Annotated in this window: 209 protein-coding genes, 10 tRNA genes, 1 other RNA gene, 4 pseudogenes and 1 riboswitch (2 of these 225 running past the window's edge); of the genes and pseudogenes, 95 read left to right on the top strand and 129 right to left on the bottom strand. The window is 34.8% G+C overall.

Annotated elements, in window-relative coordinates:
- The 5 genes in view from pyk to LF886_RS04215 are tightly spaced (at most 34 nt apart) and all read right to left on the bottom strand, a layout consistent with a single transcriptional unit that may run on beyond the window.
- On the bottom strand, nt 1-1227 hold the 5' portion of the coding sequence (gene pyk, locus LF886_RS04195; protein WP_236852852.1) for a pyruvate kinase. The gene continues 219 nt to the left of window position 1, outside the view; only the first 1227 of its 1446 coding nucleotides appear in the window; it begins with the start codon at nt 1225-1227; its stop codon lies beyond the left edge, outside the window.
- Nucleotides 1220-1693, bottom strand: a complete 474-nt coding sequence (locus LF886_RS04200) for an IPExxxVDY family protein (RefSeq protein WP_236852853.1) — start codon at nt 1691-1693, stop codon at nt 1220-1222. Before LF886_RS04200 ends, pyk begins: the two co-directional genes overlap by 8 nt.
- The gene (gene rnc, locus LF886_RS04205; protein WP_236852854.1) at nt 1671-2435 is read right to left on the bottom strand and encodes a ribonuclease III; all 765 of its coding nucleotides are present in this window, start codon (nt 2433-2435) and stop codon (nt 1671-1673) included. The genes LF886_RS04200 and rnc overlap by 23 nt, the downstream gene beginning before the upstream one ends.
- A gap of 9 nt (nt 2436-2444) precedes the next feature.
- A complete protein-coding gene (gene fabF / locus LF886_RS04210) occupies nt 2445-3689 on the bottom strand; it encodes a beta-ketoacyl-ACP synthase II (protein WP_236852855.1) in 1245 nt (414 codons plus the stop codon).
- A 34-nt stretch (nt 3690-3723) separates the two neighbouring features.
- Nucleotides 3724-3963 carry an acyl carrier protein gene (locus LF886_RS04215; protein WP_002976354.1) on the bottom strand — a complete coding sequence of 80 codons (240 nt, stop codon included), beginning with the start codon at nt 3961-3963 and terminating at the stop codon, nt 3724-3726.
- Between the two features lie 752 nt (nt 3964-4715).
- Here LF886_RS04215 and LF886_RS04220 point away from each other — a divergent pair.
- The 4 genes from LF886_RS04220 to LF886_RS04235 all read left to right on the top strand — a co-directional run bounded on the left by LF886_RS04220 (nt 4716) and on the right by LF886_RS04235 (nt 9329).
- Entirely contained in the window at nt 4716-6011 is a 1296-nt protein-coding gene (locus LF886_RS04220; protein WP_236852856.1) for a phage integrase SAM-like domain-containing protein, read from the top strand.
- A 23-nt stretch (nt 6012-6034) separates the two neighbouring features.
- Nucleotides 6035-7165 carry a hypothetical protein gene (locus tag LF886_RS04225; RefSeq protein WP_236852857.1) on the top strand — a complete coding sequence of 377 codons (1131 nt, stop codon included), beginning with the start codon at nt 6035-6037 and terminating at the stop codon, nt 7163-7165.
- Between the two features lie 155 nt (nt 7166-7320).
- On the top strand, nt 7321-7659 hold the full coding sequence (locus LF886_RS04230; protein WP_236852858.1) for a hypothetical protein: 339 nt from the start codon (nt 7321-7323) through the stop codon (nt 7657-7659).
- A 167-nt stretch (nt 7660-7826) separates the two neighbouring features.
- Nucleotides 7827-9329, top strand: a complete 1503-nt coding sequence (locus LF886_RS04235) for a hypothetical protein (protein ID WP_236852859.1) — start codon at nt 7827-7829, stop codon at nt 9327-9329.
- Nucleotides 9330-9459: 130 nt separating this feature from the next.
- On the opposite strand, the gene LF886_RS04240 is transcribed toward LF886_RS04235, so the two are convergent.
- The 3 genes from LF886_RS04240 to LF886_RS04250 all read right to left on the bottom strand — a co-directional run bounded on the left by LF886_RS04240 (nt 9460) and on the right by LF886_RS04250 (nt 12035).
- Complete coding sequence (locus LF886_RS04240) at nt 9460-9828, bottom strand: hypothetical protein (protein WP_236852860.1); 369 nt, start codon at nt 9826-9828, stop codon at nt 9460-9462.
- Between the two features lie 134 nt (nt 9829-9962).
- On the bottom strand, nt 9963-10535 hold the full coding sequence (locus LF886_RS04245) for a DUF6705 family protein (protein ID WP_236852861.1): 573 nt from the start codon (nt 10533-10535) through the stop codon (nt 9963-9965).
- Between the two features lie 12 nt (nt 10536-10547).
- Nucleotides 10548-12035, bottom strand: coding sequence for a hypothetical protein (locus LF886_RS04250; protein ID WP_236852862.1), 1488 nt, complete (start codon nt 12033-12035; stop codon nt 10548-10550).
- A 697-nt stretch (nt 12036-12732) separates the two neighbouring features.
- Here LF886_RS04250 and LF886_RS04255 point away from each other — a divergent pair.
- Nucleotides 12733-13641 carry a ParB/RepB/Spo0J family partition protein gene (locus tag LF886_RS04255; protein WP_236852863.1) on the top strand — a complete coding sequence of 303 codons (909 nt, stop codon included), beginning with the start codon at nt 12733-12735 and terminating at the stop codon, nt 13639-13641.
- A 3-nt stretch (nt 13642-13644) separates the two neighbouring features.
- Nucleotides 13645-15045, top strand: coding sequence for a recombinase family protein (locus LF886_RS04260; RefSeq protein ID WP_236852864.1), 1401 nt, complete (start codon nt 13645-13647; stop codon nt 15043-15045).
- A 302-nt stretch (nt 15046-15347) separates the two neighbouring features.
- Here LF886_RS04260 and LF886_RS04265 read toward each other — a convergent pair whose 3' ends face one another.
- The 3 genes from LF886_RS04265 to LF886_RS04275 all read right to left on the bottom strand — a co-directional run bounded on the left by LF886_RS04265 (nt 15348) and on the right by LF886_RS04275 (nt 19292).
- Nucleotides 15348-16055, bottom strand: coding sequence for an HNH endonuclease (locus LF886_RS04265; RefSeq protein WP_236852865.1), 708 nt, complete (start codon nt 16053-16055; stop codon nt 15348-15350).
- A gap of 145 nt (nt 16056-16200) precedes the next feature.
- Nucleotides 16201-18141, bottom strand: coding sequence for a reverse transcriptase/maturase family protein (locus tag LF886_RS04270; RefSeq protein WP_236852866.1), 1941 nt, complete (start codon nt 18139-18141; stop codon nt 16201-16203).
- Nucleotides 18142-18302: 161 nt separating this feature from the next.
- Nucleotides 18303-19292: a BT4734/BF3469 family protein gene (locus tag LF886_RS04275; protein WP_236852867.1), complete on the bottom strand. Its 990-nt coding sequence runs from the start codon at nt 19290-19292 to the stop codon at nt 18303-18305.
- A 228-nt stretch (nt 19293-19520) separates the two neighbouring features.
- Here LF886_RS04275 and LF886_RS04280 point away from each other — a divergent pair, with 228 nt between their 5' ends.
- Nucleotides 19521-20120: a hypothetical protein gene (locus LF886_RS04280; protein WP_236852868.1), complete on the top strand. Its 600-nt coding sequence runs from the start codon at nt 19521-19523 to the stop codon at nt 20118-20120.
- 86 nt (nt 20121-20206) lie between these two features.
- On the opposite strand, the gene LF886_RS04285 is transcribed toward LF886_RS04280, so the two are convergent.
- The 5 genes from LF886_RS04285 to LF886_RS04305 all read right to left on the bottom strand — a co-directional run bounded on the left by LF886_RS04285 (nt 20207) and on the right by LF886_RS04305 (nt 22894).
- Nucleotides 20207-20413, bottom strand: coding sequence for a hypothetical protein (locus tag LF886_RS04285; protein WP_236852869.1), 207 nt, complete (start codon nt 20411-20413; stop codon nt 20207-20209).
- A 2-nt stretch (nt 20414-20415) separates the two neighbouring features.
- Nucleotides 20416-20754 (bottom strand): hypothetical protein, encoded by a 339-nt coding sequence (locus tag LF886_RS04290; protein ID WP_236852870.1) that lies wholly within the window; start codon nt 20752-20754, stop codon nt 20416-20418.
- Between the two features lie 2 nt (nt 20755-20756).
- The gene (locus tag LF886_RS04295) at nt 20757-21014 is read right to left on the bottom strand and encodes a hypothetical protein (RefSeq protein WP_236852871.1); all 258 of its coding nucleotides are present in this window, start codon (nt 21012-21014) and stop codon (nt 20757-20759) included.
- 8 nt (nt 21015-21022) lie between these two features.
- Entirely contained in the window at nt 21023-21322 is a 300-nt protein-coding gene (locus LF886_RS04300; protein ID WP_236852872.1) for a hypothetical protein, read from the bottom strand.
- A 441-nt stretch (nt 21323-21763) separates the two neighbouring features.
- Nucleotides 21764-22894 (bottom strand): leucine-rich repeat domain-containing protein, encoded by a 1131-nt coding sequence (locus LF886_RS04305; RefSeq protein ID WP_236852873.1) that lies wholly within the window; start codon nt 22892-22894, stop codon nt 21764-21766.
- 147 nt (nt 22895-23041) lie between these two features.
- Here LF886_RS04305 and LF886_RS04310 point away from each other — a divergent pair, with 147 nt between their 5' ends.
- Nucleotides 23042-23419, top strand: coding sequence for a helix-turn-helix domain-containing protein (locus LF886_RS04310; RefSeq protein WP_236852874.1), 378 nt, complete (start codon nt 23042-23044; stop codon nt 23417-23419).
- A 202-nt stretch (nt 23420-23621) separates the two neighbouring features.
- On the opposite strand, the gene LF886_RS04315 is transcribed toward LF886_RS04310, so the two are convergent.
- From LF886_RS04315 to LF886_RS04335, 5 genes are all read right to left on the bottom strand, one after another.
- Nucleotides 23622-24515, bottom strand: coding sequence for a sce7725 family protein (locus LF886_RS04315; RefSeq protein ID WP_236852875.1), 894 nt, complete (start codon nt 24513-24515; stop codon nt 23622-23624).
- Nucleotides 24516-24544: 29 nt separating this feature from the next.
- Nucleotides 24545-24916 carry a hypothetical protein gene (locus tag LF886_RS04320; RefSeq protein ID WP_236852876.1) on the bottom strand — a complete coding sequence of 124 codons (372 nt, stop codon included), beginning with the start codon at nt 24914-24916 and terminating at the stop codon, nt 24545-24547.
- Nucleotides 24917-24918: 2 nt separating this feature from the next.
- Nucleotides 24919-25401, bottom strand: a complete 483-nt coding sequence (locus LF886_RS04325) for a sce7726 family protein (RefSeq protein WP_236852877.1) — start codon at nt 25399-25401, stop codon at nt 24919-24921.
- A 186-nt stretch (nt 25402-25587) separates the two neighbouring features.
- Nucleotides 25588-26595 (bottom strand): hypothetical protein, encoded by a 1008-nt coding sequence (locus LF886_RS04330; protein ID WP_236852878.1) that lies wholly within the window; start codon nt 26593-26595, stop codon nt 25588-25590.
- Between the two features lie 798 nt (nt 26596-27393).
- The gene (locus tag LF886_RS04335; RefSeq protein WP_236852879.1) at nt 27394-27756 is read right to left on the bottom strand and encodes a hypothetical protein; all 363 of its coding nucleotides are present in this window, start codon (nt 27754-27756) and stop codon (nt 27394-27396) included.
- A 413-nt stretch (nt 27757-28169) separates the two neighbouring features.
- Here LF886_RS04335 and LF886_RS04340 point away from each other — a divergent pair, with 413 nt between their 5' ends.
- The gene (locus LF886_RS04340; protein ID WP_236852880.1) at nt 28170-28694 is read left to right on the top strand and encodes an antirestriction protein ArdA; all 525 of its coding nucleotides are present in this window, start codon (nt 28170-28172) and stop codon (nt 28692-28694) included.
- Between the two features lie 157 nt (nt 28695-28851).
- Here the strand turns inward: LF886_RS04340 and ssrA are convergent.
- Nucleotides 28852-29249, bottom strand: a transfer-messenger RNA (tmRNA) gene (gene ssrA / locus LF886_RS04345).
- Between the two features lie 270 nt (nt 29250-29519).
- Here ssrA and rpsU point away from each other — a divergent pair.
- The 15 genes from rpsU to LF886_RS04420 all read left to right on the top strand — a co-directional run bounded on the left by rpsU (nt 29520) and on the right by LF886_RS04420 (nt 39971).
- Nucleotides 29520-29717, top strand: a complete 198-nt coding sequence (gene rpsU / locus LF886_RS04350; RefSeq protein WP_045501128.1) for a 30S ribosomal protein S21 — start codon at nt 29520-29522, stop codon at nt 29715-29717.
- A gap of 82 nt (nt 29718-29799) precedes the next feature.
- Nucleotides 29800-30687: a tyrosine-type recombinase/integrase gene (locus tag LF886_RS04355; RefSeq protein ID WP_236852881.1), complete on the top strand. Its 888-nt coding sequence runs from the start codon at nt 29800-29802 to the stop codon at nt 30685-30687.
- Complete coding sequence (locus tag LF886_RS04360; protein WP_236852882.1) at nt 30684-30974, top strand: HPF/RaiA family ribosome-associated protein; 291 nt, start codon at nt 30684-30686, stop codon at nt 30972-30974. Before LF886_RS04355 ends, LF886_RS04360 begins: the two co-directional genes overlap by 4 nt.
- A 107-nt stretch (nt 30975-31081) precedes the next feature.
- A tRNA-Thr gene (locus LF886_RS04365) sits at nt 31082-31155 on the top strand.
- Between the two features lie 21 nt (nt 31156-31176).
- Nucleotides 31177-31257 (top strand) — tRNA-Tyr (locus tag LF886_RS04370).
- An 88-nt stretch (nt 31258-31345) separates the two neighbouring features.
- Nucleotides 31346-31418: transfer RNA gene (locus LF886_RS04375), tRNA-Gly, on the top strand.
- Between the two features lie 88 nt (nt 31419-31506).
- Nucleotides 31507-31580 (top strand) — tRNA-Thr (locus LF886_RS04380).
- A gap of 21 nt (nt 31581-31601) precedes the next feature.
- Nucleotides 31602-31682 (top strand) — tRNA-Tyr (locus LF886_RS04385).
- An 87-nt stretch (nt 31683-31769) separates the two neighbouring features.
- A tRNA-Gly gene (locus tag LF886_RS04390) sits at nt 31770-31842 on the top strand.
- A gap of 40 nt (nt 31843-31882) precedes the next feature.
- Nucleotides 31883-31954: transfer RNA gene (locus tag LF886_RS04395), tRNA-Thr, on the top strand.
- 255 nt (nt 31955-32209) lie between these two features.
- Nucleotides 32210-32890, top strand: a complete 681-nt coding sequence (locus LF886_RS04400; protein ID WP_152290223.1) for a response regulator transcription factor — start codon at nt 32210-32212, stop codon at nt 32888-32890.
- Entirely contained in the window at nt 32891-34255 is a 1365-nt protein-coding gene (locus tag LF886_RS04405) for an ATP-binding protein (protein ID WP_236852883.1), read from the top strand.
- A gap of 216 nt (nt 34256-34471) precedes the next feature.
- The gene (locus tag LF886_RS04410) at nt 34472-35713 is read left to right on the top strand and encodes a TolC family protein (RefSeq protein WP_236852884.1); all 1242 of its coding nucleotides are present in this window, start codon (nt 34472-34474) and stop codon (nt 35711-35713) included.
- Between the two features lie 4 nt (nt 35714-35717).
- On the top strand, nt 35718-36803 hold the full coding sequence (locus LF886_RS04415) for an efflux RND transporter periplasmic adaptor subunit (protein ID WP_124534768.1): 1086 nt from the start codon (nt 35718-35720) through the stop codon (nt 36801-36803).
- 69 nt (nt 36804-36872) lie between these two features.
- Entirely contained in the window at nt 36873-39971 is a 3099-nt protein-coding gene (locus LF886_RS04420; protein WP_236852885.1) for an efflux RND transporter permease subunit, read from the top strand.
- Nucleotides 39972-40062: 91 nt separating this feature from the next.
- On the opposite strand, the gene LF886_RS04425 is transcribed toward LF886_RS04420, so the two are convergent.
- Complete coding sequence (locus LF886_RS04425) at nt 40063-41562, bottom strand: DUF4394 domain-containing protein (RefSeq protein ID WP_236852886.1); 1500 nt, start codon at nt 41560-41562, stop codon at nt 40063-40065.
- Nucleotides 41563-41883: 321 nt separating this feature from the next.
- On the opposite strand from LF886_RS04425, the gene tuf reads away from it, so the two are divergent.
- From tuf to LF886_RS04550, 25 genes are all read left to right on the top strand, one after another.
- A complete protein-coding gene (gene tuf, locus LF886_RS04430; protein WP_236852887.1) occupies nt 41884-43095 on the top strand; it encodes an elongation factor Tu in 1212 nt (403 codons plus the stop codon).
- Between the two features lie 56 nt (nt 43096-43151).
- A tRNA-Trp gene (locus tag LF886_RS04435) sits at nt 43152-43222 on the top strand.
- A 12-nt stretch (nt 43223-43234) separates the two neighbouring features.
- Nucleotides 43235-43441, top strand: coding sequence for a preprotein translocase subunit SecE (gene secE, locus LF886_RS04440; RefSeq protein ID WP_103233340.1), 207 nt, complete (start codon nt 43235-43237; stop codon nt 43439-43441).
- Nucleotides 43442-43461: 20 nt separating this feature from the next.
- Complete coding sequence (gene nusG / locus LF886_RS04445; protein ID WP_103233341.1) at nt 43462-44004, top strand: transcription termination/antitermination protein NusG; 543 nt, start codon at nt 43462-43464, stop codon at nt 44002-44004.
- Nucleotides 44005-44544: 540 nt separating this feature from the next.
- A complete protein-coding gene (locus LF886_RS04450; protein WP_236852888.1) occupies nt 44545-45165 on the top strand; it encodes a hypothetical protein in 621 nt (206 codons plus the stop codon).
- 8 nt (nt 45166-45173) lie between these two features.
- A complete protein-coding gene (locus LF886_RS04455; RefSeq protein ID WP_236852889.1) occupies nt 45174-45821 on the top strand; it encodes a hypothetical protein in 648 nt (215 codons plus the stop codon).
- Between the two features lie 6 nt (nt 45822-45827).
- Nucleotides 45828-46496 (top strand): hypothetical protein, encoded by a 669-nt coding sequence (locus LF886_RS04460; protein ID WP_236852890.1) that lies wholly within the window; start codon nt 45828-45830, stop codon nt 46494-46496.
- A gap of 269 nt (nt 46497-46765) precedes the next feature.
- Nucleotides 46766-47209 (top strand): 50S ribosomal protein L11, encoded by a 444-nt coding sequence (gene rplK, locus LF886_RS04465; RefSeq protein ID WP_103235446.1) that lies wholly within the window; start codon nt 46766-46768, stop codon nt 47207-47209.
- Between the two features lie 11 nt (nt 47210-47220).
- Complete coding sequence (rplA, locus tag LF886_RS04470; RefSeq protein WP_236852891.1) at nt 47221-47913, top strand: 50S ribosomal protein L1; 693 nt, start codon at nt 47221-47223, stop codon at nt 47911-47913.
- A gap of 17 nt (nt 47914-47930) precedes the next feature.
- On the top strand, nt 47931-48524 hold the full coding sequence (gene rplJ / locus LF886_RS04475) for a 50S ribosomal protein L10 (protein ID WP_236852892.1): 594 nt from the start codon (nt 47931-47933) through the stop codon (nt 48522-48524).
- Nucleotides 48525-48570: 46 nt separating this feature from the next.
- Nucleotides 48571-48936, top strand: a complete 366-nt coding sequence (gene rplL / locus LF886_RS04480) for a 50S ribosomal protein L7/L12 (protein ID WP_007845452.1) — start codon at nt 48571-48573, stop codon at nt 48934-48936.
- A 272-nt stretch (nt 48937-49208) separates the two neighbouring features.
- The gene (locus LF886_RS04485; protein WP_236852893.1) at nt 49209-49709 is read left to right on the top strand and encodes a hypothetical protein; all 501 of its coding nucleotides are present in this window, start codon (nt 49209-49211) and stop codon (nt 49707-49709) included.
- 131 nt (nt 49710-49840) lie between these two features.
- Nucleotides 49841-50980, top strand: a complete 1140-nt coding sequence (locus tag LF886_RS04490; protein WP_236852894.1) for a hypothetical protein — start codon at nt 49841-49843, stop codon at nt 50978-50980.
- A gap of 29 nt (nt 50981-51009) precedes the next feature.
- Nucleotides 51010-53607: a T9SS type A sorting domain-containing protein gene (locus LF886_RS04495; RefSeq protein WP_236852895.1), complete on the top strand. Its 2598-nt coding sequence runs from the start codon at nt 51010-51012 to the stop codon at nt 53605-53607.
- A 455-nt stretch (nt 53608-54062) separates the two neighbouring features.
- A complete protein-coding gene (rpoB, locus tag LF886_RS04500) occupies nt 54063-57884 on the top strand; it encodes a DNA-directed RNA polymerase subunit beta (protein WP_124534784.1) in 3822 nt (1273 codons plus the stop codon).
- 83 nt (nt 57885-57967) lie between these two features.
- Nucleotides 57968-62233 carry a DNA-directed RNA polymerase subunit beta' gene (rpoC, locus tag LF886_RS04505; protein WP_236852896.1) on the top strand — a complete coding sequence of 1422 codons (4266 nt, stop codon included), beginning with the start codon at nt 57968-57970 and terminating at the stop codon, nt 62231-62233.
- An 87-nt stretch (nt 62234-62320) separates the two neighbouring features.
- Nucleotides 62321-62626 (top strand): DUF3467 domain-containing protein, encoded by a 306-nt coding sequence (locus LF886_RS04510; RefSeq protein ID WP_002976436.1) that lies wholly within the window; start codon nt 62321-62323, stop codon nt 62624-62626.
- A 189-nt stretch (nt 62627-62815) separates the two neighbouring features.
- Entirely contained in the window at nt 62816-63466 is a 651-nt protein-coding gene (locus LF886_RS04515; protein WP_236852897.1) for a Crp/Fnr family transcriptional regulator, read from the top strand.
- A gap of 126 nt (nt 63467-63592) precedes the next feature.
- Nucleotides 63593-64435 carry a DUF5777 family beta-barrel protein gene (locus LF886_RS04520; RefSeq protein WP_236852898.1) on the top strand — a complete coding sequence of 281 codons (843 nt, stop codon included), beginning with the start codon at nt 63593-63595 and terminating at the stop codon, nt 64433-64435.
- A gap of 1 nt (nt 64436) precedes the next feature.
- The gene (locus tag LF886_RS04525) at nt 64437-64784 is read left to right on the top strand and encodes a hypothetical protein (RefSeq protein ID WP_236852899.1); all 348 of its coding nucleotides are present in this window, start codon (nt 64437-64439) and stop codon (nt 64782-64784) included.
- A gap of 10 nt (nt 64785-64794) precedes the next feature.
- Nucleotides 64795-65340, top strand: a complete 546-nt coding sequence (locus LF886_RS04530; protein ID WP_236852900.1) for a YceI family protein — start codon at nt 64795-64797, stop codon at nt 65338-65340.
- On the top strand, nt 65337-65861 hold the full coding sequence (locus LF886_RS04535) for an ankyrin repeat domain-containing protein (protein ID WP_236852901.1): 525 nt from the start codon (nt 65337-65339) through the stop codon (nt 65859-65861). The genes LF886_RS04530 and LF886_RS04535 overlap by 4 nt, the downstream gene beginning before the upstream one ends.
- Before the next feature lies 1 nt (nt 65862).
- Nucleotides 65863-66621, top strand: a complete 759-nt coding sequence (locus LF886_RS04540) for a T9SS type A sorting domain-containing protein (protein ID WP_236852902.1) — start codon at nt 65863-65865, stop codon at nt 66619-66621.
- Between the two features lie 183 nt (nt 66622-66804).
- Nucleotides 66805-67650 carry a GNAT family N-acetyltransferase gene (locus tag LF886_RS04545; protein ID WP_236852903.1) on the top strand — a complete coding sequence of 282 codons (846 nt, stop codon included), beginning with the start codon at nt 66805-66807 and terminating at the stop codon, nt 67648-67650.
- A gap of 109 nt (nt 67651-67759) precedes the next feature.
- The gene (locus LF886_RS04550; protein ID WP_236852904.1) at nt 67760-69043 is read left to right on the top strand and encodes an ectonucleotide pyrophosphatase/phosphodiesterase; all 1284 of its coding nucleotides are present in this window, start codon (nt 67760-67762) and stop codon (nt 69041-69043) included.
- 274 nt (nt 69044-69317) lie between these two features.
- Here the strand turns inward: LF886_RS04550 and LF886_RS04555 are convergent, their stop codons facing one another.
- Nucleotides 69318-70196: an NAD(P)H-binding protein gene (locus tag LF886_RS04555; RefSeq protein ID WP_236852905.1), complete on the bottom strand. Its 879-nt coding sequence runs from the start codon at nt 70194-70196 to the stop codon at nt 69318-69320.
- 83 nt (nt 70197-70279) lie between these two features.
- Between LF886_RS04555 and LF886_RS04560 the strand changes: the two genes are divergently transcribed.
- Nucleotides 70280-70708 (top strand): winged helix-turn-helix transcriptional regulator, encoded by a 429-nt coding sequence (locus LF886_RS04560; RefSeq protein WP_236852906.1) that lies wholly within the window; start codon nt 70280-70282, stop codon nt 70706-70708.
- A gap of 49 nt (nt 70709-70757) precedes the next feature.
- Here LF886_RS04560 and LF886_RS04565 read toward each other — a convergent pair whose 3' ends face one another.
- The gene (locus LF886_RS04565) at nt 70758-71810 is read right to left on the bottom strand and encodes an NAD(P)-dependent alcohol dehydrogenase (RefSeq protein WP_124534808.1); all 1053 of its coding nucleotides are present in this window, start codon (nt 71808-71810) and stop codon (nt 70758-70760) included.
- Between the two features lie 14 nt (nt 71811-71824).
- A complete protein-coding gene (locus LF886_RS04570) occupies nt 71825-72235 on the bottom strand; it encodes a cupin domain-containing protein (RefSeq protein WP_236852907.1) in 411 nt (136 codons plus the stop codon).
- A gap of 131 nt (nt 72236-72366) precedes the next feature.
- On the opposite strand from LF886_RS04570, the gene LF886_RS04575 reads away from it, so the two are divergent.
- Nucleotides 72367-73269 carry a helix-turn-helix domain-containing protein gene (locus LF886_RS04575; RefSeq protein ID WP_109739072.1) on the top strand — a complete coding sequence of 301 codons (903 nt, stop codon included), beginning with the start codon at nt 72367-72369 and terminating at the stop codon, nt 73267-73269.
- A 468-nt stretch (nt 73270-73737) separates the two neighbouring features.
- Complete coding sequence (locus tag LF886_RS04580) at nt 73738-73905, top strand: hypothetical protein (RefSeq protein WP_236852908.1); 168 nt, start codon at nt 73738-73740, stop codon at nt 73903-73905.
- A gap of 93 nt (nt 73906-73998) precedes the next feature.
- Here the strand turns inward: LF886_RS04580 and LF886_RS04585 are convergent, their stop codons facing one another.
- From LF886_RS04585 to lpxK, 6 genes are all read right to left on the bottom strand, one after another.
- Nucleotides 73999-75471 (bottom strand): alpha-amylase, encoded by a 1473-nt coding sequence (locus tag LF886_RS04585; protein WP_236852909.1) that lies wholly within the window; start codon nt 75469-75471, stop codon nt 73999-74001.
- A 44-nt stretch (nt 75472-75515) separates the two neighbouring features.
- Nucleotides 75516-76613: a DNA polymerase IV gene (gene dinB / locus LF886_RS04590; protein ID WP_236852910.1), complete on the bottom strand. Its 1098-nt coding sequence runs from the start codon at nt 76611-76613 to the stop codon at nt 75516-75518.
- A 185-nt stretch (nt 76614-76798) separates the two neighbouring features.
- Entirely contained in the window at nt 76799-77251 is a 453-nt protein-coding gene (locus tag LF886_RS04595; protein WP_236854288.1) for a GNAT family N-acetyltransferase, read from the bottom strand.
- A gap of 88 nt (nt 77252-77339) precedes the next feature.
- A complete protein-coding gene (locus LF886_RS04600) occupies nt 77340-77855 on the bottom strand; it encodes a TlpA family protein disulfide reductase (RefSeq protein WP_236852911.1) in 516 nt (171 codons plus the stop codon).
- Nucleotides 77856-78060: 205 nt separating this feature from the next.
- Nucleotides 78061-78876 carry a purine-nucleoside phosphorylase gene (locus LF886_RS04605; RefSeq protein WP_236852912.1) on the bottom strand — a complete coding sequence of 272 codons (816 nt, stop codon included), beginning with the start codon at nt 78874-78876 and terminating at the stop codon, nt 78061-78063.
- A complete protein-coding gene (gene lpxK, locus LF886_RS04610; RefSeq protein ID WP_236852913.1) occupies nt 78860-79885 on the bottom strand; it encodes a tetraacyldisaccharide 4'-kinase in 1026 nt (341 codons plus the stop codon). Before lpxK ends, LF886_RS04605 begins: the two co-directional genes overlap by 17 nt.
- Before the next feature lie 88 nt (nt 79886-79973).
- Here lpxK and truA point away from each other — a divergent pair, with 88 nt between their 5' ends.
- From truA to LF886_RS04625, 3 genes are all read left to right on the top strand, one after another.
- Nucleotides 79974-80726: a tRNA pseudouridine(38-40) synthase TruA gene (gene truA, locus LF886_RS04615; RefSeq protein ID WP_236852914.1), complete on the top strand. Its 753-nt coding sequence runs from the start codon at nt 79974-79976 to the stop codon at nt 80724-80726.
- A 28-nt stretch (nt 80727-80754) separates the two neighbouring features.
- Entirely contained in the window at nt 80755-81096 is a 342-nt protein-coding gene (locus tag LF886_RS04620; RefSeq protein ID WP_103231912.1) for a hypothetical protein, read from the top strand.
- Nucleotides 81097-81384: 288 nt separating this feature from the next.
- Nucleotides 81385-83142 (top strand): ABC transporter ATP-binding protein, encoded by a 1758-nt coding sequence (locus LF886_RS04625; RefSeq protein ID WP_236852915.1) that lies wholly within the window; start codon nt 81385-81387, stop codon nt 83140-83142.
- Between the two features lie 306 nt (nt 83143-83448).
- On the opposite strand, the gene LF886_RS04630 is transcribed toward LF886_RS04625, so the two are convergent.
- From LF886_RS04630 to LF886_RS04655, 6 genes are all read right to left on the bottom strand, one after another.
- Nucleotides 83449-85230 (bottom strand): M43 family zinc metalloprotease, encoded by a 1782-nt coding sequence (locus LF886_RS04630; protein ID WP_236852916.1) that lies wholly within the window; start codon nt 85228-85230, stop codon nt 83449-83451.
- Nucleotides 85231-85288: 58 nt separating this feature from the next.
- Entirely contained in the window at nt 85289-85903 is a 615-nt protein-coding gene (locus tag LF886_RS04635; RefSeq protein WP_236852917.1) for a class I SAM-dependent methyltransferase, read from the bottom strand.
- Nucleotides 85900-86493, bottom strand: coding sequence for a hypothetical protein (locus LF886_RS04640; protein WP_236852918.1), 594 nt, complete (start codon nt 86491-86493; stop codon nt 85900-85902). The genes LF886_RS04635 and LF886_RS04640 overlap by 4 nt, the downstream gene beginning before the upstream one ends.
- A complete protein-coding gene (locus tag LF886_RS04645; protein ID WP_152290252.1) occupies nt 86483-86953 on the bottom strand; it encodes an RNA polymerase sigma factor in 471 nt (156 codons plus the stop codon). The genes LF886_RS04640 and LF886_RS04645 overlap by 11 nt, the downstream gene beginning before the upstream one ends.
- Nucleotides 86953-87804, bottom strand: a complete 852-nt coding sequence (locus tag LF886_RS04650) for an alpha/beta fold hydrolase (protein ID WP_236852919.1) — start codon at nt 87802-87804, stop codon at nt 86953-86955. Before LF886_RS04650 ends, LF886_RS04645 begins: the two co-directional genes overlap by 1 nt.
- Before the next feature lie 203 nt (nt 87805-88007).
- The gene (locus tag LF886_RS04655; RefSeq protein ID WP_236852920.1) at nt 88008-88682 is read right to left on the bottom strand and encodes a DUF4919 domain-containing protein; all 675 of its coding nucleotides are present in this window, start codon (nt 88680-88682) and stop codon (nt 88008-88010) included.
- A 219-nt stretch (nt 88683-88901) separates the two neighbouring features.
- Between LF886_RS04655 and LF886_RS04660 the strand changes: the two genes are divergently transcribed.
- Entirely contained in the window at nt 88902-89117 is a 216-nt protein-coding gene (locus tag LF886_RS04660) for a hypothetical protein (protein ID WP_034696179.1), read from the top strand.
- Nucleotides 89118-89177: 60 nt separating this feature from the next.
- Here LF886_RS04660 and LF886_RS04665 read toward each other — a convergent pair whose 3' ends face one another.
- Both LF886_RS04665 and LF886_RS04670 read right to left on the bottom strand, forming a co-directional pair.
- On the bottom strand, nt 89178-90470 hold the full coding sequence (locus LF886_RS04665; protein WP_236852921.1) for an MFS transporter: 1293 nt from the start codon (nt 90468-90470) through the stop codon (nt 89178-89180).
- Nucleotides 90471-90580: 110 nt separating this feature from the next.
- Nucleotides 90581-91333, bottom strand: a complete 753-nt coding sequence (locus tag LF886_RS04670) for a DUF3575 domain-containing protein (protein WP_236852922.1) — start codon at nt 91331-91333, stop codon at nt 90581-90583.
- A 165-nt stretch (nt 91334-91498) separates the two neighbouring features.
- Here LF886_RS04670 and LF886_RS04675 point away from each other — a divergent pair, with 165 nt between their 5' ends.
- Entirely contained in the window at nt 91499-93583 is a 2085-nt protein-coding gene (locus LF886_RS04675) for a TonB-dependent receptor domain-containing protein (RefSeq protein WP_236852923.1), read from the top strand.
- Nucleotides 93584-93647: 64 nt separating this feature from the next.
- On the opposite strand, the gene LF886_RS04680 is transcribed toward LF886_RS04675, so the two are convergent.
- The 54 genes and pseudogenes from LF886_RS04680 to LF886_RS04935 all read right to left on the bottom strand — a co-directional run bounded on the left by LF886_RS04680 (nt 93648) and on the right by LF886_RS04935 (nt 139486).
- Nucleotides 93648-94646, bottom strand: coding sequence for a T9SS type A sorting domain-containing protein (locus LF886_RS04680; RefSeq protein WP_236852924.1), 999 nt, complete (start codon nt 94644-94646; stop codon nt 93648-93650).
- A gap of 132 nt (nt 94647-94778) precedes the next feature.
- On the bottom strand, nt 94779-95426 hold the full coding sequence (gene ribB, locus LF886_RS04685; protein ID WP_236852925.1) for a 3,4-dihydroxy-2-butanone-4-phosphate synthase: 648 nt from the start codon (nt 95424-95426) through the stop codon (nt 94779-94781).
- Nucleotides 95427-95518: 92 nt separating this feature from the next.
- Nucleotides 95519-95644, bottom strand: a riboswitch (FMN riboswitch).
- 126 nt (nt 95645-95770) lie between these two features.
- On the bottom strand, nt 95771-96211 hold the full coding sequence (locus LF886_RS04690; RefSeq protein ID WP_236852926.1) for a DUF1801 domain-containing protein: 441 nt from the start codon (nt 96209-96211) through the stop codon (nt 95771-95773).
- 2 nt (nt 96212-96213) lie between these two features.
- Nucleotides 96214-96969, bottom strand: coding sequence for an SMI1/KNR4 family protein (locus LF886_RS04695; RefSeq protein WP_236852927.1), 756 nt, complete (start codon nt 96967-96969; stop codon nt 96214-96216).
- 9 nt (nt 96970-96978) lie between these two features.
- Entirely contained in the window at nt 96979-97755 is a 777-nt protein-coding gene (locus tag LF886_RS04700) for an alpha/beta fold hydrolase (RefSeq protein WP_236852928.1), read from the bottom strand.
- A gap of 147 nt (nt 97756-97902) precedes the next feature.
- Nucleotides 97903-99147, bottom strand: coding sequence for a hypothetical protein (locus LF886_RS04705; protein WP_236852929.1), 1245 nt, complete (start codon nt 99145-99147; stop codon nt 97903-97905).
- 96 nt (nt 99148-99243) lie between these two features.
- The gene (locus tag LF886_RS04710) at nt 99244-100074 is read right to left on the bottom strand and encodes a hypothetical protein (RefSeq protein WP_236852930.1); all 831 of its coding nucleotides are present in this window, start codon (nt 100072-100074) and stop codon (nt 99244-99246) included.
- A 621-nt stretch (nt 100075-100695) separates the two neighbouring features.
- Nucleotides 100696-101703, bottom strand: coding sequence for a DUF2268 domain-containing putative Zn-dependent protease (locus LF886_RS04715; protein ID WP_236852931.1), 1008 nt, complete (start codon nt 101701-101703; stop codon nt 100696-100698).
- A gap of 37 nt (nt 101704-101740) precedes the next feature.
- Complete coding sequence (locus LF886_RS04720; RefSeq protein ID WP_236852932.1) at nt 101741-102511, bottom strand: hypothetical protein; 771 nt, start codon at nt 102509-102511, stop codon at nt 101741-101743.
- Between the two features lie 80 nt (nt 102512-102591).
- Nucleotides 102592-103095 (bottom strand): DinB family protein, encoded by a 504-nt coding sequence (locus tag LF886_RS04725; protein ID WP_236852933.1) that lies wholly within the window; start codon nt 103093-103095, stop codon nt 102592-102594.
- Between the two features lie 33 nt (nt 103096-103128).
- Nucleotides 103129-103512 carry a 5-carboxymethyl-2-hydroxymuconate Delta-isomerase gene (locus LF886_RS04730; protein ID WP_236852934.1) on the bottom strand — a complete coding sequence of 128 codons (384 nt, stop codon included), beginning with the start codon at nt 103510-103512 and terminating at the stop codon, nt 103129-103131.
- A 132-nt stretch (nt 103513-103644) separates the two neighbouring features.
- Entirely contained in the window at nt 103645-105261 is a 1617-nt protein-coding gene (locus LF886_RS04735; RefSeq protein ID WP_236852935.1) for a serine hydrolase, read from the bottom strand.
- 129 nt (nt 105262-105390) lie between these two features.
- A complete protein-coding gene (locus LF886_RS04740; protein WP_236852936.1) occupies nt 105391-106128 on the bottom strand; it encodes a hypothetical protein in 738 nt (245 codons plus the stop codon).
- Nucleotides 106129-106180: 52 nt separating this feature from the next.
- Nucleotides 106181-106561 (bottom strand): VOC family protein, encoded by a 381-nt coding sequence (locus tag LF886_RS04745; RefSeq protein ID WP_236852937.1) that lies wholly within the window; start codon nt 106559-106561, stop codon nt 106181-106183.
- Between the two features lie 18 nt (nt 106562-106579).
- Nucleotides 106580-107119 carry a dihydrofolate reductase family protein gene (locus tag LF886_RS04750; RefSeq protein ID WP_236852938.1) on the bottom strand — a complete coding sequence of 180 codons (540 nt, stop codon included), beginning with the start codon at nt 107117-107119 and terminating at the stop codon, nt 106580-106582.
- An 85-nt stretch (nt 107120-107204) separates the two neighbouring features.
- Nucleotides 107205-107966: a phosphodiester glycosidase family protein gene (locus LF886_RS04755; RefSeq protein WP_236852939.1), complete on the bottom strand. Its 762-nt coding sequence runs from the start codon at nt 107964-107966 to the stop codon at nt 107205-107207.
- 63 nt (nt 107967-108029) lie between these two features.
- Complete coding sequence (locus LF886_RS04760; RefSeq protein ID WP_236852940.1) at nt 108030-108686, bottom strand: hypothetical protein; 657 nt, start codon at nt 108684-108686, stop codon at nt 108030-108032.
- 82 nt (nt 108687-108768) lie between these two features.
- The gene (locus LF886_RS04765) at nt 108769-109515 is read right to left on the bottom strand and encodes a hypothetical protein (RefSeq protein ID WP_236852941.1); all 747 of its coding nucleotides are present in this window, start codon (nt 109513-109515) and stop codon (nt 108769-108771) included.
- A 71-nt stretch (nt 109516-109586) separates the two neighbouring features.
- Entirely contained in the window at nt 109587-110342 is a 756-nt protein-coding gene (locus LF886_RS04770) for a hypothetical protein (RefSeq protein WP_236852942.1), read from the bottom strand.
- Nucleotides 110343-110426: 84 nt separating this feature from the next.
- On the bottom strand, nt 110427-111068 hold the full coding sequence (locus LF886_RS04775; RefSeq protein WP_236852943.1) for a hypothetical protein: 642 nt from the start codon (nt 111066-111068) through the stop codon (nt 110427-110429).
- Nucleotides 111069-111130: 62 nt separating this feature from the next.
- A complete protein-coding gene (locus LF886_RS04780) occupies nt 111131-112099 on the bottom strand; it encodes a hypothetical protein (protein WP_236852944.1) in 969 nt (322 codons plus the stop codon).
- Between the two features lie 76 nt (nt 112100-112175).
- On the bottom strand, nt 112176-112655 hold the full coding sequence (locus tag LF886_RS04785) for a hypothetical protein (protein WP_236852945.1): 480 nt from the start codon (nt 112653-112655) through the stop codon (nt 112176-112178).
- Between the two features lie 185 nt (nt 112656-112840).
- On the bottom strand, nt 112841-112930 hold the full coding sequence (locus tag LF886_RS24075; protein WP_410685626.1) for an SHOCT domain-containing protein: 90 nt from the start codon (nt 112928-112930) through the stop codon (nt 112841-112843).
- 620 nt (nt 112931-113550) lie between these two features.
- The gene (locus LF886_RS04795; RefSeq protein WP_236852947.1) at nt 113551-114828 is read right to left on the bottom strand and encodes a serine hydrolase domain-containing protein; all 1278 of its coding nucleotides are present in this window, start codon (nt 114826-114828) and stop codon (nt 113551-113553) included.
- Nucleotides 114829-114922: 94 nt separating this feature from the next.
- Complete coding sequence (locus LF886_RS04800; RefSeq protein WP_236854289.1) at nt 114923-115591, bottom strand: DUF2461 domain-containing protein; 669 nt, start codon at nt 115589-115591, stop codon at nt 114923-114925.
- A 44-nt stretch (nt 115592-115635) separates the two neighbouring features.
- A complete protein-coding gene (locus LF886_RS04805; protein WP_236852948.1) occupies nt 115636-116124 on the bottom strand; it encodes a GDYXXLXY domain-containing protein in 489 nt (162 codons plus the stop codon).
- Nucleotides 116111-117181, bottom strand: a complete 1071-nt coding sequence (locus LF886_RS04810) for a DUF4401 domain-containing protein (RefSeq protein ID WP_236852949.1) — start codon at nt 117179-117181, stop codon at nt 116111-116113. The genes LF886_RS04805 and LF886_RS04810 overlap by 14 nt, the downstream gene beginning before the upstream one ends.
- Nucleotides 117171-117476, bottom strand: a complete 306-nt coding sequence (locus tag LF886_RS04815) for a hypothetical protein (protein ID WP_236852950.1) — start codon at nt 117474-117476, stop codon at nt 117171-117173. Before LF886_RS04815 ends, LF886_RS04810 begins: the two co-directional genes overlap by 11 nt.
- 11 nt (nt 117477-117487) lie before the next feature.
- Nucleotides 117488-118126 (bottom strand): DUF2157 domain-containing protein, encoded by a 639-nt coding sequence (locus LF886_RS04820; protein ID WP_236852951.1) that lies wholly within the window; start codon nt 118124-118126, stop codon nt 117488-117490.
- A 248-nt stretch (nt 118127-118374) separates the two neighbouring features.
- Nucleotides 118375-119058: a hypothetical protein gene (locus LF886_RS04825; protein WP_236852952.1), complete on the bottom strand. Its 684-nt coding sequence runs from the start codon at nt 119056-119058 to the stop codon at nt 118375-118377.
- Between the two features lie 55 nt (nt 119059-119113).
- Nucleotides 119114-119524, bottom strand: coding sequence for an SMI1/KNR4 family protein (locus LF886_RS04830; protein ID WP_236852953.1), 411 nt, complete (start codon nt 119522-119524; stop codon nt 119114-119116).
- A gap of 130 nt (nt 119525-119654) precedes the next feature.
- A complete protein-coding gene (locus LF886_RS04835) occupies nt 119655-120041 on the bottom strand; it encodes a hypothetical protein (protein WP_236852954.1) in 387 nt (128 codons plus the stop codon).
- A 49-nt stretch (nt 120042-120090) separates the two neighbouring features.
- Nucleotides 120091-120744, bottom strand: coding sequence for a DUF4919 domain-containing protein (locus LF886_RS04840; RefSeq protein ID WP_236852955.1), 654 nt, complete (start codon nt 120742-120744; stop codon nt 120091-120093).
- A 127-nt stretch (nt 120745-120871) separates the two neighbouring features.
- The gene (locus LF886_RS04845; protein WP_236852956.1) at nt 120872-122047 is read right to left on the bottom strand and encodes a T9SS C-terminal target domain-containing protein; all 1176 of its coding nucleotides are present in this window, start codon (nt 122045-122047) and stop codon (nt 120872-120874) included.
- A 474-nt stretch (nt 122048-122521) separates the two neighbouring features.
- Nucleotides 122522-122929 (bottom strand): helix-turn-helix domain-containing protein, encoded by a 408-nt coding sequence (locus LF886_RS04850; RefSeq protein WP_236852957.1) that lies wholly within the window; start codon nt 122927-122929, stop codon nt 122522-122524.
- Between the two features lie 180 nt (nt 122930-123109).
- A complete protein-coding gene (locus LF886_RS04855; protein ID WP_236852958.1) occupies nt 123110-123748 on the bottom strand; it encodes a hypothetical protein in 639 nt (212 codons plus the stop codon).
- A 111-nt stretch (nt 123749-123859) separates the two neighbouring features.
- Nucleotides 123860-124381 (bottom strand): hypothetical protein, encoded by a 522-nt coding sequence (locus LF886_RS04860; protein ID WP_236852959.1) that lies wholly within the window; start codon nt 124379-124381, stop codon nt 123860-123862.
- A gap of 2 nt (nt 124382-124383) precedes the next feature.
- The gene (locus LF886_RS04865) at nt 124384-124947 is read right to left on the bottom strand and encodes a restriction endonuclease (protein ID WP_236852960.1); all 564 of its coding nucleotides are present in this window, start codon (nt 124945-124947) and stop codon (nt 124384-124386) included.
- Between the two features lie 148 nt (nt 124948-125095).
- Nucleotides 125096-125305: a hypothetical protein gene (locus LF886_RS04870; RefSeq protein WP_236852961.1), complete on the bottom strand. Its 210-nt coding sequence runs from the start codon at nt 125303-125305 to the stop codon at nt 125096-125098.
- A 599-nt stretch (nt 125306-125904) separates the two neighbouring features.
- Nucleotides 125905-126084: pseudogene (gene groEL / locus LF886_RS04875) on the bottom strand (chaperonin GroEL); the annotation flags it as partial.
- Between the two features lie 30 nt (nt 126085-126114).
- The gene (locus LF886_RS04880) at nt 126115-126780 is read right to left on the bottom strand and encodes a hypothetical protein (protein WP_236852962.1); all 666 of its coding nucleotides are present in this window, start codon (nt 126778-126780) and stop codon (nt 126115-126117) included.
- A 430-nt stretch (nt 126781-127210) separates the two neighbouring features.
- Nucleotides 127211-127372, bottom strand: a complete 162-nt coding sequence (locus tag LF886_RS24080; protein ID WP_410685425.1) for a DUF5694 domain-containing protein — start codon at nt 127370-127372, stop codon at nt 127211-127213.
- A gap of 181 nt (nt 127373-127553) precedes the next feature.
- On the bottom strand, nt 127554-128510 hold the full coding sequence (locus tag LF886_RS04885; RefSeq protein ID WP_236852963.1) for a hypothetical protein: 957 nt from the start codon (nt 128508-128510) through the stop codon (nt 127554-127556).
- Nucleotides 128511-128613: 103 nt separating this feature from the next.
- Nucleotides 128614-129243 carry a DUF6090 family protein gene (locus LF886_RS04890; protein WP_317207665.1) on the bottom strand — a complete coding sequence of 210 codons (630 nt, stop codon included), beginning with the start codon at nt 129241-129243 and terminating at the stop codon, nt 128614-128616.
- Nucleotides 129244-129361: 118 nt separating this feature from the next.
- On the bottom strand, nt 129362-130180 hold the full coding sequence (locus LF886_RS04895) for a DUF5694 domain-containing protein (protein ID WP_236852964.1): 819 nt from the start codon (nt 130178-130180) through the stop codon (nt 129362-129364).
- A gap of 407 nt (nt 130181-130587) precedes the next feature.
- On the bottom strand, nt 130588-132672 hold the full coding sequence (locus LF886_RS04900; RefSeq protein ID WP_236852965.1) for a YCF48-related protein: 2085 nt from the start codon (nt 132670-132672) through the stop codon (nt 130588-130590).
- A 276-nt stretch (nt 132673-132948) separates the two neighbouring features.
- Nucleotides 132949-134574 (bottom strand): chaperonin GroEL, encoded by a 1626-nt coding sequence (gene groL, locus LF886_RS04905; protein ID WP_236852966.1) that lies wholly within the window; start codon nt 134572-134574, stop codon nt 132949-132951.
- Between the two features lie 105 nt (nt 134575-134679).
- Nucleotides 134680-134958 (bottom strand): co-chaperone GroES, encoded by a 279-nt coding sequence (gene groES / locus LF886_RS04910; protein WP_034696138.1) that lies wholly within the window; start codon nt 134956-134958, stop codon nt 134680-134682.
- 166 nt (nt 134959-135124) lie between these two features.
- The gene (locus tag LF886_RS23875; protein ID WP_262484685.1) at nt 135125-135259 is read right to left on the bottom strand and encodes a hypothetical protein; all 135 of its coding nucleotides are present in this window, start codon (nt 135257-135259) and stop codon (nt 135125-135127) included.
- Nucleotides 135260-135431: 172 nt separating this feature from the next.
- Nucleotides 135432-135983, bottom strand: a complete 552-nt coding sequence (locus tag LF886_RS04915) for a hypothetical protein (protein ID WP_236852967.1) — start codon at nt 135981-135983, stop codon at nt 135432-135434.
- Between the two features lie 11 nt (nt 135984-135994).
- Nucleotides 135995-136153, bottom strand: a complete 159-nt coding sequence (locus LF886_RS04920; RefSeq protein ID WP_236852968.1) for a hypothetical protein — start codon at nt 136151-136153, stop codon at nt 135995-135997.
- Nucleotides 136154-136234: 81 nt separating this feature from the next.
- On the bottom strand, nt 136235-137443 hold the full coding sequence (locus LF886_RS04925) for a dicarboxylate/amino acid:cation symporter (protein WP_236852969.1): 1209 nt from the start codon (nt 137441-137443) through the stop codon (nt 136235-136237).
- Between the two features lie 38 nt (nt 137444-137481).
- Entirely contained in the window at nt 137482-138768 is a 1287-nt protein-coding gene (locus LF886_RS04930) for a CitMHS family transporter (protein ID WP_236852970.1), read from the bottom strand.
- A gap of 25 nt (nt 138769-138793) precedes the next feature.
- Nucleotides 138794-139486 (bottom strand): DUF2490 domain-containing protein, encoded by a 693-nt coding sequence (locus tag LF886_RS04935; protein WP_236852971.1) that lies wholly within the window; start codon nt 139484-139486, stop codon nt 138794-138796.
- A 151-nt stretch (nt 139487-139637) separates the two neighbouring features.
- Here LF886_RS04935 and LF886_RS04940 point away from each other — a divergent pair, with 151 nt between their 5' ends.
- Entirely contained in the window at nt 139638-140750 is a 1113-nt protein-coding gene (locus LF886_RS04940) for a sensor histidine kinase (RefSeq protein ID WP_236852972.1), read from the top strand.
- Nucleotides 140743-141441 carry a LytR/AlgR family response regulator transcription factor gene (locus LF886_RS04945; RefSeq protein ID WP_236852973.1) on the top strand — a complete coding sequence of 233 codons (699 nt, stop codon included), beginning with the start codon at nt 140743-140745 and terminating at the stop codon, nt 141439-141441. Before LF886_RS04940 ends, LF886_RS04945 begins: the two co-directional genes overlap by 8 nt.
- A gap of 56 nt (nt 141442-141497) precedes the next feature.
- On the opposite strand, the gene LF886_RS04950 is transcribed toward LF886_RS04945, so the two are convergent.
- The 4 genes from LF886_RS04950 to LF886_RS04965 form a co-directional block, all read right to left on the bottom strand.
- Entirely contained in the window at nt 141498-141638 is a 141-nt protein-coding gene (locus LF886_RS04950) for a hypothetical protein (protein ID WP_165835301.1), read from the bottom strand.
- Between the two features lie 253 nt (nt 141639-141891).
- Nucleotides 141892-142308 (bottom strand): ester cyclase, encoded by a 417-nt coding sequence (locus LF886_RS04955; protein WP_124534925.1) that lies wholly within the window; start codon nt 142306-142308, stop codon nt 141892-141894.
- A gap of 152 nt (nt 142309-142460) precedes the next feature.
- A complete protein-coding gene (locus tag LF886_RS04960) occupies nt 142461-144851 on the bottom strand; it encodes a M1 family metallopeptidase (RefSeq protein WP_236852974.1) in 2391 nt (796 codons plus the stop codon).
- 66 nt (nt 144852-144917) lie between these two features.
- The gene (locus LF886_RS04965) at nt 144918-145496 is read right to left on the bottom strand and encodes a HupE/UreJ family protein (RefSeq protein ID WP_236852975.1); all 579 of its coding nucleotides are present in this window, start codon (nt 145494-145496) and stop codon (nt 144918-144920) included.
- A gap of 151 nt (nt 145497-145647) precedes the next feature.
- Here LF886_RS04965 and LF886_RS04970 point away from each other — a divergent pair, with 151 nt between their 5' ends.
- A complete protein-coding gene (locus LF886_RS04970) occupies nt 145648-148851 on the top strand; it encodes a S8/S53 family peptidase (RefSeq protein ID WP_236852976.1) in 3204 nt (1067 codons plus the stop codon).
- A 93-nt stretch (nt 148852-148944) separates the two neighbouring features.
- The gene (locus LF886_RS04975; RefSeq protein WP_236852977.1) at nt 148945-149460 is read left to right on the top strand and encodes a DUF6702 family protein; all 516 of its coding nucleotides are present in this window, start codon (nt 148945-148947) and stop codon (nt 149458-149460) included.
- 244 nt (nt 149461-149704) lie between these two features.
- Here LF886_RS04975 and LF886_RS04980 read toward each other — a convergent pair whose 3' ends face one another.
- Both LF886_RS04980 and radA read right to left on the bottom strand, forming a co-directional pair.
- Complete coding sequence (locus LF886_RS04980; protein WP_236852978.1) at nt 149705-150298, bottom strand: ACP phosphodiesterase; 594 nt, start codon at nt 150296-150298, stop codon at nt 149705-149707.
- 98 nt (nt 150299-150396) lie between these two features.
- Nucleotides 150397-151746: a DNA repair protein RadA gene (radA, locus tag LF886_RS04985; RefSeq protein ID WP_124534937.1), complete on the bottom strand. Its 1350-nt coding sequence runs from the start codon at nt 151744-151746 to the stop codon at nt 150397-150399.
- A 137-nt stretch (nt 151747-151883) separates the two neighbouring features.
- Here radA and LF886_RS04990 point away from each other — a divergent pair, with 137 nt between their 5' ends.
- Nucleotides 151884-152453: a YceI family protein gene (locus LF886_RS04990; RefSeq protein WP_236852979.1), complete on the top strand. Its 570-nt coding sequence runs from the start codon at nt 151884-151886 to the stop codon at nt 152451-152453.
- Nucleotides 152454-152802: 349 nt separating this feature from the next.
- On the opposite strand, the gene LF886_RS04995 is transcribed toward LF886_RS04990, so the two are convergent.
- From LF886_RS04995 to LF886_RS05020, 6 genes are all read right to left on the bottom strand, one after another.
- Nucleotides 152803-154503 (bottom strand): bifunctional alpha/beta hydrolase/class I SAM-dependent methyltransferase, encoded by a 1701-nt coding sequence (locus tag LF886_RS04995; protein WP_236852980.1) that lies wholly within the window; start codon nt 154501-154503, stop codon nt 152803-152805.
- A gap of 3 nt (nt 154504-154506) precedes the next feature.
- Complete coding sequence (locus LF886_RS05000; RefSeq protein ID WP_236852981.1) at nt 154507-155808, bottom strand: phosphatase PAP2 family protein; 1302 nt, start codon at nt 155806-155808, stop codon at nt 154507-154509.
- The gene (locus LF886_RS05005) at nt 155790-156545 is read right to left on the bottom strand and encodes an SDR family NAD(P)-dependent oxidoreductase (RefSeq protein ID WP_236852982.1); all 756 of its coding nucleotides are present in this window, start codon (nt 156543-156545) and stop codon (nt 155790-155792) included. The genes LF886_RS05000 and LF886_RS05005 overlap by 19 nt, the downstream gene beginning before the upstream one ends.
- A gap of 398 nt (nt 156546-156943) precedes the next feature.
- Nucleotides 156944-157981: a patatin-like phospholipase family protein gene (locus LF886_RS05010; RefSeq protein ID WP_236852983.1), complete on the bottom strand. Its 1038-nt coding sequence runs from the start codon at nt 157979-157981 to the stop codon at nt 156944-156946.
- Between the two features lie 4 nt (nt 157982-157985).
- A complete protein-coding gene (locus tag LF886_RS05015) occupies nt 157986-158789 on the bottom strand; it encodes a phosphatidate cytidylyltransferase (protein ID WP_236852984.1) in 804 nt (267 codons plus the stop codon).
- Nucleotides 158779-159381 (bottom strand): CDP-alcohol phosphatidyltransferase family protein, encoded by a 603-nt coding sequence (locus LF886_RS05020; RefSeq protein ID WP_236852985.1) that lies wholly within the window; start codon nt 159379-159381, stop codon nt 158779-158781. Before LF886_RS05020 ends, LF886_RS05015 begins: the two co-directional genes overlap by 11 nt.
- A 152-nt stretch (nt 159382-159533) precedes the next feature.
- On the opposite strand from LF886_RS05020, the gene LF886_RS05025 reads away from it, so the two are divergent.
- A complete protein-coding gene (locus LF886_RS05025; protein ID WP_236852986.1) occupies nt 159534-161141 on the top strand; it encodes a CTP synthase in 1608 nt (535 codons plus the stop codon).
- A gap of 204 nt (nt 161142-161345) precedes the next feature.
- Complete coding sequence (gene yidC, locus LF886_RS05030; RefSeq protein WP_236852987.1) at nt 161346-163145, top strand: membrane protein insertase YidC; 1800 nt, start codon at nt 161346-161348, stop codon at nt 163143-163145.
- A 129-nt stretch (nt 163146-163274) separates the two neighbouring features.
- Here yidC and LF886_RS05035 read toward each other — a convergent pair whose 3' ends face one another.
- Nucleotides 163275-163859: a ribonuclease HII gene (locus LF886_RS05035; RefSeq protein ID WP_236852988.1), complete on the bottom strand. Its 585-nt coding sequence runs from the start codon at nt 163857-163859 to the stop codon at nt 163275-163277.
- 504 nt (nt 163860-164363) lie between these two features.
- On the opposite strand from LF886_RS05035, the gene LF886_RS05040 reads away from it, so the two are divergent.
- The 8 genes and pseudogenes from LF886_RS05040 to argS all read left to right on the top strand — a co-directional run bounded on the left by LF886_RS05040 (nt 164364) and on the right by argS (nt 176232).
- Nucleotides 164364-167399 carry a SusC/RagA family TonB-linked outer membrane protein gene (locus LF886_RS05040; RefSeq protein WP_236852989.1) on the top strand — a complete coding sequence of 1012 codons (3036 nt, stop codon included), beginning with the start codon at nt 164364-164366 and terminating at the stop codon, nt 167397-167399.
- 15 nt (nt 167400-167414) lie between these two features.
- Nucleotides 167415-169013, top strand: coding sequence for a SusD/RagB family nutrient-binding outer membrane lipoprotein (locus LF886_RS05045; RefSeq protein WP_236852990.1), 1599 nt, complete (start codon nt 167415-167417; stop codon nt 169011-169013).
- Nucleotides 169014-169422: 409 nt separating this feature from the next.
- Entirely contained in the window at nt 169423-172035 is a 2613-nt protein-coding gene (locus tag LF886_RS05050) for a SusC/RagA family TonB-linked outer membrane protein (RefSeq protein WP_236852991.1), read from the top strand.
- Between the two features lie 74 nt (nt 172036-172109).
- Complete coding sequence (locus LF886_RS05055) at nt 172110-172382, top strand: hypothetical protein (protein WP_236852992.1); 273 nt, start codon at nt 172110-172112, stop codon at nt 172380-172382.
- A gap of 4 nt (nt 172383-172386) precedes the next feature.
- Nucleotides 172387-172797 (top strand): SusD/RagB family nutrient-binding outer membrane lipoprotein, encoded by a 411-nt coding sequence (locus tag LF886_RS23880; RefSeq protein WP_262913038.1) that lies wholly within the window; start codon nt 172387-172389, stop codon nt 172795-172797.
- The gene (locus LF886_RS05060) at nt 172794-173846 is read left to right on the top strand and encodes a SusD/RagB family nutrient-binding outer membrane lipoprotein (RefSeq protein ID WP_262913039.1); all 1053 of its coding nucleotides are present in this window, start codon (nt 172794-172796) and stop codon (nt 173844-173846) included. The genes LF886_RS23880 and LF886_RS05060 overlap by 4 nt, the downstream gene beginning before the upstream one ends.
- A 60-nt stretch (nt 173847-173906) precedes the next feature.
- Entirely contained in the window at nt 173907-174302 is a 396-nt protein-coding gene (locus tag LF886_RS05065; RefSeq protein WP_236852993.1) for a lipocalin family protein, read from the top strand.
- Nucleotides 174303-174473: 171 nt separating this feature from the next.
- Nucleotides 174474-176232, top strand: a pseudogene (gene argS, locus LF886_RS05070) (arginine--tRNA ligase).
- Nucleotides 176233-176290: 58 nt separating this feature from the next.
- Here the strand turns inward: argS and LF886_RS05075 are convergent.
- From LF886_RS05075 to ccoN, 5 genes and pseudogenes are all read right to left on the bottom strand, one after another.
- Complete coding sequence (locus tag LF886_RS05075; protein WP_236852994.1) at nt 176291-177262, bottom strand: YihY/virulence factor BrkB family protein; 972 nt, start codon at nt 177260-177262, stop codon at nt 176291-176293.
- A 1-nt stretch (nt 177263) separates the two neighbouring features.
- Nucleotides 177264-179589 (bottom strand): annotated as a pseudogene (locus tag LF886_RS23885) (BamA/TamA family outer membrane protein).
- A pseudogene (locus tag LF886_RS05085) lies at nt 179589-184613 on the bottom strand (translocation/assembly module TamB domain-containing protein). The pseudogenes LF886_RS23885 and LF886_RS05085 overlap by 1 nt, the downstream one beginning before the upstream one ends.
- Nucleotides 184614-184907: 294 nt before the next feature.
- A complete protein-coding gene (locus LF886_RS05090; protein WP_236852995.1) occupies nt 184908-185795 on the bottom strand; it encodes a cbb3-type cytochrome c oxidase N-terminal domain-containing protein in 888 nt (295 codons plus the stop codon).
- 19 nt (nt 185796-185814) lie between these two features.
- The gene (gene ccoN / locus LF886_RS05095; protein ID WP_236852996.1) at nt 185815-188094 is read right to left on the bottom strand and encodes a cytochrome-c oxidase, cbb3-type subunit I; all 2280 of its coding nucleotides are present in this window, start codon (nt 188092-188094) and stop codon (nt 185815-185817) included.
- A 181-nt stretch (nt 188095-188275) separates the two neighbouring features.
- On the opposite strand from ccoN, the gene LF886_RS05100 reads away from it, so the two are divergent.
- The 6 genes from LF886_RS05100 to LF886_RS23995 all read left to right on the top strand — a co-directional run bounded on the left by LF886_RS05100 (nt 188276) and on the right by LF886_RS23995 (nt 193162).
- On the top strand, nt 188276-188572 hold the full coding sequence (locus tag LF886_RS05100) for a helix-turn-helix domain-containing protein (RefSeq protein ID WP_236852997.1): 297 nt from the start codon (nt 188276-188278) through the stop codon (nt 188570-188572).
- Nucleotides 188573-188814: 242 nt separating this feature from the next.
- Complete coding sequence (locus LF886_RS05105; protein ID WP_236852998.1) at nt 188815-190233, top strand: amino acid permease; 1419 nt, start codon at nt 188815-188817, stop codon at nt 190231-190233.
- 336 nt (nt 190234-190569) lie between these two features.
- The gene (locus tag LF886_RS05110) at nt 190570-191181 is read left to right on the top strand and encodes a hypothetical protein (RefSeq protein WP_236852999.1); all 612 of its coding nucleotides are present in this window, start codon (nt 190570-190572) and stop codon (nt 191179-191181) included.
- Nucleotides 191182-191185: 4 nt separating this feature from the next.
- Nucleotides 191186-192292 carry an agmatine/peptidylarginine deiminase gene (locus LF886_RS05115; RefSeq protein ID WP_236853000.1) on the top strand — a complete coding sequence of 369 codons (1107 nt, stop codon included), beginning with the start codon at nt 191186-191188 and terminating at the stop codon, nt 192290-192292.
- A gap of 237 nt (nt 192293-192529) precedes the next feature.
- A complete protein-coding gene (locus LF886_RS23990; RefSeq protein WP_317207644.1) occupies nt 192530-192922 on the top strand; it encodes an HdeD family acid-resistance protein in 393 nt (130 codons plus the stop codon).
- 60 nt (nt 192923-192982) lie between these two features.
- The gene (locus LF886_RS23995) at nt 192983-193162 is read left to right on the top strand and encodes a hypothetical protein (RefSeq protein WP_317207645.1); all 180 of its coding nucleotides are present in this window, start codon (nt 192983-192985) and stop codon (nt 193160-193162) included.
- A 115-nt stretch (nt 193163-193277) separates the two neighbouring features.
- On the opposite strand, the gene LF886_RS05125 is transcribed toward LF886_RS23995, so the two are convergent.
- The 3 genes from LF886_RS05125 to LF886_RS05135 form a co-directional block, all read right to left on the bottom strand.
- Nucleotides 193278-194816, bottom strand: a complete 1539-nt coding sequence (locus LF886_RS05125; protein WP_236853001.1) for a T9SS type A sorting domain-containing protein — start codon at nt 194814-194816, stop codon at nt 193278-193280.
- Nucleotides 194817-194893: 77 nt separating this feature from the next.
- Nucleotides 194894-194964 (bottom strand) — tRNA-Gln (locus LF886_RS05130).
- 229 nt (nt 194965-195193) lie between these two features.
- Nucleotides 195194-195264: transfer RNA gene (locus tag LF886_RS05135), tRNA-Gln, on the bottom strand.
- Nucleotides 195265-195362: 98 nt separating this feature from the next.
- Between LF886_RS05135 and LF886_RS05140 the strand changes: the two genes are divergently transcribed.
- From LF886_RS05140 to LF886_RS05160, 5 genes are all read left to right on the top strand, one after another.
- On the top strand, nt 195363-196391 hold the full coding sequence (locus LF886_RS05140) for an AMP-binding protein (protein ID WP_236853002.1): 1029 nt from the start codon (nt 195363-195365) through the stop codon (nt 196389-196391).
- A gap of 58 nt (nt 196392-196449) precedes the next feature.
- Nucleotides 196450-196842, top strand: a complete 393-nt coding sequence (arfB, locus tag LF886_RS05145) for an alternative ribosome rescue aminoacyl-tRNA hydrolase ArfB (protein ID WP_236853003.1) — start codon at nt 196450-196452, stop codon at nt 196840-196842.
- 50 nt (nt 196843-196892) lie between these two features.
- Nucleotides 196893-197534: a hypothetical protein gene (locus tag LF886_RS05150; protein ID WP_236853004.1), complete on the top strand. Its 642-nt coding sequence runs from the start codon at nt 196893-196895 to the stop codon at nt 197532-197534.
- A gap of 299 nt (nt 197535-197833) precedes the next feature.
- Nucleotides 197834-198214 (top strand): GreA/GreB family elongation factor, encoded by a 381-nt coding sequence (locus LF886_RS05155; protein WP_236853005.1) that lies wholly within the window; start codon nt 197834-197836, stop codon nt 198212-198214.
- Between the two features lie 429 nt (nt 198215-198643).
- Nucleotides 198644-199615: a deoxyhypusine synthase family protein gene (locus LF886_RS05160; protein ID WP_236853006.1), complete on the top strand. Its 972-nt coding sequence runs from the start codon at nt 198644-198646 to the stop codon at nt 199613-199615.
- A 432-nt stretch (nt 199616-200047) separates the two neighbouring features.
- Here the strand turns inward: LF886_RS05160 and LF886_RS05165 are convergent, their stop codons facing one another.
- Nucleotides 200048-200194: a hypothetical protein gene (locus LF886_RS05165; protein WP_236853007.1), complete on the bottom strand. Its 147-nt coding sequence runs from the start codon at nt 200192-200194 to the stop codon at nt 200048-200050.
- A gap of 88 nt (nt 200195-200282) precedes the next feature.
- Between LF886_RS05165 and LF886_RS05170 the strand changes: the two genes are divergently transcribed.
- Complete coding sequence (locus tag LF886_RS05170) at nt 200283-200579, top strand: MGMT family protein (protein WP_236853008.1); 297 nt, start codon at nt 200283-200285, stop codon at nt 200577-200579.
- 455 nt (nt 200580-201034) lie between these two features.
- Here LF886_RS05170 and LF886_RS05175 read toward each other — a convergent pair whose 3' ends face one another.
- Nucleotides 201035-201403, bottom strand: coding sequence for a helix-turn-helix transcriptional regulator (locus tag LF886_RS05175; protein ID WP_317207666.1), 369 nt, complete (start codon nt 201401-201403; stop codon nt 201035-201037).
- Nucleotides 201404-202023: 620 nt separating this feature from the next.
- Nucleotides 202024-203916, bottom strand: a complete 1893-nt coding sequence (htpG, locus tag LF886_RS05180) for a molecular chaperone HtpG (protein WP_236854292.1) — start codon at nt 203914-203916, stop codon at nt 202024-202026.
- Between the two features lie 155 nt (nt 203917-204071).
- Between htpG and LF886_RS05185 the strand changes: the two genes are divergently transcribed.
- Entirely contained in the window at nt 204072-206972 is a 2901-nt protein-coding gene (locus LF886_RS05185; RefSeq protein ID WP_236853009.1) for an alpha/beta hydrolase family protein, read from the top strand.
- 154 nt (nt 206973-207126) lie between these two features.
- On the top strand, nt 207127-208560 hold the full coding sequence (locus LF886_RS05190) for a hypothetical protein (RefSeq protein ID WP_236853010.1): 1434 nt from the start codon (nt 207127-207129) through the stop codon (nt 208558-208560).
- A 328-nt stretch (nt 208561-208888) separates the two neighbouring features.
- Here the strand turns inward: LF886_RS05190 and recA are convergent, their stop codons facing one another.
- Nucleotides 208889-209890: a recombinase RecA gene (gene recA / locus LF886_RS05195; protein WP_236853011.1), complete on the bottom strand. Its 1002-nt coding sequence runs from the start codon at nt 209888-209890 to the stop codon at nt 208889-208891.
- 336 nt (nt 209891-210226) lie between these two features.
- Here recA and LF886_RS05200 point away from each other — a divergent pair, with 336 nt between their 5' ends.
- Nucleotides 210227-211435, top strand: coding sequence for a hypothetical protein (locus LF886_RS05200; RefSeq protein ID WP_236853012.1), 1209 nt, complete (start codon nt 210227-210229; stop codon nt 211433-211435).
- Between the two features lie 48 nt (nt 211436-211483).
- Here LF886_RS05200 and LF886_RS05205 read toward each other — a convergent pair whose 3' ends face one another.
- The gene (locus LF886_RS05205; protein WP_236853013.1) at nt 211484-212674 is read right to left on the bottom strand and encodes an oxygenase MpaB family protein; all 1191 of its coding nucleotides are present in this window, start codon (nt 212672-212674) and stop codon (nt 211484-211486) included.
- A gap of 73 nt (nt 212675-212747) precedes the next feature.
- Entirely contained in the window at nt 212748-213548 is an 801-nt protein-coding gene (locus tag LF886_RS05210) for a response regulator transcription factor (RefSeq protein WP_236853014.1), read from the bottom strand.
- A gap of 143 nt (nt 213549-213691) precedes the next feature.
- On the opposite strand from LF886_RS05210, the gene LF886_RS05215 reads away from it, so the two are divergent.
- Nucleotides 213692-215371 carry a hypothetical protein gene (locus tag LF886_RS05215; protein ID WP_236853015.1) on the top strand — a complete coding sequence of 560 codons (1680 nt, stop codon included), beginning with the start codon at nt 213692-213694 and terminating at the stop codon, nt 215369-215371.
- Nucleotides 215372-215424: 53 nt separating this feature from the next.
- Here LF886_RS05215 and gap read toward each other — a convergent pair whose 3' ends face one another.
- From gap to LF886_RS05230, 3 genes are all read right to left on the bottom strand, one after another.
- Complete coding sequence (gap, locus tag LF886_RS05220; RefSeq protein ID WP_103233591.1) at nt 215425-216429, bottom strand: type I glyceraldehyde-3-phosphate dehydrogenase; 1005 nt, start codon at nt 216427-216429, stop codon at nt 215425-215427.
- A 32-nt stretch (nt 216430-216461) separates the two neighbouring features.
- Complete coding sequence (gene pfkA / locus LF886_RS05225; protein WP_236853016.1) at nt 216462-217448, bottom strand: 6-phosphofructokinase; 987 nt, start codon at nt 217446-217448, stop codon at nt 216462-216464.
- An 83-nt stretch (nt 217449-217531) separates the two neighbouring features.
- Nucleotides 217532-218410 (bottom strand): DUF4846 domain-containing protein, encoded by an 879-nt coding sequence (locus LF886_RS05230; RefSeq protein WP_236853017.1) that lies wholly within the window; start codon nt 218408-218410, stop codon nt 217532-217534.
- A 175-nt stretch (nt 218411-218585) separates the two neighbouring features.
- On the opposite strand from LF886_RS05230, the gene LF886_RS05235 reads away from it, so the two are divergent.
- The gene (locus LF886_RS05235) at nt 218586-219821 is read left to right on the top strand and encodes a T9SS type A sorting domain-containing protein (RefSeq protein ID WP_236853018.1); all 1236 of its coding nucleotides are present in this window, start codon (nt 218586-218588) and stop codon (nt 219819-219821) included.
- Nucleotides 219822-219967: 146 nt separating this feature from the next.
- On the opposite strand, the gene LF886_RS05240 is transcribed toward LF886_RS05235, so the two are convergent.
- Entirely contained in the window at nt 219968-220309 is a 342-nt protein-coding gene (locus tag LF886_RS05240) for a winged helix-turn-helix transcriptional regulator (protein ID WP_236853019.1), read from the bottom strand.
- A gap of 95 nt (nt 220310-220404) precedes the next feature.
- Between LF886_RS05240 and LF886_RS05245 the strand changes: the two genes are divergently transcribed.
- Nucleotides 220405-221205 carry a DNA alkylation repair protein gene (locus LF886_RS05245; RefSeq protein WP_236853020.1) on the top strand — a complete coding sequence of 267 codons (801 nt, stop codon included), beginning with the start codon at nt 220405-220407 and terminating at the stop codon, nt 221203-221205.
- A gap of 432 nt (nt 221206-221637) precedes the next feature.
- Here LF886_RS05245 and LF886_RS05250 read toward each other — a convergent pair whose 3' ends face one another.
- Together LF886_RS05250 and LF886_RS05255 are read right to left on the bottom strand one after the other, a co-directional pair.
- Nucleotides 221638-222396, bottom strand: a complete 759-nt coding sequence (locus tag LF886_RS05250) for a TIGR03915 family putative DNA repair protein (RefSeq protein ID WP_236853021.1) — start codon at nt 222394-222396, stop codon at nt 221638-221640.
- A gap of 172 nt (nt 222397-222568) precedes the next feature.
- The gene (locus LF886_RS05255; protein ID WP_236853022.1) at nt 222569-223828 is read right to left on the bottom strand and encodes a putative DNA modification/repair radical SAM protein; all 1260 of its coding nucleotides are present in this window, start codon (nt 223826-223828) and stop codon (nt 222569-222571) included.
- A 156-nt stretch (nt 223829-223984) separates the two neighbouring features.
- On the opposite strand from LF886_RS05255, the gene LF886_RS05260 reads away from it, so the two are divergent.
- The 5 genes from LF886_RS05260 to LF886_RS05280 all read left to right on the top strand — a co-directional run bounded on the left by LF886_RS05260 (nt 223985) and on the right by LF886_RS05280 (nt 229045).
- A complete protein-coding gene (locus LF886_RS05260) occupies nt 223985-225313 on the top strand; it encodes a hydroxymethylglutaryl-CoA reductase, degradative (RefSeq protein ID WP_103233114.1) in 1329 nt (442 codons plus the stop codon).
- Between the two features lie 165 nt (nt 225314-225478).
- Complete coding sequence (locus tag LF886_RS05265) at nt 225479-226549, top strand: hypothetical protein (RefSeq protein ID WP_236853023.1); 1071 nt, start codon at nt 225479-225481, stop codon at nt 226547-226549.
- Nucleotide 226550: 1 nt separating this feature from the next.
- A complete protein-coding gene (locus LF886_RS05270; RefSeq protein ID WP_236853024.1) occupies nt 226551-226937 on the top strand; it encodes a DUF423 domain-containing protein in 387 nt (128 codons plus the stop codon).
- A gap of 131 nt (nt 226938-227068) precedes the next feature.
- On the top strand, nt 227069-227689 hold the full coding sequence (locus LF886_RS05275; RefSeq protein WP_236853025.1) for a hypothetical protein: 621 nt from the start codon (nt 227069-227071) through the stop codon (nt 227687-227689).
- A gap of 78 nt (nt 227690-227767) precedes the next feature.
- Complete coding sequence (locus LF886_RS05280; protein WP_236853026.1) at nt 227768-229045, top strand: chloride channel protein; 1278 nt, start codon at nt 227768-227770, stop codon at nt 229043-229045.
- Nucleotides 229046-229134: 89 nt separating this feature from the next.
- Here the strand turns inward: LF886_RS05280 and LF886_RS05285 are convergent, their stop codons facing one another.
- Both LF886_RS05285 and LF886_RS05290 read right to left on the bottom strand, forming a co-directional pair.
- On the bottom strand, nt 229135-230538 hold the full coding sequence (locus LF886_RS05285) for a TolC family protein (protein WP_236853027.1): 1404 nt from the start codon (nt 230536-230538) through the stop codon (nt 229135-229137).
- Nucleotides 230522-230686 carry the final stretch of an HlyD family secretion protein gene (locus LF886_RS05290; protein WP_236853029.1) on the bottom strand. Its footprint extends 1149 nt past the window's final position, so only the last 165 of its 1314 coding nucleotides appear in the window; its start codon lies beyond the right edge, outside the window; its stop codon occupies nt 230522-230524. Before LF886_RS05290 ends, LF886_RS05285 begins: the two co-directional genes overlap by 17 nt.

Genomic DNA, 230686 nt, shown 5'->3' on the forward strand with positions numbered 1-230686 from the left:
GTAAACAATGATCTGTGAGTTAGGTCTGTGTGCTGCAAGCTGGAAAGCGGTATACCCCGAATGAGTAAGCGTTACAATAGCAGAAACATTGGTTGTTTTAGCAATTCTTACTGCTGCAAGACAAACTCTATTGGTAATGAATCTCTCATCGATACAGTTATAATCTTTTTCGATAGGTTCATTTTTATGTTGGTAAAAATGAGTTGTTTCGATATTCTTTACAATTTTAGCCATGTTTTCTACAACCTGTACCGGATATCTCCCTACAGAAGTTTCTCCTGAAAGCATTACAGCATCAGCTCCATCCAATACAGAATTGGCAACGTCATTTACTTCTGCTCTGGTTGGTGTTAAGCTGTTGATCATGGTTTCCATCATCTGCGTAGCAATGATAACTGGCTTAGAATAGAATCTAGCCTTTTCTACCAGATTTTTCTGGATAGCAGGAACTTCTTCCATTGGAACTTCTACACCCAGGTCACCACGGGCAACCATTAATCCGTCACATTCTAGAAGAATTTCTTCAATATTTTTTACCCCTTCAGGCTTTTCAATCTTCGCAATGATCGGAGTTTTGAATTTACCATTTGGATGCGCATTGATAAGCTCCTTCAAGTCGATAATATCCTGAGCATGACGAACGAATGATAAGGCAATCCAGTCAACTTCCATGTCAAGCATGAAATTAGCATCCTGAATATCCTTTTCTGTCAAAGCAGGAAGGGAAACATTCGTATTAGGTAGATTAACTCCTTTTTTAGAACTTAACGGACCTCCTTGAATGGTTTTTGCTTTTACAGTATCTATTTCATTGGTTTCGATAACCTCCAACATTAGCTTCCCATCGTCAATAAGGATTCTTTCCCCTACTTTTACATCCTGTGGAAACTGTTGGTAAGTCATATAAACCTTGGTAGAATCTCCTTCCATCTTTTCATTAGTGAAAGTAAGAATATCTCCAGGGTTCAGATAAGAACCTTCTTTTACAACACCTACTCTTAGTTTAGGCCCCTGAAGGTCTCCTAGAATACCCACTGAATACCCATACTCGCTGTTTAGCTCTCTAATTATTTCAATATTTGATCGAACTAAGTCGTAATCTGCATGGGAAAAATTTATTCTGAAAATGTCAACACCCGCTTTCATTAAATCTAACATTACCTCCTTCGATGATGAAGCAGGTCCTAGTGTTGCGATAATTTTTGTCTTCTTTAAATACTTATTCATAATACTGGATAATTTGATAAAGTTCCTCATCAGAACTCAGTGTATAATCTTGAATTGGAAACACAAGATTTTCAGGGAGCAAAATTACGGAAAAATCAGGAAACTGTTCCGAACTATGTAAAATATATTCGACATCTGCCTGATTATTTAATAAAAATTTAATGTTTTCTTCTTCTGTAAACAGTTCTGTCTGAACTTTTTTTTGCTTACTTTCCGAAGATTTATTTGAAATAAAGGTAAAACAAGTTTTTGAAAACTTGTGGTAGGCCTCATATCTAGGAAAAAAATAATCGTAATACCCCCCATGAAAGACAAGATCTTTCTTTCTTTCAAAATTAAGGTTGTTGGTTTGATTTATTTTATAGAAAAACTCATGAGCAGGTATATCTTTTGCTAATCTTACCAATCCTATGGCAATATCTTCAAATTCTATATCATCAAGATCATAAAGTTTTTGAATTTCCAAGTATATTTTCTTTTTTATTTAAAATATAAAATGCCCTCTGTGCTGCTTTTTCTTCTGCTTTTTTCTTGGAAGTTTCCGTTGCGTTTGCAATTTTTTCATTCCCCAGCCACACGTGGCATCTGAATACGACAGATTTATTAACTTGTATTTCCTCGCAGGTTTCGTACTTTATATTAACCTTCTTCTTTTGGCTCCACTCAAGCAAGAGGCCTTTGTAGCTTACAATTTTATTTTCAAGCTTGTTGATCTCGGAAGGGGTCAGTAATTTTTCCAGAATGATCCTTTTGCAGGCATCATAGTGGAAGTCTAAATAAACGGCACCAATTAAAGCTTCGAATAAATTTCCGGAGATATTTTCACCTAAGGCTGAAGAATTGTTTTGCTTTTGCAAAAGGCTGGTAAGCTTAAGATCTTCTCCTAATTTATTGAGGTTTTTCCTATTAACAATCTTAGATTTCATCTGTGTCAGGTATCCTTCATTAGCTTGAGGATAAGTCTGGAACAAATGACAAGAAATAATTGTACCCAAAACAGAATCTCCTAAAAATTCAAGTCTTTCGTAATTGCTGTCTTGATTTTTAGAAGAATTTTTCAAAGAAAAGGCTTCGCGGTAAAGAGCTATATTTTGTACCTCGGTACCCAATACTTTTTTAAGTTCGGTACTGAGAAAATATTCTCTCTCCGTGAGTTGTCTTTTTCTTTTTTTGATAAGGAATTTAGAAAAGTATTTCTGTAACTCCATTCATTGAATTTAGATTTTCTTAAATAGAACGCAAGCATTATGCCCGCCAAATCCGAAAGTATTGCTCATGGCTACTTTTACATCTTTCTTCACAGCTGAATTAAACGTAAAGTTTAGTCTGCTGTCAATATTTTCATCATCAGTAAAATGGTTGATGGTAGGAGGAACAATACCATGAATAATAGTTCCCAATGCAGCGATAGCTTCAATAACACCTGCAGCACCTAAAAGGTGTCCTGTCATTGATTTTGTAGAATTAATCTGAATGTCGTAAGCATGCTCGCCTAATAATCTTGAGATTGCATTGGATTCTGCGATGTCTCCTAATGGAGTAGATGTACCATGCATATTGATATGATCTACTTCATCAGCAGTTAAACCTGCATCTTCCAAACAACTCTTCATTACCAGATAAGCACCAAGGCCTTCAGGGTGTGGAGCCGTCATGTGATGTGCATCAGCACTCAAACCTCCTCCTAATAATTCTGCATAAATTGTAGCCCCACGTTTTACTGCGTGCTCATATTCTTCAAGAATGATTGTTCCTGCACCTTCACCCAATACAAATCCATCTCTGTCTTTGTCAAAAGGTCTTGAAGCTGTTATTGGATCATCATTTCTTGTAGAAAGGGCCATCATTGCATTAAATCCACCGACACCACTTGCTGTAACGGCTGCTTCAGAGCCTCCGCACACAATCACGTCTGCTTTTCCTAACTGGATCAGCATTTTGGAATCAATTATAGCATTTGCTGAAGATGCACATGCAGAAACAGTAGTATAGTTGGGTCCGTGGAAACCATATTCAATTGAGATATGACCAGGAGTGATATCTGCAATCATTTTAGGAATAAAGAAAGGGTTGAATCTCGGAATTTCCGTGTTTGCCCATCCTAATACCTCAGTTTCGAAAGTCTCTAAACCTCCAATTCCGGATCCCCAGATTACACCAACTCTGTTTTTGTCTACATTGTCTTCAATAATTCTGGAATGTGCCACTGCTTCTCTAGCAGCAACAAGTCCCAATTGAGTATTTCGGTCCATTTTTTTAGCTTCTTTCTTATCGAAATGCTGTAGTGGATCGAAACTCTTCACCTCGCAGGCGAACTTTGTTTTAAAGTTTGTGGCATCAAAAAGAGTAATCGAAGCGGCACCGCTCTTACCTTTTACAAGGTTTTCCCAGTATTCTTTTGCATTATTTCCTATTGGTGTTATTGCTCCAAATCCTGTTACAACTACTCTTTTTAATTCCATAAACTTTGTTTAATTTCTTTTTTGTTGAAGAATATTATTTATTTACTACTTCTTCGATGTAAGCGATAGCGTGTCCTACAGTAGTAATTTTTTCAGCCTGGTCATCAGGGATTTGAATATTAAATTCTTTTTCAAATTCCATGATAAGTTCAACTGTATCTAGTGAATCAGCTCCTAAATCGTTAGTGAAGCTAGCTTCAGGAGTTACTTCTGTTTCTTCAACGTCAAGCTTATCAGCGATGATAGCTTTTACTCTTGATGCAATGTCTGACATAGTAAATTATTTTTTTAATTGTTAGATGGTGCAAATATATAAAATTCTTTACGATAAAACATTTTTTTAGTCTTTTTTGTGGACCAGAAACTTTCATTTTGGATTGTCCCGATTTAGTCTTTTAGTTTTCAGTAGGTTATATTTGTTGCTTGTGGATAAATATAAAACCAATCATAGAAAGTCTAATAGGGGATATAAAGATATATCTTCCAAATTTCACTATTGTGAACTCTAGTTTAATGAAATGTGATCTTTAAAAAGTAATTTATCTTCGTTTTTTAGTTCCAAAAATTTCACTTTAAATAATAGAAAGGCTTTATTATTTAAAAATATCGGTACAACATATAGAGACACTAGATCATTTTAATGGAAGGGTATGATAGAAACTAAACTCGGAAAACAACAAGTTAATTAATAAATTCAATCGAACAAACTTATTCTATTAAATGTTAAGTAGTTCTTTATGTTGAATAGTGTACTATATAGTATGTAACTCATATTATTATATAGACATTGTGCTAATGAATTATTTTAGCTCTTTGTTATATTAGTATATGATAAATAAAAAAGAGAATCTATTATTTAGATTCTCTTTTTTGTGGAGTTGGAGGGATTCGAACCCTCGTCCAAACAAGCAATACATAAGCTTTCTACATGCTTATTCTACTATTGATTTTCGACTGGAGGCAGAGGATAGATGGGCATCTTCTGATTTTCGGGAACAATTTTGGGAACAATTTTGAAATCACGAAATGGCATCAGTAAGTTTTTTTATTCGCGGAAAAGTAGTAGATAAAGAGTGTACAATTTGGGTGAGATTTAGAGATAAGGGCATTGATATAAAAGCTCCCATACCTTATCTGAAATGTAAACCGAAAGATTGGAAAGATGGTAAGTGTAAACTTACTTCAAAGAAAATAACAGAGAATGATTCCGAAACAATTAATATCCGTTTAATTAAATTGGAAACCGAGATTATCTCTAGGTATAATGAAGAGAATCCAGATATTGACCTGAAGAATTGGCTGGAATATGTAATTCTGCCAACTAAATCAAAGCCAGATAAAAAGGAATATTCTGACAACGTACTTTTGTTTATAGATGATTACATTTCACTAAAGGAAAGTAATGTTGCTAAATCAACTATAAAGAAGGCGAATGTTGTAAAACAACTTTTGATTAGATATGTCGAAGATAGGAAGACAAGAAAGAAAAACTTTAAAAATCTACGATTTAAAGATATAGATAGTAGTTTTAAAGCCGATTTCGAGGAATATTGTCAAAAGGAAAACTATAAAATATCAACTACTTATCGGAATCTTAAATTCCTTAAAATGATTTGTAAAGTGGCTGAGTCTTTTGATATTGAAGTTCATAAACATACTGCAATGTGGAAATTTGATATTGAGAAGGTTACAAAAGCAATACCTAAATCTATATATTTGACTTTTGATGAACTTCAAAGAATCGAAGAAAAAGAAATGCCCTTTGATTATCTTGATAATGCAAAAGACTGGTTATTGATAGCCTGTTACACCGCACAAAGGGTTAGCGATTATTTGAGATTTACTTCATCAATGATTGTAGAGGATAGCGAAGGACAGAAATACTTAGAATTTACCCAGCAGAAAACAGGAGCAAGAATGAAAATTCCATTATTGAAAAAAGTTCAAGATATTTTAACTAAAAGAAGGGGAGAGTTCCCCCGAAAAATTTCAGATGTCAATCTAAATATTTACATCAAACAAGTTTGTGAAATTGCAGGCATTAATGAAATGATTTATAATGGAAAAGTTATGGTAATTGAACGAGAGGATAAAAGTAAGATTACACGAAAAGTTTTTGGAGAATATCCTAAATATCAATTAATAACTTCTCATATTGGAAGGAAAAGTTTTGCCTCAAATTTTTACGAAAAAATACCAACTGCTTATTTGTTGAACTTTACTGGACATACAACAGAAAAACAATTACTGACATATATTAATAAAACAGATGTTGAAAAAGCTAAATCAACAGCGAAATTTTTTAGTAATTTAGGATTTTAGCAATTAATATAAAAGTATTCAAATTGAAAAATATTAGCACATACGACATAGCATCTTACAATAAAATAATGCGTGAGATTGGAAAGGGCGGATTTGAAGGGATTAAGAATTTGATTGAGCAAAATTTATATTTAGAATACGGATATATTCAAGATTTTATCCCCGAACAGTATAATCTAAAATACGAAAATTTAAATGATAGTGGAAAAATCATTGTTCTTAATAATATTATTAAAGAGCTGAATTGTGACAGTCAAGTAATTGGAACAAGAGGGGAATTTGAGGATTTTGATTGGCAACAGTCATTATCAACCGAATTTTCCAATATTTTTAATGATTTTGCGGATGATATAGGACAAAAAATAAATGAATGGTGCGTAAATTTATCAATACATGAGATTGAGCCATTTTCAAACAGTATTTCGCAGAATAATTTAATGATAGATTGTTATTGGTTATTTAAAAACCTTGTAAGTGATTTAGAGATTGACCCAATTGGAAAAAATAAAGTATTCATAGACATTATCAGAAAATTACAAGAATCTATTACATATAATACAGAGTTCTTAAATATAAATTCTGCAACTAAAGATGATATTTATTTGCTTACTGATAAAATTAATTTATTATATCAGCAGGTTTTGACAATGATTGAAAATGAATTTTCCCAATTTCTTAGCACTTCACACTTTGCAGTTTCAGCAGTTTCGACGCCTCCATTATCAAATAATACTGTACGAGAAACTGTTTTTGGACTGAATTTTGACTTTATTGGACAACTACATCATAACTTATGGGCAAAAGATTTCATTAATGAATCCTGCACTAAAAAAGTGTTTTTACAGCATTTTTACATTGATACCATCCCTAAAGCTCCGATAATATTAATTGGTAAAAATCAATCTGATATAGGATTGTTAATTGATTCTTTAAGAGAGTTTTTTAAAGAAGATTATCAGGATAAAACTTTTTTTAACACTTTCTGGGCAGAAAGATTCAAGTTTCAGACTAATGGTGATTCACAGAACCCAAAAATCAAAACTTCAAACGGCATAAGTAAGATAATTAGTGAAGTGAAAACAGGCAATAGAAAGTCAACAAAAATCAATGCAATTAATGAAATTGTCGAAAATCTCAGAGCTGTTCCGCAATAATTCCACATAAACTTAACAAGACTTCTTAAAACTCCTTTATACAGGGAGTTTTTCTTTTTTGCGGAATGCTGTCTTCCTCAACTTTTCCGCAGAAAAATCACCAATTTGCGATTGGAATTTAGCAACAAAGCTAAATGTAAAAACAAACAAAAACAATGGTAAAAATTTTAATAGAATTTAAACAAATGCTAATAAGCATTGCAAGTGAATTAAAAGAACTAAAAGAAACAGTCCGAATGTCAACTATTTTGAATAAAGAAGTATTAGACGTAAACGAAGCTGCCGTACTCACAGGGTATAAAGTAAGCTATCTTCATAAACTTAGTAGTGTCGGAACAGATTTACCCATTTATTCATCTTCTGGTAATGGGAAACTTTACTTTAAAAGACTGGAACTGCTGGAATGGATGACAAAACACAAAAGAAATAATTTCAATGATTTTCAGAATCAGGTAGATGATTATTTTTCAAAAAAAGGTAAAAAAGCTGCCTAAAGCAATATTGAATTATTGCTCCGCATACAAGGCTTTAATCACGTGTAATAAGCCTGTTTGCAAATCTTTTTAAATTTCCAAAAAATTTTTAACGAATCGAGGTTTAGCCGTAGTAAATATACTATGGAGAGCTATTGCTATGCCTTTTTTAAGTAAACAACAACAAAATGAAACAATACAAAACCAAAAGTGCAAACCGTAAAATCAACGTATCAGCCTTTTATCATAAAGATTATCAATGGAAAGTTATACTTCCTACAATCATAGTTAACTATCTTCAGGAAAAAGTTCGGGAGCAACAACCGTTTAAAGAGTTCAAAATGAATAATGCCCTGTACTTCCTGAGTTTAGTTATCAGTATTCCTGCTTATCAGAAAGATAAAACATATCTCTGGGGTTATGTACCAATGGATTCCCAACGATTAAAAAAGAAAGATTCCAATTACAGTAAGTATTTTGAGTATTTTTTACAGATTGGTCTTTTGCAGGGTAAGGGGCACTCAAAAGGTCGAACCTGTAAACGCTACCGATACAACTATGAAAACATTAATCTTGAGGGTGTTGAATGCTTGGATTTTTCAATATTTGAAATGACTGATAAATTTTTGACTAAAAATCTATTGAAAGAAGTTGTTGATAATGATGCAATTTTATCCTGCTCACACTTGTCTAAATGGTTTGATGATGGGCTGTTCCTTGATGTTGACCGCTTGAATGATGATTTATCATCTGAGTTCTGTTACAATAAGTACAGTTTGAGTTATACCAGATTGAATCCGATAATGGCTAAGGTACACAACTATTGGTTTACAGCACTAATGCTGAAAGAACAATGTTACCGTATTTCTCGCAATCCTGATTCAGATAGCAGACTGCACACGAATCTAACTAATATGCCGTCTAAATTCCGCCCATATCTAACGTATTACGGCGAAAACATTCAAAGTTTGGATATTAAGAACTCACAACCTTATTTTATGGTTTTGGTATTGGAAAGTTTGAGTAAGAGTAAGATTATTGAGATTATGAGTAGAGTGTTTGGAATTGAGAATATAGGTACTATGTTGCAGAAATTACAAGAAACTACGTCTAGTAAAGCTTTTCAAGAAGAATTTACACCACTCAAAAAAGCTGTGCTTACAGGTAAATTTTATGAATTTTTAATGCCACTTTTCACAGATATTTATCCTGATTATGACGGTTTGTTCAGAAAGAAATTTTATGATTCAAATACAGGTGTAGCAGAAATATTTGAGTTTTCTTGTAAACGAGATTTGATGAAAAAACTCACATTACAGATTCTTTACACTCCGCTTAAAAGACCGTCAAAAGAATATCTGATATTTAAAAAGCATTTTCCTTTGTTATGTAAGTGTATCGAAATTTTTAAAACAACTTCCGATGATAAAGATTCATTCAAGCTATTTCCAAAATTGTTGCAACACGTTGAATCTGATTGTGTGATTGATACTATTACGAAACAAATTGCAGAAACAAATCCTGATATGCCACTTTGGACAATACATGATTCTTTCTGTACTACTGAGAGTTGGTTTCCTGTTCTGGAATCTATGGTGCAAGAACTGTTTTTAAGCTATTCTCAGGGTGTTTTGCCAAGTTTTAAGGCAGAATTATGGTGCAATAGTGATGAGTGCCTTAAAGTGGCTTAAAATCAAAATGATTGGCTTTACCTGTTTGCGGTAGAACCAATCATTTTTAATATTACAGTGGGTGAAATACTACCATAGCTTTTTTCCTAAACATATTTCCAAAGGAAAAAATAGTTTTTTAGTGACAAATCTAATTTACTTCTTGAATATTGAGTTTTGCTGCCTTTAAAATTAATTCTATAGATTCATATAATTTTCCATGATATTCCTTTGAAATACCATAACTATATAATTTTTTTGTAAGAGTATCTTTCCTTAAAATTATTGAATTATTTCCACCATCAGTTATAGATGTCATTACATTAGGGTTTCGTGGTAATTCTATATCTTTTTGATTAGTTTTTATAATCAATTCATAAATTTTCTGATACTCAACAAGTGTTATTCTTCTATTATTATATTGTTTATTATTTTTTAAAGTTTTTACAATAACAGATTTTTTCCTTTTAGCCTGTGTAGGAAGTAAGGTAATTGTTAATCTATCTCCTTTTATGAACATGACATTTTCATGGTTAAGTTGTATATACTCATTAGTGTTTTTTTGTGAAATACATGAATCCAATAACAAAAAAATGAACACTATAAATAATAATTTTGTCATTTGGAATAAAAAGAAAATCTTCTTAGACATATTTATTGCTTTGTTAATATAATATCTTTAGGGAAATTAATAGGAAAGTCACCATACTGGTCTATATAGGCATTGTGTTGACAGCTTGGGTCTACAAAACTTGGCTCATACTCAAAATGTAAAGTCATTTGATTTCCTACAAAGCTAGTGATTTCTAACAGGGCTGTTTTCCTACACATATTTTTCGGATAAAAACTTATAGTTTGTTTTCCTGCATGGTGAAGACTTTTGTGGATTCCTCTGAATTCTGGATTTTGGGTGTCAAAATTGGTAATTCTATCTATTTCTACAGTAGTACCATCTGTAGAAATTATTTTTCTTTCTCCAAAAATCTTATCTATATAATATGGTTGATTATCATTGTAATAATATTTAATCTTTTTTAATTCTAAAAAAAGTGTTTTACCATTCCAAGTACCCTTCCATAAGCCAACATATTTATCTAACTCATTGTTAGTGTCTTTTATATATGCGTTATTAGGGATGTCACTTGGACTAGTGTTAAGAGGGAAAATTTGCGCTTTACAGAAAACTGTAATAATTGTTGAAAATAATATTAATAATAATTGTTTCATAATTTTAGATTTTTAAGGACATTGTTTTGTTTTTCTGTTTTCGTTTTCAAGATATATTTCTGTATTGGTTCCATCACTATTGATTTTAAAGAGTTTAAATCCGACCATATTCATTTTGTCTTTCACAAATTTCAAAAACTCTTTTTCTAATTTCTCCATATCATATATGACCTCTTGACTTACATTTGTTACCTTAACAGCACTATTTAATTTCTCCTTATACTTCTCATTTAAATCATAAAATTCCTTTTCTGTATAATTTGGAAGAGAAACAACATCTGTACCATCAAAAGCCATTAAATAATTTCCATTACTAGTTACTACTGTATATGTAAGATAATTTAAAGGAATTTTAGGAGTATTTGTTGGTATATCATTCCATCCTTTTGCCCAAATTATCCATTGGTTAAATTGCAAAATATCACCTGGAGAAAATATTGGATATATACCATCATAATGAGTATGTTGTATTGCAAAAGTATTAGGGAAAAATTTAACATCTACTTGGGTAGTTCCAGGTCTATTCTGTAAAAGCTGGTTTTGTGTTCCTGTTTGAGATGTTCCCAGTCTATAGCCATTTTCATAACTCAAACCCGTTTTTTCTTCTAATGAAGTTATGTTGGCTTTAAAACTTTCATCATAAGTGGATTTTTTTATTTTGCCACAAGGAGTGTTTTTTGTGGTTGCAAATGTCGGGGTTGTAGGAGTTCCTTCATTAGGTCCACTTCCTAAGCCTGTAGTAGGTCCGATATCACCACCTCCAGGTGAGCCATCAATTCCCAGACTTGTATCTGCTGTACAAACTAATGCAACCGTAGTAATGTGTTGAGCTGGATATCCTCCCTCACTTTTCCATTTACAGCCTCCCCATTCACTTTCATTACCTGAATTATGTGCTCCTGTATAACAAGAAAAATACATATCTACCGTTTTATAGGAGCAGGATTCTACAACTCCCATACTTCTATTAGAAATGACTCCTCCATAGGTTCCTTTAGTAAGTTCAATAGCTGTACCTTTGCCAGCTGTTTTAACTCCTTTACCTGAAAGTAAGTCAAGTTTTTCCTGTGGTGTAAAATTGTAAGTTACTAAAAGTTCTTTATAGGTTCCGTCAGGTAGAGAAGATAATACTAAATTTTCTAATGGTGCATCTACAGGAGCATTTTCTCGTACTAGATTAAATGTGTACGTATGGAAAGTGGGTCCAACCTCAATGTAAGTTACATTGTCAGTGTCAATCGAAACTCCATTTGCATAATCAACCGATTTGCCTGATGTATTAGTTTTGATTTCTGTTAGATTCTCTTGTGCTTTTTGTAATTCGGTTTTAAGAACTAATTTGTGTTTACTTTCTTCTAAACGAATTGTTTTAGATGTTGGTCTAAATTGACCACTGTTGTTGTAAGTTTCTTGTTCTGTTAACTGTTCATTCCTACAGGAATATAACAAGACCATAATGGTTACTAAGGAAAGTAACCTCGAAATAAATTTGTTTTTCATTTTATGTATTTAATTTAAAAAAATATTTAATTTTCTTGGCGATAAAGATATAAAAATTATTAAATCAGTTAATATGGTAAACCATTTGTTTTAATAATACAAATGTATACTGTCAAAGCGACAAAACTTGTCGTATGATATTAATAGTGTAATATTTTATTGTTTGGTTGAAGGCATTTTCTCTCTTTAAATTTTCCCGATTAGTGTGTTTAAGTTGGTTTTGATAGTAATATAAGAATTGATATAAATTGATATAAATTAGTAGTATATATTGGTACTATGTAGCAGATTTGATTAACGCCTCTATCCATCGGTATTTGTAGAGATGAATAAATAAGAATCAACCCATTGCAGAGCTAGTTTCTTGTTCTTGAATTTAGGGCTCAAGAGCTGTTTTCACCTAAGCCATTCTGAGAGTGTTTTGTCGAGTTTTAAGGCAAAATTTTGGTCTTATAATAATGATGAGTGCCTACAGGTGGCTTCAAATAGTAATGATTGGCATTAATAGTTTGCAGTAGAAATATTTGGATAATTATAATCTAACTTTATTGTTAATGAAATACTCAAAAAGTTTGAAAGAAATGCAGATAATATTACCGTAATGTTTTGTTAAAAATAATACAATGTTATAACAGTCTGTATTTCTGCTGTTTGATTGTAACTTTAAAAACACTTAAACAAATTACCAAATATCATTATGAGTGAAAATGATTTAAAAAGTATTATAGACTCATTTAAGCCAAGACCAGCAAAGTTTGTGGAACTATCGCTTGATGTTATTGAAGGAGACCCCAATCAACCTCGTAAAGCCTTTGGTTTAGGAGCTGGTGGTGATTATAACCGTCTTATGAAATCAATCATGCATTACGGTATTGAAGACCCAATCAAGGTAAGCGAAATTGAAGAAGGACGTTTTTTAATTATGGATGGACACAGAAGATTTGCGTGTGCAAAAGAATTAGGACTTGAAAAAGTTCCATGTCGTATATATCCTAAAATGAGTGATGGCGAATTTGAAGCTCGGAGATATGAAATGCAAAATAATCGGAGAAGTTGGAAACCAATGGAAAAGGCAAATGCTATTCATAAAATAAAAATTGAATATAAAGATGCAACTAAAAAAGAAATAGCCGATTTACTTGGGATATCACAAGTGCATTTATTTCATTTTACAGAATTAAGGGATATGAGAATGGAATATCTGGAATTAATGTCTGAATATAATATGAAAGAGTATCAACGAATTGCTTTTATGCAGATGCTTCCTAAACTTAGGAAAATTAAGCAATATGAAATTGACGATATTGTGAAAATATTATTCAAAAAAATTAGTGATAATGTAATGTATAGAGCTAGCGATTTTAAAGACCTTGCTAAAATTTTTTCAAATGCATCTTTGCACGAAGAAGAAATTTTATCTTTTTTGACAGAAGCATTGCTAACGGTCACTGAACTATCTGAAAGGTCGCAATTATCGGGATTTTCAAGTCAAATTAAGATATTAATAAAAGAATTAGGTGGAAAGAAGAATCTAAATGTTCAACTGACAGAAAAAGAAAGTGACCTGCTTGGAGACCTGACTAAACTTTTGCAAGCCTTTGTATAATTCATGTTCAATATTGCTCAACAGACCTCTAAAAGTGCGGTTGCTTATTATCGACATTCTGCTGAAGATAAACAGGAAAACTCAGTAGCAATTCAACGTAGTCATGTTGAACGGTTTGCTCTTGAACATAATATTGCAATTATCCATGAAGAAGTTGATGAAGGGGTAAGTGGGCTTCTAGCTAATCGTCCTGGTTTTGAAAGGCTCTTTGATAACTGGATTAAAAATTTCAACGCTCCACATTTCGATTACATATTAGTTTATGATGTTTCACGTTGGGGACGATTTCAAGACCAAGACCAAGCAGGACATTATGTTTATTTATGTAAGAAACATGGTAAAGAAGTAGTGTATGTTTCGAGAGGATTTGTTGATGTAAGTAATCAGCTATTTTCAAGTTTAGAAATTTCCATTCAACGTTACATGGCAGCAGAATATAGCCGCCAATTAAGTGAAAAAGTATTTCATGGATGTGTAAAGGTTTCACAACAGGGGTATTCAGCAGGTGGTACGGCGGTTTACGGAATGGCAAGACAATTACTAGATGTAAATAAAAAACCTATTCGTATTCTTAAAGCAAGAGAGCATAAACAAATAGCAAATGAACGTGTTTCTTTTACTCCTAAAAATGACGATACAACTGAGACAGTACGAAAAATATTTGATTTATTTGTAAATGAAAGATTAGCTATACATGAAATTGTTTCATTTCTAAATCAAAGAAGAATATTTTCATCAAATAACAAACAGTGGGACAAATCAAAAATTATAAAGATATTGACTGACGAAACTTACATAGGTACTCGAATATATAATAAAACATGGGGGAGACTTAAACAAAAATCATACAGAAATCCACGCTCAGAATGGGTGATTGTGCTAGATGCTTTTGAAGCTACGATTGACAATGAGGTTTTTAAGAAAGCACAAGAAAAGATTTATTGGATGTTTCCCAGCAATTGGCGGAAGGGAATTTATGCTATCAAGAAGGCAAGGAAAAACATTTATAATGATATTTTAAAATGGCTTTTAAGCAAAGGAGCGACAGAATTTGAAGCTAATGAGATAGTATCAGGGCTTCCAATTATTTTCAGTATTAAACTTGAAAGCAAAATTACTTCATATTGGTGCTTTTTGCTTTCGGAAAAAATGCGGAATTTTGATAATATATTAGGAATAAGTGTTTTTAAAGATTCAAAAAAAACAATAAATGAGTTTTTTATATTTTCAACAAGAGATTTTAGCTATACAAATTTTCTTATTTTATATGAAAATAGCCCACTATATTACGAAACTAAAATTGAAACTAAAAATTTAGAAGAAGCTGTTGGAAATCTAATTAAACAATTCAAAAAATCTAAGCAGTGGTATAAAGATAGGTATACATTTATTGCAGAAAGATGAGCAGGTTAGCTTGTTTCGGAAAATTCGTCTAGATATACACCATGGAAGATACATGATTCTTTCTGTACTACTGAGAGTTGGTTTCCTGTTCTGGAATCTATGGCACAAGAGTTATTTTTAAGCTATTCTGAGGGTGTTTTGCCGAGTTTTAAGGCAGAATTATGGTGTAATAGCGATGAATGCTTGAAAGTGGCTTAAAATAAAAATGATTGAATTGGCTTTACACCACTATCGTGTAAAGTCAATCTTTCTATATCGCTTCTTCTTTTCTGTGAATCCTTTGAAATTGTCATTTATAATAATTATTTATCCTTTTGCTTATTATTAATTTTAAATTTAGCAGGTAAAGAAATATTTTTCTTTAAGCAATATTCAATGAATTTGCCATTTTCAACTGCTTCAAAAGCTGAGGATTTTGCAAGTTCTAATGAAGAATATTTTTTTTTACTTTTTTGGTTATGAATTGTAAGGCAAAAATAATCGTCAATTTCATCAATTTTTATTTCAAATAAATTTTTCTTAATAGAATGAAAATGTTCTGAGCTCTTCCACTTTATAGAATTAATAAAATTCTTTTTTCGACTTTCAAACCTTCTCACTGATTCCATTAGATTAGATGCTTCTTGGCTATCAGTTAAATTATCACAGCAAAGTGTTCCAACTTCTAAGGCTCCCCATTTTTCATGATAAATATGGAAAACATATCTAATATTACTTCCACAATTGTCGCATTCTCCAATTAAATCTCCTAAATCTTCGTCACCAATATATTCCCATCCATAATTAGGTTTTATTTTCCCATGCTCCATTGCATGACAACCTTTGCATAATGTTACGCAGTCTTCAGATGCGTATTCCCATAGATTTCTGCCTTTTATATATTTTGTATGGTGAACTTGAAGAATTGTTTTACTTGATTCTTTTCCACATATTGAACATTTATAACCGTCAGATTCAATAATGCTATCACGGAATTCTTTCCAAAATTCACTATTATAATTGTTCTTCATGACTTAGGGTTTAAATTGTAATACTAATCTCTTTCAAATCTTATCCACAGATACTCTTTTGACAAACATATAAAAGTAATACGACAAAACGTGTCGTATTTTATTTATATAATTATATAATTTATTGAAAATAGAATTGTTATAATCATTTCTCTAATAGATGAAAGTAATAGCTAAAAGGTTTTCCATAGTAATTTACATTTCTTTCTTTGTCCTTAAAGGATATTAGAGTTTTTAATATAAGTCGTTCATTTACAAGATATTTATTGCTAAGTTTTAATTTAAAACTATCTTCGCAAATTTCATCGTATTTTGAAACTGTTAACTTAAATCTAGAAGTCAATATTTTGAGTGATACTAATTCTTTACGAATTTCTTCGGAATCAAAAATTGAAATCTTAGGAATACAACTAAATAAGAATTTAGGTATAAAAACTTCTTTTTTATTGTTTGTGCTTGAAAGTTCTCGTTTTAATCTAGCAATTTGTTTATATCTACATCTGTCTAAATTTTTTAGTTGTCTAGCGATATGATTATTTTTTGATAATCGATTAAATCCTTTCGCCCAACAAAAATCATTTTCAATGTGATAGTAGTTTCTCATGTTAACCCTTCCAACGGACATTCCTATTAATCTATTACATACTGATTCCATTATGGTATCTTTAGATTTTCTTTGACCTCGCTTAACACTTCGTAATGTCAAATCTATGAGGTTTTGTTGTTTTAGTTTTTCTTTTTTTAATGACCGTTTTCTAACTCTAATCTCATTATTAAAAGAAACTTCATATCCCACAAATCCAATCCACTTTGTTGAATTTAAGTATGAGTTTGACCATCTGTAAGGACTTTTGGATTTTGTTTCTTCTGACCAAAAATTTTTAAAAATTTCCTTATTATGAAAATTAAATTTTGTAGGTGAGTGAGGAACAAGTTTTAGTTTCTTTAGATTTTCAGTATAAATTTGATAATAATTTTCACATTTTTTCTTATTGGGATGAATAATTACCATATCATCACAAAATCTTACATAATGTAATTTCTTATCATTATTTTTCAACAATTCAATATCTGCGAAATGCAAAACCATATTTGCAATAAGTCCTGATATAGCACCTCCTTGCGGTACACCAATTCGATTATTATGAATATTTTTATAATATTTTAGTTCTTTTAGCTCTTTATCAATCCAACCAAAATAACCATTTTCAATTTTATGCTGTTTCCAATATTCAGAATACTTTTTATGATTAAAAATTTTAACATTATGGACAAAAGAATATGATTCTAGGTATTTATAAAATATTCTTTCAGCATTTGAATCAATATTTAGAGGATTTTTTGAAATTAATTTTTTAAAACATTTCTTTACAATAGTATGGTTTACTGAGTCATAGAATTTACTAATGTCACATTCACTAACGTATAATTTTTTACCTTTATAATCTAATTTATATTTAAATATAGAATCGATTGCATGATGGTGAGATGTAACTGTTTTTTTACCATTATATAATCTTTTTGGTCGGAATGCATGTGACTCTGAGAAAAAATGTGTATCAAAATATTCTGATAAATATTTATTTGTCAGACTGATGATGATTCTATCTTTTAAATTATAAAGCGCAATTGGTCGGCATTTTGATTGATTTTTTTTAGATAGAGGAATTATTTTTGGAACTGTAAAACTATAATTAGGATTCAAAATTGAATCTTGAATATCTTTGATAAAATTATTTAAGTTTATAATAAATAATTCGTTGGGGCATTTTTTTTTATAGTAACGTATAGTTTCGTATAAAGATTCAGCATTATTCTTTATACTATCTATCTTTTGATGATTAATATAACGTCTCTGCTTTTTTAGAGTTTTCCACTTTCTACGAGGGGGTAATATAGAATTTAATAATTGTAAATCTTCATCTATTTTTTCTTGATTTTTTTTATGATTTACATGATAGTTTGTTCTTTCATCTGATGATAGAAGATGAACCAAATGTTTTTTACTTCGGTGTCTGGCAATCCTAGCTCTGATTTTACAAATGAGAGTTAATATTTTTTCTTCAGAAAAATAAGTTTGTAACACGATTATAGTTTTTATAAGCTATAGAGAGTCCCTGAATTAAAAAGATAAATACTGAACATTGTCTTTGAAGTTCCTGCCACTTAATTCCAATATTGATTACAGTGTCAACACTAACAACCTACTAAATAAAATTTAGCCGCTGTCTAGGTACTCTCTATTAGCTATTGTTTGTAACCTTTTTCTTTTGCGAAATGAATTATAGTGTTAAAGTTAATAGTTCCTTTTGAATTATGATAACAATCCTGCAATAATGTTAAACATTCCGACTCATTAAACTTTAATTCATCTAACTTGCTCAATTCAATAAAGTATTTTATTCCTAAATCAAACGTAAATGTATTTGATATTGCAAATGCTACTCTTAACCATTCATCATAAGAATGTGTTATAGACTTTTTTTCTCTTTTAAGAAAATTAATAATTTTTAGTATTTCTCTTTTATTAGATTGAGAATTTTTTTCAATAGCATTATGTAATGTAAACTTATCTTTAGCACCTAAATTTTTATTAACGTTCATTTTTACCTTAGATGTCGATTGGCTTACTAATTCTAGATATTCATCGTGATTAATTTCAAACTCAGAATATGATTTTTTTACTGTAATATTTTTGTCACATGAGATAAAACACAACCTAGTATAATCACTGCCACTTTTATCAAGCTCAATATTATATTTTTCTAAAAAGTAAGTAGAAACTTTTTTAAATGCTCTTTTATGATGAAAGTCTATATTTTCATTATTTAATTGAACATCATTAAATTTTAGTTTAATAATTCCTTTTAATCCTGCTCCTGATGGGGAAACCCAATTAGCAATTATAAAATTATCATTATTGAGAATATCTTTAACAGATTCAAGTAGCTTAGTATCTAATTTATCAATATCAATTACCAATAGCTGATTATATTTTATAATTCCTTCTTTTTTTCTATTATTTTGTTCAAATAAAGCACAAAAAGTAACAACAGGAAGATTTTTTTTCTTAATTGAATATAGTTCGCTTCCAGATTTATATAAATTATTTAATTCAAGTGTGAATAATCTAGCTTTGTCACTTTTGATTTCTTCAAAAGTGTCTTGTAAAGTTATAACAGTTGAACTTGAGTTTCTAAGATTACTTAGATAACTAATCTGTAAATCTTTCATCATAACCAATTTTTCTCTTTTAGAAATACCAATATAATAATTAACATTGAATCAATAAAATTATCATTTACAGAAATTCAAATCATATTATCAAATATTTCTATCAACTGACAATTATTATATTTAATTGTTTAAATTATTTATTATGAAATATTACATTGAAGAAATCATTAAATACAATGATGAAATCTCTATTTACAAATTAATCTACAGAAAAATAAAATTTAAGTGGTGGCAATTTATTATTTTTGGTATTCTTCTACTTTCAATAATATTTTTTTAAAGTTTATTTATAAAGAATATTACTGGCTATCTTTCTTACCATTTTCATTCTTTATTGCTTCATTTGTATTAACGATATCGATTTTAAGAAAAGGAATAAAGACTGTAATAAGCAAACATTATCAATATGCTCTAAATGAAAATGGAGATTATAATTACAAGTCATTTTTAGAGATACAAAAAGTTCAATTGGTTAATCTAATGGGAGAAGATTTGATTAAAAAAGGAAGTTTACTATTTTTAATTGATAAATTAACATTATCTAGCCAACGCAATACTTATTCTTATATTATATCCATTAATGTCATTTTAATCACTGTAGGTATTTTCACGGGTGGTTTTTTTCCAAAATTTTTAGATTTTGCAAAGGACTATAGAGATTTTAAAACTACTTCGAAGTTGCTCGTACCCGTAATTATGCTATATTTTTTTCTATTTATTACAATTGATAGATTTATTATAAAAGATATTGTTTTAAAATATAAAAATGATAAGAGTAGGATTGTCAAAACTTTAGAGAATATTTATTTGGATAGGTACGTTGAATAATTGGTTAAATATTTTTAAAATCAAATGATTGGATTTGTCATGTTGATACTATGGCAAAACCAATCATTTTTTTAATTGGTATAAAATTACCGTAACGTTTCCTGTATTTTATTTAAGAGTTGCTTTAAGTCATCTTTGTTTAGTTCAATAGTTACCAATCCATTGTCTGTATTGGTAAAGATTTGAAATTTATCTGGACTTTTTTCAATAACTGAAAAATCAGCACTGCAATTCAAAACTTGATATGGTTCAAATTCAGTTTTTTGAATATTTGTAATAATAATTTTGCTCATATTTAAAGATTTTCAAAAATAGTTATGATATTCTGGTATGACGAAGAATTGTCAAAAGATGCTAAGATGTTCCCTTTATGTGTTTTTTCTTTCAGTTCAATTTTCTGTGTGGCATGATTGTAGGTCAGTACATATTTTTTAGTACCAATAAAAAACCAAATTATATTTGCGGGCTGTCCTGCATATTGTTTGACAAGTATTTGACCATCAGCTCTCCATATAATTGCTCCTAATAATGCAAGTGAAACACCTTCAACATTTCCTGCATGATGATTGGCTCTACCAAGTACTCCTCTTAGGTATGTTTGTAAAATGTTTATTGAGTTTATAGTTATAGCCATAATTAATTTTCTAAGTAAATAATATCGGATTCATCTTGGATGTTGAAGACATTCACAAACTTATTGTTTTCGTCAGTCCTCATAATTAAAATTTGATTTGCAGAAGCTTTAATACCTCCGTACTCTATCACTCGCACAACTTCGTCTTTATCAAGAAATTTCTTTAAGAGTTCACCTATTTCATGTTCTTGAAGCTCTCTGCTTTCTAATAAATAGTAGTGGTTTTTGTCTTCTTTGCCTTTGAGTTTAATTTCTTTCATTTTATCTGTTATTTATACCTCATTTCTACTTGTTGCTCTTTTATGGTTTCAATAAATGAATTAGTATTGAAATCAAATCCATATAGCTCCATAGCATATATAAATGCTGTATTTAATGCGTAAACATCTTCTTTGTTTATCCAACTCTTAGTAGGCATATGTACTAACCAATCATACATATTGCTCCTGTCTTGCGGTCCAGATTCTGCCAAATCTTCCTTTGTAATTAAATATTCAGGTTCGTTTTCTTTGTTCCAGCTAATGCCTTTGTCTGTGATTAGCCAATTTCCAATTTTAAAGTTTTCCATGATATTATTAATTTTTAGTCCTAGATTTTTGATTGTTGTATCCAGAAAATTAAAAGGTTAAATTCTTACCTTTGCGTAGTTGTTTTTTTGGTGGTAATTATAATAAAAATTGATTAAAATAAATTACGGGTTTCCCCCATATTTTGAATTAATATCTTTTTTTACAAAAATCTATATCTGTGTGGCGACAAAACTTGACGTTTCTTTCTCCAAATTTTCCCGATTAAGTGTTTGAGTTTGTTTAAGAAGGATTAGAATATGATTAATTAAGAAATAAAATATGTAGTATGTATTGGTACTATGTAGCAGATTGTATATAACTCTTTTATTCATAAATATTTACAGATATAAAAAATAAGCCTTAATCCATACGGTCAAGGCTATTTTTTTACAGTAAATATCCGCTGTAAATGTATTCTCATTTATTGTATCTGATATTGATTAAATTTTTATAATTTTCTTAGTTACATAATTCTTTCCATCATATAATTTTAAAAAATATGTACCTTTAATCAATAATGAAGTGTCGATTTTTGAGTTTTGTATGTCACCTGATTTAATGATTTTACCTTCTAAGCTAACAATTTCGTAGCGTTTAAAGGCTGAATCAGAAACTATATGAATTGAGTTTTTGACAGGGTTAGGATAAATACTAAACTGTTTCTTAGTTGTTGTTTCTCCTGTTGCAAGTAATGAATTACATTCAGTCGCTGATTCAACATAGATTGCTGTGTAAGGTTTTATCCAAAAGTTTGTAAGTGTAGAACTATCTTTCCAATCAACAAAAATACATTTCAGTAGTGGAGATTGAGTTACATTTCCAAAAAGTACATTTAACATATTACTGTTATTTCCATTACGGACATCAACACTGGTTAGATTACTACCTTGTGTATATAACTCTTGTAAGTTTGTATTTTGAGCAACATTTAACGTTGTTAAGTTAGAGCTAGTAGTAAGCTTTTTAAGGTTAATATTTGAACTTAGATTTATGTTTGAAATCGAAGTTGTAGAAAAATTAAGCTCCTCTAAATTTACATTAGAATTTAAAGAAAGATTCGTAATTGGATTGCTTTCTACTCTTAATACTTTTAACCCGCTGTTATTTGAAGTATTTAAGTTTGAGATTTGATTATTGGTGCAATACAGCTTTTGAAAAAAGTTTGAATTTGGAAGATTGATTGTAGATAAGTTATTCCAAGAGCATGATAGGTATTCTAAAAGTAAATTTTGATTTACAATAAGACTTGTAAGGTTGTTATTATCACAAAATACTGTTTTTATTTGTGTATTTTGGCTTAAATCAAGGTTTGTTAGAGTGTTACTGCCAATCTCTAAAACTTTTAAATTTGAGAAGTGCTGAATGCCATTTAAAGATGAAATATTATTACCTAATAGCCATAATTCAGTTACTTGTTGTGCTTCGGTGACTTGTATTTCCATATCATTGTTCGTGTCAACCTTAATCCAATTACCCGCAGAATTTTTTGCGATGTGTGCTGAAGGAGTTGAAAATACAAGTTTTGACTTGAATGTAGCATCTGAGAAGTTTACAATAGCTTGGGAAAACATACACGCAGTAAAAGTGATAGTAAATAAAAAGATAATTTTATTCTCATTCGTTCAATTTTTAATGAACAAAAATGCAGACTTATATCTTATTTACTATATTTGTAATGTTGTATAATATAACCAAAACGGTTATAATTCATAACCACTATGATAGGAAACAAAATTAAAAATATCAGAGAGTTAAAGAATTTTACTCAGGAGTACATGGCTGAAAAATTAGATATTTCTCAAGCCGCATATAGCAAATTGGAAAAAGGAGATATAAAAGTGTCATCTGAAAAGCTTTCTCAAATTGCGTCGATATTAGATGTTAAACCAGAAGATATAACATCTTTTGACAGTCAAAAATATTTTAATAGTTTCAATAACGTTAAGGGTAGTAATAACGGAAGTATTATCATTGGAGCAGATGAGACTGAATTAATAAAAAAATTGTATGAAGATAAGATTTCGTTACTCGAAAAATTATTAAGTAATACCGAAAAAGAATTGAAAAATTATAAAACAAAATATGGAGAGCTTTAATGGCTCTTTTTTTATTTTTAAAATGTATGGTAAATAGTTTCTGTAGATTTGTCTTGGATATGAATTTTATGATTATGTAATAGTTTGATTTTCTCGTGGAAATGCAATGGTGAGTATATCATCATCCACTAAAAAAGAGACTCTTGTCAAAGTCTCTACTGTTTTTTAATATTTCTACGATAAGCCTATGTTACGTGCAGTTTTATATAATGCTTGATATGGTTTCTAGATGATGTTTAAGAGCAATCCTCTTATTCACACCAAGACCAGGAAAATGCTGTCTATTATATAAATCGTTGTAATCTACTAAACCACTTGTTTGAACAATGGGATTAGAATTTATGTATGATATAAGATGATTCAAAGCTTCCATAAATTTTTCTGCTGTCCTTGACTTACCTTCTCTATTATCAGAAATAAAATGATTTATATATACCCCTTTACTATTTTCAGTTGTAAGATGGATAGCTACTGCGTATGCAGCTCCTCCAGATTCTGAGAAATTATCACCTTGAATCAAAAAATCAGCAACTCCTATGAAATTTTCTTTTTTATAATTTAAATGTTTATCTGAAAAAAAACTCTTAGCAGGATAATCTGCATTTCTTGACAATTTATCAAACCCATCCGTTAAAATTACTTTATTATTTGAATCGAAATCAGAAATATAAACTGGAGATACTTTTTTATCGTTGAAAATTTGAAATTTTGTTTCTACATTAATTATATCTGTATTTTGAATTTCACGATTATGAATAAAACTCTTCTCAAGATTAGGAATAGATAAAAAAGTTTCTACTTCTTTTTGGGTACTTTTACTATGAATTATATATGCAATAGAATAATTACTATAAGATGATAGGAGTCCATTAATATAAGTTTCTATGATTTTTTGCATAGAAATTTCATTAATTTGTGGATTTATAATTAGAACAAAAGGTATATTGGCTTGGATGATTTTTTTAAACTTATTCACTGGTACTTTACTGATACCAATTGGCTCCAAAATAGGCAAAGTGTTTTTGAAAATTTCTTTAGATACTGTGATTAAGCTATTTATTTCTTCGCCTTTACATCTAAAATAAGGTAAATACATAATTCAATATTTGTTTATTAGTTTTTAGTTCAAAAAATCATTTCTAAAGCTTCTGCAATGTTCTCACATTGTTTTTTATTATATCTTTTAGATATGGTTGAAACTTTAATTGATTTTGGAATAGATTTTATGAGTTTTTTATGAATTTCACTCATATCTCTATTTCTAATTTCACAAATATATAAAATATGTAACTCATTTATAGGAATTTTACAAAATAGATTAAAGCATTCTTTATAAATTAATGTATTTGGTACATCTGGACAAAATCCAAACTTTTTAAAGATAATACTTTTAATTTCATTTATACGTAAGCTATTGAAAAAAGCTTCGTATTCAAATGTTGAAAAATTTGATGTTGGTTCTCTGAATAAATAAAAACTATTCATATCATCTGACAAAATTAAAATTCCAATGTTTTTGGTAAATTATTCAATACTTTTTCTGCAAAATCTTTGTAAGTAACCAGATAAACAAATTCAAAACTTTTTACGTAATCCTTTAATTGTTGGAATAATCTTTTTGGAGAATCCTTTTCAGATTTTATTTCATAAGCTGTGGTGGTTCCATTAAAAACGGCAACATCCAATTTCGAATCACCAACTGTAAATTCTGTCAATGTTAAACAGTTGTTTAAATTGTGATTTTTTAGAATAATATTATTAAACAATGTGTTCTTATAGAAATACTCATTTCTATAATTTTTTTTTAACGCAGAATATGAAGTATTAAAAATTTGAGCTATATTTTTGTTTTCAAGATTTGGCAACATTTTTTTTAAGCTAATGATAGTTTTAGATACTTTTTCGGTATTGCCATTTGCTACATTATCCAGAAAAACTGGACTAAAAATTTTTGATAAATCTAAATAACTATTTTGTTTCATTCTTGCAAATTTAGTTCTTAATTTTTAGAACGCAAGGTTGGCGTAAAATTGTACATAACGTTTTTCGGGCTTTTCGTTCGTTCGGGTTTTGGAGCACAAAGTTTCAATTTATTACTAAAGTTGATTAGAAGTTCAAAGTGATAGGTCAGTCCTCCTGATATAAAAACTGTATTAGCTGCCTTTCTTTTACTGGTTATAAAACCCTTCCTCTCCGATTGGTGTCCAAAAACTGTATTTCACAAATTTATTTCGTCTTTTGTCGTCAGGTATTTGTCTAACCTGATATGGCATTCCACCTGTCTTAACATTTTTCCCCGCTAAATAAGCAAATGTCAATTCAATAATGTCAAGCAGATTTTTTGTAGTTATTTCTAAAAAGTCACTTAAAGAAGTCCTTTCTAGTTTTACCTTTTTGTGGTTCAGTTGAATTGTAGGAGCAATAATATTTCCATCTGTCTGCAATTCAAAATCAAAGACCTTTGTGTGTTCAAGTCTGTGGTCAAAACCATTTCTTAATTCTCGGATAACCTGCATGAAGTAAACTGTCTTTTTAATGAACTCTACAAACGGGTCGGCTTCTCCATATTTTTCTTGCAATTTTTCGTGGAAACTTGGAAAATGTGATTGCTTTGTCAAGCCAAGGTTAGGGTAGAACTTAACTATAATGTCCATAAGAGTTTGCTCAATATGGTCTGCTTTCTGAAATATGGTTTTGCATCTGGATTCAAGGCTAACAACGGATGGGAGTTTATACGAAACTTTTTGGTTTCTTCTTTCTTCGTATTCGTCTGATGCAGTTTTTTCAGCAAGTTGATATTCTTTGATTTCTTTTTCAAGTATGGAAATTTCAGAAAGTAAATCTATCGTCAAACCTATTAGTTTGGAACAGTCAACAGCATTCGAAATATACTCTGGTCTGAATAAAGTCATTGCCGTTAAAAGTGTCCTTGAAACAATCTCTGATTCTGTTCCTTTGTCTATGATAAGTTTATGAATGGTAGTAGGAAGATTTATATTGGTTCTTTTAGGGTCAATGTCGTCTGCCATAACCATTTCATATATTGACCTTTCTTTAATAATTAAAAGTCGTCCTCCAATATTTTTCATTTCAATAATGGCACCATCTTCTTCAGAACCGATGTCTGCGTGTCCGCTTGATTCTCTCTTTGTGTCAATTGGTCTTTTTTCATCCATATTTTTGGTCATATGTTAATCTAATTTACGCATTGCGCCAATAATAACAATAAATATTGCGTAATTTCTTAAATTTTTATTAATTGACGTTTATAATAATTTGATTTTTCAAGAATACGAATGAAATGTTTTTATACTTTTTTGTGTTGGCTCATATTTATATTATTTTTGGTTAAAACGTAGCATTTTTGTACTGTGAGAAACTGAGGATATGACTCTATCTGCAATAGCTTTATAATAATTTACAATTTCCTTTGTAATTATACATTCTCTGTAAACTAAAAAATTTGATTCATTTTGTAAATTTTTACAGGTCTATTGCGACTTTGGTAAGTAATCTTTAAGGTTTTAGCGGGGTATAAAAATATAGGAATTATAACAAGTGTACTTTTGTTAATATATATCTACCTATTTACCCTAAAACGAAAAAGTCCCTCGATGAAACGAAAGAGTTTAAAAACACAAATGATGAAAAAACATATTTTTCTGAGACTTAATCTATCACTTTTTGTTGGTTCATACAATTTTATCAGATAATCTCTGTAAAGTGCGATAAAATAGGTGTTTTCAGAGTTTCTGCTACATAGTACCTATATATACTTTTCTTATTCTACTAATTATATCTCTTTCTAGCAATCTTCTAAACTATCTTAACCTACATTTCGGGTAGCTATGGTAAACTGTTTGTCTTGTTCTTGATATGAAATTGTTTTACCTGCTGACTTTTCAGGAAAATGTATAATACTTTGGTCTACTATTTACACCAATATATCAACTTTTCGAAATAATAAATGCTATCTATTTAGAAATAAAATGTCCTGATTTTCCATTCAGCATTAAAACCTCTAAAATATTTGTACTTATGATATTTACAAGATGATTTTCACCATCATCTGGAATGAATTGCATATTCTTTATATAACCCAATTGCCCCTCCTTACCGTTGTAGCCAATAATAAAAATTTTTGTAGTTGAAAGATTGAATAGCTCCAAATCAATTGAAGGTTCGGAGCTTACTATAATCTTAAAAACTGCTTCTGAATATTCTTTACTTCCTAAATTTTCGATTTTATCAATTTCTTCATCGTTGATCGAAATAATCATTCCTTTAATACAATATTCTTCTAAATGTAATTCAAATGTTTTATTAGTATCTTCCATATCTTTAATTTTTCAGTAAGATACAAAATTAACATCTACTTAGTAATTCAATTGAGAGATACGGTATCTCAAAATTCTTGTATAGGTATTGAGTGTGTACCTACTATACACTTTTCCCACCCCATCAAAGAGTTTTTTTCAGGGTACCCCCTATGCTCGGATTTTGTTTTTCTCAAGCTGTTTTTGTTTTCCTGCGCTCCGAGTGGTTAAAAAGTTTTTAACAGACGTTGATATTTTGGTTAAAAACTACTGTAAACACTTGTATTTATGGACTTTTTGTTGTATATTTATGCTGCTTTTGTGAGCGACTTACTACTAAAATATATCTCAATATATACATAAAAAAGCCTTGAAGCACTGCAATGCGACAAGGCGAATCAATAAATTTTAAATGCAACTTAAAACTTATCAACATGACAAATTTACAAAATTGTCTTGATACTGCTAGTATCTATTGTGGCACGTATGCCAAGTATAACAACGGAAGCCTTTATGGTAAATGGCTGAACCTTTCAGACTATTCTGATTTCGAAGAATTACAGGGAGCAATGTATGAACTTCATTCCGATGAACAAGACCCTGAATTTATGTTTCAGGACTATGAATGTCCTATTCTGGAAAAACTAGGATTATTGAGCGAATGTCATATATCAAAAGATATATATGATGTACTTGAACAAATCAATGATTCAGGGCATGATGTAGAGGTTTACGAAGCCTGTTTAGATTGCTTAGGTAAAATAGATTTCCGAAGCCTGTATGAGTTTGTAAACAATTTTTATTATGGCGAATTTAATTCGGATGAAGATTTTGTACAATACTTATATGAAGATGATACGTTTAATATTCCTAATTGGGTTGTGATTGATTGGGAAGCAACCGCACATAGCATTATGTTTGATTATTTTGAAAGTAGCGGACATTATTTCAAGGCTTAAAATAACTATTTTATATATTTGTATTTATAATTAAATTGTATTCCGTTAATCAGGAGACTATGTAAAAATGTTTGGGAACAATTTCGGACACAAAAACAAAAAAGAGAAAATGTAATTATTTAAAATTCAATAATTTACAAATTCTCTTTAGTTTAAAAAGTGGAGTTGGAGGGATTCGAACCCTCGTCCAAACAAGCAATACATAAGCTTTCTACATGCTTATTCTACTATTGATTTTCGACTGGAGGCAGAGAGCAGACGCCCAACTTCCAGCTTATCTTCTAAGTTTTCGTGTTTTAGCCGAAGCTTCTAAAACCTTATTTCCGCATTCCTATATCCCAGAATCAAACGCCGCAGAACAGAGCATTTGTGGAATATCTTGCTTCCCTACTATCTTCGGGAAAACGCTTGATCTACTATACTTCGATATTAAGCTGCAAGAGCGAACTCTTCGTTGCCAGTTAAAATTTTGTAGCAAGGGATTATAGAGATCGCGCTACGGTTCTCTGCATGCTTACTTACCCATTGGTCTTGCTGTCGAAACCAGTCAACCCCATGAATAAAGTGAATGCAAAGATAATGCTTTTAGTTTACATTTCATTAATATGGCTGAATTTTAATAAAAATTAGGCGTAGGGTATACGGACTAAATATCTTGTGATGATCATATTTGATCATTGTGGATAAAAATAATATTCCGTGTTAACGATCTTAAATACTATATTTTTAAGCAAATTTTGAATAAAAAAGTGATTGTTTGTTGTAATATATTTTGTACTTTAAGAAAAAAAGTTTAGTTTTGCAATCCAAAATGAGATGTAAAATATGTTAATAATTCCAGTAAAAGATGGTGAATCCATCGACAGAGCTTTAAAAAAATACAAGAGAAAATTTGATAAAACAGGTACAGTTCGTCAATTAAGATCTAGACAAGCGTTTATCAAGCCTTCTGTAACTTTGAGACAATCTAAGTTAAAAGCTGCTTACAAACAAAGAGCACTTAGCAAGGAAGAGCAGGCTTAAGAATTTTTTCTTAAACACATATTAAATTCACTTCTTAAATATTATATTTGAGGAGTGAATTTTTTATTTTATGCCCTAGCTCATGTTGGATAAATTTATAGACTACTTACAATTTGAGAAAAGATATTCTCCTCATACCATTACAAGCTACAAAAAAGACCTTGCAGACTTTTCTCATTTCTGTCTCCGAACAGAATCTTCCGACAATTTAGCCAAAGCAGACAAGAAAATTATAAGAAATTTTATTGTTGAATTGAGTGAAAACAATATTTCCAAAAGAAGTATCAATAGGAAGTTATCCTCTCTTCGTAGTTTTTATCTATTTCTTTTGAAAATAGGGGAAATTAAAGTTTCTCCTACAGAAGGAATCTCTTCCCTGAAGTTTTACGCTGAAAAACAGATCCCTATGTCTGAAGAAGAAATGAAGGATCTTAATGAAAGAATCTTCGAACAGGTACATAATGTTCTTGAAAAATGCATTATGGAGGTACTTTACCAAACAGGGATGCGTAAAGCCGAACTTTGTGGCCTGATATTTGAGAATGTTGACTTATACGAAAATGAATTAAAAGTAATAGGGAAAGGGAATAAAGAAAGGGTAGTTCCCATTTCCAATGAATTGTCTGAGCTTCTTAAAAGCTATATGGAAGTAAGAAAACCACAGACAGAATATCAATCGTATTTTTTTGTAAATAAGAAAGGGAAAAAACTCAGCGAAAAATTTGTTTATGTGGTAGTTAATAAGTACCTTAGTCTTATAACAACGAAAGAAAAAAGAAGTCCTCACATCCTTCGTCATAGCTTTGCTACTCACGTATTGGATAATGGGGCGGAGATCTCCAAAGTGAAAAAAATATTAGGGCATTCCAGTCTTGCCAGTACTCAAGTTTATACGAATGCTAATATTGAACAATTGAAAAAAGTGTTTAATCAGGCTCACCCTCGAGCATCAAAAAAAGAAGAATTATGAAGATTTCAGTACAATCAATTGGTTTAACTCCACACGAACCACTAGAATCACACATCGAAAAAAAAGTAAGCAAATTAGGTACCTTCTATGACAAGATTCATGAGTGTAAGGTATTCTTAAAAGTAGAAAATAACGCGGATAAAGCGAATAAAACTGCTGAGATTATTTTGGCGGTTCCGGGTGACGATATCGTAGTAAAAAAGACAACAGCGAGTTTTGAAGAAAGTATGGACCTTTGTGTTGATACTGCTAAAAAGCTCTTAATCAAGAAGAAAGAAATGGCTTAAAAAAAAAGTCAAAAAAAGTTTATAAAATATTTGAGAATTCAAAAAATCCGTTCTATATTTGCACTCGCAAAAAAGGAACAGCGATCTTTTGAATTCTTTTTATATTTGCCTCCATAGCTCAGTTGGCCAGAGCACGTGATTTGTAATCTCGGGGTCGTGGGTTCGAATCCCTCTGGAGGCTCAATTTTAATATAACACATTTGGGGAGATTCCAGAGTGGCTAAATGGGACTGACTGTAACTCAGTTGCTTCGGCTTCGCAGGTTCGAATCCTGCTCTCCCCACTTTATATTTTTATAAAAAAAACTTGCAAGATTAAATAAGTTTTCTTAGTTTTGCACAGCGTTTACCAATGGTTTTGGAAACAAAATTGCGGAAGTAGCTCAGTTGGTAGAGCGTCAGCCTTCCAAGCTGAATGTCGCGGGTTCGACCCCCGTCTTCCGCTCAAAAAATCATCTTTTTAAAGTGATTTTTTTTAACACTGAAACGTGTAGAGTAGAGTCTCTCTATCACTTTCAGTCTTTTATTAAAATGCCTCCATAGCTCAGTTGGCCAGAGCACGTGATTTGTAATCTCGGGGTCGTGGGTTCGAATCCCTCTGGAGGCTCAATTTTAATATAACACATTTGGGGAGATTCCAGAGTGGCTAAATGGGACTGACTGTAACTCAGTTGCTTCGGCTTCGCAGGTTCGAATCCTGCTCTCCCCACTTTTTATATTATAAAAAAAACTTGCAAAATCAAAGAAGTTTTCTTACTTTTGCACAGCGTTTACCAATAGTTTTGGAAACAAAATTGCGGAAGTAGCTCAGTTGGTAGAGCGTCAGCCTTCCAAGCTGAATGTCGCGGGTTCGACCCCCGTCTTCCGCTCAAAAAAATCACGCTACTCAGTGTGATTTTTTTATTTGATGCCGACTTAGCTCAGCGGTAGAGTGCTTCCTTGGTAAGGAAGAGGTCACGGGTTCAAGTCCCGTAGTTGGCTCTCAATTTTCCCGAATTTCTTCGGGATTTTTTTTTTACCCAAATTTTATTTTAGAAAAGAAAAGGAAAATGATTTTATTCGTAAAGCCATTTTATAGCTAAACATCTGCTTAGATAAAATCATGACCGATTGCTCCATAATTTTTTTACCTAATCTCTCTTCAATATTAAATAGAGATAGGTCCTAAAACTTTTACTTCATCTTTAGAATCACAATCATAAAATTTTCGTTAAATTCGTGTAAAATAAATTTTTGATGAATATTCTTTTATTAGAAGATGATCTCATTCTTTCTGCAGAGCTTTGCAGATTTTTAGAATCAAATAATTTTAGCTGTGATAAGATCTATGACGGAGAAACTTTTCTCCGCCAGATAAAAAATAATACGTATGATCTGTATTTATTGGATATCAATGTTCCCAAAATAAATGGACTTGATGTCTGCCAGACGATTCGTTCTTTCGATAAGAATACGCCCATTATTATCATTTCTGCTTATGGAGATATCTCTGATAAAAAAGATGCCTTTAACAGGCTGGCTGATGATTATCTGGTAAAACCTTTTCAGTTTGAAGAACTTCTTTTAAGAATAAATTCTTTGTTGAGACGAAAAGCACCTTCAGATAATTCGGATCAGGATATTCTGAGGATAGATGACCTTATTATCAATAAAACTGAGCAAAAGGTCTATCGGGGAGGAAATGAAATAACACTTACGCTGAAAGAATTTCAACTGCTGGTCTATCTTGCCGAAGCGCAAGGGAGAACGGTTTCCAAACAGCAGATCACAGAACATGTATGGGAGCACAATTTTAATACAAATACGAACACAGTGGAAGTTTATATCAATTTCTTAAGGAAAAAGATTGATAAAGATTTCAAAGTAAAATTGATTCATACCCGATCCGGTTTCGGATATTACCTAAGTCCATTATAAATGTCTTTAAAAAGAAAGATAGCTTTAACGATCAGTATCGCCTTTTCATTACTCTTTGGAATGGTGATGGCGGTCATTTATTTATCTTTTAATGATTTTAGAAGAGATGAGTTTAAAGAAAGATTCAGGCAGAGACTTGAATTTACTTCCCATTTCATTTCAAAATCCAAAGACTTTGAAGAAGAAGCTCCTGTTTTTTTCAATGAGAACTCAGATAATATCCTTCTGAATGAAAAGATTTTAATTTTCAATGAAAAAAAAGAACTGATCTATAGTACAATCAAGGACCGGAATGTAACCTGGGACAGCGCGATGCTTAAAGAGCTGGATAGAAAGAAGATTATTTACACAGAGAAAACAATTCCGGAGATCTATGCTGCACTTAGAAATATCAATGGTGAAAACTATTATATTCTTACCAGTGCCTTTGATACTAATGGAAAATCAAAGCTGGGATATCTTAAATATCTTTTGATCACAGCATATGTAATGAGTACAATGCTTATTGGGTTTTTTAGTTATTATTTTGTGGAAAAATTCCTTCGTCCGTTGGAAGACCTGAATAAGGAAATTTCTGAAGTTACGGCCCATAAACTGACGACGCAGATTCCTGTTCAGCAGTCCAATGATGAAGTGAGTGTCCTTGCAAAATCTTTTAATACGATGATCGGAAGACTGGATGATGTATTTCAGTCGCAAAAGGACTTTACAGCCAGTGCTTCACATGAGATCAGAACACCCATTACAAGAATGGCATTTCAGTTGGAAAACCTTATTAAATTTGAGCAACATTCTCCAGAAACTTTATCCGCCTTGCAGCAGATTCAGCGGGATGTATACCAGTTGTCAGATCTGACGAATTCTCTCTTGCTGCTTACGAAATTCGATAAAGAAAATATCCAGAGTATCTATGAAGAGGTAAGGATTGATGAAGTCATTTTTGAGGCCTTTGAAGCCGTCGAGAAAAGTTACCCGCAACTTAAGATGGATTTCCTGATTAATGAAGATAGTTCTGAAAATGCTTTTCTGACCATAAAAGGGATTCAGTCACTGCTGGTGATTGTTTTTATTAATCTTTTTAAAAATGCAGCGGTATATTCAGACAATACAGAAGTGAATGTCTTGATTACCGAAACAAACGATAATCTTTCTATAGAAGTTATTTCTCACGGAAATACGATTTCTGAAGGAGAACAGATGAAACTGTTTGAAGCTTTCACAAGAGGAAACAATGCTCAAAATATATCAGGATCAGGTTTAGGTCTTAGAATCGTTAAAAGAATCCTGGAATACCACGATGCTGATATCATATACTCTTCTCCTGAAGATTACATTAATAAATTCACATTATTTTTCAAAAAATAAGTATAAAAACAATTGGTCTTAAAAAAAAGTTGCTTTTTTGTTAAACTATGGATTAAATTTTTAACTAAAAATTCAACAATAAGAGAATAAAATACTTTTTTATTCTTTCAGATTTCTTGTAAATGGTCTATTCATGCCGATTTTAATATTTTTTAAGCCTCATTTAAGTTTCTTTTAATCGCATCAAAGCAATTTTGTATTTTAAAAAGAAAAATAATGAACAGAATTGCAGTGCTGTGCCTCACCATTTCCTCATTCATGGCGGCACAACAGCAGATGTCTCTTTTGGATTGCGAAGAAGCTTTTCAGAAGAACAACTTACAACTGCTCGCCGAACAATACAACATCAATATGGCTGATGCAGATATTCTGCAGGCTAAAATCTGGGAATTGCCCCAATTGAGCGGGCAGTTTAATGCTTACAACCCTCAGGACAAAAAGGTTTTTGATGTAGGACATTCAAAAGGAGCAGGAATTACACAGTTGATCTATATGGGTGGGAAAAAGAAAAATGAAATTGCTTTTGCCAAATCCAATAAAGAATTGGCGCAGCTTCAGTTTTCCCAATTGCTTGCCGATTTAAGATCTCAGCTTCGTTCTGCGTATTTTAATCTTTATTACGAAAAACTAAAACTTGAGAACACCAATAAGCAGCTAGGGTATATGAATGACCTCTTAAATGCCTATCGTGTACAGTCGGCAAAAGGAAACGTTTCCCTTAAAGATGCTGTCAGACTTCAGAGTATTGTGATCCAATTGAATCATGATAAACTGGAGATCAATAAAAACATTCTTGATTTTGAACAGAATTTAAAAGTTTTAACGGGAATTTCAGAAGATATAGAGCCTGCAATGTCTGATGCTGAAGCTAAAGAAGCATTGGCGGCACAACCCTTCGGTGATGAAGAAGAGCTTAAAGGCAAAGCATTGGAAAATAATGCAGATTACCGATATAACCTGAAACTTATTGATAACAGTAAGCTTTATGCACAATGGCAGAAATCATTGAATGTACCTGATGTGACAGTAGGTGCTGCATGGGATCAGGCAGGAGGAACATTTAATAATGAAGCCAACCTGACTCTAGGAATCCCTTTGCCTTTATGGAAATCAAATCAGGGGAATGTGGAAAAAGCAAACTATGCTATTCAGCAGAACCAGAAAAATGCAGACTTCCAGAAACTCACGCTACAAACTAAAATTCAGTCTGCCTATAAAACCTGGAAGAATCAGTATGATCAGCTTCTGGATATCAAAACGACAGATCTCCAGAATATGGATCTTGTATACAACGGAATGTTGACCAATTTCAGAAAAGGAAATGTCAACCTGATAGAATTTACAGACTTCATGGACAGCTATAGGGAAGCAGCCCTTCAGATCTATGATATGAAAAATGAAATCATGCAGTCGGCAGAACAGCTTAATCAACTAGTACAAACGAAAATCTTCTATTAAAATCATGAAAACATATATTATCCCCGTATTGATAGCCCTCTCATTATTGGCCTGTTCAAAAAAAGAGGAAGAAAAACCCAATCAGGCTAAAAAAGGATTTGAGCTTAGTAATACCATGTTGAGTTCTATTTCTCTGGCAAAAGTTGAAAAGAAGAATATAGAAGATCAGTATAGCTTTTACGGAAAGATCTCTGCAGATAAAAACAGTTATATAGATGTTTATCCGTTGGTAGGAGGAAACGTGATGAGTGTAAATGTAGAGCTTGGAGATTATGTGAAAAAAGGGCAGGTGCTGGCAACGATCCGAAGTACCGAGCTTGCAGAAATTCAAAAAGATGTAAGTGATGCTAAAACCGATATGGTAGTGGCTAAAAATAACCTTCGTGTTGCCAAGGAATTGTATGAAGGAAAACTTAATACAGAAAGAGATGTCCTGGAAGCTAAAAGCCAATTGCAAAAAGCCGAAGACCAAATGCAGAGAACAGCAGCAATAAGTACGGTCTATAATGTGAAAAGCGGAAATATATATAGTGTAGTAGCACCTATCAGCGGTTATATTGTTCAGAAAAGTATCAATAAGGATATGCAGCTGAGAAGTGACAGAAGTGATAATATCTTTGATGTTGCCAATACAACCAATGTATGGGCCATCATGAACGTCAATGAATCTGATATTGATAAGATCAGCCTTGGAATGAAAGCGCAGGTATCTACCCTTTCTTATCCGGATAAATTTTTTGACGGAAAAATCGATAAAATATTCAAAATTATTGATCCGCAGACCAATGCCATGCAGGCAAGAGTAGTGCTGGACAACGCCAACGGGCTTCTGATTCCGGATAGTAAAGCTACGATAAAAGTATCCAGCTTAGAAAGCAGTACGATGCTTACTTTACCATCAAAGGCTGTCATTTTTGATGACAATAAAAGCTTTGTCGTTATTTTCAAATCCAGAACAGATGTGAAAATCAGAGAAATTAAAGTATTAAAGCAGGTAGGAGATGTTACCTATGTTGCAGATGGACTGAAAGAAGGAGAAGAAGTGATTACCAACAATCAGCTGCTGATATACCGTTCACTGAACAGCTAGTCTTATTAAACCATTAAGAATATTTGTATTTTCTTTCAACGGCTTTTTTAGGTCATCAATTTATCTATCATGAATAAATTCATAAAAAATATAATCGCTTTTTCATTAAAAAATAAAGCATTTACCTTTATCTGGGTGGCGATTTTAGCGATCTCCGGTTTTATAAGTTTCAAAAATATGCCTATTGAAGCTTTTCCGGATGTTACCAATACCCAGATTGTAATCATTACCCAGTGGAATGGGCGTAGTGCAGAAGAAGTAGAACGTTTTGTTACTACCCCCATTGAATTGGCGATGAGCCCGGTTCAGAAGAAAACAAGTGTGAGAAGTACCACGATGTTTGGACTTTCCATTGTTAAAATTCTGTTTGACGATGGGGTGGACGATACTTTTGCCAGAAATCAGGTCAATAACCAGTTAAGAACCATTAGCCTTCCTGATGAGGTAGATCCGGAAGTACAGCCGCCCTACGGGCCAACCGGTGAGATTTTCAGATATACACTGGAAAGTAAAACAAAAGATTCCCGTAGTCTGCTTACGCTGCAAAATTGGGTGATAGACCGTGCTTTAAGAGGAGTGCCCGGCGTAGCGGATATTAACGTTTTCGGAGGACAGGATAAAGTGTTCGAACTGAGTATCGATCCACGTGCATTGGATAAATACAACCTGACACCGCTTCAGGTATATGATGCCGTTACCAAGAGTAATCTGAATGTAGGGGGTGATGTTATTGAGAAAAATGGGCAGGCTTATGTTGTAAGAGGAATTGGTTTGGTAAAATCGATTGCCGACATCGGAAATATTACCATTCAAAATGATAGCGGAAATCCTGTTTTGGTAAAAAATGTAGCAGAGGTTCATGAAAGTTCTATGCCTAGAGTAGGACAGGCGGCTCTGAATAATCACGATGATACGGTAGAAGGAATCGTGGTAATGAGAAAAGGAGAAAATCCAAGAGAAGTTTTGGTGGGTGTGAAAGCTAAAATTAAAGAGCTCAATGAAAAGGTTCTCCCAAAAGATGTGAAAATGGTTACGTTTTATGACCGTGATAACCTGATGGATTTTACGACCCATACTGTAATGCATAATCTTATTGAAGGAATTGTACTGGTAACGGTAATTGTTTTGATCTTTATGGCCGACTGGAGAACAACATTAATTGTTTCCATCATTATTCCTCTATCCTTACTATTCGCATTTTTATGTTTAAAACTGGCCGGGATGAGTGCCAACCTTCTTTCATTAGGAGCAGTAGACTTTGGGATTATCATTGACGGAGCCGTCGTCATGGTAGAAGGACTCTTCGTAATGCTGGATCATAAAGCCAAACGGTATGGCATGGAGAAATTTAATAAACTCGCAAAGGGGGGCTGGATCAAGCAGACCGGAACCGGATTAGGAAAAGCAATCTTCTTTTCAAAATTGATTATCATTACCTCTCTTATTCCCATCTTCTCATTCCAGAAAGTGGAAGGGAAAATGTTCTCACCTTTAGCGTTTACGTTGGGATTTGCATTGATAGGAGCATTGATATTTACATTAACACTGGTTCCTGTTCTTTCTCATCTCCTTTTAAATAAAAATGTAAGAGAAAAGAATAATCCGTTTGTTAATTTTTGGGACAGAATCGTTTTGAAAGGCTTTAATTTAACATTTAAGCATAAAAAAACGAGTATGATCGTTGCGATCTCGTTTCTGGTAGTCACTTTGTTTTCCGGTAAATTTTTAGGAACAGAATTCTTGCCGCAACTCAACGAAGGTTCACTTTGGATCACTGCTGAAATGCCAATGAGTTCTTCATTGAAAGAATCATTGAAAACAGCAGATCTTTTAAAGAAAGACATTATGAGTTTTTCAGAAGTGACAGATGTTCTTGCACAGACGGGGAGAAGTAACGATGGAACAGATCCCAATGGATTCGGATTTGTACAGTTTGCTGTTAATCTTAAGCCAAGAGAAGAATGGAAACGTAAGATCACCTACGATGAATTGATTAATGAAATTGACAAAAAGCTCAGAAGTTATCAGGGAATTACGTTCAACTATTCCCAGCCGATTTCCGATAACGTAGCAGAAGCCGTAGCTGGTTTTAAAGCCGAAAACGGAATCAAAATTTATGGTGATAACCTGGAAACCCTGGATAAATTAGCCAATGAAGTGGTGTTAAAAATTAAAGATGTACAAGGGGTAAAAGATCCGGGAATTATTAAAAATATAGGACAGCCGGAAGTAAGTGTTGTATTGGATAGAGATAAAATGGCTGCTTATGGAGTAATGCCGGCGGATGCACAAGCTGTATTGGAAATGGCTTTTGGAGGAAAAACCGCTTCAGAAATGTTCGATGGTGAAAGAAAGTTCCCAATCCGTCTGCGATATTCTCAGGAATACAGAACCAATGAAAATGACATTGCAGCGTTGATGGTTCCTACACAGGATGGGGCAAAGATTCCTTTAAAAGAAATCAGTACTATCGTTAAAGATAACGGGGCTGCATTTATTTATAGAGATAATATCAAAAGATATATTGGAGTTAAATTCTCCATTCGTGATAGAGATTTAGGAAGTACTATTGCCGATGCCCAGAAAAAAGTGGATACTATTGAATTTCCTGATGGGTATTCCGTAGGATGGACCGGGCAGTTTGAAAACCAGCAACGTGCATCACACAGGCTGACGCAGGTGGTACCGGTGAGTATTCTGATGATTTTCTTCCTGCTGTTTATTCTGTTTGGAAATATGAAGGATTCCCTTTTGGTATTGGCCAACGTACCTTTTGCTTTAATCGGTGGAATTATTGCACTGCATGTTACCGGAATCAATTTTGGAATCTCTGCCGGAGTAGGAATGATTGCCCTTTTGGGAATTTGTATCCAGAACGGTGTCATCCTTATCACGGAGTTCCATCAGAACGTTAAAGACGGCATGGATATAGACTCAGCGATATTAAACGGAGTGAAATCCAGAACCAGACCAGTAATTATGACAGCACTTATGGCATCTATCGGATTGATGCCGGCAGCTTTATCTACGGGTATTGGATCGGAATCTCAAAAACCTTTGGCTATTGTAATTATTGGAGGACTTATTACAGCAACAGTTCTTACACTGCTTATTTTTCCGATTATCTTCTGGATATTCAACAGGACGAAGAAGCTCAGTCATATTTAAATTATCTTTCATTTATATTAGTAAGAAGCGCGGAAAACAAAGTTTTCCGCGCTTCTGCATTTATTGAAATAAAAAAAGGATGAGTCGAAGTTTAAAATCCTAATCCCACTGTAAAAGCTTTTACAGCATTCGGATAATCGGATACTGAAGTTGCAGCTCCTGTTGTTGTATTGATAGAGTAAATTTTTGTAGATGAACCTACCGACGCCATTAAATAGGCTTTTTGGCTCATGCTTCCAATATCAAAACCATTAGCGCTTGTAATGTTAATTCCTAAAGAACCCGTCTCTACTAAAGTTCCATTATTAGGTGGGTTCTGCTGGTATAATTTATCCGTATTATGATCAATGACAAATAGAGTAGTAGCCGTGCTTCCTGCAAAATTATTCGTATAAGCTGCAGCGCTTATCATAGGGCTTCCCGGATTTAATGCAAGATCTACAGCGGCAATTGTTCCGTCGTTAGGATTTAAGCGAAGATTCTGCCCTGTATTGCTTACTACTCTTATTCTATCCACAGTAGGATTGAAATCGAAGCCGAAATCTGTTCCGGAAAGTAAAGTAGCAAGAGGAGTAGTACCCACAGCCGTAGCGGCACCTGTACCCAAATTGATGGTGTAAATTCTGCTTGAACTTCCCAATGCATACAATTGTCCGTTTACAGGGCGGAAATCTATCCCTAAAATATTCTCACCACTTTGTAATCCTGCCACTGTCTTAGAAACAGGCATCGGACTGTTTGGATTGAAAATTTGGAGATTATTAGAATTGTCAATGGCATACGCTACCGGTTCTGTAGGAATGGCAAGATCAATGACGGCCTGCTGAAGAGAACCTACATACGTTGTTTTTCCATTATTCAGATCCAGAACATGCAATTTATCACTGAGAGCCAATAGAGCAGTACTGTTATCAAATTTAATATCAAAAGCAGCCTGTCCGGTAAAAGTGGTTCCCAAACTTCCCACCTCCACTAAAGTTCCATTGTTGGGAGGATCTTGTTTGTATAATTTTCCTAAAGCCGGATCAATATCATATAAAACAGTCGCAGTAGCACCTGCTTTACTATTTGTGTAAGCTAAGCCTGTTATTGAAGGACTTCCGGTACCGTTAATAGTAATATCAGTGGCGGCAATAGCTCCGGTTTCCGGATGTAAACGCAGATTTTGTCCGGTATTACTCACTAGGCGAATTCTGTCAACGGTAGGATTGAAATCAATAGAAGCTATGGTCCCTGAAATCAAAGGAGCAAATGCTGTGGAGCTTACGGCTCTTGCTGAAGCATTGGAAGTATTGATGATGTATAATTTACTGGCACTTGATAATGCATATAGTTCTCCTGTTGCAGGTCTGAAATCTATACTTAACAATTTTTCTCCTGATGTAACACCTGTTACCGCAGTTTTTGAGGTGAAAGTCTTTGGATTATTGGAATTAAAATAAACAAGCTCATTCATTGCTGTTATTCCGTATACCATAAGATCCGGACCTTGAGGGGTATTTTCCGACATATAATTTTCATCCGAATTGTCACACGAAAACAAAGTTGCAATGGCAAACAGGGCGAAGTAGATGTGTAATAGTTTTCTCATAATATTAATTTTAGTTGTTTTTGTATGTACGAGAAAAAAATAGAAATGGTTTTACGGGCAGACTTATTTTCAGGATTTTTTTACCTGTATATTGTATTCATAATTAGTAAGATAGTTTATATTTTTAATAAAACGTTTCTAAGGATTTTTTCAATTAAGAAATTTGTGTAAATTTGCATTCTCAATACGTGGAAATGTAAGGTTTGTCCTTCAGTGGATGAGAATATTGAAAGTTTTTTTAATAAAAAGTTTTTGGTATTTAAAAATTCATTATATTTGCACACTGAAAATTTGAAAAACAATAAATAAATAATTTAAATCATGGCAAAGGAAACGTTTAATCGTAACAAACCACACTTGAACATTGGTACTATTGGTCACGTTGACCATGGTAAAACAACACTTACTGCAGCAATTAGTGCTGTGTTAGCTAGCAAAGGTCTTGCTGAGAAGAAAGATTTCTCTGCTATTGACTCTGCTCCAGAAGAAAAAGAAAGAGGTATCACTATCAATACTGCTCACATTGAGTACGAAACTGAAAATAGACACTATGCTCACGTTGACTGTCCAGGTCACGCCGACTATGTTAAGAACATGGTAACTGGTGCTGCTCAGATGGATGGAGCAATCGTAGTATGTGCTGCAACTGATGGACCAATGCCTCAAACAAGAGAACATATCTTACTTTGCCGTCAGGTAAACGTACCTAGAATTGTTGTTTTCATGAACAAAGTTGACATGGTAGACGATGCTGAATTATTAGAGCTAGTTGAAATGGAACTTAGAGACTTATTGTCTACTTATGATTTTGACGGAGATAACTCTCCAGTAATTCAAGGTTCTGCACTAGGTGCACTTACTGCAGCTACTTCATCTCCTGTTAACACAGAAGATAAATGGTTCAAAAGTGTAGAAGAATTAATGGATGCTGTTGATACTTGGATCGAGCAACCAACAAGAGATATGGATAAGCCATTCTTGATGCCTATTGAAGATGTATTCTCTATTACAGGTAGAGGTACTGTAGCAACTGGTAGAATCGAGGCTGGTGTTATCAACACTGGTGATCCAGTTGATATCGTAGGTATGGGTGACGAAAAATTAACTTCTACTATTACAGGAGTTGAGATGTTCAGAAAGATCCTAGATAGAGGTGAAGCTGGAGATAACGTAGGTCTATTGTTGAGAGGTATTGAAAAAACTGACATCAAGAGAGGTATGGTTATCGCTAAGAAAGATTCAGTTAAGCCACACAAAAAATTCAAAGCTTCTGTTTATATCCTTTCTAAGGAAGAAGGTGGACGTCACACTCCATTCCACAACAAGTACCGTCCTCAGTTCTATGTAAGAACTACTGACGTTACAGGTGAGATCTTCTTACCAGAAGGTGTAGAAATGGTAATGCCTGGTGATAACTTAGAGATCACTGTAGAATTGTTACAGCCAATCGCTCTTAACGTAGGTCTTAGATTTGCGATCAGAGAAGGAGGTAGAACAGTTGGTTCAGGTCAGGTTACTGAAATCTTAGACTAATCATCTTAAAATATAAAAAGCTTCCGTAAGGAATTTCTTTACGGAGCTTTTAATCTACGGGCATCGTCCAATGGTAGGATACCGGTCTCCAAAACCGTTGATCAGGGTTCGAATCCTTGTGCCCGTGCAAATATAAATTATGAGTTCATTTGTCGATTTTTTAAAAGGTTCTTATAACGAATTCAGACATAAGGTTGAATGGCCAAAATGGGCTGACCTTCAGTCTTCTACAATCGTGGTGACTATTGCGACAGTGATTCTGGCATTATTTACCTTTGGAGTTGATGAATTGTTTTCAAAAGCAGTCAGCAACATAATAGGAATGCTAATCAACTTGTTCAATTAATAATTAAGTATTTTCCCATAATGAGCGAATTGAAATGGTATGTGCTGAAAGCAATCAGCGGACAGGAAAATAAAGTGAAAAACTATATTGAGACAGAAATCAAACGTCTAGGGTTTGAGCAGTACGTTACTCAAGTGGTTATTCCTATGGAAAAGGTAATCCAAATTAGAAACGGTAAAAAAGTTCCTAAAGAAAGACCTTACTATCCTGGATACTTGATGATTGAAGCTGATCTGATGGGAGAGATTCCTCACGCTATCAAGAACATTCCTGGGGTTATTTCTTTCTTAAGTTTAACAAAAGGAGGAGATCCTGTTCCAATGAGAAAATCAGAGGTAAACAGAATGCTTGGAAGAATGGATGAACTTTCAGAATTTGCAAGCGATATTGAAATTCCTTATGTAGTAGGTGAAAACGTTAAAGTAATCGATGGACCTTTCAACGGATTCAATGGTACAGTTGAGAAAATTCTTGAAGACAAAAAGAAAATTGAAGTTTCTGTATTGATCTTCGGTAGAAAAACTCCAATGGAGCTTAGCTATATGCAAGTAGAAAAAGTATAACAATTACTTATATAAAATATAAAAGACTGCTATTAAGCGGTCTTTTTTGTTTTTATACATGAGTTCATCACACATAATGATTAATCGCTGGATGAGGTGTGAATCAATTCATAGAAACAGATTTTAGCTTTAAATTTTTCCAATGGATAAAATCCTCCTACTGTAAAACTTTGCGGAAATACTAAAAATAGATTTCGATTTTGTCTATAGAGCAGATGCATATAAACTTTCTGACGATTATTTTTTTGTAGTTTAAAATATATTCTTCTGTTGACTACTTCTATAGTATACTTTGCTTTAGATTAATTTTCACCCTTTAGGGATTATATGTTATTTTTTTATTCCAAAGCCCTTTCCTTTTTGCTTAATTCACTTTTAGATGGCATACTTCTTGCAAACAAGGTGTTAACTAATCCATAAATTTTATGTTTTTTATTTCTACAATGTTTATAAGTGTATGAATATTGCATGTTTTTGCCAAAAGCATAGAAAACCTGAATTAGCTATTCAAAACACAAGCTTATATAAACACATAACCCAATGACAAAAATTATTTCGATGATCATTTTGGTGGGTACATCTATGCTCACTAGCGCGCAGGTTGGTATCAATACTACAACACCAGAGAAGGAACTTACTGTAAATGGAACAATGAAGACATCCGGAGTTGTTTTCAAGCAGCCGATGGAAAAACTGAAAGCGGATGAGAATTACACTTTCATTATCAAATCTCCTGCTCCAGAAAATAAAATTACAGCGTACAATGACTCTTTTGTACCCAATTCACCGGCACCCATTAACCTTATTCAGTTCAAAATTACCTGTGATCCTTCTGATAAAGATTGGGTAAATCAGTTTGACACCATGATTAATTCTACTAAATTTTTGGTGGTTATTTCATCTTTTGGATTTACACAACCTACAAGAACTTTTACTGCGGACTGGGTTACTCCAATGCCTCAGATCTTTGCATATTCGTCAGGTGGAACATGGAAGCTTAAGGCAGATTATCAAGGATTTGCTCCTGATAACTCTTTCCCGACGGGAGTCTGGACACTGAATTTATTGGTATTTGACAGATCATATGCCAAAGATTTTAATTCTACACAAAATCTTAATGCTTCAACTACAGGTGCTGCAGCAGCTCCATTAATTCAATAAAATACGATATGAAAAAAATTATTGCGATACTCTTTGCGGGTTTTGCTGCTTTAAGCATAAACGCTCAAGTAGGAATTAATACTAAAACACCTCAAGGAACTCTTGATGTTGGAGGAGAAACATTGGTAGAGTCCTATTTAATAGATACTGAAAACACGAAGGCAAGCGGAAATTATCTTCTCCTTACTCGTTCTAAAGATACTTCACCGGTAGGTAAGGTGAAGCTGCTGGATATCTCGCTCCGTAATGTAGCCCCTGTAAATATGTATAATGTTGTATTGACCAATGTAAGACAAGATGAAGTTGTGAATCTCAATACAGGATTAGATGTTAATAAATATGTAGTAGCAATTACAGGTGCTGTTTTTACAGGAGCGGTGTCGGCAGCAAACACGACAACAAATCCCAAATCATATGGTTCTTATGCCACAGAAATTACTCAGGTTGCGAGTGGAGGTAAAAATTACCATGCCATTAATTTAGCTTTTAAAGGTGCCGGAACCGTTTCTTCCCAAAACGGAACATGGACCCTTACGCTGAATGTTTTTGAAAAATCACTAGTGAAAGACTGGGGAACCTTCAACGGTTCAGTTTCTGCATCAGCATCACCTGGTTATTCGGGAGTATCAACTAATACGCCTGTAGGGCTTCAATAAAAAACTATGAAAAGAAAAATTTATATCACAATAATCATGTGCCTTGGGCTATTTTTGAATGCCCAGAAAGGAAAAGTAGGGATCAATACAGCTACCCCTACAGAAACACTTGACGTTAACGGAAAAACATATACAAATTCTTTATATTTAAGAAATCCGGGAGAGCCTACCATGACGGGAGGAAGCTTTTTAGCAACTTCGCAAAATGGCTTACAGTTGTATGATCCTACTTTGGAAAGCAGCGGATTATTTAATTATCTTAAGCTTACCCTTACAGGAGTATCTGGAGCAGGAATCACAGACTATGATACCAAGATTGATGCAACCAATTTTCTGGTTATACTTCATAACTACTCATTCAAACTAAACGATGGAACTACAAATGTTATGCTTGATTATGGAGACAATGGTGTGAATGATAACAAACAGGGATCTCCGGATGTTGTTGCTTTTAAAAGTAACGGAACATGGCATATCAGAGCAAGGTTTACAGACAGCAGACTTCTCTCAGTGTCTTCAGCCACTCCATCAAGAACATATAACAACTTTACTGTTGACCTTTATCTGATGGCGTATAGAAGATTGATTGAAAAACAGAATATCAGCGATATCAATGCTGATCTTGGTGGAACTGATGGTTCTACACAAACGATTAATAAACCATCTGGTTTTTAAAAAATACTTTCTTTATATAAAAAACGGTCATTTAATTTAAATGACCGTTTTTGTTTTATGTCTACTTTACAATATTATAGAAATGGATTGCTGTACTTCAGGTTTTTTTTTCTTAAACTTTTTAAAAATCAGCAATTTCCGTTTGCTATTTCAAAAATATTTTATACTTTTGCAGTCCAAAAAGTAGGTTTATCATAAGTGAGTAGGATAACCTGCTGAATAATAAATGCTTCCAAACTCATTAATTATTCAAATTTAAAAAACAAACAATGGCTAAGAAAGTCTTTAAAATGGTAAAGCTTCAGGTGAAAGGTGGCGCAGCTAACCCTTCTCCACCAGTAGGTCCAGCATTGGGTTCTGCAGGTGTGAACATCATGGAGTTTTGTAAGCAATTTAACGGAAGAACCCAAGATAAGCCAGGACAAGTTTTACCTGTAGTAATTACAGTGTACGAAGACAAATCTTTTGAATTCGTAATTAAAACTCCTCCTGCAGCAATCCAGTTAATGGATGCGGCTAAAATCAAGGGTGGTTCTGGTGAACCAAACAGAAACAAAGTAGGTTCTGTATCTTGGGATCAAGTGAAAAAGATCGCTGAAGATAAAATGGCAGATCTTAACTGCTTTACACTGGACTCTGCTCTTTCTATGGTTGCAGGTACTGCTAGATCTATGGGATTAAAAGTAACAGGAACTAAACCAACTAACGCTTAAAACCTAAAGAAATGGCAAAATTGACAAAAAAGCAAAAGGAAGCTTTAAGTAAAGTAGAAAAAGGAAGAATCTATAACCTTGAAGAAGGTTCAGCTCTTGTAAAAGAGGTGAACACTACAAATTTTGATGCTTCTGTAGATATCGCTGTAAGATTAGGTGTAGACCCTAGAAAAGCAAACCAAATGGTAAGAGGTGTAGTATCTCTTCCTCACGGTACTGGTAAAGATGTTAAGGTATTAGCTCTTGTAACTCCAGATAAAGAAGCAGAAGCTAAAGCTGCTGGTGCTGACTATGTAGGTCTTGACGAATATTTACAAAAAATCAAAGAAGGTTGGACAGATGTTGACGTTATCGTTACTATGCCAGCTGTAATGGGTAAATTAGGTCCATTAGGTAGAGTATTAGGTCCAAGAGGTCTAATGCCTAACCCTAAATCAGGAACTGTAACAATGGAAATTGGTAAAGCAGTAACTGAAGTGAAAGCAGGTAAAATTGATTTCAAAGTAGACAAGTATGGTATCATCCACGCTGGTATTGGTAAAGTATCTTTCGATGCTGCTAAAATCAAAGAAAACGCGCAGGAATTGATCTCTACATTGATCAAAATGAAGCCAACTGCTGCTAAAGGTACTTATGTAAAAAGCATTTATTTGTCTTCTACAATGAGCCCTGGTATTGCAATTGATACTAAATCTGTTAACTAATATAAATCCTTAAGACAATGACAAAAGACCAAAAAGTTGTAGCAATACAAGAGATCAAAGACTTGCTTCAGGATGCAAAAGTAGTATACGTAGCGGATCTAGACGGTTTGAACGCTGCTAAGTCTTCAGAATTCAGAAGACAGGCTTTCAAGCAAAATATCAAAGTAAAAGTTGTAAAAAATACACTTTTGCAAAAAGCAATGGAACAAATTGAAGGAGTAGATTACTCTGAAATGTTCCAGACTTTTAAAGGAAACTCTGCATTAATGATTTCTGAGACTGCAAACGGTCCAGCAAAATTAATCCAAGGGTTCAGAAAGAAAGAAGATAAGCCAGCTTTAAAGTCTGCTTACCTTCAGGAAACTTTCTATGTTGGAGACGAAAACTTAACTGCACTTGCTAACATCAAGTCTAGAGAAGAAATGATCGGAGAAATCATTGGATTACTTCAATCTCCAATTCAAAGAGTTGTTTCTGCTCTTCAAAACAAATCTGAAACTGTAGAAGCTAAAGCTGAAGAAGCTGCTCCTGCTGTTGAAGAAACTCCTGCTGAGGCGGCTCCAGAAGCTCCTGCTGCAGAAAGCACGGAAGAAACTCCAAGTGCTGAATAATTACTCTCAAAAAATTAAATAAATAATCAACAAAAACATTACAACAATGTCAGATTTAAAAAATTTAGCTGAAACGCTAGTAAACTTAACAGTAAAAGACGTAAACGAATTAGCTACTATCCTTAAGGATGAGTACGGAATTGAGCCAGCTGCTGCTGCTGTAGTAGTTGCTGCAGGTGGTGGAGAAGCTGCTGAAGAAAAAACTGAATTCGACGTAATTCTTAAGTCTGCAGGTGCTTCTAAATTAGCTATCGTTAAATTAGTAAAAGATTTAACTGGTGCTGGTCTTAAAGAAGCTAAAGATATCGTAGATGGTGCTCCTGCTCCAATCAAAACTGGTATCTCTAAAGACGAAGCTGAAGCTCTTAAGAAGCAATTAGAAGAAGCTGGTGCTGAAGTAGAATTGAAATAATTTTCAATTTTATTCTAAATATAGAAGCCCGGGCATTAGCCCGGGCTTTTTTTGTTGTAACACGCTGTAAATATGACTTTTAATATATAATAGTATTTGAATATTGTTATTTCCTGTTGGGTGATATTTTATTATGATTGGTTATTTGATAAAAATTACCAGTATATTTTATCTGTATTTTGTTATTCGTTTATTTTAATTGATTTTTATTTAATAAATTATTGTTTTGATTGAAAAAATATTATATTTGTATCGAAAAAAACACAACATAATTGGATAGAAATTATTTTCTTTCCTGTGGCCATAAGATAGCAATTCTGTTGCTAATGGCGGCTGTAGGAAAACTAAACGCTAAGTTTATATCTGTAGCTATGAGTAAGCCTGAATTACCATATCGCACAGATATAAATAGTTATCTACAACAATGCTTAGCAAGTGCTTCAGTTCATCAATGGTCTGCAGAAGGGAGAAATCTTATAGAAGTAAATGAACGGTCTGTTGATCAAAAACAAGCCAATAGATTCTATAGTATCCCTTCACAATACAACTTTCTTTCTTTTAATGATAACCATATTCAAATCATATTCCTTAGAGATATAAAATTTGTTGCAGCTTGGAACAAATGGGGAGATCTCTATTCAATCAACAAAGAAGATACTCTTCCGGCATTCAAAGAAATCAAAGAGTTCTTTATGAATTCTTTTAAACTTATTGATGGTTTTAAATTTCTCATTAAAATCCCCGACAAATCAGCCCATGCTCTTGTATCTTAAATAGTTCTCATAATGTTTACTACTCTTTAGCGAATCATCCGGCAATTCATTTATTATTTAAATGAGAAAGCCAGAGAATTGTCCTTTTAATAAAAAACGCATATACATAAAAACAGCAAATACCATTAACAATGAAAAACAAATTATTAACCTTAGCTCTTTTAACATCTGGTTTGCCCATAGTCGCTCAGGTAGGGATTAATACCCCTCAGCCTCAGGCAACCTTTGATATAGTGGGATCACCTTCTAATACAAGTAAACTTGATGGCGTGATTGCTCCAAGACTTACAGGAGTAGAGTTGAAAGCCAAAAACTATACTACCGCTCAAACAGGAGCAATCGTATATGTTACTGTAGCTGAAGCTGCACCTACCGGGCAGACTGCTGATGTGGTCTCACCTGGATATTATTATTTTGATGGTGCCAAATGGGGAAGCTTAAGCGGGAGCTGGCGTACGGTAGGGAATGCCGGAACAACAGCAACAACAGCTGCTTTGGGAGCAAATATTGGTACTGGAAATTACTTAGGAACAAATGATGGTCAGAATTTGGTTTTGGCCACTCAGAAAAATGTGAAAGGAATACTGGATATTAATGGAACGTTACAAGGAGGGAATTCTAATTCTGCAACAGGTCCTTATGCTTCATTTACCTGGGGATCAAATAATACATTAACCAACAGCACTTCTTCAAATGTGGCTTTAGGAAAAGATAACGCTGTCTCTGCGCAGGGAAACTTTCCTGCAGTAGCTATTGGACTAGGAAATACCGCTAACAATGGTGCTAAAGTCATAGGGAATACGAATAGTGCTACCGGCCCGAATAATTTAGTCTTTGGTAACTTAAATACAGTAACGGGTTTAACGGGTTTAACGGTTGGGAACAGTAATATAAACAGTGGAGGAATTACCATAGGAAGTGGAAATACAACATCATTGAATAATATTGCTATCGGTTCGGCAAATACTGCCGCTGGTACAGAAGCTCTGGTGATAGGGTTTTCAGGTCAGGCAGCTGCCGGGCAAATGGTTTATGCCAATAAATCGCATGTTTTCTTCAATAAAAGTAATGGGACAGATACTATATTAGGAATCAATATGGTCCCTACTGCAGCCACATCTACAGGAGCCGCTATTCAGATGAAAGGAATTGCTTCTGGTGTTGATGCAGCATGTAGTGGTGCTGAGGAAGGAGCGATCCGATATAATACGACTGCAAAAGTACACGAGGGCTGTAATGGAACCAACTGGAAAGCGCTTTACACTAATTAATCAAAAAACACAAACTTAAAAAAATGAATATGACCAAAAAATTATTCGGAAAGCTAGCTGCTATGCTGATGACATTCATAATGTCTGCAGTAGTATTTGGGCAGCAGGGCTATGAACCAATCCGTGGGATGGGTGTAGAAGCAAAACCTGTGAACAATTCAGGGATTTGCTTAGCATGTTATAACGGAAGTATGAATCCGGTGGTGGATGCCAGTCTGGATAACAGTGTAAGTATGGGAAATTTCGCTTCCTTGTTAAGTGGAAACGGAATATCTGTAAAAAATAAAAATACAACCTATCCTGCTGGGTATATTACAGGATTCAATGTAGACCTTGGGACAAGTTTTATTACGGTAGATCTTTTGAGTTCTTTGAGGATCAGTACTTATAAAAATGGTGTTCTTCAGGAAACAACTACCAGCAGTACACTTTTATCAGTGCCTGCATTTGGAGGAAGTAAGAACAGGATATTTCTCCACTTCAAAACATCAAAAGAATTTAATGAGGTGAGATTATATCAAACCAATGTTCTTTCCGTATTCAGTGCGATGAATGTGTATTATGCATTTGCATTTGATCCAGCGAAAGTACCTACAGATAATAATGGTCTTTGCGATGATATCATTGCAGGAAGTGGTGTTGACGGGAATGTATCGGGAAGCAGCAGTTTCCTGGCTCCGCTTTCTTATGTTCAGAATAAAGAACGAATAGGGGATGGAAATAAGAACTCGTATGGATCGATCGTTCTTCCAATCGGATTACTGGGATCTTATTCTGTGGGAGTTTTAGATAAAAATCAGGTGTATCCTGCAGGGAACAGAACTGGATTTGTCATAGAGCCGGATGATCAGGGGAAACTATTAAGTGCTGAATTTTTAAAGAATATTACGATAGAAACTTATCTTTTCGGACAGCTTCAGGATTCTAAGCAGTTATCCGACGGAGGAGGCTTGATTAATATTAAAGTTTTAGGGTATGGTTCAGGAAAACAAAAAGTTACATTGACGACCACTAAGCCCTTTAATGAAGTAAGGTTAAAAATTACCCAGACAGTAGGATTTAATTTAGGAGCCCTTAAAGTATACTATGCTTTCGAGGAACCTATTTCTTGCGAATGTGATGATAAGATCCAGACAAGCGGTTCTTCTGTTCCTGGAAACCTGGTAACAGGAGCTTCATGGACATCAGGACCAGGATTTTTAGGTCTTATTTTAGCTAAAATGACCAATCCGGAAGCGATTGTAGATAATAATCCGTCCAATTATGCAACAGCTACCGTTCCGGCAGCTTCTATCTTTAGTCTTTTCTCAGCCTTTGCTACTGTAAGCAGTAATGCTGTGCTTCCTGTCAATACAATGGCTGGATTCACGGTAGAAAAAGCAGGAAACCTTCTCGGGGTAAGCGTGCTGGAAAATATCACGGTAACATTATACAATGGAAATACATTAACTGATACTTTTACGAGTTCAGGAAGCCTTATCAGTGGAAACTTCTTCACTACAAATTCTAATAAGTTCTATGTTGGAGGGAAGGCTACAAAACCTTTCAACCGTATGAAGATTACGTTCAATAGCGGAACGGCAATTCGTATTCCGCAGAATTATTATATCTACAATGCATTTGCAAGCAGGGATGATGATAATGATGGAGTACCGAACTGTTTCGACCAGTGTTCAGGAGGAGATGACAGTATAGATAATAATGGAAACGGAATTCCTGACTGTGCAGAAGGATGTACAGCTGTAAATGATAAATCTCCAGCATTGGATACCGATGGTGATGGTATTGTAGATGCATGTGATATGGATTCTGATAATGATGGGATTCCTGATGCTATTGAAGATTTTGATAAAAACGGCAAGTTCCAGGATGACGATGATGAAGGGGATATCCTTCTAACACCTGTATTAGGAGATTCAGTTCCTAATTATCTTGATCTTGACTCTGATAACGATGGTATTTTAGATCTGTTCGAATCTGGAATTCCTGTGTCGGTAATCAATCAGATTGATACAGACCACAATGGAGTGATCGACAGTAATGTTCCGGTAGGTAAAAATGGGATTGCAGATATTCTGGAAACTTCACCTGATTCAGGAATATTGAAATACCCAATCAAAAATACAGATGGAGATGATAAACCGGACTTCCTGGATATTACTTCCAATGGTTCAGAGCTTGACCTTTATAAGATCGGAAAAGGTAACCTTGATACGTTGGGTGGTGGATTTATTTCTACGATTGATGATAAGGACAGAGATGGTATTCAGGCAGTTGTAGATACAGACCTTGTGAAGAGAGGATCTCCAAATTCTCCACTTTCACCGTACGCTTCATTGCTGAAAAATGCATCTAATACTGCTGCAAGAACTACGGCAACCGAAATTAATAAGGCAGCTAACGATGTAAAGGTATATCCAAATCCGGTAAAAGCGGGAGAAAATCTTAGAATTACATCAGCAGAAGAAGTGGTGTATACACTGTTCTCAGCGCAGGGACAGGTCGTGAAGACAGATAAGTTTAATGCCAATACAGGAATTGATACTTCTTCACTTCCGACAGGGGTATATATTATTAAAGTAGAAACCAAATCAAAAATACAATCTTATAAGGTTATTGTAAAATAATCATAAGATTAGCTTGTGTTGTGGAGAGGCTGCTCATGTTTGAGCAGTCTCTCTTATTTTAAGAGCCTCAAAATGAGATGATTTATTTGTTATTGTGGATGAATTTTTGTATCTTTGCCCCTCTTTTGGCGCGGAAAATTGTTTGTAAATTTATAAAATATTGAAAATCAACTCTTTCATTGTGAAAACATGAAGGGGATTTCGTATATATAGATATTGCGGTGATACAGCCTCAAAAGTAGTAAAAATATTTTGCATTACACTGTGAAAAGATATACCAGTGTTGCAGTTAGGAATCAGATAAAAGATCTAAAGAACTTAGAATAAAGAACAAAGACCGATAATTGCGCCAAAATTTTCTTTACTTTTTCTTTTTTATAGCCTCTTTTCACTTTTTCTCTCCTGATATTTTTTTAATAAATCAAAATATTTTTTAACCCTTTCTTAAAAGTTTTATGAGTAAAACAAAATCAACAACTCAAGGAAATCCGAGAATTAATTTCTCATCAGCGAAAGGAAAAATTATCACTCCTGACTTTTTGGATATCCAAATCCAGTCTTTCAGAGAATTTTTCCAGCTTGATACACTTCCTGAAGCCAGAAAGACAGAAGCTCTTTACAAGACTTTCCAAGAGAATTTCCCAATTACGGATTCAAGAAACCAATTCGTATTAGAATTCTTAGACTATCTGGTAGATTCTCCACGTTATTCAATCGATGAGTGTGTGGAAAGAGGACTTACTTATTCAGTTCCTCTAAAAGCTAGACTTAAGTTGTATTGTACTGACCCGGAACACGAAGATTTCCAAACTGTGGTTCAGGACGTATATCTAGGTCCGGTTCCTTACATGACGCCAAGTGGTTCTTTCATCATCAATGGTGCAGAGAGAGTTATTGTTACGCAGCTTCACCGTTCACCTGGTGTATTCTTCGGACAAACTTACCACGCGAATGGAACCAAACTATACTATTCAAGAATTATCCCTTTCAAAGGATCTTGGATGGAATTTACAACAGATATCAACAGCGTAATGTACGCGTATATCGACCGTAAGAAAAAATTACCATTAACAACTTTATTAAGAGCAATCGGGTACGAATCTGACAAGGATATCCTTCAGATCTTTGACCTTGCTGAAGAAGTGAAAGTTTCTAAAGCTGCCCTGAAAAAAGTAGAAGGGAGAACATTGGCTGCGAGAGTATTGAACACTTGGTTCGAAGATTTCGTAGACGAAGATACAGGTGAAGTAGTTTCTATCGAAAGAAACGAAATCATCTTGGATAGAGAAACTATTCTTGAAAAAGAACATTTAGATCTTATCTTGGATGCTGGTGTGAAATCTATCCTGATTCACAAAGAAAACAGCAACGAATTCTCTATCATCCAGAATACATTACAAAAAGACCCTACTAACTCTGAAAAAGAAGCGGTAGAGTACATTTATCGTCAGTTAAGAAATGCAGATCCACCCGATGAGGAAACTGCAAGAGGAATCATTGAAAAATTATTCTTCTCTGAGCAGAGATACTCTTTAGGTGAAGTAGGACGTTACAGACTAAACAAAAAGTTAAGCCTAAACATCCCAACTACAACTGAAGTTCTTACAAAAGAAGATATCATTGCGATTGTAAGACACTTAATTGAGTTAGTAAACTCAAAAACTGATGTTGATGATATTGACCACTTATCAAACAGAAGAATTAAAACTGTTGGTGAGCAATTAGCAGGACAGTTCGGAGTAGGTCTTTCAAGAATTGCAAGAACAATCAAGGAAAGAATGAACGTTAGAGATAACGAAATCTTTACTCCACTTGATCTTGTAAACGCTAAGACTTTAACATCTGTAATCAACTCGTTCTTTGGTACCAACCAGCTTTCTCAGTTCATGGACCAAACCAACCCTCTATCAGAGATCACTCACAAGAGAAGATTATCTGCACTAGGGCCTGGTGGTTTATCAAGAGAAAGAGCAGGTTTCGAGGTTCGTGACGTTCACCATACTCACTACGGAAGAATTTGTCCGATTGAAACTCCGGAAGGACCAAACATCGGTTTGATTTCATCTCTAGGGATCTATGCAAAAATCAACAGACTAGGTTTCATCGAAACTCCGTATAGAAAAGTAGAAGGTGGTAAGATTGAGCTTAATGCAGATCCTATCTATCTGAATGCAGAAGACGAAGAAGACAAAGTAATTGCTCAGGCAAACGTTGAATTGAGCGATAACGGTGATTTCTTAACAGATAGAATTATTGCAAGATTAGATGGTGACTACCCGGTAGTTGAGCCAGCTCAGGTTAACCTTATCGATGTTGCACCAAACCAGATCTCTGGTATTTCCGCTTCATTAATTCCATTCTTGGAGCATGATGATGCGAACCGTGCATTGATGGGATCTAACATGATGCGTCAGGCCGTTCCTCTATTGAAGCCACAAGCTCCAATCGTTGGTACTGGGCTTGAGCAGCAAGTTGCAAGAGATTCAAGAATCTTAATTAACGCTGAAGGTACAGGTACTGTAGAGTACGTAGATGCTGACAGAATAGTTATTAAATATGAAAGAAGCGAAGACGAAGATTTAGTACAATTCGAGTCTGCTACTAAAACATATAAACTTACTAAGTTTAGAAAAACTAACCAGAGTACAACGATCACACTAAGACCAAACGTAAGAGTAGGTGATGTAGTAGAGAAAGGACAAGTACTTTGCGATGGTTATGCTACTGAAAAAGGAGAATTGGCTCTTGGTAGAAACTTAGTGGTAGCGTTCATGCCTTGGAAAGGATACAACTTTGAGGATGCAATCGTAATCAATGAAAAAGTTGTACGTGAAGACTGGTTTACTTCAATCCACGTAGATGAGTACTCTCTTGAAGTTCGTGATACCAAACTAGGTATGGAAGAGCTTACAGCAGATATTCCAAACGTTTCTGAAGAAGCTACTAAAGATCTTGACGAGAACGGTATGATCAGAATCGGTGCTGAAGTGAAGCCTGGAGATATCATGATTGGTAAAATTACTCCAAAAGGTGAATCTGACCCGACTCCTGAAGAAAAACTTCTTAGAGCAATCTTCGGTGATAAAGCTGGTGATGTGAAAGATGCTTCATTGAAAGCAGACTCTTCATTAAGAGGGGTTGTGATCAACAAGAAATTGTTCTCTAGAAACATCAAAGACAAAAAGAAAAGAACTGAAGAAAAACTTAGACTTGAAGAAATTGAAAACACTTACAAGGCTAAATTTGATGAGTTAAGAAATACTTTAATTGAAAAATTAAATACACTGGTAAGCGGTAAAACTTCTCAAGGGGTACAAAACGACCTTGATGAGGAAATTATCGGTAAAGGAGTAAAATTCACTCACAAATTATTGACTTCAGTTGAAGATTATGTAAACGTTAGTGGTGCAGACTGGACAGTTGACGCTGACAAGAATGAATTGATCAAACAATTGATTCACAATTACAAAATCAAATATAACGATATCCAAGGAGTTAAAAACCGTGAGAAATTTGCAATTTCAATCGGAGATGAGCTTCCTGCAGGGATTATGAAGTTGGCTAAAGTTTACATCGCTAAGAAACGTAAACTGAATGTAGGAGATAAGATGGCAGGACGTCACGGTAACAAAGGTATCGTTTCAAGAATCGTTCGTGAAGAAGATATGCCATTCCTTGAAGACGGAACACCAGTAGATATCGTATTGAATCCACTAGGGGTACCTTCTCGTATGAACATCGGTCAGATTTATGAAACAGTTCTTGGATGGGCTGGTCAGAAGCTAGGGATGAAGTTCGCTACGCCGATCTTCGACGGAGCTACTCTTGATCAGATCACTGAATATACTGAGAAAGCAGGAGTTCCTAAATTCGGTCACACTCACCTTTATGATGGGGGTACTGGAGAAAGATTTACTCAGGCCGCTACAGTAGGTATTATCTACATGCTGAAACTAGGACACATGGTTGATGATAAGATGCACGCACGTTCTATTGGTCCTTACTCATTGATTACTCAACAGCCGTTAGGAGGTAAGGCTCAGTTCGGAGGTCAGAGATTCGGAGAGATGGAGGTTTGGGCACTTGAAGCATTCGGTGCATCGAATATCCTTAGAGAAATCTTGACTGTGAAGTCTGATGACGTGATTGGTAGAGCAAAAACTTATGAAGCAATTGCAAAAGGTGAATCTATGCCTGAACCAGGTATTCCAGAATCATTCAACGTATTACTTCACGAGTTACAAGGACTTGGACTTGACGTAAGACTTGAGGAATAATTTTAAATTTTGAATGTTGAATTTTGAATCAGTTCAGAATTCTATAATCCAAAATTTATAATCCAAAATCTAAAATCTAAATAATGTCAAATAAAAATAAATCAAGTAGATTTAATAAAATAACCATCGGTTTAGCTTCACCGGAGTCTATTTTGCAAGACTCAAGAGGGGAGGTTTTAAAACCGGAAACTATTAACTACAGAACTCACAAACCGGAAAGAGACGGGCTATTCTGTGAGAAAATCTTTGGTCCTGTAAAGGATTACGAATGTGCTTGTGGTAAATACAAGAGAATTCGTTACAAAGGGATCGTTTGTGACCGTTGTGGTGTAGAAGTTACCGAGAAAAAAGTAAGAAGAGAAAGAATCGGACATATTGGTTTGGTTGTTCCTATTGCTCATATCTGGTATTTCCGTTCTTTACCAAACAAAATCGGTTACCTTTTAGGAATTCCTTCTAAGAAATTAGACATGATCATCTACTACGAAAGATATGTAGTGATTCAGCAGGGTATTGCTAAAAAATTAGACGGTTCTGATTTTGAAAATATGGAATTCCTTACAGAAGAAGAGTACCTTGACATCATGGATACCCTTCCTGTAGAAAACCAATATCTTGATGATTCTGATCCAAACAAATTCATCGCCAGAATGGGTGCTGAAGCTGTTGAAGATCTATTAAAAAGAATCAACCTTGATGCATTGTCTTTCGACTTGAGACACAAAGCTCACAACGAAGGTTCTAAGCAAAGAAGAACAGAAGCTCTAAAAAGATTGAACGTTGTAGAAGCATTAAGAGGTGCTAATACAAGAATGATCAACAGACCAGAGTGGATGATCATGCGTGTACTTCCTGTTATCCCACCAGAACTAAGACCATTAGTTCCATTGGATGGAGGACGTTTCGCAACTTCTGACTTGAATGACCTTTATAGAAGAGTTATTATCAGAAATAATCGTTTGAAGAGATTATTGGAGATCAAAGCTCCAGAAGTAATCTTGAGAAACGAGAAGCGTATGCTTCAGGAATCAGTAGATTCATTATTCGATAACACAAGAAAATCTTCTGCAGTAAAATCTGAATCAAACAGACCATTGAAATCACTTTCAGATTCATTGAAAGGTAAGCAAGGTCGTTTCCGTCAGAACTTACTAGGGAAAAGGGTAGATTACTCGGCGCGTTCCGTAATTGTTGTAGGTCCAAACTTACAGCTTCACGAATGTGGTATTCCTAAAGATATGGCAGCTGAATTGTACAAACCATTTATCATTAGAAAACTAATTGAAAGAGGGATTGTAAAAACTGTGAAATCTGCAAAGAGAATTATCGACAGAAAAGAACCTGTAGTATATGATATCCTTGAAAACGTGATGAAAGGTCACCCTGTTCTACTGAACAGAGCACCTACGCTTCACAGACTAGGTATTCAGGCTTTCCAACCTAAGATGATCGAAGGTAAGGCAATCCAGCTACACCCATTAGTAACAACAGCATTCAACGCCGATTTCGATGGTGACCAGATGGCGGTACACTTACCGTTAGGACCAGAAGCGATCCTTGAAGCTCAGTTATTGATGTTAGGTTCTCAAAACATCTTGAACCCTGCAAACGGTTCTCCAATTACGGTACCTTCTCAGGACATGGTTCTTGGTCTTTATTTCATGACTAAAGAATTGAGCTCTACAGAAGATATGAAAGTAAAAGGGGAAGGTCTTGCATTCTATTCTCCTGAGGAAGCGGAAATCGCTTATGCTGAAGGTAGAGTTTCTTTAAATGCTAAGGTAAGATGTAGACTTCCAATCAAAGAAAACGGTGAAATCACTACGAAATTAACTGAAACTTCTGTTGGTAGAATCTTATTTAACCAGATCGTTCCTAAGCAGTCAGGATATATCAATGAACTTCTTACGAAGAAATCATTGAGAAACGTTATCGGTAAGATTCTTGCTGATACGGATTTCCCTACAACTGTGAAGTTCTTGGATGCAATGAAAGACCTAGGGTATTCAAACGCATTCAAAGGAGGTCTTTCTTTCTCACTAGGGGATATTGTAGTTCCTGTTGAGAAAAAGCAAATGATTGCTACTTCTATTGAAACAGTAGACGAAATTAGAGCCAACTATAACATGGGTCTAATTACAGATACAGAACGTTATAACCAGGTAATCGACGTTTGGACAAATACCAACGCTGGATTAACTGAAATGATCATGAGCAGAATGAAAGTTGACCAAGGTGGATTCAATTCTGTATACATGATGCTTGACTCTGGGGCGAGGGGTTCTAAAGAACAGATCCGTCAGTTATCAGGGATGAGAGGTTTGATGGCAAAACCGCAAAAAGCCGGTTCTACCGGAGCGGAGATTATCGAAAACCCGATCCTTGCAAACTTTAAGGAAGGTCTTTCGATTCTAGAATACTTTATCTCTACCCACGGTGCTCGTAAGGGTCTTGCGGATACCGCTCTTAAGACAGCCGATGCTGGTTACTTAACGAGAAGACTGGTAGACGTTGCACAGGATGTTATCGTTACAGAAGACGACTGTGGAACTCTAAGAGGTACAGAAGTTACTGCACTTAAGAAAAATGATGAGATCGTTGAAAAGATTTCTGAAAGAATCTTAGGTAGAGTATCTCTTCATAATATCTATGATCCTGAAACTGATGAGCTAATTGCTACTGCAGATCAGGTAATCATTGAAGCATTAGCTAAGAGAATTGAAGAAGCTGGACTAGAAGCGGTTGAAGTTCGTTCACCGTTAACTTGTGAAGCTAAAAGAGGTATCTGTGCTAAATGTTACGGTAGAAACTTAGCAACTGGTAAAGTAATCCATATGGGTGAAGCTGTAGGGGTAATTGCAGCACAGTCTATTGGAGAACCGGGAACTCAGCTTACACTAAGAACTTTCCACCAGGGTGGGGTTTCAACAAACGTATCAGAGAATCCATCTATTGTTGCAAGAAGAGACGGTATCGTAGAATTTGACGAATTAAGAACAATTACTTCTGAAGATGAAAACGGAAATACTGCTGAAGTAATCGTTTCACGTACAACAGAATTCAGATTAGTTGCTGATAATGAGACTAAAACTCCATTAATGATAGCAAACGTACCTTATGGGGCTATATTAGCTGTGAAAGCAGGTGATAAAGTGAAAAAAGGTGATGTTATCTGTAAGTGGGATCCGTATAACGCGGTTATCATTGCAGAAACTGCTGGTAAAGTAGAATATGAAGATATCATCCAGGGTATTTCATTCCAACTAGAAATTGACGAACAAACAGGATTCGAAGAGAAAGTAATCTCTGAATCTAGAAATAAGAAAGCCGTACCTACCTTGAAGGTGGTAGATTCTAAAGGAGTTGAGCAGAAAGCTTACAACTTACCGGTAGGAGCCCACTTAATGGTAAACGATGGTGAAAAAATTAAAGCAGGTAAAGTTTTAATCAAGATCCCAAGAAAAGCTGCAAAGACAGGGGATATCACCGGAGGTCTTCCGAGAGTTACCGAATTATTCGAAGCAAGAAACCCTTCAAACCCAGCGGTTGTTACTGAAATCGACGGGGTAGTTTCTTACGGAAAAATTAAGAGAGGTAACCGTGAATTGATCGTAGAAGCTAAAACTGGAGAAAGAAAAATTTACTTGGTAAAACTTTCTAACCAGATCTTGGTTCAGGAGAATGACTTCGTAAGAGCTGGTTCTCCACTTTCTGACGGTTCAGTGACTCCAGACGACATCTTGAAGATCAAAGGACCAACTGCGGTTCAGGAATACTTAGTAAATGAGATTCAGGAAGTTTACCGTCTACAGGGGGTAAAAATCGACGACAAGCACTTCGAAATTATCGTAAGACAGATGATGACGAAAGTATCTATCGTAGATGGAGGTGATACTCAATTCCTTGAAGGAGCTCTTGAACATAAATATGACTTCCTAGAAGAAAACAATAGAGTATTCGGTCTTAAAGTAGTAGTAGAAGCTGGTGATTCTAAAGAATTCAAACCAGGTCAGATGATTACTGCAAGAGAATTAAGAGACGAAAACTCTAAGTTGAAGCGTGAAGATCAGGCCTTAGTTGAAGTAAGAGAAGCTTTACCTGCTACAGCAACGCCTGTACTACAAGGTATTACAAGAGCAGCTCTTCAGACTAAGTCATTCATGTCTGCAGCATCATTCCAGGAAACAACTAAGGTTCTTAACGAAGCAGCAGTTGCTGGTAAGGTAGATGCCCTAGGTGGTCTTAAAGAAAATGTAATTGTAGGACACAGAATTCCTGCAGGTACAGGTCTTAAAGAATATCAGAATGTTATTGTAGGTTCTAAGAAAGAATTCGAAGACCTTAACTAAAATTAATGATTTGAAATTTGGGGTTTGAATTTATTTTTATATTTTCACAATCTCAAATTTCGAATTTTAAAAACATAATTTATAACAATGGACAACAATCAAAATCCACAAGACGGAAACATCAACATCGAATTAAACGAAATGGTAGCTGCTGGTATCTATGCTAACTTAGCTTTAGTAAACCACTCTCCATCTGAATTTGTAGTAGACTTTATTCAGTTGATGCCAGGTGTTCAGCAAGCTAAAGTAAGATCAAGAGTTATTCTTGCTCCACTTCACGCTAAAAGAGTATTAAACGCTCTTCAACAGAACATCGCTAATTACGAGCAGCAGTTCGGAGAAATCAAAGAAGTTGAGCCTTTCGTATTAGGAGGGAACAACGTTCAAGCGTAAGATTTCTTTTTACAATAAAATAAGAATGCCCTGGTTTTTACCAGGGCATTTTTTATATCCTCCACTCTGCAATAAAGAAATGAAGATTGAATTTATCTAATTGTTAATTTTCTTTAATAAAATAAAAATATATAATAAGGATATGGCAATTTTATATCTTTGTTTTAGAAAAAGTAGAAAATATAAGATATGATTGATAACTCGTTCGCTGTAAGTAAATTTGGCTTTTTAGGTTCCGATTTTTTATCTGAGCTCGAAAAGCATGCGGTTGCAATAGATATAAAAGCAAAAACTGAAATCATAAGAGAAGGGCAGAAAAATAAATTTGTACCCTTCTTAATAAAAGGCTCTATCAAGGTTTTTACTCTTAATGATGGAAGAGAACTCATCTACTATTATATTAAGCCAAAAGATAGCTGTCTTATGACCTTTTCTTCCATTCTGACAGATTATATCAGCAGAGTGTACGCCGTTGCAGAAGAAGACTCAGAAGCTGTTTTGATTCCTGTTTCTATAATGCATGAATGGCTGATAAAATTTCCTGAGATCAATAAAGTGTTTTACCATGAATATGACCGGAGGTTTTCAGAAGTCATGAGTATGGTGAATGATGCCGTATTCCACAGATTGGATAAAAGGGTTCTGAATTATATTAACCAGCAGATTTCATCTACCGGAAACAATCCTATTAAGATAACCCATCGTGAAATTGCCAGCAGTTTGGGAACTTCCAGAGAAGTCGTAAGCAGAGTTTTGAAAAAAATTGAAAGCGAAGGTGAAATTGTTCAGACGAAAGAAGGAATAAAAGTTCCTGTAAATGAAAATGTTAGAGTTGACTAATTTTATTTGTTTGGAAAGTTTATCTTCTTAATTGATAAAAACAATTTCTTTGGTGACTTTTATCACCTGTTTATGAATTGAGAACTCAATAAGTTTGTTGTAGCAATAATTTAATCTAAATTGTATATGACAAAAACTCTCTTATTTTTGTCAGTATTTTCTTCAGGTCTTGCCTTTGCACAGGAAGATCTGTTGAAAGATATTGACACGGTGAAAACCAATACAGAAACCTCACAACCCGCTTTCAAAGCCCTTCAGATTGTTACGGGACAATCCACAAAACTGGCTGCCAAAAAAGAATGGTACATCATCGTAGCCCATAGATTTGGAGATATAAGCGCAGGATTTAAAGACTTTTTCGGTCTGGATCATGCCTCAACCAAGCTAGGCGTTATCTACGGTGTTTCAGATGCAGTATCTGTAAGTCTTTCCAGAGAAACGAATATGAAAACGTTTGAAGGAGCAGTGAAATACAGACTGGTAAAACAAAACGAAAACTTTCCTGTAGATATTGTAGGCTATAATGTAATGGCTGCCAATACAGAATTGGGTAAAGATACTTATCCGCACCTTAAGTTTAGTGACAGGCTTTCTTATCTTACACAGGCATTAATCTCAAGAAGGTTCAGTGATAAGTTCTCGTTACAGCTTACCCCTTCCTTTGTTCATAAAAATCTTTACGAACCTACCATTGAAAACAAAAACCAGTTTTTGGCAGGTTTGGGAGGACGTTATAAAATTTCAAAAAGAGTTTCTCTGAATGCAGAATACTTTGTGAATTTTGATGATCACAGTTTCTATAAAAACCCTCTTTCATTGGGGATGGATATAGAAACAGGAGGACACGTTTTCCAGCTTTTACTGACGAACTCCCAGATAAACTCCGATATCGGATATCTTACTAATGCCACAGGAGCATGGGGAAAAGGGCATATTTTCTTTGGGTTTAATCTTTATAGAGTTTTTTAATATGAAAAAGCTAACATCCTTATTAATAGTATCGTCAGCAATCATACTGACGGCTTGTGATAGCAGAACTTATGAAGAGATTTCTGATAATAGACCCATCACTACCCCTGTAAATTACACTGCAGAGGTGAAACCAATTGTAGATAACAGCTGTATAGGCTGCCATTCTGCAGGAAGCTTCAAACCTCTCGTTACTTATAATCAGGTGAAAAATAACATAGACGGAATTCTGGACCGTATCCAAAGACCGAACGGTGATCCCGGAAAAATGCCGCAGGGAGGCTCTCTGTCTGCAGCCCAGATCAATATTTTCATCAAATGGAAAGCTGACGGATTAAATGAAAATTAAAAAAATTGATATGAAAAAAATAACATTATTAAGCGTGTTACTCCTTTCTGCAGGGTACGCTTCAGCACAAAAATACAGCTCTAAAACTGGGAAACTTACTTTCGAAGCTTCGGTGCCTCTGTTTGATAATATTTTTGCTCAGGATGACACGAATGTAGTGATTCTAAATGCAGACAACGGTGAAATGGCATCGGTTTCAACTGTTAAAAACTTTCATTTTAAAACAAAATTAATGGAAGAACATTTTAATGAAAGTTATGCAGAATCTGCAAAATACCCGAAAACAACTTTCAAAGGGAAAATCATCAACTTTGATAAAACAAAGCTGAGCACAAGCCCTCAAAAATATACAGTTCAGGGAACTCTTAATTTTCACGGAGTAGACAAAGCCATTACTTCTGCAGCAACTCTATATGCAAAAGATGGTAAAATATATATGCAGGGTGGTTTTGTAGCGAGACCCGTAGATTATAAAGTGACCATCCCTAAAATGGTAACCAAGAAAGTAGCTGAGAATGTTAATATTGAATACAATTACGTAATGGTAAAACAATGAAAAACATAATCTTGGTATTAGGACTATTTCTGAGCTCATTGCTATTGGGTCAGGAAAAGGCGAAATCAATATTTGATGTTGCCAGAAGCGGAACAGTTACTGAAGTACAGGAACTGATGAAAGAAAACCCAGATGTCATTAATCAGGTTAATGAAAATGGTTTTTCACCACTTATTTTAGCCTGTTACAGAGGGAATACAAGTGTTGCAGATTTTTTGATCGACAACGTAAAAGATGTGAACTATAAAAGCCGTGAAGGAACGGCACTGGCAGGTCTTGCCATAAAATACAATAAAGATCTGGTAGAACATCTATTGAAGAAAAAAGCAGATCCTAATATTGCAGATGCCACAGGATACACCCCTTTATTCTGGGCTGTAAAATCTGGAAATAAGGAACTGATAGAACAGCTGCTTAAATATAAAGCAGATAAAACAAAAAAAGACTCAATGGGAATGACCCCTTTTGAATACGCATTACAAACCAATAACAAGGAAATTATTAATCTTTTAAAAAATTGATATGAAAAAAACTCTACTAGCACTTAGTTTAGCTCTTGCAAATTTTGCCTGGGCACAGTTTTCGTCAGGAACGGTAAATTTACCGGCAACAGCCATGACGGTGAAATTAGACACGACTCCAGCAGGAGTAACTCTTACAGTAACAGGAGACAGCAACTCTATGTTGGGAATAGGTTTTGGAGGAAATGGTGTAAATACAGGGGGGATGGCTTCAGGCTCAGATGGATTTATTTATAATTCATCAACTAATAGAGATTATACATTTATTGGAATGACAACACCTAACGTTGATGGTTCTCAAGACTGGACAGAATCTTCCAATACCATATCTGGATCTACAAGAACTGTGGTGGCAACAAGATCACTTTCCGGAGGAGCGGGAGATTTTGCTATTGCGAACGCAGCCGGAACAATCAACATCTTTTATTCAAGAAAAACAGGGACAGGGATCGGTTATCATGATGCAGGAAGAGGATATGCATCATTAACAATGGCAGCCGCTACTTTATCAACCAATGAAATTGCTGCCAATAGCAAGAAGGTAAATCTTTACCCAAATCCTGCTAAAACAACTGTGAATTTCAAAAACGCTGATAAGATAAAATCCATTGATATCTACGAAGCAACTGGAAGAAAAGTGAAGTCAGTAAGACCGGATGGAGAAAACATCAGTGTCGAAGATCTGAAGACAGGAAGCTATTATCTTGAAATTCAGCTTAAAGATGGAACTACATCTTACGAAAAACTGATTAAAGAGTAATTTTTTTAATACACCTTAAATATTTAGCAATGAATACCTCTGATTTTTCAGGGGTATCATTTTTTCTTAAAGTACCCATTCTAGGGGGATTGCTGTAAAATCCATATATTTGTGTATACCCGGATTAGAAAGAAGATCGTGTTATTAGGATGGTGATTTTTAATCTGATAATTTAAAATATCAATGGAGTTCAAAACATTAGCAAATACAAGTATAGATGAAATTTTATCAGTGTTTAACCATTCATTTTCTGATTATATTGTTCCTTTTCATTTAACAAAAGAGGTTCTTATTTCAAAAATTGGAGCTGAAAAATTGGATATGAATATCTCTGTCGGAGCATTTGAGGAAGGGCGGTTGGTAAGCTTTATTCTTCAGGCTGAAAAAGTTGAAAATGGCGAGAAAACAATCTATAATGGAGGTACTGGTGTCGTTCCGGAAAGCAGAGGCAAAGGATTGGTTAGGAAAATGTATGACTTTATCATTCCTGTATTGAAAGAAAGAAATGCCAATATATTACTGCTTGAAGTGATTGAAGGAAATCAAAATGCAATCAGAGCCTATGAAAATCTGGGCTTCACGATTGTTCGAAGACTGCTTTGCTTTAACGGAAATATTAAGAAAGGAAAAGAAAATGCTGAGGTTTCTATCCAGGAGCTGAAAGACTTTCAATGGGAGAAGTTATGTTCATTCTGGGATATTGAACCTTCCTGGCAGGGATCTGTTTTTGTATTGGAACCCATGCCCGAAAATTATGTAACGCTGGGAGCTTATGATGGTGAAAGATTGGTAGGTTATATCATCTACGGTCCTGCATCAAAAAAAGTATATCAGATTGCTGTTGATAAAAATTATAGAAATCAAGGAGTTGGCACCATGCTTTTCAATGCTATCTTACAAAAAAATAACGGACAGCCTATAGCCCTGAACAATGTGGATGACTCCTCAGAAAATATCAGTAAGTTTCTCAGTGAAAAGATTGGCCTCAACAATTGGCTGTCACAATTTGAAATGAAAAGACCTATTTAACAGATATTAATTTTGATTCGAAAAAAATAAGAGGTTTTAATATACTTTTAATCTCTTAAACTTTTCAGGGAGAGGTATAGGATGTAACTTTGCCGAAAATTTTAAAATAATGAAGCGAGGAATCCATTTTTTACTGCTGCTCATTTCCTTTACGGCTTTTGCGCAACAGGTAAATATTGATACTGCTCAGGTCGTTATACCGGGTAGACAAAACAGTACGGAAGCACAGTCTAAACCTTATGTAATTATGATATCTACAGATGGTTTTCGTTATGATTATGCTCAAAAATATAATGCTGAAAACCTGTTGAAGCTTGCTAATGGTGGAGTAAAAGCAGAAGCAATGATTCCCAGCTATCCAAGTATTACGTTTCCCAATCACTGGAGCCTGATCACCGGACTTTACCCTTCTCATCATGGTTTGATTGATAACTTTTTCTATGATTACAAGAGAAAGGAAACTTATGCGATGAGCAGCAAGAAAAATGCTGAAGACGGCAGCTGGTATGGGGGAACTCCACTTTGGGGGCTCGCTGAAAAACAAGGAATGGTATCAGCTTCTTTAATGTGGGTAGGATCCGCCAGTGATGCCGGAGGAATGAGACCTTCTTATTATTATCCTTATCATGAAAAATTTACCCCTTCCGAAAAAGTAGAAAAAGTAGTCAACTGGTTGAAATTACCGGAAGATAAGAGACCGCATTTTATTTCCTTATATTTCCCGGAAGTGGATGGACGCGGGCATCATTACGGCCCGGATACGAAAGAAACTGAAACTGCTGTTCATCTGATCGATCACGCAATAGGGGATCTTGTTCAGAAAGTAGATGGATTAGGCTTAAAAAATGTCAACTTTATTTTTGTTTCCGATCACGGAATGATCAAAGTAGACGGAGGTACACCTTTGGAAATCCCGGCTGTTCTTTTGGATAAAAACAGATTTGACTTTTACAATTCTCAGACTTTGTTAAGAGTTTACGTTAAAAACCCTGATGAGGTAAAAGCGGTTTACAAACAACTGAAAGCAAATAAAACAGATGATTACGAAGTATATTTGGATAAAAAGCTTCCTAAATATCTGCATTTTGCAACAAGAGACGATCAATACAACAGAATAGGACAGATTCTTCTGATCCCGAAAGCTCCGAAAATATTCCTGGAGAAAGGCAAAAAATCATCAATTGGAAAACATGGGTACAATCCTAAAGTTGTTCCGGAAATGAAAGCTACTTTCTTTGCCTGGGGACCGGAGTTTAAAAATAATCTGATCATCAGCGAATTTGCTAATATTAATGTTTATCCTTTGGTTGCAGAAGTTTTAGGATTAAAAGTTGATCAGCCTATTGATGGAAAACTGAAAGTATTAAAAGAAACTCTGAAAGAACAGAAATAGTCCGAAGAGTAAAAAGATAATATGGTAATATAAGTTTCGGCGCACCTTTGGTGCGCCGAAACTGTTTTTTAACTGACTTAGGAATTAAAAGCGTAAAAAAAATAAGTTTTGTGAACGTTAAGAAAATTCTACTGTTTGAAGCGCGGGGTTCGAGTTTGATAATAAATTAATAGTGAATCCGCGCGAGTTTAGAATTTTTAGAGAACAAAAATTATTTTTAGCATTTTGATTCCAGTCTTGAACTTTTGTTTCTTTTGTTTCAAGACAAAAGAAATTAGAATCGAGAAGAAAACTCCTTTGCAAAATCTTCTAACTTAACATTTCCTGTTACAACAGAACCATGATCAATAAAGTCCTTTTGTACCACTCCAGTTCTTATCCCTCTACCCATTTCAACATACAGTTCTGCCATATCTTTTGGAAGTCCGGCCTGCAGCACTCCATTTAAGGCTTCTTCATCAGAAAATTCTACCCATGGAAGCTCAGGTTTATTGACTGAGGTTCCTAAAACTTTAGCAAAATCAGAAGCTTTTCGTACATCACTCACAATATATGTGATGCTGTTATTATTTTGGGTTTTTACAAGTTCTTCAGCAGCAGCTTTGGCAATATCAGTAGGGTGTACTACCGGTACTTCAATACCTGCCGGATAATTACTTCCAATGATGCCCGCATTCTGAATTAATGGAATATCATTGAAAAAATTATTATAGAAATACCCGGCTCTTAAAAAAGTAAAAGAGGTATTTTCTACTTCATTGTATATTTTTTCAATATTGTGAAGACCGGCAATCGGACCGTTTTCAACTGGAGATTCAGCACCTACGCTGCTAAGCATAACCGCTCTTTTTACATGGGCGTTTTTTAAAGCTTCAGCATAATTTTTTCCCGCATTGGTCGTGTTTTCCACAATCTTATCCGGACTGATCGCTGGAGGAGTCATTACAAAAACAGCATCTGCTCCTTCAAATGTTTGAGTTAAAAACTGAACGTCTGTGATAGACCCTATAGCTGGCGTTGCTCCCAGAGATTCAATATCCTGTTTTCTTGCATCGCTACTGCTTACAATGGTAATATCATGTCCTTCTGCCACTAATTGTTGTGCTAATGGTTTGGCTACATTTCCTAATGATCCTGTGATTATAATTTTCATAGGTAAAATATTTTTTTATTTCTGAGAACAAAGTTATATTTGTACTTACTTTTATACAAGTACTTACCCTAAAGTATGTAACTATGACAGCGATCAAAGAGAGTTCAACTATCCAGGAAAATAAAAAGACAGTACAGGATTGTCCTGTAATGTATGTCATGGAAAGAATTGGCGGATTCTGGAAACCCATTATCCTGTTCAATCTTTCTACAGGAGAAAAAAGATACAGTGAATTGAAAAAAGCAATTCCTGCGGTAACAGAAAAAATGCTGATCCAACACTTGAAACAACTGGAAGCAGATGGATTAATTATCAGAATAGCAAAACCTGTAGTGCCACCTCATGTGACTTATAAACTGAGTGAAGCAGGCAACAAACTTGCTCCTGTTATTGATGCCATGGCAGCATGGGCTTTTCAGGATATGGAAAGAAATAACAGTCAATATGCTGAAGAAAACAAATATATGCTGAATAACGATCAGAATACATTTAGCCAAAACCTTAAAAAATAAAACAGGCTCTTCAATCCGAAGAGCCTGTTTTTGTTATTCTATAGAAAAATTACAAAGACTGCATGTCAATAACGAAACGATATCTTACATCACTTTTCAACATTCTTTCATAAGCTTCGTTGATGTCCTGCATTTTGATCATTTCAATTTCTGAAACAATATTATGTTCACCACAGAAATCCAGTAATTCCTGAGTTTCCGCAATACCACCAATTACTGAACCAGCTACAGACTTTCTTCCCAATATCATAGGAACAGTATTCAGAATAGGTTCTAAACCTCCCAAATATCCTACAAGAACATGCGTTCCATTAATATTTAACGTGGAAACATATGGATTTACATCATGTACATAAGGAACCGTATCAATGATCACATCGAATTTTCCTTTTACAGAATCCATTTGTGCATCATCTGTAGAAATGATAACATGATCAGCACCCAGCTGTTTAGCATCATCTGTTTTTCCAGGAGTTCTTGAGAACAGGGTAACCTCAGCTCCCAATCCTTTTGCCAGTTTGATAGCCATGTGACCCAAACCACCTAGCCCTACAACAGCTACTTTAGAGCCAGGACCTACATTCCAGTGTTTTAAAGGTGACCAGGTTGTAATACCTGCACAAAGAAGAGGAGCTACAGCTGCAAGATCAAGATTTTCAGGTACTTTTAAAACGTGGTGAGAATCTACAACTACTTTTTGAGAATATCCTCCAAAAGTATGACCTCCCAAATGCTTGTCCTTTCCGTTGTATGTCCCTGTGAAACCATTCAGACAATATTGCTCCAGATCATGCTTGCAGCTTTCGCAATGTCCGCAAGAATCTACAATACATCCTACTCCTGCAAGATCACCTACTTTAAATTTGGAAACCTCGCTTCCTACCTTAGTAATTCTTCCCACGATTTCATGTCCTGGAACTGCAGGATACAAAGATCCGCCCCAGTCGTTTCTTGCGGTATGAAGATCAGAGTGGCATACCCCGCAGTATAGAATTTCAATTTCTACATCTTTTGAGGTTACTTCTCTTCTTTCAATATTCATTTCTTTCAGATCTGCTGTGGTAGACTCTGCACCATAAGCTTTTACTGTGATTGTACTCATTTTTTATATTTAGTTTAGGTTGATAATTTATTATATTCTTCGTCTGTTACAGGTTCCAGCCATTCCACAATTCCGTTTTGGGTATTGGGATTGATGGCAATATGGGTAAACTCACTGTTCGGAGCAGCCCCATGCCAGTGGATGACATCTGGAAGAATGTTGACAATATCTCCAGCATGTAAAACCTGAGCAGACTTCCCCTTTTCCTGATAGAATCCTGTTCCTGAAGTTACGATTAAAATCTGTCCACCGCCATGAGAGTGCCAGTTATTTCTGCATCCCGGTTCGAACAAGACATTTCCGATCTGACAGTTCAGGTTGTCTTCATTGGGTTTAAGGATATGAACCCACGCTGTTCCTCCGGAGAAATAATCCGAAGGAGCTTTTTCCCCTTTCGGAAAGATGGTTGTATTAAAAGTTTCCATAACGATACAAAAGTCGAAACTTTCCCGTAAACCATACTTATACAGATTACCGAATTACTTACCAATTTTACAGACCTTATTTCAATTACAAATGAAAGTGGTAATTTTGAATAGTAATAAAAATATACTTCATGGAAAATCAGGAGGTTGAAATCTATAATACGGTTTCGGAATATAATAAAATGGCGAATCATGAAACCCTGCATCCGCTGGTAAGTATCATAGATTTTTCCAAATCCGATCCTATTTGCCAGTATAAAAGAACATTTGGGTTTTATACCGTTTTTCTGAAAGATGTAATGTGTGGAGACATGCAGTATGGAAAACACAGCTACGATTATCAGGAAGGAACTTTAGTTTTTATTGCTCCCGGGCAGACCTATGGAATTTATAATAAAGACAGATTTGTTCAGCCTGCAGGTTTTGCCTTAATTTTTCATCCGGATTTAATAAAAGGAACCAACTTAGGAAAAAACATCAAAGACTATTCATTTTTCTCTTATGATGTACATGAAGCGCTTCATCTCTCCGAAAAAGAAAGAGAAGTGGTGCTGGATTGCTTTAAAAATATTAAACTGGAGCTGGAACAGGCTATTGATAAACACAGCAAATCTTTAATTGTTAATAATATTGAACTGTTCCTGAATTACTGCATGCGATTTTATGACCGTCAGTTTATTACAAGAGATCATATCAACCAGGGAGTTATCGGGAAATTTGAAAATCTCGTAGATGATTATTTAAAATCTGAGAATCCAAAAAATATAGGTTTCCCTATGGTCAATTACTTTGCAGAAAAACTAAATCTGTCTGCTAATTATTTCGGAGACCTGATTAAAAAAGAACTGGGAATTTCTGCTCAGGAATTTATCCACAACAAACTTATTGATATTGCTAAAGAACAAATTCTGGATCAGGCAAAAACAATCAGCGAAATTTCTTATGATTTAGGCTTTAAATATCCACAGCATTTTACAAGGCTGTTCAAAACCAAAGTAGGAATTTCTCCAAGTGAATATAAAATGCTGAACTAGTTTTTTCAACACTAATAACGCTAATTTTTTCACGAATAACACCATTGTAATTAGTGAATATTTGTGCTCTTGTTCGTGAGATTTGTGTTTAGATTACCTTTTCAACACTAATAGCACTAATTTTTCACAAATAACACCATTGTAATTAGTGAATATTTGTGCTCTTGTTCGTGAGATTTGTGTTTAGATTACCTTTTCAACACTAATAGCACTAATTTTTTCACAGATAACACCATTGAAAATTTCTAATCTTAACAAATATTCCAACTGAAGACGTAAACATTCCCCTCCTCCGGAGGGGTGGCGAAAATTCAAAGAATTTTTGACGGGGTGGTTTACTATACTTTCAATATTCTGACACTTATCTATTGATTATGTATGCTAAATCAAGTATTTGATATTGAATGTGTATTTATAATTGCTATTTTTAATGTATATTTAATTACTAAACCATAAAAAATAGTAATTATGAAAACAAACAAAGATGTTAAAGTAAGAAAATTGAACCGTCAGGAATTGAAGAGTTTAAAAGCCGGAGATTTAAATTGGGGTAAAGTATGTTGTACCTCCAATGAAGAAGGACAATGCTGTGAATGGGCGATAGATGTTTGGAACTGTCAATATATCTATTGCTAAAATAGAGTATTCTAATACAATATAATGTCTTTCCCTTGTCAAGGTTTTAAACCTTGACAAGGGTCATTGAAAGAGAGATTTTAAAAATTAATCTTATTCAGGAATCCAAACGCTCACATTTCCTGCCGGAGCAGGGAAATCTCCCCATCCGTTTTCATCAATGGTTACTTTCTCTTTGGATCTTTTCAACAGATCTTTGAATTTTTTTCCAGCATATAGTGTTCCCACTTCCATAGGCTTGTTGTAAGAATCTTTATTGCTTAGAACAACAGCACACCCGCTATGTTCATCATCACCCATCCGTACCCATCCAAGGCAGTTGGCATCTTCAAAATAATCCTGCTGGTCACCATAGGCATGGTCTTTCCTTGCTTTTAATAATTCTTCAATGCCGTCTACTTTGGGCATAAATATTTCCTGATCATTACCTTCTCTATCTTTATCCACATAATGAGCTCCATAGAGATCAGGATAAAAAATACACGGATAACCCTCTTTTCTCAATAAAATAAGTGCATAGGCAATTGGTTTGAACCATGGTTCTACAGGAGCTTCAAGATCTTGTAAAGGTTGTGTATCATGATTGGCCACCAAACTTACAGAATGCATAGGATCTGCCTGAGTAAGAGTTTCTTCAAAAATTCTCCGGAGATCATAAGAATCTCCTTCTCTGGAAGCTGTATGGAAATTATTCTGTAACGAACTGTCAAAAAGACTCATACAGCCTTCTGTTACCTCAATGTATTTTTGAAGAAGATGAAGATATCCAGGAGCCCAGTATTCTCCAACAGCGAAAATATCTTTTCCGGAATTGGAACGGAGCAGAGTCAGCCATTCTTTATAAAAATCAAAAGAAATATGTTTTAAAGCATCCAGTCTTACCCCGTCAAAATCGGTCTGGTCAAAATACCATTTTGCCCAATTATTGAGCTCTTCCCGTACAAAAGGATTCCGGTGCTCAATATCATTATACATCAGGTAATCATAATTTCCTTTTTCGTCATCTATCATTTCCTCCCAGTCATTTCCGTATTCTGACTGTATTTTGAAGATATGAGAATCCATACCCTCAGCGTAATCTACGCCGCTGAAACAGGTGAAGTTCCATTCAAAATCAGAATATTTTTTTCCTCTTCCGGGAAAGGTAAATTTCGTGTAAGATTCTATTTCGATGACATCGGAAATTACTTTTTCCCTGTTCTCTTCATCTACTTTTACGACTTTGAATTTTTCCAGTTCGTCACCACCGGCTTTATGCCCCAGTACAATGTCTACAATGACTTGTATATTTTGTTTCTTTAAGGCTTTAATTGCTTTTGTATAATCGTTTTTAGTGCCGTATTTGGTAGGAAGGGTTCCTTTTTGATCAAACTCTCCAAGATCATAAAGGTCGTAGGCATCATATCCGATAGAATAACCGCCATTGGTGCCTTTATAGGCAGGAGGAAACCATACAGAAGTAATTCCAAGTTTTGCTAAGTATCCGGCCTGTTTTTCGGCTTCTTTCCACAATTTTCCGTCGCCTTCAGAATACCAATGGAAAAACTGAATCATGGTTGGGTTCATAAATTTGCTGATTTGGTTCATACAAGGTAGCGAAAAAATATGACCTATTCATTTTCGAATTCTTCAAACGGGATTTTTAGTTGAACGGAAATCTGTTTTTTTTCTTCCGTATTCAGTTGGGAGAGAGACAATCCGAGCAAACGTACTGCTTTGTCAAAAGGTCGGAGTTCCCAAAGTTTTTTTCCGGTGCTGAAATATTGTTCCGGTGATGAGAAATAATCTTCCCTTGTTATACTTCTTGTGAAAAGAGAAAAGTCTTTATACTTTATTTTTAAAGTTAAAGATCTCCCGAGAATATTATTTTTTTGTAATCTTTGGTGAAGTTCTTCTCCAAGACTTTCCAGTTTTTCGTTAATCTGCTGTTCATCCAGAAGATCTTCAAAGAAAGTTCTTTCCACAGCCACACTTTTCTGAATCCGATGAGGTTTTACCTCAGAAGTATGAATCCCACGTACCACATTGTAATAATGCTGGCCGGACTTTCCGAAAAGCCTTACCAGATCTTCAAGTGATCTCTTTTTTAAATCTTTTCCTTTATAAATTCCTAAACTAAACATTTTGTTAGCTGTCACTTTTCCAACACCATAAAATTTTTCTACAGGCAATTCTTCAAGGAAATGCTCCATTTTATCGGGATGAATGGTTTTCTGGCCATTCGGTTTATTGATGTCGGAAGCTACTTTAGCCAAAAACTTATTGACCGAAATGCCTGCAGAAGCTGTAAGCCCGGTTTGTTCAAAAATTTTCTGACGGATTTCTTTGGCGATGAGGTTGGCAGATTCCATCCCTTTTTTATTTTCGGTAACATCCAGATAAGCTTCATCCAGTGACAGGGGTTCTACCAGATCGGTATATTCATAGAAAATTTCCCGGATCTTTTTGGAGATCTCTTTATATCTGGCAAATCGGGGAGGAACAAAAATAAGATGTGGACATTTTTCTTTGGCTGTCTTACTGGGCATTGCAGAGCGTACTCCGTATTTTCTGGCTTCATAGCTTGCTGCTGCAACTACGCCACGATGTTGTCCTCCAACCGCAATAGGCTTGCCTTTCAATGTAGGATTATCATGCTGCTCCACAGAAGCATAGAATGCATCCATATCTACATGAATAATTTTACGAAGAGGCAAAGAAAAATCCATATACAAAGATATGGATTCCTTTATTTACGGTAAGTTTTTATAGAAGGGAAGTTTGAAGCTGGAGGCTTGAAGTTAATGTGGTCGATAGAGAAATTTATAACCCGACTTATTGAAAATTAATTAAAAGAATACCCGATTATTTATTGCACTAAAACTACTTCGATCTTCCTGCTTCCAGCCTTTTACTATTTCAGTCTCATGGTGAGAAGGTGAGGCTCGAAACCTGCTTTTTCATAAGCTTTTATGGCAGATTCATTTTGAGCATATACATCCAGTCTTATTTCACTGATTCCTCTTGATTTTGACCAGGAAATAAGTTCATCAGTAATCACTTTATTGATTCCTTTTCCTCTGTATTCCGGCTTTACGTACATAAATCCCAGATAAGAATACTTCTCAAATTGATTGTAATATTTTTCCGATTTTTTGATAAGGGCATATCCTGATGCAATAATCTCGTTATTTTCTTCAGCAACGATTACAGTTGCATCCGGAGACTGTATCAGAGATTTTAAATCATAATAATGAATCTCTCCTTCAATAAGTGTACTGTTGAAAGGTCTTTCTGCGGTAACGACTCCCTGTTCAAATTCTAAAAGAATTTCTAAATCCTTTTCTGTAGCTTCTCTTGTGATCATGGTATTCAATAAATAAAATTTTAAAACTCATTGAAATCTGATGATTTTCAATGAGTTTTTATGTTTTTCAGATTAAAATAAATGACGGTTATTTTAAAAGTTTGTTTATGGTTTGCTGAAGTTCAGGGTCTTCAGGTGATATTGCATAATATTTTGCAATAGATGATTTCTGATCAATTACCATGTATCTTGGGATCCAGTTAAGATCTACATAGTTATTGAAATCATTTTTCCAACCGGAAGCAAACCAATAATTTTCTTTGTTTTTCATATCGAACCTTTCAAGACTTTTTTCAAACCCTTCTTTTGAACGGTCTAATGATAGAAATACAAAATCAATATTCTTGTTATTTTCTTCTAATTCCTTCGCTTTGGGAAGGGCATTTAAGCAATCTCTACACCATCCTGCCCAAAAATCGATAACCAGAACTTTTCCTTTATGCTGATCAAGAATCTGCTGAATGGTAATGGCTTTTCCATCTTCATCTTCCAGTTTCTGTTGTAGTGCTTCCTTTGAAAATCCTGTTTTAAGAGTGGCCGGGACTTTTTGTGAATAGCTTATCCCAAAAATACCCATCATAAAAATTAATATCAACTTTTTCATCTCGACAATTTCATTTGTACAAATCTAAACAATGAATTGCAATCTGAGATTGATTTCTGTTGAATTAGGAAAAATTTATAATATTGATGGATTCTATGGGATATGAGAATGTGTAAACCACCCCGTCAAAAATTCTTTGAATTTTCGCCACCCCTCCGTGGGAGGGGAATGTTGTGTCTTCGGTTGTAATATTTGTGAAATATTTTTATTGATAGTTTTTAATCAAACCTTTTACAACAGCAATTACATTGGGCATTGCTTTATTGGCTGCATTCAAAACTTCTTCGTGAGAAACGGCAAAAGCTACATCTGGTCCGCCAAGGTCTGTGATCACGGAAATACAGAATACATCCATTCCCATATGTCTGGCAACGATTACTTCGGGAACGGTGCTCATTCCTACCATATCACCACCAATGGCTTTGATCATACCATATTCGGCAGGAGTTTCAAAAGTTGGTCCCTGTAATGCTACATAAACTCCCTGATGGATTTTAATATGATGGTCAGCGGCAGCCTGTTCTGCTGTAGCAATCATTTTTTTGTTGTAAGGCTCGCTCATATCCACAAAACGAGGTCCAAGCTCATCAATATTTTTTCCACGAAGCGGATGCTCAGGCATCATGTTGATGTGGTCTTTCAGAATAACGATATCGGCAACGCTGTAAGCAGGATTCACTCCGCCACAGGCATTGGAAAGAATAAGATTTTGAATTCCCAGCAGATGAAAAACTCTTACAGGGAAAGTCACAGTTTCCATTGAGTGCCCTTCGTAATAATGGAAACGACCGCTCATCATCAGGACTTTTTTTCCTTCCAGAAGTCCATAAATGAGCTTTCCGGTATGTCCGGCTACTGTGGTTTGTGGAAAATGGGGGATTTCTTTGTACTCTAAAACATGGATCGGTTCTATTTCATTCTGTAGTTTCCCCAGCCCGGATCCTAAAACGACTGCAAAATCAGGGGTTTCCTGAATAATATTTTTAATAAAATCTGCAGTCTCTTTAATTTTTTCTAACATAGTCTAAGATGATTTGATTGAATTCTTCTTTCTTATCAATAAGTACATTGATAGGCCAGTAGTAAACAATATCTCTAAGATAGTCAAAAGTTTTCAGACGTACATAATCTTTCTCTGTGGTTAATATCAGTTTATATTCTCCCAATTTTTTATACTCAGCAACGATTTTTTTAATATCTTCATCGGTGAAATTATGATGATCTCTGAATTTTAAATGTTTTACCCTTTTTGAAAATTTTGCAAGATGTTCCAGAAGCGGTTTAGGATTGGCGATTCCGGTGATCAGTAAAATATCATAATAATTCAGGTTGTTATCCGGAAGCATTTTATCTTTTCCGTATACATTTTCGTCATAACCAATGGATGAAAAGAAAACTTTCTGCCCATAAGAAGGTCTGATTCTTGAGATGTAATACCTTTTTGTTTCCTCAGTAAGCTCATCAGGACATTTACTGACCATAATGATGTCTGCTCTTTTGTAGCCGGATCTTGATTCTCTGAGATCTCCTGCTGGAAGTACATAATCTTTAAAAAAAGGATCATTAAAATCAGTCATCAAAATATTGAATCCAGCCTTAATAGCCCTATGCTGCATGGCATCATCCAGTACAAGAACCTGAAGATCCATATCATCAATTACTTTTTTAGCTCCGGGAACACGTTCTTCTGAAACGGCAATGACAAAACGATTTTTAAAACGTTCAAAAAGCTGCATGGCTTCATCACCCACTACTTTGTAATTGCTTTCGTAATTGGTTACTTCATAACCTTTGGTCAGTCTTCCATAACCCCGTGAAAGTACACCTGTTCTGTAATGTTTGGATAAATACTGGGCAAGATACATCACCATGGGTGACTTCCCGCTTCCACCCACAGAAAGGTTTCCGACATTGATTATCGGTGTCTTGAATTTTGTCGACTTAAAAATTCCCAGATCATACATCGTGTTCCGGATACCCGTTACCAAATGATAACCAAGGGAAAAAGGATAAAGGTACCATCTTTTCATACGATTGCAAAAATAGGAATTTTCACAGGCATTTTGAGCAATATTCTCAAAGACTTTTCAATAAATATTTCATTAAATTAAAGTATTTTTGTGGAGTTATTATAATACATTGAGATACTTTATAGAATTTTCTTACAACGGAAAGAATTATTTTGGCTACCAGATACAGCCGGATGCTATTTCTGTACAGGAAGAACTGGAAAAAGCACTTTCCACGATTTTAAGGGAAGAGATTAAAACGACAGGGGCAGGCAGAACAGATACAGGTGTTCATGCCAAAAAAATATTTGCCCATTTTGATACAGAGCAGGAATTGAACGATCAGTTTCCGCGCAGGCTGAATGGTTTTCTGCCGCCTGATATATCCATCAAAAGGATTTTTCCGGTAAAAGATGACTTTCACGCCCGTTTTGATGCTACTTACAGAACGTATGAATATTATATCTCGCTGGAAAAAAATCCATTCACACAAGAATCTGCCTGGCAGCACTGGAAAAGGACTCTTGATATTGATAAAATGAATGAGGCCTGCAAAATTCTTTTTGAGTATGAGGATTTTACCAGTTTTGCAAAATTAAAGACTGACAACAAAACCAATATCTGCAAAATGTATAAAGCAGAATGGGAACAAAATGGAACAGAACTGAAATTCACCGTTTCGGCTAACCGTTTTCTCAGAAATATGGTTCGTGCTATTGTCGGTACCATGGTAGAAATAGGAACCGGAAAGCTACAGCCGGAAGATCTTCGTCAAGTGATTGAAGATAAAAACCGAAATGCAGCAGGAACTTCAGCACCTGGACATGGATTGTATCTGGTGGATGTGGGATATGAATTTTAAATAAAAAACTAAAAACAAAATAATAATCATGTTATCAATTTTTATTCTTATCGGTGCCTACCGATATTATGCACAATTAGCCGAAAGATTTGGGAAAACAAAATGGCACTATGGCCTTTTGGCAATAGGTATTTATTTGGGAACCCAGATTATTTTAGGACTCAGCTATGGTGTTTATTTAGCTTCAACAGATCCTGAATCTTTAGATAATGTCAATTATACAGGGTTTTCAGGAATTAACATCCTAAGTTGGTTAATCTCTATTGTGGCAGTTTGGGGAGTTTATAAACTTCTTGAAAACAAATTTATAAGAGAAAGACCAACAAAAACAATTGAAATTGAAGAAATAGGGAAAACTATTGATCAGTAAGAACCGGAACATTTCTCTTTTTAGGATCAGAAATTAAGATTCCAATAGTATTGTGGATTTTAAAGAGTTTGCGGGCAGAAGTCATTTCATTTGCGGAGAAAAAAATTGGGAAGCAGCAGCAGGATATGTTTTGGGCTGGATACAAAAGAATGCTTAATATATTCATATTGTAAATCATAGGTATCTGAAATTTTCTATGACGATTTGTTGAAGTTGTAAAGGCTGGCAATTTATAAAGTCTTATTTTTGCATAGAATTTTATTTTAATTCTTTCTTTCGATTCGTACAATGAAAAAACAAGATACCTGGGAGATTATAAAAAGGCTGTTCTTTATCGGAATGAAATTTCGTTCATGGTTCATTCTTACTCTTATAATTTCCATCATCCTTTCAATAGTTTCTACTTATAGACCTTATCTTACCATGCAGGTGGTGGATAACGATATTACAAAGCTGCAGGATAAAGCTTTGATGATGAAACATATCTATATCCTTGTAGGTTTGGTATTTGCAGAAACGATTTTAAACTTTTTCTTGGTTTATTTCTCAAATTTTATCTCGCAGAATGTGATCAGGGATATAAGAGAGAGGTTATATGCCAAGCTGATCTATTTCAAGACCTCATTTTTTGATAAAACACCTATCGGGCAGCTGGTAACGCGTGCTGTAGGAGATGTGGAAACAATTGCGACGGTATATACAGATGGTTTCCTGATGGTATTCGGAGATATTCTGAGAATTCTGTTTGTATTGGTGATGATGTTCAGTACCAATGTTCACCTGAGTTATATTACGCTGGCTATTCTACCTTTAATGGTGCTTATTACAAGATTCTTTCAGAAAAGACTTAAAAAAGCTTTTGGGGATGAAAGAAACTGGACGTCCAATCAAAACTCTTTTGTTCAGGAAAGGCTTGCCGGAATGTCAATTATTCAGGTATTCAACAGACAGGAATCTGAGTTTAAGAAATTTGATGATATCAATATTACATTGAAAGAAGCGTTGTTGAGAACGGTATTTATTTTCTCACTATTCTTTCCTGTAGTAGAGCTTATTTCTTCATTATTTATAGGATTTATCCTTTTCTACGGAGGTTATATTACGATCAGTGCCGGAGTAGTGATTGCCTTTATTCAGTATATTTCAATGCTGATCCGTCCTTTGAGGCAGATAGCAGACCGTTTCAATAATATCCAGAGAGGAATTGTAGGAGCAGAAAGAGTGTTGGGATTAATGGATGAAGAAAACTCAATGCCGAACCACGGAACGGTGAAGAAAGATCATTTTGCCGGAAAAATTGAATTCCAGAAAGTGCATTTTGCTTATGATGAGAAACAGGAAGTTCTGAAAGGAATTGATTTTAAAGTAAATCCGGGAGAAACAGTAGCGATTGTAGGTGCAACAGGTGCCGGAAAATCTACTATTATCAGTTTGATCACAAGATTATATGATATCAATTCCGGGAATATTCTGATTGATGATATTGATTTAAAAGACTATGAGCTTTATAATCTGAGAAGCCATATCGGAGTGGTATTGCAGGATGTTTTCCTTTTCCACGGAAGTATTTTTGAAAACCTTGCGTTCGGGGATGACAGCATAACGCTTGATAAAATAAAAGCTGGTGCCAGAGAAATTGAAGTAGATCAGTTTATCGAGCAGCTTCCAGGCGGATATGATTATGTAGTAAGTGAAAGAGGTTCATCCATTTCCTTAGGTCAGAGACAATTGCTGTCTTTCCTGAGAGCTTATTTATCCGATCCTAAAATTTTAATTCTGGATGAAGCAACGTCTTCCATAGACCATGAAAGTGAAAAGCTGATTCAGAGAGCGACGGAAAAAATTACCAAAAACAGAACGTCCATTATTATTGCCCACAGACTTTCTACGATTGAAAAAGCGGATAAGATCATTGTAATGGAGCACGGGAAAATTGTGGAAGAAGGCAAGCACCTTGAGCTTCTTGATAAAAACGGATATTACTCTACTCTGTACAAAGCTCAGCTGCGTCACGAAGTAGAAGTGGAGGAAGAAAAAGAATCATAATCCAGGAAGAAATCATTCCTGAGAAATTAGATAAACAAAAAAGAGAGCCATTAATGACTCTCTTTTTTTTATGAAGCTACATTGATTATTTTAACCACAAAAGACACAAAAGTTTTAAACACTTAAGTTTTTTAGAACCAAGCTTTATGCATCATAAGTACACCTAAGTTTTGTAAAAATCTTTGATTTTCATCTTATGTGAGCTTTTCTGTGGCATCATTTTAAGTTTACTTCAATGCACTAAAGTATTTAGCTTTTGTGACTTTTGTGGTTTTATAAAGTTGAGACTGTTTTTATGAATGGATTTTAGAATTTTAATTTTTTAGTGATTACTTTTCCGTCTTCCAGAACTGCTGTTACAGTAATAACCAGATTTTTCTGATCAACAGGATATTTGAATTCTGAAGATTTGACATCTGTTTTTCTCATCAGTAACCTTCCTGAAGCATCATAAATATGCACTGAAGCGATTTTCATATGACTTCTTACCGATACAGAATTTTCATCTTTAAAAATAGAAGGTGAATTTTTCAATCCTGCATTTTCTACCGCTAATAAGCCCTGAGACTCAATAATTACAGAATAATCTTCCACCTGTCCGTATTTTGGAGTATAGCAGGCTGTTACAGCCGTACCATTGAATTCACCAATCACTCTCATCCTTAAAGGAGTATTGAGAATTGCATTGGCTGGAGGTATTACCTGAGCAGTTGCAAAAGAGCCGTTACTTACCCCGCTTTGGTTAAGAACCAATTCTGTAGATTCACTAAACTGACCGTCATTATTATAATCAATATACGCTTTGATAACGTGAGGATTATTTGTTCCCGGAGCTACAGTAAGGGTTGTAGCTGAGTTTTGAGGAATAGTGGTTTTTGAGATGCCTGAGCAATAAGTCCCGGTAAAGTTTTCATAAAAATTATTGGCAGCCTGTTTAAAATTACTGGAGTAATTGTTGATGCTGCCGAATTTTACTGAAGTAATCCCCACATTGTATCCCCCAGGATTCGTGATTGAAGCAGGAGTACAGGCATTCGTTAATGTTGCACTGTTATTAATAGTAGTTGTAGATGCTACTTGTGAATTGATTAATGACAGTCTGTACTGTAAAAGCTGTGCCGTTGCTCTATCAGTCTGCCCCTGAGTAAATAAATTTCTGAAACAGTACGTATATGCCATCACATTTCTCTCCCCTCCACTGTATAACTGACTGGTACAAGGGTTAATCTGTCCTGTCTGGCAGGTATGAGGAACAGTAGAGTGGTAAAGGCTTTTCATAGGCTCTGTATCACAAACAAGATCTCCATCCAATGTACAGTCGTTGTTTACAGGGCAGTCTCCTGTCGTTTCATTATATCCCTGATGCGTATGTCTGAGACCTAAAGCATGTCCGAATTCATGGGCTAAAGTCTGAGCATTCACGGCAGAAGCACTTGTAGCCATAAAAGCATAGTCATTGCTTCCTCCAGGGTAATAGGCAAAACCATTCAGACCTCCGGAGTTGGATGTTAGTTTTTTAACAACATAGATATTGTAATATTTTGAAGTATCCCACATTCCCATTGCGGTAATCTCAGAAGCTGTTACAGCATTGGTGGTATTATCGTTATTTACCCCTCCGCTTACATATTTGGGTAGTGTAGAAGCATTGATTCTGTTGATTCCATTAGTCGCATTACAGCTGGGATCTTTGGTTGCGAAAACAAATTTAACAGGAAGAATGGCACTTGTTCCGGACATTCCACTGGTAGAGTTGCCGGCAAAAACCCCATTGGTATAATTTACCCAAGCAATGATATCGGCATCAGACTTATTATTGGTAGTACCTACAGCGCTTCCATCTCCTACAACATGTACAACAACAGGAATTTCATACACCTGGTTGTTGAGTTTTGAAGCGAGCTTTCCGCTTTTGATCATTTTTGATAATTTCAGGTTGAAAGCATCATCCTGTGCTTTTTCCTCCGGATACCTTTCATAATGTTTTTTCATTAATTCATCGGTTCCGCATTCCTGAAATTCCAAACTTTGTGAATAAAAATGAGAGCAGAATGCTCCTGAAATAAGCAGAAATAATAATTTTTTCATAGTATTTTTCATTTAAGAGTTGTGAGTCTAAAAATAAATAAAAAATACATACAATTAATTAACGCTTTTTAAAACTACAGAAAACAAAATTCTGAGCGGTGCCAAAAGGAGTCATATGATCTTCAGTCATACATTTTATCTTGTCAAAACTTCTTTCAAATTTTCCGGATAATGACTCTTCATCATACTGCTGAATATCCAATCCGCTGCATTTGGTGGGACCGTTTTTAGAAAAAGTTCCGAGGATCATAAAGGTATTCACATTCTTCTCTGCAATATCAATATATTTTGAAACCTGTTCCGGACTTGTCAGAAAATGAAATGCTGCTCTGTCATGCCAGATGTCATAGGTTTCCGTAGGTTCAAATGCGGTAATATCTGTGGTGATCCATTTTACTTTAGTGGCTGCATCTCCCAGTCTTTCCTGTGCTTTTTCCAAAGCTTTGGCAGAGATGTCAAGGACCGTGATATTTTCATAGCCTTCTTCAAGGAGAAAATCAACAAGATTGCTGTCTCCGCCACCAATATCGATGATGCGGGCTTCTTTTCCCAATCCTGATGACATGATAAAGTCAAGTGAGGTTTGAGGTTTTTTCTGCGTCCAGCTTACCTGATCCGGATTTTTGGTTTCGTATACGTTTTCCCAGTGGTTTTTGTCGTCAGAAGAACTCATGAGTCTTTTAATTGATTATTGATCTCTTCAAATTTATTGATTAATTCGTTAAGTTTACCTTCTTGTTTCTTTATGGTTCTCGGTCTCAGATAAAACCAGTTGAAAGCGATCCAGGCCAACGTAACCGCATACGCCAGAATACCTGAACTAAAGGTCATTCTTGAAGTGTATTCATGCATATAAAAGCAAATTCCCAGAAACAACATGATGAAATACAAGTTGAGTATGGTTGTCTGCATAAACTTCTGCTTGCTTTTTACCACATATAAGCTTTGGAGATATTCATTATTGGATTGTGTCTGGTCAATTTTGTAAAACACCATAAACATTTTGTTATAGGCAAACAGGAACATAACCATGGCCAGAATAACCAGTACGATACCGATCTTTGTGGTAATCATTTGAGGCTGATAGAGATACCAGATAAAGATAATTAAGAGTGAAGTTGTGATTAATCCAATGTTGGCAAAGACCAATCTGCGTAGATTTTGGTTTCTGAATTTTTTCAGCTTTCCGAGAAGCTCTTCCAGATTGGGTTTGCTGGAAGTCTGCTGCTTCCATATATTTTTGAAATCTATATTAGTAGCCATTTTCTTTAAACTTTTGCGTTAATTTTTCTTTTATCCTGTGAATTTTTACCCGGATATTAGATTCTGAAAGTCCAACAATGTGGGCTATTTCAGCCTGCTTTACCTCTTCCAGTTCCAATGAAATGATGATTCTGTCCGTTTCAGGCAATTCTGAGATAAATTGATACAGCAATTGTATCTGAGGTTCTATGGATTCCTGCTTTTTCTCTTCCAGGTTGATGGGTAAATCAGTTTTGGTAAATTTCTTTTCCTTTTCAATCTGCCGGAGACAGTTATTAGAAGCAATTCTGAAGATCCATGTTCCTACACTGGATTCATTCCTGAATTTCGGGAGCTGCTGCCACACAATGATAAATGTTTCCTGAGCAAGATCCTGAGCGAGGTCAGTATCATTCACATATCCCATGCATAGACGGAATATCCTTTGCCAGTAGAGTTCGTATATCTCTTCAAAAACCATTATTTCGCAGATAAAAAGTGAGTAAGCTGATTAAAATACCAATCTTTATCATCATACATAATGAAATGTAAACCTTTTGAAGCATACTGCATATTGGTGTTTTTCAGGTTTTTATATTGCTCTTCAATTGAAGGTTTTAAATTTACGAAAAATGACTCCAAAAGAATAAGCGAAGGACACTGTACATTTTTTATTTTTTCTCTGAGATCGGTATTGGAAAAATCACAGTACATTTTGGCAAATGTTTTACGGTCTGATTTCATACTCCAACCGATCACTGTTTCCTGCATAGAAGGATCAGCCAATAGGCGTGGGATAGTCTGGGTCTGCATTTTACGAAACTGTTCATCATTCATCGCTGTTAATTTCTCGATGGTGGAGGTACAGTCGTTGTTTTCCTTAGAAGTAAAATTAGGATCAGATAATGCTGCCAGACAAGGAAGAGTATCTACAATGACGATCTTACCTACAAACTCCGGATAGTCTGCTGCAATTGCCAGAGCAAGGCCTCCTCCCATGCTGTGTCCGATGATAATAGGTTTATCAATTTTATGAGTCTTTATATAAGTAGCAATTGCTTTTTCCCAATCTTTAAAACTGGCATCTGCTTGTGGTTTTGTTCGTGCAAATCCGGCCATTGTTAAGGTGTAACAAGTGAAATCTTTTTCAAACTTTGCAGTCGTTTCGTTCCATACGTCTCCTGAGGAAGCAAACCCCGGAATAAATAGTAAGGACTGGGTTCCTTTTCCGGTTTTCTTTACTTCAAACGGATATGCTGTTTCCTGTCCGAATATATTGCATACTGCTAAAAAAAATAACATGATGATAAGAAGGAATGTGAATTTTTTCATGATTTCTAAAGTTTTAAGGTTTATTTGTCTTTTAGAGACGAACCGTTAAAAAATGTTACACAAAAATTTATTTTTTTTGAAAAAAAATATTTTCCCTTCTCCGAAACCCTTATCATTAGGGCGAAATCATATAAAATTTATTTTTATAAAAATTGATAGGTGTTATTTGTAATAGATGAAATGGTATAAAAAACACAGGACTATTAATCTAATATTCTTCCATAGAATCTGCTGATATCAAAATAAAACCCCGGGATTTTATATTTGCCTTTTTCGAATTCCTGATAATCACATTTTCCATTGTGGCTTTGTGCTTTGGTTTCCATTTGAAATCTGTTCAAAAGTACATATTCATCAGTAACGGAAATGATATGAAAACCTGTTTCACATGTCAAACCATCACCGGAAGTAAGAATTGTTCCTAATAACCCGTGGAAGTTTCCTGCAATTTTTTTGGCAGTATCATCATCATTATTCAAATGGTACAAATAGGCGAGATAATTCATGGCACGCAGATCCAGTGGGTTTTCATCCAAAGCATCCAGAAACAGCTGGATGCCTTTCGAAAGATCTTTTTGTGAAATCCCTTCGCCACGATAATATTTGGCTACTTCTTCCGCTTTCTTCCCTATTTTATAAGGTTTATATTCTTTTTGAAAGGTATAGCCGAAGTAAAGATGACAGTATTGATTGCTTGTAAGAAGCGTATCATTCTTTTTTAAACTTTGTAAAAGTTTCGGATAATAGAATTCTGAGTTTTTATTCTCAATATTTTTTTGAATTAAAGCATAATCCGGTGCTTTGAATTCCAGCTTCTGGGCTTGTAAAAAGCCAAGCTGTATTAAAAAGAATAATAAGAAGAATGCTTTGTTATTCATGGATTGTATAGCGTTGTTACAATTTTTCGTAGAGTTAAAAATACAAAATATGTATCAATTGGATAATATCATCTGATAATTTTTAAAAAATACAATAAAATATTATCAAAGTGTTATTTTGTGTTGATAAATTTACTAACTTTATTCGGAATTTGAGAGGTTACCCCTAACATTGAGAGGGGTAAATGTAATTTTTAATTAAAAAACCAAAAAATATTAATGAGTAGTAGTATACAAGATGAATTTAAAGTCTTTAAAGACGAATTGAGAAAGTTGAATATCGAAGTACAGAAAGTTGTAAAAGTAGGAAACGGTAGTATGGATTTCCATGAGGTTTTCTACAAATCGCCGAGGTATGAGGAGGTAAAAAGTATATATGTTCAGCGTCATAATCTGGACAGTATGATTGAAAAATTTAAGCAAGCCTATCATTAAAAAATAGAACATGCGCCACAGATCCTCTGTGGCGCATGTTTTTTATAAGGGTATAAAATATTAATCTTTATCCAGTGTTGAGGTCTTTCTGGTATCTTTCATTCCGATATATACCACCAGAGAAAAAAGAATACATCCGGTAATGTACCAGTAAAAATATTCTTCGGAACCAATCTTTTTAAACCAAAGAGCGATATATTCTGCTGTTCCCCCAAATACAGCTACTGTAACTGCATAAGGCAATCCTACACCAAGTGCCCTGATTTCGGAAGGGAAAAGTTCTGCCTTTACTACAGCGTTGATAGAAGTGTATCCGCTTACAATAATTAAAGCGGCCATAATCAGGAAAAATGCACCCCACATTGAGGTGGTTGTACTAAGCGCTGTAAGAAGCGGAACAGTACATAAAGTTCCCAGGATACCAAAGCCTAAAAGAAGAGGTCTTCTTCCGATCCTGTCAGACAATGCTCCAAATACGGGCTGGAGACAGGCAAATATAAATAATGAAATAAAAGAGACCAAGGTAGATTCTTCCTTCGTAAGATGTACGGTATTCACCAGGAATTTCTGCATGTAAGTTGTATAGGTATAAAATGCCAGTGTTCCTCCTAAGGTTAATCCTATAACGGTAAGCAAGGCTTTCGGGTGTTTCATGAGTTCCTTTACAGTTCCTTTTTTCTTTTCACTCACCTCTTTTTTATTCTCAAAAGCTTCCGTTTCATGAAGATTAGCCCGAAGGTACAGTGCAATGATAGAAAGCATAGCCCCAATCACAAAAGGAATTCTCCATCCCCAATCTTCCAGTTGAGCTTCAGTCAATAATAATTTTTGTAAAATAAGCTGAATTCCCAAAGCGATAAGCTGTCCGCCAATCAGAGTGACATATTGAAAACTTGAATAAAACCCTCTTCTCTCCTGTGTAGCCATTTCGCTGAGGTACGTTGCCGAAACACCATATTCTCCACCTACACTCAATCCCTGAAGCAATCTTGCAAGCAAAAGTAATAAGGGAGCCAGAATACCGATTGATTGATAAGTTGGGGTAAGCGCAATAAGCAGCGATCCGAAAGACATAAGCAATACTGAAAGGGTCATCGCTTTTTTTCGTCCCACCTTATCTGCAATACTCCCGAACAACCATCCGCCTATAGGACGCATAAGAAAACCTACAGCGAATATTCCTGCGGTATTCATCAGTTGTGCATTAAGGTCAGAATCCGGGAAAAAAGAATGTGAAAAATAAATGGCGAAGGCTGCATACGCATACCAGTCATACCATTCGACAAGATTTCCGATAGATCCGCCTATGATGGCTTTGATTCTTTGAGCGGTGGTAATAGAGGTTGGGTTCATAGATATTATTTTCAGTCAAGTTTTCTAATAACGGCATCCAAGATACAAATTTCATGAAAAAATAAACCGCTCTGAAAAAGAACGGTTTGAGTATGATGGGGTTGTATATTTTAAAATCTATATCCTATAGAAAGCCCGCTTCTGAAACCAGCCCACGGTCCGTCCACTTTTATTTTAGCTCCATTGGCATTGGTTTCTACCGAATACTTTACAAACGGAATATCCAGGTTTTCAATTTCTTTTTTAAGCTGAGCCTGCATATCAGGAGTCAATATGTAATCGGAGGTCATAGTAAAGTCACCTTTTCCGCTTCCATAGTGAGCTCCCGCGATCCAGAAATCCAGTACAAGATTCTGACTTCTGGTCAGAAAGAACTGAACTCCGACCATTAATCCTCCGCTGTTTCCTTTCGTGTCTCCCTGACCTTTAAGCGGGATTTGATAGGTAATTGCATTAGGACCATTGTAATCATAATAAAAATCAAAAGTATTGGAAGTAACACTTGAATATCTGTAATACGGTGCAAAATAAAATCCTTTTCCATAACCTTTTCCAATGTAAAACCTTGGTTCTATGGTGAAATTCGTAGCTTTTACTCTAAGATTCTGGAATCTTTTCTCGTCTTCATCTTTAAGAAAGGCATTGATGAAAGGCACTTTTCCTTCCGGCATTGTTCCAAAACCGATGTTCACTGAAAACCATTGGTTGATGGCACGCTCATAAGACAGATTAATGTTTCTGAATGCATAAGCCGTGACATTGGTCTTGACGATATTCATCTTTTCTGCCGAACTGTTTTCAATTTCCTGAGCTTCCAACGCAGAAAACAGGAAGCACGGAATTAATATGAACGCTTTTTTCATGACTCTATATTTTGTGATGTAAAAAAATACCAGCAAAAAACGGGCTGAATTTAACATAATAATTAGAATTTAAAGAAAATTTATTGATAATTTTATTAGGTTATGATTGTAAATGTAATATACATCGGTGATCAATTGTCCTAATAGTATAATTCATCTTCAGACATGAAAAAAACTATTTATACCATATTCTTTCTTTGCGGAACTTTTATTTTTTCCCAGGAGAAAAAAAATGATACGGCTGATGCTTCAGCAACCAAAGAAATTCAGGAAGTTATTTTGAAATCACAACGTAAAAAACAGTTTGCCGATAAAGCCGTTTATACTTTTGATAAAGAAGCCCTGGAAAGAGCACGCTATGCAAAAGATCTGCTTCGTACACTTCCAGAATTACAGTTGGATCCTGTAGCCAATACAATTACCAGTACTAAGGGAGGAACTACACTATTTCTTATCAACGGAATTGAAGCTACAGACATGCAGATCCGAAGTGTTGCTCCAAGTGAGGTTGTCAAGGTAGAATATTATGATATTCCGCCTGCAAGATGGGCAACACGGGCAGATACTGTGGTCAATATTCTGACAAGATCTACGGAAACGGGGTATGTTTTCGGAGCTGATATTTCTACTGCTCCCAATACAGGATTCGTGAATGGTTCTGCCTACGCCAATTATACCAAAGGAAAAAATAACTTCGGACTTGAATATTCCCTGAACCTGAGAGATTATAATGACAGAAGAGTAAATAGTGTCTATGATTATCAGCTGAACGGAAACCATTATCGCTCTGATGAAAATAGAACCGATCATTTTGGATATACATTCCAGAATGTTGCCTTGCGTTATACCAGGCTTGTTCCTGATGATTATGCCTTTCAGGCAAAACTGAATATGGATATTTTCAGCAGATTTTCAAAAGGAGTAGGGCAGAGTGTCTTTACAGAGGATAATCTGAAAGAAGAACACGCGATGTTTAAAAATAATAATTCAGATTATGTGATTCCCAAGCTGGATCTTTATTATTCTAAAAAGATGGGTGAAAAAGATGAGCTGAGCATTAATGTGGTAGGATCTCATTATACAACCAATACATCGGAAACAGCCAAAGAATGGGTGGTTGGGTCAGGACTTTCAGTATATGACAATGATATGGTTCTGAAAGCAAAACAGACGAGTCTGGTGGGAGAGCTGGCTCATACCCATGATTTCAAAGCGGGAAAACTTTCATCCGGATATCGTATTTCAAGATCGTCTATTTCCAATGATCTGAATAATCTTGCCGGATATTCTCAATACAATGTTACCTATCTGGAGCAGTATTTGTACACTGAGTTTGCAGGAAAAGTAGATAAATTCAGTTATCGTATTGGAGCAGGGCTTACGAATATTCACAACAAAAGTGCAGAGAATACTTTTGATGAATGGACCTTTACTCCAAAGGTTATTCTGGCGTATCAGATTAAAGGAAATCAGAATCTTCGTTTTACCGCAAGTTATAATCCTGTAAGCCCATGGAGTAATGCTTTGAGTAGCAACGTTGCGCAGCTGGCACCGAATATTGTTCAAAGAGGAAATCCTTTTTTAGAATCCCAGCAGGTCTTTTCTAATAACCTGACATATTCTTTTAATAATAAATATTTTGATTTTAATGCAGGCTTGTTTTACCGGTATACCAACAGGGTGATCAATCAATATTATGTCCAAGATGATATATTGGGAGGCTACGCGCTGACGTATGAAAACGGAAAAAATGGACAGCGATATGGAGTACAGCTAACGGGGTCTTATAAACCTTTCGGGAATAGCCTGCTTGTCATAAAAGCAGTTATTACACCGACTTCTGAAACCGTGAGGACAAGTAAAGGGGCTTTGATTAAAAATGATTATTTAGGAAATTATTTTTCACTTTCCTCAGAATATAAATCGTTTTCTGTTCAATACCAGTTCAATATTCCCGTGTATAATCTTAGTGGGGCTTTTCTTAATACCAACGAGAATCAGAATAATATTTTTATCAGCTATAAACACAAAAACTGGACATTTTCCACAGGAATGTACTGGATAGGAATGCCATCGGAATATAAAACGAAAAGTTTGCCGGAAAGTTTAGTAGACTATAAAGTTCATACCCAGATTATGAATAATAAATCAATGTTTGTGCTAGGGCTAAGTTATGATTTCTCAAAAGGTAAAAAGACAGAGATCCAGCGAAAGCTTAATAACGAAACTGCTCCTGCAGCTACTTTTTAGAAACAATTTTGAATGTTAATAAGAAATCCCCGCTCATTTGTAGGAGAGGGGATTTTGTTTTTTATTATTTCTTAATGAATTTTGTATTCTTTTTATCAGCCGTATTTTTTCCGCTGATCTCAATAAAATAAGAAGCTGGCGGAAGGTCTGAGATTTGTATGTTTCCTGATTTTACATCTGAAGTTTTAACCAGTTTTCCATCCAGACTGTAAATATTTGCTTTTGAATAATTATCGGTATTTCCTTTAAAGCCAATAAAATCCTGTGCCGGGTTAGGATAAACGATTAAATTCTCCTTCTTTGCCACATTGCTTATAGACAGGAATGTTTCGCTTAAAGCCTGAGCACTTGAAGTCGACTGGTTGATACTTAGCAATGGTACACTGATGTTTCCATTGGTAGCGCTCAATAATGCATATCTGTGAGAAGCGTCATAATAAGCATATGCTGTATTGGTAGCTGTTCCGATCGGGTTGGCGTAAATAACATCAAAAGATGCATATAAATTAAAGTTTTGGGTATACTTTACTCTAAGAACGTTACTGTATGTCTGATTTCCTACAATCAAGGTTCCGTATGCATCTGCCTGAGTTGAAAGGGTACCGCTGAACAATCCGTTGGCAACAGATGAAGTGAAGGTTCCTTTAGCAGTATCATTCTGAGCCGGTCCATAGGTTGTTGGATAATTATTATAAGTACCGTTATCTACATTGAAGTTTAAAGTAGCCTGTGGATTTACAATTCCTGTAATTTCCAGCTTAGTTGCAGATGCTTTATAATAAATAGTGGTTGTTCCATCTACCATTTTAATCGTAGAACCCGGAAATGTTGTGAGTTCAGGAGAAGTAGGAGCAGAATAGGTAGTTTGTGAAGAAGCACCCATAGTAAGGCTTCCGTTTGAAAACGTAGCATTAGCACCTGTTGCAGAGTTGTTTACAGTCCCGTTTAATTGATTGTAATTAACAATATCTCCCGAAATAGGATCATTGGCTGCTTTTGTCAGCGTAATCTGCGCAGAAAGCATGGCAGAAGTTCCCAATAGAATGAGTATAGATTTTTTCATAGTAATTTTTTTGTTAAAGTTAATTAAAAACACAATTCGAATTTTAATTTAACTTGTTTTTGGTTAAATATTTAAAGAAACCGCCGAACGATCATATCATCCGGCGGTTCTGTACGTTAAATAAATTTAAGTTTAGTTGCTCATCACCATTTTACGGTATGCATAAATATCTTCGATGGTCACGACGCACATCCCTTTTTTGAGAGCGAAGTCTACTATTTGCGGAAGTCTTGCCATAGAACCATCTTCATTTGTCAGTTCACAAAGTACGGCATCGTCACCCAGATTGGCCATTTTCACAAGATCTACACTGCCTTCGGTATGACCACGTCTTTCAAATACACCCCCTTCTCTGGCGATCAGAGGAAAAACGTGTCCCGGGCTCGCAATATGTTCTGCCTGAGCATCTCCTGCTACAGCTGTTCTGATTGTTGTTACACGGTCTTTAGCTGAAACCCCTGATTCCACGCCTTCTCTGGCCTCAATAGAAATAGTAAATGCAGTTTGATTTTTTGAATTGTTGTTTTCCACCATCGGACGGAGGTTGAGGTGGCGGCTTTTTTCCTCAGAAATACATAAGCAGACAATACCACTGCATTCGCGGATAAGAAGTGCCATATCCTGTTCTGTAATTGTGGAAGCGGGAAAGATGATATCACCTTCGTTTTCGCGGTTTTCATCATCCACTAAAAGAATACCTTTTCCCTTTTGTAGTGTTTGAAGTGCTTTTTCTACACGTTCTTTGGAGGTAGCTCCGAATTGTTCTAATAATTTTTCCATGTTATTTTACTTTTAAAAGTTAAAATAGTCTTCGGTACATGGAAATGAAATACGACACAGTAAGAGTCCATAAGGAATCTTATTGGTCATCTCATTTTCTTCTCCCATCCAGACTTTAACTGTCGGTTCCGGAATTTCACCAGATCAGTCCTTTCCGAAGAAAGGAGTCGCGGACTGTAACCGCCGGTAGGGAATCTCACCCTGCCCCGAAGAAAACTTATACTAAGTTTTGTTGTATGTTGTAATTTAAATTTTTATTTCATTGAATTATATTTAACGCACAGACCGCTAATTTCGGGAAGTTTTTTGAATTGGAGAAGAGATTTATTATTAATTAGCTTGCCTTATTTTTCTCTACAGGCACATTCATGATTTTCATTTAAATAGGCAATGGTTGCTTTGCACATTTTTTCTAAGGTGCTAATATTGATATCAGAAAGCTTTTTGATGTAGATGCAGGCTTTTCCCATTTTAAATGTTCCAAAGTCATCTAATAAAAGCTTGCTTTCTTCAGTTGGGGAATACACATAGAGGGAAAATTCTGCTTTACGTGGTGAAAACCCAATGAGCGGCATATCGCCTTCATGTCCGCTTGCATATTTATAATGATAACTGCCAAATCCTATAATGGTTGGTCCCCACATTTTAGGTTCAAATCCAGACCATTCGCTCATCAATTGTATTAATTGAAAGCTGTCTTCTTTTTTTTGCTCTTTTTCTACAAATGAATTAATGAAATCGGTTACGTTTACGTCTGTTTCGTTGGTTTTATTGGGTTTAGCCATAGTTATTCATATTCTTTTAAATAAGTTACCAGTTTTTTCTCAATAAAGTCGGTGAATGAATTGGCAACTTTTATTGCTTTGGGAGGTTGGTTTTCATGGGCAAAAATATAAATGTGGTGAGTCTCTAGATTGTACAGCAATTGATCTCCATCACCGTACAGCCAAAATTCACCTAAGATCAAATACTGTTTTTTTTGAATTGTTTCATCAGTCAGCTCTGTAAAGTTAATTTCTATTCCTTCTAGTGTAAGCTTTGAAATATTTTGAAAAAAAGTGGACAGCTCATCTGTAAGTTGTATAGAAAGTTCTTTTTCTTTGGTTTTAATCATATCGGGTTGTACACCCGCCTCAATGCAATCAGAATCACTGTATGATTTTATGAGCTGTTTAAAAAATTTAGGATATATATTTTTTAAGTAGCCAAACTTATCTTCAACGGCTTTCTGAAGCTGCTTTTCTTTTTGTTTTTCTTGTTGACAAAAATCCTCAAATTCCTTTTCCCATCCTTTTTGATAAAGGTCTGATAAATGAGGAGTTCTATTTTGGGATTTTAACCATTCAAAAGCTCCTAATTGTCCTATGTATAGGTTTCTGATCCCACTGAAGCTTTCTTTAGGTTTTATACTAAGAAAAGCTCTTCTGCCACAGATTTTTTCTATATCATCTTTATAAGTTTTAAACCATTCAACCCACTCTTCAGCAGCGAGCTTCCCTTCTGACAGATCTGTAAATTGTTTAATAATCCCTTCCTGTGTCATGTTCTGCTTTCAAACTGTTTTTAATACATTGTCTAAGATCGTATTGAATTCTTCAGGCTTTTCCAGCATAGGATAATGGCCGACTCCTTCAATGATTACATAATCATAGTTTTTCAAATATTTGCGGTTGGCTTCCAGATTCGTAGGAGAAGCATCAGAATTGATAGCTATTACAGGGACCTGAACCTGTTTTGCAATGGTATTGAAATCAGTTTTATATAAAGGTCTGAGTAGATTAATCGCCAGTTCAGGAGCATTCTGAAGAAATTCGTGCTGCAATCTTTCTTTTACATCAGCAGGAGTTTGCTCAACAAATAAATATTGAGGCAGGAAGTTTTCCACGGCATATTTAAAATCTTTCATGTACTGAGTAAATAAAATTTCTTCAGCCTGCTGTTCCGTAAAAGCTTCATCCAGATTTTTTAGGGTATCAACCAGAATTAAAGCTTTTACCTGTGGGATTTTTAATGAAGCCTCAAGTACATAAGCTCCGGACATAGAATGTCCTACAAGAATAATTTCATTTGAATTGAGAGCATCAGCAACAGCTTTAATGTCATCCGCATATCCGGAACTTGTCCATTCTTGTCTTGATGAATCAGATTTTCCGTGTCCCGCAAGATCCATCTGTACAATATGATATTGATTGCTGAAAAATTTCTGAGAGTCGGTCCACCATTCGGTGTTGCCAAGCCATCCGTGAATGAAGATCAATGTTGTATTTCCGTTTCCGGATTCTTTATAATGGATTTTCAGACCGTCTGAGGATATTGCATATTTTTCCATGTAAAACTGTTGAATTGGTGTGTTATGTTGGTAAGCCTAATTTACAAAAAGACTCTTAAAGCTGAATCTATTATTTAATTTGAAAGGGGGAATGACTGCACGCTAATGTTCAGTTGAGTGCTGATGCAGTCATTTTTAGTCAGTTATTTACCATTTCCAGATCTGTGGCTCATCTTTCCAGATCAGTAATCTGAATTCTTCATAAAGCTTTCCGTTGCCAATGGTATGGGTATCCCTATGTCCTTTTTCTAATTTTAGTTTGTGCAGAATACCTGAGTGGGCGGCTACCCATAGTGTTTCTTCATCGTCAGAAAGGGCCATTCCGGTAATGGTAGAGCCTAAAAAGTGTCTCCAAAGCTGTTTTCCGTTTTTATCAAAAGCTTTGATGTAGCCATAGGCATCTCCCAGAATATAATAATCTTTTGCAGCAACCCCTTCGTATACTCTCATTTCTTCATCAATGACTGTGAAGTCTTCACTTTCTGTATAGGCTTCAATATCTGCCCCCACATATTGATCAGCATTGATGCCAATAGTAATCCCATTGTAGAAATGACATGAATTGGTAATCAACTGGCTGTCATCTTTTGCAAACAGGCAGAAATGAGGATAAGACGATTGTGGTCCTATAGCTCCTAATGTATTGCCTTCATGATCCAATATTCTGTGATCATAACCCTGGTCTCCGACTACGATATAAGAGTTGTCGTTGGATAATGCTGCATTTTCCATATCGATCTGAGAACTCCAGTCTTCTTCATGATCTTCATTGATAGGGTGGATGAGTTTTTTCTCCCTGTTTGAAATCAGGAAAATCCCGTCTGAGGAAACAACAACGACTTTGCTTCCGTCATTGAAAGGATATATGTCGGTAATTCCAAAATCGTGGTTTTCATCCAATTTAAATTCATTGATGAGGTCTCCGTTCCAACCTTTATATAAAGAAATTCTATGTGAATCTGCAATAGCAAAGACATCACCCTGCTTGGATTTCCCGATAGCATGGATGTTTTCATCAAGTTTAGTGATCATCTCCTGATCAAGAAGATAAGCCTGCCTTTTTTCATAAGAACTGCCTGTCATGAAAACTATTTTTTCATCAGAAATAAAGTGTAGATGTTCAATATTCTGAGCTTTATTTTCAATTAATGGAATGATAGGAGTATGGGCAGGAGGAAAATGCATTCTGAAAACTTCTGTTTCTCCTTTTTTATTGGCTGTCTTAAGTAATTCAAAAACTTCGTGGGCAATTTCTGATCTTTTGTCTTCAGGTTCTTGACCTTTCCAGTTTTCCCATCCGTTTTTTTCACCAAACTCAATCATTTCATTGATTTCTTTTGCATATTGTTCCCCTTCCGAGAACCATTGTTTTTGGATTGTAGTGTTATACATTGAATTGTATTTTTATTGTGAACTTTTCTGGTTTAATTTTGTGTTAATCTCGTTCTAATATAAAAAATAAACACTGCATCATAGCAGTGTTTATTTTTATTTTTTTGATTTAATGCTAAAAATAAGCACTCCGTATGAATTTCCGGAAGTATCTTTTATCTCACATTTAAAGTAAATCAGGTTTTTCAAATACTTTTGGTGGAAAACTTCGGTCAGGAAAGTAATCCCTGTTGGAAGTGCATTCGAGGCATACCCTTCAAGGCTTTCTATTTCGTAGGACATTTCCCTATTGAGGAAGTTAAATATCTCCTTTAAAATACAATTGGCTATAAATGCAAAAGGGACAATAGGATAATTTTCAAAATGTCCTTTACACTGGTTGGGGGTAAAAGGTTCTGTTGAAATAGTAAAATGATGGGGAACTTCCGTATTGATTATTTTACTTTGAGGGAGGTTCCTGTCATGATACTCCACCGGAACTGTAGTGTGCAGATCTTTATAAAAAAGCTCAAATGCCTCCTGAGCTACAATATAATAATCTAATTCACCAGTATATAGAAGTTCATCGGATTGGCTGTCTCTTATATGAATATAAGATTTCCCTTTTCTGTCAGACTCAAGAATGCTTTCGTTGGTGATAGTAGCTGCTTGGGGTTCTTTGAAAGATAATTTTCTGATTCTTACTTTTTCTCCCAGGAAATAAATTTTCTCCCTGCTGTCATCATTAAGAAGCTTATACAGACCAAGGCTTCCTAGCGAAAATAATAATTTTACCAGGTGAGAAAAATTTTCGTTTTCAAAATTCCAGTTTTTTATTTCTGTTTCAATCTTATGGTCTCTGAAAATAATGTTTTCAGGAATAATGATGTACGGTGCTGCTTCCCCAAGATAGGGAATGATGTTTTTTTGGATGTCGGTTGTTGTCATGTGAATGAGGGATTATTAGGTTAGTGAATTTATTTTTCATTTGTGGATAACTTTTTTCTTGTGGGTAATCAGCTTATTTAAAATTTGAAGTGTGTTTTATTTTTTATCTGATTGATTCTAATGTTTTTTCGACTGAGTGGGAATATTAAATTATTTTTGTTTGGGTTGTTTTTAAGTATATTTTTCTTTAAATCAGCATTTTAATTTTGATTTAAATAATTTATTTCTATTATTAGTGAATTGTTTTTCTAATGCAATTTACAAAAAACAATTCAAAAATAATGATGAATCAATGTTCATGATTATGAAAATGAGGTAAAAAAAAGGTGGATAACTTATCCATAAAACTTATCCACATGATTTTATATTGTGGAAATCCTGTAAAAACCGATATGTATTGTAAGTTTTTAAATATAAGTTGATTATAACCAATATCTGAAGCAATTGAAAAAGTTATCCATACTTTATCCACAGTGGATAATGAGTGTATGAAAAGTTATCCACATATTTTAATAATAGGTGGATAGACAGCTGTTTTGGGCTTAATTGTTCATTAAATCAATTGATTATAGTCTATTGATGAAGTTGATTTTCTTATAATGATGATAGTATTGTGGATAACTATAAGCTTTCGATATATTTTTCATAGCCACTTTTTTCCAAGAGGTCTCTTGGGGTCATGTTATAAACGTCTTTCCATGAATCTGAGCCGTGTTTTTCTACATATTTTTCAATAATTCTGAATCCAAGCCAATAGTTTATAGATTTTTGAGCTTCCGGAAATAATTTAATTTGATCATTTCGAAGTAAGGGATTATTACCGGATGTATCGGAAAAATAGGGTTTCAGTTTTGTGAAAATTTCTTTTTCATTTTTAATATACCAAGCCCAGTTTTCCTGAGTCATATTTTCAACAGCTTCATATTTTCCTATTTTCCTGTCGAAAAATACATACGCAAAATAGCAGGCAAAACCTTCATCAATGGTTTGGCTCAAAGCAGATTCTCCATCCGGATCAGCTTTTCTGAAATGTTCATATACGAGGTGGTTCAGTTCATGAGGAAGACCTTTTTCAAGCGCATAGAGAATGTCTAGGCCTTTATTGTTGAGCTCCAATGCAAATTGCTCATCATTACAGCCGCCAAAAGCAATTCCTGTCAAAGGAGTAAACAATAGACTTATTTTAGCTTTTGGCTGAAAAGGAACCAATGTTCTGAATTTTGTGAGTGTTTTCTTAAATGTTTTTTCAATATTAATTCCTAAAAGAAGATGAATTTTTTCTTCAAACTGTTTTTTATTGTCTCTGTACAACGTTTTATTCCAGGAGATCATGCCCTTTGGATTGTTGAAAAGGCGGGCATTTTCTTCACCAAAGATTACCCCATAGCAACTGTCCCAAAGTTTTTTATGGGGTAGATACACATTATTAACAATCCTTGTAGAGTCATATTGATTGTTTTTATGAGCAAGAAGCTGATGTTTAAATAAATTAAGGATTACAATATTCTCAATTTTTACACTGTCGGGAATCTGCTCTATTTTTTTTAAATCGATGTTTTGAGCAATCAATGGCCGTGTTGAGAATAATAGAAAAGTAAGAGGTAATAAAAACAGAAGGCTTCTTTTCATATATAAAAAATTTAGATTGATTTATCCACAAAGTCATTTATTCAAGAGGACTGATAAGCGTGAATGATTTTTTATCCACTCTATAAAATACTCCATTTTCTGTAGAGCGGAGATTTTTAAATTCAGAATTTATTTGATGAAATTCATCTGATTTTAGATTCCAAATAAAAAAACTTGTTTTGTCTTTATAGGTAGAATGAAATATAATATTGCCAGCTTTTGTGGATACAGATTGTGCACCTATACATCCGGGAGGGACTTTATGGCTGATAAGATTCAAATTGTTCAGGTCCAGTTCCTGCAATGAAAAATTTCCATAGCCATTAAAAATGACTTTTCCATTCCCTTGATTGGCAACACAATAACAGTCTATTAATTTATCATTTAAAGTGCTTGAATTAAAACCAAAGACTTGTTTTCCATTAATATTGAATACAGCCAGGGCATCATAATCCGGTTTGTAACCTTTTAAAATACCTTCGTCAAAATAAGAGACAATGATTTTCTTGCCATTTATTTTGATATCATTAATTGAGTTCCCAATATTAAATTTTACTTTACAGTTTCCCTCATAGTCAATGATTAAAGCATTTTCTACTGAGTTTGGATGATGAAATACAATTAAAATTTTTTCTTCATTAATGATTTTAGCCATTACAATATCAACCCCTAATTCTAATTGGGTTTTTATACCAAGGGTAACGATTCTGTTTTGGGAGGTTACAGCAATAAAATTCCCAAGGTCATCTGTTGAAAGGTATTTGATATTTTCCTGAAATAAGTTGAGTTCAATGGTTTTAGTCGTCATAATTAAGTCTACCAATCTTTAATTCATTTGCCAGTCTGCAGAATATTGTTGTTAGTTGGTGAATAATAAAATTAGGGTTCCTATTGCTGGTCTTTATAAATATTCCAAAAATTAAAGTCAGTCATGGGAGCATCTGTTATCCCGACATTTCTTCCCATAGTTACAATCTGTCCTCTGTGGTATGTTCCGTGAAGAATGGCGTGCTGGATGTATTCATATTTGGAAAAATCACACTGGAACCATTGGGATTCTATCTTCACATTCTTTGAAAGATCTTCTTCAGACAGGCTTTCTACATAATCTACCAGCTTTTGTGAATTGTTTTTTATAGCATTAAAAATATCTTCTTTACTGGTGGTTTCTGTAGTTTTAGTAAAATCAAAATCATTGCTTTCTGAAATGTGGCTCCACCAGTATTCCTGGGTCTGCCAGATATGATGTAAGGTTTTTAAAATAGTAGGAAAACTTGAAATCGTTTCCTGGTTAAGTTGCTCGTCAGACTTTGTGGATAACCAGTCGATGTATTTGTTGACTACCCAATTGTTGTACTGTGCACTTTTGCTGACTAATGTTTTTAAGCTCATATTATTACGATTTAGTGGTTTACATGGAAAGTATTATAATCCGAAATGCCTGTTTTTATCTGTGTTTTCAGGATTGATGAGTGCTTTGTTGCTGTAGGTGGCAGCTTCAAAATCACTGATGTTTACAGAAAGGAAAGAAATATCAGTCAATAGCTCGGAAAGCCGGATACTGATTTCACTTGAAAGATGGGCTTTTTGTTCTGTGGTGCGTCCTTCCATAATATATCCGAACACATGCAGAAAGTTTTTCTTATGGTTGCCCAATCGGTAATATTGATAAGGCTGAAGCCTTACTTTGATGTCATTGGGAGCAAACAGACCTGTTTCATCAGCCACTTCATATACAGCATCCATTAACTCATCAGGTGATTTCAGCTGAAGAATGTCCTGTGAACAATCTATAATAAAATGAGGCATAGATTATATTTTGTAGTTTGATTTTGTGTCACATAAAAGTAATAAAAAATATCAACGGAAATTCAAAATAAAAACCGCCCTGTTTTCAGAACGGTTAGAGAATGTGTATTTTTTACTTTACAGGCGTCAGTTTTATTGAATAGATTTTTTGATGCTGTATTGTGGTTGTACTGTGTTGGTCATGTCAAGAACGATATCATAAACTCCATCTTCAGGTATTGGAAAATCATAGGCATCAAAGGCAACGCTTTTGCCATCATTATTCAACCCTAAATTATATCCCCAGTCGTTATTATACCTGAACTTGAAGTTGCCTTTATTCAGTTTATAATTTTTCAGAAAATAAATAGTTGGATTTTTAGGATCTGTCTGTAGAGGGATATCTTTGTCTTTTCCTTCCCAGCCGATAGGAGTTGCATTTCCTATGATTCCCCAGGAAAGGGTATTGGTATTTCTTTTAGCTGTTTTCACAGTTCCATCCCAGAAATGAATGACAACAGTGTTTATTTTTCCGTTTTGATCCGGTTGAAAAGTGCATGTGAATTTATCATCCAGTTGAAATGTTGTATTGCTTACCGGTAATAAGGAGTTTCTTGAATAACCTCCTTCTTTGAAGATCAGATGTCCGTCAGTAGCGGTTATATAGAAGTTTGAATTTTCCGTAGAATAAACGCCTTCCAGCTTTTTTAAGTCTTCTTGACTCACTTTTGCAACTGATGGAATTGTATAAGGTTTATTATATACTATGTTTTCAACCTGAGGAATGATAAAATGAGTGTGTGATAATTCTGAGTTGGATATTACGATAAGGCAGATGTCATCCTCTAAAACCCTATAATATCTGCTTCTGTAACCTGGTCCACCACCGTCATGGCCCACTCTTTTTTTACCAAAAACAGACGAAATCTGAAAACCTAATCCATAGTGATCTTTGAGGTAAGGGGTAAAAGCTTTCTCTATAGTTTCTTTTTTCAGGATTGTATAGTTCTTGAGTGCTTCGTTGAATTTGAACAGATCGCCGACCGTTGAATACATAGCTCCTGCACCAAAAGGGTGATCAGTTTTGAAACGTAATGCTTCGTTAGACCTTTTATCAGATAAAAATTCATATCCTAATGCTTTGTTTTCATCGGTAACACTATTGAAGTGAAAGCCACTGTGATCCATTTTCAAAGGCTTCAGAATATAATTTTCTATAGCTTGGTCATAGTTCAGGCCTGAAACTTTTTTAATAATATAGCTGAGAATATAATACCCGGAATTGGAATAATCCCAATCTTTACCAGGAGAAAAATTCAAAGGTTTTGCAGAAATATATTTTATAAAAGTTTCCTCATCTACAGTATACTCAGAGTTCGTATCATTGGGGATTCCTGAAGTGTGAGAAAGAAGATTAGCAAGAGTGATGCTGTCTCCTTTTGGAAAATCAGGATAATACTTTGAAAGTTTGTCATTCAAAGATAATTTTCCCTGTTCTTCCAGCTGAAGAATCACTTTTGCAGTAAACATTTTTGTGGTTGAGAAAACCCGGTAAAGGCTGTTGTTCGTATTTTTTTGTTTTTTGGGAGCATTTCTATAGCCATAGCTTTTTTCGAAAATAATTTTTCCTTTTTCAGCAATCAGGACAGAACCACTAAACAAACCCGCCTTTTCATACGTGGCAAATAATTGGTCCAGCTGTTTGGATTTTTGAGAAAAAAGAGGACTGGCTGCAAGCATTACAATAATGCATGTTAGAATGGATTTCATTTATTTTTTTTAAATAAGACACTTTTAAGTGTGATAATATTACATGGGATTTCAAAAAATATTTTATTGATGAATGATTGAAGAGTTAAATCAATATTCATCGTTTTTATTTTCAATTATTTTTTCATGCTATATTTTTTCAAAATACTTACCAGTAAACTGATACCGTATTTTTTTGTCCGTAACTTTATAGTCATCAAGGATTAATGGAATGTTGATGATCTTCTTTTTAGGATCATATTCAATATCGTAATTTCTGATCTCATTATCCCGGTTAGATTTTGCCGAAAGATCAATTTCGTAACCAAGTTGATTTCTGATGCCGGTTTTCGTTTTAATAAGTTGAGCATTACTGTTGAGTTGGCCACCATCAATGGAAAAGACCTTTATACTGTGGGAAGTGAGGGCAGAACTGTATACCGCTGTATTTTGAGCGAGGTAATATTTTTTATTCTGTGATACAACATCGTTGATCTGATAATAAAATGTTTGAGGGTCCATTTCACTATTATCACCTATTATTTTAGAATATACCTTCTGATCAGATTCATACTGGAATATATTTTTAAAGAAGTGCATGGTTCCTCCGTTCCATGTATCCCAGGAGTAAATCCTGAACTTGCCATCTTCTGAAGAAGAAACCTGCAACCCATTTTTTCTGAGCGATTTAAAATCATACCTCATCGTTTGGGGATTGGATGTGTGCTTTAACAGTAGCTTTTCGAATTGATTATTGGCTACCGTAAGCGAGTCATAAGCGTTTGTATTATGATCGAGATCAGCATACCAGTGACTGATTTTCTGGAAAGAAAGATCCAGCTCTTTTTCAATAGCAGCTATATTTTGTCCGAATACAATATTAGACAAAAGAAGAAAGAATAAGATTTCAGCTGTTTTTTCATGGTTTATTAGTGTTTATTTAGTGTTGTTTTTTACTTTTTAACTGGAATACATTTCCCTCAGGATCGGTTCCGTCACACAGCCAAAAGGGGTAGCTGTCAAAAGTTTTGATTTCTCTCATGTGGATATTTTTTGAGATCAGCTCATTTCTCGCCAATTCTATATCGATATCAATTTCAAAAACGATTTTGGTATTGTTATCAAAGATATACCCAGATTCTATTTTCTCAAGATATTTATCTCCGATTTTGTGTAACCCAATCTGCGCAGCTCCTGCATCAAGCAAAGCCCAGATCGGATCTTCTTCAATCACTTTCAGACTAAAGTTTTCCACATAGAAATTTTTGAGCAATGGCACATCTTTAACATACAGAATGATGGTACTAAGTTGAGCATTCATGTTTTGTCAATTTTTAGTTTAAGCTTCGTAGATAAGCTGTACTACACCAGATCTGAAAACATTCGTTGTAACCAGCTTTAAATTTAATTTTTCCTTTATATCTTCAAAAAGAGGTTTCCCTTTTCCTAAAGCAACAGGATGTACAGATATTCTGTAGGTATCAATAAGATTATACTGAATAAAAGTTTTAATAAGACTTGCCCCTCCATACAGCCAGATGTCTTTTCCGCCCCGATTTTTTATTTCTGAAACTTTTTCTGCTATGTCAGAACTGATAAAAACAGCCTTTTCATCTTCTCTGTTTTGGCTTGAAAACACAAATTTGTTTTTTGAATGAACGGCTTCCCATAGTTTTTGCTCTTCCGGACCTGCATTTTCCTTCGGCTGATAGTTTCCCCATGCATCATAGCTCACCCTTCCGTAAAAGATAGTGTCTATCCCAGAAAGAAATCCATCAAAATCCATATCATCATCCATGATGCACCAATCTGTTTCTCCATTGGGACCCTCTATAAAACCGTCTAAGGTAGTGGCAAGATCTAATATTACTTTTTTCATTTTATAAGACGTGTTGAATATTTTGAAATACCATGAAAGATAGGGATATTTTACCTTTTTTATGGCGGAATGAGATCACTTTATTTTATTTCTCAGGCTCTGTAACTCCTATCATCACTCCAAAATTTCCATCTTTCTGAATCCAGTTTTTTTCCGGGAGATAGGTTCTTGAAACATATCCATCAAGATAAAGAGCATCTTTACAGCCTAAATTTTTGAAAAACTGTGCCAGGGTATAAAAACTGACTTCTTTCTTAGACATCGCAAAAATAAGTTCTCCGTTTTCCAGAATTCCTACGCCGTTTCTGATGTTCAGATTTTTAGAATTTTCCTGAAAAATGGGGTTGATTTTTCCATTGATTAGAAGCATAGGCCCGGATTGGGTCGCGTATCTGATATTTTTACTTTGCCTGTATTTTTTAGTTTCAACAATTCCTGCCCGTTTGTTTTGGGTTAAATAGAATATTCCGTTAGGCTGAAGATAAAAGTTTCCGGTGCCCTGCAATGTATCTAAGGGTTTCAGGGTGTTAAAATTTTCAATATACAGACCTTTTGGAGCGTTGTCGGTCTCAAACATTCCTCCGTTCATAGCGAATACTAATTTTTCTTTTTTAGACTGAACATCAAGATTAAGACGATCAAGGCTTTTCAGGAGTTCACCTTTATTATTTTTCCAATACAATTGTATATTATGTTTCTCAGGATTCACCTGGTAAGTAATAAAACGAGTATCATCCTTTACTTTTTCGTTACAGCAAAAGCTAGAAAAGAGCAGAAGTGAAAGGAGAAAGTAACGGATTGATTTTATATTAAATCTCTTGTTTTTTATTTCGAGAGTTTTGGTCATAATGTAGTTTTCAGAACAAATATATTGCTTTCTGCTCATTCATTAAGACAGTTTTGTGGTATTTCAGCGTTGCTGTTTTTTGCGTAAAATAATTAAAGCTATCAGTAGCATGATGATCACAAATGTTGAAATATAAATGATTATTTTGTACCTGCTATTTTGTTGTATAAGTGTTGCTATTTCTTTTTTCTGTTCATTGATTTTTCGATCGGATTGATTAAAATCATCCACAACCAAATCTGTAATTTTATTATGATTGGATGCATTGGAGCGTTCAGCTAATTTTTTATATTCAGCACTTAGAGATTCCAGCTCCTTTAATTCTTTCGGAGAAAGCTGATCCAGCCTTTTTTGTATAAAACATTGACTGGAGTAGAGGAGTCCTGTATCTTTTTCATCATAAGCGAAAATTAAATATTTCCCTTTTTCTGTGAAAAGAACGTCACAGGAATGCAGCGGAGACCCGAAAAGAGTAGCACTCTGTGCATAAAATTCATCGTAGTAATCTGACTTGTAGATCTTATTGATTTTTACTTTGCTTAGAATATTTTGGGCAGTTTTGAATCCCGAAGGAACTTCTGTTACATCATATACTTCACCGATAAAAACAAAATCTGCATTTTCAAACGAAGACTTCAGAGTGGGCTCACCATTACATTTGCAGGCAAGAATTTCTAAAGAGAACAATAATAGGAAAAGTAAAAAAGCTCTGAATTTCATGGGGTCTGTTTTTTTCTTGATTGAAGGAACTTTATAAACTTCTATATTTGAGGTTTACGGCTTCTTGTAGTGTGATTACGTTTTATCTGTCATCTTTATCATAGAGAAAAGTGAGAGTTTCTTTACTCTTTACGGTAATTTCAGACTTTTTATTAGGAATCCAAGAGATATTTTGAATAAAATCTTTTGCTTTTTCTTCAAATTCTTTAGCGAATTTTTGATTATAAGGATTATGAAAAGTTGAATGCACCTTTAAATTTTTTATTTTACCTTTTCTGGTTAATATAAATTCAATATCAGTATGTGAATAGAGGTCTCCCTCTTTTCTATGTATATAATTAGCCGGATAGGTAAAATCTTTGAAATAATCCCCTCTATATCTATCAATATATTCATCTACATTTTTTGCCAGAGGATAAATGGAGTGATTTCTATCACATTCATTCCCGGGAAAAATTTTATAAATGTTTTTTGTAATATATATTTTTTCAGCTTCTTCTCTTTTTTTCTCAATAAAATTTGAACCATACAATTTTTCAATTTCTTTATTCATGAGATCACCGTAACAAAACTGTTTTTCATAAGGTACAGTACAAAATATTCCTTGAGGAGTAGTTTTGATTTTATACTTTTTTAATAGTTGGTTCAATTCTTTATCACTGTCAAACATTTCTACCATTCCTTTTGGAATTACATATGTCAGCTTCCCAAGCTTAATTTCCTCAACAGCTAATTGGGTATCTGCAGTACAGATTGAATCCCATATTTTGTCTTGTTCTATTTGATATTTTTTAATTTCAATGCTATCCATTTGTGCATGTACACTCATGAATAGCATTAGAAATAATAGGGATAAAAGAAAATTTTTATAATTCATGGTTAAGGTTATAATTTTATTATTTAAAATGAATGAGCATCTTTCAAATAATGATCATTGATACTCCCATCAAATTCATTTGAAAGAATATTCCCTAACCTGTATCTGAATTTTGTTTTAAAATTACCACTTAATCGAGGCTCAAATACAGTTGCCATTTCTTTTGGCTTTAAAACGAAAAATTTAATACCTGTTCCACAAGTATATCTTCTGAAATTATATATTTTTTTCCATTGATGATTTTTATCTAAACCTTCCAGCTCTAATATCACATTGTTACCAAAACCAATTACACGCTCCTTCCCTTCCATGTTATAAATGGTAACAGGAAATCCATCATAATAAGTCATAATGATTGGAATATCCGTTGAAGGCTTTAAACCTACAGATAAACTATCTATTTTAGCATTATAGGCTGCGGTTGATATTTTTGTAGTATCAATATCGGTTATAGTTAACGGTGTTTTTTGGGAGGTATCTACAAAAATTCGGAGATCTTTATACTGACGCTCATTAAATTCTTTATTAAGAGCTATGAAATCACTATTTTTATAATTTCTTTCTAAGATTTTACTATGTAGTTCATTATCAGTATATTTAAGGTTAATTTTTTTTTGAGGATGACCTATATACTGTATTTGCTTATATCTGAAAAAATTGATGTCTTCAGTTTTTTCTAGAGTAATGCTATTTAAATCTTTTTCGTAAATATATTTAGGATAGATTATTTCCTGTGACCATAAAAAACAGGAGAAAAAATAAGATAAACGGTTATACATTTTTTCATTCGGTTAAAAGTTTTTTTGTAAATAATAAAACCGTCCTTATAACGGAACGGCTTTACATATATTGTCAACGTATACTTAGCGGTAAGGCATATTGATTTCTTCAATTTTTGCTCTCAAATCTCCAATAGTATAGGCTTCTGAATTGCATTGTATTTCCGCAATATTATGGTCTGATAGAAAATCATTTAAATCATCACAGTTTTGCAGAATATTAAATTCTTTGTTTTCTAAATCTAAAACAATTCCTTTAGTTTTTCCATTGATGGAGTAAGTAAGAGGGCTTAATGCTCCTAAAAATGCCTTCGACCATAAACCTTTCATGTTTTCTTCAAAATAAATAAATCTTCCATAGTTCAAAACTCTACAAAACCTTGAATATTGATCAGGATCATATCCATTGTCTTTCTTGTTGGTATATTTTCGATAGGTCTGAAAATACATTTCCCCTTTATGCGAAACGGCTAAGGGAACTCTCACTCTTTTATTTTTTTGTTTAAAGTAAAAGAATGCTTTTTCCGGCAGATCAAGAGAATCGCACTTTTTACAAGTTTTGAAGTAAAGTTCCTCGGTTGATGAAGGTTTTTTATTTAGCACGTCTTCTAAGGTCATATAAATACCTTCCGGAAAATCTCCCTTTTTTATAGATTGATATTGTTTTTCCTGTGCAACTGTAAGATTGAAAATGCAAAACAGGAAAGTTAAAATATAAAGTTTCATGGTCTTTTTTTGAGTGGCTAAATTACAAATAAGTGAGTAGGGAAAATAGTCTAAGAAATAATTTATTCTGTATCATTGTAAGAATTGACTTTATAAATCAGTTGGAACTTTACAGTACCTTTCTTTGAATGGGGATATTTTTCTTTGTTTACCTGCTTTTCAAATTCTTTCATAATTTCCAGATCCAGATCATCTTTAACGGCAAATTGAATGTCATTTTTCTTTTCTCCCAGTTCAAACTGAACCATTATTTTTCCTTCTTTTTTAGAGTTTTTAAATAAACTTTCAAAAATTTTATTCGTTTTTTCCATAACAGACTTCATATCTTCAACCGAAGAGTTGGCCTGTAATTCCGGATCACTGCTTAACAATATTACTTTTTCAAGTTTGGTTTCTTTGTTTCCTTTATCGGTAATATAAACTTCATTTCCATTTTGATACGTTTTGAAAGTACCATTTGTTTTATATGTTCCGTTGTCAATAGGGTTATGGTAAGCATTTTTATTAGGAATCTCATCCAGCCAGAATAACTTCATACTTTTTTTCAGAGAGTTTAAAATATACAGATGGTTTTCGGTCTGCAGAACAAACAAGGGCTCTTCAATATCAAATGAAATGGTTGACCAGTAATATTTCAATTCATCTTCATTGGCTTTTCGTATCTGAAATTTTCCAGAAACTTCTTTTTTTACTTCATCCCAAATCTTTTTGGAGTCCTTTAGGTTCTTGGACATTTTTCCTTCTATTTCCATATCATCAATATGAAAAATGACACTATCCGGAATACTTTTTAAGCTTTCAAGATTTTTAAACCTTTTCCAAAGCGTTGGACCTATGATTAAGTTATCTCCCAACAGATCATCATTGGTCATATTCTTAAGGCTTTCAGTGAGTAGTTTTTTTGCTTTTTCATTTATTTTGTCATCAGCATAATTATAAACCACTCCATTAGGAAGGGTTATTTTCTCTGTGACTTGTGCTTTGGCTGAGCTTACGATGAATAATAAGAGTAGAAGGATTTTTATTTTCATGAGTTGTTTTTCATGGGTATAAAGTACAAAAATTGTGCTTTATATTTTTTCTGATGGTAATGTTGTGTTGCAGATATTATTTTCTAAACTGCAAAGTATGAATCGCCTTTAAAAGCTCGTTCTGACTTTCTTTCGTTAGGTTTGTCCCGTATAAATTGAATCTGATTTTTCCTAAGGATCCAGTCTTAATGCTGTCAATATAAACTCCTGCCATCCCTTTTCCAACTTGTTTTGGCTCTAATATTTTTGCCTTGTATCCATCAACTTTTTTATAGGTTATTTTACTTTTGATGAAATCCTCCTGATTTGCATTTGCATTGAGGATCATAAATGCGGTAGTGTCAGCTTCTGGATTTACTTTTAAAAGCTCGTTCAAATCTTTTCTGCTAATAATTGCATCTGTAGGTTCTTCCAATGAGCTTGAATAAGGTCCGTAATCATAAAAAATTGAATCGTTATTTTTGGTGACGATGATTCCGGCATTGCTATCGTAAGCATCCGTTTTTAATTTGTTCCAGGTTTTTGGAGTCTGAATTTTAAAACTGCCAAAGTCCATTGATTTTGTTTTTTGAGAATTCTCAGAACAGCTTAATATAATAAAGAAAACAGCAAAGTATAATGTTATAATTTTCATATGGACATGGCTACATAGCCTCAAATTTATGTATTATACTCATATTAAACATATATAATTGTGCAAAAAACAAAACCGCTCTGAAAAACAGAACGGTTGAATGACATCTATTTTTCAGCCATTATTTTATCTTTCTCCTTTTGAAATTCTTCTTCGGATAAGACTCCTGAATCTTGCAGTTCTTTAATTTTTTCAATTTGTCATATTTTGTTTCCGAGTTGAGATGTTGGGATTTTTCTTTCGGTAAGAATTCATCGGGAATAATCAGTTCACCTGATCGGATGGCATTTTCCAGATCAATTTCATAGTTCACGAGGCCGCTTCCAATTTTACAATAATAGACAAAACCATTTTTTTTGCTGCCTCTAGGCATTATTTTTTTGACTTTGAATGTCAGTCCGGAATTACTTCTTTTAAAAGAATTGGCCTGATTGGCAAGTCCCTGGTATCCCGTAGTTGAAGAATAGTTGAATAACGAAGATGCATTGGTTCGGATAAATTTAAAATCCCCGTCATTCATCGAGCCTGTCCCGATTTTCAGGTCTAATCCTTCATACACTTTAAAACCTGTTGAGGTGGTAAGGGTGTCATTTTCAAATTTTGGGGTGCTTTGAGCGTAAGAAATTCCAAAAATAAGGAGCGTCATTAATACGACTAGTCTTTTCATTGTTTTATTTTTAATATTCAAAATTGAAAACCAAAAGTAAAACGAATTAGAATGCTGCCCTTACGGAAACCCTTATACAGGCTATTGCTATTAAAAAAAACAGCAAATTCATATGTGTTTATAAAGATAAAAATAGCTCTGTAGACCAGATTATTGTTTGTTGTTTAAAATATTATTTTTTAACCTGTTCAGTGCATCCAGTTTTATAAAATACTCATCCAGCAGATCATAAATGGCTTTTTGATCTTTTCCCGAAACCTTGTTATCCCAATCTGTATTGACGATAAGGTACCTGCCCATCTTTTTATCCTTAAAAAACCAGATCACGGAATTCATTCCCGGATCACCGCCTGTGTGTCCAAAATTGCCGGTAGAGCCAAAGCCCATGGTGATCCCCATATTGTATTCGTCACTATATTCACTGGTGCTTCTGTCTTTGAAATTTTGGGCTTGCAGCTGAGGGGTAAAATATTCTTTATAACTTTCTTTAGAAAGAATGCTTCCGTTTCCATAATACCCTTTCATGAGTTCCAGAAGATATTTGCTCATGTCGCTTGAAGTGGTCAGCAGCCCTCCGTCAGGATATGTATTGAGTGAATAATAAGGGTAGGGTGTCTGTTTATTGATGAATGTCCGGGTATATTTTGAAAAATTGATGGCAGTAAAGTTCCAGCCTGAATGGTTCATGTGTAACGGTTCAAGAATATATTTCGTGGTAAATGTATTGTAAGACATTCCTGTTGCCTTTTCCAAAACCAGTGCTGCCAGCGTTGCTCCAATATTGGAATAATTAAAAAGTTCACCCGGCTTGTTTTCTGTAAAAACATCTTTAGAATACCATTTTCCTTTTTCGCTGAGGGTATGAATCAAAAATTCTTCAATTGATATTTTTGCGGAAGGTGGATTGAATTTGGTGGGTGAAATATCAATGTTTAAATGGTTTGCAAGATCTATCGTATCTTTTAAAACAACCGTATTATTCAAATAAGCACTATTATCATTGAGAGAAGAAGTGTGAGTGGTCAATTGCCGGATTGTTATCGGGATTTCCGGATGATAGGGATTGGTTACTTTAAACGGGAGATATTGATTAACAGGATTATCCAGTTTTAGTTTCCCCAATTCCTGAGCTTTGAGGATCGCAATACCTATCAATGTTTTGGAAACTGAAGCTATATTTTGAACGGTGTTTTCATCATATTGTTGAAGAGGGTTTACTGTGGCAATACCGAATCCGTTTTGATACAAAATATCACGATCATTCACCAATGCCACTCCAAATCCATTGAAGCTTGCATTCTTACTGATTTTCGTTAGTTTATCTGTTAATTCTTTTTGGGTTCTGATGAATTCCGGTGACTGTTTTTTCTGTGCCTGGCAGAAAATAATCATTAAAATAAAAAGGAGAATGTAATTTTTATTTTTCATATGGGCATTTATTTAAAAACAATTTCAACCTCCTAATTATTACATTTTCAAAACTTTATTTTCGTTTTTAGATAGTAGTATAGCTGTTTCAGAATTAAAATAGAGGTTCCCCATTGAGATCTGTCGACAGTACCTCACTCATATAATCAAAAAAAGGACGCATTGCCAGTAAGGTGAGAATAACTTCCTTTTGAAAATTGTCAGATAAAACTTCCTTATCAGTAAATTTCCGCATCACCAGAAATTGCTTTTTTCTGATTAAATCTATAGCCGGATGATTTTTATCAAAACCCCGTGGTGCCGTTTTTACGGAATCGCCTTTGAGCTCACCGAAATATTTTATGAAGGTTTTGTCTGAAGTGATCTTTTCAATTTCTGTGCTGCTGATTTCAAATTCTTTGCGGATACGGAGTAAATCCTTTGCTTCTGGACCCCAAAAACCACCTCCTACAAAACTGTTGCCAGGTTCCAGCTGAATATAATATCCTCCTCTCAGCATAGGCTTGGAACGGGAATATCCAACTCCAAAATTGTTTTTATAGGGTGTCTGGTCTTTGGAAAAGCGAACGTCTTTGTAAATCCTGAAAATATGGATTCCTTTGAGCTGATCATGCTCCTGAAGTTCGGTATAGATCTGATTGAAAAAAACTTTATTTTCTTTCACAATCTGATCATATTCAGATTTGTGCTTCGCAAACCATTCGCGATTGTTATTTTCTTTTAAATGATTGAGGAATTCAAATGCTTTTTCATGTTGTTGAATGAATGTTAGAAGTTGTAGGCCTGAGTATATCCGGGACGATGCTTTTATTTTATATTTTTCAGCTGCTCATCGTAAAGGCCAATCAACAAACTGTTTCCGTTTTTATCAATTTTTATACCTCCGTATTTTGCTTTTTCATATTTCTGAGCGTGTCCTTCCTGAAAGAAGAAAGACTCTGCTCCGATATTGATATTCCATTGGTTGGACGAGGTATAATTAATCAAATATTCCCCCTTATTCAAAGGAGTTGTTTCCTGTTGGAATCTTACTTTTTCTGCAACACCTTTATTATCCAGACGTACTACGCAATATCCTCTTTTAGGAAGATGTTCAGCATTTATATTTTCAGATATGCTGTATCGTAACCTCATGTAATCACCCTGCATCAGAGAACGGGGATCCACGGGAGCTAGCTGCAAAAGAATCAGTTTTCCATCTTTTATAAGTTCTTCTTTTTTAGAAACGGAATAATTGAAATACACCAGCAAAATAACAAGGTTTGCTAGGATAATGAACCATTTATACTTTTTCATTCGATGTCAGTTTTTTACGGGTTAATAAATAAAGCCCCAGGAATAAGATACCAGACGAAAATAAAAGGATGGATTTGGTGAGCAGGGTAAAATGAAGGTCATAATAATATCGTGAAACAAAATAAATAAATGCCATAATGCCAATGGTCAGGCTGGTTTTGTAATTCACTAAAAAGCTTAAAAGAATAATTAAAATAGATCCGGATATAGCAGGAGATAGGATAGTAGGTAATAACAGGGCGATCGTTACAATATAAATTCCTGCTTTTTGAGTGGTTTGAGAAATGTCTAAAACTTCAAAAATCTGCGAAAGAACATACATAATGGCCAGGATAATAACGACGGATGATATCCAAATATAATCCCTGGATACTTCAATAAAATCGTTACCAAGAAAAATCAATCCCGCCAGGAATGAAAAAACCAGCCCGATGCGCACCGGATTGTATAGTTTTGAAAAAGTGGTATTCTTGGAAATTATTTTGGCTTCTTTCAGGAAAACGGCAGTGAGCATGATGGCCAGAAAAGAAGTATAAAGATGAATCATATCAAAATCCTTATTCGATGCAATCAGGGTTAGAATGCCCCCATTGATAATAAGTACAGAAATAAAGGCAATGATATAGCTTCTGACCATCACTAATGAGGCTGCGGCAATCAGAATAGAAATAAGGCTTACTGCATTTTCACTCACTTCAAGTTTAGACAATCCCACGGCCAAAAGGATAAATCCGATGAGATAAGATGAAACACTTATGGTATCTATGATGATTTTATCATAGGCTTTATTAATGAATACTCCGGCAGCAATTGCTATTATTGCCAATGTCAAAATACCTGTAGTAGAGTCATATAATCCAATGAGGAACAGGAAGCCCAAAAAAGAGAAACTTGCTAAAATACCTCCAAAAATAGAAAGGATTTTTATAGCTAAAGATTGATGAGTCTCATTCTTTTCATAAGCTGTGAGGATCGCTTTTTCATCATAGGTGAAATCTTTATTTTCTATGGTCCGGAAATAATCCAGCAGTTCTTTTATTTCTTCTTTATTTCTCATGGTTCCATTTTTTTTGAAGGTTGATCAGGTTCATAATCACCAGCGTAACACTTACGATGATAAACAGGCTGACTAATAAAAGCATATTTCCTCCTTCTGATATTTTGAGGAGTAAGGCTGAAATAATGATGATGATACTTAATGGTATCACCGAAAGATAAAATCCGTTTTTCGATTGGATTCCGTGCCAGATTCCAAACGCAAAAACCACTAGAACTATGGGGATTAGAACAGAAAATACGGGATCATATCCATCAAGAATTCCGAAAATTATCCCTGCAGTTGCAAAGGTCACGCAACCTAAAGCTAAAATATAAGTAAACCACTTGGGGACATTTTGAATTTTTTATCCTTCTCCAAAAAGAGAAAGATAAGAAGTATCGTTGTATTGAACAGGAAAAGGAGCGTAATGACCAATATTGGTGACCAGTCTTTGGCAACCTGTTCGGTGTATAGAAAAAATGTAGTATTGAGTAAAATAATATACAACAACCATAATGGAGCAAAGTTGGAAACGACAACCCATAGGGTTATAAAAAGAGTCCAGGCCAAAAAGAAGTCGTACGCATTGGCACCCGTCTGATAAATCTGCCCGAAGACCGCAAAAAGAACTCCAACCAAGAATGATGAACCGGTAAGGATAATATTTCGGGTGGTACTGTTTGTTTTGGGCAGTAAAACGATAATAGTCGTTGCGATGACAAGGGCTTCAGTTAACCCCAGTTTAGCAAATTTATTCAGGTCTGCCCAATTGTAGGCAAAAAAGAAAATAATTCCTGCCGTGGTAAACCCTATACCTAGGGTGATAAAAAACAGACGAAGGAATTTTTGCCACATTTCTTTATCATGGTAAATATTTTCTTTCAAAGCTCTTTCTATTCCCTGCTCTGTCACATTGCTGTGGTGGCTGATGATATGGAGGTCTTCCCGTTGGAGGTTTTTCATGGATGGTGTTTTTTATTTTTATTTAAAAACCCGATGAATTGAATGTCACCGGGTTTTGTATATGGTTGACTGCTGAAATAAATCAGCAACTGATCATTGAAGATTTCCTTTTGATGTATTTTTGTTTAGCATATTTGTGTATGGTATAGAAACAAATATAGGTAAAAGTTGGGTGATAAATTTAAATAAAAGATAACCTATTCTCTGACATCTGAAGACATTAAATATTTATTCAAGTTCTTTAATTGTTAGTCATTGTTCCTATCCTCGGTTAATTTTTGTTTCAATTCTTCAGATATCAGATTGTTTTCTATCAGGTAATTACTCATCATTTTCAGAAATTTCTTTGATTCTTTTAAATAAGCTTCATCCAATGAGGATTGATCTGTTTCTAAAAAAACTTTTGCTCTATGAATAAAGATTCCCGAACCCTGAAATTCTTTGCTTATGAATAATGTTCCCACTAAAGAAATGTATGAGACAAATTTATGTTGACCATAATTTCTTTTCAAATATTGAAGCGGCATCTTTTGATGCATAGATTGGAAATGTGAAATGATTCCAATGTCTTTCAGATATTTTTCCTTTTCAATTACAAACCAGTCATCCACTATTTCTCCATCCAAATCCATCTCAAGGTCATAATACCCAATGGGTGCTAAATTTCCAAGATACATTTCGTTGTACACATGAAGACCTATTCTTACTCTGATAATAGGCCCGCTGTATCGTTGTTCAATCAGATATTGATATCCCTCAAATAGGAGCGTGATTTCATCGCGTGTAAAACCTCCTATAAGTTCTTCCGGATCTTTTGAGAGTATCTGATGAAGGGTATCAAATGCTTTCTTTTTGATATCAAATGTTTTTACTCTTTCGGTCAGTAATGTTTCAAGTTCCTGAACAGTCATATTATGGTTATTAGTCTTCAAATCTACGAATTAGAATACTGTTTCAAAAAATATATCTATGTAGCACAGATTTACATCAATACAAAATATCCGCATCCGAAAGAATAAGAAAAATAGTTTCAGAAAAAGTATTTGCAATCCTCACAGGGGTTTCATCAGTATTTTTAAATACTCCGTTTTTCCCTTTCACAAAACCAATTTGATGTGAATTGATCAGATAGTCAGCAAATACGATGAAGCTCTTATCATGTTCGTTATGATATTCCTCCAGGATTTTTGCTAATGGCCAGATAGAAAACATATTCTTTGTCCAGTCCCAATCTGCAAATCCATCCAGTTTTAAATACAATTCTTTAAAATCATCCGGAAACTGAAAGTCAATAATTTGTTCGGTTGTTTTAATGGATTCTGATGTTGCAGGAGGACTCAGTTTTATATTTTCACAGATCCATTTCTCTTTAATTTTATCAATGCGGAGATGTATCATTTATCTCATATTTATGATAATGTATGTTTTCATTTCTTGACTTTGGAGCAAGTACAAAATATGAAGCTGAAATTTTACTCTCTAATTCTTAATTTGAGTCTATTAAAAGCCTTTTTGGTGAAATAAAACTCTATTGCAAATAGTGAATAAAAAATAGTACTAAAATTATAACAAGTACAATATCTCCATGGAAATCAGGTTCAATAATTTTTTTTATTATAGTGAATAAAAATAATAACAGAAGAATTGAGAACCAAATATATCCAAAAAAGCTTAATCTCAATCTGGGATTCTGAAGATCATTCTTTTTAAAAATAATGATTAAGGTGGGAAGAATTGTTAAGAAAGGTATTTTTATTCTTGTCACTTCAATTCTGTTTTTAAACTCTCTGCCATAGAATAATTTTCCATCACTAGCCAATGAAGCTGTATTGGCTAAATCTAATATCATAGAACTTCTCTTTGAGTTTTGTCTGACTGCTTCCTCAATTTTAGTACTACTAAAATTTAAATTCATTTTAATCATTGTTTTTTTTTGTGCTTGATTACCAATTGTTTTCTACTTTTTAGAAAAAATATCCACCCACTAATTTCACAAATACTTCTCTGTCTCCGATTTTATAAATGGTTAGTACACTGCCGTCTGGGAGTTGTTTCATTTTTTGACTAAATTCATCTCTCGGTCCTGAAGTAGCCAATTTTTCAAGTTGTTGTAGAACTTCTCCAGGGGTTAAAACACAAATTGCGGTCTCTTCGCTTTTCCCATCGCCACTTTTTTCTATCGTTTGCATGATTAAATCCTTTTGTCTGGAACACAACTCTCTTTTTTCATTATTATCAAGTGCACGATAAATATTCATCATATCATCCAGTAAATCTTTATTGAGGGGATTGATAGCATATTTTGATTCAGCTTCAGTAACCATTCTTTCTGCTTTACTCTTTGACAGTTTTTTTTGAGCAGGTTTCCAGAACTTGCCGGATTCACTATTATAATTTCCAATGGTGTAATCAATTTTCACGAATTTACTTCCGTAATACAATTGGTTCATTTGCTCTTGTGTCAATTCAGAAGGGGTTACTTTGAATACATCCAGAAGCTTATAAAAATTTTCCTGTGGATTTTCGGTGACATTCTTTTTGATAAGATCCGTATTTATTTGTGCATAGAAGACCTGAAAGATTACAACTAAAAGGCCTGAAATAATATATTTTCTCATTATTTTTTTATTTGAATTTGAAAATTGTTTGTTAGTGTTGTTTTTATTCTCTGTCGATTTTGGTTTCAATTTTTCAATTATACAAGTATTATTTGAAACAGCGTTTAAAAAAAGAATGGGCTTATTGTTATCTTACAATTCTAACCTTTTGCAAAACCCCTTTCTCATTTTTATACATGAAAATATAAGTCCCGCGCGGTACTTTAGATAAATCTATCGTTTTATTATAGTACGCAAAACCTTTATTGACCTGTTTTCCATCTGCTGAATAAACGGTGTACTCAAATTGATTGCTATTATTTTCATTACTGATTACAAAACCGTCTCTGGATGAACTGGTATGAACCTTTGTTTCCAATGCACGGTTTTCGCTGGTTTCATTCGCAGCAAGTACATTTTCACTGATATCTGCTACTTGTATGCTTTTAATAGCTGAGCTGGTGACAGACGTTGTGCTTCCACCAATGATGTATAATTTATTGTTATATACCTCCGCTGCAGCATGTCTTCGGGGAATCATATTGGAGGATAACTGATGTACCTTATTGGTTGTGGTATCAAAATAAGCCAGAAAAGTTTGATTATTATAACCCCCTGCAATAAAAATCTTATTACCAGATACCGCTAATGAGTGTCCGGATATCCCAGCAGGCATCGTATATTGATTGGTCCATAGATTCGTGTTGAGGTCATAAACATTGATCAGGCGGGATGAAGTACCATTAAAACCACCAATGACATACAATTTATCATTCACAATTTTGCCTTTTGCTTCTCTGGCTGTGGGCATATCGGGTAACGGATGCCATGTATTTGAAGCAATATCATAATACTGGAATCTATTGGAAAATGCAGTGCTTTTGGCTCCGTTTAATCCGCTGCCACCAAACACATATATTTTGCCATTATAGAGGGCAGAACCTGCATTTCCTGTATAGGAATGATTAACAGCCCCCTTCGTTATTGTATTGGTGGCAAGGTCTACAATTTCGAGATGGCTGTTTCCCCAACCATTAAAAATATAAATTTTATTATCGTAAGTCTCCGAATTAGCAAATTTTTTGGTAAGCAGAGTAGAATTGAAAACACTCCAGCGGTTATCAGTAATATTATATTTCTCAATATAATTGGTATTACCTCCTTTTTCCTGATACCCATTGCTCACATATATATTATCATTCACGATTACACTGGTCATAGCACCTCTGCCTGCAGACATATTGGCGAGAGTTTTAAATTGAAGTGTTTGTGCATGGGCTAGTAGTGAGCCAAAAAATGAAAGGAATAATAATTTTGTTTTCAATGGTGTTGCTAGTGTTTATTTGAATTTCTTTAATTGAATATGGTGGTTTAAAGATAAGAAAAAGTTGAAAAGAATTTTCTAAAAAACCTATTACTTCACTCGTGTTCTGTATTCCACTATCAGGTGCAGCTACCCCCTTAGGTAAGGGGGTAGAGGGGGTTGCATAAGGGGGTAGAGACCCTTACTAAAGGGGGTATACCCACTTACCCAAGGGGCTGGAGATACTTATAGAAGGGGGTAAAGAGGCTTCATGAAGGGGCTAGAGACCGTTCCTAAAGGGGGTATACCCCCTTACTCAAGGGGCTAGAGGTGCTTATAGAAGGGGCTAGAGGGAGTATGGAAGTGGTAGAGGTGTTTTACTGCTGAAATCTGATGACTTTGGATGATTTGTTATCATAAGAAATCCGAAGCCGGAAGCTTCGGATTTATTTTTTTGCATAAAGGTGGGCTGCTTTTCAAAGCAGGTTTATATTTTTATTTCTGAATCAACTGTTCCAGTCTGGCCATCATCTCATCTTTTTCCTTCAGCATTCTTTCGTACAGCGCAATTTTTTCTTCGTGCAGTTGCAAAACCTTATCTATAGGATGAAACGAAGGATTATGATTTATACCATTAAGTATAGAACCATTATCAAATGTGTTAGCAATAATATTAATTGCTTGTTCCTCATCCATATTCTCAATAGCTTCCACAGGAACTTTCAGAATCTGAGAAATCTTTTCTAAAATATTCTCTTCAATAGTTTCTTTCTGTTCTAAAAGAGAAACTTTCTTCTGGTTCCAGTCTTCACCAAGATCAAAAGCCAAAGCATCCTGCTTGATGCCCAACATCTCACGAAAACGCTTGATATTTCTCCCCTGATGTATTTTTTTGTTTTGCATATTTGTGTACGTTATAGAAACAAATATAAGTAAAAGTTGGGGGATAGGAAATGGGGGAGTGGGGGTATTTTAGGTGGGGATAAAAAGCTATATTATTGTTTGCTATCCGAATTCTCCTGACTTCGGATTATTTATTTTTTGAGCGCAAAGTCGGGAGACTTTGCGGAGCGGGTTTTTTTTTTAATTTAAATGTTTTCTAATATACACTCCAGCTTTTGAGATATTATATTTAATGTGTGCTTTTCCATAGAAAAGTCCCTTGTTATAATCTTCATTCAATGGATTTTTATATTCTTGCGTGATTAATCCGGTGTTCAAATAATTTTCAACGTTACAATTGATATAGCTTTCAAGAAAATTTTCTTTAATGAAAAAATTTAAATCTATAATATTGGTTTTATTGATACAATCGACACATCTAATAAAATCTACATAAGGAAGTGTTTGTTCTAAAAAATGTTTGAATAAAATTCCTATGTATTCAGCTTTTTCACAATCATCAGCTTCGTTAATAATGTATAGTAATTTTTCACCAACTTTAGTTTTATAGTTTTTGCTCTCATCTATTTCATTAATTTCTTTTTCTCTATCCTCTTGCCTGGTATTTTCAAGTTGTTTTAAAAAAGTTAGTAATTTTTTTGTATAAAGCCTTTCTTGGATTGTATTACCAAAGTTAATTGCTTTAGAAATTAATCCTAAAATTGGAATATCTTTTACTATTCCATTTTCTAAAAATGAGTCTAAAACAACTTCATTGATATCAGTCATTAAACCGCTAAGATTATTGTCTTTAAGAATTTTACTTATTTCAGTCTTCATAATGGTCTGTAGTGAGTTGAAAAATTAAATAAGCAAAGTAACCAAACATTGGACTATGTTAAAGATATTGCCCATTTTTAACTGATTTAAAGTTAAGTTTAAATCTAGCAATTAAATGCTATCATTTTTTAATAGAGTAATTAAGTCTTTTATTGGTCCATCTTTTTGAAAATCATAAATTTCTTGATCTTCTATTTTATTCAATAAATACTTTCTGTCACCAAAGTTTTGTTTAATTATATTATTAAGAGAAGTTGTGCTTATTAAGTTTAAATCAATATTTTTAAAATGGTTTTCTCTAAAATTTTCGCTTTGCAAGAATACAATTTCTAATTGTGGAATGAAAAAAAATATATTTATTTGATCTTGCTTTCCAAGCATTTTAAAAGTAGATTGTATGCTCTCTTTTCTCTCATTAATCTCAAATAGATCTGTAGAATCTGAATCCATTATTAAATAAATAGGAAGATTATTATACAAGGAAATACTTTTGGCTTTAGAAATTAAAGAACTATATCCTTGACCAACTATAAATGTACTTTCATCAACTATAGTTTTTGGCAACACTTTCTCTAAAAAAAATTGGTCAAAATTGCCTTCAGTTATTATTATTCTTTTTTTGTTAGTTTGCATTATTATATACCGATTGTTGTTATATTAAAATCATGAATACCATGTTCAATACGATTCTGAAATTTAATTTTAAAAAAATCTTTAATTTTTTTCTCGGTTAAACATTTTTCGATCTCCTCTCCTTGCCAGAGCAATATTGTTTCATTTCCTAGATAGTCTATAAGAGACGCTACAGGTTCGGTAAAACCACCAGCACTGAAAACACAACCAATTGAGATATATGGTCGGCGGTTAAGTTGGTTTCGTATTTTAGCTATTGGTTCAATATTTATATTAGCTTTTTTATCATTATTTGAATAGTCTTTAGATTCAACTAATATGGCTAAATTATCAAGATAAATTACTCCGTCTAATTGTTCCATTGTTTTTAAATTATATGGTAAAGAAACGCTGAAAGGATATTTAACTTCTAAACCATCTAGTTCAAACATTCTAATTACAAGATATTCAAATGCTTTTCCAGATTCCCATTCCGGTGTATCATTGTCAATTATTTCTTGCCATAAATCTTTTAATTCATCCCAATTCAAAGCTCGTATTTTATTGGTATATTCAATTTCTGTCATGAAATTATTTTAATTATTATAGGTTTAATAAATAGTTTTATTTCAAGTAGTAAGTTTGCTAACTTACAAAAAAATAGTAATTAAATTTTAAAATTAAAAACCATCATTTGTTAGTATATTATAATTTGTCTTAGTGATAACTATTACATTATTTGATCTGATTTATAACTTTAATTAAATCTCCATCCATATCTTCTATATCTTTGAGATCAATTGTGTTTTCGAATTTGAAAATTTTATTATCTTTTTGAAAATATTTAGATATTGTGTCACTATTTAACAATTTTCCATTATTAAAGCTAACATCATAATATTCAATTTTTTTTTCATTTTGAAAATTTAAATACTCAATTTTCATAAATGTACTTATTTTAGAATAAGAATATTGTTGTCTTTTTCTGAGAATACTATCTATTTTTTTTCAAAATTAACTGCTCGAGAATTATTTTTATATGCAGTTTCTCTTTGTATAATTCCTTCATTGAAACCAGATAAATATGTGGTATCATAATAGTGATATAACAAAAACCTTTTGTTTTTTGTTATATGGTCATTTGTGTTATAGCTTATGTCAAAAAAATTTATTGTTTCAATTTCAATATTTTTAGCCTTACCACTAAGTTTTTTAATTACTAGTTCGTTTTCATCATATTTTTTGTTTTGTCATTAAATTTATATTCTTTAGATATCTGAAAATCTGGATTCTTTTCAAAATAGTCCATTTGGGTTTGCCGGTCAGTTATTTGACAAGATTTAATGGATACAATTACTGCCATGAGGGATAATAATAATGTGCAAATAGTAGTAAAATATATTTCATTTTTTTCAAGAACTTTCTTATTTTTTTCATGATACAGTTTTTATAATTTATTAGGAAATATATATATTCTTTTTTAAACAAAAAACCGCCCTACAAAGTAGAACGGTTAGTATATTAATTTGTCTTAGCTTACGCTATTACATCATTCCTGGCATTCCACCACCCATTGGCATAGCTGGTTCTGCGCTCTTCACTTCGGTGATAACACACTCAGTTGTAAGAAGCATTCCAGATACAGAAGCTGCGTTTTCAAGGGCAACTCTTGTTACTTTAGTTGGGTCAATGATTCCTGCTTCAAGAATGTGAACATACTTATCATTTTATCGAGCATTTTGCTGCTATCGTTTTTATTCATTGATAAAAGGAAGTTTAAAAATTTTAACATTATTTAAGCCGCCATTTTCAAAATATTCAGTTTGTACAACAAAGTAAGTTGGGGCATTTTCAATTACTTTCAAAGTGAGTGACTTATTTTTGAGGTATGTTTCATCATAATTACTATTAGTTTCCTTCAAATTTAATTTGTAGGTACATTTATCAGTCCATTCAATTTTATTAATTGTATAAACGTTGTTATTTCTTGTTTCGATAACTTCATTTTTTGTAAATGTCAGATACGATTTTTCTCTTTTTTGAAGTGTTTCATAATAGTAAATTCCTGTTTTAATATCGTCACAATTAGAGATGCTTTCTTGCTTTTCGCGGATAAATTCTTTTTTTCTGTAATCTAAAAAACTTTTACAATTACTTAGTAAAAGTCCTTCAATAGAAACGTAGTAATCTTGAATGTCTTTTGTATTTGTATTCTGAGGGTCATTAAATTTTTTAACGATTTCATTGTAGTTATTTTGAAAACTTTTTTGAGCACACTCTTCCAATTTTTTTTCTGGATCTTTTAAATTTTCTACATTTCCTAAACAGGTACAAATTTCGTTTGAAATTTTTTTCTCTAAATTTTGAGAAAATAAACTCATTGAGCTAATCAATAATGTAAATTGTAGTATACGTTTCATTTTGATGAAATTGCAGATAGCATTCAAATTACAGATTGCATCAATATACAATTGTGCTAATCTTGTTTAGATTTTATCTATCTATTTTTTGGTTATTAATTAAAAATCTAAATATACTATTTTACTAGTAAAAACCGTATTCAACAAAAAAAACACTCTACAAAGTAGAACGGTTAGTATATTAAATTGTCTTAGCGAAATGCTGTTACATCATTCCTGGCATTCCACCACCCATTGGCATAGCTGGTTCAGCGCTCTTCACTTCATTGACTACACATTCAGTTGTTAAAAGCATTCCAGATACAGAGGTTGTATTTTCAAATATATTTCAGCAAATCCTTGTCAAGGTTTTAAACCTTGACAAGGATGTCTGCATTCCAGATACAGAAATCTCCGGACTTTGGAATATGTTTTAAAGAAGAAAATATTTTTATTTTAGTACGTTACTTACTTCAACGACTTCAAAGTCATCATTATTTTGCAGCAGGTGTTTTAATATAGGAATGTGTCCTTGTCCAAATAGGAGGACAACGTATTTGTCATTGGCATTCACTTGAGTAATGACATTAGCATAAATGGCTAAATTCCTCAAATACCAATCAGAAACTGATTCCGCACCAATGTAATTATATTATAAATCAAACATTCTAATAATATAATCTAAAGCCAAAGCCACACGATACAATCGTGCGGTAGCGAGGAGGTAGCGAACTGTAAACGTGGATTTACTACAAACTTCGCAATCTTACCCAACGCACTGTTGTGTGATGTTTTTATTTTTCCAATGTTTCTATTAGCCAATTTAGGCAAACTTCGGAATCCATAATTGACCAGGAATGTGGATTTTTCGTTCCGTCTAATCGAACTCCTTTTCCTTGACTAACTATTACTCTGGCGTTTTCATTTCCCATTATTTTTAATTGGTTTATCATTGAGATTATATCAATTCCATTCCAATCATGTAAGTCACGATGTCTTTGATTGATTAACCAATCTGTGTCCAAATCAGTAAACATTAAAAGAGGCATTTTTTTTAAATACTTTGCGTTTCCGCCATCTTTTGCTCCATAAGAATAAATAGAATTTTCCAGATATTTTTCAGGAAATTTATCTGGAGATCCTCCATAAATACTGTCCCAATTATCCTTTATCCATTTTGCTTCATCTACTGCAGGCTTATAAATATTTCTTTCGATTTCTCTTTCGCAATATTTATAAAATCTTGCTTCGTCTAAAGGTGCGTCTAATGCAAAAACTCCTTTTGGTATTAGGAAAAACTTTTCCGGATTTTTAGTTGCCTTTTCAGCGTAAGTTAAAGAAATCATTGCACCACTTGAAAGGCCCCCGATTATAAATTTATCTTTCGGTACTTTATGCTTTGCGACAATTTCGCTGAAAATTTTATCAAGTAATTTGAATTCTGCTTCTCGATTATCTGTTCCCCAATTTATTGATGGAACAATTACCATAATTCCTTTTTCAACTGCTATTTTTGGCAGAGTTATTTGTTTTAAAGTATTTTCAACGAGTTCTCCACCAGAAGGAATAATAACTAAAACACCTTTGATACTAATTTTTGGTACATATTTATAATAAAATAATTCTGTAGAATTTTCATCATTAATGTACAGTTCGGAATCATCTGTTTTTGAAACAGATAATTTTTCAAATTCTTGTGCTTTACAAGATAAAAGATTAAAAATTAGAGCAAAAATTAATATGTTTTTCATTTTTCGGTTTTTTCGGTCAAAATATCGTACAACATCTAAATTTAGGCATTGCGATAGTATAATATATATATAATTGCGTTAAGGTTGTTTTGTATTTAGCTATCTATTTATTCAGCTCTTTTTCAATTTCTTTAATAAGTTCTATGGCTTGGGGTTTTGTATTTTGGTCATAAACCCTAATGTTATTCTTACCCAGTCTGACAAGAAATTCGACAGTCTTTTTAAATTTTGGGTTCGAATATAATTCCTTTTCAGGTTTGTCTGCATTTTCTATCATTTTATCAAAACACTTAAACAGAAAATCATTATAATATTTATCAACTTCGTTAATTGCCGGTACATATATTTGGTAATAATTCAAGATTTTCTGTTTTAATTTTTCGTCTTCAATGTAGCCTATTTTACCACTTGACTTAAAACCTTCATAATTAGCAATATTCATTTTCTGTCCATGGGAATAAATTGGGAAATCAACTTTATTTTTAGACTTATAAATACTGTCAAGTTGGAGAGTCGTTAATGATAAAATTTTTTCATATTCTACGTTTGATTCTTGGTAGGCTTTCTTTTCAGTGTCGATATTTTTTATGTCATTCTTTAAATCATTCTTTAAATTACCAAGGAACACGGATGCTTCGTCTTGTTGATGTTTGTGCTCACTCCAACTGTGTAGCCAAATTGAAAGGGTAACTGCAAATACAATAATGAGAATTTCAGTAATTACTTCTTTTATTTTTCTGTAAAAGAATGGTTTTTATTGTTCATAGCAGATTGTATTTTTTTTGAGTGTTTTATTATTTCGTCTTGCATGTTTTAGTTTTGTAGTTTTAACTTTATCTGTTGGTTTCAGTTTATTTTAGTACGCTATTTACTTCAACGACTTCAAAGTCGTCATTGTTTTGCAGCAGGTGTTTTAATATAGGAATATGCCCTTGTCCAAATAGGAGGACAACGTATTTGTCATTGGCATTGACTTGAGTAATGATATTAGCGTAAATGGCTAAATTCCTCAAATACCAATCAGAAACTGATTCTGCACCAATGTAATTGTCTCCAGCACCAATTTTTGCATAATATTTCAGGTACAATGATAGATTTTTCTGCAAAAGTTCTTTTGTGTTGATATATTTTAGTATTCCGGTTATTGAATTTTGTTTTGTTACACCATCTATTTCACGCATAAAGTTATTCCCAGTAGTCCCTAATTCTTTTAATATATTCAACTGATTTTTTTCTTTAGCAGTGACAGAAACCAAACTGTCATGTTTCATTCCATAAAAAATATCTACACAATTGATATGTTTTAAATTTAATTTTTTAGCTAATCTAAAACCAATTTGCTCTCGTTCAGAAACGGTTAATGTATACTTGTTTTGGGAATAGGCATTATATAAACTATCAAATTTCTTTTGCTCACTAAGTGGTTTTTCTATCATCACTTTATCAGCATTTGTTCGTTTTAAAATTTCGGTCAGTTCTTCCAGTTCTTTCTGTCTTTTCGGAGCTAAAAAATTGTCAGTCTTTAATTCAAACGTATCTAAATGAGGGGTCTCGAAGTGAATAGTCCCGATTAATAGAATTTTGGTTTTGTGCTTAGATGCTTGTCCAAAAGTTGTTGTTACTGATAAAAAGGTAATTAGAAATGTGAAAATTGTTTTAATGAAAGTCATTATTTTAGTTTATTATTAGTTTTTTTTATCGTTGTTGTTCTCCAAAATTGCCACAAAAAATTGATCAATTATTTCTGTGGCTCGAAAGTGAAGTACAACGTGCCATCGCTTTATGCAGCTGCGAACTTCGATCGTTTTTATTTTGGGGCTAAAGATAAAGCTTCTTGCGAGACGTAAAGATGAATTCACTACAAAATTTGCAAATGCATGAAATAGCTTCTGAGCTAAGCCTCCTGCAGCTTTTTCTGATTCGCTGTCTTACAAAAAAACCGCCCTATAAAAATAGAGCGGTTAGTATATTAAATTGTCTTAGCTTACGCTACTACATCATTCCTGCTTCAAGTATATTGAACTATTCGTCGATTTTTGCGTTGTGTCCAAAATATATTGTTTTGCAAGGATTTGTGTCAATAGTAATTGTATTTATTTTTTACAATAACTTGCTTTGTGAGGGATTTATTGTTTTTGAAAGTTAATTTTAGGTAATATATTCCAAGAGAAAAATCAGTCATATCTAATTTAATGAAATCTTTTGTATTTGTAATGAATTTAGGAGTTAAAAACCTTCCATCAGCACTATATAATTCTACTTTTTCGGCTTTACCATTTAAACTTACATTGATATAATCGGAAGTAGGATTTGGATATACAACAAATTGTTTTTCAGTTTCTTTTTCTGATGTACCTAAAACTGTATACCCGGTAAAGCTTTTGTATATTTTTCCATTTGTTCCTGCTGTGAAAATATAATTATTAACTAATTCAAGAGAGTTTAAGCTATACTGAGTTGTTACTGATGACCAATTTATTCCGCCATTTATGGTTTTGTATATTTCACCATTTTCATTTACAATATATCCTATATTAGGGGTGTAAAATTTTGTTAATGTATAATAGCCGTAAGGAACTGATATTTGTGTCCAATTTGTACCACCATTAGTTGTTTTGTAAAATAGAGAATTATCTCCCACAAAGTAACCATTATCTTCATCGACAAAATGAAAAGATTTGATTCCCTCTCCTGCTACTTCAATGAGTTGATTCCATGTATTACCTCCATCTATAGTTTTATACATCGCTCCATCATAATTCCCGATTCTATTAGCATAACCCACAAGCGAGTTTACAAACTGAATATTTCCAAAGGATTGGTTTGATACCTGTGTCCAACTGCTTCCTCCGTTTGTTGTTTTCATGACTTTTTTTTGGTTAAAACCACCAGAAATAAAACCAATATTACTATCCAAAAAACAAATTGAACTTATCCCTTCGTCTATAATATCATTTCCATTATTTAATATATCCCATGTTGATCCTCCATCAGTTGTTTTATAAACATGTCCTCCATATGGGCCTCCAGTAGTTGCATACCCTAAGTTTTCATTAATAAATGTGAAATCACTACTATTAACAGAAGTGCCAAGATTTAACGTGCCAACCAATGTCCACGTGTCACCAAAATTGTTGGTTTTGTAAAATTGATTATTAGTTAATGCAAAACCAACATTATTATTCACTATTTGTAGCTGCTTAAAATCATTGTAGGTGGGCGAATGCTGTGTCCATGTGTTTCCTCCATCTATGGTTTTAATTATTCGTCCTCTTGCCCCTGTAGCAAAGCCTTTGTTACTGTCCTGAAAGAAAATGCTATACATTGAAGTATTGTCAATGTACCCGTTTTGAAAAAAAATCTGGCTCCAAGTAATTCCACCATTAGTCGTTTTATAAGTTGCTCCATGATCTCCTGTAGCAAAACCATTATTTTCATCTAAAAAGTAAAAATCATACATTGCTTCAAATGATCCTGTAATTTGTGTCCAAGTTTCGCCACCATCTGTGGTTTTAAATAAGTAATCGTGTTGTCTTGATGCAAAACCGATATTCTGGTTTATGAAATAAACCGTTAAAAAGTTAGATGGGAATGTATTAGTATTATAAGTATTATACCAAGTGTTTCCACCATCTATAGTCTTTTGTATCTTGCCGTTATTACAAACAGCATGTCCAACCAAAGAACTTGTAAAGGCAGTTTTGACAACAGTTACGTTTGGAATAGTATAATTTAACCATGTAATTCCACCGTCAAGTGTTTTAATAATACTATTTGAGCCTGATAGAATAATTGTGTTATTGTCTATAATATTTATGGTATTAAAAGAACCATTAAAACCAGTAGATATTTGTTGCCAATTTACACCATTATCTATGGACTTTAAGATATAGCCGGAATTCCCTACAATATACCCAATCCCATTCTTAAAACTAATATCATTACCGCTGTTAATATTTTGTTTTTTTGTCCAAGTTGCACCAGAATCTATAGTTTCTAGGAGTTCATTTGATGTAATTATAAAACCTTTATTGCTAGAAATGAATTCAATATGTTTTCCAGTATTTGTTGTTGGTTTGGGATTTAATAACTCCCAATTAGTCTGAGAAAATGTTTCATTAAAAGTAATAGTAATTAAAAATAGTAAAAGTATTTTTTTCATTTATGATTTTCTTTTTATAACGTTTTTATTGTGATCAAGTATGATCATGGAAATATAATATTTATAAGTAAAAATAGTGTGAATGCAATTTTAGTTAATTGCTAAATCTTTTTAGAACTTTGATTCAAGTTTAAAGTTTGTATAATTAAGAACTTTATTGTATGCTTTCATGGTTTTATTTAGAGGGTCAAATATAGTTAAAAAACTAATACACATAAAAAACCGCCCTGCAAAAGCAGAGCGGTTAGTATATTAAATTGTCTTAGTGACTTGCTACTACATCATTCCTGGCATTCCACCACCCATTGGCATAGCTGGTTCAGCGCTCTTTACTTCAGTGATAACACATTCAGTAGTAAGAAGCATTCCAGATACAGAAGCTGCGTTTTCAAGAGCAACTCTTGTTACTTTAGTTGGGTCAATGATTCCTGCTTCAAGCATGTTTACATACTCGTCAGTTTTAGCATTGTATCCGAAGTCTCCTGATCCTTCTGCTACTTTAGCAACGATTACAGAACCTTCACCACCTGCGTTAGCAACGATTTGTCTTAATGGCTCTTCGATTGCTCTTTTCACGATTTTGATCCCTGTAGTTTCGTCAGAATTGATTCCTGTAAGGTTTTCCAAAGCAGAGATTGCTCTTACTAAAGCAACACCTCCACCTGCTACGATACCTTCTTCAACTGCTGCTCTTGTAGCGTGAAGTGCATCGTCAACTCTGTCTTTTTTCTCTTTCATTTCAACTTCAGAAGCTGCTCCTACGTACAATACAGCAACACCACCAGCTAACTTAGCTAATCTTTCCTGAAGTTTCTCTTTATCATAATCAGAAGTAGATGTTTCCATCTGAGCTTTGATCTGAGCTACTCTTCCTTTGATTTTAGCTTCGTCACCACCACCGTTTACAACCGTTGTGTTGTCTTTGTCGATCGTTACTTTCTCAGCAGTACCAAGCATATCTAAAGAGATGTTTTCCATAGTGAAACCTTGCTCTTCAGAGATCACTTGTCCACCTGTAAGGATCGCGATATCTTCTAACATTGCTTTTCTTCTGTCTCCGAATCCTGGAGCTTTTACAGCAGCAATTTTAAGAGAACCTCTTAGTTTGTTCACAACCAAAGTAGCTAAAGCTTCCCCTTCAACTTCTTCAGAGATAATCAATAAAGACTTACCACCTTGTGCGATTGGCTCAAGAACTGGTAATAATTCTTTCATTGAAGAGATTTTTTTCTCTACTAAAAGGATATATGGATTTTCTAGTTCAGTTAACATTTTCTCAGGATTAGTCACAAAGTAAGGTGACTGGTATCCTCTGTCGAACTGCATACCTTCTACAACGTCTACTGTTGTATCGATACCTTTAGCTTCTTCTACAGTGATTACTCCTTCTTTACCTACTTTTCCGAAAGCTTCAGCGATCAAAGCACCGATCGTTTCATCATTGTTAGCAGATACGGAAGCAACTTGCTTTACCATTTCTGTAGAATCTCCAACAGTTTTAGATTGAGACTTAAGGTTTTCAACAACTGCAGTTACAGCTTTGTCGATTCCTCTTTTTAAGTCCATTGGGTTAGCACCAGCAGCTACATTCTTAAGACCTTCTCTTACGATAGCCTGTGCCAAAACAGTAGCGGTAGTAGTACCGTCTCCTGCAATATCATTAGTTTTGGAAGCCACTTCTTTTACCATCTGCGCTCCCATATTTTCTACTCTGTCTTCAAGTTCGATTTCTTTTGCAACAGAAACACCATCCTTAGTTACGTGAGGAGCACCGAAAGATTTTTCGATTACTACATTTCTCCCTTTAGGACCTAAAGTTACTTTTACTGCATTAGCTAATGCATCCACTCCTCTCTTTAGAGCGTCTCTTGATTCAACATCGAATTTTATTTCTTTTGCCATTTTTTTTATTAGATATTTGATGTTAGATGTCAGATATTAGACAACTAACAAAAGTTTTTTAATTTGATTTTTTTAATCTGAATCTGATGTCTGTGATCTTAAATCTTAGCCAATAATTCCTAATAAATCAGCTTCTCTTACGATTAAATAATCTTTACCTTCCAGCTTCAATTCAGCACCTGAATATTTTCCATAAAGAACTTTGTCCCCTACTTGAACAGTTGTAGGCTCATCTTTTTTACCAGGACCTACTGCCACTACAGTACCTTCTTGCGGCTTTTCCTTTGCAGTGTCCGGGATGATAATACCTGAAGCTGTTTTAGTTTCTGCAGCGATAGGCTCTACTAGAACTCTGTCTGCTAATGGTTTAAAGTTTACTGACATAATATGTTTATTTATTAATTATTTCTGGTTAATATTTCTCTAAATGTATGCCATGAGAAGGAGATGGCTGAAATGGCAGACTTTTGTATCCGAATGTGAAAATTTGGCAGAAAAAAGAAAAAGCCGGAAACTTTCCGACTTTTATGATTGTTATGAGAGGATTGAACTATGGGCAATACTGTCCCGGTCCGATCCAAAGGATACATTGGCCTTTGTAATTGTATTCACAACAAAAGCGCCCAGCTGCTCCTCCATTGATAGATTTTTGAGCATCTCTGCTTAATAATTTAGCATTTTTCATAGTAATAATTTTTTGTGTGTACGATTCCTGAACATTTTATAGTCAATCAGGTTTTTGACATTTGGTGTTTTGCGTGTTATATCAAAGATAATATTTTTCCTTAATATGGGATATATTTAAATCTTGTTTTTTTGAATAATATTTTGATTTTCAGTTGGTAAAGGTGTTATGCTTATTTAATAAATTCCAGTGACATTTTTCTTCCCGCCATATCCATTTCCTGTTTTACAACTTTCCTTGTTTCTCTATCAATAAAATAAGTTGTTATAGTTGTTTTATTGCTGATGTCATCATTTGTTTTTACTTCCCAAACCGGTTTCCCATTGTATTCTGTTTTTTTAACATCTACTACATAGGCTTTGATCACCCCATTTTTGCTGGCTTTTGGATTATAGTCGAAAATAGAAATTTCAGAAGAATAGTTTTCTTGTAAAGGCAAAAATCTTATCAGCATGGGATAGCTGCTGCTGTCAAAATAATTCAGTGCATCTGTTTCAATAAGATCTTTTTTCTGAGATTTTTTATCCAGGTAATATCCTGTTACCTTATTTTTCCCGAATATAAGAACCATATCTCTCATAGAATTGTAGGAAGAATGATATTGTGGAGCAAAATCAGCCTTTTTTACAACGGTTGAATCTGTCCATTTAGCGTCCGGAGCTTGCTTCATTTTTACAGTAGTTTTGATAAGAAGATCTGTTTTGTTTAGGCTTTTAAGCTCCATAATGATGCTTCCTATTTCTGTTTTGAACCTGCATTTTCAACATACCATACTGCCTCAGATGTTTCATCTTTTATCAGTTTTGAATCAATGCCGGAATGGGCCGGGGTAAGAAGTTTCTGGGAAAATAAATGGGTACTGCTTATCAGTAAAAGAAAAATGAATGTTCTCATAGTTTTTACCCAATAAGTACTATTGGTTTTCAAAAAGTTACAGGAAAACTATGAAGGTTTTTTTTGAAAATAAAAGAATCCCTAAGATTGAATTTTGTCTTTCTGCTGCTGATTCAGTTTTGAAATAATAGCTGCCGAAACCGAAATTCCTATGAAATTGGTTACTGATCTCGCCTCATTCATAAAACGGTCTACACTATACAGTAATGCAAGATCTGTAACCGGAATTTTTCCGAATCTGCTTAGGGTAAACATAAGTGCCAGAAAACCTGAGCCCGGAACACCGGATGCCGTTTTTGAAGCCAGTGAAATAATGATGAAAAGCCAGAAATAATCCTTTGTTGTAAGGGGAATATTATACAGCTGAACCAGAAAAATACATGAAATAGAAAGATAAATACAGGCTCCTGCCAGATTAAAATTATATCCGAGCGGGATGACAAACCGCAGAATTTTCAGATCATATCCCTGAGATTCCATTTTTTCAAAGATCATGGGGAAAGCGGTTTTGGAAGAAGAAGTAGCTACCACAAGGATAATCTCTTCTTTAATGCTGATTAAAAAATCCCAGAGATTGATTTTGAAAAAATGTGTTAGAGGTCCCAGAATTCCAAAAATAAAAACAAGGCAGGCAAGATAGACTGTGGCTACTACTTTGCTTAATGGCAATAAAGTATTAATCCCATACACTGAGATTCCGTAGGCGATATTACAGAAGATAACGATGGGAAGAAAAATGTATACATATTTTATCAGTTTAAAGAACAGGTCTTTACCCTCATCTAAAATGCGAAGAAGCTTATTTTTTCCTTTTGACAAACCTATAGCTATCCCGGCAGAGATTGATAATAAAAGGAATAGTACATAATTACTGAGATAAAGCGGATTGGTTGAATAGCTTAAAAAACGTTTCGGTAAACTTTTATTAACCATTGAAAGAGATATTTCCGTATTCACTCCCGGTTTTAAAAGTAGACCAAACCCAATTCCCAATGTAATACTTACTGAGGTGATGATCAGGAAATAAATAATCATCTGTAACGTAATTTTAAAAGCATTTTCAATACTGAAAATATAACTTACCCCATACGTTACAGCGATGAAGATCACCGGAACAATAAGGACCTCAAGAAGCATAAAAAAATAATGGCTCACTTTTTCCAGCGGCCGCCCGATTTCAGGAAAGTAATAGCCAGCCAATGCTCCACAGATAATTGCTGTGAATACATAGAGACTAAGATTTCTCAAATAGGAATCTGTAAATGTTTTTTGCCTGGATTGAGCTGTCATTATAGGTAAGATGAGAATACGAATTTATAAATATAATCTTATATAATGTGAAGGACCAACGCTGCCAATAACATGACAATAGAAGATCCTATCGCCCATTTCAGGGTAAACTTTAAATGATCTGAAAATTCCACTCCGGCTAAAGAGACCAGTAAATAGGTAGAAGGAACCAATGGACTTAATAAATGGGAAGCCTGGCCCACAAGGCTGGCACGTCCTAAAATATCAGGAGGAATGCCCATCTGATGACCTGTAGCGGTGATCACGGGTAATATTCCAAAATAATAAGCATCATTAGTTAAGAAAAAGGTGAGGGGAACACTAAATATAGCCGTGATGACATTAAGATAGCTTCCCCAGTCTTTCGGAACAATACCAATGATGCTGTTTCCCATAGAACTCATAATTCCTGTTCCGTTAAGAATTCCTGTGAAAATCCCAGCACCAAAGATCATTCCCGCTACAGACAGCGCATTCCCGGAATGTTTTGCAATAATTTTCTGCTGATCTTTAAGTTTTGGATAATTGATGACAGAAGCAATACAAAACGCAATCATAAAAGCAATTCCAAGAGGAATAATGTCAAGTATCATCACGCATAGAAGCACAACAGTAAGGATGAGATTGACAATAAGGAGCTTGGGACGACGCAATGCCGGATCATTTTCTCCTACAATATCCTGTTGGCTGTATTTTGTGTATTTTCCGTGCTTACCGATTCTTTTTCTCTCTTTTACCCCAAGGATATAAGCCACTATAAATACCCATACAATACCGATCAGCATGACCGGAATCATCGGAACAAATATTTCAGTATGTCCAAGTTTCAGTGAGCTCATTACGCGGGCAGTAGGGCCACCCCAAGGTAAAATATTCATAATTCCTCCGGCAAGCATAATGATGCAGGTAAGTACGAGAGGATTCATTCCTTGTTTTTTATAAAGAGGCAGCATGGCTGCTACCACAATAATATAAGTAGAAGACCCATCACCATCTAAGGAAACCAAAGTTGTAAGGAGTGCAGTTCCGATCGTTGTTTTTACCGGATTATCTCCAACGGCTTTTAAAATAGCGTTCACAAGCGGTTCAAAAAGTCCGGTATCAATCATTAAGCTGAAATAAAGGATGGCAAAGATCAGCATGACTCCCGTAAGAGCAATTTCTTTTACTCCATCTTTCATCATTTTCCCCAGCTCCGGTCCAAAACCTGCTATTGCAGCAATGAGGACAGGAACGAGCACAAGGGCGGTAAGAGGAGTCATTTTTTTATTCATGATGAGCACCATGAATATAAAAATCATTAAAAAGCCAAGAAATGTAAGCATAGTATGTTATCTGTTAATGATATGATTATTTTTGTTTTTTTCTCCAGTCAAAAGTGTTTCTGAAACCTATGAATCCATAGTTACTGGTCTTTCCGGTTTCCAACTGATTTATAAAAGCGATTTCCAGTGCAGAATTTTTTCCGGTTTTGATCCCAATACCGGCAGTGATACGGTTGCTGTCGAAAGGTTCCTCTTTTTCAATATTCATTCTTATTTCATTTTTAAGAATGCCGTAGAGTTTTTCTTTTTCTCCTTTTTTATTGAAAGGAATTCTGACCGAGATCAGATATCGGAGCCTAACCTGGAATTCATCCGGATTGCTGAGAAAACGTTCTTCTACTCTCAGACGGTTAGATATTGAAGTCCTACCGATAAAATACTCGGCAGTGACTTGCTGAAAGGGTCTTTTCTCGTACCGTATTTTTTTAGAATCATCCGCATTGTATGATTCAAGGACCAAAAACATCGCTCCTACCGCAGGTCTTATATTCTCAACCACTTCATAATCCACATAGGCATTGAGAAGAAAAAGCCTTGTGTCATAAGCCAGATCAAAAGAACGGTATTGTGTAAGGGCGGTTAAGGTACTTTTATCGGTAATCTTTGCCGACATCAGGTACTGAAACCACATATTATAATTATCCTTACTCTGACTATATAAAAGTCCATTCAATAAGAATAATGATAAAAGAAGCGTTGATTTTATGTTAAGTTTCATGTAATATTTGATTAACATTGCAGTTTCTCAAATATATTTATTAGGAAGAGCGGACCTGGATTTTTTCAATCAATGACAGTTTTTCTCAACGAACTGCATTTTGAGATAAAAAGATATTATATTTGGTAAAGCTGAAAATAAGGCTCGAAGTATGTTTTTAATCATAAATTTCATTATTATATTATTGATTATAAGGGTTTTATTTAGTGGTAAGATTCTGGAAAGCCTTATGAAATACCGCTGGAAATTTTTATTGAGGTTTCAGCATATTTTTTTCTTTTTTATCTTTATTCTGATCACTTATTTCACCGAAAACTACTTCCTGAATGGTTTTGAATTAATTTGGAGTATTATTTTGAATGTATTTTTGAATGTCGGGATCTATTATCTGGTATACTACTATCTTGTTCCTTATTTCTATCTATCCAACAAATATCCAGAGTTTATCTTATATGCGTTGATTGCCTTTTTGGTTTCCAGTCTTTTCAGGATTCTTTGGGAACCGGCAGTTTTTAGCATGAATTTTACTAAAGAAGGGTATTACGTAAGTTTCCTTTATAATGTCTATATCTCTCAGGGGATCGTGATTCTTGTTGCCTCGTTTTTAGGAATTACAAAAGATAAATTTCTTATAGAGCAGGATGTGATCAATCTTGGAGAAGAAAAAGAACAGCTTTATCTGGATTTATTAAAATCCAAACTGAACCCACATTTCTTACTCAATACCCTTAATAATATGTATGCCAACAGCTTTACGCATACAGAAAAGACATCCGATTCTATTTTGCAGTTGAGTAAGCTATTACAGTATATTATCTATGACAGCGGAAAAGAAAAAATAAGTGTTGCCCAGGAGCTTTCTTCGCTTAAAGCGCTTGCAGATCTGTATCAGTTAAAATACAATAACCTGCTTAATATCACTTTAAACCTTCAGGATCAGGAAGAGTTTGATATTGCAGAAATCCCGCCTTCTATACTCCTTACATTGTTTGAGAATGCTTTGAAACATTCTGCCATAGGAGAAGAGGAGAGGAGTTTTATCAACTTATCCTGTACTATAGAAGGTTCTGAATTGTTGTTTGAAATCACCAATTCTATAGCTGCTTATCAGGCTCGTCAGGTAGAAACGGGTTACCACGGATTGGGAAATGACGCAGTTCTTCATATATTAGAAAAATGGTATGCCGGTCAATTTGAGTTCCTTTCAGGACCGGAAGAAAATAATCAATATAAAATTGTTTTAAAAATTAAAATAAATGGCTAATCTGACTGTAGTAAATGTTGATGATGAATACCCTGCTTTACAGCTTGTTAAGCAATATTGTGCCCAGCTGGAAGATGTAGAGCTGCTGGGGTCGTTTCAGGATCCGGAAGAAGCCTTGATTTTTCTTAAAACAAACAAAGTTGATCTTGTTGTTTTTGATATCAATATGCCTAAAATAAATGGAGTAGAGCTTTTACAACAACTTCCCGATCCACCGCTATGTATTTTCCTTACCCTGGAATCAAAATATGCGGTGAAAGCATTTGAATTGGATGTCGTTCATTATCTTATAAAACCAGTAGATTTTGATACTTTTAAAAAAGCTGTCAATAAGGCAAAGGATTTTTTTCAATTTAAAAACCCAGCCAATAACCGTCATCAGGAAGATTATATTATGTTCAAATCGAACTATGTGATGAATAAGGTTTTTCTCAAAGATATTCTTTGGATACAGGGATTCGGAGAATATATTGTGCTGATGACTCCATTGAAAAAGTATATGATCCTTGAAAGAATGTCCAATTTTGAGGAAAAATTTCAGCATTTTGGATTTATCAGAATTCATAAATCCTATATTGTGTTATCAGACCATATCAATTCCTATGATTCCGGGAATGTGTATCTGAAAAGTGGAGAGCATCTTCCGCTGGGAAGAACCTATAAAAAGAATGTAAAAGAACATTTAAGCTAAAATAAAAAAAGCCGGAAATTTCCGGCTCTATTCTGAATTGTTATGAGATGATCAGACTAAGGACAATTTTGTCCCGGCCCGATCCATAAAGTACATTTTCCGTTATCATCGCGTTCGCAGCATACAAGTCTGGCAGAGACAACTCCACCTTTGACCGCTTTTTGAGCGTTTCTGCTCAGTAATTTGGCGTTTTTCATAAGTAATATTTTGATTTTTATAAAGCCTGAACATTTAAAGTCAATCAGGTTTTTGACCATTGGTGTTTATGGTTTTTTAAAGATAATACTTTTTATATCAGCTTGTTGTGTTTTGTGTGGATGAAATACAGATGTTGGTATTGAGATAGATTTTATTGTTACCCAATCTTTTCAGGAATGAAGAATAACACAATTGATAGGATCGAATAATAATTAGAAATCCCGGATGGGAAAATTTAAATTGAAGGAAGTATTATTCTGTTTTTCTGAGTTCCGATAAAATAGTTGGGAGCGTATTAATTCCCCAATGTTCCACATATTTTCCATTTTTTAGACGTACAATATCTATCACATCAATTTTAATCTGCTTGCCTGTGGGTTCTATTCCCATAAGAACTCCTGTATGGGTTCCAATGATTGCTTTTCTTGTTGTTACTTTATCCTCTTCGGCAATCTGATCATAGATCTCTACAGTCAGGTCAGGAAATGCAGGTTTTAAAATATTGAAAAATGTATTCCACATTCCATTACCATCGTTGCTGCCAGGAGGTGCTGTTCTATTAATAAAATCATCATCCATAAGTTGTCTGAAAGATTCTAAATTACATTGCTCAATTACTTCTTTGTTGAAGCGTCTCACGGTTTCTTTATTTTTTTCTAAACTGCTCATAGGTCTATTTTGGGCTCTGGTAAAGTGATAATAAATTTATATTGTTTATAATGGATTGAAATTTGGGTTGTTATTTAGTTTGAAACTATAATCTATTGTAAAGAGGGATATTGTTTAAACATAAAAAACTGCCCGTAGACAGTTTTTTTATGTTATGATTTCTTACCTGCAGCCTGCATCGGATTTACTTTCCCGCTGGCGCCGCCTCTTACAGAACCCGCTTCCTGTTTTTGTTTAAAAAGCTGGAATTTTGAAGTTTCCGTACCGGATCCGGCACTGCTCCAAAAATTATTTGTAGTATCAATATCAGCGGTTTCTCGCATTGGATCAAGCTGAATTGATTTCAGTTTCTTATCAAAATAATACGTCTTGGAAACCTTTTGTTCATTCAGCCTCCAGATTTGAGCTGCGGATTTGTCATATAATTTTGAACCGTCTTCAAAAGTGAATTCAAGGATAATAGGCATTACCAATCCGCCTTTGTTCACAAAGTCAATTTGGTACGCTGTAATATTTTTAAATTGATTTTTATCCTTAGCATCCAAAGGAAGACCTGCCTCTGTTTTAATAGCATATTCCTTATTGTTGTCAACCTTTTCCTGCCCTCTGTCATATCTGTAATAGAAATCCTGGGCATCTTTGTCTCCATCCACATAGAATTTGATATTCTTGTCTTCTCTGTTTCTGATCTTCGAAAGGTCTTCAAAACTGTTTACCAAAGGTTTTTCAACCTGATATTTTACTTCAACAGCTGCTTTTGGATCCGTTTCCAGATTAGGAACCGCTACCGTTACTTTATCAATGGCAATATCTACAGGATCTGTACCATAGAACCAGCCTCTCCAGAACCAGTCAAGATCTTCACCGCTGGCATCTTCCATCGTGCGGAATAAATCGGCAGGTTCAGGATGTTTAAAAGCCCATCTTTTGGCATAGGTTTTAAATGCTTTGTCGAAAAGTTCCCTTCCCATGATCGTTTCACGAAGAATATTCAACCCTGTAGCAGGTTTTGAATAGGCATTCGGTCCATATTGAACAATATTTTCAGAGTTGCTCATTATAGGTTCCAGCTGGTCTTTCGGAAGTTTCATATAATCTACGATCGTCCATGCCGGTCCTCTTTTCGAAGGGAATTTATTATCCCATTTTTCTTCCGTAAGGTATTCTGTAAAGGTATTAAGACCTTCATCCATCCAGGCCCACTGTCTTTCATCAGAATTGATGATCATTGGGAAGAAGTTGTGTCCCACTTCATGAATAATCACGCCGAGCATTCCATTTTTGGTTCCTTCAGAATATGTTCCGTCTTTTTCAGTTCTTCCGAAATTGAAGCAGATCATTGGATATTCCATTCCATTGGCAGCCTCTACAGACTGAGCTACCGGGTAGGGATAAGGAATTGTAAATTCTGAATAGGTTTTAACGGTATGGGCAACTGCTTTTGTGGAAAACTTTCTGTAAAGACCATAAGACTCCTTTGGATAGAAGCTCATTGCCATTACTTTATTATTGTTTTCAGGAATCGTTACACGCATTCCGTCCCAGACAAATTTTCTGGAAGAAGTCCATGCAAAGTCACGAACATCCTTCGCCTCAAAAACCCAGGTTTTTCTTTGCTTTGAATGATTTTTTTCTGCTTTCTTAGCTTCATCCAATGTTACAATTTCGATGGGCTCAGATGCATTCTCAGCTTTTCTATATCTTGATAATTGATCAGATGTTAAAACCTGATCATAATTTTTACATTCTCCGGTTCCGCCTACAATATGGTCGGATGGTACATTCATGGTTACCTTAAAATCTCCAAATACTAAGGCGAATTCACCTCTTCCGGTAAACTGATGGTTCTGCCATCCCTGAAAGTCGCTGTATACACACATTCTAGGATACCATTGTGCCATAGTATACAGATCATTACCGTCTTCCGGGAAGTTTTCATATCCTCCACGGCCTCCCATTTTCATTCTGTTGGAGATATTGTAGTTCCAGTCTACTTTGAAAACGAACTTTTCTCCTTTTTTCAGAACTTTAGGAAGATCAATACGCATCATGGTTTTATTGACGGTATATTTCAGAGGATTACCAGAAGCATCTGTTACTTTTTCAAGACTGACTCCATAACCATTATCTTTTACCGGTAGCTCAGAAACTTTGAGCTGCTGATCAGTAGTTGAAGGGCGCAAAACAGATGAATTATCATATCCGGCATTTCTGATACTTGAATGCTCATTCTCATCAAGCTGCAACCAGATATAATCCAGGTCATCAGGAGAATTGTTGTAATAGGTAACTGTTTCTGAACCTTTCAAATTTCTTTTATCCTCATCCAGATAAGCAGAAATGTTGTAATCAGCTCTGTTTTGCCAGTATCCGTGTCCGGGAGCTCCTGAAGCTGTTCTGTAAATGTTGGGTGTAGGAAGAATAGTTCCCAGCTGCTCAAACTTATTGCCGTGGTTGCTGCCTGGGTTATTCTGAATATTTTGTGCGGTGAAACCTGTATATGCGAATACAGAAAGTGAAAATATAGCAACTTTTAGTTTCATAACCGAAATGATTTATTAATGATCAAAGATAATAATTAGCTGCTGAAATAATAAAATATTTAACTTTTAAAAAGGAATTCTTTCCAAAGTCATTTTTAAGGATAAAGCAAATACTCCGGAAGATACAAACAGAATCCAGTCTTTTTTATTGACCTTAAAAACATTCAGCAGAATAAATAAAGTGGCTAGAATACCAAAAACAATTACAATCTGTCCTAGTTCCAGCCCGATATTGAACCCAAGAAGAGGGAGAGCAATGCTCTGGCTTTTCGCAATCATTACTCTGGCTGTATTAGCGAATCCCATTCCGTGAACAAGACCAAAAATCAATGCCAGATAGTAATTGGCGCGCATCAAGGTTTGCTTCTGGTTCTTCATGATAATATTATCCAAAGAAGTTACAACAATAGTCAAAGGAATTAGAAACTCAACCCAATCTGAAGGAACCCTGAAAACATCCAGTATACTTAATGCTAATGTTATGGAATGCCCGATTGTAAATGCGGTGACAAGAATCAGTATTTTCTTCCAGTCACTGTATGAATATACGGCGATCAAAGCAAGAACAAACAGCTGGTGATCTAAGGCATCCAGAGAGATGATATGTTCCCATCCAAGGTTTAAATAAAAAAGAAAATCCTGCATTATAATGATGAATTGTTGGGTTTTGAATATTCTACGAAAACAAACTTAATTTTATGGCTTTTATTATATTTTATGTTAAATAACTATCAATAATGTGAGTTATTTCCATGTCGGATAAAAATTGTATAATTGCATTGATAAAAAAATGAAAATGGATATTAAAAAATTATTTTTTACAAAAGTAAACATTTCACCTGGAGGAGCGAAGCTTCTAAGAAATGCGACAGCTGCCTTTTTAGGATTATACTCCTATGCTTTTTATGGGCAGGTACAGAAATTGGATTCCCGATTTGATATTTTATTGAAAAATAAAGAGAATATCGCTCAGGGAAAGGGCATTAAAGAATTGGAACGCCCAGATATGAAACTTGATCAGCATTTGGTAGTGACTTCTAAGGGAGCACAAACGATGTATTCATGTATTATTTATACGAAAGAACCCGAAAAACTGAAAGCTGATGGATTTCTTGTTCAGAGCCAGCTGCCTACTTTTTCTACAGCTTTAGCTTCTATTGAAGATATTGAAAGACTGACGAAACTTCCCTATGTAACCTCTGTAATGGGGCCAGCATTTGATGAACTTCATAACGATACGAGCAGAGCTCAGTCCGGAGCAAGCCTTTTACAGGATGGAGTTTTTAATAATACAGCTTATAACGGTACCGGCATTCTGGTGGGGATTTTTGACAGCGGAATAGACTGGAAGCATCCGGACTTCAGAAAAGCAGATGACCAGACAAAAAGTAGAATTGTTTCTATCTGGGATCAGACATTAACTGCACAAGCGGGAGAAGTCGCCCCAGTAGGGTTTGCAACTGGTGTAGAATATACAAGAGCACAGATTGAAGATGAACTGGACGGAACGCCAACAAATTTCGTTCGTGAAAATGATACCAACGGACATGGAACTCACGTTTCAGGTACTGCCGCAGGAAATGGAGCTGCTTTTACGGATAAAAGACATAAAGGATTCTCATCTGATGCAGATATTGTTTTTGTAAAAGGTGGGAACGGATCTTTTCCTACAACGAATACCATTAATGCTTTAACTTATTTCAAAAATGTAGCCACGGCTCTTAATAAACCTATCGTTGTCAATATGAGTATTGGCGGACAGGGAACTGCGCATGACGGAACTTCAAGCCATGAAGTGGCAGTTAACAATTTTACCACTTCAGGAGCAGGAAGAGTAGTCGTTATTTCTGCAGGTAATGATTATGGAGCCAATCTTCACAGAAAAGTTGATATCGAAGCTAATGGTTCACAGACCTATAATTTTACGGTAGCAAGCAACACCTCTGCAGGAACGGTATTTTCATTCATTATGTATGCCAATGATAACACTCCTGTTACAGCAAAGCTAACAACTCCCGATGGACAGGTGTATACCCAAAATATAAGTACAACTACTACTCACAATATATTGGGAGGAGGTCTTACAGCGACGATGTATAACTATTGGGGGAATGATAATAACAAACGATATATTCAGCTGATAGTAGCCAGAACTTCAGGAACTACGAATGTTCAGGGGAATTATACATTAGAAATTACCAACAACGGAACACAGCAGATCACAACCCATGGCTGGTTGTATAGCCAGGGAGTGGCAACCACTTTACAAAATGGCGATAATGAATATATTGTAGGATCTCCGGGGAATGCCTCTAATGCTATTACAGTAGCTTCGTATATGGGAAGACCAAGTTGGTATAGTACGGCTGCTTATTCTACAACAACTCCGCAGGAGTCTATCTCTTCATTCAGTTCACAGGGACCAAGAGTTGATGGGGTTCAAAAACCTGAAATTACAGGTTCGGGTCAGAATGTTATTTCATCAAGATCCAGTAATTCTGCTCCGGCAGCAACAGATATTATTGCAGGAACTACATATTATGTGAAAAACCAAGGGACAAGTATGTCATCACCGGGAGTAGCGGGAGCGGTAGGATTATTACTTCAGGCGAATCCGGCATTAACGGCAGCGCAGGTGAAAGCACGTCTTACCGCTAATGCAAGAATGGACGGTGCAACCGGTACTGTTCCGAATATGAGATGGGGATATGGTAAATTGGATATTTATAAAGCAGTTACCGATGAGTTAGGATGTGTAAAATCCAATTTTGAGACTGTAGGTTATGATGAACCTTACATTGTTGCCAGTACGGAAGCTAATTATTACTTTGATAATATCGCCCTTGCGGTAAGATATACACCAACATTGACAGGAAAACTGGGAGGCTTCTCATTTTTGACAGGATCTTCAATCCCTTCAGATATTCCGGTAGATATTCAAATCAGAAAAGTGAATGCGAGCGGGAATCCTGGAGATATTATTGCCACTAAAACGATTACTTCATGGCTTAATAACACTCAGAAATTTACGTGGAACTATGTGAATCTTTCTGATCTGAATGTACAAATGGTAACCGGAAAAGAATTTTATATCGTCGTAAATGGCTTAGGAGGAAGAATTGCTATGAAAGCTGAAAGCGCAGTGGTCAACAACAGATCCAAGACTTCCACAGATGGTACTTCATGGACTTCAAGAACTTTTGATCTTAAAATGAGAGCCATAGTCTATGAAAATGTTGCTGAAGTGAAAAACTTAGCTAATTCCAATCAAACTAAAACAAGCGCAACAGCCAATGGATATAACTACTTTACCAATAACTGCCAGCTGATCTCAAGAGTTGAAAAAGAAACAGCGAGTACAGTAACCGGAAATGTAACTTCAAAAGTATGGGTAGACAATGCACAGCCCAATTATGTAGCAAGAAGATATGAAATCAATTCGGATGCAAACACTACCACGGCAACCGGAAAAGTAACTTTATACTTCAAACAGGCTGATTTCGATGCTTATAATCTTACAAGTGGAGTAAAATTACCTATTTCACCTACTGATATTGCCAATAAAGCCAATCTTCTTATCGAAAAATATACAGGAACAAGTACTACAGGTACCACCGCTTCTTTTGGAGGAACAGCAGCCATTATTACTCCTGATATTGCTGATATTATCTGGAATGATACCTACCAATATTGGGAAGTGAGCTTCCAGACAACAGGGTTTGGTGGATATTTTGTTAAAACAGGGACAACGCTGGGCACGGCAGATGTTAAGATCAATTCAGAAGTGAATATCACTCCGAATCCGGCGAAAGATTTTGTAAATGTAGTATTAGGAAGACATTCTAAAGCAGCAGTAACCATTTACGATGTTTCAGGAAAATTGATTAAAACTGTAAATGTGAATACAAATTCAGGGAAAATTGATATTTCTGAACTGGTAAGAGGAATATACCTGTTTACGATTGCACTGGATGATAATACAAAAATTACCAAAAAGTAATTAAACAATAAATCCTTATCAATCAAATAAGAATATAAAAGCAACAGTTTCTATAACTGTTGCTTTTTTTATATTTGCTGTAAAATAAAATTCATGTCGGGTAAGTTTTTTTGGAGTTTTCTTTTATTATTAACAATTGTATTTCAGAGTTTTACAGGAGGTAAAGCTCTTCATCCTTATCATGTAGGCTCTGTGGAAATTAATTATAATGCAAAATCCAGAACATTTGAAGTGACAGGAAGATTCTTCTTTGATGACATGGAAAATGGTTTAGGGAAAAAATATGGAGGAGCTTTTCATTTTAACGATGAAAAATACAAAGCAAAACTGAATGAAGCCTTACAAAAATATTGCGCAGAATATTTCAAATTAAAGGCAGATAACAAGTTCCTGAAAGTAAACTATATCGGATATGAAGAAGACCAGGAATCGGTGAACGTCTTCCTTGAATCTGAAGTCACCGGCAGTCCTAAAAAAGTGGAAACCGCAGTGAGTTTTTTATATAACCTTTTTGATGATCAGATCAATATCGTTCATATCATTGTGAACGGACAAAGAAGCAGTGAAAAACTTACCTATCCCAACCGTTATCTTTATAAGCAGTTTTAAAAATATGATGAATTAGCTATACAAGTTGGGCAGCTCTACAATTCTGTTTGGATTATTTTAATTTTACGCAAAGGTTTAACATATTGTATGATGTTTTAAGGGAGCAAAGGTAGAATCAACTTCATTGATTCCTTCTAAGCGTACGAATATTCATACAGTTTACTTAGCGACTTTGTCGATTTCTTAACTCACTTGTAATGAGTTGTTTTAATATCAACTTTGCGTTTTAAATAATTCTAAAATATTAATTTTCCAGCTGAAGCAGTGTATTGATCCCTTTCGCATGGGCGAGCAGATCAGGAAAAAAATCATCATAACATTGCTGTAGATGATCTTTGTTCTTTAAAAAAGCTTCAAAAACAGGAATATCTTTATCCAGATATTTTGCTTTATTCAGCACATTCTGAATACTGAATTTAATTCCCCAATCCTCACGGTAATTATAAAGCCAGTCGTCATGCTCCATTTTGATAAGCATTTTTTTGAAATTTTCAGGCAGCCACTGCTCATTGGCATTCAGAGCTTTGTAAACCCTAAGAGAATGGGCTTTCCACTCTGCCAGAGAGTTCAGTGAAAGATCTCTGGCTACAAAGTGATCCATCGAAACATCTACAAATGCACCTGCATACAATCTTACCAAAGGCGCAAATACCTTTTTAGCTTCATGAATAGCAGGGTGGGAGTCTGTAAACGTATCAATAGCCCTGTGAAGAGTAATTCCGTCCTGAATATCTTTCGGGAAAGAAAAACGATCTCTGTTGCGGATAAAATCTTCCAGAAATTGCCCCACGATCTGTCCGTCGGTAAAAGATAGAAAAGAATGAGCCAGGTAATTCATAACTTAAAGGTATGAATTAAATGTGGATCGTAGATATAATAATGAATGCTGAACGATGAATTCACTTCGAACTCCCTCATTGACCATTCACAATAATTCTAGAAAAGTCTCTCATGAAAATCTTCAATCTTACTCACTTCTTCGATCTTAATCCCAAATTTTCTTTTCGGAATTTTATTAAGATTGGAAACGAATATCTTTTCATACCCAAGCTTTTCAGCCTCGGTAATTCTTTGTTCCACCTGCGCAATAGGACGTATTTCTCCACTTAATCCGATTTCTCCTGCGAAGCAGTAGTGTTCTGAGATCGCAATATCTTCATTGGATGAAAGAACAGACGCAATAACAGCCAGATCCAGTGCCGGGTCGTCTGTTTTTATCCCTCCGGTAATATTCAGGAAAACGTCTTTCGCTCCAAGTTGGAAACCTGCTCTTTTTTCCAGAACAGCCAAAAGCATATTCAGCCTTTTAGAATCAAAACCTGTGCAGCTTCTCTGAGGAGTACCATACACTGCTGTACTTACCAATGCCTGAATTTCGAGAAGCATAGGACGGTTTCCCTCCAGCGTTACAGCAACTGAATTTCCAGAAAGTTCCTCAAATTTTTTGGTGATCAGAATTTCAGAAGGATTTTTAATCTCCTTTAGTCCCTGTGAGACCATCTCGTAAATTCCAATTTCGGAAGTAGATCCAAAACGGTTTTTATTGGCTCTTAACAATCTGAAAAGATGATTTCTGTCTCCGTCGAAGTTCAGAACGACATCTACCATATGTTCCAGCACTTTTGGTCCGGCAATCTGGCCGTCTTTTGTGATGTGTCCTACAAGAAATACCGGAGTATTGTTTTCTTTAGCATATTTGATGATCTCATTGGAACATTCCCTGATCTGGGAAACCGTTCCCGGAGAGCTTTCTATCAGCTGAGACTGGAGGGTCTGAATAGAATCAATGATCATGAAATCCGGTTCCAGTTTCTTAGCCTCATGAAGGATTTTTTCTAATGACGTTTCCGTGTAAAGAAAGCAGTTCGGATTTTGAATATCGGTAAGCCTGTCTGCTCTCATTTTGATCTGAGAAGCACTTTCTTCCCCTGAAACATAGAAGACTTTTTTCTTCATTTTCAAGGCAAGCTGAAGTAGGAGGGTAGATTTTCCGATTCCGGGCTCACCACCAATCAAAGTGACAGAGCCTAAAACAATTCCGCCTCCCAAGACACGGTTTAGTTCTTCAGAAGGAGTTTTGATTCTCGGTTCTTCGCTGGTTTCCACTTCAACAATATTGATAACATGTTGTTTGGTTTTTGAGAAAGGAGGAGTTTTATGAGACGTTTTTTCAACCACTTCCTCTACTAAAGTATTCCATTCTCCGCAGCTTTTGCATTGTCCCAGCCATTGAGGATATTGAGTTCCGCAGTTTTGACAGAAATATGCTGTTTTCAGTTTTGCCATACTGCGAAGTTATAAAAAAGCATTTTTTTTACAGAATCTAAATGGATTTAATATTAAAAACTAATACCGCTATGGTAGAAATATCTTTCATATCTTAGCTTCATTCAATTAAAATAGTAATGTAAAATATAATTACAATGAAAAAAGTATTTTTATCTTTCGTATTTGTGCTTTTAAGTATTGTTGCCTTTGCACAAGGTACATGGGAAGCAGATACCATGCATTCTTCCATCAACTTTAATATTAAGCATATGGGAATTAGCTTTGTACAGGGGAGGTTCGATAAATTTGACGGAAGAGTGGTCAATAGCGGAGCTAATCTTGATAATGCAGATGTAAGCTTTGCTGTAAGTGTTCGTACCATAAATACGGGAGTGGATATGAGAGACAGACATCTTGTAAGTGAAGAGTTTTTCGATGCTGCCAAATTTCCTGCGATTGAATTTAAAAGTTCTTCTATCACAAAAGATAAGAACAATAACTATATCCTGAAAGGAAAGCTGACGATGAGAGGGGTAGAAAAAGAAATTAGTGTTCCTGTTACATTTGGTGGGATTACAAAAAATAAAGACGGAAAAGAAATAATGGGGATTCAGACAAAATTTACAGTGAACCGTCTGGATTATGGAATCAAATATGATCCGTCCGGAGCAGGTATTGCGAAAGATGTTGAAGTAACAGCTTATTTTGAACTGGTTAAGCAGTAATATTTAAAATATAACATACAAAAAAGGTTTTCCAATCAAATGGAAAACCTTTTTATATGGAAATTGTTTAAACCTTACAAAAACACAAAAGTCACAAAAGCTTTCATTTTAAAACACTTTAGTGCACTTAAGTAAGTTTAAAATGAGTCCGCAGAAAAGTTCACATAAGATGAAAATCTTTGATTTTCATAAAACTTAGGTGTACTTATTATGTCTAGCACCTAGCTCTAAAAAAACTTAAGTGTTTAAACCTTTTGTGACTATTGTGGTTAAAAATAATCAATGCCAAAGTTTAGACCAATTCATGTATAAAGCTCATTGAAAATCGATGAAAAAAATAAAGATATTTTTAATTTGAAACATTCACTTTTCCCGAAGAAACAGTAAAGATTCCAAAATCATCGATCAGCATATTTTCCTTCTGAACGGAATTAAAAGCCATAACTCTGTCCAGTTCTTTCTGTGAACGCCTTCTCATAATCCAATCCTTTTTCTGATGATTGTTCAGAACATAGGCGATCATTTTCAATTGTGGATGCCATGGTTGTCCTGTATAAACGATATAAGCATTCTTTTCTGAAATAGAATTTACTCCCTGAATCGCTTTACTGGCCATTTCGTTATCCCCAAAAAGTTCAAGGATTCCGGATACAATGGTGATGTTAGGTTCGAAATTCAGTTTTTGATAGGTCTGTGGATCAAAGCAGTCAAAATTGGTAAAATGGATTTTTTGATAATTCTTCTCTTGGATAACTTTTTCCCCAATTTCAATATTGGATGTGACAAATTCATTGATAACGATTTCTGCATCCGGATATTTTTCTTTGATGTCAAACAAATAATTTCCGGTTCCTCCTGCGATGTCAAGTATTTTAATCGGTCTTCCCTGTTGCTGCAGAGTGTGTATATTCTGTTCCAGCAGCTGAAGCAAATGCTGTTTTCTGATGCGGATTCCCTTCCAACCGATAGCATTGAGGTAATTTTTATCCATCATTTTTCCAAAACCGAACTTCCCTTTCGGTTGATTCTGGTAAACATAATTCAATGAAGCTCCGGAATCAAACCCATACTTCAAGCCGATGGCCATTCCATTGCTTATTTTTCCGATCTTTCCTAAAGACAATTTCTGCATTTTAAAATTCAGGGTATTACCCACATTATTTTGCAGGTCTTTATACTCTTTTACAGAAAAAGGATCAGGAGAAAGAGAAGCTTTTTTTACATTTCTGTTGAAGCATTTTTCAGCAAAATCCACAATTTTATCATATACTTTTTCCTTTCCGGTGTCGAATAAAATGCCGTGGAAAAAACCTGGAAGAACTTCATATTGTTTCAAATCCGTGTCCAGTTTTTCATGGAATATTTTTTGATCTTTATTGAAAACCACATGATCTTTTTCAGCAGCCAGAATTAAAGTTGGGGTATCTATCGATTCTGCATCTTCCACCAGACGTTTTCCGGCTTTTGCAAGATCAATGAGAAGTTCTGCATCTATCGATCTCGAGATAAGAGGATCGGTGTCGTATGCTTTTTGCTGTTCAGGATCATGAGTCAGCATTTTGGATTTCACATAACTTTTAATGATCAGACCTTTCTTGAGTTTCGTTCCTAACGTAATCATTTCATTAGCCAGTGGAACGATGAGGTTGATTCTAAAAGCAGGAGCCAGAAGTGCCATTCCAGCAATTGATGGAGCAAAATCATGAGCCCATGCAGAGGCAACAACTCCACCAATACTGTTGGCAACAACGAAAATATCTGAGATTTTCATATTGTATTGTGAGCAAATAAACTTAGCAAATGAATCAAGATCTCTTACATAGTCCATAAAAACAGATGAGGTCTGGGTTTTCGTATGACCATGCCCGCGCAGATCGAATGCGAAGATGTTGTATTTTGAAAACTGAGGAGACTGTGCAATATCATTCAGCCTTTCAGAATGCTCATGCCCACGATGGATGATGATGATACTTTTCTGATGAGGCTGGTAATTCCACTCACGGTAGAAAATTTCACTGTTGTCAAAACTCTTAAAATGTCCGCTGTTCATAGATTAAAATTTTTTGAGAAAATCCTTCAGATAAGTATGAATTACAGCATGCTTATTGTGGGTTTTCATTATGGTTATTGCTTCTGCTAAGGGTAAAGATAAAGTATTTTTGATTACTAAAATTCCGATCACTGAACTTCTGGTGAATCCCATGGTGCAGTGGATTAAGATTTTCCCACCTGGAGGAAGTTGTTTGTAATTTTCTGTGATTTTTGTAACCAAATTTTGAGTCCCATGAATATCAAATGTCCCAATATCCAAAAAAGGAACGGAACGATAGTTTGCTGTATTTTTTATTACAGGAAGTTCTTCTATTTCGGCCGATACATCATATACAAACGTAGTTGGAGTAAGTTCAAAATTTTTGACAGCTTCATAGTCGGGTCTTGATGAAATATACAAATTGGGAAGGATTTCTGAAGGATTTTTGTTTTTCCGGAAAAACTTCCAAAATATCCGGTATGTAAGTAAATAAGGGAAATAGAAAATCTTTTTCACCCACGGGATATCCCCGGTTTTATTTTTTAAAAAGAAGATATTGTTTTTCTGATACTGATATCCGATCAGCATATTCATCAGAGCCAGCCACAGTAAAACCAATCCTGTATGTCCAACGAATTTATCTGTCAAAAGTGCCAGTAAAATGAATATCCATGATGATAAAAAATACGTATTTGCTACATGGAAGTTTCTGTACAGAAAATCATTTTTTCTATAAGGAAAGAGGATAAAACTAAGATGGGCAAGAATACTTCCGGTAATAATATCAATCAAATGATGCTGATAAGTCGTCAAGGTAGAAATTCCCAACAAAATAAGCCAAAGCATTAATAATGTTCTTCCTTTTTTTAAATTCCTGAAAACAGACCAGAAAATAAAAGCATAGGCAATATGTAACGAAGGAGCCTGGTTAAAAGGTGAATCAAATACTTTTAAAAATTGAAAAGAATACCCAAGAAAAGAATTGCTGACTTCAGGTTTGGGCAGAGAAAACTTTAGTGGAAATAATAAAAAACAAATTCCTGCAATAATGGTTGTAAAGAGCATCCTTTTTGTTAAAACTTTAAGCTGTTCCTTATTCTGACAGCAGAAAAATACCACACAGAAAAAGATACCGCTCGTCATATAAGGAATAATACTCCATGAGATGAACGGGATATATTTTTCAAACCCAAAAACAAAAGACGGAATTTTAGTTAATGTTGAAAGATACCATGCTGCAAAATTGTACACCATCATAAATACAATGGCACACAAAGTCAAGGCGTATACTTTCTGTTGTACTGTCAGTCGTTTTTCATCCATCTGGCTTTTTTGAACATGATGATATTTAATAATGAAGAAGGAAGCAGAGATAAAGATTTCATCATCCACCTCATTTTTGAAGGAAAAATAATAAGTTTTTTCTGTTTTTCAATAGCTTCAGATATCATAGATGCTGCAGTTTCCACATCTGTGAGGAATGGTTTTTTGCTTAAATCATCCTGATTAAGCTGTCTTAATTTTTCAGTATCTATATATCCCGGGGCAATCGTTGTAACGGAAATTCCAAAAGGCTTTAAGGCACGACGGTAAGCATCGGCAATCTGTATCACAGATCGCTTTGTTTTTGTATAAAGACTAGAGTTTTCATACTCCAGTATCCCTGAAACAGAAGCAATCACAGCGATACTTCCTTTTTTCTGGTTTCTCATTACTTTTCTTGCCATTTCGAAACAATTGACTGTTCCCAGAATATTCGTTTGGAGCATTTCCTCTGCTTCTTCGTATGAAATTCTTCCTGCAACATCTTCTGCGTAGCTTCCTGCACAGTTGATGAAAATATCAAGCCCGTTTTTATCCACAAGAAAAAATTGCAATGTGGATAACAGAGCATTCATATCACAGACATCTGCCTGGAAAGCTTTTAAATTTTTATGATGATTTTCCGGGATTTTGGTCAGGTCTCTTCCACAGACTCCTACACAATATCCTTTAGCAAGATAATGCTTGGCCAGAGCATAGCCAATCCCTGAAGTTCCGCCTGCGATAAAAACGTTCATGAGTGTTTGGTGGTTTTCAATTTTATGTAAAAATAGATTTTAAAAGTGAAAACAGGAATAATGTTTTTAATGAAGCTGTCTAAACTTTTATTTTTTGAAACATGAAGATTGTATTAAGATGTTGAGAGTATTAAGATAAGCTTCGCTTTAAGCTTAAAAATCAGAATGATTTATCTTAACTATACTTTATTTCTTAAATCTTCCTTAATGGTTCATATAATTATAATAAAGCTAATATATTCAATAGACACGGGCTTTAGCTCGTGATCACAATAGATGTAATAGCATTGGCTTTAGCCAAAACGTAAATCTATTTCAAAAACCACCCCGTCAAATCTTCAATTTGCCATCCCTTAGGAGGAAGGGAATTCCTACGTCTTCAAATGAAATATTTGTTATTATTTTTTTATACTCTTCATTGTCTGATCAAACCCATACTGCCACTGTATTTCCATGTCTTTCACAAATTGTTGATAACTTTTTGGGAATGAAAAATCAATCTCAAACTTTTTCCAGTTGATTCCCTTTTTTAGATAATGCCCTTCCAGTTCCTGTTTGATGTTGGTGGTATCAATCTGAAAACCAGATAAAAGTTTTTCTGTTTCAGCAAGTCTTTCATTTCCGCTAAAACCAAAGACGGAACGAACGAGTGCTTCCTCCACCGGATTGTAAGATTGTTTTTTTTCAGTGATGATTTCTTGAGCCAGATGTTGAGACAATTCAGCAGGAACAAGATCTATAGCGCCACCTGCAAAATATTTACCCTGAAAAAATGCAGGTTCTACATAAAACATATCCGAAACAGAAGCCCGGGTACTTTCAAGCATAGAAAAATTGGTGATGACTTTGAGTGATTCTTCAACAGCACTGTTTTTTAAACTTTCAGAATTGCTAATGATTTGTTCAGGATGAATCCTCTTTGCCGTTTCAGGATCAGTGAAAATTACTTTTTGATATATTTTTTTTCTGTTTCTGGGTTGATTTGTTTCTTTTGAACTAAAGAGAAGCTCTGAACCAATAATTACGGTAGGAATTTCTTTTGAAAACGTTACGTTTTTTAGAGTTGGAAAACAATCAGACAAATCCTGAGGTAGTTCAACAAGATATCGGTTGAAAACATCTTCAATAAAAGGCGCATTTCTTTTGTCAAATAGCTTTTTCAATGAGAAAAGACCTATTCTTGAAAGCTTTTTTTGCTTTGTTAATATGGTACTGGAAACAAATTCAAAATATTCCTCCGACTTCAGATATTCTTTCCGGGAAAGATGATCAGGAAAAGCATTGATAACGGTTGCGACAAATGACCCTCCACAGGAAGCAATAAGGACATCCGGTTTGAGATCCAGTTCTTCCAGAGCTGCAAAGATTCCAAGATAAATCATCAATCTTGTTCCGCCTCCTGAAAAGATAACTGCCCTTTTAAATTTTTCATCCATTGCTTTAATTTTTTATCAGAAGAGGAAGTGCCCAGAAGAATAATGGAGCATTGAAGATCAGACTATCCACTCTGTCCAGCAGGCCACCATGTCCTGGAAGAAGGTTTCCTGTGTCTTTTACATCGGTTTTTCTTTTTAAATAAGACATAAAAATATCTCCGAAAAATCCTGAGATCCCCAAAATAAGTCCTAAAATACTGTTGGTGAAAATGCCGGTTTTAAGTAGAAAATACCCTAAAATATTACTTAGGATAATGGTGAGGAAAACTCCGCCGATAAGGCCTTCCAATGTTTTGTTGGGACTTATCTGAGGGGTTATTTTATGTTTTCCGAAAAATTTACCCATCAAATATTGAAAAACGTCATTCAGTTCCGTTACTACCACAATAAAAATAATGGCACTGATACCATGGGTACTATTTCTTATCCATAATAAATGGGGGAAAGAAAAAAGACATACCAATAAGGCTATGGAAACCCCATATAGTTGTTTTGCTGAAGCTTTTATTAATAAGAAATAAAGAAGAACAAATATTCCTAAAAGGGAAGAGTATAAAAGATAATTTTCAATGTTGAAATAAAACAATAAATAGAACTGAGAGATTCCTATGAATATTGATGAAATAACAGGGGTCACGGGGACTTTAAACATTTTTGAAAATTCAAGGAATGATTGCAGCCCTATCCACGAAACAAAAAGTGTCATAACGAGAGGATGTGAAATACCCAACGCAAAAACAATAATGATATAGATCCATGTTTTTACCCTTAGAGGGACATCTGCGAATTTATTTTCTTCAGGCTTCATTCAAAGATTTCTTAAGTCGTGTATAAGTACTGATCATGAGTAAAGCAATGATAATTCCAAAAATATACTGGGAAATAGAGGTAATATTGACTCCAAAAAATATCAGTAACCCATACAGTCCCAAGATAAGCGCACGGTCGCTTTTTCCCATAGGACCATCATAACGGCGTTCTTTTCCTACAATTTTACCTATCAATCCAGCAAATTCATTAATGACACTCAGAACAATAAAGATGACAATAAGATACAAGCTTTCCGGTTGAAACTTAAGAAGAGGAAAAAAAACAATCACATCGGAAATAATATCACCCACTTCATTTAAGACCTCTCCAAGCTTACTCGTTTGATTAAATTTTCTCGCCATCATTCCATCCAGAGCATTTAAAGCCATTCTTAAAAGCAACCCGATTGGCAGGCTTAGAAAGAACCATTTTGAAAGATCTGCATTCCAGAATAATACTCCGATCACCATAGATAATAGGATAGAGCTGATCGTAATCTGATTGGCTGTGATGTTATTCTTATGTAAAAATAATAAAACAGGAGTGAGCAGCTGCTGGAATTTTGGTTTGAGTTTATATACTGAAATCATGATGGTTATTGCTTCGTGTCATTTGCTTATATCAAATATAGATAATTTTTTTATCAGGTTTTATAATTGTTTGAGTGGAGTTTTTCTATTTTCAAAATGTAAATAATTGCTTTGTATTTCTTTTTCCCATAACTTTGCACAAACCTAATCTAATGAGTAAAAAGAATACAAAGTACATCTTTGTGACAGGAGGTGTAACTTCATCTTTGGGAAAAGGAATCGTGTCTGCTTCTCTGGGGCTATTGCTAAAATCACGCGGTTTTAACGTAACCATCCAAAAACTTGATCCTTATATCAATATTGACCCGGGAACTTTGAATCCTTATGAGCATGGAGAATGCTATGTGACCGAAGATGGTGCGGAGACGGATCTGGATTTAGGCCACTATGAGCGTTATCTTGATGCTCCTACATCCCAAAACAACAACGTTACTACAGGAAAAATCTACCAAACTGTAATTGAAAAAGAAAGAAAAGGAGATTTCCTTGGAAAAACAGTTCAGGTAATTCCTCATATTACTAACGAAATCAAACGTAGAATTAAAATCCTTTCAAAACAGAACTACGATATCATCATTACTGAGATCGGAGGAACTGTAGGGGATATCGAATCTTTACCATACATTGAAACTGTTCGTCAGCTGAAATGGGAATTGGGAGATAATAATTCTATGGTGATTCACTTAACATTATTGCCATATCTGGCTTCAAGTGGAGAATTAAAAACAAAACCATCTCAGCATTCCGTTCGTCAATTGATGGAGAGTGGAATTATGGCTGATGTTTTAGTTTGCAGAACAGAGCATAAAATTCCTAAAGATCAGAGAGCAAAACTGGCTCAGTTCTGTAATGTTGCTTTGGAAAACGTTATTGAATGTAAAGATTTGGAAACGATCTATGAAGTTCCAATGTATCTTCAGAAGCAGAATTTTGATGATGTAGTTTTGAAAGAACTGGATCTGAAAAGTGATAAAACAGCTGATCTTAAAGACTGGAAGAACTTCTTGAAGAAATTCCAGAATCCTAAGAAAACGGTAGAAATCGCATTGGTTGGAAAATATATTTCCCTTCAGGATTCCTATATTTCAATTGCTGAAGCATTCAAACATGCAGGAGCTGACCTTGAAACTGAAGTAAAAGTAAGATGGGTATACAGTGGAGATATTACTGAGGAAAACATTAAAGAGACTCTGAAAGGAGTAAATGGTATCCTTGTAGCTCCAGGTTTCGGAGACAGAGGAATTGAAGGAAAAGTTCTTACCGCAAAATATGCAAGAGAAAATAAAATTCCAATGTTAGGAATCTGTTTAGGAATGCAGATCATGACGATTGAATTTGCAAGAAATGTTTTAGGACATACAAAAGCGAATTCAGTAGAATTTGATACGGCAACTCCGGATCCTGTAATTTCATTAATGGAAGAACAAAAAAATGTAGTAGATAAAGGAGGAACAATGCGTCTTGGAGCTTGGAAATGTTCTTTGAAAAACGGATCTAAGCTATATGAAACTTACGGAAGCAAAAATATCTCTGAAAGACACCGTCACCGTTATGAATTTAACAGTGATTACCTTCAGGAATTTGAAAAGAATGGTTTCCTTGCTACAGGTACCAACCCTGAAACAGGTTTGGTAGAAGCATTGGAACTACCTGATCACCCGTTCTATGTAGGAGTTCAGTATCACCCTGAATATAAGAGTACGGTAGCGACGCCGCATCCTTTATTCAGAGCTTTTATTAAGGCTTGCGAAAAGAAATAAGGTAAAATTTTATCATAAACGTCTACTAATAAACTCAGGTTGATTTTTCTCAGCCTGAGTTTATTATATACTAATGTATTATAGTATAGAGTTTTGATAAAAAAACAGTATTTTTGTCAGCTGAAATTTACTACAGATTTATCAGTTTTCTTATAGTTCTGTGGTAATTTAAGAATAGGAAATTTTAATTATAACAAAAATAAAATGCAACAAAACAACGGAATCGATAAGAAGCAAATGATTAGTTTCGCGGTTTTATGCCTTGTTCTCTTCGGTTTTATGTTCTATTTCCAGAACAAACAAACGAAAGAAGCTGAGTTAAAAGCTCAGGAGCAGAAAACGGAACAGGTGAAAAATGCCGTAAAACAAACTCAGGCAAACAATATCAATCCAAATGTAACTCCTAACGCAATCCAGACGGCAAGCCTTGGAAATAATGAGTTGAAACTTGAATTTTCAAGCTTAGGAGGACAGGTTTCCAAAGTGGAGCTTATAAAGTATAAAGCTTACAACCGCAAAACAGACAATGCAGATCAGCCACTTTATCTGATCAATAAAAATAACTCAAACTACGGTTTTCAGTTTAAAGATAAAACAGGAAAGGTTATCAATACTAAAGATTTAGTTTTCTCACCTACTGTTAATGGAAATGCAGTAACCTTAACTGCAGATTACAATGGTGCTGTAATTCAGTTTATTTACACACTACTTCCTAAATACACTCTTGATTTTAAAGTGAGAACTCAAGGGCTTTCAAAAATTACTTCAGACAACAAAGCAGATTTCATCTGGGATTATAATGTAAGAAACCTAGAAAAAGGTAGAGCTCAGGAACAGTCTCACTCAGAATTCTCTTATGCTTTCAATAATTATAAAGACTATGATTATGATGGAAGAACGACAATGGAGGAGGATAAGGAAACCCTTAACTGGATTGGTGTAAAGCAGCAGTTTTTCACTTCAGTGATTGAAGCTAAAAATGGATTTACTCACAGCAAAGGAAATCAGGATAATGTTGAAGAAGGAGAATACTTGAAGAAATTAAACTATGAAGGTTTTGTTCAGATGACCGGAAGTGAGCTGAACCAGGATTTCACTTGGTACTTCATGCCTTTGGATTTACCATTGCTTAAATCTTATGATAAAAACTTTGATGAAATTCTTCCATTAGGATGGTCATTTATCGGAGCGATGAACCGTTACTTCTTTATGTGGTTATATGGTATTATTGCTGCTTGGGGATTATCTGCAGGTTGGGTAATTTTTGTAATGACAATCATTGTGAAGCTGATCCTATCACCAATTATGTATAAGCAGCATAAATTGAGTGCAATGATGAAAGTAATCCGTCCGGAAATTGATGAAGCGAATGCTAAGTTTAAGGATGCAGATCCAATGAAAAAGCAACAGGCTACCATGGAGATCTACAGAAAAGCAGGAGTGAATCAGATGGCGGGATGTTTGCCTGCATTGGTTCAGATTCCAATCTTCTATGCGTTGTTCCGTTTCTTCCCGAACTTTATTGATCTTAGAGGACAGGGTTTCTGGTTTGCAAAAGATTTGACAGCATATGATGATTTGATCAAACTTCCATTTAAAGTTCCTTTCCTTGGAGATCACTTGAGTATTTTTGCATTAGCTTGTACGGTAGTTATTTTGATCTATACAGTAATGACTTCAGGAAATATGCAGCAGCCTCAGCAGGAGGGAATGCCAAATATGAAAGTATTAATGTATATCTTCCCGATTACATTCCTATTCTTCTTGAATACTTCAGCTTCAGGTCTTTCATGGTATTATTTTGTATCGAATGCGATTAACATCTTAATTATCCTTGTTATTAAATACGTGATTCTGGATGAGAAGAAAATTCACGCTCAGATCCAATCTAATAAGGAAAAACCAAAATCAGAAGGTAAGTTCCAGAAGAGAATGAGAGAAATGATGGAAAAAGCTCAGGAGCAACAACAGGTTCAGGGGCAGCAAAAAAATAAAAAGAAATAATTTCCTTTATTATAACGTAAAAAAGAGAAGCAATTGAATAATTGCTTCTCTTTTTTATGCATACTATTTAGAATAATTTTAAATTTATAATCAGTGTGTGAGAATTTAATAAATGAAAATCAGTTGTTTTTAATCATATTTCAGTCTGAAGGATTGCCTATGATGTAGGGTAGGCCCATGCTTGATAAGGGCTTCCTGGTGTTTTTTGGTTGCATAGCCAAAATTGGTATCCCATCCGTATTCAGGATGTTCTTCATGAAGTTGAATCATTAATCTATCTCTGTAATTTTTGGCAAGAATTGATGCTGCAGCAATGGATAGAACCTTAGAATCTCCTTTAATAATACATTGATGTGGAATATAATTATAGGGATGAAATTTGTTGCCATCCACTAAAATAAGTTCCGGAGTTATCGTCAGTTTATCCAAGGCACGATGCATGGCATGAATGCTTGCGTTGAGAATATTATGCTCATCAATAAATGAAGGTGGAAGTTCCGCGATAGCATAATTTTTCACATTATCTTTGATATAGCTATCCAGTTCCATACGGGTTTTGAACGTTAGTTTTTTAGAATCATTAACCAGATTTTGTTTGAAATCATCGTCTAAAATTACTGCTGCCGCCACTACCGGCCCGCTTAAACATCCTCTCCCAACTTCATCACATCCCGCTTCGATGTAAAGGTTCGACCAGTTTTTTATTAGCTCCATATTTTATTTAGAAAAAGAAATGTAAAATTATGAAAAACCAACGTATTAATTATATAATTAATTTTTTTGATAGGTTAGATAGGATTATGAAATTACTCTATTATGATATTTTTTATTGATGATATTATTGTTGTATTTAAGATTTGTACTTTTTTCCCCACTTTGTGAAGAAAAAACAATGAAAGGTTGTAGTGTGTGTTTTATTGTTTTGTTTTGATTTCTTTTTGTTTATTGATTATATGTGTAAATGATGAGTTTTTTATTGTTTTTTTTCTCATTATATAGTGATAAATAGTAATAAATAGATAATGTTGATGTATTGAAAAATTATTGATTGTTTTTATTTAAAATTTTTGTTAAAATATTTATTTTTAACAAAAATTATTATTTTATTAAGTGTTTTTATTAGCAATAATTTAAAATTTTATATTTTTTTAAGAAATTGCTTTGTGTTTTTAAGAAAGTTTTACAAATTTGTAGCCTGTAAAAAATAATTGAATTAACATGAAGAAATTAACAACTAGTGTACTTATTGTAGCACTCTCTTCATCTTTTTTTATTGCAAATGCCCAAGAAAAAGGGGGTGATACAATAAAAACGAAGACTATTGAAGAAGTTGTAGTTACTGGTGCCTTAGGTATTAAGAAAAAGGTTGACGCCATTACCAATGCACAACAAGTAGTAGGTACTAAGGAATTAAATCAGGCCTCTGCTCCGAATGCAGTTCAGGCTCTAACAGGTAAAGTGTCTGGGTTGCAGATTACGCAGACGGATAACAGTGTAGGAGCATCAAGTAGGATTGTAATCAGAGGAAATAAATCAATTTCAGGGGGGAATGAAGCTCTAGTTGTAATTGATAATGTAATTTCTTCTGCTTCTGTTTTAGCTCAGTTACCACCAGAGGTGATTGAAAACGTAAACGTAATTAAAGGACTTCAAGGAGCTGCTCTTTATGGACAGCAAGGGGTGAATGGGGTTATTATTGTAACAACTAAAAAAGGAGCGAAGGGTGAAAAGATGCAGTTTACGCTGACATCTTCAATCCAGATGAGCCAAGCTTTCAAATTTCCTATAATACAAAAGCAATATGGTAAGGGGTATCCTCATGAGCCAGCTTTTAGTGCTGGAGATCCAAATTATAATGGAACAACTTACGTACCTTTTGAAAATATGTCTTGGGGGCCTGCTTACAATGATCCAAATATTGGAGGACAAATGGTTCCATCAGGGTTACCACAGGCAGATGGTAGTTTTATCTTTGAAAAATATGCTCCTGTAGACAACCACTTCTCGAAGTTTTTCAAAAATGGAGTGATTTTACAAAATGGAGTTACTATTAATTCTGGAGGGGCAGATTCTTATGCAATGTTATCCATTAACAGATTAGAAAATGATTTTGTTGTTGAAGGTGACCAATTAAGACAGAATAGTTTCTTATTGAAAGCAGGGAAAAAGCTGGATAAATTAAGAATAGATGGAACTGTAAACTACATCAGTAAGGTTACTAACCAGTCTAGCGCAGATTTATATAGCGATATCCTACAGATGCCTTCAATGAATGATATTAGAAAATACAGAAATTCTGGCGTTGCAGGAGGGTTGTCTGCTTTTACAAAGAACCCTTATTATCAATTAGAACATACAAGACAGAATACTGTTAACGATTATTTATCAGGAATCTTATCATTACAGTATGATTTTAATAAAAATATTAATTTAACATATACTGGAAATTTATATTTAAATAATTCCAGATCTGATAATCATGATGATGGTTTCAAAGCGAGTCAAGTGTACAATGGAAGCGGACTTGTGTTAGATGGTGGAACATTACAGGATTATACAAGGAGCTCCAACTTTGATTCATACTACATCAACCGTACTGTTAGTACAAGAAGTTACTATGGAGATTTAATGTTGAACTTCAATTATGATCTTACGGATAATATTAATATGAAGTTGAACATTGGTAACAATATTCAGGATAGCTATAGAACTGCCAGATCAATGGGAGGAACAAATTTAGTGATTCCGGGATGGTATGATATCAGAAACGTTACTAACCTTATTCAGCCAGGAAACTCAGCAGGTGCAACTGTGTTGGATAACATTCTTTTTGAGAATACAACTACAAGACAGAGAACTATTGCTGGATTTGCCAATTTAGATTTATCTTACAAAGATTACTTATTCTTAAACTCTACTTTCAGAATTGAAGAAAGTTCTGTATTGTCTACCTATTATAATGGACAAGTTCATAATAAGTCATATCCTTATTACTCTGTAGGTCTTTCATTTATTCCTACAAAAGCTTTTGAAGCTTTGAAGGGTAATGATATTATCAATTATATCAAAATCGCACCAGGATATACTAGGGTAGGGAATACATCTGGTGTACTGCCTTATGATACTTCCAATGTAGGTATTGCCCCTGCAGGCTATCCTTTCCCTAATCTACCTGGATATGGTATAGATGATACGCAAACTAATAGAAAAATTCGACCTGAGTTTATTTCTACATATGACTTGAATGTTCAGTTAGGTTTCTTAAATGATCGTATTACATTAGAAGGATCAATTTATCAATCAGATACTAAAGACTTGATTACTGATGCCAATGTTTCAAATACTTCAGGAATAAATAAACTGAAAGATAATTTTGGTAAAACCAGAATGAGAGGATTTGAAATTGACCTAGGGATTACTCCATTTAAATCTCAAAATTTTACTTGGAATGTAAGAGCTTCTTTTGCTAAATCAAGATCTACAGTAATTGACTTGCCTAACGGATTAGATGAGGTAGCTCTTGCGGTGCCTTACCAAACTGTTGGAATTGGAGTCTTTGCCATTAAAGGGTCTGATCTGCAGGTTATCAAAGCAACAACTTTCCAAAGAGATGATCAAGGAAGAATTATTGTAGGAGCTGATGGAGTTCCATTACAAAATACTAAATTGAGCAGTATGGGTAGAGTAACTCCTGATTATACACTTGGATTTAATACTTCACTTAAATTTAAAGGCTTTACGCTTTCTGCTACAATGGATTATCGTAAGGGAGGAAAATTTGCTTCATTTAGTAAGAGCCTCTTGACGTTTACCGGAGCTAGCGAAGAAACTGCTGGTTTTGATAGAAGTAAAGGATATGTGATTCCTAACTCAGTTCAGATGGTGGGCGGACAGTATGTTCAGAACAATACGCCTGTTGGAGGAACTGCAGACTATGATGGTGTAGCTGGATATTTCAGTTCACAATCTTTACAAAGATTGGGTGAGCCGATGGTATTAGATGCTACTGCGTTCAAAGTAAGAGAAATTGGTTTATCTTATGATGTTCCGAAATCAGTATTATCATCCACTTTTGTAACGGGTATTACTGTAGGTTTATTTGCTAGAAATCCATTCTTTGTATATTCAAAAGAAAACAGAAACTATGCAGATCCTGAAACTTCTTATACAAGTGGAAATGGAGCAGGTATTGCACTTGCTGAGCAATATCCATCTCAAAGATCTTTTGGAATTAACCTAAAAGCGACATTCTAAAATATTAAAAAAATTATGAAAAATATAAAAATAACGACAGCGGTTTTATCCATAACCATGTTATTTGCTTCAGTATCATGTGACAAATACCTTGATATCAACGAAGATCCTAATAATATTTCAATTGATAAAGTTACTCCTAATGAATTACTTCCAGTTGGAATAACATTAACTTATGCAAAGCAATCTCAGACGTTAAATAGATTTGCTAGTGTAGTAATGAACTCAACGGCTGGAAACTCATTGGTATATGGAGCTCCATTTATTGATGATTATAAACCCAATGTTTCCAATACGTTTTATAATGATGTTTGGGATAATATTTTCAAAGGGGTAGCTAATTTTGAAAAAATCATTACTTATAATGATCCAGGTAATCAGTATGTTCAGCATAAAGCTATGGCTAAAATCATGAAAGCAAATTATGTTCAGATTTTAACTGATTTATATGGTGATATGCCTTATTCTCAAGCTTTTAAAGGACAAGATAATTTGACTCCTAAATATGATAAAGGTGAAGATATTTATAAGGCTTCTATTACAGATATAGATGATGCTATTAAATCATTAGAATCAGGTTCAGGAAATAGCCCAAGTAGTGATATCGTTTTTAGGGGAGATACGGATAAATGGATAGCTTTTGGTAATACATTAAAATTAAGATTTCTGTTAAGAATGTCTAACGTAACAGGGGACATGGCTGCTTATAGAGATCAAAAATTAGCAGCACTTAGTGGAGTTGATTTTATTGATGAAGATGTTTTAGAAAACCCAGGATACTCTGCAGCTAACGATGCACAACAAAATCCATTTACCAATTTCTTTGTATATCTGAGCTCTGGAACACCAGGTGCAAACTATTCTATTAATGTAGCTTCTGAACATGTTGCTATTATTTTAAATGGTAATGATGGTGGAGATGCTCGCCCGGTTTATCAGAAGTTTAACGGAATTGTAGATGGTAGAAGCGCAAGAATGTTTGATCTTGTAGGAGGTAAAGTATCGGGTATCAGACAGGGTAATTTACCAGGTCAGCCAGGGGTACCGGCAGCTATTTCCAGATTTAGTTATGGTATTACGATTGGTCAAGGTTCTCCTAAATTATTGCCAGGTGGTGATATAGATGTTGCAGATTATGTTGCTAAAGCATCAGCTAAATCCGGTTGTATTATGACTAGAGCTGAATCGAAATTCTTACAAGCAGAGGCAGCTTTGAGATATCCAGGTTTATTTTCTGACGGAGCAGGTAATTTCACTGCTGCTGTTACTGCTTCTTACAGCTTCTTTGGAGCTACAGGAGCTCCAGCTTATCTTACTGCAATACAAAATGTTGCTGGTCTAGGATGGACAGGAACTAACGCTAACAAATTAGAAGCAATTATGACTCAGAAATGGATTGCTTTAACGGGTGTTAATCCAGAGCAGTCATTCTTTGATTATACAAGAACTGGTTTCCCTGTGACGCCATTAGCTACAATAGCATCTAATCCAAAACCGAACAGATTGATTTATCCTCTTTCTGAATATATTGGTAATGCGAGTAATGTACCTGCTATTAGTAATGCAGATGTATTTAGCAAAAATCAGTATACCCCTTTCTGGGCTAGAAACTAATTTTTATAATTACAATTTTAATATATTTTACCGCCTTCGGGCGGTTTTTTTCGTTTAAAGGGGGAATTCTTTTTACAATATAAAAATATGTCTAGCATAGCATATTGAGTATTTACAACTGTTTTTTCGCTCTCTTTATTTTTCAAGTTGTTGATATTCAATTTGTTTTAGTGTTAATGTGCTGCAATTTATTATAGATAATATCAATTTAAATGATTGTTATTATTTCTTAAAGAAAATTAAGATTTAAATGGATTGTTTTTGTTAAATATTTTGTTTTTAACTTATTTTAATAATTATTTTGTTGTTTTTGTTTTAAAATATTAAAACAAATGCATTTTTTTTAAATTTTGCTTTGTGATATTAAGAAAGTTTTACAAATTTGTAAAGTCACAAAAATTAATTTGATATGAAGAAACTAACAGCAAGTCTTCTTGTTTTAGTAATGTCATCCTCGATTGCTGTTGCGAACGCCCAGCAGAAGAATGATACTATTAAAACAAAAGAAATTGAGGGTGTAGTCGTTACTGCACTCGGGATTAAAAGAGAGAAAAAATCTCTTGGTTATGCTTCTGAAGAAGTAAAAGCTGCAGAATTGACCGGTGGAACTACCAATACCGGAAATGTAGCATCTCTTCTTTCAGGTAAGGTGGCCGGATTACAGGTAAATACAAACAACAACTTTGGCGGATCTGCGAACCTTTTGATCAGAGGATACAAATCTTTAAACGGTGGATCTCCACTTATTGTAATTGATGGTTCACCTGTTAATAATACAACAGTGACAACAGGAGCCCCTTTCGATTATGGTAACTTTTTGTCAGATATCAACCAAGAAGATATTGAATCTATTAACGTACTAAAAGGTGCAGCTGCGTCTGCATTATATGGGGAAAGAGGTAGTGATGGGGTTATCCTTATTGTAACCAAAAGTGGAAGAGGAAATAATGACGGAAGCTGGGGAGTTACTTTAAGTTCTGGAATTACAGCCGGATTTATTGATAAATCTACATTCCCAAAATATCAGACTAAATACGGAGCTGGATACGGAGGTGAATCCTGGAACGAAAATCCAGGGCCTGGAGGATATAATTATGCAAACTTCGGTGATGATGCTTCTTATGGTCCTGTATTTAATCCTAATTCATTGGTTTATCAATGGGATTCATTTGACCCGTCCTCTCCTAATTATGGTAAAGCAACACCTTGGGTAGCTGCTAAAAATGGACCTATTAAATTCTTTGAAACACCAGTCACATACGTTAATTCAATTACCATTGAAAAAGGAAATAAAACCTCAAACCTTTCCTTATCATATTCCAATATGCTTTCCAATGGTCTGATGCCAAATTCAGAACTACGAAAAAATACAATTTCTGCAAAATTCAGCCATGATTTTACAGATAAATTACACGCTTCAGTCTTTACTACATTAACATTACAAGGTACAAGAGGAAGAAATGAAACAGGATATTCGGACAATATTGTTTCTGGGTTCAGACAATGGTGGCAAACCAATGTGGATGTAGCTGCACTAAGAAATGCTTATCAAAACAATGGAAACAGTAACTTTAGCTGGAACAGAACATCTGCAGATGATGGAACTCCTCAATATTGGAATAATCCTTATTTCCAAAGATATCAGAGTTATCAATCAGATGATAGAACAAGAGTTTTTAGCTATGCGCAATTAAAATATGACGTTTCCAAAAACTTTGGTATTACCGGAAAATTATCCTATGATGATTTGCAAATGGTTGTAGAAGAAAGACTGATGAACGGGTCATTGCCTCAGGTATTTGGAGCTTCGGGTCTTAATGTTGGATCAGGATATGCCAGAACGAATGTTAAAAATTCAGAAATGAACTTTGATTTATTTGCTAACTATAAATTTAATATCACTCCTGATTTGAATGTTAGTGGTATTGCCGGAGGAAATGTTAGAAGAAACTTGATTGATAATGTATACATGAGTACAGAAGGTGGTTTATCTAAACCAGGACTTTTTGCTATATCTAACTCTGTGAGAACAATACTTCCTCCTGATGAAAATTATGCGAAATTTTTAACATCAAGTTTATATGCAACAGCATCTTTTGGCTATAAGAATTTCTTATTTGTAGATGGAACTTTCCGTGTTGACCAATCTTCTAACTTACCAAAAGGAAACAACAGTTATTCATATCCATCAGTAACGGGATCCCTTATCTTGTCAGAATTTGTGAAACAACCATGGTTAAGCTTCTGGAAAGTAAGAGGAAACTATGCAGAAGTAGGTTCTTCGACATCTAACTACAGGTTAGCAAATACATTTAAAGCAAGAGGAGAAGGATTGTTTGATCAACCTTATTTTCTTGCAAATCCTAATTTGAAACCTCAGAGATCCAAAGAAACCGAATTTGGTATGGAGGCTCAGTTCTTCAAAAACCGATTAGGATTTGATATTGCTATTTATAAGACAAAAACTATTGATCAGATTATTAATCTACCGGTATCTTCAGCGACAGGATACAGAACATTCTTAGTAAATGCTGGACAAATTGATAATAAAGGTATTGAAATTCAATTAAATGGTACACCATTTAAATCAGATAACTTTACCTGGGATGTTAATGTGAACTGGTCTAAGAACGAAAATAAAGTTATTGCACTAAATGGTAATTCACAGAATTATCTAATGGCAACTTATCAGAATGGAGTCTCTTTGAATGCTCGTGTAGGTGAAGCTTTTGGAGCGTTGGTAGGATCAGACTATCAATATGACGCTAATGGTAACAAAATTGTAGATCCGGTTAGTGGAAATTATCTGAGAAATAATAATCAGGTTATTGGAAATATTACACCAGACTGGGTAGGAGGTGTAAGAAACAGTTTCCGTTATAAAGACTTCTCTGTAAGCTTCCTTATTGATGTGAAGCAAGGAGGAGATGTGTATTCTCCGGATATGGCTTATGGAACATCAACTGGTTTATATGAAGAAACAGCTTATTATAGAGAAAGCGGAATTATTAATCCAGGGTAAATCCAAATGGAAATCAAAATACTACAGTTGCCGGAGATCCAACAAGTGCAGGTAGTGTAGATGGATATGGAGTTATGCCAAATAAGAGATTCGTATATGATGCTTCTTATGTAAAATTAAGAGAAGCTAGTATAGGATATTCGTTACCAAAATCTATTTTAGCGAATACTTCTATTCGAGATGCAAAAATATCTATTGTAGGAAGAAATTTATGGATCATCCATAAAAATTTACCTTATGCTGATCCAGAAGCAGGAACTGGGAACGGATTGGCTGCAAAAGGACAGTCTATTGGGGTGCTGCCTACGACTCGTGATATTGGAATAGATGTAACTTTAAAATTCTAAAAAGATGAAAAAAATATTTTTAACTATAGGCTTAGCTTCACTAGCATTTACCTTCACATCTTGTGAAAGAGAAATTACTTCATTGAATGAGGATACTAAGCATCCGACAGAAGTGCCTTCCGGAGTACTTTTTGCAAGTGCTGAACAGGTTTTGCTTGATCAAATATTGAATGTGAATGTTAACCGTAATATTACCCGGTTTTTTACACAACAATGGTCAGAAACAACATATATTGATGAATCAAGATATGATATGGTATCAAGACCGATTCCTAGAAACCATTATAATCGTATAATGGCATCATCTTCAGCAACAGTAAACTCTCCCGGAGTTCTTTCAGCATTGAGAGATGCTAGAAAATTTCTTGACGGTGAGGGAGTAAGCGCTGTTATGAAAAAAATAATATTGCTATGATTGAATTGGTAAATGTTTATGCATGGGCTAATTTAGTTGATACATATGGAGATGTTCCTTATTTTGGAGCTCTTAAGGCAACTGCAGAAAATCCAGGAAATTCGGAAATTCCTTATGATGATGCAAAGACAATTTATCTTGATCTTATCAAAAGGATAGATGCTGCTCTAGCTATGATTGATACTTCAGGTACAGGGTATTCTAATGATCTGATTTATAAGGGAGATATGTCAAAATGGAAAAAAATGGGTAATTCTTTGAAATTTAGGCTAGCTGTTACTCTTTCTGATGTAGAACCCGCTCTGGCTAAAACTTATGCGGAAGCAGCATATTCAGGAGGATTATTTACAGAAAAAGCAGATAACTTCGGATTACAGACTTTCCCTTCAGGTTTATTATCAAACCCTGTTTATCAGGATGTAATCCAGTCTGGTAGAAACGATTTTTTACCTTCTGATGTATTAATGAATTTCATGAATGGGAAAAATGATCCAAGAAGAGCTGTTTGGTTTACTACTGTAAGCGGTGCATATATTGGAGGAAAGTATGCTAAACAAAACGTTTTTGGACAATATTCTCACTTTACAAATGCTATTTCGGGAGAAAATGCTCAGGGATTCCTGTTAGATTATACAGAAATTATGTTTTTAAGAGCTGAAGCTGCACAGAGAGGATTCAGCGTTGGAGGTGCCGCTGCCACTTTGTATTCAGATGCAATTAAAGCTTCTATGAAAGAATATGGGGTGAGTGATACAGATGCTAACACATACGCTGCTGCTAATCCTTATGATGCTGTCAATTGGAAAAAATCAATTGGAGAGCAATCATGGATAGCCATGTTTAATAAAGGCTTCCAGGCATGGAACTTTGCAAGAAGACTTGATTTCCCGGTATTTGTGAACCCTTCAAACTCCAGAGTAGAAGCCGTTCCAATTAGAATGCGTTATTCTGACCAGGAATATCTTTTGAATGCAACTAATGTAAATGCAGCTGCTGCAAAAATTGGTGGAGATAAAGTATCAACAAAACTTTTCTGGGATAAATTTTAAATTAGATAATAATTATTCTTCAAGCCTATTTATAGGCTTGAAGAATATAAAAACGTTTATATGAAACTTTTTATAGGAATTCTTCTTTTCATAAGTATTGCATCATGTTCTAGTGATGATGACCGTACAGTTGTAAATGAAAATGTAAGTATTAATGGGAGCTGGAAGCCGTATAAATATGAATTCAGAGGCAAAAATATTGCACTGAATGATTGTGAAGATAAAGGAGTTATTATGATCAATGCAGATTTCTCAGGAGCTTATGACAGGTATGAAGCCGGAATTTCCGGAAATTGTACTTTATCAGACTCTTTTGTTGGAAAATGGACCTATGATAGTTTGTATAATACTCTTACCATAACCTATACGGAGGCAGGTATTACTAAAACCATGAAAAAGAAGTACAGTCATATTCTGATACTGAGCTTAGGATTCGGGACAACAGCAAAAACTTAGATAATACGCCTGGAAATGACGAGGCAGTCTTAGTTTTCAGAAAAGAATAAATATTCTTATTTACCTATAAAACCGCCTTCGGGCGGTTTTTTTATTTCCGTATATTTGTACTTTAAAATTTTGAGAAGAAAAGACTATTTCCCATAGTCTTTAAAAAAGTAATAGATACACATGAATATTAAAGATATAATAGAGAAGAAGCTTTCGGAGGTGATTTTAAACGTCTTTCAATTGAAAGACATCAATTTGGAAGTTCAGGAAAATAAAACGGATTTTGAAGGTGACTTTACCATTGTTACATTCCCATTGGTAAAACAGCTTAAGAAAAATCCGGAAAATATTGGTATTGAATTGGGAGGAGCTTTGACAGAATATTCTGATCTGTTCGAAAGTTTCAATGTAGTAAAAGGTTTCCTTAATGTAAAAGTGAAAAACCAATTGTTTGTAGATAATTTCAGATCTGTAAGCAAGAACTTTTCTACGATAGAAAAGAAAAATTCTATGGTAATGGTAGAATACTCTTCACCGAATACCAATAAGCCATTACACTTAGGACACATCAGAAATAACTTATTAGGATTCTCTGTAGCTCAGATTTTAAAAGAGGCTGGATATGATGTAATCAAAAGTCAGATCATCAACGATAGAGGAATTCATATCTGCAAATCAATGCTGGCTTGGGAGAAGTTCGGACATGGAGAAACTCCTGAAACTACCAATACTAAAGGAGACAAATTTGTAGGAAACTATTACGTAGAATTTGACAAAAACTACAAAAAGAAATTGCAGATTTAATAGGCCAGGGAGTAGGAGAAGAGCAGGCTAAAAAGAGGCTCCGTTGATGAAAGAAGCTCAGAAAATGCTTTTGGATTGGGAAAATGGAGATGAGAAAGTAAGAGCGCTTTGGGCTGAGATGAATTCATGGGTTTACAAAGGATTCAATGAGACCTATAAAAGATTAGGGGTAGACTTTGATCAGGTTCAATATGAAAGCAATACTTATATTTTAGGAAAAGATCTTATTCAGGCAGGTCTGGATAATGGAGTACTCTATCAGAAAGAAGACGGTTCTGTTTGGTGTGACCTTACGGATGAAGGACTTGATCAGAAGCTGTTGTTACGTTCAGACGGTACATCCGTATACATGACTCAGGATCTTGGAACAGCAGTTGAACGTTTTAAACAAAATAATATTCAGAAGCTCATCTATACAGTAGGAAATGAGCAGGATTACCACTTCCAGGTTTTATTTAAGATCCTGAAAAAACTAGGATATGAGTGGGCAGATCAGTTGTATCACCTTTCTTACGGAATGGTAGAACTGCCTGAAGGGAAAATGAAATCCCGTGAAGGTACTGTTGTAGATGCGGATGACCTGATGCAGGAAATGTATGAAACAGCAAAATCTAAGGCACAGGAATTAGGAAAACTGGAGAGCCTTTCTGAAGAAGATAAGGAAACCTCTTATGAAACGGTAGGGTTAGGAGCATTGAAGTATTTTATGCTTAAAGTAGATCCTAAGAAAAAGATGCTTTTCAACCCGGCAGAAAGTATCGATTTCAACGGAAATACAGGTCCGTTCATTCAATATACGTATGCGCGTATTCAGTCATTGTTGTCTAAAGCAGGTACTTTGAACACAGAAACGGCTGATATTGAATTAAATCAATCTGAAAAAGAATTGATTATGCAGTTGACCAACTTTAAAACTGTAGTAGCTAAGTCAGCGGAAACTTTAAGCCCGGCTTTAGTTGCGAACTACGTCTATGATCTTGTAAAAGCATACAACTCTTTCTATCAGAATAATCCAATTCTGAATCAGGAAGATGAAAATGTAAAACAATTCCGTTTGAATATTTCAGATCTAGCAGCAAAAACGATAAAAAAATCGTTAGAATTGCTGGGAATCGGAACAGTAAACAGAATGTAAAAATAGAAAGCCTCCTGAATTTTCAGGAGGCTTTTTTATTGTAAATAGAGTTGATATTTTAAGATCGCTTTGCTTCTGAAGCTTCCGGGGGAGTATTCTCTTCTTGTGGAACACTCATCTGTTTCAGACTGTCTGAATACAGTTTTGCAGGTGTCCATCGTGCATGTTTGGACAGAACAACTTTATATCCTTTTTTATAGGTATAAACTTTGGTAAATTCTGCGCCAAAGAATATCAGCATACAGGAATAGTTGATCCACATCATAATCAGAATAACCGTTCCGGCAGCACCAAAGGCTGAAGTAGGTTTTATCTGATTAAAATAAAGGCTTAATAAAAATTTTCCGAGCGTAAATAAAACAGTAGTCAGAAATGCCCCTTTCCATACCGGTTTCCAGCTGATCAGAACATCAGGCAGTACTTTAAACATCAGAGCAAATAAGAACATGACAATTCCAAAACCTATCGCAAAATTCACAAACTCTACCAGCATATAGGTTTCAAAACCAAAATACTGAGTGATTATTTTATTAAACAGACTGATCAGAGAAGATAAAATCATAGTAGTCATCAGAAGAAATCCCAAAATCAGAATCATTCCCAATGAATTGGCTCTGTCCAGTAAAAACTTGACAAGTGCCTTTTTAGGAGCAGCTTCTACCTCCCAAAGCGTATTCAATGAATGCTGAAGCTGAAAGAATAAGGTAGTAGAACCGAAAACTAATGATCCGACTCCCACAGCTTTCATAAAAATATTCTTTTTGTCAATAAGGGCACCTGCCAGCATACTTTCAATACTTTTGGCTACATCGGAGCCCATAATACCGCTGATTTGCGTGCTGATTTGTCCACGGATCGCCTCTTCCCCAAAGAAATTTCCAAGTACCCAGATGATAATGATCAATAATCCGGGGATAGAAAAGATGGCATAATAAGCAAGACTTGCTGAATCTTTTGATGCAGAAGAATTGTTCCATTCAGTAAATGTATCTTTTAGAACTTCCCAGAAAAATTTAGCAGTATTGATCATATTAAAATGGATATCCGATGGCAATATTTAAAACAAGATTATCTTTTCTCCAGCTTGAGTCTCCGAAATTAATTTTATCGAAGGCCCATCTGTCTCCTTTCTGATAGTAAGGAACTCTCAGTGGCATAGCAAGGTCAAGTCTTAGAATCAGGATAGAAAAATCAAGTCTCAGACCCACTCCGGCACCCACCGCAATTTCATTTAAAAAGTCTTTTGAAAATTTAGCCCCAGGCCTCTTATCGTCGTCATGAAGCAGCCAGATATTTCCGGCATCTACAAAACGGCAGCATTTAAAAATTTGTAAAGATTGGCGCGGTACTCCGCATTTAATTCCAGTTTGATATCCCCCGACTGATCAAAATATGCTCCCTGCTTAATAGTTCTCGGGTCAAAGCTACCCGGCCCTAATGTTCTTGCACGGAATGCTCTGATACTGTTGCTACCTCCTGAGAAAAACTGTTTGGAGAAAGGAATAAATTCTGAGTTTCCGTATGGATAAGCGATTCCTCCAATAAATCTTGTTGCCAGTGAAGATTTTTCAGTGAACTTATGATAGAATCTGAAATCATTTTCAATTTTCACATATTGGCTGAAAGGAATTCCAAATATTTTCTTTTCCTTATCTTTTTTCACATCAGCTCCTGTAGCCAGCCCTGTAATATTTCCTGCCAGATCAAGCGTACCTTTGTAATAAACGGTATTGGTTCTTGGCAGCATGGTATTGGTGTACGTGAAAGAATAGGTAGGTCCGAAAATTAACTGCCTATCTACAATTCTTTGCATAGCAGGATTTTCGGCAGATATTTTATTGTATTCCTCAGTAACATTTGCTGGAGAAACCAATGTAATATCAATCACCTTCAGTTCATGCTCTTTTCGGGCATTTTCTTTCCACAGATATCCAAACGATCCGGTGAAGTTATTTAGGGTATAATATTTTGTTCTGTTTTGGAATTCATATCCCAAAGTGATATTCGTTCTTGGAACAAATTCACTGGAAGAATGAAAACGGAATGGCGCTACAATTCTTGGAATGGAAAGCTGTACATTAGCTCCCGCACGGAAGATATTATTGGCATCCTGAGAACCTCCCATCTGGAAATCAAAAGCTCCGAAGATTGCTGCTTTGAATTGTTCTGCACCCCTGAAGAAATTTCGGTGTGTCCAGTTCAGATTCAGCTCACTACCTGCGTAGTTGGCAGAATTTGTTCTTCCTAAAGCTTCCAGACGAAGTGATTGGATTTGTCTTGGAGTCAATAAATAATAAGCATCAAATTTATGACTCAGTGAATCCGAAACTACAAACTCATTCTTTACAAATTTGAAAACACCGAGACTGATTAATCTGTTCAGCGTAAGATTATGATTGGAACGGTTATAAAGATCTCCTTTTTTGAAATATAGAGCTCTGTCAAAAATCTTCGGTTTGAATTTATGCTGAGGATCAATGACGTAAATATCATCAAAAGCATATTTGGAAAGAGAATCTTTATTCATCGGAATGCTGTATTTCCCTTCTTTTACATCCTGAATGTTGTAATTAGGGAATACAATAACATTATTAATGCTGAATTGCTGAGTCGCTAAATCAGGCGTGTTATCTTTTAATTTTACGTTAAGCTCAACCTTATGATTTTTGCTTACAGTACTGTCTGCCTGTACAATAATGTTATCAGGATGAAAATAATAAAAACCTCTTTCTTTTAACCGATTATCAATTCTTTCTCTTTCCGCTTTGATGACATCCAGGTCAAATGGATTTCCGTTTTTAAGAAATGTTCTTTTCGTTAAATTCTGAATCTCCTGATTAACAAGAGTAGAATCTTTCTGAAACTTTACCCCGTCAATCAAATATCTGGAACCCGGTCTTACCGTATAAATAACCTGGGCTTTTTTGTTCTTTGAAACCGTGTCATAAGAAGCTTTAGCATTGAAATATCCTTTGTTTTCAGAATAATTGACAATGATATCTTTATTGAACTCACGGTCTACATCACCTAATAATACAGGCTTTTCACCTATTTTATATTTAAGCCAGTAATTAAAACCTTTATCCTTTTTAGGCTCTTTGGCGATATTATAAAAATACAGCTTGGGACGCATTCCCAAAAATGTGGAATTGGGTTTTGGGGTAAGGTTCGCTTCCAGTGCAGCCTGAAGTTCTTTTTTTCTTTTTTTGAAATCGTATCGTTTTCAATCTTTACTTTGGCTCCTGTGTAGAGCATCTGACCTTCTTTCAAAAACCTTGTATTACTGCACGAGACTACTGTGGATGCCATTCCGGAAACCAACAGATACTTACAATATATATGGAACTTTTTACTCATTATTTAAATTCTACCACTTGGTTATTTTGATTCTTTTTTGGCTTCTTGTCTTTAGATTTCTGGAAGATCTCGCGGAATTTGTCATAATCTAATGTAATAATGAATCCAACTCCGGTTTCTATAATCTGCCCTTGAAGGGCCACCTGATATTCATCTTTACGATAAGCACGCAGCATATATCTTCCATCTTTAGAAAGGCTGTAATCTACGGAGACGTTACCCGCAATATTGGTCATGTTTTCGTTCTGGCGTGCCTGGCCTTCCAATCCGAAGTTACTTCCCACGGTTACTTTCAGTCGGTCATTCAGTAGTTTTTTACTGATATCCACATTCAGATCGGTTCTTGTATTTTTTTGTCCGCTTGAATAATCTTCTGTAGAATCAAGACCGAAATTCAGGTCTACACCTTTGATCAGACCGGATGCTAGATTGTTTAGCTGTTGAGAAAGAATCTTACTCACACTCTGTCTGGCCATTGTTTCGGCAGACATTCCGGCTCCGCTTTCAAATGGATTTTCCCCGATGAATCGGTTTAGAAGCAATAAAGCAAAAACCTGTTTATTCATTTCAGATTCCTGAGTTCTGAGCTGCGCGAGTTTTGCATTGACATCCTCTGTTACCGTTGAAGCAACAGAATTATTTTTTTCATCAGTAGTAATGTCAAAAGAGAGTTGTGGCTTCAAAAGCTCACCTTTCATTTTTAATAAAGTATTGAAAGGAATTTTTTGTTTATACTGATTCATAAGTGAAGCTGCTTTTCCGGTGAGTTGCTGCTCTAATAGATCAATAGGCGGAGCTTCAGTTTTGTATACAGCCGTAATATCCATGATCGCCATGGTAGGTTCACCTGTCCAGGTGATTGTGCTGCCTTTCTGAATATCAAATTTACGTTTAAGCAGACTCACAGAAAGATCATAACTTCCTTTTTCCACTTCATAAACTCCTACTAATGTCATTTTTCCGGAAGGGTCAATTCCACCTGTCAGTTCAGCTTCTCCCTGTAGTTTTACAAAATCACCGTTTACTTTATCAATAATAATAGAGAGCTTGGCTTCTTTGCTGACTTCAATGTTGACACTCACATCCATCCCTTTGATACGGCTTTTGGAGTCGAGAGAATCTGTTTTGATTGTTTTATTTAAAACTACCTGATCCTGATCTACAAACTCTACAATACCATCCCTTTCCTGTAAAGACGGGGAAGATTGAGGAAGAACAAATGTAAAGTCTGTGTTGTCTGCTACATTCAGCTTTCCGTCTACTTTAGGAAGATCAAGATTTCCGCGGATATGAAGCCCGGCATCAATCGCCAGAACACCATACATCATCGCATCATTAGACTTTTCTGAATTGACAACTTTGAAATTCTTAGCATTCACATTCAGATTGAAGGCAAAATCCCTGTAGGTCTGTGTCAGAACCTGTCCGTCCACAACAAGAGCATTGCCGTCTTTGTCTTTGATCTTGAATTTATCAAACTCAATCCCTCGGCTCGTAAAGTCTATTTCATCACTCAGATTTCTGAAATCACTTCCTGTTTTTGCGATTTCAAGACCTGCGTTATTGAATTTTACTTTTCCTAAAATATTGGGTTTATCAGCAGTTCCGGTGATTTTCAGATTTCCTGAGAGATACCCTTCCGTATTGGTAATCGCATTCATAGAGAACCCTTGGATGCTCTTCATCTGAAGCTGGTTGATCGCCATATTCAGATCGAAGGTACTGGAAGAAGTATTGTAATCACCCAGGATTTTTACATCATTGTTATTTCCGGAAAGAGCAATGTCAGCATTTAAAACATTCGGTGAAGCATTGTTTACTTTCACGGCAAGATTTCCTACAGGACTTCCATATACAATTAAGTCTGAAATATTCAGATCAGAATTGAATGTCATTTTTTGGTGACATCCCGAAGCTGTGCTGTCCCGTTAATGGTTCCTCTTGCCAGAACTGTATCTTTTTTGATCAATTCTGTAATGTTTTCTATCTTAAAATCTTTCAACGAAATGTTCAAAGGACTGCTTGGATTATTGCTTTCAGACTGAACTGCGATTTCACTATTTCCATTAGATAGAATGAAATTATCTGCCAGAATTCCTTTATTGCTGATCTGGATTTTATTGTTCTCTGCAACGTTCCAATCCGTATAATTGAGCTTTAATCCGTTCGGATTTAAAGATATTTCTGTAATGTCGTTCAGCGATTTTGCATTTCCTGCAATCAGGAATTGAGTAGCATCTTTCTCGTCTTTTGTAGTAACATTGTATCGGATCGTATTGTCTGCTACATCTCCATCAATGTTTATTTTGTTTAAAGAAAAACTTGAGCTTTTTAAAGCAGCAACATTCAGACTGTACTGCAATGCCTGGTTTTCATTAGTCACCTTTAAACTTCCTTTTTCAATGGTATTTTCACCATATAACAATCGCGGAATCTGTCCGTCAATTTCAATTTTCTGAGAATCTGCATCATAATTTCCTACCAGATTTATGGTTTCAAAATCTTTCAGGTCCGGAACAAATTTTCTGATCAGGTCATCATTTTTAATTTTTGCAGTAAAGGTAAAATGCTGCCCCGGATCAATTTTTGGCTTTTATCAGGCTTCTGGAACTGATAATACTGATTAACAGTTTTCGTTAAAGCCCCAAAGATCTGGGTAAGTTTATATTTACCTTTCAATTCCACATCTGCCACTTGAGAATTGAAAATAATCTGCGTAGAATCATTGGTAGAGGAGGCTTTCAGATTGACTTCCTGTACCGGATACACTTCTTTGGTATCTGAAAAGGCAAAATCTTTAAGGTTCAAATACCCGTTCAGGTTATTCGGATCTAAGCTGGTGAAATCACCATCAATTTTTCCGGCAATGATCATTGGTTTTTCGTAGAAGCCAAGCTTGTTGACATCCAGCTTGATGACTTCTCCATTTATTTTTACTGTAGGATTTTTTTCATCATACACTCCTGAAGCCGTCAATTGTAAACTGGCATTCGGATCTTTTGAGTCTAAAATTACATGATAAGCACCTTTGTTGATCTTTCCGGTAAGATTCATGTTTTGATAGCGATACCCTTTGTAGACTGCGGAAGCAACATGCCCTTTTAAGTCTGCATTGGCATTTTTAAAATCAAAACTTTCACCTTTTGCTGCAATCTGTGCGGTGATAGGACCAATATCTTTATTCTGAATAATTTTTCCTACCTGTATCCCCTGAAGATTAGCTTTTACATCATATAGCTCATGATTTTTTCTACGCATATCTACTTGAGCGACTACAGCTGCATTTCCGAGAGTGGAGTAGAGGTTAAGGTCTGCATTCACCACTTTGGTCGTTCCCTTTGCATTTCCTTTGATACTGAAATGAGAAGCAAGCGAAATATTGGAAGGTATTGTATTTTTTGGGACAAGATTGAAAATTGTTTTGGCACTGGAAGAAAATTCTCCAATTCTCAGATCATAATACAACTGATCAGGGTTCATTGCATTTTTGATTTTCCCGGATGCCATTACCCTCAATTCGTCCAGCCCTGAAACTTTAAGGTCTTTGATTAAAAGGTCATTTACACTTCCTTTTACATTGGCGTTGACATTTAAAACAGCATTTGGATATTTGTTGAATGGCACTGTATTTTTTAAAGTCGGAACAATATTTAAAATATCAGAGAATCCTATTTTTGAATCTTTTATATTGGCTGAAATCTTTACAGCACCAAGATTTGAGGTTAGCTGATCAATAGAATTGTAGTTTAAAATAACCTCATCACGCAATATTGTTTTAGGAGTCTGCAGATAAAGATCTTTGAGATAAGCTTCCTTTTCTGCATATACAAAATCCGTATTGAATTTCTGAATATCCAGACCTCTTGCCTCCTGAATTTCTGCAGAATTTACGGTTCCTGCAAAAGTATTATTCTCCATTTTGAAACTTCTCACCTCAACATTCATTTTTGAAAAATTAAGATGGTTGAAATCCATTCCCTGTTTGGTTGGAGCAATAGCGGTATTATTATAATTTACTTTTACATCATTTAAAACAAGCTTTCCTAAGAGAAGCTTCATTGCCTTATCCTGATCAGAAGCTTTGGAAACTTCTGGCTCTTTGGTCGTTTTCGGGTTGGCATTCTGAGCCGGAAGATAAAGATTGGCATTAATATCTGCTCCGGAAAGAAATACATTGGCTACGTTGTAAGCGTTGTTTTCAAGATCAAGCTTATTGACCTTTGTGCTCAGCTCTTTGAATATAACTTTTGCAAATGTTTTGGTATTTTCATCCCCGTAATCAATATCAAAATGAGTAAGTTTAATGCCTCTTAACCCAATATTCATCGGTGTCTTCTTGTTGAGAGAATCTACTTTTTTCTCAACCTTATTTGCTACTTCTTCTATAAGACCCTGCTTTAGCTTTAATTTTAATCCATCAAGATTAATATCATTGACGGCATAATTATTTTTGGTAAGATCAAAAGTTTTTACCCTGGTATCAAACGATTTAAAATAGAGTTTAATATCATTCTTTGACTGCTGGTCATTGAAGGTAACACCAATATCTTTTAAATTAATTTTATCCAAAGAAATAATAAATGGCTTAGAAGAGCTTTCTTCCTTATCAGTGGTAGCAAAAGCATCGATAATGTAATCAAAATTGAATTTACCATCCTGCTTCCGCACAACATTGGCGCGGGCTCCTTCCATACTCACCGAAGTAATATCTGCCGTAGAATTGATAAGCTTTAGCATGTGTAGTCCTACATCCAGTTTTTTGACTGCAAGAAGAGTATCTACGTCTTGTCCTTTCAGATATAGGTTTTCCATCACAAGACTGTTGGGAAATCCTATGTAGACTCTTTCAAGGCTTACCTTGGTTTTGATTTTTTCTCAAGATAAACAATGAGCTTGTCCTTAATAAAGTTCTGAACGGCTGGAAGTCTTAAGCTTAGTATCAACAGGGTAAGAAGAACCAATATTGAAATAAAGGTTATAACAATACGCCTTAAGAGTTTTGTGGTGTTGATTTTCAGTTTCAAATTCGGTGTGGTTTCTAACAAAGATAATAATACTAAATTATTTTGACTTTGTTGTGGTACCCTTTACGAATGCAAAAATCCTGCCTTGGCTGTCTTTTTATGGAATTTTTAGTTTGTAGTTGTCAAGTGAATAGTTGAGTAAGACAGGCCAAGGCAAGAATTGTTATTGTAAAAAACGCCCCCTTTTTATCATTTTTTGATGTTGAAAAGGTTAGTTAGCAAAAATGAAAATTCAAAAGTTAGTGTAGTTGCAAAGGGGGCGTGGCATGGTTTATATGATAGATAATAATTTTTTTAGTTGTTTCCGTTCTCCCATTTTACTTCTTCTCCCTGTGCGGCAGCACCCCCTTGAGCAGTTGTAATTGGAGCCGTTTCCTGGTTGATATGATAAATATAAGCGGCAATTTTTTCTGCATCTCTTCCTGTAATGGTTCCTTCTTTGATGAAAGGTCTCATGGTAGGATTGTTTGGAGAGCCATTTTCAAGCATCCAGAAAACATTTTTAAATAAGCTTTTTTCTTTCATATTGATCCAGTGGGTGTCAGTAAGATTGGGACCTATACCTCCTTTTCCACCGTCTCCATGGCAGGTAACACAATTCGTTTTGAAAAGCTCCTGGCCTTCTGCGATATTATCGGCACTGTATTTTGCGGATTCCAGATTGATCTGAGGCGCGGTTTTTTCATACTCCTCGATGGAAGCCAACATGGTTTTTGTTTCTTTCGTGTATTCTGCATCCGGATGGGCATAATCTGTGAAAGAAAAGGCAAACAGATACACTGCACAGAAAATACATCCAAACCAGAATAGACCTATCCACCATTTTGGAAGAGAATTGTCAAGCTCTGTAATTCCGTCAAAACCGTGGTCGATAAGGATATCCTTTTCTTCGGTCACAGATTGCTTTTTGAAGGCGGAATTCCATAATTTCTGATAATAAGGAATCTTTTTTTCTGCCAGATATTGTTTTCTCTCTTCCTCTGATAATCTGCTGAAGCTTTCATTTTCCACCAGATCTCCAATCGAGTTCATGATCAGCAGAAGGATAGTAGCAATTAATATCAGTGCCCAGAAAAAAGGGGAAGAAAAATATCCTGAATCTCCGGCGAACATTTCAAAGGCCATGATCGTTAAACCTATCGTTGTTGCGATATATATTGAAATTGGGGTTCTCGTTTTCATTGCAATACAATTTTAAATGTTACTCTACGCTTGCTGTTTGTACCTGTGTTGTTTTAATATCTGTACCTAATCTCTGCAGGTAAGCGATCATTGCTACGATTTCTCTTTGTTCAAGGGGTACATAAGCAGATCCTTTTGCCGATTTTTCTTTGACCATCTGATCTTTTATATCAATGGCTTCAGAATAGATTCTTTGTACAATAGCTTTGGATTGGTTATCTGCCCATTGGTTGGCGGAATCGATCTGGGCTTTTGTATAAGGTACATCGAAGACATTTTTCATCAGTTTCATTTTATCTACCATCTCGTTTCTGTCCAGCTTATTGGTGATCAGCCATGGGAAACGCGGCATAATAGAACCTGCAGAAGTAATTCTTGGGTTGTACATATGTTTGAAGTGCCATGAATCTGGGTTTCTGCCTCCTTCTCTGTGAAGATCCGGCCCTGTTCTTTTAGATCCCCATAAGAAGGGTCTGTCATATACAAATTCTCCCGCTTTGGAATATTGTCCGTTTTTTCCTTCAAATCTCATTACTTCGTCACGGAAAGGTCTGATCATCTGAGAGTGGCAGGCGTTACACCCTTCACGGATATATAAATCTCTACCTTCAAGCTCCAGAGGAGTATACGGTTTTACAGCTGTAATCGTTGGGACACTTTGCTTCAGTGAAAGCGTCGGAACTATTTCCACCAGTCCACCAATTGCTATTGTGATGAAAGCTAATATAGATAGAAGAGTAGGTGTTCTTTCCAACCATAAGTGTACACCTTCACCTTCTTTTCTTGAAGTTCCGATATTGGCTAATGCAGGAGCTTCTGCAGGAACTTCTTTCTGGAATGATCCGGCTTTAACGGTTTTGATAACATTGATCACCATTAAAATTGCTCCTAAAAGATAAAATATACCTCCTAAGAATCTCATTTTAAAGTAAGGAATGATTGCTGTAATAGTATCTAGCCAGTTTTTCCATAATAAGGTTCCATCCGGGTTGAACTGTTTCCACATCAATCCCTGTGTGAATCCTGCGATATACATAGGTACAGCATAGAAGATAATTCCTAATGTTCCCAGCCAGAAGTGCCAGTTGGCCAATTTTTTAGACCAAAGGGGTGTTCTCCACATGATCGGAACCAGATAATATACCACCCCGAATGCCATGAAACCATTCCATCCAAGAGCTCCTAAGTGTACGTGACCAATCACCCAGTCGGTATAGTGACCAATTTTATTTAATGATTTTGTTGCTAATAAAGGTCCTTCGAAAGTGGCCATACCATAACAGGTAATAGCAACTACAAAGAATTTTAGAATAGGATTTTCTCTTACTTTATCCCAGGCTCCTCTTAAGGTAAGAAGACCATTCAGCATTCCTCCCCATGACGGTGCAATAAGCATAATGGAGAATCCTGTTCCTACTGCCTGAGCCCATGCCGGTAATGCTGTATATTGCAGGTGGTGAGGGCCGGCCCAAAGGTATACAAAGATCAGCGACCAGAAGTGAATAATGGATAGTTTGTATGAGAATACCGGTCGCTGTGCTGCTTTTGGCATAAAGTAATACATCAGACCTAATACAGGAGTGGTTAATACAAATGCTACCGCATTGTGCCCGTACCACCATTGTACTAATGCATCTTTTACACCTGCATATACAGAATAAGATTTCCAGCTTGTGAAAGATAAAGGAACTTCAAGATTATTGAAGATGTGAAGCATTGCTACAGCGATCCAGGTTGCCAGATAGAACCAGATGGCTACATACAAATGTCTTACCCTTCTTTTGGCAATAGTTCCAAACATATTGATTCCGAAAATGATCCATGAGAATGCAATTAAGATATCAATTGGCCATTCATGTTCAGCATATTCTTTTGAAGTGTTGATTCCCATAAGGAAAGTAATCACTACGCTGACGATCATAAACTGCCATGACCAGAAGTGAATCCATGATAATGTATCACTGTACATTCTGGTTTTAAGAAGTCTTTGCATACTATAGTAAGCACCACAGAAAAAGGAGTTACATACGAAAGCAAAAATTACAGCACTTGTATGGAGCATTCTGATTCTTCCGAAGCCCATTGCTCCCTGAGTATTGATAAGCCCCTGAATATTACCCGAAGCTAAGCTTTTAATGGTTGTATCATCCGTACCGAATAAAAATTCAGGTAATTCAGGATAAAAAAGCATCAGTGCAGCCGTAAGCCCCAGCAGAAATCCTACAAGTCCGAATGTGATAGTCGCATAGAGGAATGCTCTGACAATATTATTGTCATAATTAAATTTTTGCGTCTCCATAAATTCCAATAGTGTTTACCGAAGTGATATTTTCTCTGAAAAAAGAGGTGTTTTTAAGCCTTTTTTATATTGAAAATAAATATCATGTAACGTGTATAATGTTTTGCCAAAGGTATTTATTACCTTTGTTAGAGGCTAATAGATAATCTTCTAAAATATACCGAAAACTACTAAAACAAAAATGATGAAAGTATGTGGACAAAATATCAGGAAAATACGTAGGGGCAGAGATCTTACGCAGGAATATATGGCTTTTGAAATGGGAATTTCCCAAAAGGCCTATTCCGATATTGAGAATTCCAAGGTGAAGATCAACCTGGAGATACTGACTAAAATATCCAATATTTTAGACATTAAGCCATCCGATATCTGCAGCATTTCGCACAAATGTGGAACAGACGGAAATGAAGAAAAATACCAGAGCCTTTTGGAGTACATGAAAAATAATAATATTGCGATTCCGAAAGAGTTTTTGTAGGCTTTAGTTTTACGCTTTACATTCAATATAAGTCATCATAAAATAATGATCTCCTTCAGCTATTGAGGGAGATCATCTTTTTTTGGCTAAAAAATAGATAACAACTCGTAAGCTTTATCAATAAGGATATAAAAGAAAAGAGCCCTGTTCTGTTAAGGGGAACTCGAATTGTCAATTTACCCCATGGAATGTGAATTTCTCTCAAAAGTTTTTATATATTTAGCGACCGAATAATTCATTCAATGAGCAACGAAAATAAAACAGGACAAAACGAGACTTTAGTTAGAGGATTAACAAATCGACACATTCAATTAATTGCCCTTGGAGGTGCCATCGGAACCGGATTATTCCTGGGAATTGGACCGGCTGCAGTATTGGCTGGACCATCAGTAATTTTAGGCTATGCTTTAGCTGGGATTATCGCCTTTTTTATTATGCGTCAGCTTGGTGAGATGGTTGTTCAGGAACCCGTATCGGGAAGTTTTAGTCACTTTGCTTACAAATATTGGGGAAATTTTCCAGGGTTTGCTTCCGGGTGGAACTACTGGATTCTCTATATCCTGGTAAGTATGGCAGAACTTACAGCAATAGGTCATTATATTCATTTTTGGTGGCCTGATATTCCGCTTTGGGTTTCCAGTTTATTCTTCTTTATAGTGATCAATGCACTTAACTTGGCTTCTGTGAAGGTATACGGAGAAACAGAATTCTGGTTTTCCATCATCAAAGTAGTGGCTATTATCGCAATGATTATTTTCGGGATATATCTTTTAATAAGTGGTACAGGAGGAGAAAAAGCGACAATTACCAATTTATGGAATGATGGCGGATTCTTCCCTAAAGGATTATTTAATAAAACAGAAAACGGATATTCGGGGTTATTCTCAGCGATGGCAATGATTATGTTCTCTTTCGGTGGATTGGAGTTAATCGGGATTACGGCTGCAGAAGCAAAAAATCCGGAGAAAACTATTCCACAGGCTACTAATCAGGTGATCTATAGAATCCTTATTTTTTACGTAGGTGCTTTGGTTATTTTATTTGCATTAAGCCCTTGGAGAGATATTACAGAAGGATCAAGCCCGTTTGTAATGGTTTTCCAAAACCTGAACGGTCTTGAATTTAGTCTTTTTGGTAAAGTGGTTCAGTTCAATACGTTAATTGCGAATGTTCTTAACCTGATTGTTTTAACGGCGGCTTTATCAGTGTATAACAGTAGTGTTTACAGTAACAGCAGAATGCTTTTCGGATTGGCTCAACAGGGGAATGCTCCAAAATTCCTGAAAAAACTGAATAAAAACTCTGTTCCTACCAACGCAATCATTATTTCTTCTTGCTTTGCCGGGATCTGTATTATCATTAATAAGCTGGTACCGGAAAAAGCTTTTGAATACTTAATGGCTTTGGTGGTATCTACTTTGATCATCAACTGGCTGATGATATGTTACACCCATTTGAAGTTTAAAAAATCAATCAATGCATCAGGAATTCATTCAAAATTCCCATCTATATTTTACCCTGTATCCAATTACATCTGTATTGCGTTTTTGGTGCTGATTTTAGGATTGATGAGTATTACAGGAATGGAAATTCAGGTGATTTTAATTCCTGTATGGATTGGCTTTTTATTCGTAATGTACAAACTGTACAAACCGAAATAACAATATAAAAACAAATTTAAATAGGTTTTAGAAAGGTGAAAATTAAATGATTTTCACCTTTTTGTTTTTATTTTCTGTAAATTGGTAGTAAGATATATGGTGAAAATATATCATTTTTTTCTATCGTTTTGGCTTGTTGAATAACAACTTCTACCGGATCATTCCGATAGAATTGATGAATACTTACAGTCGGAAACGGAAGATACTATCACCTGTATTTATTTTCCTTTGTAGGAATAGAATGTCAATTTAGGACAAGATTTGTTTTTTTGGTAAGCGTAATTTTGCATCATCAAATCATCACAATGATGATTAAGTTTCAAAAAAACAAATAGAATGAAAAATATACTTCTCCTCATCTTATTACTCCCTTTTTGTGTCAAGTCACAAATTTCTATTCAGGCTTATGGTGGAAATAAAGAGACTGAACTTTTGGGAATATATAATAAAGATTTCAGTGGCAAGTGGAATTATTTTGCTTCAGGAACTATTAGCTACAACTATGACTTAGGAAAAGTAAGTCCTGAGCTTTATCAGAATCTTAATTATGGAATTATAAAGAACCTGGGTGTTTCTGCAGGCGTTCATATTTCAGAGAAAGATATCATGCCGTCTGTAGGATTGGCGTATGGCAAAGAAAATGATGTTTTCGCCATCAATGTATTTCCTGCATTTACCTATTCTACTGATGCGAAAGAATTCGGACTTGGACTCTATACTTTATTGGAATATACTCCTAAAATCAATGAGAAGCTTAATCTTTACAGCATGTTGATCGTAGAATCCGATTTCAGTTTTAAAGAACATCAGTCCAGCAGTCAGGTTATCCGTTTAGGAATAGAAAATAAGAAAAAAATGCAGTTTGGAATAGGAAGTAATATTTCCCAGACAGGAAGTAGTTTTGAAACCGATGTCAATTTCGGTGTATTTATTGGAAAGAAATTTTAATGATATGAAAAAATTATTCACACTCACTTTTGTATTGAGTTTTATATTAAGTATGGCACAAACAGATTATCATTTTCCCGAAGAATCTTCGCGGCATGAAGGAACGTGGCTGCAATGGCCGCATCACTATCAACATGGTATGACGTACCGCAAAAGGGTAGAGCAGACTTGGGTAGATATGACAAAGGCCCTTCAGTCAGGGGAAAAAGTTCACATTATTGCTTATAATGCAGAGGAAAAAAATAGAATTATCCGTCTTCTGGAGGATAATAAAGTTCCTATGAAGAATGTTGATTTCAAAGTTTATCCTACCGATGATGTATGGATCAGAGATAACGGGCCTATTTTCGTAAAAGATAATAAAGGAAATGTTCTCATTGAAGATTGGGGTTTTAACGGCTGGGGCGAGAAATTTGATTTTGAAAACTGTGATGCAATCCCGCAAAAGCTGGGTAGTGATCTTGGAATAAAAGTAATCGATCTGAATGAGGAAATGGTCAACGAAGGAGGTTCTGTGGAAACAGATGGCAATGGTGTGTTGATGGCTTGTAAAAGTTCAGTAATCAGCCAGAAAAAAGGAGCTACCAGAAACCAAGATATCACTCAGGAAGAAGCTGAAGAAATGTTTGAAACGTTTTACGGAGTATCCAAAGTGATTTGGTTGGATGGGGTGACCGGATTGGACGTTACCGATATGCACATTGATGGTTTCATGAAATTTATTAATCATAATAAAATGATTACCATGAATGAAGATGATCTTCTCGAACTTGGGATTTCAGAGAAAGATGTCAATACATTGTATACCGCAACCAATGTAGACGGAAAAGAATATAAAAAAGTATATATACCTGCTACCAAAAACAAAGTGAAAACGGCGTACGGAAAGCAATTAGAAGAAAAAGGATCTTATGTAAATTATTACGTAGCTAATACTGTAGTGCTTGTTCCTAATTATGGAGATCCTAATGATACAGTTGCCAATAAGATTATTCAGGAGCAATATCCGGATAGAAAAGTAATAGGAATAGATGTAAGAAATCTATATGAAAACGGAGGAATGGTACATTGCGTTACGCAGCAGCAGCCTGCAGGAAATCTAGCAAAATAAATTCATAGAATTAAGTAATTTTTTGTGCATCAGGTGAACTCAATTGATTAAATTGGCTTCATCTGATGCTTTTTTTGTGAAAACAACTCTCAGAATCTGGCTCGTTTCTTTGTTTTTTTGTATCTTAGTAAGAGGTTATATTTCAAGTTAATGTGAAAAATTATCATCTGTTTGAAATCTCCTGCGGGTATGCCGAAAACCGTTATCAAGAGTAGGCAAAATTAAAAAAACACACCTATGGCAAATTTGTTTCAAACGCTTACTAACACGGTAAAGCATTGGTACATTCCATTAATTTTTGGAATCATTTTTCTGATCTGTGGATTTTATGTATTCAGTGTGCCACTTGCAACGTATGTAACCCTTTCAATTTTTTTTAGTGTTTCATTCCTATTTTCAGGAATTACGGAAGTATTCTTTTCCTTACAGAATAGCAAATCCCTGCAGGGCTGGGGCTGGTTTTTGGTAAGTGGATTATTGACTACCGCAATTGGGGTTTATCTTATTGCAAATCCTCAGATTTCGATGACCGTACTTCCATTTGTGATTGGATTTACTTTACTGTTTCGTTCCTTTCAATTGCTGGGTTTTGCTTTCGACCTGAAAAGTATGAAAATAATGAGTTGGTGAAATGTAGCCCTTGCCAGCGTTGGAGGAATTATATTTTCTCTGTTGCTGATATTTAATCCCGTGTTTACAGGAATTTCATTAGTGACCCTCACAGGCGTTTCCTTTATTTTTATGGGAATAGCTTCCATTATGCTGGCCCTGGATTTAAGGAAAATTAAAAAAATTCCTGGAAAAGTAAGTCAGGAATTAAGAGACAGAATCAAATCTATACAGGAGGAGATTGATGATCTGAAAAAATAATAAACCGTATTTTCTGATATAAAAGGCCTTGAGAATAGACTGCCCCAAAAAGTGGCTAACTTTTTGGGGCAGTCTAAAAAGGATGGTTTATATTTTATAGAAATGATAGATGCTTTTATTTCTTCACTAATTTCAAAGACTGTCTATCTCCTTTTTTAGTTTCAAATTGGATGATATAATTCCCTTTTTCTAATCTCTGAATATTCATTTGTTCATTGAATATTGAAGAACCGCTTTGAATTTTTTTCCCGGATAGATCAAAAATGCTGTACTCAAAACTTTCGCTCCTGTATTTCTTATTTTGTATCGTAATGTTATCATCCGCCGGGTTAGGATAAAGGGTAAAAGTAGTATTCTGATCTTTAGCAGAAATGTCATCCAGCCCTAAAAAACCACTGTTAAATTTGGTCAAATATGACTTAGAGCCATGCGTTACACTCCCTCCGGAATAACAAAGAACAAGTGAACCGTCATTCAGATTAAATAACTTTTTAATATAGTCAGCTCTTAGTGATGTAGTAGGAGGTGCAGCCATAAAATACTGAAAACCGTTGCTGGAAGTGGAATAATCTACACTTCCATTAGCATTCAGCCTAGTTACAAATAATTGATAAATAAGGTTTGGGGTACCATTGTACATATTCATAATAGCTCCCATTATTACTATTTTTGAATTGGGTAATACTGTAATTTGGCCTAATTGCAGCTCTTCTGCAGTGGTAAAGTTATAATTAGCTGTTCTTCCATTATTAGCGAATCCAGAAACAGAAGCACCATCTGAAATTTGAATTTTAGATAAAAAGAAAGTACCTCGGTAGGGAGAACTTTTCTGATGCAATACCAGAATGGAATTATTTGCATAATCATATTCAAAATTTTTGACTGCAGAACCTTCTGTATTAGGAATAAAAACAGATCCATTGCTGCCAAATGTAGAATCATAGGTACCGTCAGGCAGCCTTCTTTCGATGTAAGAATCCTCAGTGTAGGTTAACGTGTTGGTTTTAGTACCCGCCATGACCAGTTTCCCGTCATTTTGGATATAAAACTTTCGGGGATAAAACGTATTAAGCGATAACTTCCCGTTGGTACCGAAATTATTATCAATGACTCCATTGGAATTTACTTTTATCATATAAGAGCCCATGTTGGAAATAAGAAGATAGCTGTTGCCATTTTGATCTACAGCAATATCTTCAGTTGTACCATTTTGACTCACAGATTGAGTGGTAAAACCATTAGTACCAAAGCTGGTATCCAGAGAACCGTCCAGATTAATTCTGGTAATAAACAAATCATATAAACTGTGGGTAGGAGTGGCATTTACTCTTCCATAGATCAATATTTTATTATTATTTAAAACAATTTTTTTGATGGATTCGCTTTTATCTGATGAATTAATGCCCATGTCATAATTCTTTGTTCCAAAAGATGTATCAAGAATTCCACCTTGGTTTACCTTTCTAATGGTGATAGAACCCGTTGATGTTGCAGTAATGAATTGACCATCCGGTAGCATTACAGCATCCGATACTTCTCTATAATCATCATACATGCAATAACCACCATTTCCAAATGTAGGATCTAAACTAATGCTTTGTGCATTCAAAAAAATGGTGAAAATTGAAAAGAATAAGAAATAATGTTTTTTCATAGGTTATAGTTTTTTATAAGAATTTAATCAGAAATAAAAGAAGGAATAAAAAAAACCATCCTTAAAAAGATGGTTTGTAGACCCACAGGGATTCGAACCCCGACTGACGGTACCAAAAACCGGAGTGCTACCGTTACACTATAGGTCTGCTTTATTTTGGTGATGCAAATTTATATATTTTTTTCTTATTTACAAATATCTTCTTTCAATTTTCTACTGTTTTACATGAAAAAATAGAATTTGATTTTCTATTTCCAGGCTCGTTGAAGCAGATAATAACCTTTTGAGGGGAAATAAAATCTGGTACGATGAATTTTTTAATGAAAAATATTCGGTTAATGATAAAAACAAAAACCATCCTTAAAAAGGATGGTTTGTAGACCCACAGGGATTCGAACCCCGAATGACGGTACCAAAAACCGGAGTGTTACCGTTACACTATAGGTCTGTTTTATTTTGGTGGTGCAAATTTACATCTTTTTTATTTATATACAAGGATTTTTGATTTTTTTTTTAAATTTACTGTGGATTTTATTTATGGAAAATATGCTGATAGACTTCAATAATCTCAATATTAATAATTTATCATTTAATACTGAATTTGAAAAAAAAGTGAAAATTTTTCTCGAAGAATGGTTTTCAGAAAAAACAGGGGTGAATGTACAGACTTCAGGCTCTACGGGCATTCCTAAAATTTTTGAAATTGAGAAAAAGAAAATGATCAATTCTGCAGTGATGACGTGCAACTTTTTGGGATTGGAAGAAGGTAATACGGCATTACTCTGTCTGCCTGTAGAATATATTTCTGGGAAAATGATGATTGTCCGTTCTGTAGAAAGAATATTGAAATTAAGAATTGCAGAGCCTTCTCTGAAACCTGTTGAGAACTTAGAGGAAGAAATAGACTTTTGTGCTATGACACCACTTCAGGTAGAAAACTCATTGGAAAAACTTCATCTGATTAAAAATTTAATCATTGGTGGTGCAGCAGTTTCAGAAAGTCTGAAAAATAAAATTCTACAGAAGAATCTCAGTACTTCAAACCGTATTTTTGAAACCTATGGAATGTCGGAAACGCTTTCTCATATCGCTTTAAAACAATTGGTGCCACAGCAGGAAGATTATTTCACAGCTTTTGAAAATGTATCCATCTCGTTGGATGATAGAGGATGCTTGAAAATATTTGCTCCTAATGTGAATGTTGAAGAATTGCAAACTAATGATTTAGTTGATGTTAGGAATGAAAAACAATTTAAATTTCTCGGAAGAATTGATAACGTTATCAATTCTGGAGGAGCAAAAATTTTCCCGGAAACCCTTGAAGTATTGGTAAAAAAAGAACTCCCGAACGAAGCTGTATTTATCGGTTTACCAGATGAAAGCCTGGGGCAAAAACTGATATTGGTAATAGAAGGAGGGAAGTCAGATGAGGTGATAAGGAAAATTTCGGAAATACCATTTGAGAAAAATTTCCATAAACCAAAAGAAATTATTTTCATCAATGAAATTCCTCGGACGCCCAACGGAAAAGTAAACAGAATAGAACTGTATAAAAATATAAACATAGATCTCTAACATGAATCATGATTATTAGCGTTTGGCTCTTAAATCTTGACTTTAAAAAAATAAAACAATGAAAGACTTTTCAAAAGAACTCAGCTTTAAAACTTCCCGCAGCAGCGGAGCAGGAGGGCAGAATGTCAACAAAGTGGAGACTGCTGTTACTGTACTTTGGAAAGTAGATGCCTCAGAGTTTTTTAATGATGATGAAAAAATATTGATTCAGAATAAAGTAAAAAATAGAATCAATGCAGAAGGTTTTTTATTTCTGACAGTTTCCGAAAGCAGAACCCAATTGATGAACAAAAATAAAGCGATTGAGAAAATAATTGAAATCGTCAACAAAGCGCTCATCGTTCCTAAAAAAAGAACGGCAACAAAACCTTCAAAAGGTCAGAAACAGAAAAGACTGGATAGCAAGAAAAAGATTTCGGATAAAAAAGAAAACAGACGTTTTAGGTTTTAAACTTGTTTCTCCCACAGAAAACTTTATTTTTGCCAAAAACTTTAAAAACCATGATAAAAAAATTAATAACACTGGGGTTATTCTCAATCTCCATCATAACTTTTGCTCAAAAATTTTCCATCAGACCTTCCGTAGGTTATGCATGGAGAACAGCAAAAACAATTTCAGGGCTTAGCAAGGAAGAAAAAGAATATGTAAAAGATCTGAAAAATGGGTTGAACTTTGATATTGCTGCCCATTATGAGGTGAGTAGAGGGATTGCATTTGGTTTGAAATATTCTCACTACGGTGCATCCAGTGATGGGTTTATGCTTGGATATGTCAATGGAATGCCAGTTTCTGTTCCTGTGACCACAAAAGATAATATTACGTTTTTCGGATTCTCCGGACTTATTTCAAATAATCATTTACCTACAAGACATAAAGTATTTGCAGATGTAGCGTTGGGAGTAATGTCTTATACTACAAAAACGGGAAGTGTGAAAGGCACAGGAAGTACTTTAGGGGCCGAAATAGATCTTGGTTATCAATATCAGGTCAGCAAGAACTTCCTAATAGGGCCAAAAGTAGGATTAAGTGGTGGTACACTGAATAAAATGAAGTTCAACGGAGTAACATACAAATTTGATGATGATCAAAAAGAAGGTTTACATAGAGTTACTTTAAGTGCAGCCGCTACATTCCGTTTTTAAGTGCTATATTTGTAAGGATTACAAAATATCTCATAATAATGGCAGCAACAATCTCTTTATCAGCAGGAAGCCGACAATCAGGATTGTTGCTGTCGTTACTTTATCTTCACACAGATTCTTTTCTGAAAAGTTCTAAGGACTTTATCAATTAAGCCCTGTCAGGATTCAAGACAGGGAATCACTCCGAATTTTTATTTTTGTTTTTGCGGTTTTCTATAGAAGGAGGCTGTCATATGCCTGGATTCTACATTGGATCGTTAGGGAATAACTGCATTTTAATTAAAAAAAAATTGAAGAAAATGTCCAATCATATTATTGTAACCACCGGAATTTATGATGCTATAAAAGATACACTCAGAAGAAAAAAAGTGAGCATCGGAGAAGAAAAAAGACTTACTGAAGAACTTAGAAAAGCAAAACAAGTTTTGAGAAGAGATCTTCCAACTGACATTGTAACGGTTGAGAGGAAAGTAACCTTAAAAGATCATACATTAAATTTTGAACACGAATATATTTTTGTGCCTTCCACCAAAGAAAAGCTCAAAAAAAATAAGTACTCCATACTATCGGATATTGCCCTTGCGGTCGTAGGATATAAAGTAGGAGATGTTATCGACTGGCCTTTCAAAGATGGAGAAAGGAAGATTGAGATCCTGAAAGTAGAAACCTGGGAAGGATAAATTCCTGTTGAATGCTGTTAGGTTGAATTACAATGAAAGCGTGGCTCGTATGGGCTGCGCTTTTTTATAGACTTAATGTTGGAAAACGCAAAGACGCAAAATTATTTTGAATGCTATGTATTGTAAGGCGCAAGGATTTTATCTTCGATAAAATTGTGTATTATATATATTATTTTTTTTCTCAAGCTGATTTACATAAACATATGCACAATCTGTATGATTTGCATGAAAATTTAATGTTTCCACTTGCTGAAAATCTAAGATTTTCTTGTGCCTTAAAATTTTCATAACGCATGAAACTCTTTGCGCCTTCGCGTTTCCAACAAATGCAATTTAACAAATGATAAAAAAAGATCCCTCTATGGTACTTTCTTGAAGTGCTTTGACTGCATTCCGTTTTTAAGTTTTATCTTTGCAAAAATTAAAAAAATGAGCAAACCGATAACTGAATTCATAGAAAAGTATTACCTGCACTTCAACGCAGCTGCATTGGTGGATGCTTCTAAAGGATATGTTGCACATCTTAAAGATGGTGGGAAAATGATGATTACTTTAGCAGGAGCAATGTCTACTGCTGAATTGGGAAAGATTCTTGCTGAAATGATCCGTCAGGGGAAAGTAGATTTTATCTCTTGTACAGGTGCCAATCTTGAAGAAGATTTAATGAACCTTGTGGCACACTCTCACTATGAAAGAGTTCCTCATTACAGAGATTTGACTGCTCAGGATGAGTGGGATCTTTTGGAAAGAGGTTTAAACAGAGTTACAGATACTTGTATCCCTGAAGAAGAAGCTTTCAGAAGATTACAAAAGCATATCGTAGAGATCTGGAAAGATGCAGAAGCTAAAGGAGAAAGATATTTTCCACACGAATTCATGTACAAAATGATCCTTTCAGGAGTATTGGAGCAATACTATGAGATTCCTAGAGAAAACTCTTGGATGATCGCTGCTGCAGAAGCCAACTTGCCAATCGTAGTACCAGGATGGGAAGATTCTACAATGGGTAATATCTTCGCTTCTTACTGTATCAAAGGAGAACTTACAGCTACTACAATGAAATCAGGTATCGAATATATGACTTACCTAGCTGACTGGTATACTAAAAATTCAGCAGGAAAAGGAGTTGGATTCTTCCAGATTGGTGGAGGTATTGCAGGAGATTTCCCTATCTGTGTAGTACCAATGTTGTATCAGGATATGGAAATGCACGACATTCCTTTCTGGTCTTATTTCTGCCAGATTTCTGACTCTACAACATCTTACGGTTCTTATTCAGGAGCAGTTCCTAATGAGAAAATCACTTGGGGTAAACTAGATATCACTACACCGAAGTTTATCGTTGAAAGTGATGCGACAATCTGTGCACCATTGATGTTCTCTTATATCTTAGAAAACTAAGAACACAATTCTCAAAAGAGATTAAAATATCAGCGCTTCAATTCATTTGGAGCGCTTTTTTATTTCTTGGAAAAAATAAAGTAAAACTATTTAAACCATTAAGAAAGTGAAAATAATAAGAATAATTAAGTTTTATCTTTGATGAAAATAAAGCACATAGCTACATAAAATAGCTTTAGCTATTTCCCTTAATATTCTTTACAACTTAAATGATCTTAACGGTTCAAATATGTGGTATATAGTTTCTCGCAGATCACACAGATTACGCAGATTTTTATACTATCTGCGTGAGATTATATACAATTTTATCGAAGATAAAATCCTTGCGCCTTACAATACATAGCATTCAAAATAATTTTGCGCCTTTGCATTCTCCAAAAAACATACATAAGCATTTGTGAAAATCTGTGTAATCCATAGAAAAGAAAAAAATCAATCCAACGAATTCACTAATACAAAATAACGATACACCAGAATTCCCTTTTCAATCTTAGTCAGATGATTGGGATCTTTATTACTCAGCTTCGGGAGAACCTTTTTATTGACTGCATTCAACAGCCTGAAAAATGATTTTTTCATATCTTTATCTTTTAATGAAACATCATGGAGACTGTAATAGTTCAAAAATGATGCAAAAAAGATAGCCAGCTAAAAACAATAAAGGAATATGGATGAAATTTTCAAACAACAGGTATACGAAGTAGCAAGGCTTATTCCGAAAGGAAGAGTATCTACTTATGGTGCCATAGCAAAAGCAGTTGGCTATCCTAATCATTCCAGACATGTTGGAAAAGCAATGGGAGGATGCCCGAAAGATGTTCCTGCTCACCGTGTTATTTCCAGTTCGGGAGTATTATCTGTCCCGGAATTTCAGCCAAAACTTGAAGCTGAAGGGATTACTATTGAAAATTTCAGAATAAAAAATTTCAAAAAACTGTTTTGGGATCCGATGAATGAACTATAATGAGTTTTTCATTAAACATTCATATCAAAATAAATTCGTGCATTTGTGGCAAAAAATAAGTGTTTTTATAAACACAAAGTTTTTATTTTGATACTAGATAATTTAAAGAGAGCAAAGATGGAATCAATTTCATTGATTCTTACGAAGCTTACACATAACTCTAAAGCTTCATTAGCGACGAAGTCGCCCTTCTTAGCCTCCTAAGAATATAAGGCTTTTATCATAAAACTTTGCGCTAAAATAATCTCCCATAGATTTCGCAGATTACACAGATTCAATCACTACAAGAATTATATTTGTGACATTTGTGAAATTATTAGTGTTCTTCGTGTTTAAAGAAAGAGCTCATAAGAAATTTTGCGTCAAAAAAGCATTCAATTATAATCTACATAAAAAAATGTCACTACATAACTTAATATGAGTGACATCTATATTTTTTACAGTTTCAAACTGTGTTATTTTCTTCCTTTTGGGAGACCTTTTAGTTCATCTTTCAGCCTTTCGTTCTCCTCTTTTAATAAAGCAATATAGTTTTGTAGGTTTTCAATGATAGCTCCCGGAATATTATCATAGTTATTCTGATTGGTAATTACTCCCGCAGAAGAAGATCTATCATTAAATACAGGATGATCATTATTTACAACTACTGTAGCTTCCTCTTCTTCATAAATGTCTTCAATCTGTACATTCAGAAAACGCGCAAGTTTGTCCCATTCATCTTTTACGATCCTTACATCACCGCTTTCTTTTCTGCTGTAATTAGATACATCTGTGGCGATAAAGTCAGCTACCTGTTGTTGAGTATAACCTTTTTGCTTTCTGATGACGCGTAGTTTTTCTTTTGCATGACCGACATTTTATACAAAAATGGCGAAAAAGCAGAATGTATACAATAAAAAGTAGAAAAAATGTAGAGTAAAGCAATGAAGGCTAAGAGAAAAGGCGGAAAAGGTTTATAATATGCATGCTGTGTATATTAATTGTTGAAAATTTTCTTCGCACTAGTTGTTCATTTCATAATAACTTTTGATTGATCAAAGATTATTTTGTAAGAGACAAGACTTAAACCTATAAGGTTTAGATTAACTATTGATATTTTTAGACAGTTTTTTGGGTGTTGGGAACGCAAAGGCGCAAAGAGTTTAATATTATGTCATAGAAATTTAAAGGTGCAAGAAAATCTAAGATTTTCAGCAAAGGAAGATATCTAATCTCGAATTAAATTTTCTCGCAGATCACACAGATTGAGCTGATGTTTATGTAAATCAGCATAATCTGTAAAATCAGCGTGAGATAAAAAATAAACTATACAGTACACAATTTTATCGGAGATAAAATTTTTTTGTCTTACACCATATAGTATTCAAAAAACTAGCGTCTTTGCGCTTTTCCAAACTTTTCATACAAAAAAAGACTGCTTCAAAATGAAACAGTCTCTTGTATATTATTTTTCAAGTTGCTTATAGCTTCTCTGTATAAAATCTGTGAGGTCTTTTCCTTTCAGTAAATTTTGAGAAAGTTTGGCAAGATCCAAAGCATATTTGATCAGATTATCTTTCTCCTCAGCATTCTCGGTCTTTAAAATCTGATTAGAAAACTCACTGTTTGAGTTCACAACAAGATTGTACATCTCAGGGAAGCCTCCCATTCCGAACATACCGCCGCCGCCAGTAGCCTGCATTTCCTTCATTCTTCTCATGAATTCCGGCTGGGTAATCGTAAATGGAGCATCATTGCTGTCAAGATCTTCAAGCTGTATAGTGAATTTAGTATCCTGAATAGCTTCTTCTACATTCTTTTTTAAAGCTTCTTTTTCCGTTTCATTCAGTTTTGAAATAACCGGCTCATCTTTTTTGATCAGGTTGTTCACGTGATCTGCATCTACTCTTGCAAAAGAAATATTATCCTTTGAAGTTTCAAGTTTCTGAATAACGTGTGGAGTGATAGGAGAATCTAATAAAAGAACTTCATATCCTTTATCCTTTGCAGACTGGATGTAGCTGTGCTGTTCATCGGCATTTGTAGCATATAATACAACCAGTTTGTTGTCCTTATCTGTTTGTGTAGGTTTAATTTTTTCAATCAATTCATCCCAAAGGAAATATTTACCATCTGTAGTTGGGTACAGCGTAAATTTGTCTGCTTTCTCAGCAAATTTCTCTTCTGTAATGATTCCGTACTCGATTACGATCTTAATATCGTTCCATTTTTGCTCGTAGTCTTCGCGATTTTCGTTGATTAAAGAAGCCATTTTATCGGCTACTTTTTTCGTGATGTAAGATGAAATTTTCTTTACAGCACCATCTGCCTGAAGATAAGAACGGGAAACATTCAACGGGATATCCGGAGAATCAATCACTCCTCTCAAAAGCATTAGGAAATCAGGAACGATACCTTTTACTTCATCCGTTACGAATACCTGGTTTTGGTATAATTGGATTTTATCTTTATCAATATTTAGATTATTGCTCAGCTTAGGGAAGAATAGAACTCCTGTAAGATTGAAAGGATAATCAACATTCAGGTGGATATTGAATAGAGGCTCCTCAAACTGCATTGGATACAGCTCATGGTAGAACTTCATATAATCCTCATTGGTTAGTTCGCTTGGAGCAATTGTCCATGCAGGAACCGGATTGTTGATGATGTTGTCTACTTCTTCTGTTTCAGCTACTGCATCTTCAGGAGCATCTTCCGGTAATGGAAGTGTATGTGTTTTAGTCCCGAATTTGATCGGAACAGGCATGAATTTGTTATATTTTAATAACAGTTCACGGATTTTTGTTTCTTCTAAAAACTCTACAGAATCTTCAGCAATATGAAGAATAATCTCCGTACCTCTGTCAGTTTTGTCAGTCGTTTCCTCAAGAGTAAATTCCGGGCTTCCATCGCAGATCCAGCGTACTGCCGGCTCATCTTTGTAAGACTTTGTAATAATCTCTACTTTTTCCGCCACCATGAACGCAGAGTAGAATCCAAGACCGAAATGCCCGATAATCCCTGAATCTTTTGCAGAATCTTTATACTTTTCTAGAAACTCTTCAGCTCCTGAGAAAGCAACCTGGTTGATGTATTTCTCAACTTCTTCACCAGTCATACCAATACCTTGGTCAATGATGCGTAAAGTTTTCTGGTCTTTATCAATTTTAACTTCAAGTTTCGGGTTTCCGTATTCCACTTTTGCTTCCCCGATGCTGGTTAAATGTTTCAACTTCAATGTTGCATCAGTAGCGTTGGAGATCAACTCTCTTAAGAATATTTCGTGGTCACTGTAAAGAAATTTTTTAATAAGCGGAAAAATATTTTCCACAGATACATTAATATTTCCTTTAGTCATCATATTTTAGATTTTTTAATTTGTATAATATTTCTCAAAAAAAATACCACGAAGGGGAATGGTGACAGAATGACATTTTTTCGATCGATAAGAAATAGGTTTATGTGGATTTGTCAAAGAAATATCTTATTTTTAATTCTTAAAATTTTATTAAAATGAAGTTGAAATGTACAGTTTTTATTCTGCTCATCATGACCTGTTTTGTGTATGCGCAGAAAAAGCCTTTAGACCATTCTGTTTATGACAATTGGCAAAATATCGGCGCTAGAAAAATCTCAAATGATGGAAAGTGGGTTGCCTATTCTGTAGATGCCCAGGAAGGAAATTCTAACCTTTCTTTATATTCAGTGAAAAATAAAACTTCAAAGAAGTTTGCAAGAGGAACAAAAGTAGATTTTACAAATGATTCCAGGTTTGCTGTTTTTCAAATCCGTCCGCTGTATAAAGATATAAAAGCGGTAAAAGATAAAAAGCTTAAAAAAAATAAATTAACAAAAGACAGCCTTGCAATAGTTGACTTTTTGAATGATAAAACGGAGAAAATTCCTAATGTAAAATCATTTGAAATTCCTGAAAAATCAGGTTCTTACGTTGCTTATCTCCTGGAAAATACAAAAGATAAATCTTCGGATGACGATTCTGATAAAGATGATGGAGACGAAAAGAAAGATGAAGAAAAAAATGCAAAACCATTACAATTGGTAGTGCGAAATCTTTTGGATGGAAAAAGTACGACATATGATAATGTAGTGCGCTACGAGTTCAGTAAAAATGGGAAGCAGCTTGTTTTTGTGACTAAAAAACCTGAAGAGAAAATCAACAAGGATAAAAAGGAAAAGAAAGATTCATTAAATAATAAATCTGAGGATAAAAAGGTCACTGACAAATCAAAACCAAAGAAGTATACACTTCAAACGGTACAAGTAGTTGATCTGCAAAAAGGAACTGTCAATAAAATTTCAGAAATGGAAGGCGATTTTTCACAGTTATCTTTTGATGAAGAAGGGAATCAATTGGCTTACGTAGGTACTTCTTCAGCACAGAATGATCTGGTAAAATTGTATCAGTTGTATTACTTTAATTTTAAAGGAAATAAAAAGGAAACTATTACCAATGAAAATGCTCAGATGAAGAAGAATTGGGTGATTTCTGAAAACCGGTTACCCCTATTCAGTAAAAATGGAAAGCAGCTGTATTTTGGGGTTGCCCCAAAGCCTATTGCAAAAGATACTGCGATGATTGTAAATGACCATGCTGTTGTAGATATCTGGAACTATAAAGATGATTACCTGCAAACGGTACAGTTAAAGGAATTGAAAAATGACTTGAAAAAATCTTACGCTGCCGTAATGCAAACAGAAAAACCGGATTTCTTTAGAAATATTGACAGCGAGGATTTGGATACTTTACGATTGGTCAATGAAGGAAATGCAGAATTTGCGCTAGGTATTACAAGTTTGAATAACCGTATTTCTTCACAATGGGAAGGTTCAACAAAGAAAACCTATTTCCTGATCGATAATAAGACAGGGGAAAGAACGGAAGTTATCCAAAACCTGAACGGGGCAGTAGCTGTGTCTCCACTGGGAAAATTCGTTGTGATTTTTGACAGAGAAAAAGGAAAATGGTTGAGTTATAATATTAAAACAAAGCAAACACTTCCATTGAGCAGCGGATTGCCGGTTTCCTTCGTGGATGAGGAGTTTGATATGCCTGATTTTCCAAGTTCTTATGGAATTGCCTCCTGGACGGATAATGATGAGTCTGTGATTATCAGAGACCGTTTCGACCTTTGGGAGTTTTTCCTAAACGGTTCGAAAAAGCCAAGAAATATCACGAATGGATTTGGACGTAAAAATAAAATCACATTTGATACCTACGACTTAGATAAAGATATTAAAAGTTTAAACCGAAAATCGTCTATTTATTTGTCAGCATTTGATAATACATCTAAGGCGAACGGAATTTTCAAAACCTCTATTCAGTCGAATTCTGATCCTGTAAAGATTCAAATGGAAAATGTTTGGGGATATCGTAGTCTTCAAAAAGCGAAAAATACGGAAGAATATATTTTAGTAAAAGAGTCATATACTGATTCTCCTAATATTTTTGCAACATCAGATTTTTCAAAACAACAGAAGCTGAGTGATACAAACCCACAGCAAACTCATTATAATTGGGGTACAGACGAACTGGTAAACTGGACAACACCAAAAGGAAATTCATCTACAGGAGTTTTATACAAACCGGAAAACTTTGATCCGAATAAAAAATATCCTATGATTGTCTATTTCTACGAAAAACTTTCGGATAACCTGAACCGTTATGTAGCACCGGCTCCAACGCCTTCAAGATTAAATATTTCTTATTTTGTGAGCAACGGGTATCTGGTTTTTACTCCTGATATTTCTTACACTGACGGTTTTCCTGGAGAATCTGCAATGGAATACATTAATTCCGCAGTTGAAAAATTAAAGCAAAATTCATGGGTAGATGGTACTAAAATCGGAATTCAGGGACAAAGCTGGGGAGGTTATCAGGTAGCCTATCTTATTGCTCATACCAATATGTACGCAGCGGCCTGGAGTGGAGCTCCGGTTGTAAACATGACTTCAGCATATGGGGGAATTCGATGGACTTCAGGAATGAACAGACAATTTCAGTATGAAAAATCTCAAAGTAGATTAGGGAAAAACCTATGGGAAGCGCCGGATCTTTATATTAAAAATTCACCGCTTTTTATGATTGATAAAGTGAAAACTCCGGTAGTCATTATGAGTAACGATAAAGATGGAGCAGTGCCTTGGTACCAGGGAATTGAAATGTTTACTGCATTACGCCGTCTCGGAAAACCAGTATGGCTTCTGAATTATAATGGAGATGATCACAACCTTGTAAAGCGCCAGAACAGAAAAGATATCCAAATCCGTGAACAGCAGTTCTTTGATTATTATCTTAAAGGGGCTAAAGCTCCGGCCTGGATGACAAAAGGGGTTCCAGCAACCCAAAAAGGAAAAGATTGGGGATTTGAATTGACAGATGATAAGCCTAATTGATAAAATAATCGGCGGAGCCCAAGGCTCCGCCGATTATTTTTTAATAAATATTTAAAAAAAATGCGAAGAAAGATAAACTGACACAATGGCATTTTTTTATGATGGATCTGTTGGTCGCTTTTTATTATATTTACCGCCAATTATAAATAACAGTATGGGAATCTTTGATTTTTTTAAAAAGAAAAGTAACAGTCAGGAAAATGTGAGTACTCCGGTTCAGGAAATGGAAATGCCAGAGGAAAAAGTAGTAGAGGAAGTGGTGGAAGAAGTTGTAGAAACAATACCAGAAATCCCTTCACAAACAATAGAAGAGCCTAAGATAAATAGTGAGTACGAAAAAATCAAAACTTATAATGATTATATAGTGTATTCTATAGCACTTCAGCTAAGAGGAGAATATACTCCTATTTCTGCTTTTGAAAAAGAAAATGGCGAGGTGGAAGGTTTTGCTTATATGGTGACAGAAGATGCTTATGCACTTTCTCCACAGCAGGCAATTGGACAAATGGAAGAAAGATTTGAAAATGAACTTCAGGAAGGTAAGATCAAGTCTTATATGATTTTGTATCATTCTCAATTTGATCATAATGGTAATCATACTCCGGCAATCCAGGAAGGAGAGTTTAAGGGAATTTCTCTTGCGTATCATTTTGCAGGTCATGATAAGGCGAAAACAGGTCTACCTTATGTTTTCGAAAATCAGAATGTTACATATAAAGGTTTTGCAGAGTTTTCTCATGAAGAAAATAATGAGATTATGAATCATCAATTGGTTGATGGCAGAGATTATTTCCCAAATACAGAAGGAATTGCAGCTCCTGAAACGACTAACGAAGCAGGAATTATCATAAGAAAATCTAATATTCATAATCTTGTGAATACATGGAGCGGGATTTTTGGTCACGAAAACTTCCAGACTAAAGATTACGGTCAGTATCTGACAAATGTTTTAATGCAATCTACGGTTGCTGATCCGGCTGGTGAGGATAAAAGCAAAACAGAATTTGAAGATGTAAGATTCAAAACCATTGTTACAGATGAGCTTAGCACAATAATTCCGGAAGTAAAAACTGATTATACTTTGGATTTTGAAACAAGATCAATCAGAGAGTGGGAAAACGCACTGAATTTACAGGCGATTGTTGCTGGTCCGGCCAGAGATACTTTCGGAGTTTGGTTCTTTGCTACGGATTATGCTGAAAACAGAAACAGATATATGACACAGCCTCATCTGAAGGTGAATGTGAGCGGAATTGTTTTCATTCTTGATGTTCATACGAATAATGATCTACCAGACGGTACTAAAATGAGTGAGGACTTCACGACCTATGTACCAAGTCAGGATCTTCCTAATTATGCATGTTTTGATTTTATTGCTCAGTTGGTAGACTTTAAGGAAACAGAATTGCTTGAAGACGGTAGCGTTAAAGGATATATTCTGAAATTGAAATTGATCACCAATGAAGAAAATGAAGATTTCTTCACGATTGATGCTTTTGTCAATAAAGAGAATGTGAGATTGGAAACCCTTACAAAAGGAATGAAGGTGACTGGAGCACTCCAGCTGCAAGGTAAAATTGCTGAATAATTTTTAAAAATATAAAAGCTTAAAGAGGTTGTTCTAAGGAATGACCTCTTTTTTATTGTAAATAAAACCTGAAAGATTATTTTAACGGAAAGGAATAAGAGATACGAAAGTTGATCTTAAGGATGCAAAGAGTTGAGACTATGTCGCTGATGAAGTTTTAGGGTAAATGATGCGTTTGCTCAGAAAGAATCAATGAAATTGATTCCAACTTTGCTCTCTTAAAACCTTACGATATACAGATGAAATCTTTGCGTTTAAAAAAAAATCTGCATTAAAAAAACAAAAAAGGCAATCCGAAGACTGCCTTTTCTATTATTTTTTTGAAAAATTATTTCTTTTTCATTTCCTCCTTGATCTTGTTTTCCAATTCCTCAGAAAGATCTGGATTGTCTTTTAAAACATCTTTTACAGCATCACGTCCCTGACCAAGTTTAGTCTCTTCGTAGCTGAACCAAGAACCGCTTTTCTTCACGATTCCCATATCTACTGCAGTATCCAGAATTTCACCTACTTTAGAAACTCCTTCACCATACATGATATCGAATTCTGCTTGTTTGAAAGGAGGTGCTACTTTGTTTTTCACAATCTTCACTTTCACACGGCTACCAATAGCTTCGTCACCTTGTTTGATCGGTGCACTTGCTTTTCTGATATCAATTCTTACAGAAGCGTAGAACTTAAGAGCGTTACCTCCGGTAGTGGTTTCAGGGTTTCCGAACATGACACCGATTTTTTCTCTCAACTGGTTGATGAAAATTACAGTACATTTTGTTCTTGAAATAGTAGCAGTCAATTTTCTTAATGCCTGAGACATCAATCTTGCGTGAAGACCCATTTTAGAATCTCCCATTTCACCTTCGATTTCTGCTTTTGGCGTAAGCGCAGCAACAGAGTCAATCACAACGATATCAATCGCCCCTGAACGGATCAGGTTATCTGCAATTTCTAAAGCCTGCTCCCCGTTGTCCGGCTGAGAAATGATCAGGTTTTCAAGATCAATTCCTAATTTTGCAGCATATGTTCTGTCGAAAGCGTGCTCTGCATCAATGAATGCTGCAATACCACCTGCTTTTTGAGCTTCAGCAATAGCATGAAGGGTCAAAGTTGTTTTACCTGAAGATTCAGGACCATATATTTCAATGATTCTTCCTTTTGGATATCCACCTATTCCTAATGCGATATCTACTCCTAAAGAACCGGAAGGAATTACTTCTATTGTAGTGTCTACAGCACTATCTCCCAAAGTCATTACAGTCCCTTTTCCGTATGTTTTATCTAATTTGTCAAGCACTAGTGCAAGTGCTTTTTTCTTATCATCAATGTTACTCATCGCTATTAAAATAATTTCTCAAAAATACATAATTTAAACATCAAAAGCTAATATTATTTGTATCTGGAATCTGTTTTTAGAGTTAAAAAACGATAAAGTTTTATGAGTGATGTTATTCATAACGAATGAGATGCAGAATGTGGTATCAAGTAATATTTAAAAAATAAATTTAAGATAAAAAAGTTAGAGTTGGAAGCAATAAACAGGAGGCTGGAAGCAGGTATTGAATGAATGATTTCCCGTTTTCATAACTTCTTGATGAGTACAACCATCGTTTTATCCCCATCCAATATAAAAAAATGCTTATCTTAAAAGCTTGTTTTTAAAGATCATAATATGGACAGAAAATTAAAACTATTTCTGATTAAATCTTTTTCAGTCTTAGCAGTCATACACCTGGCTTATTTTATTTACGGATATGTAAAGTTTGAAGGTGTTCAAAAAATTGATATTTATACAGAATTTTATAGATTCAAGTTTTATGATGATGTCTCCATTTCTCACTTTTTCATATCTGGTCTTTTTTTGTTTGTCTTTGTTATTATTCTCCTTAGAAATCATTCCAAAAAAAGAGATGGACTTTCAAAAATTTTGAAAATAGGGATTATACTTCTGTTGGTATCCTTTTTCTCACTGACTTTTTTTATCAGTTATAGTTTTGGATTAAATGCAAAACTACGAACTGAATTGCCTGAAAAGGATCTTAATAAAGACAAGACGTTACTGAATGTCTTACAGCCTTTTTTATACAACTATACTTCCTACAGTTCGGAGAAACTATTTAATCCCGAAAATATTTTATATCCTAAACCTTATCCTGTGATTGAAGTGAGAGATACGATCTACTACGATCCGGACAATAAGGATTATTATTCAACAGAATCCAGTTATTACAGTATTGACACGCTAAGAATGCTGAGTACCAATCATGAAAAATTAAATAATAAAACGAAAATGGTGCTTGATTTTCTTGGACTTGACGCCAAGGAGCTGGAAAAAAGGATTATTTCTAAAAAGGAGATAGGGGATAGTACCGAAATTATATTTAAAGGAGTAGAGGTACATCCTCAATACGACGAGAAGATGTGTATTTTTCTTGAAAACAAAAGCTTGTTTTCTCCATTGCATAAAATCTCTGAACCTCAGCAGCAATATCAAAATGCAGTCAAAAGGTACAATTTGCTTTACAAATATAATCAGGATTCACTCCTTTATTCGTTTCATAGGCTGAATGTCCTTTTAAAAAAATATAATATAGAAACGCATATCGTTCCGAAAGAGCTGACTAAAGATGTCTTTTATTACAGGGATCATCAGCGGGAACCTTTGAATGAGATACGAAATACTTACGAAAGAAATAACTTAAAAGAGAAATTTGCAACCCTTGACCGATTGTTCTACAAGCCAAATTATCTTCATCCTTCCATCATGGGAATTTTTATCACTGTTATTATTAGCGTTTGGTTTATCTTATTTTTATTGTATCTGATCTGGAATTTGAGGAGAAGAAAACTTTCTTCGGGTGACTTTAAGGGAAGTGAATAAATGTAACATTATATCTTTTTTTAGTCAGATTGATATCACTTGCAGTTTTTAATGAAAATTAGAATTTTTGGTGATGTTCAAATAGTCTTCCAATACTTTCATTTGATCCTTATTTCCTCTTTTTATTCTTGTCTCCCGGCTTACCAGGCTGTCATAAATTTTGTTGAAAAGTATTTTCGATTTTGGAAACAGATTTTTGTAGGAAACTTCCGGGATCTCTAATCTTTTGCAGACTTCATCATCCAGCAAAAACCAGGTACAGCAGATGTGCAGATATCTTAAATTTTTTCTTTGAAACTCAAATTTTAAAATAGGATTTTCCAGGGATTCATTCAGTAAAGAATGGGCGAGAAGAACAGAGTCTTTATCGGAAGGCGGCTGAACAGAAGTCCATAAATAAAAATACTCAGCAGCCTGTTTCTTGTCGTCCGGAAGAAGTTGTTCCGGAATTCCCAAAAGATAACCTACATATTTCCAAAGGTGAAACATTCCTTGTTCCTCTTCAGTGGAAAAACTATTTCCCAGTTTTTGAAGACTGTGAAGAAATACCAGGCTGAACCCGATATACGTTGCCATCATATCCCAGGAATTGATGGGCTCACCCCAATTCTCAGTGTCCCAGCCTTTATAATGTTTTTTTATGGAAAGTCTTGCATAGGAGTGAATCAAGCGGGTTTTTATAGCAAACTCATATCCTTTTGCATGAAGTTCCAGTGCATTGTAACGGGTTGCATTCACCCAGAAATCCAGTGTTTCTGAAAGACGTTTTACCGCTCCTTTTTTCAAGGCTTCTGTAACGATGAGTGGTTTATTGAGGTAAGCGTAATCGTAACCGCCAATGAGACAGTAATCCCTTAGGGAAATTAAAGAGTCAAGGTTACTTCTCATACAAAGTTCAGCACCACTTTTGAGCAGATTGTAATCAAGCCAATCGGGAACTTTCTGCGTCTGGCTGAACATTTTTTTTACACTTTCGGGAACTGAATCTGTTTCGGAAACTCCATTTCTTATATAATGTTCAATTTCTTTGGAAGCTTCATTAAATTTCTTAGTGAAATAAACATCCTTTACAACCTCGTCACCCATTTCATCTGCATGATGAAAAAAGGGTGCGAATTTTTCAAAATTTTCAAAACTCACTTCTGCTCCGGAAAATTCAATAAGAAGTTTTCCATTACCTTTTTCCCAAAAATCCTTGAAATGTGGAGAATCTTTAAACCTTGGTTGTATCATGTTCATTCCTTTACGTATAAAAGTACAAGTTTTATGCTGAAGTTCTTTGGTGAGATTTATCAGGATTGTGATGAGCTTTCTACAGGTATCCCCATTCAAAGGTCTTTCTGATGAGTTCAGAGCTGTTTTTGCAGTCAGATTTTCTTAAAATATTTTTTCTGTGAGTACGTACGGTTTCTTCCGAGATATGTAACAGATTGGATATTTTTCCTGTTGGGTATCCTTTCGCAATACAATTAATGATCTCGACTTCTCTTTTGGTAAAAATGACAAAAGTAGATTCAGGAGATTTATTGTGTTCCATCCATTGCATCTGATGGAAATCTTCCCGTCCGTTAATTCCGGATACAAGTACAATATAAGAATTTTGATGGGTGATGTGTTCAATATTGGTGTGGATATTAACGGCCTGCAAAAGCCTGCCGTTTTCATCTTTATACGTATGTAAAGCCTGATGATGAAAGAGTTCATAATTGCCTCTTGAAGTTCTCATTCTGAAACAGTAGCTGGTTTTCAGTTCCTGCTGGTAATCAAAACCATCTATTTCCTTTATTTTTTCTATAGACATTCTTTCGGCTTCCATGACAAATTCCACATCGTCAGGATGGATGAGGTCTATAATTTCTTTCAGATGTATGGGATATTTATTAAGACCATGTACTGTCAAAATATCTTCGTGGTGATCACAGATGATGGTGCTGTCTGCGAAATTAATGACATAATAATAGAATTTTCCCGGAGCGAAAACTTCTCCGATAATGCTTTCAATCGTTGGAACAGGTAATATTCTGTTATCATTCTGTAAAATTTCAGGATAGTCATTCCAGACTTTAATGAGGGGATGCAGTTTTTTTGCATGAGTCAGATGTTTTTTCTCCATTGGTTAATGTTTTCTTAAAAATAATAAAATTATGTTAAATAAAATCACCCTTTTGTGGTATTTCGTGTGGTAGGAAAGTATTGTAGTTTTAAATAAAACTAATGACCATTTCAAAAAAACTTTAATCTGAAAAATAAACAACCATGAAAACAAAAATTGTATTACTGTTTCTGCTTGGATGGGTGGGGATAGTTTGTGGGCAGCAAAGAAAGCTTAGTGAAATCAGTTCTGAAAAATTCAAAAGCTTACAAAACTCAAAAACTAAAGCAAACTTTCTTGAAATGTTAACAAAAGAGAATAATAATATCAAGCTAGAGAATATTATTGAAAGTAACACGGGAATATCATTTTCGAATATCACGAGTAATAATATTTCAGAGGAAGAATTAATTTTTGAGAAAATTTATTTTACAGATAATCGCCCTATTCTTATTAATCTAAAAGGTGAAAAGATATTTGTAATTACTGGAGATAAAGGAAAAAGGCTTCTTTTTTATGGCAAAGGAGGATTTTTCTTAACAGAAAAAGGTACTGGAACTGATGGTATTAGAAATGAAATGGAAGATGCTTTTGATAAAATAGGATATAGTTGTAGTAATAATAAAGCGGTTCATGATAGTATTTTGGACTTTAATTTGAGAACGATTAAAAGAGCTGTAGTATTAAACTCATCAGATGATGCAACAAATAATAATGCCTTGGTTTTTACAAATGGAACAAACGATACAAAAATTAGTTTGGGGGCAAATTTTAATTATAAAGACACTTATTTTTATAATGTAGCACTTTATACCTCAAGTGCTAATACAGGTTTTTTGTATTCAAACAAAGCTTGGAAAAACGATATAGGGGCTTCATTTACTATAAATAAAATGGTTTTTCCTGAATCACAAGATTTTATTTCCTCTGATTGTGAGGGTCTTGCGAAAAGAAGAGAAGAGTATAAAAACACTTTATTAGAAAAGTATCAAAATTTGAAAACTGATTATAAAGCTTATGAGAATGAATTGGCTAAGTTAAAGAGTAAAAAATATGATGATAATAATTTAGGAATTCTTGAAAGAGATAAAAAAAATGAGATCAATCGAAAAGACATAGACTCAATTACTGCAAAAATGAAATTGTATGAGAAAATATTATTAAATCCCGGTAAGTTTATAGAACAACAGATGATCGCTTTTGATCGTAAGAATGATATTTTAAAAGGAAGTAAATTGCATTGGATTAAAAGTACAATAAGTGTTTCAAATCAAAATGTCAATTTAGATTCTATGCAACTGTTAACTAATAATAAGGGAATTACTAATTTTCCAAAGTTATCAATTGACTTATCATATAATTTCAATTGGCAGTCAAAATCAAAATTGCTTAATTTTCAAGCTTTTAGTAATGTTTCTATGGGAAGTTTGCTTGACGCAAAGGTTGGTAATGAAAAACCATACTTGGTAAATAGAGATGAAGACATTTTTATTTTTGATACGTCTGGCACACAGATAGGAAGATATGCAAATTTAAAAAGAGCGTTTTGGACACTTCAATCAGGCATGCAATGTACCTTCTTTCTTGTTAAGAATTTTGGGTTTTCTGGTTTTGCTTCCCATTCTTTTGCTCTTCAAACTTTAAATGATACAGAGTATCGTAATAGATATTCTTTGATGGGAGGACTAGTAATTAAAATAAACAATGAGCAGGATATAAACAAAGCTACTCTTAGAATTTTATGTGGGGTTGAAAATGAACCATATAAGACAAAAGTATCTGATAATTTTATGATCAAAATTACGTTAGGTATTCCTTTTAATCTCTATAATAAAAAAACATAACAAAAAAACCTTCCCATCGGGAAGGTTTTATATTACTTATCGCTTATTACTTATTATAAAGAAGCAGCGTGTACAAGCATATCAACTAACTTGTTAGAGTAACCCATTTCATTGTCATACCAAGAAACAAGTTTCACGAAGTTAGGAGAAAGCATGATACCAGCATCTTTGTCGAAGATAGAAGTTCTCTTATCTCCTACGAAGTCCTGAGATACTACTGCATCTTCAGTATATCCTAGGATACCTTTCAATTCACCTTCAGAAGCAGCTTTGATTACTGAACAGATTTCTTCATAAGAAGCAGATTTTTCAATTCTCACTGTTAAATCTACTACAGAAACGTCAACAGTTGGTACTCTGAAAGACATACCTGTTAATTTTCCGTTTAATGAAGGGATTACTTTTCCTACCGCTTTAGCAGCACCTGTAGAAGAAGGAATGATGTTGTTTAGAGCAGCTCTACCACCTCTCCAGTCTTTTACTGAAGGACCGTCAACAGTTTTTTGAGTAGCTGTTGTAGCGTGTACAGTTGTCATTAAACCTTCTACGATTCCGAAGTTATCGTGGATTACTTTAGCTAAAGGAGCTAAACAGTTTGTAGTACAAGAAGCGTTTGATAAAATTTTGATATCATCCGTAAGTTCCTTGTGGTTTACACCCATTACGAACATTGGAGTATCATCTTTAGAAGGAGCAGAAAGGATTACTTTCTTTGCACCTGCATTGATGTGAGCCTGAGCAGTATCTTTAGATAAGAAAAGACCTGTAGATTCTACGATATAGTCAGCACCGATTTCGTTCCACTTTAGGTTGTTAGGATCTCTTTCTGCAGTTACTCTGATTCTTTTCCCGTTTACTACAAGATCATTTCCTTCTACAGAAACTTCACCTGGGAAAATACCGTGTACAGAGTCATATTTTAACATGTAAGCCATGTATTCTGCATTGATTAGGTCATTGATTCCTACAACTTCAATGTTGTCTCTTTCAGTCATTGCTCTGAAAACAAGACGTCCAATTCTACCAAAACCGTTGATACCTACTTTAATTGTTGACATAATAGTTTGTTTTTATTAGATTATAAAAATAATTAGATTGCTAAAATTTCTGAAATCAGTAAAAGGTCTTTATTGATTTCGTTATGTTTTTTAATGGCTTCTTCTATTGGCGTATACGTCATATCGTTAGAGCGCATTCCTGCCATTACATTGCTTTGTCCATCCATTAATCCTACTACTGCACCATACCCAAGTCTGCTTGCTAAAACTCTGTCTGCACAGCTTGGAGAACCTCCTCTTTGCATATGTCCCAAAATTGCTACACGAATGTCATAGTCAGGGAATGTCAGCTTTGTTTTTTCTGCAAGTTCATAAACGTTGGCTAATTTTTCACCTTCAGCTACCACTACGATGCTTGATGCTTTTCCTGTTTTTTCAGCATTTCTGAATTTAGCGAAAAGCTCATCAATACTATCCTTTTTCTCAGGAATTAAGATATCTAAAGCACCTGTTGCCAATCCACTGTTTAAAGCAATGAAACCTGCATCACGACCCATTACTTCCACAAAGAAAACTCTGTTATGGGAAGTAGCCGTGTCACGGATTTTATCAATGGCATCCATTGCAGTATTCAATGCAGTGTCGTAACCGATGGTGTTATCCGTTCCGAAAATATCATTGTCGATCGTTCCCGGAATACCGATTACTCTGATACCGAATTCTTCATTAAAGATTTTGGCACCGGTAAACGTTCCGTCTCCACCAATACATACCAATCCGTCTATTCCAAGCTTTACGCAGTTATCGTAAGCTTTCTGACGGCCTTCTTTTGTTCTGAATTCAGCGGATCTGGCAGATTTTAGAATCGTTCCACCCTGGTTGATTATATTTTTTACGGAACGTGCTCCCATTTTCAGGAAATCATCGTTGATAAGGCCATTGTAGCCTTCTCTCACTCCGTAGCATTCGATATTATAGTAATTGGCGGTTCTTACCACGGCTCTTAATGCCGCATTCATACCCGGAGAGTCACCTCCTGAAGTAAGAACTGCAATCTTTTTTACAGCACTCTCTTTCATCAAGTAAAAAATTTCGAACACAAATTTACAAAAACAAGTTCAGATTATCGTAGTAACTTTCCAATAGTTTTGAATATAAATTATTAAAAGCTTCTGAAGTTTGTAGGTTTAAAAATATATCGTGCTGTTTTCGTTTCTGCAGCATTGATGTCAAGGTCATACCAGGGTGTAAGATAAGGATTAAATGTATTTGAGAGGACATGAACAGACTGAGCCGGCGTAAATCCTTCACTTAACAAAAACAGCTTTTTTCCTTCCTGATTCCTGCAGACCCCGGAAATAAAAACAATATGCCCCGGGCTGCCTGGTGTGATCAGAATATCTCCGGTTTTCAGATCAGAATTTTTCGTTACCGGTTTCGTTTCCTTATTTAGTGAAATCGTTCCGGCGTAATTAAAAATTAAATCCAGATAGTCTCTGAAGCTATGATAAGAATCGTCAAAAGCTGCCGTTTTTCTGAAACTTACAGAATTTCCGCTGACGAAAGCTCTTACTCCGTTTTTATAATCATTCCAGGAAAACAGGTCTCCGCTTGTAAAATGAAATTTTATCTCATCAAATTTTTTTGCTTTATAAAGATATTCAGCTCTCATACGAATAGCAGCATCGGCGCATTGCTGGAGATCCTTATTTCCAGTATCAAGATCAAAAACAGCTTCATGAAGGTGTTGGGTAGAAATAGGAGTGCCGTCATATTTTAAAATCTGAGTTCCATAAGGTTTCAGCTTAAAATTTTCAATAAAATATCCGAAAGAATCTGGTTTTTCTTCGACCCATGTATATCCTTCTGGAGGAGAAAATCTTTCACGGATGGTATTTTTATCTTTATGGATATTTAAAGCATTTTCGGCTGTCAAATTTTCGTTTCTATCAGACTTTTCTAAGAGCCTGCCATCCGGTTTTTCTTTACTGCAGTTCAAAGCTAGCGAGGCAATGAGAAGATTGAATATAATTTTTTTCATTATTAAGGATACTTGTGTTGAAATTTTTAACATTAACTAGCTTTAAAATTAAGTATTCAAATCATTGTTTATCAATTGGATAATAATATTAATGAAAATGAAAATAAACCATTCATTTTCTGATAGATTGGAAAGGAATATGTAATTTCAAGCGTTTATTTTTAATAATGTAAATATGGTAAAATATCTATTTGTTTTTTTATTAGGTTTCTCGATTAATATCTTTTCACAAAATTCTACAGAGAAAGTATTGTTTATCGGAAATAGTATGACGTATTTTAATAATATGCCGGATATTTTTTCCGGAATTGCCCAGTCAAAAGGAAGGACCATCCAGACTGTTCAGCATACCCCGGGGGGAACAGGTTTTGTAGATCATGTAAGCAACAGCACATTATATGATATTATCAGAAGCAATATTTTTGACAAAGTAGTCATGCAGCCGGGTACAGGTGAGTCCGGAGGAGCTAGTTTTCCGGTCAGTATTACAGCACAAAGAGGAAACCGTATAAAAGATTCTATCAAAAAATACAGTCCATGTGCGCAGATCTTTTTATATGAAATAAGCAATGGAATCGCTTCTGCCAATGCTTATCCGAACTATTATATTACCCAGCAAAAGATCAGAGATTCTATACACAAGATGTCCGGATTGATGCAGATTCCGATGATTCCTGCGGGGGAAGCTGCCAAGAAGCATTATCAGAGTACTCAGGACCTTCATTTACATTCCAGTTATGGAGATGTACATCCAAATTTGAATGGCAGCTACTTAATCGCTTCCGCTATATATGCTTCAATTTATCAGGAAAATATATCTCAAAGCTCTTATCTTGCCGGAGTTTCACAGGCTGATGCCGTATATTTTCAGGGAATTGCTGATGATGTTGTTCTTAACCATATCAACGACTGGAACCTTTCAAGTTTTAATCTTTTTTCAAATTTTAATTATAATATAAATGGTCTGAATGTGAATTTTCAGAACCAATCTGTAAACTTTACGAATGTTTTATGGAATTTTGGAGATGGTACAACTTCTGTACAACAGAATCCAGTTCACCAGTTTGCAGTACCTGGTACTTATAATGTCAGCCTATCTGCTTTTAGTGGGAACTGCCAGATAACTAAAATCAAACAAATTTCAACATCTCAATTATCTGTTAGTGAAGTGAATAGTAAAAAGCTGAAAATATATCCAAATCCAGCAACAGAATTTTTTAAAATTGAGAGTGCAGAGCTTATTTCAGCCATAGAAATTTATACAGCTTCAGGAAATATGGTAATGAAAAAGAAAAATATCAGATCGAAAGTCTATCAGGAAGACGTTTCCTCATACAGTTCTGGAATTTATTTTATTAAAATCCTTTTGGAGAATTCAGGCTGGGTACATTATAAACTCATCAAGGAGTAATTGATAGGAAATAAAGCTGTCAGTTTGAAAATCTCACGCGATCCTATTTTTACTTTTTATTTCTCTCAAATGTAACCGATTTTATAGAAGTCAGTGGAAAATCACACCTATATTACATTTGAGAGAGATAAAATAATTGGCTGCATTTACCTGTTTTCATCAATAGGAATTAAAAGTTTTCCCCAATCGTTTAACTGCCAAAGGATCCCAACCAATTTTTGTCCAAGTTCTGTAAGGGTATATTCCACACGTGGTGGCAGTTCATTAAATGATTGCTTTTCCAGAATACCATCCTCTACCATTTCGTTGAGTTGCTGATTCAGAACTCTTCGGTCAACCTTGGCGATTCCCCGAAGAAACTCACTCGGACGTTTTTTTCCTTCATTGATCTGCCATACAATAGGAATTTTCCATTTTCCACTAATCGTATTCACGGCTACTTCTAATGGGCAAATTTTATTTTCTTCAGCTCTTTCCTTTGTTTCCATAAAATTGACTTTTTTATCCCTATGGGTGAAAAATATGCGGTATTGCTTATATTCACTTAGTTTCAGATTTTTGTAAAATTAATCATAAAAGTGCTATGACAAAAAAACGAAAAGGCGCCCGCTCCATCAAAGAGATACCTCCGGATATTTTAGAACAATTGAATCGGGGAGACATTGAAACGGCAAATCTTACAGAGTGGCTTGCGGTAGATCAGAAGTTATTGTTAGAAAACTTACTTCAACAGAATAATCGTACAGAATATTTGAAGCCGGTTTTAGAAAATGTTGACCAACTGAAAAAGCAAACTGTTAATACCATTAATGAAGCTATCGGAGTTGGACTGCTTACTTTGGCAACAAAAAATAAAGATGATGAATTTCTACAGAAACTCTCAACCCATCCGGCAGATCTGGTACGTTGCTGGGCTGCTTATACAGTTGGAAGAAACGATGCATTGAAACTTAATGAAAAATTAAACAGAATTCAGGCATTCGCTCGTGATACTCATTTTGGAGTGAGAGAAATCTGCTGGATGACTGTACGACCTGATATCTCAAAAAATCTTGACGAATGTTTATCTATTTTATTAGAATGGACTCAGCATGACAATGAAAACGTCAGACGCTTTGCCAGTGAATCTACCAGACCAAGAGGCGTTTGGTGTGAGCATATCAATGTTTTAAAACAAAATCCGGGATTAGGACTGGAAATTTTAGAACCCTTACGATCCGATTTTTCCAGATATGTACAAGATAGTGTCGGTAATTGGCTGAATGATGCCAGTAAATCACAACCCGAGTTTGTCGTAGAAATCTGTGATGAATGGCTTCGGGAAAGTCCGACAAAAGAAACGCAATATATCGTCAAAAAAGCCTTGCGAACCATCAAAAAGTAAAAGTTATCCACAAAAATCAAATGTTGATGTATTTCTTTATTGCGTATATCACCTAATTTCAAGTTTTTAAATGATTTTTTTAAGCCCTTTATTCTCGTTGGGTAGGTAATAATCTGCTCTATTTTTTGGTAAAAGTAAGATTTAAAAAATTTTAATATTAACGGTATGTTAACTGAAAAAAGTTATCCACAATATTGATTTTCGATTAATGTGAATTATATCTAACATAAAATGAGTTGATTAGATGATGTGTTTCACAAGAGAGTTTGAAATGCCCTGTTTTTTCGTCGAAATAAAAAGTTATCCACAATATGGAATTATTGATTCAAATTTTAGACGGATATGGCAAGAATACAGGAGGAAATTGATCACTGAAAATCTACGTCATCCGCTTAATCAGCGAGCGCATAATTAAAGTTTTTGAGGATCTTTTTACCATTTCTCAGTCAAATACTTCCAGTATCTTTTTGGGACATGCTGAATATGGAGTTTCATATTTTTCCGTTCCACAATATTGGTTTTTGTAAAATATCGTTGCCAAAGAGTCTGGTAATTTTTTTCCTCATCATGGAATTTCTGCTGATACTGATTGAAATCCAGCTTTTCATCAGGAAAGAAGAAATCACAGCTTTCCAGGTCATAAAGAATTCCGTAATTTCTCCGTAAATCGTAGATCATCCATTTCTGATCCTGATAGCGATCATTAAAATGTTTTCGGATCAATGGAAGAACATTAAAGTCGGGATCTATTTTAGCGAAAAAAACATCATCTTTCATTTTTTCAAAACGGACAAAAGCGGTCATTCGGTGTCTTTCTCTGTCCACAGATTTACAGATTTTAGAAATTTTTAAAATATCAGAGTCTGCAAAATTTTCAAGAACATTTACTGCTGGATATTTGATGGATTGTCTGACAGTAGATAAGATGAGGTTTTCCAGCTCGGGATTTTCAGATAAAAAAACTTTTAAAAGCTGATGAATTCCGGATTTTCCAATATTTTGTTCCAATTTATTGACAACTCTCTCAGATTTTTCTGGCTGGGTAATGACTTCATGAATCTCCGCAAAAATATTTTCCTGATGAAATCTTTCCCTGTTTGCAATTTCAACATCTTTGTAACGATATTCAAAAACTTCAAATATCGCGGTGAAAAGACCGTCAAAACTTCCATCGTAAAGTAGGGTTGTCATGTATTTAATTAAAATTTAAAATTGAGTTGGTTTGTCATTCTGAATGAAATAAAATGAAGAATCTGGTTAATTGAAAAGATTCTTCCTTCGTCAGAATGACAAATGTGCTGTTATATCGAAGCAATAAATTAGTGATCATTCGTGAAAATGTTTGTGTCATTTGTGTTGAAGATCAAAATAAACTCAGTTGTTGGGAAAACTGATTGTGAAACTTCGATGAACTTCCACCTACTAACATCTTTCTAAAGTTTTTATCGGTTAAATATCTGAGATATGCATTCCCGGCATTGAAGTCAATGAAATATTTTGCCCGGTTGACAGCAGCTCCCAGTTTTTTCAAATGATCCATTGTTAAGATCTGAAAACGTCTTGCACTGACAATTTTCTGGGCCGTTTTTACCCCAATTCCCGGAATTCTTAGAATCATTTGGTACTCTGCGGTCTGTAGATTCACCGGGAACTGATCCAGATTTCGTAATGCCCAGCTTAATTTAGGATCTACCTCCAGGTCAAGGAAAGGAACATTCGGATCTAAAATCTCCTCCGCTTTGAAACCATAAAATCTCATCAGCCAGTCCGACTGATACAGTCGGTTTTCGCGAAGCATGGGAACCTCCGTTGTTAAAGATGGCAGCCTTTTATCTTCCAAAACCGGAACATACCCCGAATAATAAACCCTTTTCAGATTGAAATTTTTATAAAAATGATCGGCAACTTTGATGATTTGTAAATCATTTTCATTGGTTGCCCCCACAATCATCTGTGTAGACTGCCCTGCCGGAGCAAATTTGGGAACTTTCCTCAATATCTTTTTTTCATCCTGATACTGAATGATTCCTTTCTGAATATAGCGCATCGGGTTGATCATATCTTGTCTGTTCTTCTCAGGTGCCAGCAGCTTTAGTCCGCTTTCTGTGGGGATTTCAATATTTACCGATAATCTGTCTGCATACAAAGCCGCTTCCTGCATCAGCTCATCACTTGCTCCCGGAATAGATTTTAGATGAATATAACCATTAAAGTTTTCTTCCAGGCGAAGTTTTTTGGCAATTCTTACAAGCCTTTCCATCGTTGTATCTGCGTTTTTGAAAATTCCTGAGCTGAGAAACAACCCTTCAATATAATTTCTTCGGTAAAAACTAATGGTAAGATCTACGACTTCTTCTACTGTAAAAGCAGCTCTTTTAATATCATTTGAACTTCTGGAAACACAGTAGGCGCAATCGTAGATACAATGATTGGTCAATAAAATTTTAAGCAAAGAAACACATCTCCCGTCTTCTGTATAAGTATGACAAATCCCGCTTGCGGAACTGTCTCCTAAAGCCCCTTTTTTGTTCTTCCTCGTACCTCCGCTTGATGAACAGGAAACATCATATTTCGCTGCATCTGCAAGGATTTCAAGCTTTTCTTTAAGGCGTTCAAAATTCATACTTTTAAATGTTTGATATTAATTGTATCTAACTATTATTTTATTTTTGTTCAAATTTAGTTCCAAAATTGATAAATGTCAACCTTTTTTCATAGAAGTTATCAACAAAAAAGAACCTCAAAATCATTATATTTACGGCTCATTAAAGTTTATATCATGAATCATAAACCAATCGAAGGTTTTTCTAAGCTTCCAAAGCAGGGGAAAATCGAATGGCTCGTAAACGAATACCTTGAAGGAAACCAGGAATATCAAAATATATTAAAGCAGTATTGGAACGATGATGCAGATCTTCAGAAACTTCACGAAGAATTTTCTGAAAATACCATCTCCAATTTTTATATGCCCTACGGAATTGCTCCGAACTTTTTGATCGACGGAAAACTATTGGCACTTCCAATGGCTGTTGAAGAAAGTTCTGTAGTAGCAGCCGCTTCCAAAGCCGCAAAATTCTGGATCGATAAAGGAGGTTTTAAAACAACCATTATCAATACTGAAAAACTGGGACATACCCACTTTATTTTTAATGTAGAGCCTCACAAACTATTACATTTCTTTAATTTTAATTTAAAGAAAAAGTTATTTGAAATAACAGAAGATATTACCGCAAACATGAGAAAACGTGGTGGTGGTATTCTTAATATCGCTCTGGTTGATAAAACTGCAGAAATGCCGAATTATTACCAGTTGAAAGCAAGCTTTGATACAGTAGACTCAATGGGAGCGAACTTTATCAATTCTTGTCTGGAGCAGTTCGGGAAAACATTGAGACAGGAAGTTGCTACCAGCGAAGACTTTACTCAGGACGAAAAGAATTCATTGCAGATCGTAATGAATATCCTTTCCAACTTTACTCCTGACTGTATCGTGAGAGCTGAGGTTTCCTGTAAAATGGAAGATTTAAAAGATGACAGTGGAATTTCTCCTGAAGAATTTGCTTCTAAATTCAAACAGGCAGTTACCATTGCAGAAATTGAACCTTACCGTGCTACGACACACAATAAAGGAGTAATGAACGGAGTAGATGCTGTTGTGATTGCTACCGGGAATGACTTCAGGGCTACAGAAGCCTGCGCACATGCTTATGCCGCGAGAGACGGGCAATACAGATCTCTGACACACTGTACTACAGACAACGGAGTTTTCAGATTCTGGATTGATCTTCCTATTTCTGTTGGGGTAGTAGGAGGGCTTACCAATCTTCACCCATTGGTAAAATTCTCTTTAGCACTTCTTGGAAAACCTTCTGCGCAGGAATTGATGAGTATTCTGGCTGTTTCAGGTCTAGCCCAAAACTTTGGGGCGTTACGTTCTTTGGTAACCACAGGAATCCAGAAAGGACATATGAAAATGCACCTATTAAATATTCTGAACCAATTGGGAGCTACCGAAGAAGAAAAACAGCACTTTGTGACGTATTTCAAAGATAAAACGGTAAGCCATCATGAGGTGATCAATGAGTTTAACAGAATGAGAGGAAACTAATGTTACAGATCATTTTGCCAATTGTATTCCTTCTCTTCGGATTTTTTTAAAGAAAACGAATAATGAAGGCTTCAGAAGCTCCAAGAGATTTGCCAATATGTTTATCATCCTGGGAATTTCTACTTTGGTTGCCAAGTTCATTTTAATGTACCTAAAATCAAAATAGTGAAAAAAAGTATTGTATTCTTCCTGATGATTTCCGGTTTAAGCTTTTCGCAGCAGAAAAGTGTGAAAATAAATGATTTGCAGCCGAAATCTGAAAACTTTGTATTTCCTGTTGTTACCTATGCAGGAAATCCGGAGGTTGCCAGTAAGATCAACACATTTCTTCAGGTAAACGAATTGGAATATATTCCGAACTCAGGTGGAAATCCTTTTAAACTGGCTTCTACAGCAACGAATTCATACTCCAATTATGTTTATTTTTATAATTGGGAGAAATTGGAAACGCCTAAAAATATTTTAAGTATAGGGATCAATGGGGAAGCTTCGGGAGCGTATCCTGAAGAATTTTCAGACTGGAAAAATTTCGATCTGAGAACAGGAAACTATATTAATGCTGAAGATTTATTTCAATCAAACAGCACCAAAACGGTCAATGGTTTGATCCAAAAGAAAGTCAAAAAAAGAGTGAATGACTTTCTTGTTACATTGAAATCTGAAAAAAATCCGCCAGAAGAAGTTCAGGATCAGATTGGGTTGTATGAAGGGTGCTTCATGGATTATACTTTGAATGGGATCAGATATTTTTTTGGAAAGGATAAAATTACTTTTGTGGCAGGCAGATGCTCCAACCATGCGATGCGGGCATTGGATGATCTGGGAAGCCACGAACTTGAATTTACCTATAAAGAACTTGAAAAGTATTGGAACCCTTATGCGAAAAACCTGATTTCCGGCTCTGAAAAAGTTGATAGAACAGGTCCTGGGAACAAATTGTTCAAAGGGAAAATTGATGGGAAATATCCTATTACAGTTTTATTTAACGAAATCAATGAGGATGATTCCTTCTCAGCCACCTATTGGTATGATAAGAATAAGAAGCCAATCAATTGGAGAGGAGAATTTGTTCATGACCATTTTTCTATCACAGAAGATGATTATCATAGTGAAGAACTGAAAGAATGGATCCCAAGAGCTTTGGTGGAAGCCGACCTGAAGGGAAATAAAATCATTGGAACGTGGCAAGATCATAAAACAAAAAAATATTTAACCTTAGAATTAGAAGAGTTATAAAATGAAAACAATTACTTTAGTTTTTGGAGCGGTTTACGGAATGGTATCTGTGATCCTGGGGGCATTCGGAGCGCATGCTTTAAAGAAAATATTAGCTGTGGAAAGACTGGAAAGTTTTGAAACAGGAGTACGATACCAGATGTATGCAGCTTTTTTCCTGCTGATCATCGGATATATCTTAAAATTTGAAACTTCTACTGAAAAATGGACTTCCATTTTGATGATTGCAGGAACACTTTTATTCTCTGTGAGCATCTATTTCCTGAGCATGCAGGATTATTTAGGAATGAATCTTAAATTCCTGGGACCTATTACACCGCTTGGAGGATTGATGATGATTTTAAGCTGGGGAATGCTTATTTTTTATTTTACTAAAAATAGAATTTAATCTTGCCATTCAGACAAAAAAGGAAATCTACAATATATTATGTAGATTCTTTATTGAAGAATTCCACCATGGCTCATCGTTTTTTACTGTTTTTTGTTGCTCTCATGATTTCTTGTTTAAGTGTTCAAAAAATGAATGCACAAGGAAAGAAACTGCAGAATAGTACTATTATAATAGAAGTAAAAAATATACAAAAACGTTTTTCAGATAGTGTTAAACGTTATGATTACAAAAAAGATGCGGCTTTATATCGTCAAAAGTATGGAGGCTTTTACGGTGAAAAATTAAAGGATCTAAAAGATTTGTATCAAAGCATCTATGACAAAGAGGTGATCATCGGAAAAACAGATCCCAGTATTTCTTTTAAAACAGCGAGCGGAATACAGGTTGAAAACAATGTGTCTCAAACAGGAATTACGCCTCCGAAGGAAGTGAAAAATAAATCCGTTGATATTGCTGAGGTTGAAAACTACCAACAGCTTGAAGAGTTGAAAAAACAATTGACACTTGATTTTCCCATTTATTTACTGGATGATTTTTATGGAGAAAACTATCGTTGTAAATTGAATTTTACAATTGATGTGGATGGGAAGTTCAAAAAAGTAAAATATAGTGAATCATCTAATACAGAATTCAGCATCATTAGTGCCTTGTTCCTGTATGCAATCGGAGGCTTGGAAAAGCCTTTGCTTTATAACAAAAAACCGATTGTTCAAAACTTTACGCAGCCCATTATATTAAGATTCGAATAAATAAAATACGTTTTATCAAACTGTAATAATCAGTAAAGACAAATGATAATATTCTTTTACTATTTAAAATAAATTAAAATGAAAATCAATAGAAGAAGACGTTTAATCAAAACATTTGATCTTTTGGATCAACCCATCAGATTTAACCCGTTTGTGTTCAGCCGTACTTTTTTTATGTGGGCAGTTACAGGTCTTGTAGGCGGTATCATTGCCGGTGGATATTGGATCGTGTTGGAGCATTTCACCGAGTTTCTGGCTGAATTTCAAGGTTGGCAGGTGATTCCAACAATGGCAATCTGTGGATTGCTGGCTGGGCTGGTGATTCATTTTATTGGTGATCCCGGAGAAATTCATTTGATTGTTAATAACATCCGATTCAATAAAGGAAAACTGGATCCAAAGAATAATCCTTCAATGATCCTTTCTTCTCTTTTTTGTGTAGCATCAGGAGGAAGTTTGGGACCGGAAGCTCCCTTGGTACAGGTCACTGGAAGCACCGGAACCTGGCTGGGGAAAATTTTCAGATTAAAAGGAGAAGAGCTGAGGTCTTTGAGCATTGCCGGGATGGCTTCAGGTTTTACAGCATTGTTTGGAGCTCCGCTGGGAGGAAGTCTTTTTTCTCTTGAAATTCTGCATCATAAACATGCTGTAGAGTATTATAAAGCCATTATTCCTGCATTGGTAGCAAGCTGTTTCAGCTATCTGATGTTTGCTTTGATCATCCATTTGGGAATTGGAGCAGCCTGGGATCTGAAAGCATATCATTATGCGGGAGTATACGACTTCGCTTATGCCACAGCCTTTGGAATCGTGGGAACTTTATTCGGATGGATCTTCATTTTTGTAGTCAAATTTTTCAAAAAAGTTTTTGAATACAGACAATTTCCTATTTACATAAAAACATTCGTAGGGGGAATTATTCTAGGAATTATCGCCTATAATTTTCCGATTACAAGATACTTCGGACATAACGAAATCAACCAGCTGATCGGCGGGAATTTCGGATTGAATTTTTTAATCTTAGTTCTGATTTTTAAAATATTGGCTATTGCCATTACGGTGACTTCCGGATGGAGAGGAGGTTTTATTATTCCCTTGTTTTTTGTAGGGACAACGTTGGGATTAATTATCCACAATTTATTCCCAACCGTAGATACCACTTTAGCAATTGTAAGCTGTATGGCAGCCATCAATGCCTGTGTGACCAGAACCCCGATGAGTACCACCATCATTTTGGGAACTCTTACCGGATTTACCTATTTTGTGCCCATATTATTTGCGAGCCTGACAGGATATTTCCTGGCTCCGAAAATTCCATTCATTGGATCTCAGTCTGAGAAATTGGCGGAAGAATAGGAATATTTGTCTATACAATAATTTCTGATGTATTTTTAAGATCAGAATATCAATAAAAAAAGTTCAGGAAATTCCTGAACTTTTTGGTTTTATAAAATGAAATTTTCTTTCATCCATTTAAGCTTATTGAAGCTTTTGAGAAATTTTGTTTTGATGGAAATAAATTTTTCCTGTGCCTCAATCATTTTATTTTCTCTCGAATTGATCAGGAAAAGTGAGCTTTCACCGTTTGTGTACTTTGTTTCTTCTGCAGTAAGAAGTTTTTGATAATTCACGAGATTGTTTTGTGAAAGGCTCATTTGAGCATGATAATTGACAAGTTCGTTCTTATAGGTTTCAATCTTAGTCGTAAGTTCTCTCTTTTTGAATTCAGTATCAAGTTTATTTTGTTCTATTTTAATTTTAGCCATTTGATAACTGGCTTTGGCTTCCCTTTGAAATATAGGAATCTCAAGCTTTAAGCCATATTGGAAATTGTTATCAAAAAGTGGGAGATAATCTGTCTGATAGTTTTCTTTGTTGAAAAAATTATAAGTGAAATCAAGTTTAGGAAGAAAGCTCTGCCATTTCAGTTTCCGCTCACTTTCTAAGATATGATGTTTCTGATGATAATAATATACAGACCAATGATTGCCGGCTTCTTTTGTTTTGATTTCCTGTAATAGGAATTCAAAATCTGAGTAAGCGGTATGATCTGAAAGGTGATCTGCGGGATAAATAAGCTGTGAGATTTCATAAATTTCACGATTCTCTTTCCATAGAAATAACTGCAGCTGCTGGGTGTTTTTGATAAAGTTTAAATAAGCTTCTTTCTGCTTAAGTTCAAAGCTCTGTAGTTGTGAAGACGCTTCAACGGTATCTATAGCTGCTCTTTCTCCATATTCAAAAGTTTTTTGGGTAAACTTCAAACGCTTTCTGCTGATCTCAACTGCTTGGGTCTGTATCTGGTAAATTTCGAAGCTTTGTGTCCATTCCCAATAGGTGTTTTCTGCTTCAAGAAGAAGTTCATTGGTTAATACAATTTGTTTAGCTTCTGTCATTTTTAAAGCAAATTTTGACTGATCCAATACGGCTCTTCTTTTATCATACAAAAAATTTTTAGCCAAAGGAACTGTGATTCCCATACTGTAAAGCCCTCCTTTGGTTTCACTGGAATTGAGTTTTTCTCCATCCAGGTATTGATATCCTGCTGTAAGATCAATCCCATACCAGGTGGGAATCCCCAACTCGATATTTTTCTGTCTGTAATACGGCACTCCGTCAATGTTTTTTTCTCCAAGTTTTCCTCCCAAAACCGGGTCGAAGCTTCCTCTGGCTTTAGTAATCTCTGATTGAGCTATTTTATTTTGAAGCTGATATTTCAATGCCAGCGGATGATAACTCTTTACCACCTCCAGAAACTCCTGTGCTAAAATCATGAGAGAATCCTGAGCTTTACTATATTGGGAAAAAAGTAGGATTAGTATAAAAAGAAGCTTATTTTGTTTTTTCATATTTAGCGGCTTGATCATTTTTCACTTCATAATAATCCGGTGGGAAGCCGTTGATATTTCTCCACAGTTCATACCAGATAGGAACATCATTCAGAATGGCAATTCCCTGTACTCCAGCTCCCATTTTAATTTTAGGAGGCCATCTTTT

Source organism: Chryseobacterium sp. MEBOG07 (assembly GCF_021869745.1).
Classification (GTDB): Bacteria; Bacteroidota; Bacteroidia; order Flavobacteriales; family Weeksellaceae; genus Chryseobacterium; species Chryseobacterium viscerum.

Coding starts and splice junctions, on each gene's coding strand:
- LF886_RS04745 (WP_236852937.1), bottom strand. CDS start 106,561: ATGAATGCTCAACTTAGTACCATCATTCTGTATGTTAAAGATGTGCCA.
- LF886_RS05275 (WP_236853025.1), top strand. CDS start 227,069: ATGAATGCACAAGGAAAGAAACTGCAGAATAGTACTATTATAATAGAA.
- LF886_RS04670 (WP_236852922.1), bottom strand. CDS start 91,333: ATGAAAAAAGCGTTCATATTAATTCCGTGCTTCCTGTTTTCTGCGTTG.
- LF886_RS04725 (WP_236852933.1), bottom strand. CDS start 103,095: ATGAGCTTAAAAACATTAGTCAGCAAAAGTGCACAGTACAACAATTGG.
- dinB (WP_236852910.1), bottom strand. CDS start 76,613: ATGGATTTTTCTTTGCCTCTTCGTAAAATTATTCATGTAGATATGGAT.
- LF886_RS04550 (WP_236852904.1), top strand. CDS start 67,760: ATGAAGCGAGGAATCCATTTTTTACTGCTGCTCATTTCCTTTACGGCT.
- LF886_RS04570 (WP_236852907.1), bottom strand. CDS start 72,235: ATGGAAACTTTTAATACAACCATCTTTCCGAAAGGGGAAAAAGCTCCT.
- LF886_RS04940 (WP_236852972.1), top strand. CDS start 139,638: ATGTTTTTAATCATAAATTTCATTATTATATTATTGATTATAAGGGTT.
- LF886_RS04630 (WP_236852916.1), bottom strand. CDS start 85,230: ATGAAAAAATTATTATTTCTGCTTATTTCAGGAGCATTCTGCTCTCAT.
- fabF (WP_236852855.1), bottom strand. CDS start 3,689: ATGGAATTAAAAAGAGTAGTTGTAACAGGATTTGGAGCAATAACACCA.
- LF886_RS04490 (WP_236852894.1), top strand. CDS start 49,841: ATGAAAAACAAATTATTAACCTTAGCTCTTTTAACATCTGGTTTGCCC.
- LF886_RS04775 (WP_236852943.1), bottom strand. CDS start 111,068: ATGAAACTTTATATTTTAACTTTCCTGTTTTGCATTTTCAATCTTACA.
- LF886_RS05190 (WP_236853010.1), top strand. CDS start 207,127: ATGGGAATCTTTGATTTTTTTAAAAAGAAAAGTAACAGTCAGGAAAAT.
- LF886_RS05160 (WP_236853006.1), top strand. CDS start 198,644: ATGAGCAAACCGATAACTGAATTCATAGAAAAGTATTACCTGCACTTC.
- LF886_RS04290 (WP_236852870.1), bottom strand. CDS start 20,754: ATGGCTATAACTATAAACTCAATAAACATTTTACAAACATACCTAAGA.
- LF886_RS04315 (WP_236852875.1), bottom strand. CDS start 24,515: ATGTATTTACCTTATTTTAGATGTAAAGGCGAAGAAATAAATAGCTTA.
- ribB (WP_236852925.1), bottom strand. CDS start 95,426: ATGGAAAAATTATTAGAACAATTCGGAGCTACCTCCAAAGAACGTGTA.
- LF886_RS04900 (WP_236852965.1), bottom strand. CDS start 132,672: ATGAAAAAAATACTTTTACTATTTTTAATTACTATTACTTTTAATGAA.
- LF886_RS04640 (WP_236852918.1), bottom strand. CDS start 86,493: ATGGCTACTAATATAGATTTCAAAAATATATGGAAGCAGCAGACTTCC.
- LF886_RS05050 (WP_236852991.1), top strand. CDS start 169,423: ATGAAGAAACTAACAGCAAGTCTTCTTGTTTTAGTAATGTCATCCTCG.
- LF886_RS04245 (WP_236852861.1), bottom strand. CDS start 10,535: ATGAAACAATTATTATTAATATTATTTTCAACAATTATTACAGTTTTC.
- LF886_RS04545 (WP_236852903.1), top strand. CDS start 66,805: ATGGAGTTCAAAACATTAGCAAATACAAGTATAGATGAAATTTTATCA.
- LF886_RS04695 (WP_236852927.1), bottom strand. CDS start 96,969: ATGACACAGGAAGGGATTATTAAACAATTTACAGATCTGTCAGAAGGG.
- LF886_RS23990 (WP_317207644.1), top strand. CDS start 192,530: ATGGCAAATTTGTTTCAAACGCTTACTAACACGGTAAAGCATTGGTAC.
- LF886_RS05110 (WP_236852999.1), top strand. CDS start 190,570: ATGAAAAATATACTTCTCCTCATCTTATTACTCCCTTTTTGTGTCAAG.
- LF886_RS04285 (WP_236852869.1), bottom strand. CDS start 20,413: ATGAGCAAAATTATTATTACAAATATTCAAAAAACTGAATTTGAACCA.
- LF886_RS04935 (WP_236852971.1), bottom strand. CDS start 139,486: ATGAAACTTAACATAAAATCAACGCTTCTTTTATCATTATTCTTATTG.
- LF886_RS04975 (WP_236852977.1), top strand. CDS start 148,945: ATGTCGGGTAAGTTTTTTTGGAGTTTTCTTTTATTATTAACAATTGTA.
- LF886_RS04580 (WP_236852908.1), top strand. CDS start 73,738: ATGAAAACAAACAAAGATGTTAAAGTAAGAAAATTGAACCGTCAGGAA.
- LF886_RS05005 (WP_236852982.1), bottom strand. CDS start 156,545: ATGAACGTTTTTATCGCAGGCGGAACTTCAGGGATTGGCTATGCTCTG.
- LF886_RS04780 (WP_236852944.1), bottom strand. CDS start 112,099: ATGAAAATAAAAATCCTTCTACTCTTATTATTCATCGTAAGCTCAGCC.
- LF886_RS04675 (WP_236852923.1), top strand. CDS start 91,499: ATGAAAAAAACTATTTATACCATATTCTTTCTTTGCGGAACTTTTATT.
- LF886_RS04995 (WP_236852980.1), bottom strand. CDS start 154,503: ATGAACAGCGGACATTTTAAGAGTTTTGACAACAGTGAAATTTTCTAC.
- LF886_RS04645 (WP_152290252.1), bottom strand. CDS start 86,953: ATGGTTTTTGAAGAGATATACGAACTCTACTGGCAAAGGATATTCCGT.
- nusG (WP_103233341.1), top strand. CDS start 43,462: ATGAGCGAATTGAAATGGTATGTGCTGAAAGCAATCAGCGGACAGGAA.
- LF886_RS04600 (WP_236852911.1), bottom strand. CDS start 77,855: ATGAAAAAGTTGATATTAATTTTTATGATGGGTATTTTTGGGATAAGC.
- LF886_RS04805 (WP_236852948.1), bottom strand. CDS start 116,124: ATGAAAAAGTATAAATGGTTCATTATCCTAGCAAACCTTGTTATTTTG.
- LF886_RS05240 (WP_236853019.1), bottom strand. CDS start 220,309: ATGGAAACAAAGGAAAGAGCTGAAGAAAATAAAATTTGCCCATTAGAA.
- LF886_RS04405 (WP_236852883.1), top strand. CDS start 32,891: ATGTCTTTAAAAAGAAAGATAGCTTTAACGATCAGTATCGCCTTTTCA.
- LF886_RS04420 (WP_236852885.1), top strand. CDS start 36,873: ATGAATAAATTCATAAAAAATATAATCGCTTTTTCATTAAAAAATAAA.
- LF886_RS04770 (WP_236852942.1), bottom strand. CDS start 110,342: ATGTATAACCGTTTATCTTATTTTTTCTCCTGTTTTTTATGGTCACAG.
- LF886_RS04530 (WP_236852900.1), top strand. CDS start 64,795: ATGAAAAAAATAACATTATTAAGCGTGTTACTCCTTTCTGCAGGGTAC.
- LF886_RS04240 (WP_236852860.1), bottom strand. CDS start 9,828: ATGTTCATAAAAGGAGATAGATTAACAATTACCTTACTTCCTACACAG.
- LF886_RS04720 (WP_236852932.1), bottom strand. CDS start 102,511: ATGACGACTAAAACCATTGAACTCAACTTATTTCAGGAAAATATCAAA.
- LF886_RS04525 (WP_236852899.1), top strand. CDS start 64,437: ATGAAAAAGCTAACATCCTTATTAATAGTATCGTCAGCAATCATACTG.
- LF886_RS04220 (WP_236852856.1), top strand. CDS start 4,716: ATGGCATCAGTAAGTTTTTTTATTCGCGGAAAAGTAGTAGATAAAGAG.
- LF886_RS04295 (WP_236852871.1), bottom strand. CDS start 21,014: ATGAAAGAAATTAAACTCAAAGGCAAAGAAGACAAAAACCACTACTAT.
- LF886_RS04520 (WP_236852898.1), top strand. CDS start 63,593: ATGACAAAAACTCTCTTATTTTTGTCAGTATTTTCTTCAGGTCTTGCC.
- LF886_RS04255 (WP_236852863.1), top strand. CDS start 12,733: ATGAGTGAAAATGATTTAAAAAGTATTATAGACTCATTTAAGCCAAGA.
- htpG (WP_236854292.1), bottom strand. CDS start 203,916: ATGACTAAAGGAAATATTAATGTATCTGTGGAAAATATTTTTCCGCTT.
- LF886_RS05015 (WP_236852984.1), bottom strand. CDS start 158,789: ATGAAGCCTGAAGAAAATAAATTCGCAGATGTCCCTCTAAGGGTAAAA.
- LF886_RS04215 (WP_002976354.1), bottom strand. CDS start 3,963: ATGTCAGACATTGCATCAAGAGTAAAAGCTATCATCGCTGATAAGCTT.
- LF886_RS05105 (WP_236852998.1), top strand. CDS start 188,815: ATGAGCAACGAAAATAAAACAGGACAAAACGAGACTTTAGTTAGAGGA.
- LF886_RS04415 (WP_124534768.1), top strand. CDS start 35,718: ATGAAAACATATATTATCCCCGTATTGATAGCCCTCTCATTATTGGCC.
- LF886_RS04330 (WP_236852878.1), bottom strand. CDS start 26,595: ATGGATGAAAAAAGACCAATTGACACAAAGAGAGAATCAAGCGGACAC.
- LF886_RS04710 (WP_236852930.1), bottom strand. CDS start 100,074: ATGACAACAACCGACATCCAAAAAAACATCATTCCCTATCTTGGGGAA.
- radA (WP_124534937.1), bottom strand. CDS start 151,746: ATGGCAAAACTGAAAACAGCATATTTCTGTCAAAACTGCGGAACTCAA.
- LF886_RS04680 (WP_236852924.1), bottom strand. CDS start 94,646: ATGAAAAAATCTATACTCATTCTATTGGGAACTTCTGCCATGCTTTCT.
- LF886_RS04620 (WP_103231912.1), top strand. CDS start 80,755: ATGTTATCAATTTTTATTCTTATCGGTGCCTACCGATATTATGCACAA.
- LF886_RS04830 (WP_236852953.1), bottom strand. CDS start 119,524: ATGATACATCTCCGCATTGATAAAATTAAAGAGAAATGGATCTGTGAA.
- LF886_RS05165 (WP_236853007.1), bottom strand. CDS start 200,194: ATGAAAAAATCATTTTTCAGGCTGTTGAATGCAGTCAATAAAAAGGTT.
- LF886_RS05090 (WP_236852995.1), bottom strand. CDS start 185,795: ATGAAAACGAGAACCCCAATTTCAATATATATCGCAACAACGATAGGT.
- LF886_RS05055 (WP_236852992.1), top strand. CDS start 172,110: ATGCCAAATAAGAGATTCGTATATGATGCTTCTTATGTAAAATTAAGA.
- LF886_RS04755 (WP_236852939.1), bottom strand. CDS start 107,966: ATGACCAAAACTCTCGAAATAAAAAACAAGAGATTTAATATAAAATCA.
- LF886_RS04730 (WP_236852934.1), bottom strand. CDS start 103,512: ATGCCTCATTTTATTATAGATTGTTCACAGGACATTCTTCAGCTGAAA.
- ccoN (WP_236852996.1), bottom strand. CDS start 188,094: ATGGAGACGCAAAAATTTAATTATGACAATAATATTGTCAGAGCATTC.
- LF886_RS04700 (WP_236852928.1), bottom strand. CDS start 97,755: ATGGAAAAATATGCAATATCCTCAGACGGTCTGAAAATCCATTATAAA.
- LF886_RS04250 (WP_236852862.1), bottom strand. CDS start 12,035: ATGAAAAACAAATTTATTTCGAGGTTACTTTCCTTAGTAACCATTATG.
- LF886_RS04715 (WP_236852931.1), bottom strand. CDS start 101,703: ATGAAAAGAAGCCTTCTGTTTTTATTACCTCTTACTTTTCTATTATTC.
- LF886_RS04915 (WP_236852967.1), bottom strand. CDS start 135,983: ATGGAGCTTAAAAGCCTAAACAAAACAGATCTTCTTATCAAAACTACT.
- rplJ (WP_236852892.1), top strand. CDS start 47,931: ATGACAAAAGACCAAAAAGTTGTAGCAATACAAGAGATCAAAGACTTG.
- lpxK (WP_236852913.1), bottom strand. CDS start 79,885: ATGAAAAGATGGTACCTTTATCCTTTTTCCCTTGGTTATCATTTGGTA.
- LF886_RS04230 (WP_236852858.1), top strand. CDS start 7,321: ATGGTAAAAATTTTAATAGAATTTAAACAAATGCTAATAAGCATTGCA.
- LF886_RS04260 (WP_236852864.1), top strand. CDS start 13,645: ATGTTCAATATTGCTCAACAGACCTCTAAAAGTGCGGTTGCTTATTAT.
- LF886_RS04690 (WP_236852926.1), bottom strand. CDS start 96,211: ATGGCTAAACCCAATAAAACCAACGAAACAGACGTAAACGTAACCGAT.
- LF886_RS04850 (WP_236852957.1), bottom strand. CDS start 122,929: ATGCAAAACAAAAAAATACATCAGGGGAGAAATATCAAGCGTTTTCGT.
- recA (WP_236853011.1), bottom strand. CDS start 209,890: ATGAGTAACATTGATGATAAGAAAAAAGCACTTGCACTAGTGCTTGAC.
- LF886_RS04955 (WP_124534925.1), bottom strand. CDS start 142,308: ATGAGCAGTTTAGAAAAAAATAAAGAAACCGTGAGACGCTTCAACAAA.
- LF886_RS04835 (WP_236852954.1), bottom strand. CDS start 120,041: ATGAATTTAAATTTTAGTAGTACTAAAATTGAGGAAGCAGTCAGACAA.
- LF886_RS04880 (WP_236852962.1), bottom strand. CDS start 126,780: ATGAAACGTATACTACAATTTACATTATTGATTAGCTCAATGAGTTTA.
- LF886_RS04840 (WP_236852955.1), bottom strand. CDS start 120,744: ATGAGAAAATATATTATTTCAGGCCTTTTAGTTGTAATCTTTCAGGTC.
- LF886_RS05185 (WP_236853009.1), top strand. CDS start 204,072: ATGAAGTTGAAATGTACAGTTTTTATTCTGCTCATCATGACCTGTTTT.
- LF886_RS04990 (WP_236852979.1), top strand. CDS start 151,884: ATGAAAAAAGTATTTTTATCTTTCGTATTTGTGCTTTTAAGTATTGTT.
- LF886_RS23880 (WP_262913038.1), top strand. CDS start 172,387: ATGAAAAAAATATTTTTAACTATAGGCTTAGCTTCACTAGCATTTACC.
- LF886_RS04735 (WP_236852935.1), bottom strand. CDS start 105,261: ATGAAATCCATTCTAACATGCATTATTGTAATGCTTGCAGCCAGTCCT.
- LF886_RS04655 (WP_236852920.1), bottom strand. CDS start 88,682: ATGAATAACAAAGCATTCTTCTTATTATTCTTTTTAATACAGCTTGGC.
- LF886_RS04635 (WP_236852917.1), bottom strand. CDS start 85,903: ATGAGTTCTTCTGACGACAAAAACCACTGGGAAAACGTATACGAAACC.
- rpsU (WP_045501128.1), top strand. CDS start 29,520: ATGTTAATAATTCCAGTAAAAGATGGTGAATCCATCGACAGAGCTTTA.
- LF886_RS23875 (WP_262484685.1), bottom strand. CDS start 135,259: ATGAAAAATGCTAAATTATTAAGCAGAGATGCTCAAAAATCTATCAAT.
- secE (WP_103233340.1), top strand. CDS start 43,235: ATGAGTTCATTTGTCGATTTTTTAAAAGGTTCTTATAACGAATTCAGA.
- LF886_RS04765 (WP_236852941.1), bottom strand. CDS start 109,515: ATGAGTGTACATGCACAAATGGATAGCATTGAAATTAAAAAATATCAA.
- LF886_RS04605 (WP_236852912.1), bottom strand. CDS start 78,876: ATGTTAGAAAAAATTAAAGAGACTGCAGATTTTATTAAAAATATTATT.
- LF886_RS04355 (WP_236852881.1), top strand. CDS start 29,800: ATGTTGGATAAATTTATAGACTACTTACAATTTGAGAAAAGATATTCT.
- LF886_RS04705 (WP_236852929.1), bottom strand. CDS start 99,147: ATGTATAACACTACAATCCAAAAACAATGGTTCTCGGAAGGGGAACAA.
- arfB (WP_236853003.1), top strand. CDS start 196,450: ATGAAAGACTTTTCAAAAGAACTCAGCTTTAAAACTTCCCGCAGCAGC.
- LF886_RS04650 (WP_236852919.1), bottom strand. CDS start 87,804: ATGAAAAAATTCACATTCCTTCTTATCATCATGTTATTTTTTTTAGCA.
- LF886_RS04305 (WP_236852873.1), bottom strand. CDS start 22,894: ATGTTTTCCCAAGCTATTGTAAACTTCTCAGATGCTACATTCAAGTCA.
- LF886_RS05035 (WP_236852988.1), bottom strand. CDS start 163,859: ATGGAGCTAATAAAAAACTGGTCGAACCTTTACATCGAAGCGGGATGT.
- rpoC (WP_236852896.1), top strand. CDS start 57,968: ATGTCAAATAAAAATAAATCAAGTAGATTTAATAAAATAACCATCGGT.
- LF886_RS04930 (WP_236852970.1), bottom strand. CDS start 138,768: ATGCTTACATTTCTTGGCTTTTTAATGATTTTTATATTCATGGTGCTC.
- LF886_RS05280 (WP_236853026.1), top strand. CDS start 227,768: ATGAAAATCAATAGAAGAAGACGTTTAATCAAAACATTTGATCTTTTG.
- LF886_RS04860 (WP_236852959.1), bottom strand. CDS start 124,381: ATGCAAACTAACAAAAAAAGAATAATAATAACTGAAGGCAATTTTGAC.
- LF886_RS04535 (WP_236852901.1), top strand. CDS start 65,337: ATGAAAAACATAATCTTGGTATTAGGACTATTTCTGAGCTCATTGCTA.
- LF886_RS05140 (WP_236853002.1), top strand. CDS start 195,363: ATGCTGATAGACTTCAATAATCTCAATATTAATAATTTATCATTTAAT.
- LF886_RS04810 (WP_236852949.1), bottom strand. CDS start 117,181: ATGAGAAATAAAGAAGAAATAAAAGAACTGCTGGATTATTTCCGGACC.
- LF886_RS04950 (WP_165835301.1), bottom strand. CDS start 141,638: ATGAAAAACGCCAAATTACTGAGCAGAAACGCTCAAAAAGCGGTCAAA.
- LF886_RS05040 (WP_236852989.1), top strand. CDS start 164,364: ATGAAGAAATTAACAACTAGTGTACTTATTGTAGCACTCTCTTCATCT.
- rnc (WP_236852854.1), bottom strand. CDS start 2,435: ATGGAGTTACAGAAATACTTTTCTAAATTCCTTATCAAAAAAAGAAAA.
- rpoB (WP_124534784.1), top strand. CDS start 54,063: ATGAGTAAAACAAAATCAACAACTCAAGGAAATCCGAGAATTAATTTC.
- LF886_RS04410 (WP_236852884.1), top strand. CDS start 34,472: ATGAACAGAATTGCAGTGCTGTGCCTCACCATTTCCTCATTCATGGCG.
- LF886_RS04945 (WP_236852973.1), top strand. CDS start 140,743: ATGGCTAATCTGACTGTAGTAAATGTTGATGATGAATACCCTGCTTTA.
- LF886_RS04925 (WP_236852969.1), bottom strand. CDS start 137,443: ATGACAGCTCAATCCAGGCAAAAAACATTTACAGATTCCTATTTGAGA.
- LF886_RS04795 (WP_236852947.1), bottom strand. CDS start 114,828: ATGAAAAATAAAAATTACATTCTCCTTTTTATTTTAATGATTATTTTC.
- LF886_RS05125 (WP_236853001.1), bottom strand. CDS start 194,816: ATGAAAAAACATTATTTCTTATTCTTTTCAATTTTCACCATTTTTTTG.
- yidC (WP_236852987.1), top strand. CDS start 161,346: ATGCAACAAAACAACGGAATCGATAAGAAGCAAATGATTAGTTTCGCG.
- LF886_RS04665 (WP_236852921.1), bottom strand. CDS start 90,470: ATGAACCCAACCTCTATTACCACCGCTCAAAGAATCAAAGCCATCATA.
- LF886_RS05250 (WP_236853021.1), bottom strand. CDS start 222,396: ATGACAACCCTACTTTACGATGGAAGTTTTGACGGTCTTTTCACCGCG.
- LF886_RS04970 (WP_236852976.1), top strand. CDS start 145,648: ATGGATATTAAAAAATTATTTTTTACAAAAGTAAACATTTCACCTGGA.
- LF886_RS05065 (WP_236852993.1), top strand. CDS start 173,907: ATGAAACTTTTTATAGGAATTCTTCTTTTCATAAGTATTGCATCATGT.
- LF886_RS04885 (WP_236852963.1), bottom strand. CDS start 128,510: ATGAAAAACATATTAATTTTTGCTCTAATTTTTAATCTTTTATCTTGT.
- LF886_RS04300 (WP_236852872.1), bottom strand. CDS start 21,322: ATGGAAAACTTTAAAATTGGAAATTGGCTAATCACAGACAAAGGCATT.
- LF886_RS04660 (WP_034696179.1), top strand. CDS start 88,902: ATGAGTAGTAGTATACAAGATGAATTTAAAGTCTTTAAAGACGAATTG.
- LF886_RS05230 (WP_236853017.1), bottom strand. CDS start 218,410: ATGAAAAAAATTATATTCAATCTTCTCATTGCCTCGCTAGCTTTGAAC.
- LF886_RS04450 (WP_236852888.1), top strand. CDS start 44,545: ATGACAAAAATTATTTCGATGATCATTTTGGTGGGTACATCTATGCTC.
- LF886_RS04360 (WP_236852882.1), top strand. CDS start 30,684: ATGAAGATTTCAGTACAATCAATTGGTTTAACTCCACACGAACCACTA.
- LF886_RS04575 (WP_109739072.1), top strand. CDS start 72,367: ATGGAAAATCAGGAGGTTGAAATCTATAATACGGTTTCGGAATATAAT.
- LF886_RS04560 (WP_236852906.1), top strand. CDS start 70,280: ATGACAGCGATCAAAGAGAGTTCAACTATCCAGGAAAATAAAAAGACA.
- LF886_RS04760 (WP_236852940.1), bottom strand. CDS start 108,686: ATGAAATTCAGAGCTTTTTTACTTTTCCTATTATTGTTCTCTTTAGAA.
- LF886_RS05205 (WP_236853013.1), bottom strand. CDS start 212,674: ATGAACATGATACAACCAAGGTTTAAAGATTCTCCACATTTCAAGGAT.
- LF886_RS04965 (WP_236852975.1), bottom strand. CDS start 145,496: ATGCAGGATTTTCTTTTTTATTTAAACCTTGGATGGGAACATATCATC.
- LF886_RS05025 (WP_236852986.1), top strand. CDS start 159,534: ATGAGTAAAAAGAATACAAAGTACATCTTTGTGACAGGAGGTGTAACT.
- LF886_RS04460 (WP_236852890.1), top strand. CDS start 45,828: ATGAAAAGAAAAATTTATATCACAATAATCATGTGCCTTGGGCTATTT.
- LF886_RS05000 (WP_236852981.1), bottom strand. CDS start 155,808: ATGGATGAAAAACGACTGACAGTACAACAGAAAGTATACGCCTTGACT.
- LF886_RS04625 (WP_236852915.1), top strand. CDS start 81,385: ATGAAAAAACAAGATACCTGGGAGATTATAAAAAGGCTGTTCTTTATC.
- LF886_RS05020 (WP_236852985.1), bottom strand. CDS start 159,381: ATGATTTCAGTATATAAACTCAAACCAAAATTCCAGCAGCTGCTCACT.
- LF886_RS04565 (WP_124534808.1), bottom strand. CDS start 71,810: ATGAGTACAATCACAGTAAAAGCTTATGGTGCAGAGTCTACCACAGCA.
- groES (WP_034696138.1), bottom strand. CDS start 134,958: ATGTCAGTAAACTTTAAACCATTAGCAGACAGAGTTCTAGTAGAGCCT.
- LF886_RS05215 (WP_236853015.1), top strand. CDS start 213,692: ATGAAAACAAAAATTGTATTACTGTTTCTGCTTGGATGGGTGGGGATA.
- groL (WP_236852966.1), bottom strand. CDS start 134,574: ATGGCAAAAGAAATAAAATTCGATGTTGAATCAAGAGACGCTCTAAAG.
- LF886_RS05060 (WP_262913039.1), top strand. CDS start 172,794: ATGATTGAATTGGTAAATGTTTATGCATGGGCTAATTTAGTTGATACA.
- rplK (WP_103235446.1), top strand. CDS start 46,766: ATGGCTAAGAAAGTCTTTAAAATGGTAAAGCTTCAGGTGAAAGGTGGC.
- LF886_RS04275 (WP_236852867.1), bottom strand. CDS start 19,292: ATGATGAAAGATTTACAGATTAGTTATCTAAGTAATCTTAGAAACTCA.
- LF886_RS04920 (WP_236852968.1), bottom strand. CDS start 136,153: ATGAGAACATTCATTTTTCTTTTACTGATAAGCAGTACCCATTTATTT.
- LF886_RS04455 (WP_236852889.1), top strand. CDS start 45,174: ATGAAAAAAATTATTGCGATACTCTTTGCGGGTTTTGCTGCTTTAAGC.
- LF886_RS05045 (WP_236852990.1), top strand. CDS start 167,415: ATGAAAAATATAAAAATAACGACAGCGGTTTTATCCATAACCATGTTA.
- LF886_RS05260 (WP_103233114.1), top strand. CDS start 223,985: ATGAATCATAAACCAATCGAAGGTTTTTCTAAGCTTCCAAAGCAGGGG.
- LF886_RS05075 (WP_236852994.1), bottom strand. CDS start 177,262: ATGATCAATACTGCTAAATTTTTCTGGGAAGTTCTAAAAGATACATTT.
- rplA (WP_236852891.1), top strand. CDS start 47,221: ATGGCAAAATTGACAAAAAAGCAAAAGGAAGCTTTAAGTAAAGTAGAA.
- LF886_RS04425 (WP_236852886.1), bottom strand. CDS start 41,562: ATGAGAAAACTATTACACATCTACTTCGCCCTGTTTGCCATTGCAACT.
- LF886_RS04960 (WP_236852974.1), bottom strand. CDS start 144,851: ATGAAACTAAAAGTTGCTATATTTTCACTTTCTGTATTCGCATATACA.
- LF886_RS04820 (WP_236852951.1), bottom strand. CDS start 118,126: ATGAAAAACCTCCAACGGGAAGACCTCCATATCATCAGCCACCACAGC.
- LF886_RS05210 (WP_236853014.1), bottom strand. CDS start 213,548: ATGGAGAAAAAACATCTGACTCATGCAAAAAAACTGCATCCCCTCATT.
- LF886_RS04340 (WP_236852880.1), top strand. CDS start 28,170: ATGACAAATTTACAAAATTGTCTTGATACTGCTAGTATCTATTGTGGC.
- rplL (WP_007845452.1), top strand. CDS start 48,571: ATGTCAGATTTAAAAAATTTAGCTGAAACGCTAGTAAACTTAACAGTA.
- LF886_RS05245 (WP_236853020.1), top strand. CDS start 220,405: ATGACAAAAAAACGAAAAGGCGCCCGCTCCATCAAAGAGATACCTCCG.
- LF886_RS04895 (WP_236852964.1), bottom strand. CDS start 130,180: ATGACTTTCATTAAAACAATTTTCACATTTCTAATTACCTTTTTATCA.
- gap (WP_103233591.1), bottom strand. CDS start 216,429: ATGTCAACAATTAAAGTAGGTATCAACGGTTTTGGTAGAATTGGACGT.
- LF886_RS04400 (WP_152290223.1), top strand. CDS start 32,210: ATGAATATTCTTTTATTAGAAGATGATCTCATTCTTTCTGCAGAGCTT.
- LF886_RS05010 (WP_236852983.1), bottom strand. CDS start 157,981: ATGGATGAAAAATTTAAAAGGGCAGTTATCTTTTCAGGAGGCGGAACA.
- LF886_RS04515 (WP_236852897.1), top strand. CDS start 62,816: ATGATTGATAACTCGTTCGCTGTAAGTAAATTTGGCTTTTTAGGTTCC.
- LF886_RS05235 (WP_236853018.1), top strand. CDS start 218,586: ATGGTAAAATATCTATTTGTTTTTTTATTAGGTTTCTCGATTAATATC.
- LF886_RS04750 (WP_236852938.1), bottom strand. CDS start 107,119: ATGAAAAAAGTAATATTAGATCTTGCCACTACCTTAGACGGTTTTATA.
- LF886_RS05270 (WP_236853024.1), top strand. CDS start 226,551: ATGAAAACAATTACTTTAGTTTTTGGAGCGGTTTACGGAATGGTATCT.
- LF886_RS05155 (WP_236853005.1), top strand. CDS start 197,834: ATGTCCAATCATATTATTGTAACCACCGGAATTTATGATGCTATAAAA.
- LF886_RS04265 (WP_236852865.1), bottom strand. CDS start 16,055: ATGAAGAACAATTATAATAGTGAATTTTGGAAAGAATTCCGTGATAGC.
- pfkA (WP_236853016.1), bottom strand. CDS start 217,448: ATGAAAGAGAGTGCTGTAAAAAAGATTGCAGTTCTTACTTCAGGAGGT.
- LF886_RS04495 (WP_236852895.1), top strand. CDS start 51,010: ATGACCAAAAAATTATTCGGAAAGCTAGCTGCTATGCTGATGACATTC.
- LF886_RS04310 (WP_236852874.1), top strand. CDS start 23,042: ATGATAGGAAACAAAATTAAAAATATCAGAGAGTTAAAGAATTTTACT.
- LF886_RS04855 (WP_236852958.1), bottom strand. CDS start 123,748: ATGAAGACTGAAATAAGTAAAATTCTTAAAGACAATAATCTTAGCGGT.
- LF886_RS04510 (WP_002976436.1), top strand. CDS start 62,321: ATGGACAACAATCAAAATCCACAAGACGGAAACATCAACATCGAATTA.
- LF886_RS05255 (WP_236853022.1), bottom strand. CDS start 223,828: ATGAATTTTGAACGCCTTAAAGAAAAGCTTGAAATCCTTGCAGATGCA.
- LF886_RS04870 (WP_236852961.1), bottom strand. CDS start 125,305: ATGAAAATTGAGTATTTAAATTTTCAAAATGAAAAAAAAATTGAATAT.
- LF886_RS04785 (WP_236852945.1), bottom strand. CDS start 112,655: ATGGACTTTGGCAGTTTTAAAATTCAGACTCCAAAAACCTGGAACAAA.
- tuf (WP_236852887.1), top strand. CDS start 41,884: ATGGCAAAGGAAACGTTTAATCGTAACAAACCACACTTGAACATTGGT.
- LF886_RS04325 (WP_236852877.1), bottom strand. CDS start 25,401: ATGAAACAAAATAGTTATTTAGATTTATCAAAAATTTTTAGTCCAGTT.
- LF886_RS04980 (WP_236852978.1), bottom strand. CDS start 150,298: ATGAATTACCTGGCTCATTCTTTTCTATCTTTTACCGACGGACAGATC.
- LF886_RS05100 (WP_236852997.1), top strand. CDS start 188,276: ATGATGAAAGTATGTGGACAAAATATCAGGAAAATACGTAGGGGCAGA.
- LF886_RS04235 (WP_236852859.1), top strand. CDS start 7,827: ATGAAACAATACAAAACCAAAAGTGCAAACCGTAAAATCAACGTATCA.
- LF886_RS05200 (WP_236853012.1), top strand. CDS start 210,227: ATGGACAGAAAATTAAAACTATTTCTGATTAAATCTTTTTCAGTCTTA.
- LF886_RS04555 (WP_236852905.1), bottom strand. CDS start 70,196: ATGAAAATTATAATCACAGGATCATTAGGAAATGTAGCCAAACCATTA.
- LF886_RS05150 (WP_236853004.1), top strand. CDS start 196,893: ATGATAAAAAAATTAATAACACTGGGGTTATTCTCAATCTCCATCATA.
- LF886_RS04540 (WP_236852902.1), top strand. CDS start 65,863: ATGAAAAAAACTCTACTAGCACTTAGTTTAGCTCTTGCAAATTTTGCC.
- LF886_RS04335 (WP_236852879.1), bottom strand. CDS start 27,756: ATGGAAGATACTAATAAAACATTTGAATTACATTTAGAAGAATATTGT.
- LF886_RS04865 (WP_236852960.1), bottom strand. CDS start 124,947: ATGACAGAAATTGAATATACCAATAAAATACGAGCTTTGAATTGGGAT.
- LF886_RS05285 (WP_236853027.1), bottom strand. CDS start 230,538: ATGAAAAAACAAAATAAGCTTCTTTTTATACTAATCCTACTTTTTTCC.
- LF886_RS05170 (WP_236853008.1), top strand. CDS start 200,283: ATGGATGAAATTTTCAAACAACAGGTATACGAAGTAGCAAGGCTTATT.
- LF886_RS04595 (WP_236854288.1), bottom strand. CDS start 77,251: ATGATCACAAGAGAAGCTACAGAAAAGGATTTAGAAATTCTTTTAGAA.
- LF886_RS05115 (WP_236853000.1), top strand. CDS start 191,186: ATGAAAAAATTATTCACACTCACTTTTGTATTGAGTTTTATATTAAGT.
- LF886_RS04585 (WP_236852909.1), bottom strand. CDS start 75,471: ATGAACCCAACCATGATTCAGTTTTTCCATTGGTATTCTGAAGGCGAC.